This is a genomic window from Ruegeria sp. N4 (assembly GCF_056531425.1).
The window spans coordinates 54,669-220,591 of the sequence record NZ_JBQFLT010000007.1; the positions used below are offsets into that span (position 1 = coordinate 54,669).

Annotated in this window: 187 protein-coding genes, 2 tRNA genes and 1 other RNA gene (1 of these 190 only partly in view); 99 read left to right on the top strand and 91 right to left on the bottom strand. The window is 59.3% G+C overall.

Features of this window, described 5'->3' with window-relative positions; genetic code table 11:
• Nucleotides 1-393, top strand: partial view of a FadR/GntR family transcriptional regulator gene (locus ACR0LW_RS12310; RefSeq protein ID WP_480882813.1) — the 3' portion only. 378 nt of this gene lie to the left of the window's left edge; the window shows 393 of its 771 coding nt (coding positions 379-771); the start codon falls outside the window, past its left edge; the stop codon is at nt 391-393.
• Between the two features lie 80 nt (nt 394-473).
• Here the strand turns inward: ACR0LW_RS12310 and ACR0LW_RS12315 are convergent, their stop codons facing one another.
• The 5 genes from ACR0LW_RS12315 to ACR0LW_RS12335 all read right to left on the bottom strand — a co-directional run bounded on the left by ACR0LW_RS12315 (nt 474) and on the right by ACR0LW_RS12335 (nt 3,072).
• On the bottom strand, nt 474-1,034 hold the full coding sequence (locus ACR0LW_RS12315) for a F0F1 ATP synthase subunit B (protein WP_480882814.1): 561 nt from the start codon (nt 1,032-1,034) through the stop codon (nt 474-476).
• Nucleotides 1,035-1,039: 5 nt separating this feature from the next.
• On the bottom strand, nt 1,040-1,591 hold the full coding sequence (locus tag ACR0LW_RS12320; protein WP_170454717.1) for a F0F1 ATP synthase subunit B': 552 nt from the start codon (nt 1,589-1,591) through the stop codon (nt 1,040-1,042).
• Nucleotides 1,592-1,677: 86 nt separating this feature from the next.
• Complete coding sequence (locus ACR0LW_RS12325; protein ID WP_005981269.1) at nt 1,678-1,902, bottom strand: F0F1 ATP synthase subunit C; 225 nt, start codon at nt 1,900-1,902, stop codon at nt 1,678-1,680.
• A gap of 76 nt (nt 1,903-1,978) precedes the next feature.
• Nucleotides 1,979-2,737, bottom strand: coding sequence for a F0F1 ATP synthase subunit A (locus tag ACR0LW_RS12330; RefSeq protein ID WP_170454719.1), 759 nt, complete (start codon nt 2,735-2,737; stop codon nt 1,979-1,981).
• 2 nt (nt 2,738-2,739) lie between these two features.
• Complete coding sequence (locus tag ACR0LW_RS12335; RefSeq protein WP_480882815.1) at nt 2,740-3,072, bottom strand: AtpZ/AtpI family protein; 333 nt, start codon at nt 3,070-3,072, stop codon at nt 2,740-2,742.
• A gap of 232 nt (nt 3,073-3,304) precedes the next feature.
• Here ACR0LW_RS12335 and ACR0LW_RS12340 point away from each other — a divergent pair, with 232 nt between their 5' ends.
• Nucleotides 3,305-3,655 (top strand): metalloregulator ArsR/SmtB family transcription factor, encoded by a 351-nt coding sequence (locus tag ACR0LW_RS12340; RefSeq protein ID WP_170520223.1) that lies wholly within the window; start codon nt 3,305-3,307, stop codon nt 3,653-3,655.
• Here the strand turns inward: ACR0LW_RS12340 and ACR0LW_RS12345 are convergent.
• The 4 genes from ACR0LW_RS12345 to ACR0LW_RS12360 form a co-directional block, all read right to left on the bottom strand.
• Nucleotides 3,648-4,061, bottom strand: coding sequence for a universal stress protein (locus ACR0LW_RS12345; RefSeq protein ID WP_480781571.1), 414 nt, complete (start codon nt 4,059-4,061; stop codon nt 3,648-3,650). The two genes, ACR0LW_RS12340 and ACR0LW_RS12345, sit on opposite strands and share 8 nt — an antisense overlap.
• Before the next feature lie 113 nt (nt 4,062-4,174).
• Nucleotides 4,175-4,447, bottom strand: a complete 273-nt coding sequence (locus ACR0LW_RS12350) for a hypothetical protein (protein WP_480781572.1) — start codon at nt 4,445-4,447, stop codon at nt 4,175-4,177.
• Nucleotides 4,448-4,511: 64 nt separating this feature from the next.
• The gene (locus ACR0LW_RS12355; protein ID WP_480585301.1) at nt 4,512-5,426 is read right to left on the bottom strand and encodes a DMT family transporter; all 915 of its coding nucleotides are present in this window, start codon (nt 5,424-5,426) and stop codon (nt 4,512-4,514) included.
• Nucleotides 5,423-6,301 (bottom strand): LysR family transcriptional regulator, encoded by an 879-nt coding sequence (locus ACR0LW_RS12360; protein WP_170454731.1) that lies wholly within the window; start codon nt 6,299-6,301, stop codon nt 5,423-5,425. The genes ACR0LW_RS12355 and ACR0LW_RS12360 overlap by 4 nt, the downstream gene beginning before the upstream one ends.
• Before the next feature lie 119 nt (nt 6,302-6,420).
• On the opposite strand from ACR0LW_RS12360, the gene ACR0LW_RS12365 reads away from it, so the two are divergent.
• A complete protein-coding gene (locus ACR0LW_RS12365) occupies nt 6,421-7,002 on the top strand; it encodes an NAD(P)H-dependent oxidoreductase (RefSeq protein WP_170454733.1) in 582 nt (193 codons plus the stop codon).
• Nucleotides 7,003-7,074: 72 nt separating this feature from the next.
• The gene (locus ACR0LW_RS12370; protein ID WP_480882816.1) at nt 7,075-7,818 is read left to right on the top strand and encodes an aspartate/glutamate racemase family protein; all 744 of its coding nucleotides are present in this window, start codon (nt 7,075-7,077) and stop codon (nt 7,816-7,818) included.
• 71 nt (nt 7,819-7,889) lie between these two features.
• Here the strand turns inward: ACR0LW_RS12370 and ACR0LW_RS12375 are convergent, their stop codons facing one another.
• Complete coding sequence (locus ACR0LW_RS12375; protein ID WP_480882817.1) at nt 7,890-8,420, bottom strand: prolyl-tRNA synthetase associated domain-containing protein; 531 nt, start codon at nt 8,418-8,420, stop codon at nt 7,890-7,892.
• 88 nt (nt 8,421-8,508) lie between these two features.
• On the opposite strand from ACR0LW_RS12375, the gene ACR0LW_RS12380 reads away from it, so the two are divergent.
• A complete protein-coding gene (locus ACR0LW_RS12380; RefSeq protein WP_480882818.1) occupies nt 8,509-9,027 on the top strand; it encodes a hypothetical protein in 519 nt (172 codons plus the stop codon).
• Nucleotides 9,028-9,030: 3 nt separating this feature from the next.
• On the opposite strand, the gene ACR0LW_RS12385 is transcribed toward ACR0LW_RS12380, so the two are convergent.
• Nucleotides 9,031-9,918, bottom strand: coding sequence for a sulfotransferase domain-containing protein (locus tag ACR0LW_RS12385; protein ID WP_480882819.1), 888 nt, complete (start codon nt 9,916-9,918; stop codon nt 9,031-9,033).
• A gap of 304 nt (nt 9,919-10,222) precedes the next feature.
• Between ACR0LW_RS12385 and ffh the strand changes: the two genes are divergently transcribed.
• The 11 genes from ffh to trmD all read left to right on the top strand — a co-directional run bounded on the left by ffh (nt 10,223) and on the right by trmD (nt 17,089).
• Nucleotides 10,223-11,731 carry a signal recognition particle protein gene (gene ffh / locus ACR0LW_RS12390; protein ID WP_480882820.1) on the top strand — a complete coding sequence of 503 codons (1,509 nt, stop codon included), beginning with the start codon at nt 10,223-10,225 and terminating at the stop codon, nt 11,729-11,731.
• Nucleotides 11,732-12,268, top strand: coding sequence for a GNAT family N-acetyltransferase (locus ACR0LW_RS12395; RefSeq protein WP_480882821.1), 537 nt, complete (start codon nt 11,732-11,734; stop codon nt 12,266-12,268).
• Nucleotides 12,265-12,885, top strand: coding sequence for a GNAT family N-acetyltransferase (locus tag ACR0LW_RS12400; RefSeq protein WP_480882822.1), 621 nt, complete (start codon nt 12,265-12,267; stop codon nt 12,883-12,885). The genes ACR0LW_RS12395 and ACR0LW_RS12400 overlap by 4 nt, the downstream gene beginning before the upstream one ends.
• Entirely contained in the window at nt 12,882-13,421 is a 540-nt protein-coding gene (locus tag ACR0LW_RS12405; RefSeq protein WP_480882823.1) for a GNAT family N-acetyltransferase, read from the top strand. Before ACR0LW_RS12400 ends, ACR0LW_RS12405 begins: the two co-directional genes overlap by 4 nt.
• The gene (locus tag ACR0LW_RS12410; protein WP_050605269.1) at nt 13,418-13,714 is read left to right on the top strand and encodes a chorismate mutase; all 297 of its coding nucleotides are present in this window, start codon (nt 13,418-13,420) and stop codon (nt 13,712-13,714) included. The genes ACR0LW_RS12405 and ACR0LW_RS12410 overlap by 4 nt, the downstream gene beginning before the upstream one ends.
• A gap of 67 nt (nt 13,715-13,781) precedes the next feature.
• Nucleotides 13,782-14,171 carry a 30S ribosomal protein S16 gene (gene rpsP / locus ACR0LW_RS12415; protein WP_480882824.1) on the top strand — a complete coding sequence of 130 codons (390 nt, stop codon included), beginning with the start codon at nt 13,782-13,784 and terminating at the stop codon, nt 14,169-14,171.
• A 12-nt stretch (nt 14,172-14,183) separates the two neighbouring features.
• Nucleotides 14,184-14,819, top strand: coding sequence for a 5,6-dimethylbenzimidazole synthase (bluB, locus tag ACR0LW_RS12420; protein WP_480882825.1), 636 nt, complete (start codon nt 14,184-14,186; stop codon nt 14,817-14,819).
• A 3-nt stretch (nt 14,820-14,822) separates the two neighbouring features.
• Nucleotides 14,823-14,972 carry a hypothetical protein gene (locus tag ACR0LW_RS12425; protein WP_480882826.1) on the top strand — a complete coding sequence of 50 codons (150 nt, stop codon included), beginning with the start codon at nt 14,823-14,825 and terminating at the stop codon, nt 14,970-14,972.
• The gene (rimM, locus tag ACR0LW_RS12430) at nt 14,965-15,468 is read left to right on the top strand and encodes a ribosome maturation factor RimM (protein WP_170737603.1); all 504 of its coding nucleotides are present in this window, start codon (nt 14,965-14,967) and stop codon (nt 15,466-15,468) included. The genes ACR0LW_RS12425 and rimM overlap by 8 nt, the downstream gene beginning before the upstream one ends.
• Nucleotides 15,468-16,283 carry a hypothetical protein gene (locus ACR0LW_RS12435; RefSeq protein WP_480882827.1) on the top strand — a complete coding sequence of 272 codons (816 nt, stop codon included), beginning with the start codon at nt 15,468-15,470 and terminating at the stop codon, nt 16,281-16,283. The genes rimM and ACR0LW_RS12435 overlap by 1 nt, the downstream gene beginning before the upstream one ends.
• A complete protein-coding gene (gene trmD / locus ACR0LW_RS12440) occupies nt 16,280-17,089 on the top strand; it encodes a tRNA (guanosine(37)-N1)-methyltransferase TrmD (RefSeq protein ID WP_170454759.1) in 810 nt (269 codons plus the stop codon). The genes ACR0LW_RS12435 and trmD overlap by 4 nt, the downstream gene beginning before the upstream one ends.
• On the opposite strand, the gene ACR0LW_RS12445 is transcribed toward trmD, so the two are convergent.
• Entirely contained in the window at nt 17,090-17,893 is an 804-nt protein-coding gene (locus ACR0LW_RS12445; RefSeq protein WP_170520168.1) for a glycoside hydrolase family 25 protein, read from the bottom strand. It abuts the gene before it with no gap.
• 373 nt (nt 17,894-18,266) lie between these two features.
• Here ACR0LW_RS12445 and rplS point away from each other — a divergent pair, with 373 nt between their 5' ends.
• Together rplS and rpmE are read left to right on the top strand one after the other, a co-directional pair.
• Nucleotides 18,267-18,650, top strand: a complete 384-nt coding sequence (gene rplS, locus ACR0LW_RS12450) for a 50S ribosomal protein L19 (RefSeq protein ID WP_170328369.1) — start codon at nt 18,267-18,269, stop codon at nt 18,648-18,650.
• An 11-nt stretch (nt 18,651-18,661) separates the two neighbouring features.
• Nucleotides 18,662-18,883 (top strand): 50S ribosomal protein L31, encoded by a 222-nt coding sequence (gene rpmE / locus ACR0LW_RS12455; protein WP_170454763.1) that lies wholly within the window; start codon nt 18,662-18,664, stop codon nt 18,881-18,883.
• Nucleotides 18,884-18,955: 72 nt separating this feature from the next.
• Here the strand turns inward: rpmE and ACR0LW_RS12460 are convergent, their stop codons facing one another.
• Both ACR0LW_RS12460 and ACR0LW_RS12465 read right to left on the bottom strand, forming a co-directional pair.
• Nucleotides 18,956-19,327, bottom strand: a complete 372-nt coding sequence (locus ACR0LW_RS12460) for a VOC family protein (protein WP_170624292.1) — start codon at nt 19,325-19,327, stop codon at nt 18,956-18,958.
• A gap of 94 nt (nt 19,328-19,421) precedes the next feature.
• Nucleotides 19,422-20,309 carry an AEC family transporter gene (locus ACR0LW_RS12465; protein WP_480882828.1) on the bottom strand — a complete coding sequence of 296 codons (888 nt, stop codon included), beginning with the start codon at nt 20,307-20,309 and terminating at the stop codon, nt 19,422-19,424.
• Nucleotides 20,310-20,527: 218 nt separating this feature from the next.
• Here ACR0LW_RS12465 and ACR0LW_RS12470 point away from each other — a divergent pair, with 218 nt between their 5' ends.
• Entirely contained in the window at nt 20,528-21,337 is an 810-nt protein-coding gene (locus tag ACR0LW_RS12470; protein ID WP_170454769.1) for a division plane positioning ATPase MipZ, read from the top strand.
• 16 nt (nt 21,338-21,353) lie between these two features.
• On the opposite strand, the gene ACR0LW_RS12475 is transcribed toward ACR0LW_RS12470, so the two are convergent.
• On the bottom strand, nt 21,354-22,586 hold the full coding sequence (locus tag ACR0LW_RS12475) for an adenylate/guanylate cyclase domain-containing protein (RefSeq protein WP_170454771.1): 1,233 nt from the start codon (nt 22,584-22,586) through the stop codon (nt 21,354-21,356).
• 61 nt (nt 22,587-22,647) lie between these two features.
• On the bottom strand, nt 22,648-23,100 hold the full coding sequence (locus ACR0LW_RS12480; protein WP_480882829.1) for a MarR family winged helix-turn-helix transcriptional regulator: 453 nt from the start codon (nt 23,098-23,100) through the stop codon (nt 22,648-22,650).
• A 57-nt stretch (nt 23,101-23,157) separates the two neighbouring features.
• Here ACR0LW_RS12480 and hmgA point away from each other — a divergent pair, with 57 nt between their 5' ends.
• From hmgA to ACR0LW_RS12510, 6 genes are all read left to right on the top strand, one after another.
• Nucleotides 23,158-24,513, top strand: coding sequence for a homogentisate 1,2-dioxygenase (gene hmgA, locus ACR0LW_RS12485; RefSeq protein WP_480882830.1), 1,356 nt, complete (start codon nt 23,158-23,160; stop codon nt 24,511-24,513).
• Nucleotides 24,514-24,544: 31 nt separating this feature from the next.
• Nucleotides 24,545-25,801 (top strand): fumarylacetoacetase, encoded by a 1,257-nt coding sequence (fahA, locus tag ACR0LW_RS12490; protein WP_480882831.1) that lies wholly within the window; start codon nt 24,545-24,547, stop codon nt 25,799-25,801.
• Between the two features lie 217 nt (nt 25,802-26,018).
• The gene (locus ACR0LW_RS12495) at nt 26,019-27,629 is read left to right on the top strand and encodes an FAD-dependent oxidoreductase (protein WP_480882832.1); all 1,611 of its coding nucleotides are present in this window, start codon (nt 26,019-26,021) and stop codon (nt 27,627-27,629) included.
• Between the two features lie 5 nt (nt 27,630-27,634).
• The gene (locus ACR0LW_RS12500) at nt 27,635-27,832 is read left to right on the top strand and encodes a DUF2783 domain-containing protein (RefSeq protein WP_480708612.1); all 198 of its coding nucleotides are present in this window, start codon (nt 27,635-27,637) and stop codon (nt 27,830-27,832) included.
• A 24-nt stretch (nt 27,833-27,856) separates the two neighbouring features.
• The gene (maiA, locus tag ACR0LW_RS12505; RefSeq protein WP_480882833.1) at nt 27,857-28,498 is read left to right on the top strand and encodes a maleylacetoacetate isomerase; all 642 of its coding nucleotides are present in this window, start codon (nt 27,857-27,859) and stop codon (nt 28,496-28,498) included.
• 84 nt (nt 28,499-28,582) lie between these two features.
• Nucleotides 28,583-28,918, top strand: coding sequence for a DOPA 4,5-dioxygenase family protein (locus tag ACR0LW_RS12510; protein WP_170454785.1), 336 nt, complete (start codon nt 28,583-28,585; stop codon nt 28,916-28,918).
• Here ACR0LW_RS12510 and ACR0LW_RS12515 read toward each other — a convergent pair.
• A complete protein-coding gene (locus ACR0LW_RS12515; protein WP_480882834.1) occupies nt 28,915-30,540 on the bottom strand; it encodes an acyl-CoA synthetase in 1,626 nt (541 codons plus the stop codon). The genes ACR0LW_RS12510 and ACR0LW_RS12515 overlap by 4 nt on opposite strands.
• A gap of 218 nt (nt 30,541-30,758) precedes the next feature.
• Here ACR0LW_RS12515 and ACR0LW_RS12520 point away from each other — a divergent pair, with 218 nt between their 5' ends.
• On the top strand, nt 30,759-32,150 hold the full coding sequence (locus ACR0LW_RS12520) for an aminotransferase class III-fold pyridoxal phosphate-dependent enzyme (RefSeq protein ID WP_170520125.1): 1,392 nt from the start codon (nt 30,759-30,761) through the stop codon (nt 32,148-32,150).
• A 137-nt stretch (nt 32,151-32,287) separates the two neighbouring features.
• On the opposite strand, the gene ACR0LW_RS12525 is transcribed toward ACR0LW_RS12520, so the two are convergent.
• On the bottom strand, nt 32,288-32,593 hold the full coding sequence (locus ACR0LW_RS12525; RefSeq protein WP_170454790.1) for a YciI family protein: 306 nt from the start codon (nt 32,591-32,593) through the stop codon (nt 32,288-32,290).
• Between ACR0LW_RS12525 and ACR0LW_RS12530 the strand changes: the two genes are divergently transcribed.
• Entirely contained in the window at nt 32,580-33,554 is a 975-nt protein-coding gene (locus ACR0LW_RS12530) for a LysR family transcriptional regulator (RefSeq protein WP_480882835.1), read from the top strand. The two genes, ACR0LW_RS12525 and ACR0LW_RS12530, sit on opposite strands and share 14 nt — an antisense overlap.
• A 137-nt stretch (nt 33,555-33,691) precedes the next feature.
• Here the strand turns inward: ACR0LW_RS12530 and rplT are convergent, their stop codons facing one another.
• From rplT to pyk, 5 genes are all read right to left on the bottom strand, one after another.
• Nucleotides 33,692-34,057, bottom strand: coding sequence for a 50S ribosomal protein L20 (rplT, locus tag ACR0LW_RS12535; RefSeq protein WP_008756009.1), 366 nt, complete (start codon nt 34,055-34,057; stop codon nt 33,692-33,694).
• A 14-nt stretch (nt 34,058-34,071) separates the two neighbouring features.
• On the bottom strand, nt 34,072-34,272 hold the full coding sequence (gene rpmI / locus ACR0LW_RS12540) for a 50S ribosomal protein L35 (protein WP_010443552.1): 201 nt from the start codon (nt 34,270-34,272) through the stop codon (nt 34,072-34,074).
• A 182-nt stretch (nt 34,273-34,454) separates the two neighbouring features.
• Nucleotides 34,455-36,005, bottom strand: a complete 1,551-nt coding sequence (locus tag ACR0LW_RS12545) for an alanine/glycine:cation symporter family protein (protein ID WP_170520119.1) — start codon at nt 36,003-36,005, stop codon at nt 34,455-34,457.
• An 11-nt stretch (nt 36,006-36,016) separates the two neighbouring features.
• Nucleotides 36,017-36,454, bottom strand: a complete 438-nt coding sequence (locus ACR0LW_RS12550; protein WP_170454796.1) for a universal stress protein — start codon at nt 36,452-36,454, stop codon at nt 36,017-36,019.
• 244 nt (nt 36,455-36,698) lie between these two features.
• Nucleotides 36,699-38,144 carry a pyruvate kinase gene (gene pyk, locus ACR0LW_RS12555; protein ID WP_480585233.1) on the bottom strand — a complete coding sequence of 482 codons (1,446 nt, stop codon included), beginning with the start codon at nt 38,142-38,144 and terminating at the stop codon, nt 36,699-36,701.
• Nucleotides 38,145-38,272: 128 nt separating this feature from the next.
• Between pyk and ACR0LW_RS12560 the strand changes: the two genes are divergently transcribed.
• From ACR0LW_RS12560 to ACR0LW_RS12570, 3 genes are all read left to right on the top strand, one after another.
• Nucleotides 38,273-39,010, top strand: a complete 738-nt coding sequence (locus tag ACR0LW_RS12560) for an N-formylglutamate amidohydrolase (RefSeq protein ID WP_480882836.1) — start codon at nt 38,273-38,275, stop codon at nt 39,008-39,010.
• A 69-nt stretch (nt 39,011-39,079) separates the two neighbouring features.
• Nucleotides 39,080-39,319, top strand: coding sequence for a DUF6868 family protein (locus tag ACR0LW_RS12565; protein ID WP_480882837.1), 240 nt, complete (start codon nt 39,080-39,082; stop codon nt 39,317-39,319).
• Nucleotides 39,320-39,397: 78 nt separating this feature from the next.
• Nucleotides 39,398-39,712: a DUF1244 domain-containing protein gene (locus ACR0LW_RS12570; protein WP_480585224.1), complete on the top strand. Its 315-nt coding sequence runs from the start codon at nt 39,398-39,400 to the stop codon at nt 39,710-39,712.
• 44 nt (nt 39,713-39,756) lie between these two features.
• On the opposite strand, the gene ACR0LW_RS12575 is transcribed toward ACR0LW_RS12570, so the two are convergent.
• The 3 genes from ACR0LW_RS12575 to dgcN form a co-directional block, all read right to left on the bottom strand.
• Nucleotides 39,757-40,617, bottom strand: a complete 861-nt coding sequence (locus tag ACR0LW_RS12575; RefSeq protein WP_170520102.1) for a D-amino-acid transaminase — start codon at nt 40,615-40,617, stop codon at nt 39,757-39,759.
• 10 nt (nt 40,618-40,627) lie between these two features.
• Nucleotides 40,628-41,593, bottom strand: a complete 966-nt coding sequence (gene dgcA, locus ACR0LW_RS12580) for an N-acetyl-D-Glu racemase DgcA (RefSeq protein ID WP_480708617.1) — start codon at nt 41,591-41,593, stop codon at nt 40,628-40,630.
• Nucleotides 41,594-41,669: 76 nt separating this feature from the next.
• A complete protein-coding gene (gene dgcN, locus ACR0LW_RS12585) occupies nt 41,670-42,671 on the bottom strand; it encodes an N-acetyltransferase DgcN (RefSeq protein ID WP_480882838.1) in 1,002 nt (333 codons plus the stop codon).
• 295 nt (nt 42,672-42,966) lie between these two features.
• Here dgcN and ACR0LW_RS12590 point away from each other — a divergent pair, with 295 nt between their 5' ends.
• A complete protein-coding gene (locus tag ACR0LW_RS12590; RefSeq protein ID WP_170454812.1) occupies nt 42,967-43,929 on the top strand; it encodes an L-malyl-CoA/beta-methylmalyl-CoA lyase in 963 nt (320 codons plus the stop codon).
• Between the two features lie 36 nt (nt 43,930-43,965).
• Here ACR0LW_RS12590 and ACR0LW_RS12595 read toward each other — a convergent pair whose 3' ends face one another.
• Both ACR0LW_RS12595 and ACR0LW_RS12600 read right to left on the bottom strand, forming a co-directional pair.
• Nucleotides 43,966-44,544: a PA14 domain-containing protein gene (locus ACR0LW_RS12595; RefSeq protein ID WP_170454814.1), complete on the bottom strand. Its 579-nt coding sequence runs from the start codon at nt 44,542-44,544 to the stop codon at nt 43,966-43,968.
• Nucleotides 44,545-44,661: 117 nt separating this feature from the next.
• Complete coding sequence (locus ACR0LW_RS12600; protein ID WP_480585212.1) at nt 44,662-45,114, bottom strand: Lrp/AsnC family transcriptional regulator; 453 nt, start codon at nt 45,112-45,114, stop codon at nt 44,662-44,664.
• A gap of 73 nt (nt 45,115-45,187) precedes the next feature.
• On the opposite strand from ACR0LW_RS12600, the gene ACR0LW_RS12605 reads away from it, so the two are divergent.
• A complete protein-coding gene (locus ACR0LW_RS12605; RefSeq protein WP_170454818.1) occupies nt 45,188-45,784 on the top strand; it encodes a LysE family translocator in 597 nt (198 codons plus the stop codon).
• On the opposite strand, the gene ACR0LW_RS12610 is transcribed toward ACR0LW_RS12605, so the two are convergent.
• The gene (locus ACR0LW_RS12610; protein WP_480585209.1) at nt 45,785-46,618 is read right to left on the bottom strand and encodes an AraC family transcriptional regulator; all 834 of its coding nucleotides are present in this window, start codon (nt 46,616-46,618) and stop codon (nt 45,785-45,787) included.
• A 121-nt stretch (nt 46,619-46,739) separates the two neighbouring features.
• Between ACR0LW_RS12610 and ACR0LW_RS12615 the strand changes: the two genes are divergently transcribed.
• Entirely contained in the window at nt 46,740-47,702 is a 963-nt protein-coding gene (locus tag ACR0LW_RS12615) for an acetyl-CoA carboxylase carboxyltransferase subunit alpha (RefSeq protein WP_480585206.1), read from the top strand.
• A gap of 4 nt (nt 47,703-47,706) precedes the next feature.
• On the opposite strand, the gene ACR0LW_RS12620 is transcribed toward ACR0LW_RS12615, so the two are convergent.
• The 3 genes from ACR0LW_RS12620 to ACR0LW_RS12630 all read right to left on the bottom strand — a co-directional run bounded on the left by ACR0LW_RS12620 (nt 47,707) and on the right by ACR0LW_RS12630 (nt 50,323).
• Nucleotides 47,707-48,837 carry a lytic murein transglycosylase gene (locus tag ACR0LW_RS12620; RefSeq protein ID WP_480882839.1) on the bottom strand — a complete coding sequence of 377 codons (1,131 nt, stop codon included), beginning with the start codon at nt 48,835-48,837 and terminating at the stop codon, nt 47,707-47,709.
• Between the two features lie 112 nt (nt 48,838-48,949).
• Complete coding sequence (locus tag ACR0LW_RS12625; protein WP_170454826.1) at nt 48,950-49,597, bottom strand: GntR family transcriptional regulator; 648 nt, start codon at nt 49,595-49,597, stop codon at nt 48,950-48,952.
• Between the two features lie 39 nt (nt 49,598-49,636).
• Nucleotides 49,637-50,323 (bottom strand): YgjP family zinc-dependent metalloprotease, encoded by a 687-nt coding sequence (locus ACR0LW_RS12630; protein WP_170737554.1) that lies wholly within the window; start codon nt 50,321-50,323, stop codon nt 49,637-49,639.
• A gap of 100 nt (nt 50,324-50,423) precedes the next feature.
• Between ACR0LW_RS12630 and ACR0LW_RS12635 the strand changes: the two genes are divergently transcribed.
• Both ACR0LW_RS12635 and ACR0LW_RS12640 read left to right on the top strand, forming a co-directional pair.
• Complete coding sequence (locus ACR0LW_RS12635) at nt 50,424-50,750, top strand: TIGR02300 family protein (RefSeq protein WP_170520078.1); 327 nt, start codon at nt 50,424-50,426, stop codon at nt 50,748-50,750.
• A 136-nt stretch (nt 50,751-50,886) separates the two neighbouring features.
• Nucleotides 50,887-50,962, top strand: a tRNA-Ala gene (locus ACR0LW_RS12640).
• Between the two features lie 416 nt (nt 50,963-51,378).
• On the opposite strand, the gene ACR0LW_RS12645 is transcribed toward ACR0LW_RS12640, so the two are convergent.
• The 3 genes from ACR0LW_RS12645 to ACR0LW_RS12655 all read right to left on the bottom strand — a co-directional run bounded on the left by ACR0LW_RS12645 (nt 51,379) and on the right by ACR0LW_RS12655 (nt 53,114).
• Complete coding sequence (locus ACR0LW_RS12645; RefSeq protein WP_480882840.1) at nt 51,379-51,570, bottom strand: helix-turn-helix transcriptional regulator; 192 nt, start codon at nt 51,568-51,570, stop codon at nt 51,379-51,381.
• A gap of 35 nt (nt 51,571-51,605) precedes the next feature.
• Nucleotides 51,606-51,782, bottom strand: a complete 177-nt coding sequence (locus ACR0LW_RS12650; protein WP_480882841.1) for a hypothetical protein — start codon at nt 51,780-51,782, stop codon at nt 51,606-51,608.
• Nucleotides 51,783-52,187: 405 nt separating this feature from the next.
• Nucleotides 52,188-53,114, bottom strand: a complete 927-nt coding sequence (locus ACR0LW_RS12655) for a hypothetical protein (RefSeq protein WP_480882842.1) — start codon at nt 53,112-53,114, stop codon at nt 52,188-52,190.
• A 501-nt stretch (nt 53,115-53,615) separates the two neighbouring features.
• On the opposite strand from ACR0LW_RS12655, the gene ACR0LW_RS12660 reads away from it, so the two are divergent.
• On the top strand, nt 53,616-54,515 hold the full coding sequence (locus ACR0LW_RS12660; protein WP_480882843.1) for a DNA-processing protein DprA: 900 nt from the start codon (nt 53,616-53,618) through the stop codon (nt 54,513-54,515).
• On the top strand, nt 54,512-55,156 hold the full coding sequence (locus ACR0LW_RS12665) for a hypothetical protein (RefSeq protein WP_480882844.1): 645 nt from the start codon (nt 54,512-54,514) through the stop codon (nt 55,154-55,156). Before ACR0LW_RS12660 ends, ACR0LW_RS12665 begins: the two co-directional genes overlap by 4 nt.
• A 42-nt stretch (nt 55,157-55,198) precedes the next feature.
• On the opposite strand, the gene ACR0LW_RS12670 is transcribed toward ACR0LW_RS12665, so the two are convergent.
• The 3 genes from ACR0LW_RS12670 to ACR0LW_RS12680 form a co-directional block, all read right to left on the bottom strand.
• Entirely contained in the window at nt 55,199-56,086 is an 888-nt protein-coding gene (locus ACR0LW_RS12670; protein WP_480882845.1) for a helix-turn-helix domain-containing protein, read from the bottom strand.
• A 165-nt stretch (nt 56,087-56,251) separates the two neighbouring features.
• Complete coding sequence (locus tag ACR0LW_RS12675) at nt 56,252-56,599, bottom strand: helix-turn-helix transcriptional regulator (RefSeq protein WP_480882846.1); 348 nt, start codon at nt 56,597-56,599, stop codon at nt 56,252-56,254.
• A gap of 11 nt (nt 56,600-56,610) precedes the next feature.
• Nucleotides 56,611-57,024, bottom strand: a complete 414-nt coding sequence (locus ACR0LW_RS12680) for a hypothetical protein (protein ID WP_480882847.1) — start codon at nt 57,022-57,024, stop codon at nt 56,611-56,613.
• Between the two features lie 108 nt (nt 57,025-57,132).
• On the opposite strand from ACR0LW_RS12680, the gene ACR0LW_RS12685 reads away from it, so the two are divergent.
• Nucleotides 57,133-57,348 (top strand): helix-turn-helix domain-containing protein, encoded by a 216-nt coding sequence (locus ACR0LW_RS12685; RefSeq protein ID WP_480882915.1) that lies wholly within the window; start codon nt 57,133-57,135, stop codon nt 57,346-57,348.
• A 9-nt stretch (nt 57,349-57,357) separates the two neighbouring features.
• Here ACR0LW_RS12685 and ACR0LW_RS12690 read toward each other — a convergent pair whose 3' ends face one another.
• The 5 genes from ACR0LW_RS12690 to ACR0LW_RS12710 form a co-directional block, all read right to left on the bottom strand.
• Nucleotides 57,358-58,536: a tyrosine-type recombinase/integrase gene (locus tag ACR0LW_RS12690; protein ID WP_480882848.1), complete on the bottom strand. Its 1,179-nt coding sequence runs from the start codon at nt 58,534-58,536 to the stop codon at nt 57,358-57,360.
• A gap of 189 nt (nt 58,537-58,725) precedes the next feature.
• The gene (locus ACR0LW_RS12695) at nt 58,726-59,847 is read right to left on the bottom strand and encodes an alanine racemase (RefSeq protein WP_480882849.1); all 1,122 of its coding nucleotides are present in this window, start codon (nt 59,845-59,847) and stop codon (nt 58,726-58,728) included.
• A complete protein-coding gene (locus ACR0LW_RS12700) occupies nt 59,844-61,091 on the bottom strand; it encodes a D-arabinono-1,4-lactone oxidase (protein WP_480882850.1) in 1,248 nt (415 codons plus the stop codon). The genes ACR0LW_RS12695 and ACR0LW_RS12700 overlap by 4 nt, the downstream gene beginning before the upstream one ends.
• Before the next feature lie 88 nt (nt 61,092-61,179).
• Entirely contained in the window at nt 61,180-61,701 is a 522-nt protein-coding gene (locus tag ACR0LW_RS12705; RefSeq protein ID WP_480882851.1) for a DUF2478 domain-containing protein, read from the bottom strand.
• A gap of 71 nt (nt 61,702-61,772) precedes the next feature.
• The gene (locus ACR0LW_RS12710) at nt 61,773-62,438 is read right to left on the bottom strand and encodes an NnrU family protein (RefSeq protein ID WP_480882852.1); all 666 of its coding nucleotides are present in this window, start codon (nt 62,436-62,438) and stop codon (nt 61,773-61,775) included.
• 146 nt (nt 62,439-62,584) lie between these two features.
• On the opposite strand from ACR0LW_RS12710, the gene ACR0LW_RS12715 reads away from it, so the two are divergent.
• Both ACR0LW_RS12715 and ACR0LW_RS12720 read left to right on the top strand, forming a co-directional pair.
• Nucleotides 62,585-63,247, top strand: coding sequence for a DNA-3-methyladenine glycosylase I (locus ACR0LW_RS12715; RefSeq protein ID WP_480882853.1), 663 nt, complete (start codon nt 62,585-62,587; stop codon nt 63,245-63,247).
• 42 nt (nt 63,248-63,289) lie between these two features.
• A complete protein-coding gene (locus ACR0LW_RS12720) occupies nt 63,290-63,976 on the top strand; it encodes a hypothetical protein (protein WP_480882854.1) in 687 nt (228 codons plus the stop codon).
• Nucleotides 63,977-63,979: 3 nt separating this feature from the next.
• Here ACR0LW_RS12720 and ACR0LW_RS12725 read toward each other — a convergent pair whose 3' ends face one another.
• Entirely contained in the window at nt 63,980-64,381 is a 402-nt protein-coding gene (locus ACR0LW_RS12725) for a c-type cytochrome (protein ID WP_480882855.1), read from the bottom strand.
• A gap of 92 nt (nt 64,382-64,473) precedes the next feature.
• Between ACR0LW_RS12725 and ACR0LW_RS12730 the strand changes: the two genes are divergently transcribed.
• The gene (locus tag ACR0LW_RS12730; RefSeq protein WP_170633984.1) at nt 64,474-64,911 is read left to right on the top strand and encodes a DMT family transporter; all 438 of its coding nucleotides are present in this window, start codon (nt 64,474-64,476) and stop codon (nt 64,909-64,911) included.
• On the opposite strand, the gene ACR0LW_RS12735 is transcribed toward ACR0LW_RS12730, so the two are convergent.
• A complete protein-coding gene (locus ACR0LW_RS12735) occupies nt 64,895-65,581 on the bottom strand; it encodes an ABC transporter ATP-binding protein (protein WP_480781598.1) in 687 nt (228 codons plus the stop codon). The two genes, ACR0LW_RS12730 and ACR0LW_RS12735, sit on opposite strands and share 17 nt — an antisense overlap.
• Entirely contained in the window at nt 65,574-66,869 is a 1,296-nt protein-coding gene (locus ACR0LW_RS12740) for a lipoprotein-releasing ABC transporter permease subunit (protein ID WP_480882856.1), read from the bottom strand. The genes ACR0LW_RS12735 and ACR0LW_RS12740 overlap by 8 nt, the downstream gene beginning before the upstream one ends.
• A gap of 374 nt (nt 66,870-67,243) precedes the next feature.
• On the opposite strand from ACR0LW_RS12740, the gene ACR0LW_RS12745 reads away from it, so the two are divergent.
• Nucleotides 67,244-67,603 carry a hypothetical protein gene (locus ACR0LW_RS12745; RefSeq protein ID WP_480585175.1) on the top strand — a complete coding sequence of 120 codons (360 nt, stop codon included), beginning with the start codon at nt 67,244-67,246 and terminating at the stop codon, nt 67,601-67,603.
• 36 nt (nt 67,604-67,639) lie between these two features.
• On the opposite strand, the gene proS is transcribed toward ACR0LW_RS12745, so the two are convergent.
• On the bottom strand, nt 67,640-68,980 hold the full coding sequence (gene proS, locus ACR0LW_RS12750; RefSeq protein WP_480882857.1) for a proline--tRNA ligase: 1,341 nt from the start codon (nt 68,978-68,980) through the stop codon (nt 67,640-67,642).
• Between the two features lie 167 nt (nt 68,981-69,147).
• Here proS and ACR0LW_RS12755 point away from each other — a divergent pair, with 167 nt between their 5' ends.
• From ACR0LW_RS12755 to ACR0LW_RS12775, 5 genes are all read left to right on the top strand, one after another.
• Nucleotides 69,148-70,512, top strand: a complete 1,365-nt coding sequence (locus tag ACR0LW_RS12755; protein ID WP_480585172.1) for an FAD-dependent oxidoreductase — start codon at nt 69,148-69,150, stop codon at nt 70,510-70,512.
• A complete protein-coding gene (locus ACR0LW_RS12760) occupies nt 70,512-71,486 on the top strand; it encodes an isopenicillin N synthase family dioxygenase (RefSeq protein WP_480882858.1) in 975 nt (324 codons plus the stop codon). The genes ACR0LW_RS12755 and ACR0LW_RS12760 overlap by 1 nt, the downstream gene beginning before the upstream one ends.
• Nucleotides 71,487-71,574: 88 nt before the next feature.
• Complete coding sequence (locus tag ACR0LW_RS12765) at nt 71,575-72,648, top strand: AI-2E family transporter (protein WP_170633992.1); 1,074 nt, start codon at nt 71,575-71,577, stop codon at nt 72,646-72,648.
• Nucleotides 72,649-73,338, top strand: coding sequence for an HdaA/DnaA family protein (locus ACR0LW_RS12770; protein WP_480882859.1), 690 nt, complete (start codon nt 72,649-72,651; stop codon nt 73,336-73,338). It begins immediately after the preceding gene.
• A 49-nt stretch (nt 73,339-73,387) separates the two neighbouring features.
• Entirely contained in the window at nt 73,388-74,932 is a 1,545-nt protein-coding gene (locus ACR0LW_RS12775; RefSeq protein WP_170454869.1) for a Ppx/GppA family phosphatase, read from the top strand.
• A 12-nt stretch (nt 74,933-74,944) separates the two neighbouring features.
• Here ACR0LW_RS12775 and ACR0LW_RS12780 read toward each other — a convergent pair whose 3' ends face one another.
• The 6 genes from ACR0LW_RS12780 to scpA all read right to left on the bottom strand — a co-directional run bounded on the left by ACR0LW_RS12780 (nt 74,945) and on the right by scpA (nt 80,399).
• Nucleotides 74,945-75,319 (bottom strand): hypothetical protein, encoded by a 375-nt coding sequence (locus ACR0LW_RS12780; RefSeq protein WP_480882860.1) that lies wholly within the window; start codon nt 75,317-75,319, stop codon nt 74,945-74,947.
• Nucleotides 75,320-75,356: 37 nt separating this feature from the next.
• Nucleotides 75,357-76,349 carry an endonuclease/exonuclease/phosphatase family protein gene (locus ACR0LW_RS12785; protein WP_480882861.1) on the bottom strand — a complete coding sequence of 331 codons (993 nt, stop codon included), beginning with the start codon at nt 76,347-76,349 and terminating at the stop codon, nt 75,357-75,359.
• A 4-nt stretch (nt 76,350-76,353) separates the two neighbouring features.
• Nucleotides 76,354-77,034, bottom strand: coding sequence for a molecular chaperone DjiA (locus ACR0LW_RS12790; protein ID WP_170454875.1), 681 nt, complete (start codon nt 77,032-77,034; stop codon nt 76,354-76,356).
• 45 nt (nt 77,035-77,079) lie between these two features.
• Nucleotides 77,080-77,568 (bottom strand): N-acetyltransferase family protein, encoded by a 489-nt coding sequence (locus ACR0LW_RS12795; protein ID WP_480882862.1) that lies wholly within the window; start codon nt 77,566-77,568, stop codon nt 77,080-77,082.
• Entirely contained in the window at nt 77,565-78,167 is a 603-nt protein-coding gene (locus ACR0LW_RS12800) for a VOC family protein (RefSeq protein ID WP_170520015.1), read from the bottom strand. The genes ACR0LW_RS12795 and ACR0LW_RS12800 overlap by 4 nt, the downstream gene beginning before the upstream one ends.
• Nucleotides 78,168-78,272: 105 nt before the next feature.
• Entirely contained in the window at nt 78,273-80,399 is a 2,127-nt protein-coding gene (gene scpA, locus ACR0LW_RS12805) for a methylmalonyl-CoA mutase (protein ID WP_170633999.1), read from the bottom strand.
• Nucleotides 80,400-80,564: 165 nt separating this feature from the next.
• On the opposite strand from scpA, the gene ACR0LW_RS12810 reads away from it, so the two are divergent.
• Nucleotides 80,565-81,011 (top strand): DUF4174 domain-containing protein, encoded by a 447-nt coding sequence (locus ACR0LW_RS12810; protein ID WP_170520008.1) that lies wholly within the window; start codon nt 80,565-80,567, stop codon nt 81,009-81,011.
• A 76-nt stretch (nt 81,012-81,087) separates the two neighbouring features.
• Here the strand turns inward: ACR0LW_RS12810 and ACR0LW_RS12815 are convergent, their stop codons facing one another.
• Together ACR0LW_RS12815 and ACR0LW_RS12820 are read right to left on the bottom strand one after the other, a co-directional pair.
• Complete coding sequence (locus ACR0LW_RS12815) at nt 81,088-83,133, bottom strand: acetyl-CoA carboxylase biotin carboxylase subunit (RefSeq protein ID WP_480882863.1); 2,046 nt, start codon at nt 83,131-83,133, stop codon at nt 81,088-81,090.
• Nucleotides 83,134-83,252: 119 nt separating this feature from the next.
• The gene (locus ACR0LW_RS12820; RefSeq protein ID WP_170454887.1) at nt 83,253-83,456 is read right to left on the bottom strand and encodes a hypothetical protein; all 204 of its coding nucleotides are present in this window, start codon (nt 83,454-83,456) and stop codon (nt 83,253-83,255) included.
• A 650-nt stretch (nt 83,457-84,106) separates the two neighbouring features.
• On the opposite strand from ACR0LW_RS12820, the gene ACR0LW_RS12825 reads away from it, so the two are divergent.
• A complete protein-coding gene (locus tag ACR0LW_RS12825) occupies nt 84,107-85,255 on the top strand; it encodes a DcaP family trimeric outer membrane transporter (RefSeq protein WP_170624361.1) in 1,149 nt (382 codons plus the stop codon).
• A gap of 80 nt (nt 85,256-85,335) precedes the next feature.
• Here the strand turns inward: ACR0LW_RS12825 and ACR0LW_RS12830 are convergent, their stop codons facing one another.
• The 3 genes from ACR0LW_RS12830 to ACR0LW_RS12840 form a co-directional block, all read right to left on the bottom strand.
• Nucleotides 85,336-85,686 (bottom strand): hypothetical protein, encoded by a 351-nt coding sequence (locus tag ACR0LW_RS12830; RefSeq protein WP_170624363.1) that lies wholly within the window; start codon nt 85,684-85,686, stop codon nt 85,336-85,338.
• A 136-nt stretch (nt 85,687-85,822) separates the two neighbouring features.
• A complete protein-coding gene (locus tag ACR0LW_RS12835) occupies nt 85,823-86,308 on the bottom strand; it encodes a DUF6497 family protein (RefSeq protein ID WP_170520000.1) in 486 nt (161 codons plus the stop codon).
• Between the two features lie 113 nt (nt 86,309-86,421).
• Nucleotides 86,422-87,954, bottom strand: coding sequence for an acyl-CoA carboxylase subunit beta (locus ACR0LW_RS12840; RefSeq protein ID WP_170519996.1), 1,533 nt, complete (start codon nt 87,952-87,954; stop codon nt 86,422-86,424).
• 183 nt (nt 87,955-88,137) lie between these two features.
• Here ACR0LW_RS12840 and ACR0LW_RS12845 point away from each other — a divergent pair, with 183 nt between their 5' ends.
• Together ACR0LW_RS12845 and ACR0LW_RS12850 are read left to right on the top strand one after the other, a co-directional pair.
• The gene (locus tag ACR0LW_RS12845) at nt 88,138-89,343 is read left to right on the top strand and encodes a multidrug effflux MFS transporter (RefSeq protein WP_480882864.1); all 1,206 of its coding nucleotides are present in this window, start codon (nt 88,138-88,140) and stop codon (nt 89,341-89,343) included.
• A 65-nt stretch (nt 89,344-89,408) separates the two neighbouring features.
• Nucleotides 89,409-90,809: a helix-turn-helix domain-containing protein gene (locus ACR0LW_RS12850; protein ID WP_480585135.1), complete on the top strand. Its 1,401-nt coding sequence runs from the start codon at nt 89,409-89,411 to the stop codon at nt 90,807-90,809.
• A 73-nt stretch (nt 90,810-90,882) separates the two neighbouring features.
• Here ACR0LW_RS12850 and ACR0LW_RS12855 read toward each other — a convergent pair whose 3' ends face one another.
• The 6 genes from ACR0LW_RS12855 to ACR0LW_RS12880 all read right to left on the bottom strand — a co-directional run bounded on the left by ACR0LW_RS12855 (nt 90,883) and on the right by ACR0LW_RS12880 (nt 96,655).
• Nucleotides 90,883-91,122, bottom strand: a complete 240-nt coding sequence (locus ACR0LW_RS12855) for an HP1242/YdcH family protein (protein WP_170454901.1) — start codon at nt 91,120-91,122, stop codon at nt 90,883-90,885.
• A 78-nt stretch (nt 91,123-91,200) separates the two neighbouring features.
• Nucleotides 91,201-92,859: a choline dehydrogenase gene (betA, locus tag ACR0LW_RS12860; protein WP_480882865.1), complete on the bottom strand. Its 1,659-nt coding sequence runs from the start codon at nt 92,857-92,859 to the stop codon at nt 91,201-91,203.
• A gap of 88 nt (nt 92,860-92,947) precedes the next feature.
• Nucleotides 92,948-94,456 carry a choline-sulfatase gene (gene betC, locus ACR0LW_RS12865; RefSeq protein WP_480882866.1) on the bottom strand — a complete coding sequence of 503 codons (1,509 nt, stop codon included), beginning with the start codon at nt 94,454-94,456 and terminating at the stop codon, nt 92,948-92,950.
• The gene (betI, locus tag ACR0LW_RS12870) at nt 94,453-95,025 is read right to left on the bottom strand and encodes a choline-binding transcriptional repressor BetI (protein ID WP_170454908.1); all 573 of its coding nucleotides are present in this window, start codon (nt 95,023-95,025) and stop codon (nt 94,453-94,455) included. Before betI ends, betC begins: the two co-directional genes overlap by 4 nt.
• 81 nt (nt 95,026-95,106) lie before the next feature.
• Nucleotides 95,107-96,015 (bottom strand): DMT family transporter, encoded by a 909-nt coding sequence (locus tag ACR0LW_RS12875; protein ID WP_480882867.1) that lies wholly within the window; start codon nt 96,013-96,015, stop codon nt 95,107-95,109.
• Nucleotides 96,016-96,055: 40 nt separating this feature from the next.
• Nucleotides 96,056-96,655 (bottom strand): LysE/ArgO family amino acid transporter, encoded by a 600-nt coding sequence (locus ACR0LW_RS12880; protein ID WP_480882868.1) that lies wholly within the window; start codon nt 96,653-96,655, stop codon nt 96,056-96,058.
• Between the two features lie 87 nt (nt 96,656-96,742).
• On the opposite strand from ACR0LW_RS12880, the gene ACR0LW_RS12885 reads away from it, so the two are divergent.
• Both ACR0LW_RS12885 and ACR0LW_RS12890 read left to right on the top strand, forming a co-directional pair.
• Entirely contained in the window at nt 96,743-97,660 is a 918-nt protein-coding gene (locus ACR0LW_RS12885) for a LysR family transcriptional regulator ArgP (protein WP_480882869.1), read from the top strand.
• Nucleotides 97,661-97,664: 4 nt separating this feature from the next.
• Complete coding sequence (locus ACR0LW_RS12890; RefSeq protein WP_480882870.1) at nt 97,665-98,354, top strand: nitroreductase family protein; 690 nt, start codon at nt 97,665-97,667, stop codon at nt 98,352-98,354.
• 16 nt (nt 98,355-98,370) lie between these two features.
• Here ACR0LW_RS12890 and ACR0LW_RS12895 read toward each other — a convergent pair whose 3' ends face one another.
• Together ACR0LW_RS12895 and ACR0LW_RS12900 are read right to left on the bottom strand one after the other, a co-directional pair.
• On the bottom strand, nt 98,371-99,660 hold the full coding sequence (locus ACR0LW_RS12895) for a permease (protein WP_480882871.1): 1,290 nt from the start codon (nt 99,658-99,660) through the stop codon (nt 98,371-98,373).
• Between the two features lie 169 nt (nt 99,661-99,829).
• Complete coding sequence (locus ACR0LW_RS12900) at nt 99,830-100,570, bottom strand: YebC/PmpR family DNA-binding transcriptional regulator (protein ID WP_170519960.1); 741 nt, start codon at nt 100,568-100,570, stop codon at nt 99,830-99,832.
• A gap of 110 nt (nt 100,571-100,680) precedes the next feature.
• On the opposite strand from ACR0LW_RS12900, the gene ACR0LW_RS12905 reads away from it, so the two are divergent.
• The 4 genes from ACR0LW_RS12905 (at nt 100,681) to ACR0LW_RS12920 (ending at nt 105,808) form a co-directional block, all read left to right on the top strand.
• Entirely contained in the window at nt 100,681-102,453 is a 1,773-nt protein-coding gene (locus ACR0LW_RS12905; RefSeq protein WP_170737505.1) for an SLC13 family permease, read from the top strand.
• A 16-nt stretch (nt 102,454-102,469) separates the two neighbouring features.
• Nucleotides 102,470-103,204 carry a glutamine amidotransferase gene (locus ACR0LW_RS12910; RefSeq protein ID WP_480882872.1) on the top strand — a complete coding sequence of 245 codons (735 nt, stop codon included), beginning with the start codon at nt 102,470-102,472 and terminating at the stop codon, nt 103,202-103,204.
• Between the two features lie 73 nt (nt 103,205-103,277).
• Entirely contained in the window at nt 103,278-104,135 is an 858-nt protein-coding gene (locus ACR0LW_RS12915) for a bile acid:sodium symporter family protein (RefSeq protein ID WP_170519950.1), read from the top strand.
• Nucleotides 104,136-104,146: 11 nt separating this feature from the next.
• On the top strand, nt 104,147-105,808 hold the full coding sequence (locus ACR0LW_RS12920; protein WP_480882873.1) for an FAD-binding dehydrogenase: 1,662 nt from the start codon (nt 104,147-104,149) through the stop codon (nt 105,806-105,808).
• Nucleotides 105,809-105,812: 4 nt separating this feature from the next.
• On the opposite strand, the gene ACR0LW_RS12925 is transcribed toward ACR0LW_RS12920, so the two are convergent.
• The 3 genes from ACR0LW_RS12925 to ACR0LW_RS12935 all read right to left on the bottom strand — a co-directional run bounded on the left by ACR0LW_RS12925 (nt 105,813) and on the right by ACR0LW_RS12935 (nt 109,030).
• Complete coding sequence (locus ACR0LW_RS12925; RefSeq protein WP_480585114.1) at nt 105,813-106,265, bottom strand: META domain-containing protein; 453 nt, start codon at nt 106,263-106,265, stop codon at nt 105,813-105,815.
• 97 nt (nt 106,266-106,362) lie between these two features.
• Complete coding sequence (locus tag ACR0LW_RS12930) at nt 106,363-108,141, bottom strand: SLC13 family permease (RefSeq protein WP_480882874.1); 1,779 nt, start codon at nt 108,139-108,141, stop codon at nt 106,363-106,365.
• A 76-nt stretch (nt 108,142-108,217) separates the two neighbouring features.
• A complete protein-coding gene (locus tag ACR0LW_RS12935) occupies nt 108,218-109,030 on the bottom strand; it encodes a TIGR00282 family metallophosphoesterase (RefSeq protein WP_480882875.1) in 813 nt (270 codons plus the stop codon).
• 88 nt (nt 109,031-109,118) lie between these two features.
• Between ACR0LW_RS12935 and ACR0LW_RS12940 the strand changes: the two genes are divergently transcribed.
• Nucleotides 109,119-109,346 carry a putative hemolysin gene (locus tag ACR0LW_RS12940; RefSeq protein WP_480882876.1) on the top strand — a complete coding sequence of 76 codons (228 nt, stop codon included), beginning with the start codon at nt 109,119-109,121 and terminating at the stop codon, nt 109,344-109,346.
• On the opposite strand, the gene ACR0LW_RS12945 is transcribed toward ACR0LW_RS12940, so the two are convergent.
• Together ACR0LW_RS12945 and mgtE are read right to left on the bottom strand one after the other, a co-directional pair.
• Entirely contained in the window at nt 109,343-109,906 is a 564-nt protein-coding gene (locus ACR0LW_RS12945; protein ID WP_480882877.1) for a 5-formyltetrahydrofolate cyclo-ligase, read from the bottom strand. The genes ACR0LW_RS12940 and ACR0LW_RS12945 overlap by 4 nt on opposite strands.
• Nucleotides 109,903-111,297, bottom strand: a complete 1,395-nt coding sequence (gene mgtE, locus ACR0LW_RS12950) for a magnesium transporter (RefSeq protein ID WP_480882878.1) — start codon at nt 111,295-111,297, stop codon at nt 109,903-109,905. Before mgtE ends, ACR0LW_RS12945 begins: the two co-directional genes overlap by 4 nt.
• Before the next feature lie 140 nt (nt 111,298-111,437).
• Between mgtE and guaD the strand changes: the two genes are divergently transcribed.
• On the top strand, nt 111,438-112,727 hold the full coding sequence (gene guaD, locus ACR0LW_RS12955) for a guanine deaminase (RefSeq protein ID WP_480882879.1): 1,290 nt from the start codon (nt 111,438-111,440) through the stop codon (nt 112,725-112,727).
• A 61-nt stretch (nt 112,728-112,788) separates the two neighbouring features.
• Here the strand turns inward: guaD and ACR0LW_RS12960 are convergent, their stop codons facing one another.
• The 3 genes from ACR0LW_RS12960 to ACR0LW_RS12970 form a co-directional block, all read right to left on the bottom strand.
• Nucleotides 112,789-114,123: an 8-oxoguanine deaminase gene (locus ACR0LW_RS12960; protein ID WP_480882880.1), complete on the bottom strand. Its 1,335-nt coding sequence runs from the start codon at nt 114,121-114,123 to the stop codon at nt 112,789-112,791.
• 115 nt (nt 114,124-114,238) lie between these two features.
• Nucleotides 114,239-115,030 (bottom strand): histidinol-phosphatase, encoded by a 792-nt coding sequence (gene hisN, locus ACR0LW_RS12965; protein WP_480882881.1) that lies wholly within the window; start codon nt 115,028-115,030, stop codon nt 114,239-114,241.
• Nucleotides 115,031-115,069: 39 nt separating this feature from the next.
• Nucleotides 115,070-115,441, bottom strand: coding sequence for a helix-turn-helix domain-containing protein (locus ACR0LW_RS12970; RefSeq protein WP_170454946.1), 372 nt, complete (start codon nt 115,439-115,441; stop codon nt 115,070-115,072).
• A 322-nt stretch (nt 115,442-115,763) separates the two neighbouring features.
• Here ACR0LW_RS12970 and ACR0LW_RS12975 point away from each other — a divergent pair, with 322 nt between their 5' ends.
• Entirely contained in the window at nt 115,764-116,720 is a 957-nt protein-coding gene (locus tag ACR0LW_RS12975; protein ID WP_480882882.1) for an NADPH:quinone oxidoreductase family protein, read from the top strand.
• Between the two features lie 6 nt (nt 116,721-116,726).
• On the opposite strand, the gene ACR0LW_RS12980 is transcribed toward ACR0LW_RS12975, so the two are convergent.
• Nucleotides 116,727-117,608, bottom strand: coding sequence for a LysR family transcriptional regulator (locus tag ACR0LW_RS12980; protein WP_170454950.1), 882 nt, complete (start codon nt 117,606-117,608; stop codon nt 116,727-116,729).
• A gap of 127 nt (nt 117,609-117,735) precedes the next feature.
• On the opposite strand from ACR0LW_RS12980, the gene ACR0LW_RS12985 reads away from it, so the two are divergent.
• Together ACR0LW_RS12985 and ACR0LW_RS12990 are read left to right on the top strand one after the other, a co-directional pair.
• Nucleotides 117,736-117,945: a YjiS-like domain-containing protein gene (locus ACR0LW_RS12985; protein WP_170454952.1), complete on the top strand. Its 210-nt coding sequence runs from the start codon at nt 117,736-117,738 to the stop codon at nt 117,943-117,945.
• Between the two features lie 185 nt (nt 117,946-118,130).
• Nucleotides 118,131-118,910 (top strand): Bax inhibitor-1/YccA family protein, encoded by a 780-nt coding sequence (locus ACR0LW_RS12990; RefSeq protein ID WP_170454955.1) that lies wholly within the window; start codon nt 118,131-118,133, stop codon nt 118,908-118,910.
• 125 nt (nt 118,911-119,035) lie between these two features.
• On the opposite strand, the gene ACR0LW_RS12995 is transcribed toward ACR0LW_RS12990, so the two are convergent.
• From ACR0LW_RS12995 to gatC, 8 genes are all read right to left on the bottom strand, one after another.
• Complete coding sequence (locus ACR0LW_RS12995) at nt 119,036-119,542, bottom strand: hypothetical protein (protein ID WP_170519917.1); 507 nt, start codon at nt 119,540-119,542, stop codon at nt 119,036-119,038.
• A gap of 207 nt (nt 119,543-119,749) precedes the next feature.
• Nucleotides 119,750-119,917, bottom strand: a complete 168-nt coding sequence (gene rpmG / locus ACR0LW_RS13000) for a 50S ribosomal protein L33 (protein ID WP_037309480.1) — start codon at nt 119,915-119,917, stop codon at nt 119,750-119,752.
• 129 nt (nt 119,918-120,046) lie between these two features.
• The gene (locus ACR0LW_RS13005) at nt 120,047-120,754 is read right to left on the bottom strand and encodes a DUF533 domain-containing protein (RefSeq protein ID WP_480585085.1); all 708 of its coding nucleotides are present in this window, start codon (nt 120,752-120,754) and stop codon (nt 120,047-120,049) included.
• Between the two features lie 118 nt (nt 120,755-120,872).
• Nucleotides 120,873-121,272: RNase P RNA component class A (gene rnpB, locus ACR0LW_RS13010), an RNA gene on the bottom strand.
• Between the two features lie 124 nt (nt 121,273-121,396).
• Nucleotides 121,397-122,110, bottom strand: a complete 714-nt coding sequence (locus ACR0LW_RS13015) for an N-acetylmuramoyl-L-alanine amidase (protein WP_480882883.1) — start codon at nt 122,108-122,110, stop codon at nt 121,397-121,399.
• Nucleotides 122,061-122,747 carry a hypothetical protein gene (locus ACR0LW_RS13020; RefSeq protein WP_170454963.1) on the bottom strand — a complete coding sequence of 229 codons (687 nt, stop codon included), beginning with the start codon at nt 122,745-122,747 and terminating at the stop codon, nt 122,061-122,063. Before ACR0LW_RS13020 ends, ACR0LW_RS13015 begins: the two co-directional genes overlap by 50 nt.
• Nucleotides 122,748-122,785: 38 nt before the next feature.
• Entirely contained in the window at nt 122,786-124,273 is a 1,488-nt protein-coding gene (gene gatA / locus ACR0LW_RS13025; protein WP_480882884.1) for an Asp-tRNA(Asn)/Glu-tRNA(Gln) amidotransferase subunit GatA, read from the bottom strand.
• 3 nt (nt 124,274-124,276) lie between these two features.
• On the bottom strand, nt 124,277-124,564 hold the full coding sequence (gene gatC / locus ACR0LW_RS13030) for an Asp-tRNA(Asn)/Glu-tRNA(Gln) amidotransferase subunit GatC (protein ID WP_037308265.1): 288 nt from the start codon (nt 124,562-124,564) through the stop codon (nt 124,277-124,279).
• 230 nt (nt 124,565-124,794) lie between these two features.
• Between gatC and ACR0LW_RS13035 the strand changes: the two genes are divergently transcribed.
• From ACR0LW_RS13035 to ACR0LW_RS13045, 3 genes are all read left to right on the top strand, one after another.
• A complete protein-coding gene (locus tag ACR0LW_RS13035; RefSeq protein WP_170454969.1) occupies nt 124,795-124,953 on the top strand; it encodes a hypothetical protein in 159 nt (52 codons plus the stop codon).
• A gap of 155 nt (nt 124,954-125,108) precedes the next feature.
• On the top strand, nt 125,109-125,672 hold the full coding sequence (locus ACR0LW_RS13040) for a DUF4202 domain-containing protein (RefSeq protein WP_480882885.1): 564 nt from the start codon (nt 125,109-125,111) through the stop codon (nt 125,670-125,672).
• A gap of 91 nt (nt 125,673-125,763) precedes the next feature.
• The gene (locus ACR0LW_RS13045; RefSeq protein WP_480882886.1) at nt 125,764-126,453 is read left to right on the top strand and encodes an SGNH/GDSL hydrolase family protein; all 690 of its coding nucleotides are present in this window, start codon (nt 125,764-125,766) and stop codon (nt 126,451-126,453) included.
• Here ACR0LW_RS13045 and ACR0LW_RS13050 read toward each other — a convergent pair.
• A complete protein-coding gene (locus ACR0LW_RS13050; RefSeq protein WP_480882887.1) occupies nt 126,434-127,105 on the bottom strand; it encodes a ceramidase domain-containing protein in 672 nt (223 codons plus the stop codon). The two genes, ACR0LW_RS13045 and ACR0LW_RS13050, sit on opposite strands and share 20 nt — an antisense overlap.
• A 60-nt stretch (nt 127,106-127,165) precedes the next feature.
• Between ACR0LW_RS13050 and ACR0LW_RS13055 the strand changes: the two genes are divergently transcribed.
• Nucleotides 127,166-127,858 carry a metal-dependent hydrolase gene (locus ACR0LW_RS13055; protein ID WP_480882888.1) on the top strand — a complete coding sequence of 231 codons (693 nt, stop codon included), beginning with the start codon at nt 127,166-127,168 and terminating at the stop codon, nt 127,856-127,858.
• Between the two features lie 8 nt (nt 127,859-127,866).
• Here ACR0LW_RS13055 and ACR0LW_RS13060 read toward each other — a convergent pair whose 3' ends face one another.
• On the bottom strand, nt 127,867-128,331 hold the full coding sequence (locus ACR0LW_RS13060) for a nucleoside deaminase (protein ID WP_480781620.1): 465 nt from the start codon (nt 128,329-128,331) through the stop codon (nt 127,867-127,869).
• 62 nt (nt 128,332-128,393) lie between these two features.
• On the opposite strand from ACR0LW_RS13060, the gene ACR0LW_RS13065 reads away from it, so the two are divergent.
• The 13 genes from ACR0LW_RS13065 to ACR0LW_RS13125 all read left to right on the top strand — a co-directional run bounded on the left by ACR0LW_RS13065 (nt 128,394) and on the right by ACR0LW_RS13125 (nt 142,348).
• The gene (locus ACR0LW_RS13065) at nt 128,394-129,209 is read left to right on the top strand and encodes a pseudouridine synthase (protein WP_480882889.1); all 816 of its coding nucleotides are present in this window, start codon (nt 128,394-128,396) and stop codon (nt 129,207-129,209) included.
• 175 nt (nt 129,210-129,384) lie between these two features.
• Entirely contained in the window at nt 129,385-130,299 is a 915-nt protein-coding gene (locus tag ACR0LW_RS13070; protein ID WP_480882890.1) for a 5-bromo-4-chloroindolyl phosphate hydrolysis family protein, read from the top strand.
• 30 nt (nt 130,300-130,329) lie between these two features.
• A complete protein-coding gene (locus ACR0LW_RS13075) occupies nt 130,330-131,520 on the top strand; it encodes a toxic anion resistance protein (protein WP_480882891.1) in 1,191 nt (396 codons plus the stop codon).
• A 12-nt stretch (nt 131,521-131,532) separates the two neighbouring features.
• Nucleotides 131,533-132,489 (top strand): DUF2927 domain-containing protein, encoded by a 957-nt coding sequence (locus ACR0LW_RS13080; RefSeq protein WP_480882892.1) that lies wholly within the window; start codon nt 131,533-131,535, stop codon nt 132,487-132,489.
• 22 nt (nt 132,490-132,511) lie between these two features.
• Nucleotides 132,512-133,660, top strand: coding sequence for an SPFH domain-containing protein (locus ACR0LW_RS13085; protein WP_170454990.1), 1,149 nt, complete (start codon nt 132,512-132,514; stop codon nt 133,658-133,660).
• 39 nt (nt 133,661-133,699) lie between these two features.
• Nucleotides 133,700-134,788 (top strand): TFIIB-type zinc finger domain-containing protein, encoded by a 1,089-nt coding sequence (locus ACR0LW_RS13090; RefSeq protein ID WP_480882893.1) that lies wholly within the window; start codon nt 133,700-133,702, stop codon nt 134,786-134,788.
• Between the two features lie 30 nt (nt 134,789-134,818).
• Nucleotides 134,819-135,535 carry a nitroreductase gene (locus ACR0LW_RS13095; RefSeq protein ID WP_480882894.1) on the top strand — a complete coding sequence of 239 codons (717 nt, stop codon included), beginning with the start codon at nt 134,819-134,821 and terminating at the stop codon, nt 135,533-135,535.
• Nucleotides 135,536-135,567: 32 nt separating this feature from the next.
• Nucleotides 135,568-136,005 carry a D-aminoacyl-tRNA deacylase gene (gene dtd, locus ACR0LW_RS13100; protein WP_170624416.1) on the top strand — a complete coding sequence of 146 codons (438 nt, stop codon included), beginning with the start codon at nt 135,568-135,570 and terminating at the stop codon, nt 136,003-136,005.
• Complete coding sequence (locus tag ACR0LW_RS13105) at nt 136,005-137,108, top strand: glycerate kinase type-2 family protein (RefSeq protein ID WP_480882895.1); 1,104 nt, start codon at nt 136,005-136,007, stop codon at nt 137,106-137,108. Before dtd ends, ACR0LW_RS13105 begins: the two co-directional genes overlap by 1 nt.
• Before the next feature lie 238 nt (nt 137,109-137,346).
• The gene (locus ACR0LW_RS13110) at nt 137,347-138,930 is read left to right on the top strand and encodes an ABC transporter substrate-binding protein (RefSeq protein ID WP_480882896.1); all 1,584 of its coding nucleotides are present in this window, start codon (nt 137,347-137,349) and stop codon (nt 138,928-138,930) included.
• Nucleotides 138,931-138,945: 15 nt separating this feature from the next.
• The gene (locus ACR0LW_RS13115) at nt 138,946-139,902 is read left to right on the top strand and encodes an ABC transporter permease (RefSeq protein ID WP_170519884.1); all 957 of its coding nucleotides are present in this window, start codon (nt 138,946-138,948) and stop codon (nt 139,900-139,902) included.
• Complete coding sequence (locus ACR0LW_RS13120) at nt 139,899-140,714, top strand: ABC transporter permease (protein ID WP_480882897.1); 816 nt, start codon at nt 139,899-139,901, stop codon at nt 140,712-140,714. Before ACR0LW_RS13115 ends, ACR0LW_RS13120 begins: the two co-directional genes overlap by 4 nt.
• Nucleotides 140,711-142,348: an ABC transporter ATP-binding protein gene (locus ACR0LW_RS13125; protein WP_480882898.1), complete on the top strand. Its 1,638-nt coding sequence runs from the start codon at nt 140,711-140,713 to the stop codon at nt 142,346-142,348. The genes ACR0LW_RS13120 and ACR0LW_RS13125 overlap by 4 nt, the downstream gene beginning before the upstream one ends.
• A gap of 55 nt (nt 142,349-142,403) precedes the next feature.
• On the opposite strand, the gene ACR0LW_RS13130 is transcribed toward ACR0LW_RS13125, so the two are convergent.
• A complete protein-coding gene (locus tag ACR0LW_RS13130; RefSeq protein ID WP_480882899.1) occupies nt 142,404-142,901 on the bottom strand; it encodes a TlpA family protein disulfide reductase in 498 nt (165 codons plus the stop codon).
• Nucleotides 142,902-143,077: 176 nt separating this feature from the next.
• On the opposite strand from ACR0LW_RS13130, the gene ACR0LW_RS13135 reads away from it, so the two are divergent.
• Complete coding sequence (locus ACR0LW_RS13135) at nt 143,078-143,914, top strand: alkaline phosphatase family protein (RefSeq protein ID WP_170455009.1); 837 nt, start codon at nt 143,078-143,080, stop codon at nt 143,912-143,914.
• A 9-nt stretch (nt 143,915-143,923) separates the two neighbouring features.
• Here ACR0LW_RS13135 and ACR0LW_RS13140 read toward each other — a convergent pair whose 3' ends face one another.
• The 4 genes from ACR0LW_RS13140 to ACR0LW_RS13155 form a co-directional block, all read right to left on the bottom strand.
• Nucleotides 143,924-144,847, bottom strand: a complete 924-nt coding sequence (locus tag ACR0LW_RS13140) for an alpha/beta hydrolase (protein WP_480882900.1) — start codon at nt 144,845-144,847, stop codon at nt 143,924-143,926.
• 12 nt (nt 144,848-144,859) lie between these two features.
• Nucleotides 144,860-146,749, bottom strand: coding sequence for an acyl-CoA synthetase (locus ACR0LW_RS13145; RefSeq protein WP_480882901.1), 1,890 nt, complete (start codon nt 146,747-146,749; stop codon nt 144,860-144,862).
• 160 nt (nt 146,750-146,909) lie between these two features.
• Nucleotides 146,910-148,730 carry an ABC transporter transmembrane domain-containing protein gene (locus tag ACR0LW_RS13150; protein WP_480585044.1) on the bottom strand — a complete coding sequence of 607 codons (1,821 nt, stop codon included), beginning with the start codon at nt 148,728-148,730 and terminating at the stop codon, nt 146,910-146,912.
• 268 nt (nt 148,731-148,998) lie between these two features.
• Nucleotides 148,999-149,072 (bottom strand) — tRNA-Gly (locus ACR0LW_RS13155).
• A 106-nt stretch (nt 149,073-149,178) separates the two neighbouring features.
• Between ACR0LW_RS13155 and ACR0LW_RS13160 the strand changes: the two genes are divergently transcribed.
• Nucleotides 149,179-149,742, top strand: a complete 564-nt coding sequence (locus ACR0LW_RS13160) for an HAD family hydrolase (protein WP_480882902.1) — start codon at nt 149,179-149,181, stop codon at nt 149,740-149,742.
• Nucleotides 149,634-149,948, top strand: a complete 315-nt coding sequence (locus ACR0LW_RS13165) for an HAD-IA family hydrolase (RefSeq protein ID WP_480882903.1) — start codon at nt 149,634-149,636, stop codon at nt 149,946-149,948. Before ACR0LW_RS13160 ends, ACR0LW_RS13165 begins: the two co-directional genes overlap by 109 nt.
• A gap of 388 nt (nt 149,949-150,336) precedes the next feature.
• On the opposite strand, the gene ACR0LW_RS13170 is transcribed toward ACR0LW_RS13165, so the two are convergent.
• Complete coding sequence (locus tag ACR0LW_RS13170) at nt 150,337-150,918, bottom strand: TetR/AcrR family transcriptional regulator (protein WP_480882904.1); 582 nt, start codon at nt 150,916-150,918, stop codon at nt 150,337-150,339.
• Between the two features lie 124 nt (nt 150,919-151,042).
• Between ACR0LW_RS13170 and ACR0LW_RS13175 the strand changes: the two genes are divergently transcribed.
• From ACR0LW_RS13175 to ACR0LW_RS13255, 17 genes are all read left to right on the top strand, one after another.
• Nucleotides 151,043-151,633, top strand: coding sequence for a YceI family protein (locus ACR0LW_RS13175; protein WP_480882905.1), 591 nt, complete (start codon nt 151,043-151,045; stop codon nt 151,631-151,633).
• 64 nt (nt 151,634-151,697) lie between these two features.
• Nucleotides 151,698-152,237 (top strand): luciferase domain-containing protein, encoded by a 540-nt coding sequence (locus tag ACR0LW_RS13180; RefSeq protein WP_480882906.1) that lies wholly within the window; start codon nt 151,698-151,700, stop codon nt 152,235-152,237.
• Between the two features lie 209 nt (nt 152,238-152,446).
• Nucleotides 152,447-152,782, top strand: coding sequence for a hypothetical protein (locus tag ACR0LW_RS13185; RefSeq protein WP_170451089.1), 336 nt, complete (start codon nt 152,447-152,449; stop codon nt 152,780-152,782).
• A gap of 190 nt (nt 152,783-152,972) precedes the next feature.
• Nucleotides 152,973-153,308, top strand: coding sequence for a DUF411 domain-containing protein (locus ACR0LW_RS13190; protein WP_480882907.1), 336 nt, complete (start codon nt 152,973-152,975; stop codon nt 153,306-153,308).
• A complete protein-coding gene (locus tag ACR0LW_RS13195) occupies nt 153,308-153,772 on the top strand; it encodes a c-type cytochrome (protein ID WP_480781631.1) in 465 nt (154 codons plus the stop codon). Before ACR0LW_RS13190 ends, ACR0LW_RS13195 begins: the two co-directional genes overlap by 1 nt.
• 12 nt (nt 153,773-153,784) lie before the next feature.
• A complete protein-coding gene (locus tag ACR0LW_RS13200) occupies nt 153,785-154,129 on the top strand; it encodes a copper resistance CopC family protein (protein ID WP_480585030.1) in 345 nt (114 codons plus the stop codon).
• 41 nt (nt 154,130-154,170) lie between these two features.
• Complete coding sequence (locus tag ACR0LW_RS13205) at nt 154,171-155,004, top strand: copper resistance D family protein (protein ID WP_480882908.1); 834 nt, start codon at nt 154,171-154,173, stop codon at nt 155,002-155,004.
• A gap of 448 nt (nt 155,005-155,452) precedes the next feature.
• Nucleotides 155,453-156,127, top strand: a complete 675-nt coding sequence (locus ACR0LW_RS13210) for a GntR family transcriptional regulator (RefSeq protein ID WP_170709972.1) — start codon at nt 155,453-155,455, stop codon at nt 156,125-156,127.
• A gap of 288 nt (nt 156,128-156,415) precedes the next feature.
• On the top strand, nt 156,416-157,453 hold the full coding sequence (locus ACR0LW_RS13215; protein ID WP_170515330.1) for a TRAP transporter substrate-binding protein: 1,038 nt from the start codon (nt 156,416-156,418) through the stop codon (nt 157,451-157,453).
• Between the two features lie 6 nt (nt 157,454-157,459).
• Nucleotides 157,460-158,059: a TRAP transporter small permease subunit gene (locus tag ACR0LW_RS13220; protein WP_480882909.1), complete on the top strand. Its 600-nt coding sequence runs from the start codon at nt 157,460-157,462 to the stop codon at nt 158,057-158,059.
• The gene (locus tag ACR0LW_RS13225) at nt 158,052-159,395 is read left to right on the top strand and encodes a TRAP transporter large permease subunit (RefSeq protein ID WP_170515324.1); all 1,344 of its coding nucleotides are present in this window, start codon (nt 158,052-158,054) and stop codon (nt 159,393-159,395) included. The genes ACR0LW_RS13220 and ACR0LW_RS13225 overlap by 8 nt, the downstream gene beginning before the upstream one ends.
• A 52-nt stretch (nt 159,396-159,447) precedes the next feature.
• A complete protein-coding gene (locus ACR0LW_RS13230) occupies nt 159,448-160,224 on the top strand; it encodes an SDR family oxidoreductase (RefSeq protein ID WP_480882910.1) in 777 nt (258 codons plus the stop codon).
• Nucleotides 160,221-161,183, top strand: a complete 963-nt coding sequence (gene kce / locus ACR0LW_RS13235; RefSeq protein WP_480882911.1) for a 3,5-dioxohexanoate:acetyl-CoA acetone transferase — start codon at nt 160,221-160,223, stop codon at nt 161,181-161,183. The genes ACR0LW_RS13230 and kce overlap by 4 nt, the downstream gene beginning before the upstream one ends.
• A 44-nt stretch (nt 161,184-161,227) precedes the next feature.
• Nucleotides 161,228-162,166, top strand: coding sequence for a 3-hydroxyacyl-CoA dehydrogenase (locus ACR0LW_RS13240; protein ID WP_480882912.1), 939 nt, complete (start codon nt 161,228-161,230; stop codon nt 162,164-162,166).
• A 54-nt stretch (nt 162,167-162,220) separates the two neighbouring features.
• A complete protein-coding gene (locus tag ACR0LW_RS13245; protein WP_170709981.1) occupies nt 162,221-163,747 on the top strand; it encodes an altronate dehydratase family protein in 1,527 nt (508 codons plus the stop codon).
• Nucleotides 163,748-163,819: 72 nt separating this feature from the next.
• On the top strand, nt 163,820-164,335 hold the full coding sequence (locus ACR0LW_RS13250; protein WP_480882913.1) for a gamma carbonic anhydrase family protein: 516 nt from the start codon (nt 163,820-163,822) through the stop codon (nt 164,333-164,335).
• Nucleotides 164,336-164,355: 20 nt separating this feature from the next.
• Nucleotides 164,356-165,492, top strand: coding sequence for a DUF4147 domain-containing protein (locus ACR0LW_RS13255; RefSeq protein ID WP_480882914.1), 1,137 nt, complete (start codon nt 164,356-164,358; stop codon nt 165,490-165,492).
• Nucleotides 165,493-165,923 lie beyond the last annotated feature (431 nt).

The following is a 165,923-nucleotide window of genomic DNA, read 5'->3' on the forward strand; positions in this document are numbered from 1 at the left end:
GTTCAGACCATTTTCGACCGGATGGAGACGGCCCATGACCGCAACGCCGCCGAAGAAGAAGCCAGGTTGGACGCCGAGTTTCACATGGCCATTATTGAGGCCAGCCATAACGTTGTCATGCTGCACATGATGCGGTCGATGTACGATCTGCTGCGGCAGGGCGTGTTCTACAACCGTCAGATGATGTTTCAGCAACGTGCCACGCGTGAGGCCATTCTGGACCAGCACCGCGCGATCAACACAGCCCTGCAAGCTCGGGATCCCGAGGCCACCCGTTTGGCGGTCGAACAGCATCTGGATTTCGTCGAGCGCTGCATGAAGGATCAGCAAAAGGCCGAACGCAACGAGGCGATTGCACAGCAACGCCTGGCGCATGAGACGGGTCAAGCCTAGGCGTAGCAACCGCTTTGGGCACCTGAAACAAAAAAACCCGGCGACTGCGCCGGGTTTTCTTAATTCGGGATAGGCAATTGTCAGTGCAGCTTTTCGCCCACGTCAGCAATGGCCGCATCGATCAGCTTGTTGGCCTGAGCGGCCGTCATCTGCTGGGCCAGCACCGCGTTTGCCGCCGAAACGGCAACAGTGATGGCCTGATCGCGCACTTCCTTCACAGCCGAAGCTTCTGCCGACGCGATCTGGTCCTGTGCGGCCACCAGACGGCGCGCGATGGATTTCTCCAGATCGACCTTGGCTTGCTCTGCTGCCAGCGCCGCGTCATCCTTGGCCGCAGCCACGATGGCATCCGCCTGCGTCTGCACTTCGCGCTGCTTACGCTCGTACGAGGCCAGCAGGCTGCGCGCTTCTTCATGCAGGGCGCGGGCTTCGTCCAGTTCGGACTTGATGCCCTCGGCCCGGTTGTCCAACGCGCCACCGATCATGCCGGGGACCTTGAAGTAGAACAGGACCGCGATGAAGACGATGAAGCCCAGAGTGACGACAAAGTCCGTATTGCCAAGCGAGAAGAACGGGCCGCTTGCGGCCAGCACCGGGCTTGCGGCACCGAAGGTCAGGATAAGGGCAAGAGTGTTCCGCATGTCACTTATCCTTTCATCTGCGCGTCAACGGCACCGTCGATGGCTTTGGCATCCGCCTCGCCGCCCAGTGCTGTGACCAGTTCAGCCGCCGTATCCTTGGCAACCACTTGAATGCTTTCCAGCGCACCGGCACGGATGTCGGCAATTGCCTTTTCCGATTCAGCCGCCTTTGCAGCGATTTCCGCGTCCGCCTTGGCAATCGCGTCGTCCAGACCAGCCTGGATTTCGGCGCGGGCTTCCGCTGCGATACGCTGTGCCTCAGAACGGGCATCGGCCAGCGCCTTGTTATAGGCCTCTTCAGCCTCGACCGCTTTGGCCTTCAGATCTTCGGCCGCAGCCAGGTCATTTGTAATGGTCCCCTGACGTTCAGCCAGGATTGCCGCGATGCGGGGCAAGGCCACGCGGGACAGGACCAGAAAGATGACGACCAGCGTAATGACCAGCCAGAAAATCTGGTTGGGGAACCAATCGAAGCAGAGCTGCGGCATCCCGATGGCAGAGCCATAGGAGTCGACGCACGAGCCGGCTACCTCTTTAGTAATGGGTTCAGTCGCCATGATATCCTCCGTCGGAAACTTGTCTTTACAACAGGTGGGCCGCTATGGCTTGGGCCCACCTGCGCGTAAGGATCAGGTTCCGCAGATTATACGGCGAACATCAGCAGCAGCGAGACCAGGAATGCGAAGATCCCCAGGGCTTCTGCGAACGCGATACCGATGAACAGGGTTGCGGTCTGCGAAGCAGCCGCCGAAGGGTTGCGCAGGGCGCCGGCCAGGAAGTTGCCTGCAACGTTGCCCACCCCGATTGCGGCTGCGCCGGAACCGATTGCTGCCAGGCCTGCGCCGATGTGTGCGAGATCGCCTTCCATGATGTATCTCCTTACGAATTGGAAGTTTCGATGTTGGGTTATCGTTCCTGCGTAGGATGGGTGATTTCACCCATCTTTAGTGATGCGGATGCAGAGCGTCCTTCAGGTAAACACAGGTCAGAATGGTGAAAACGTAGGCCTGGATGAAGGATACGAGGACCTCAAGGCCATACATTGCGGTAATCGCCAGAACGGACACGGGCGAGATCGCGGCGATCGCGGCAAAGCCTGCGAACACCTTGATAACAGCGTGGCCTGCCATGACGTTACCGGCAAGACGAATGGAGTGGCTGACCGGGCGCACGAAGTACGAGATCAGCTCGATGATCGCCAGAATGGGACGCAGCGCCAGCGGCGCGCTGGACACCCAGAACAGGCTCAGGAAGCCTGCGCCGTTCTTGACAAAGCCCAGCACGGTCACGGTCAGGAAGACCGACAGCGCCAGCGGGATGGTCACGGCGAAATGCGACGTTGTGGTGAAGGACATGGGGATCATGCCCAGGAAGTTCGCGCAGACGATGAACATGAACAGGGTCATGACATAGGGGAAGTACTTGACGCCTTCCTTGCCGCAGATGTCTTCCAGCATCTTGTAGATGAAGCCATAGGCCAGTTCTGCGACCGACTGCATCCGGGTCGGAACAATCGCGCGCTTCGAGGTCGGCACGATCAGCAGCAGAATGATGGCCACGATCGCAAGGAACAGCCACAGCGTCACGTTGGTGATCGTGAACATGCCCACCGCACCGTCACCGAACAACGGCTTAACGATGAACTGATCCATCGGGTGGAAAACCAGGCTGCTGCCTTCTGCTGCGGTGGTCTCAGTTGCCACGTTCAGTCCCTCTCGTCCTTCTCGGCCGCCTCAGCCGCCGCTTGTTTCTCTTGAACCTCTTTCGCGCTGCGGAGCATAACCTTCACGCCCGAGACAAGGCCCAGCAATGTGAACAGCACCAGAAAGATCGGGATCGTCCCGAACAGGCTGTCCAGCCCGTATCCGATGCCAAATCCGATCCCCAGACCGGATACCATTTCGATGACCATCCTCCAGGCAAGCTCGCCCCCGGACACGTCAGCATCCGCACGAGGCTTTGGCGCTTTCGCCTTTTTCGCCGCGTCGATCTTGGCCTCCAGCTGCGCCATACGCTGCTTTTGGTCGTCATCGGTCACGGACGTTTTCCTCGCACAGTCTTGGGGCTAGGTGCTAAGGGGCGCAGGGCACAGAGTCAACGGTGTTGAGCGCCCGAATTGCCGCAGGATAAACGCCTGTTTTCATTCGGTATTTTTGCTGGGGAGGTGCAGGTAAATCGCAGGTCAAAGGGTGGGCAATCCGAAATCACCCTGAATCCACATATTCAACCAAATGGTTGACCAAACTCCGGCGCTGTGGTTCAGCGGGATCATGTCCGACGACCTTGACACCGTATTCGCCGCCCTGGCCGACCCGACCCGGCGCACCATCCTTGCGATGTTGCTTGAGGATGATATGGCCGTCACAGACGTGGCCGAACCGTTCGAGATGTCGCTGGCCGCGATCTCGAAACACCTGGTCATTCTGACCAAGGCCGGGCTGATCTCTCAGGAAAAGCGCGGGCGGGTGAAGTGGTGCAAGCTGGAGCCCGACGCCTTGCGGACGGCCTCGGTCTGGATGCAGGGCTTCGGACAGTTCGAGCCGGTGAACCTGGACGCGTTCGAGCGGTTTCTTGAGGTCGAACTGCCCGCGACGGATGGCGCGGATGACTCGCCTACCTGACGACAAACACGGACACTTTGGCGTGTTTCGCCAGATACCCGGCATGGCTTGAGAAGATATAGTCCGTGATCCGAGGCGCGTGTGTACCCACAACGATCAGATCGGCGCCAATTTCTTCGGCTGCACGCGTCAGATCCCCATCAACTTCGACCGCAACATCGACTGAATGGATGTTCTTAGTGCCGACCTCTGCGCCGCTCTTGGCCGACAGGTCATCAGCCAAAGCCGCAAGGTCCTTGGCGATAGAGGCGTCCGATGCGGTGACATCACCGGGTTGGGTTCCGGTCACGCTGACCAGGGTCACACGTGCGTTTTGCCATTTGGCCATCTCACCCGCCACAGCAACGGCTTTTTGCACTTCGGGCGGCAAGTGAAGATCGACGGGGATCATGATGTGATTGAACATTTCGTCCTCCTCTTCCTTGTGGAAAGTATAGAAGACATGCCCCGTTTCAGCCTTGATCTGCCTCAACGGAGGGGCTGTTCGCCCCCTTGGCGAACAACACAGCCGAACCGCAATCAGCCGGGTATGACGCTGTAAATGACGCCTGTTGGGTCCGCCGAACACGTCCATGGGCGGCTTTGCCCGGCAACAGTAACCGCTGTGACGGAGCCCCGTGGGTCGGGCTGCGTTTCCAGCGCCTTGACGTCTTCAATACGTGTGCCGCTTTCGGCAGAGACCAGCGCCTCGCAACTGGCTTGCAGCGATGTCTCGTTGCCGGAGCCCTGCAAGTTGTTTTGCGCACACGCGCCCAGTGCGATCAAAACCGCGCCCGTTAGAATTGGCTTCATTCCCCTGCCCTCGTTTTCGTTTTGGCCGGTGGGATGCTGCCAGAAGCTGATGGGAACACAAGCGTCAATCTGCACTGCGCCGAAGGGATGCCGGCTCGGGGATTTCCTCTTTCAGCAGCAAGAGAAGGGCCAGAATTGTCAGGGCAATGCCCAACACGATCAGCCCGGTCGGCACACCGTTGCCCAACGCAATCTCCCACAGGATGACCCAACTGGGCACCAAATAGGTATACGCCATGACTTTGGCCGAGGGCAGCTTCAGCGCCGCAAACTGGACCAGAACGAAGCTGGCTGCCGTTGCAAAGAAGGACAGGTACAGCAGCCCGATCCAGACGATGCCCGGCAGGCTGAACCAATTGGTGCTGATAATATCTGACCAGCCGAAGGCCGTCAGCAGGACGCACCCGGCCAGCAGGGTGCCAAAGGTGAACACCACCGCCGGTTCGCCCCGGTTCAGCTTGCGGACCATGGGCGTATAGATTGCGTGGGCGACGCAGCCCACGAAATAGATGACCTCACCCACCCCGATCTGGAAGGCCCGGAACAACTGCCAGTCGGCGCGAAAAATCACCCACAATGCGCCGACCGCCCCGACGGACAGGGCCAAAGCCATCCGCGGGGTTGTGACCTGCCTCAGCAACACCCACCCCGCAATGGCCGAGACAACCGGCGTCAGCGTGAACACGGCGGCAGCACTGACCGGCGGAGCGGTCTGCAGGCCGTAGAACATCAGGACAAAATAGGTGGCGAACAGACCGCCCAGAACCAAATAGCGCCACGGGGCCTGCGCGGCGGAACGTGGCACACCGGTCGTGGCATAGGCAGCAATCCCAATTACCACCGCCGCAATCGCAAAGCGCACCGCGTTCAAAGCGGCTGGGGCGATCTCATTCGCGATCATCGACCCCAGCGAGAAGCTGCCTGCCACCAGCGCCGAAAAGCACAACATGGCCAGATGGCCACGGGCGTGCGGCGTCATGGCAGCCAGGTCCGCGACTGTTCCTTCAGGAAGGACAGGAACGCCTGCACCTTGGTCGTGCGATGCAGATCGACATGGGTGACCAGCCACAGTTTGCCGGACCATTCGGGCAGGCTGTCCATCACTTCCTCAAGGTCCGGGTATCTGGCAGCCTCCCATCGGGCCATGAACCCGATCCCGGCCCCGGCCCGAACGGCCTCGGCCACGGTGAAGTTGTTCGAGCACCGGAATGTCAGCGCCTCGGCCGGGGCGTTGGCCCGCAGCCATTGCGAAAACGGCGCGCGGCTGTTTTCGTCATCATTTCCAACAAAGGCGTGCTTGGGGAAATCCTCGACACTTTGCGGCTTGCCCCGACGGGCGACGTAATCCTTGCTGGCAAACAAGCCCACGTCCTGTGTCACGAAGGGCTGCACAACATTGTCCGGCTGATCCGGCGCTGACCCGGCACGGATGGCAACATGCGCCTCGCCATATTCAAGGCGAAACAGGCGGTCCCCGGTCAGATAGCGCACGATCAACCCTGGGTGGGCCTTTTGGAACTCGCTGAGCGTGGGCACAACCAACGGTACCAGCGACGCCAGCGAGGTCACCACCAACTCGCCCGAGACATCGTCGCCCCGGCCCTTCATCCGACCCACAAGCTGGTTGAACTGATCCTCGGTCGCCTGCGCCACGCGCAAAAGATCTTCACCCGCTTCGGTTGGCGTATATCCCCGCGCGTGACGCTGGAACAGTTTCACACCCAACCGCGCCTCGATCGCGTCGATATGGCGGATCACGGTTGCATGGTGCACGCCCAAAACCTCGGCCGCGCCGCTGACGGTTCCCATCCGCGCGACCTGATATGCGGTTCTCACTTCATCCCAATTATCCATGGCAAAGCTATCTTTGTGCAATTTCTAACAGATACTGTTGATGTATCCGACTTTTGTTCGCCAGCGCAACAATCATATTGAGCCCAGACCACATCACCCCTGATCGAAGGACTGCAGAAATGACCAAAACCATTCTCCACATCGACGCCTCGGCCCGCCGCACCGGATCGGCAACACGTGATCTGTCAGACCGTGTCGTCAAACATCTGGGCGCCGGGCGCATCATTCGCCGTGATCTGGCCTCGCCCCTGCCGCTGCTGACCGAAGACTGGATTGCCGCGAACTTTACCCCGGCAGATCAGCGCGACGCGGTTCAACGGGATCAACTGGCCCTGTCGGACGAGCTTGTGAACGAGCTTCAGCAGGCCGACACAATCGTCATTGGCCTGCCGATCTACAACTTTTCGGTACCCGCCGCGTTCAAGGCGTGGATCGACCTGGTTGCCCGCGTGGGTCTGACCTTTTCCTATACCGAAAACGGCCCCAAGGGACTGCTGGAAGGCAAACGTGCCGTGCTGGCCATCGCCTCGGGCGGCACCGCCGTGGGGTCCGAGATCGACTACGCGTCCGGCTACGCAAAGCATGTTCTGGGCTTTATCGGAATTCACGATGTGGATGTCGTCGCCGCGGACCAATTGGCCATCGACCCTGACGCATCAGTGCAGAATGCGCATAAGGCCGTATCCGAACTGGCCGCCTAAACCGGCACTGGTCTTCGCGACCAGAAATGTCCAATCTGCAAAACAGGTATTTTGCGGGTTGGACATTCAATCATGAAAAAGATCGGAATTCTGGGCGGAGTCGGCTGGGCCTCGACCGTCGACTACTACAGAGCCATCGCCGAAGGGGCGGGCCGATATTTTGCCGCGCGCGGCCACGGCTCGCCCCTGCCCGTACCGCCGATGACGATCGAGTCGGTGATGCAAGCCAGAACACGGGCTCTGCGCGGTGTGGCCGGAAACGAAGAAAGCTGGGCAGAGTTCGACGCGGTCTTCCGCGACGCGCTGCTGACCCTTGAAAACGCAGGGTGTGATTTCGGCATCATTGCGTCGAACACGCCCCATGCCCGCCTGCACGCGATCCGTCAGGGTGTTTCGATGCCCATCCTCAGCATCTTCGATGCCACTGCCGAAGCCACCGCAAAAACCGGCGCATCACATGCGCTGGTGCTGGGAACAACCGTGACCATGCAAGCGACCAACTATGCCGAAAGGCTGGCGGTCGAAGGCGTCACCGCAAACGTCCGACTGCCGGATCCGGACGTCGACGAGATGCAGGCCATGATCGACAGCGATTTTTATGGCGGCGCGTCCGGGACCGCGCACGCCCGTTTGCTGGCCTTCTGCAACCGCCACGCAACACCCGGCACCGCTATTCTGCTGGCCTGCACCGAACTGCCGCTGGCCTTCCCCAACCACCTGGACGACCCGGTATTCGAGGCAGACGGGCATCTGTTCATCAACCCCTCAGCCGCCCATGTGGCCGCCGCCCTGAAACAGGCGCTGCCCGCGGACTAAAGCGCCCGCCCCTTCTTCTGTTCAAAAATACCTCCGCCGGAGGCACGTGCGCCTGAAAGGCGCGCGTTCAGTCAGGGCAGCCACGTCACCTGACAGCCGATCTTTTCGAAAAACGCCATCAGATCATCCCGCGACATCGCAACCGTCCGATCATTGACCAGCGGATGCATGTAGATCACATCGGCCTGCTGTGCAGCGGCATCCATGAAAAAGCGCAGATCATTCTGCACCCCGTTGATCATGGCCAGCGGGCTGACCGCGCCGGGCCGGATACCAAGGTTCTGCAACAACCGATCCGCCGAGCCGAACGACAGGTTGCCCACACCCAGCTCTGCCCCCAATGCCTTCAGATCGATCTCGCGGCTTTGTTCCAGCGTCACCAGATAGTTCCGCTTTTTCTTGTCGCGCAGATACAGGTTCTTAAGGCGCAGCGCGTTCTCTCCGGGCACCATGAACTGATCCTCGACGGCCTTCGACTCTTCGACCGTGCGCAGCGGAGGATGAGTGTGCAGCCGGTAAACCAGCCCCCAATCGTCCAGTTGCGCCAACAAGGCGTCGGAACTGAGCGGCAGCGTGTCCTGAAAAGCGGATGATGCGTCCATCGTGACCTCCTGTCTGACGCGCTCATCGCGCAACAAAGATGGAAATTCAAGCCACGACAGTGCCAGAATTCAGTGTTAGCGTGCCGCCATGAAAGTGTCGCGCAATACCCCGGACCAATTGATCCTGACATACACGCCCTGGTTCATCGGCATCACGCTGGTCTTCTTCATCCTCGCCTTTGTCGGAGCAGGTCTGTTCATGGTCAGCGAAGGCGGCGAGGGCATTCTGTTCGGTCTTTTCTTTGCACTCTTTGGAGGAGGATTGGGGTTCGGCGCGTTCTGCACCTTCGTCCGGCGCGTTCAGGTCATACTGGACCGCAACAAGGGCAGCATCGTGGTCCGCAGGCAGTCGGTCTTTGGCTATGACGCGGTCGAGCATACGCTGTCAGACCTGTCCCATGCCGAGATCGAAAGCTCGGTGTCGCGAAGCACCAAAGAATCGTCGACCCTCTACCGCCCGGTCCTGATACTTGACCAAGGCATGAGCGCAGGGCGGCATCCCATCGTCGAGGCATTCTCAAGCGGACGCGGGGCGCACGGATTGGTGGATGCGATCAACGATTGGCTGCCCGCTGGCGATCAGAAACCAGATCGGGAACAGGCCTGAGGGTTACACGGCCCGACCATGTTCCAGCCACATCCGCTCAGCCGGGGTGACCATGCCGGCCATCCGGGCGTCATATCGCGCCATCTCGGCCTCGGTCAGCTTACCTTCCCACTTGTTGCTGGTGCCTGACGAGAAAAACTGCGCGAAATCGCGAAAGCCGCTGGTAAACCCCGGCGTCTGGGACAGGCGTCTGGCATTGTCTTTCATCGACCCGAAACTTCCCGCCTGGGCAATCCCGTCCACCATGCGGTCGTCGATGTCCATTCCCATGATCCCGGCCAATCGCCTGACCTGCCCCGGCAAGTCGCGGCTTAGCTCGGCATAGTGCAGGAAATGAATGTTGGGCAGGTCGCGATAATCCCAGAAAGACCGGAAGTGATGCACGAACGAGGCCAGCGTCAGATCATCGGTCCCTTTGGTCGAGGCCGGGCGGTCCAGAAACATCGCAAACGCTTCGGACAGGTCGTCGGGAAACAGATAGTCCAGCCAGTCTTCGGTCATGTTCTCGACATGGCTACGCAGCGAGAAATGCACATCGACCGGATGACGATGAACCACCAGATACTGGGCATCCGGCGAATAGGTGATGCCATCCAACGGTGTATGCGTCTTGATGCAGCGCCTGTGATCCTGAACCTCCAGTGAATTGGCCTGCGCGACCCGGTCGCGAAAAGCGCAATCCAGCCAGGGCGAGACCTTGTTGTCATAGATCGACGGATCGGCCTGTTCGGTAATCAGCATTCGCACCAGTGTCTGCGTCCAGGTGGTTCCGCATTTGGGCGGCGTGCAGACAAACAGATCGTCAGGGCGTATCCGGAATTCGGGCCAGATATCCGTATTTGTCACCGGACCCGCGTAGTCGGTGGTCCGCTGTGGAAATGTACCGCTCACCTTCACCCTCCGACCTTTGCATCCTGCTTGCCGACGCTACACCACAGGGGGTTCCATACAAAGCGCCTGTCTTGACTCGGTGCCTTCGGGCGCGTAGACGACGCGCAAACATCCGGAAGAAACCATCCTTCCGGTCCCTTGAGTCGTTCAGGGATCGCCCCCCACCAGCGAGTTTCGCCCGTGGGGGCAATGCCATTTGGCATTACCCCCACGTATAATTCTGTGGGAGGGGGCGTTTGTGCATTTAACCGGCGCATCCTATTTAGGACACGCCAAGAGACAACCGGCACAGGAGGCCGAAGGCATGTTTGAAAATCTATCCGAACGCCTCTCTGGCGTCTTTGACCGGCTGACCAAACAGGGCGCCCTGTCCGAAGAAGACGTCAAGACCGCCCTGCGCGAGGTTCGCGTTGCGTTGCTTGAGGCTGACGTCTCGCTGCCGGTGGCCCGCGCCTTCGTCAAGAAGGTGCAGGAACAGGCAACCGGTCAGGCGGTGACCAAGTCGATCACCCCCGGCCAGCAGGTCGTCAAGATCGTGCATGACGCGCTGGTCGATACCCTGCGCGGCGAAGAAGACCCCGGCAAGCTCAAGATCGACAACCCGCCCGCCCCGATCCTGATGGTCGGTCTGCAGGGCTCGGGCAAGACCACCACAACCGGTAAGCTGGCAAAGCGCCTGAAAGAAAAAGAGGGCAAGAAGGTCCTGATGGCCTCGCTCGACGTCTATCGCCCGGCGGCGATGGATCAGCTGGCGGTGCTGGGCACGCAGGTCGGTGTGGATACGCTGCCGATCGTGCCGGGCCAATCTCCGGTAGATATCGCCAAACGAGCAAAGCAGCAGGCGACGCTTGGTGGGTATGACGTCTACATGCTCGACACCGCGGGTCGTCTGCACATTGACGAAGTCCTGATGGACGAGGTCGAGCAGGTTCGCAACGTGGTCGACCCGCGCGAGACTCTGCTGGTGGTCGACGGCCTGACCGGTCAGGTCGCCGTTGAAGTGGCCGAGGAGTTCGACGCCAAGGTCGGTATCTCGGGCGTGGTCCTGACCCGGATGGACGGTGACGGTCGCGGTGGTGCGGCGCTGTCGATGCGCGCGGTCACCGGCAAGCCGATCCGTTTCGTCGGTCTGGGCGAGAAGATGGACGCGCTCGAAACTTTCGAGCCGGACCGGATCGCAGGACGTATTCTGGGCATGGGCGACATCGTGGCCCTGGTCGAAAAGGCCCAGGAAACGATGGAGATGGAACAGACCGAGCGCATGATGAAGCGCATGGTCAAGGGTCAGTTCAACATGAACGACCTGAAGATGCAGCTGGAACAGATGATCCAGATGGGCGGCATGCAGGGCATGATGGGCATGATGCCGGGCATGGGCAAAATGGCGAAACAGATGGATCAGGCCGGTCTGGGCGACAAGATCCTGCGCCAGCAGATCGCGATGATCCAGTCGATGACCAAACGCGAACGCGCCAACCCTCAGCTGCTGCAAGCCAGCCGTAAGAAACGGATTGCAGCGGGTTCGGGGATGGAGGTCAGCGACCTCAACAAGCTGCTCAAGATGCACCGGCAGATGTCGGACATGATGAAGAAGATGGGCAAGATGGGCAAAGGCAAGATGCTGAAACAGGCCATGAAAGGCATGTTCGGCAAAGGCGGCCCCTCGCCCGAGGATATGGCCGCAGGTATGGACCCCAAGGCGCTGGAACAGGCGGCCAAGGCGATGGGCGGCAAGATGCCTGGCGGCCTGCCCGGACTGGGCGGCGGCATGGGTCTGCCCTCGGGTCTGAGTGGGTTCGGGAAGAAAAAGTAAGTGACCCTTGCGCCCACCATATCCACTGCGCGCCTGACATTGCGCCACCACCGGCTTGAGGATTTCGAGCCGATGGCCGCGCTGTTTGCGACGGATTGGGCCAAGTACATGGACGGCCCGTACTCGGCCCAGGACCTGTGGTCGATGCTGGGCTCGGACGTGGCCAGTTGGCAGTTTCTCGGGTTTGGCGCGTGGGCGGTCGATCTGACGGAAACCGGTGAATTCATTGGGCAGGTCGGAATCAACAAACCTCCGAATTTCCCGGAAACCGAAATCGGCTGGTGTATTTTCCCCGGATTTGAAGGCAAGGGCTATGCATTCGAAGCGGCCTGCGCCGCGCGTGACTGGGCGTTTGAGAATGCCGGGCTGACGTCTTTGGTCAGCTATATCGATGCGCCTAACACCCGTTCAATCGCGCTGGCCAAGCGGCTTGGGGCAAGTGAAGACCCAAGCGCAGCGCGCCCGGACCCCGAAGATGTCGTCTATCGCCACCCGCACCCGGATGAGCGGCAATACGGATCGGAGGCCTACGCATGACCTTCCGATTTGAAGCCGCGCCCAATGCGCAAGGGGCTGAGCTGGCGTCTCGCGTGGCGGGCGCAATTCCGACGCTCGAAACCGAGCGTCTGGTTCTGCGCGCGCCGCAATTGTCGGATTTCGACACCTATGCCCGGATCGTGGCCAGCCCGCGCGCGCGGTACCTGATCGTGGCCAGCCCGCGCGCGCGGTACCTGACAGTCATGTCGCGCGAGGATGCGTGGTATGATTTCGCTCAGATGGTCGCCATCTGGTCGCTGCGTGGCCATGGCCTTTGGTCGGTTGAAGCGAAGGCAGGCGGTCAACTGCTGGGCTTTGTCGTTCTCGGCTTCGAGCCGGAAGACCCAGAGCCAGAGCTTGGTTTCATCTTCACCGAGGAAGGCGAGGGCCACGGCTATGCGTTTGAGGCTGCAAGCGCCGCGCGTGGCTTTGCGTTTGAGCAACTCGGCTGGGACACTTTGGCGAGCTTTATCGTCAAAGGGAATGAACGCTCTCAACGTCTGGCAGACCGGCTTGGCGCTTTTGTGGAACGCGAGATCGTTGAAGAGGACGGTGTGACCTTGGTGTATCGCCACCTCGCCACCGATGGCGACGGCGGGATGGAGGCCTACGCATGACCTCATTCACCATCCCCACCGTTGAAACCCAGCGCCTGATCCTGCGCGCGCCGCATTTGGACGATTTGCCCGCGATGACCACGTTCTTCGCAACCGAGCGCAGTCATATGGTTGGCGGCCCCAAGGATGCGCTTGAAAGCTGGAATTCTCTGGCCAACCGCTTGGGGCACTGGGCGCTGAAGGGCTTTGGCCTATGGCACCTGACCGAGAAGACCAGCGGCGCATTTGTGGGCTGGGCCGGTATGATCGACGTACCCGGCTGGGCCGAGCCCGAGCTGGGCTGGACCCTGATGGCCGAAGCAGAGGGCAAAGGGCTGGGGTTCGAGGCCGCATCGGCTGCGCGCGATTATGCGGCGCGGCATCAGGGGCTGAACGGCGTGATCAGCTATATCGCCCATGCCAATGACCGCTCGCGCGCGCTGGCCGAACGGCTTGGTGCGACGCTGGAGATTGAAAACGCCGAGCTATTGGGCAAACGCGCCCAGATCTGGCGCCACCCGCAGATTGACTTGACCACCGAAAGGACCGGCCAATGACCAACCCCGTGACACAGGCTGCCACGCTGTTGAAAGAGCATCGCGAAAGCATCGACCGGCTGGACGCGATCCTTGTCTACACGCTGGGCGAGCGGTTCAAGCACACGCAGGCCGTTGGCAAGCTCAAGGCCGAACACGACCTTCCCCCGTCCGATCCCTCGCGCGAGGCAGCGCAGATCGCACGGCTCGAAGACCTGGCGAAAGAGGCCGATCTGGACCCCGACTTCGCCAAGGCTTTTCTGAATTTCATCATTCAGGAAGTCATCCGACACCATAAGAAACATCAAAACTAACCGGCATCTGCGCCGGCTCAACAAAAGACACGCCTTTGGCGTGATGCCATTCAAAGGAGATACCACCATGGCAATGAAAATTCGTCTCGCCCGCGGCGGCTCGAAAAAGCGTCCCTTCTACCGCATCGTGGCTGCCGACAGCCGCATGCCGCGCGACGGCCGTTTCATCGAGAAACTGGGCACCTACAACCCGCTGCTGCCCAAAGACAGCGAAGAGCGCGTAAAAATGAACATGGAGCGCATCCAGTACTGGCTGGATCAGGGCGCACAGCCCACCGACCGTATCGCACGTATGCTGGAAGCAGCCGGCACCCGTGACAAGGCCGAGCGCAACAACCCCAACAAGGGTACCCCGGGCAAGAAAGCTCAGGAACGCGCCGAAGAAAAAGCGGCCAAGGCTGCTGAAGCTGCCGAAACGGCTGCTGCACCTGCTGAAGAAGCGGCAGCAGAAGAATAAGCAGGCGGGCTCGTGCGGGATCAGACTTTCACCGATGATTTTCGCACGCAGTTCGATCTGTTGATGCGGCTCCGGCGCGATGTGCGCCGGTTCCGCACCGACGCGGTAGACGAGGCAGTGCTGACGCGCTGCCTCGACGCGTTTCGTCTGGCCCCCTCGGTGGGGCTCAGCGAACCCTGGCGCGTGATCCGCGTCGAAAGCCAGGGCGCACGCAATGCGGCGCTTGAGAATTTCCACGCTGCGAACGCGCAGGCGTTGGATGGATATTCAGGCGAAAAAGCCCAACTTTATAGCCAGTTGAAACTGTCGGGGATGCAAGAGGCCCCAGTTCAGCTGGCCGTTTTCTGCGACGATTCAACGGACAAAGGGCTTGGGCTGGGTGCCGGTTCTATGCCCGAGATGCGGCGTTATTCCGTCGTGTCCGCCGTCACTTTGTTCTGGCTGGCCTTGCGGGCCGAGGGGCTGGGGCTGGGCTGGGTCTCGATCCTTGATCCCGACCGGATGGCGCGTGATCTGGACGTGCCCGAAGATTGGCGTCTGATCGGCTATTTTTGTGTCGGCTGGCCGGAAGAATTGTCCGACACGCCAGAACTGGAACGTGTGGGTTGGGAAAGTCGCGACGACGCGTTTCCCATCGAGGTACGATAAGCAATGTTCGGTCTGTTACGCCTTCCCATCCTGCTGCTGATCGCCTTTATTGTCGGCGTGTTCTTTGAACGCAGCAATCAACGCGAGGCCTGCGACGGGCTTGGGCAGTGGAAGAACGGGCTATGTGTAACGACGGGTGTGAGCAATGAGTGACCTAATCTGCGTCGGCAGCATTGCAGGATCATACGGCGTGCGCGGCGAAGTTCGGCTGAAAAGCTATTGCGCCGAGCCTGCGGATATCGAGGCATATTCGCCCCTGACCGACGAAGCCGGCAAGAACCGTTATCCTCTGGTCCTGACCCGCACGATCAAGAACGGCTTTGCTGCCCGTTTGGGTGGCGTCGAGACCAAGGAACAGGCTGACGAGTTGAAGGGCCTGCGCCTTTTCGCGCGGCGCGATCAACTGCCCTCGCTTCCGGATGACGAGTTTTACCATGCCGACCTGATCGGGCTTGAGGTCTATGACACTGGCGGCACCCTGTTGGGTCGGGTGAAATCCGTTCAGAACCACGGTGCTGCGGATCTTCTGGAACTGCATGGTCCGGGCCTGAAATCCACCGTTCTGCTGCCATTCACGCTTGAAGCCGTGCCAACGGTTGATCTGGACAAAGGCCGCATCGTCGCGGACCCGCCCGAAGGACTGATCTGATGCGGCGCGTCCTGCTGCATCTTGGCTTGCACAAGACCGGCACCACCGCCGCGCAATCCTTTCTTTACGAAAATCGCTCGCTGATCTGGCCGCACTATTCGCTGCTGCTGCCCTACAAGACACGCAAGTCGGGCTTGGCGGCGGCGGCCACGCGACATTCAGTCTATCGGCTGGACGATACGCTGGCCACGTTCGGCAACCAGTTGAACGCATTTCTGGGCGACATCGATTTCGGAACGCGGCGCGGCCTTGTGCTGAGCGACGAGAACTTCGCCGGTCTGCGCCCCAGCAGAAACAGCGCCGAAGGATATGCGGCCACGCCCGAACTTGCGGCCACATTGGTCAGCGCAATTCGCCGCCGGTTGGTGGGGGACAAGGTGGACGTCATCGTTTACCTGTCGCTTCGTGAAAAAACCGGATGGCTGCGCAGCCTTTGGGCGCATGACCTGCAACGCAGGCGGCTTGTTCAGGATTTCGATGCGTTCTGCGAAGCGCTTGATCACCTTCCCGGCCTGCCAACCGTCGCAGACAGAATTCAGGAGAGACTGCCAGAGGTGACCGTTCAGACACGGTGGCTGGAAGACCTGCAGGACACCCGGTTCGGCCCCGGCACGCCCTTTGCAGACTTTCTGAACCTGCCTCATGACAAGACGTCAAAGCTGGTGCCGCCCACAAAATCCAACGCGGGCCTGCCCCATGACGTGCTGTCCGAATTGCTGACGCTAAACCGATCCCCGCTGGACGACACCGCGCTGATCGCGCAGAAGAAGGCCCTTATTCGCAGCGCACGGACCGCATTGGCTGGCCAGACATGACCGACACACCCAAGAAATCCCACGGCCGCAAGGCCATCCGCCCGACATTGAAACCGCGAGAGCTGATGACACCCACGCCGGATCTGCACGGCGTATGGAAAGCCAAGATCATCACGCTGTTCCCCTCAGCCTTTCCCGGCGTTCTTGGCGAAAGCCTGACCGGCAAAGCCCTGCAAGAGGGGTTGTGGCAGCTGGAAACTGTGGATTTGCGCCAGTTCGGCATTGGCAAGCATCGCAATGTCGATGACACACCTGCAGGCGGTGGCGCGGGCATGGTACTGCGCGCCGACGTGCTGGGCCCGGCAATCGAGCACACGATGTCAGGCATTCGCGGCAACTGGCCGCTGATCTATCTCAGCCCACGCGGGCGTCGAATGGATCAGCGCATGATGCAGACCTTTGCGCGATGCGACGGGATGACCCTGCTGTGTGGTCGGTTCGAAGGTGTGGACGAGCGTGTGCTAGAACATTACGGCGTTCAGGAAGTGTCTCTGGGCGATTTCGTGATGACCGGTGGTGAGATTGCCGCGCAGGCCCTGATCGACGCTACCGTGCGCCTGATCCCCGGCGTTCTGGGCAATCAGGCCTCGACGGAAGAGGAAAGCTTTTCCTCCGGCCTGTTGGAGCATCCGCAATACACCCGTCCGTCGGACTGGAATGGCCGTCCGATCCCGGATGTTCTGATGTCCGGCCACCATGGTCGCATCGCGGACTGGCGGCATCAAATGGCGGAACAGATCACCCGCGAAAGACGCCCGGATATCTGGCAGGAATATCTGGACTCGCAGGACAAAGATCGCAGCTAACTACGGCGTCGCGGCTTTCCACAGCGCCCAGGTCTCGGGCGTTCCGTGAAAGACGTTGATGTCGACCCGACCCTGAACGCCGGGCACCAGACCCGTGCCCGTATACTGCCAGAAACGCCAGACCGAGCGCGGATAGACCTTGCTGGGATGCCCGGCGACGGACCTTAACCAGAACTCGGTCTTTGGCAGGCGGCCGATATTGGTGTCGTCGTAGAAATCCACCGTCGTATAGACGATGGGTCTGCGGCCATAGTGTCGTTCGAGGATATCCAGAAAGCGCTGTGCCTCGGCCCGAACGGTCGCGCCATCGGGGCGCAGGGTGCAGGTTCTGGAATGCGGCGTCCATTCCATGTCCAGCACATGCGGCAGGTCCGCGCCTTTGGGTACGTTTTCGATAAACCAGCGCGCCTGTTCCCGCGCAGAACGGCAGAAGTAGTAATAGTGATACGCCCCCCACGGCACACCCGCCGCCTGCGCGCCACGCCGGTGGTCGTCGAACATTGGGTCGAAGACATCGCCACCCTCGGTTGCCTTCATGAAAACAAAACTGACACCCGACGCCTTGGCCTGCCTCCAGTCGATAGGGCCTTGCCAGCGCGAGACGTCAAGCCCGTGCACCGGATACAGCCCGGGATGCCGCCCTTCCCAGTCATGGGGATCGGCGTCGCCGAAATCCGGGTAGATCACCGATGGGGCCGTTCGATCCACGCCCGGCGTTGGCTCGACCACCTGCGGGGGCGGCCCTTGCCGCCCGCACGACATCAACGCAACGCCCAATAGTGCCAATAAGACGGAAACCCGCATAGCCCTGTCCTGATTTTGTTAAATCTGCTCTTTCAATTGACCTCAGAATGCCCGAACCGTGGGCCAAGGCAACGGCGCAGTTGCAAAGTGGCGAATTCTCACCGGTGACGCCTGCAATTTAGGCTTGATCCCTGCCCCCAAACCCCCTAAAGCAGCGCAATCCGGTGCCGCGAACAGCGACTCCGGTGTTTTGGTTTGCATCCTGACGTGACGCCCGGCTTTCTTCAGCCCCGGCGCGACAGGGCGGACCGGACCAAAGGAACATTCGATCTGACCTCTGGCGGGCTGCACAGCAGGACCCGGTGAAGACCAAGAGCTCTCAGGCCGTGCCCAAACTTCGTGGACCAACCACGAGCAGATAGGAGTAACTGCGATGGACCTGATCGCACAGCTTGAGGCGGAACAGATTGCCGCCCTGGGGAAAGACATCCCCGATTTCAAAGCCGGAGACACCATCCGTGTCGGCTTTAAAGTGACCGAAGGGTCGCGTACCCGTGTGCAGAACTACGAAGGCGTCTGCATCGCGCGCAAAGGTGGCAGCGGCATCGCCGGTTCGTTCACCGTTCGCAAAATCTCGTTTGGCGAAGGCGTGGAGCGTGTGTTCCCGCTGCACTCGACCAACATCGACAGCATCACCGTTGTCCGCCGTGGCCGCGTCCGTCGCGCCAAACTGTACTACCTGCGCTCGCGCCGTGGTAAATCCGCGCGTATCGCAGAGGTTACCAACTACAAGCCCAAGGCTGGCGCCGAGGCGTAAGGAGCGGAAAGATGAAAAAAGACATCCATCCCGATTATCACGTCATCAACGTCAAAATGACCGATGGCACCGTGGTTCAGATGAAATCCACCTGGGGCGCCGAGGGCGACCAGCTGGCTCTGGAAATCGATCCTTCTTCGCACCCCGCATGGACCGGCGGCTCGTCGCGCCTGATGGACACCGGTGGCCGCGTGTCGAAGTTCAAGAAGAAATACGAAGGTCTGGGCTTCTAAGCCTTACCTTTACCGAATGCGAAAGGCCGCCCGTTTGGGGCGGCCTTTTTTTGTTTGCGGTGCTTCAAGTCTTTACCCAAAGACATAGAAACATAGTTTATTGCCATCGGGATCGCGCACATAGGCCCCATAAAAGCGATCCGGCACACGCTGGCCCGGTTCACCCTCATCCGTTGCACCCAGGCTGATTGCCTTTTCATACATAGTTGAGACTGCCTCTTTGTTGTCCGCCGGAAAGGACACCATGTTGCCATTGCCCGAGGCGCACTCATTACCATCATAAGGCTCGCACACGGCAAGCATCGGTGCAGTGGGATCGTTGCCGATAAAAGCGATGCGGCCCGCATCGATCAGGACTTGCGCGTCTTTGTCTGCAAACAGCGACGTGTAGAACTGCTTGGCGTTGTCCAGGTTGGAAACACCGATGGTGACGTATCCGATCATATGCGGAACCCTTTTATGTTTGATGGGGAATCTCCGGGCATCGTCTGTCAGGTGACCGAGGTATACAAGTCACGAAACCGAGAACGGCCAGAGCTTACAGCCAATAGGACAAGGCAAGCGGCAGAACGAAGATGGTCGCCAAGGTCGACACCAGAATAAACCCGGCCACGTCCGGCCCGTATTCAGGCACATGCTGGTCAATGAACAGATAGGTCGCCACGGATGACGGCATCAGGCAGCACAGGATCAACGCTCCGCGTTCGGCCCCGGTGAAGCCGAACAGCCAGACCAACGCGCTGGCGATGCCCACAGCCATCACCAGATGCAGACCGGTCAGCAGAACCGCGCGTCCAAGGCTGGTGATCCGCAGGGTTGCCAGCGTGTGACCCAATGTCAGCAGCATCAGCGGGATCGACAGGCCGCCCAGAATATCAAAGGACTTTGCAACCGGCTGCGGCAGGCTGGCCCCTGTTGCCATCAGTATCAGCGATGCCGCAACGGCGTAGATAATCGGCGAGGTCGCGAGTTTTCTGGGCGAGAATTCTCCGGCGGGGATCCACATGCCGACGGTGAAGATGCTGATCAGCACCACGACGACGAAGGCCATCGTGTAGGCCATGCCTGCATCCCCCAGCGCCAGCAGAGTGATCGGCAGACCGATATTGCCCACGTTCCCGTGCATCAACGGCGTCAGGAATGCCCGCACTGGCAGGCGCAACGCCCTGAGCGCGAGAAACCCCAGAACGCCAAACCCGGCCACGGCCAGCGCGGCGGCGCTCATCATGTCCAGAAACGTCCCCACATCCAGCTTGATGGCCGTCAGGTGCGAGATGATCAGCGTCGGGTACCCGACCTTCGAGACGATCCCGCCGATCACCTTGTTGTCGAACGGGGCGTTGGTCAGCGCCAGCCCATAGCCGATCCCGGCGCAAATCAGCACAGGCAAAACCACGTTGAAAACGTTCAGAAACAGGTGCTCCAACCCGCGCTCCTCTTGCCCGGCCTCTAAACAGACAGTGAATCGGGCCGGCGTGTTTGGCAAGCAATCCGACCTAACCCGCGAACAGATCAGTGTTTTCCAAATTAGAGCCTGATAAAGGCCCAAACCACGGCCTGAGGTTCTTTTCTTCCCCGCAGACACAACATATAGTGGCTCTCAACAACGTGTGGACAAACACGGCAAGACTTGGGACGACAAGCATGGCACATATAATCGTTGTCGGAAACGAAAAGGGCGGCGCAGGCAAATCGACCGTGTCGATGCATGTTGCAACGGCGCTGGCACGGCTGGGGCACAAGGTCAGCACATTGGACCTGGACCTTCGCCAGCGCAGCCTTGGCCGCTATTTCGAGAACCGCGGAAACTTTTTGAACGGTGCCGAATTCGCGCTGCCCAGCCCGCGCCATCACGACCTGCCCGAGATCGACGCCAGCACGCTGAAGCCCGGTGAGAATATCTATGACCACCGCCTGTCTGCCGCCGTTGCTGAACTGGAAAGCGACAGCGATTTCATCTTGATCGACTGCCCCGGCTCTCACACCCGCCTCAGCCAGGTGGCGCATTCGCTGGCCGATACGCTGATCACACCGCTGAACGACAGTTTCATCGACTTCGACCTGCTGGCGCGGATCGATTCCAAGGGTGAGAAAATCCTTGGCCCGTCGGTCTATTCCGAGATGGTCTGGAACGCGCGACAATTGCGGGCGCAGGCCGGGTTAAAGCCCATCGACTGGGTGGTTGTGCGCAACCGGGTCGGCACCCAGCGCATGGTCAACAAGGAAAAGATGCAGCGCGCGATCGAGATGCTATCGCAGCGCATCGGCTTCCGCGTCGCGTCGGGCTTTTCCGAACGGGTTATCTTTCGCGAGTTGTTTCCGCGCGGCCTGACGCTGCTGGACCTCAAGGATATCGGAGTGAAACAGCTGAACATCTCGAACATCGCGGCCCGGCAGGAATTGCGCGACATGATGCGCGAATTGAACCTGCCCGGCGTTGAGATCGATTTCTAAAATCGGCGCTTAAGCCTCAATCGACCGGACCGTACACCGTGAACAGCTCTTTCGGTTCGTTCACGCCCCGCAGCATGTAGCGCCCGACCGAGATCAGTTCCTGTTGGCAGGACCCCGCCGCGCGGGCGACATCGTCCGAGATCAGGATCCGCTGCCCCAGCGACCTGTGCATCCCGGCGATCCGGGCCGCCTGATTGACGGCCGGGCCGATCACCGTGAAATCCAGACGGGTTTCCGAGCCGATATTGCCGTAGAGGATTTCTCCTGAATGCAACGCCAGAGTGTAATTCGCCACGGGCAGCCCATCTGCGGCACGGCGCGCTTTCAACTCATCCATCCGCTTTTGCAACAAAGGCACGGCTGACAACGCCGCACGGGCGTCCTCGTCAATCTCGCCAACATCGAACATCGCCATCAGCCCGTCGCCCATGAACTTCAGAATATTGCCGCCGCAGTCATGCACAACACTGACCGCCACGGCCAGGTAGTCGTTCAGCATGTCGATAATCTCGGTTCCCGGCAGGTCCTCGGACAGGGTGGTGAAACCTTCAAGATCAAAGTTCCAGATTACCGCATCGATCTGCTGCAAAGACCCGCGCCGGATTTCGCCCGACAGGACCCGCTGACCCGCGTCGCGTCCCAGATAGACACGCAGCAGGTCCCGCGACATCATTTGATTTCTGGCGGATTTCAGCGCCAGCCCCAGATGCGGCAATATCGCGTGAAGATGTTCGATATCCCTGTCTTCAAACCCGGTTGGCGCGTCACTGGTCCAGGACATCAACACGCCATCACTGACCTTCTGCGCCCCGGTGTTCCGCATCTCGGTCTTTTCAAAGGGAATGCCGGTTGCGTAGTAGTCCGTCGCCCCCTCTTCCCGCAGATCATTCAGCAACGGGAAGCGGCTGGGTTCGTTCTGATCGACCAGCCGAACGCGAATGTCCTCGATATCCTCTTCCAGCAGGGCGTATAAGGGGCTGCGCAGCCATTCTTCGCTGGGGGTGTCCGAGTTCTCGAACTTCTCGGATGTGCCGCCCTTGGCGCGATACCAGCTATACCCCATCCCGCCATAGACGGGGTGCAGTGTCGACTGGGCCGCATGAAAGCGCATCAGGGGCAGGCCCTGATCGATCAACCCATTGCAAAACCCTTCAAGCAGTTCTTCCTGTCCGGCCCCTTCAAGGCCCTTGGTGACAAGCCAGTCGATCAATTCGTATGTCGCTGGCGACAGGCGTTCAGAAATGGTCATATGAAAATCCGTGTTAGCTCTGTGCCACAGATGGTGGTCGGTCATGCGATAGTACCAGAGGTCAATCCATTCCGGCCAGCCGCCTGAGCATTTTACGCAACAGGGCGGTTTCGGCCGCATCGAATGGGCCGGCCAGCCTGGCATCGTATTCCCGGGCAATCCCGCTGAGTTCGCGATATACCGTTTCGCCCATCGGCGTCAGCGTCAGCCATTCCACGCGCCTGTCCTGCTCATCCCGCGTCCGTTTCAGATAGCGCCGGGCTTCCAGTTTCCCAACGGCGCGGCTGATTTTGGTTTTATGCAGCTTGGCGCGATCCCCGATGTCCTTGGCGGTCAAAGTGCCAAACATTCCCAAGTGAAACAGAACCCGCCATTCGGTGCGCAGCATCCCATACCGACCCTTGTAGATCTTCTGAAAATCCAACGAGGCCTCTTCGGCCGCCTGATTCAGCAGGAAGGGCAGGAAATTCTGCAGATCAAAGGCATGTTTTTTGTTGAAATCATCGTTTGTCATTCTTGTTAGTTACAAAATCAACTATTATCCGACAAGCAGCAAACGGAGGAACACGCGATGAATCGTCCGACTGATCCACACCGCCTGACCCAGGCCAGCACGCCGGTTGGCACGCATTCGGGCTATATGCCCGGCTTTGGAAACGACTTTGAGACCGAGGCACTGCCCGACGCGCTGCCCCAGGGCATGAACAGCCCGCAGCGCTGCAACTATGGCCTTTACGGCGAGCAGCTCAGTGGCACCGCCTTCACCGCCAACCCGCCCGAGCGGACGTGGTGCTACCGCATTCGGCCATCGGTCAAACACTCGCACCGGTATGAGAAGATTGACCTGCCGTACTGGAAATCGGCCCCCTGCATCGATCCTGATGTAATCAGCCTGGGCCAGTACCGCTGGGACCCGGTTCCGCATTCTGAACAGGGCCTGACCTGGCTGACCGGGATGCACACGATGACCACCGCAGGCGATGTGAACACGCAGGTCGGCATGGCCAGCCATATCTATCTGGTGACCGAGTCGATGGTGGATGAATATTTCTTCTCGGCCGATTCCGAGCTTTTGGTGGTACCGCAGGAAGGCCGCCTGCGCTTTGCGACCGAATTGGGGATCATCGATCTGGAACCCAAGGAAATCGCCATCCTGCCGCGCGGCCTGCTGTATCGGGTCGAGGTGCTGGAAGGTCCGGCACGTGGCTTTGTGTGCGAAAACTATGGTCAAAAGTTCGAACTGCCGGGGCGCGGGCCAATCGGAGCCAACTGCATGGCCAATCCGCGTGACTTCAAAGCCCCGGTCGCTGCGTTTGAGGATCGCGAAACGCCCTCGACCGTGACCATCAAATGGTGCGGACAGTTCCATGTGACCCGGATCGGTCACAGCCCGCTGGACGTAGTGGCGTGGCATGGCAATTACGCGCCCTACAAATACGATCTGCGTACCTACTGCCCGGTTGGAGCCATCCTGTTTGACCACCCGGACCCTTCGATCTTTACCGTCCTGACCGCGCCTTCGGGCCAGCCCGGTACGGCCAATATCGACTTTGTCCTGTTCCGCGAACGCTGGATGGTGGCCGAAGATACGTTTCGCCCGCCCTGGTACCACAAGAACATCATGTCAGAGCTTATGGGCAACATCTACGGCCAGTACGACGCCAAACCGCAGGGCTTCGTCCCCGGCGGGATGAGCCTGCACAACATGATGATCCCGCACGGACCGGATCGCGAGGCATTCGACAAAGCCTCGAACGCCAATCTGGGGCCGGACAAGCTGGATCACACCATGTCCTTCATGTTCGAAACACGCTTCCCGCAACATCTGACCGAATTTGCAGCCAAACAGGCCCCATTGCAGGATGACTACATCGATTGCTGGACCTCGCTGGAAAAGAAATTCGACGGAACGCCGGGCAAGAAGTAACCCGGTTTCGGGTCAGACATTTGGAGACAACATGCCATTGATGAAATCCTGGGTGGCTTCGGCCAACGATCCGTCCCACCCGTTTCCGCAGAACAACCTGCCCTATGGGGTGTTTTCGGTGGGCGAAGACGAGCCCCGCTGCGGCGTTGCCATCGGCGATATGATCTTCGACATCACAACGGCTGAGCACGAAGGGTTGATCGCGTTGAGCGATGAGCCTCTGTTCGACCTGCCCTTTTGGAACCCTTTGATGGAACAAGGCCCCGCTGTCTGGACCGCGCTGCGTAACCGTCTGGTGGATTTGTTGTCCGAGGGTTCACAGGAACAGGGCGTCGTCGAACCGCTGCTGGTCGCACAGGCCGACGCTGAACTGCATATGCCCTTCGCAGTCAGCGAATACACCGATTTCTACGCGGGCCGCCACCACGCCTTCAACGTCGGCACCATGTTCCGGGGGCCGGAAAACGCGCTGCCGCCGAACTGGCTGCACCTGCCCATCGGGTATAACGGCCGTGCTTCATCCGTGGTGGTCTCGGGCACAGACATACGTCGCCCGTGGGGCCAGTTGAAATCCCCCGATCAGGAGTTGCCCGCTTTCCTGCCCAGCCGCCGCTTTGATATCGAGCTGGAGATGGGCGCCATTATCGGCACGCCATCCGACGGCCCGATCTCGGTCCAGCAGGCGGATGATCATATCTTCGGCTACGTCCTGCTGAACGACTGGTCGGCGCGCGATATTCAGGCGTGGGAGTATCAGCCCCTCGGTCCCTTTCAGGCCAAGGCCACGGCCACCTCGATCAGCCCATGGATTGTCACCAAAGCCGCGCTGGAACCATTCCGATGCGACACGCCGGAGCGCGAGTTCGAACTGCTGGATCACCTGAAGGACTGCGGCCCGATGCTGTACGATCTGGATCTTGAGGTCACGCTTGCGCCCGAAGGTCAGACCGCAACCACCATCGCGCGGACCAACTATAACGAAATGTACTACTCCGCCGCGCAGCAACTGGCGCATCACACGACCTCGGGCTGCCCGATGAACACAGGTGATCTGCTGGGATCCGGCACGATCTCGGGCCCCGAAAAGGAAAATCGCGGCTCGCTGCTGGAGCTAAGCTGGGGCGGAAAAGAGCCCATGACGCTGGACACCGGAGAAACCCGATCCTTTATCGAAGACGGCGACACGCTGACTTTGAAAGGCAGCGCCAAGGGGGACGGGTTCACAATCGGCTTCGGGGATTGCACCGGCACCGTTCTGCCCGCTCTGGAAAACCCTTACAAAACATAACGCTGCAGGCTTCATCTTTTCAAAAATACTCCCGCCGGAGGCGTCCGACATGCGCCACCGGCAACTCGGCGCGGGACCTCGCGACACGACCCGGGGCATTCCGCCGCATTTGATCCAGATCGTTTTGCGCCACCAGAATCGATGAGACGATGCCCCCAATACCCGCCAGCAACAGTCACGGCGCGGGTCATCGACAGATCAGGATTGGGGGTTGCCCATGAACAAGATATTCGACTTTCCGCTTTATGCCTATGAGCGCAGTTCGGACCAGGATTCCGCTGTTCCGACCCGTCACAAGGTTATCGTGATCGGGGCGGGTCCGGTCGGGTTGGCCGCCGCCATCGATCTGGCGCAACATGGCGTCGAAGTTGTGGTTCTGGACGAAAACGACAAGGTCAGTTTCGGCAGCCGCGCCATCTGTTTCTCGCAGCGCACCCTGGATATCGCCAACCGGCTGGGATGTGCGCGCCCGATTTTGGACAAGGGCGTGCAATGGGATCAGGGCAAGGTCTTCTTTGACACGCGCGAGGTTTATACCTTCGACGTCCAACCCGAAAAAGGCGCGGCCAACCCCGCCTTTATCAACCTGCAGCAATATTATCTGGAAGAGTTCCTTGTGGCGCGCGTGCGCGACCTGCAGGCCAGCGGCGCGCCGATCGACCTGCGGGGCGGCAACAAGGTCGAGGCCATTGGCACCCATGACGATCACGTCCGGCTGGAAGTCGCAACGCCCGAAGGCCCCTATGTTGTCGAGGCCGACTGGCTGATTGCCTGCGACGGGGCCAAATCTCCGACCCGGCAGATGCTGGGCATCGATTTCGACGGGCGCGTGTTCGAGGATAACTTCCTGATCGCCGATGTGATCATGGAGGCTGATTTCCCGTCCGAGCGTTGGTTCTGGTTTGACCCACCGTTCAACCGGGGCCAATCCGCACTGTTGCACAAGCAGCCAGACAATGTCTGGCGGATCGATCTGCAATTGGGCAACGACATTGATCCCGAAACAGAAAAACGCCCCGAAAACGTGATCCCACGCCTGAAGGCGATGTTGGGGGATGACGTTGAATTTCAGCTTGAATGGGTCTCGATCTACACGTTCCAGTGCCGCCGGATGGAGAGTTTCCGCAAAGATCGGGTTCTGTTTGCCGGTGACAGCGCGCATCAAGTCAGCCCGTTTGGCGCGATGGGCGCCAATTCCGGCATTCAGGATATCGACAACCTGTGCTGGAAACTGAAACTTGTGATGGACGGCAAGGCCCCCGAAACCCTGCTGGACAGCTATGTTGGTGAACGGGCGCAGGGCGCTGATGAAAACCTGCGCAAATCCAGCCAGTCCACGGAATTCATCACGCCCAAGTCCGACATGTCCCGCCTGTTGCGCGATGCCGTGCTGGACCTGAGCGAGGTCTATGACTTCGCACGCCCGCTGGTGAATTCAGGCCGTTTGAGCCAGCCGTGCACTTATGACGGGTCCGCGCTGAACTCGGCCGATGCGTTGGATGGGCCAGCGCTTACCCGTCCGGGCTCTGCCTGTCCGGATGTGCCGTTGGGCGATGAGTTCTTGCTGCCAAAACTAACCGACGGATTCACTCTGCTGACGATTGATGCCGAAGCGCCCGAGACACTCGAAGTAGACGGGATCGAGGTCACGCGTCTGGCACTGTCGGTCAAAGACGATCCGTCGCTGGCGCTGAAACGCGCCTTTCTGGGCAATGCGACCGGCGCGGTTTATCTGATCCGCCCCGATCAGCACATCGCTGCGCGCCGCGACAGTTTCGAAGAAAACGCATTCCGGCAGGCCATTCGCCGCGCCTGTGGTAAGGATTAAGCAAGATGACGGATGTAACCCTGACCCCGAACCTTGACGACCCGGATGCGTTCTATGCCGATCTTCTGGCCGCCCATGACGGTCTGGACAAGGCAGCCAGCGACGCGCTGAATGCACGGCTGGTGTTGGTCTTGGCCAATCATATCGGTGATGGCACAGTGCTGTCGCAGGCAATTCGGGCGGCAACGCTCAAAGGGGCCTGACAAGCCGCTTATTGGGGGATCCGCGTGACTGGCACTGTTCTTTATGACTACTGGCGGTCCTCGGCCAGTTACCGCGTGCGGATCGCCCTGAACCTCGCCGGGATAGCCTACCGTGCCGTTTCGGTTGATTTGACCAGCGCCGAGCAGCGCTCGGACACCCATCTGGCCCGCAACCCGCAAGGGCTTGTACCTGTACTCGAGATTGATGGCACACGTCTGACCCAGTCACTGGCCATTATCGAGTATCTGGATCAGACCCGTGGGCTGCGCCTCTTGCCTGACGACCCGGCCGAGCGTGCCAAGGCGCAAGCATTGGCGCACAGCATTGCCATCGATATTCATCCGGTCTGCAACCTGTCCGTGGCACAGTACGCCACGCAACTCAGAGGCGGCATCGACGGTATGCCGGGCGATTGGATGAAACGATTTATCCGGCCTGGTCTGCTGGCGTTTGAGACTCTGCTGGGCGGGTTCCAGCAAGCCCCTTATTGCACCGGATCCCGACCCGGGCTGGCTGATCTGTGCCTGATCCCACAGCTATACAACGCGCGCCGCTGGCAGGTGGATCTGTCGGATATGCCACACCTGCTGGATGTCGAGGCCGCCTGCGCAACCCTTCCGGCTTTTCAGGCCGCACACCCGGACCAGCACCAGCCCGAAACATAGCGCACATATTCTGTGTGTGCGTACGGGTATCAATCCTCTCGGCGCGCTCATACCTTGACGCAATCCGTCAAGAACGAGGTCGCAATGTCCGAGATCACCGGCTATCACGCGCATGTCTATTTCGACGCGCAGACGCAAGACACCGCCCAGCGCATCTGCGAAGAGGCCGCGCGCCTGTTCCCCGTGCAGAAGGGCCGCATGCACGCCCGCAATGTTGGCCCGCACCCCCGCTGGAGTTGCCAGTTGGGCTTTGCCGCCGACGCGTTCGATCAGGTCATCCCGTGGCTGATGCTCAACCGGCAAGGCCTGACCGTATTCACCCATCCCGAAACCGGAGATCACCTGGCCGATCACCGCGACCATGCGTTTTGGATGGGAGAGCTGTTGGAACTGGACCTGTCGATTTTCGACAAAGCCTAACCCAACGCGCGCGCCTGATCCCGCAATACGAATTTCTGGATCTTGCCGGTGGATGTCTTGGGCAATGCGCCGAACACCACTGTCTTGGGCGCTTTGAAATGGGCCATGTTGTCCCGGCAGAACGCAATCAACTCGGCCTCGGTCGCGGATGTGTCGGGTTTGAGTTCCACAAAGGCACACGGCGTTTCGCCCCATTTGGCATCGGGGCGGGCCACCACGGCGGCCTCCATCACCGCCGGATGCTTGTACAGGATGCCTTCCACTTCGACGGACGAGATATTTTCGCCCCCCGAAATGATGATATCTTTGGACCGGTCCTTGATGGCGATATAGCCATCCGGATGCATCACCCCCAAATCGCCTGAGGCAAACCATCCGCCGTTGAAGGCCGCGTCGGTGGCGTCGGGATTTTTCACATACCCCTTCATCACCACATTGCCCTGCATGAATATCTCACCCATCGTCTCGCCATCAGAAGGCACCGGCTGCAAGGTATCGGGGTCAGCAACCATCAGCCCGGACAGCGCGGTATAGCGCACCCCCTGCCGCACTTTCAGAACCGCGCGATCCTCGGGGCTTTTGTCATTCCATTCCTCTTTCCACGCACAGACGACCGAGGGGCCGTAGGTTTCCGTCAGACCGTAGACATGTGTCACCTCGACGCCCATCGCCTCCATCGCTTCGATCACGGCGGCGGGCGGCGGGGCGCCTGCGGTCATCACCTTGATCTGGTGCTCGAAGTCCTTCAGATGATCCGGCGCGTGGGCCAGCATGTTCAGCACAATCGGCGCACCGCAGAAATGGGTCACTTTCTCGTCCCGGAATGCGGCATAAATCGGCTCGGCCCGTACCGCGCGCAGGCAGATCGACACACCTGCGTTGGCCGCCATCGCCCAGGGGAAGCACCAGCCGTTGCAGTGAAACATTGGCAGGGTCCAAAGATAGACCGAATGCTTGGGCATATCCCAGTCCAGCAGGTCCGACTGCGCGTTCAGCGCCGCCCCCCGGTGATGGTAGACGACGCCTTTCGGATTGCCCGTCGTGCCCGAAGTGTAGTTCAGCGTGATCGCATCCCATTCATCGGCTGGCAGGGACCAGTCGAATTCCGGGTCGCCTTCGGATAGCAGAGTGTCATAGGTCAGATCACTCAGGCGCGTGCCGCCCTCGAAACTTGGGTCTTCAATGTCCACGACCAGTAGATCGTGATCGACCTGCTGCAACGCCTCTTTGACCACAGCCGAGAATTCAGGATCGACCAGCAGCACCTTCGCCTCGGCATGGTTTAGGATGAAGGCGATGATGGCCGCATCCAGCCGCGTATTGATCGCGTTCAGAACCGCGCCAGCCATGGGGATGGCAAAATGCGCCTCGTAAAGCTCGGGGATATTGGCCGCGATGATCGACACGGTATCCCCGCGCCCGATCCCCCGCGCGGACAGCGCACCCGCCAGACGGCGGCAACGTGCATAGGTTTCGACCCATGTATAGCGCCGTTCGCCATACACAACCGAGGGGTAATCGGGGTAAACCTGCGCGGTGCGTTCGATAAAGCTCAGCGGTGACAAGGGCGTGTAGTTCGCTCGGCACTTGTCCAGATGATCGTCATAGATGCTGGCTGACATCGGCTATCTCCCCATAAACCGTTTGGGCGACTTGATCACAAAGTCGCCATCCTGACAAATCCGTAAAACTACGACACCGATCCCGTCTGGCAATAAGGTATGATATGATCTGGCCCTATCTCAAACTGGCCATTCGCGGTGATCTAGAGCATCTCAAACAACCGACCGGGCGTGGACGCCTGTGTCCCGCGCGAAGCACTTCATTGAAAGGACATGTCATGGACGGCACGTTCAACGAAAACGATCTCTCCCGCGTCGTCGAAGCCGACCGCGCCCATATCTGGCATCACCTGTTCCAGCATAAGCCACTGGAAACAAGTGATCCACGCATCATTGTCGAGGGCAAAGGCATGCGTGTCTGGGATCAGAAGGGTAAAGAACACTTGGACGCTGTTTCAGGCGGGGTCTGGACAGTCAACGTCGGCTATGGCCGCGAGTCCATCGCGAAAGCGGTTTACGATCAGCTGATGAAGCTGTGCTATTTCGCGAACTCGGCGGGCTCGATTCCCGGGTCGATCTTTGCCGAAAACCTGATCGACAAGATGCCCGGCATGAGCCGCGTATATTACACCAACTCGGGCTCGGAAGCGAACGAGAAAGCCTTCAAGATAGTTCGTCAGATCGCCCACAAGCGTTATGGCGGCAAGAAGACCAAAATCTTGTATCGCGATCGCGACTATCACGGCTCGACCCTGGCAACCATGTCGGCGGGCGGTCAGGACGAACGTACGGCGCAATACGGTCCTTTCGCACCCGATTTCGTGCGTGTGCCCCATTGCATGGAATACCGCAAGCATGAGTTGGATGGCGCGCCCGAAGAGAATTTCGGCGAATGGGCTGCCAATCAGATCGAAGAGGTCATTCTGCGCGAAGGTCCCGACACAGTGGGTGCCCTGTGCCTTGAGCCGGTAACCGCTGGAGGCGGCGTGATCGAAGCGCCCGAGGGCTACTGGCCGCGCGTGCAGGAAATCTGCAAGAAATACGACGTGCTGCTGCATATCGATGAGGTGGTCTGCGGCGTGGGCCGCACCGGCACCTGGTTCGGCTATCAACAATATGGCATCAAGCCGGACTTCGTGACCATGGCAAAGGGTGTCGCCTCAGGCTATGCGGCGATTGCCTGCATGGTCACTACCGAGGAAGTCTTTGATATGTTCAAAGATGATGCCTCGGACCCGATGAACTACTTCCGCGATATCTCGACCTTTGGTGGCTGCACTGCGGGTCCGGCGGCCGCGATCGAGAACATGCGGATCATTCAGGATGAGAACCTGCTGGGCAACTGTTCTGCCATGGGCGACCGGATGATGGGCAACCTTCAGGCACTGATGGAAAAGCACAAAGTCATCGGCGACGTGCGCGGTAAGGGTCTGTTCCTGGGCGCTGAATTGGTCGCGGATCGTGGATCGAAAGAGCCGGTGGACGAGAAGTTGGCTCAGGCCGTTGTAGCCGACTGCATGGCACAGGGAGTGATCATCGGCGTCACCAACCGCTCGATCCCGAGCCGCAACAACACCCTGTGCTTCTCGCCCGCACTGATCGCGACGCCAGACGACATCGACCAGATCACCGACGCCGTTGACGGCGCACTGGGGCGTGTGTTCGGGTAAGATACCGCTGCAAAGCAACGATGAAAACCGGCGCCCACTGCGCCGGTTTTTTTGTTTTGATGGCCGATATGCGGACAAAGTGAGCTTTCGCTGTGGCTACGCCAATGTTTACTATACGCTTTTTAAGCGCTTAAGCCTCAGCTCGGATGGATCAACCGCGCACCGTCAACATAGACCTGTTTCCATTTTATGATCGAATACGATTTCCTGAGACCAGTCGGCCAGAACGGGTCATCATGCACCAGTTGATCGACTTCGTCCTCTGTGCCTGCTTCCACAATCCATAAACCGTCGCGCCCTTGACCTTCGGCGTCGGACAAAGGGCCAGCAGCCTCGATCTTGTCTGCGTTCTGCTCAAGGAAATCGAGGTGCTTAACCATGTGCGTTTTGCGGATATCAGGATCAGCGTCTGGTGCGTCTTCAAACAGGATGATGAACTTCAATTGTTTTCTCCTACAGATTTGTGAAATCATAGTTGCCACATCGAAATCGAAGATTGAGTCAGTAATACTGGAGATTTACTCTGCAAAAATGCAGAGTCATGATTGGAATGATCTAAAGTATCTTTTGGCGCTTCATCGCGAAGGAAAACTGACCGAAGCAGGGCGGACGGTTGGCGTCAGCGATACAACGGTAGCACGCCGAATAAAAACGCTTGAAGAGGCTTTGGCTACGACCCTTTTCTTGCGTAGCGCAAATGGGCGGTTCGAACCGACGGACGCTGCGTTGCGCATTCTGTCACACGCCGAGAAAATCGAGACGAGTCACGCTGCGATAAGCGCAATTTCAGGCGAAAGCACAAACAAGGTTACCGGTTCCGTACGTCTGAGCGCGGTGCCTGTTATCGTGAACCGTTTTCTGGTGCCTCATCTTCCTCTTTTGACCCGCCTCCATCCAGACCTCAGCGTCGAGCTTGTTCCGCGTGCGGACAATCTGAACTTGTCCAAGCGTGAGGCCGATCTATCAGTTCGCTTTGCACGTCCATCTGATGGGGGTCTACGCACCAAAGCGCAAAAGCTGGGCGAGATTTCATTCGTTGCCTGTGCTGCAAGTTTTGTCTCACCGGAGCAATGTGCGAAATTGGGTTGGATCACCTACGACGAGGCACATTCTCGCCTGCCGCAGGCGCGTTGGCTTGAAAGGACCGCGAGGTCAGAACACCTGCGTGCGGGTTTGCGAGTAATGGACGTTGAGACGGCGATTCAGGCCGTAGCGGCGGGAATTGGAAAAACGCTACTTCCAAGAGCAATCGTATTGTCCGATTCAAGATTTCGAGTAATCGAGCCAAAAAACTGCGCCAAGCTTCCGAGAAGGGAAGTTTGGATGTTGTCGCATGCGGATCAGACATTAAGAGCGTCGTTTACAGCAGCCAAAGAGTGGTTGATTGGTCTGAACTGGCAATGACGCACGGTTCAAAAGCGGCCATTCATGCAAGGCGAAGCATGTGTCACGTTGGGCTCGAAACCGACATCCCTCCTACCTAAAACAAAAAAGCCGCCCCAAATGGGACGGCCCTTTTTTCACTGTCTCTTTTCAGAGGATCAGGCAGCCAGAGCGGCCTGTGCTTTGGCAACGATCGCGCCGAACGCTTCCGGTTCGTGCACGGCCAGGTCGGCCAGAACTTTGCGGTCCACTTCGATACCGGCCAGGTTCAGGCCGTTGATGAAGCGGGAATAGGTCAGAGCCTCGTCATGCGAACGCACAGCCGCGTTGATACGCTGAATCCAAAGCGCGCGGAAGTTGCGCTTGCGGTTCTTGCGGTCGCGGGTTGCGTACTGGTTGGCCTTGTCGACGGCCTGACGGGCAACCTTGAAGGTGCTCTTGCGGCGGCCATAGTAACCTTTGGCGGCCTTGATGACCTTCTTGTGACGGGCGTGAGTTACGGTTCCACCTTTAACGCGGGACATCTCTTAATCTCCTCTTAGCGATCGTAGGGCATGTAGCCCTTGACGATCTTGGCGTCGGGGGCGGACAGGGTGGTGTTGCCACGGGCGTCGCGGATGAATTTCTTGGTCCGCTTGATCATGCCGTGCCGTTTGCCGGCCTGGCCAGCAAGGACCTTACCGGTCGCAGTCACCTTGAAGCGCTTTTTGGCGCTCGACTTGGTCTTCATCTTAGGCATTTCCGTCTCCTTTTTCGGGTTCGGTTTCAGACGCGACTCGGCATGCCATCTCGGCCGGTCACGCGATCAGAAGCGCCGTTTACGCAAGTTCGGTCATACTGGCAAGGGGGTTCGGGCCAGAATCTGCGATTTTCGCAGGCTGGCAGCGTACCGGGGCGACAAAGGCCGCCCCGGTCGTTGGGTCAGTGTTCGAATTTGCGGATCTCGCCGCTTTTCAAACGTTCTGCGTAGGACGCCAGTTCCTGACGCACCACTTTCATCAGGAAGTACAGCGCAAAGACGTTCACAACCGCCATGGCAAAGATCGCCGCATCCGAGAAGTCGATGACCGGGCCAAGATTGGCCGCCGCACCGATCACCACGAAGATGCAGAAGATGATCTTGAACACCAGTTCCTTGGTGTGACCTTCGCCGAACAGATAGGTCCAGGCCTTGAGGCCATAGTAGGACCAGCTGATCATGGTCGAGAAGGCGAACAGCACCACGGCAATCGCCAGGATGAACGGGAACCAGCTGAAGGCGCTGCCGAAGGCCGCCGAAGTCAGGCTGACGCCCGAGTTGCCGTCGACGGTGGCGATGGCATTGCCTGCCTCGTTCAGCATGTAGTTGCCGGTTGCCGGATCAACGATCAGCTGCTGGGTGATGATGATCACCAGCGCCGTCATGGTACAGATCACGACGGTATCGATGAACGGCTCAAGCAGCGACACGAAGCCTTCGGTGATCGGTTCCTTGGTCCGCACCGCCGAGTGTGCAATCGCGGCCGAGCCAACGCCTGCTTCGTTCGAGAACGCCGCACGGCGGAAGCCCTGGATCAGCGCGCCAACCATGCCGCCAGCAACACCGAGGCCCGTGAAGGCGCCAGCAAAAATCTGGCCAAAGGCCCAGCCGATCTGATCCGCGTGCATGATGATGATGACCAATGCGGCCAGCACATACATGACACCCATGAAGGGAACGACCTTTTCGGTCACGCGCGCGATGGATTTCAGGCCGCCCACGATCACCGCAAAGACGATGGCCGCAAAGACCAGACCGGTGATCCAGCCCGGATAGTCCCCGACGATGCCTGCAATTTGCTGATGCGCCTGATTGGCCTGGAACATGTTGCCCCCGCCCAGCGCGCCAAGGATACAGAAGATCGAGAACAGAACCGCCAGAATCTTACCACCCGGCAGGCCCAGTTCGGCAAAGCCCTTGGACATATAGTACATCGGACCACCCGAAACGGTGCCGTCTTCGTATTCGTTGCGGTATTTCACACCCAGCGTACATTCGGTGAATTTCGACGCCATGCCCAAAAGGCCCGCGACGATCATCCAGAAGGTCGCGCCCGGTCCGCCGATCCCAATGGCAACGGCCACACCGGCGATGTTGCCCAGACCGACCGTACCCGACAGGGCTGTGGCCAGAGCCTGAAAGTGGCTGACCTCACCCGCATCGTTCGGGTCGGAATAGTCGCCTTTGACCAGGCTGATAGAGTGTCCGAAGAACCGAAACTGAACAAAGGCAAAATAAAGCGTGAACACGGTCGCCGCGACCACCAGCCAGCCGACGATCCACGGGAACCCGGTTCCCGGGAACGGCGCAAAGATAAAGCTGACAAACGGCCCGGTCGCATCGGCGAAGGCCTGATTGATCTTGTCGTCCAGACCCGGCGCCTCTTGGGCCGTTGCCGCACCTGCCACCAGCATCGATACGACAAGAAGACTGAGATATTTGAAGGTTTTCATTTTCTACCCCCTTAGTTCACAACGGTGACTGGCACGTCGGCATGCATCACCAGATTCTGCGTGGCGCTGCCAAACAGCCGCTTCTTGATGCCGTCAGCCGAAGCGCGGCCAACCACAATCTGCGATCCGCCGTTTTCGACAGTGATCTTGTTCAGCGTCTCGGCCACGTCTCCGTGCCGCACGACGCCATGCGCCTGGAATCCGGCCGCATTCAACGCGTCCACAGCAGGGGTCACGATGCGGGTTGTTGCCAGCTCGACCTCTTCCTCGCGCCGTTTGTGGCGTTGTGCGTTTTCTTCAGGGGTTTGGAATGTGTACGGGGACCATTCGATCACATAAGCGACCAAAAGCTCGCACGTATTCAGCCGTTCCGCCAGGTCTTTGGCGAAGGCCAATGCGCGCTCTCCGGTTTCTGTCCCGTCCAGTCCTATGACAATTTTCGCTGTCATCTCGTTCCTCCGTTTTCGTTGTTATCCGGGGCCCGTGCCCCCGGCAGAGCAGCCGGAACTTGGAACTTGTGAATTTGACTGCCCATAGGGTCTTTATCCGAAATTTCCATCAGAAAATGAAATCTATTCTGCAAAATTCGCCCCAAGCGGTCAAATTTCGCTTAAAAATCAGCGATATTCGCGTGGTGAAACAAGCCCGCCCGGCATGATGCGGGGCGGGTTGAGGGGCTGATTTGTATCGGGCTTATTCGGGATCGGTGCTGTAGATCAGCCGTTCGTCACATGGTGCAACCCGCAGGATGTTTGTCGTGCCGGGGACGTTAAAGGGCACACCGGCGGTTACGACGATCTGGTCGCTCTCCGTTGCAAACCCGCCGGCCCGCGCGGCGCGTGCGGCGTTGACCACGGCCCCCTTGAACCGTTGCAACTCGGGCGTCATCACACAATTGCAGCCCCAGCTCAGGCACAGCCTGCGCGCCGTGCCCATCTGGGATGTCATGGCAATGATCGGCACACCGGGTCGCTCGCGCGCGGTCAATGAGGCTGTGGTGCCACTTTGGGTAAAGCAGCAGATCGCCTTGATGTCCGTTTTCTCGGCGATTTCGCGGGCAGCTGCGACAATGCCATCCGCAACGGTCGTGCCCTTGGCCGTGCGCGAGGCGGCAATGATCTGCACATAGGTCGGGTCGGCCTCGACCTCGATGGCGACCTTGTTCATGGTCTGAACCGCTTCGATCGGATACGAGCCTGCGGCGGATTCCGCGCTCAGCATGATTGCGTCCGTCCCCTCATAGATTGCGGTCGCCACATCCGAAACCTCGGCGCGGGTGGGCATCGGGCTTTCGATCATGCTTTCCAGCATCTGGGTAGCGACGATCACCGGCTTGGCAGCGCCACGGCACTTGCGCACCAGACGTTTCTGGATCGGAGGCACCGCCGAGACCGGCAGTTCCACGCCCAGATCGCCACGCGCGACCATGATCCCGTCCGAGGCATCCAGAATATCGTCAAAGGCCTGCACGGCGGCGGGCTTTTCGATCTTCGACAGGATCGCGGCACGGCCATCCGCCAGCGCGCGTGCCTCGAACACGTCCTTGGCGCGCTGAACAAAGCTGAGCGCCAGCCAGTCGACGCCCAGCTGGCAGACAAATTCCAGATCGTCGCGATCCTTGGCCGACAACGCGGCCAGCGGCAGCACGACATCGGGAACGTTCACACCCTTGCGGTTCGAGATTGTGCCACCAATCTCAACCGTGCAATTGGCATAGTTCTGCCCACAATCATTGACGATCAGGCGAATCTTGCCGTCATTGACCAGCAGCCGCGCGCCGGGTTCGAGGGCGGCAAAAATCTCGGGGTGCGGCAGGCAGACACGGGCCGCATCCCCGGCCTGCGGGTCAAGGTCCAGTCGGAACGCGGCACCCTCTTCCAGTTCCTCTGCATCATTAGCAAATACGCCGACGCGCAGTTTGGGGCCCTGCAAGTCGGCCAGAATCGCAATCGGGCTGTCCAGATCCTTTTCCACCTGACGGATAATGCGATGCCGTTCGCGGATCTCGTCGTGGCTGCCGTGGCTCATGTTCAGGCGAAACACATCCGCCCCAGCCTCGTGCAGGGCACGAATGGTGTCATAGTCGTTGGACGCCGGTCCCAGCGTCGCCACAATTTTCACATTTCTAAGGCGTCGCATTGGTCTTGCTCTCCTCGATCCCACGGTGTTAGGGCAATGTTACCGCAAACATTGCCTTGGCTGCTTATTGCGCAATTCCCTTTCCGAAGCAACTGCCATACACCTGCGGCAAACTTGATGACAGGCTTATGACGTACACTCCGTTCTTTATCCACGGCGAGGATCGCCCGTCCCGCTGGCTGATCACCTGCGACCACGCAACCAATACCGTTCCGCCCGACGTGGGTGACGGCGACCTCGGCCTGCCGCGTGAAGATATGGAGCGTCACATCGCCTATGATGTCGGTGCCTACGAGGTATCGAAACATCTGGGCGAAATCCTGAATGCGCCGGTGATCGCCGCCAATTTCTCGCGCCTGGTGATCGACCCGAACCGGGGTGAGGATGACCCGACCTTGCTGATGAAGCTGTACGACGGCTCGATCATCCCGGGCAACCGCCACGCCGATGCGGCCGAGCGCGAGCGTCGCCTGAACATGTGTTACCGCCCGTATCACGAGGCACTTGGACGGTTGGCCGCCCTGCCCCATGCGGTTGTCGTGTCGATGCATTCCTTCACCCGCCAACTGCGTGGCCGCGAACCAAGGCCCTGGCATATTGGCGTGCTGCACACCCCGGACGAGCGATTCGCGGGTCCTTTGATTGACCGGTTAAGGGCCGAGGACGACCTGTGCGTCGGCGTGAACGAGCCCTATACCGGGGTCCTGCCCGGTGACGCGATTGACAAGCATTGCACAACCCATGGCCGCCCCAACGCCCTGATCGAGCTGCGCAATGATCTGATCGCAGATAACGCCGGGCAACGGGAATGGGCCGAGCGGCTGGCAGTTGTCCTGACGGACGCGCTGGAGGAAAGCGACCTTTAGTCTCAGATCCTCAACGGGTATTCCACACCTGATCCTGCCTCCCCATATAATGAAGGAAAGGAGGCAGGTATGACTCAAGAGTTCCTGACAAGCTTCTTTGGCTGGATGGCGGTGCTGAATATCGCCATTTTGTTGTTCACCACTATGATGATCGTCCTGATGCAGGACTGGATCGCCGGTATTCACGGTCGGATGTTCCAGATGGACCGCGCGGATGTGAAACAGGCGTATTTCCGGTATCTCGCCAATTACAAGATCCTCACCCTGATCTTCTGCATCATCCCATGGCTGGCCCTGAAACTGGTCTGACACGCTGTTTGTTGAAACATCGCCACCGGACCGCTAGGTCAGGTGGGACACGCACCAGAACCACCCGGAGCCAGACTTATGGACAAGCAAACCGAAATCGAACTTCAGGCCGCCGCCTTCCGCCGGTTGCAACAACACCTGATGGAAGACCGCACGGACGTGCAAAACATCGACATGATGAATCTGGCCGGGTTCTGCCGAAATTGCCTGTCGCGCTGGTATCAGGAAGCGGCCAATGAAAAGGGCATCGAGATGGGCAAGGACGAAGCCCGCCAGATTTTCTACGGCATGACCATGGATGAGTGGAAGGCCAACTACCAGACCGAGGCCAGCCCCGAAAAACAGGCCGCCTTCAAGGTCGCCTTCGAGGAAAACGTCACCAAGAAAGGCTGACACCCCAAAACGAATAAGGCCCGCCGGATTGGCGGGCCTTTTCTTTAGATCGCCGCTTTACGGCTTTCGTCCAGATAAATCTCGCGCAGACGTTTGGCGACCGGGCCGGGCGTCCCGTCGCCCAGCGTCACGCCGTCAATCTCGATCACCGGCATGACAAAGGCGCTGGCCGAGGTGGTGAAGGCTTCGTCCGCCTCTTTGGCCTCGTCGATGGTGAACAGACGCTCTTCGATTTCCATCTGCGCCTCAGCCGCCATACGCAGCACGGCCTTGCGGGTGATGCCGTGCAGGATGTCGTTGGACAGCGGGCGGGTAACGATCTTGCCGTTCTTGACGAAAAAGGCGTTGTTGCTGGTGCCTTCGGTCACATAGCCATCCTCGATCAGCCATGCATCGTCGCAACCGGCTTTCTTGGCCATCATCTTGCCCATCGACGGGTAGAGCAGCTGCACGGTCTTGATGTCACGACGACCCCAGCGCAGGTCATCAATCGAGATGATCTTGGCACCTTTCTTGGCCGCCGGGCTATCCGCCAGACCCGGCTTGTTCTGCGTGAACAGAACGAGGCTGGGTTTGGTATCCGCCGACGGGAACACAAAATCCCGGTCGCCATCCGATCCGCGGCTGACCTGCAGGTAAACCAGACCTTCCTCGATGCCGTTCAATTCAACCAGCTTGCGGTGAATCTCCAGCAGCTCCTCCTTGGAGCACGGCTCGGCCATCTCCAGCTCATCCAAGGACCGCTTGAGGCGCACGGCGTGGCCTTCGAAATCGATCAGCTTGCCGTCCAGAATGCTGGTCACTTCGTAAACGGCGTCCGCGAACAGATAACCACGGTCAAAGATCGAAACCTTGGCTTCGGTCTCGGGCAGGTATTCGCCATTCACATAAACGGTGCGAGTCATGTATCTCTCCTTAGCCCCAAAGTGCCGCCATGGGCGGGTGCACTCCGGCATCATCAAATGTCAGCGGTGTCGCGCGGTCTTCGGCCAACAACAGCGGGCCGTCAAGGTCCGTTACCATCGCACCCTGCGCCAACAAGGTCGCAGGGGCCATCGCCAACGAGCTTCCGACCATGCAGCCGACCATCACGCGATAACCCTCGGCCAGCGCCGCTTCGCGCAGGGCCAGCGCCTCGGTCAGACCGCCGGTCTTGTCGAGCTTGATGTTGACCACATCATACTTGCCCTTCAGCTTGGGCAGGCTGGTCCGGTCATGGCAGGATTCATCGGCACAGACAGGCACCGGACGCTCCATCCCGATCAGCGCGTCATCCTGTCCGGCGGGCAAAGGCTGCTCGACCAGGGCCACACCCAGACGCACCAGATGCGGCGCCAGATCGGCGTAAACCTCAGCCGACCAGCCTTCGTTCGCATCCACAATGATCTTGGCATCCGGCGCGCCCGCGCGCACGGCTTCAAGACGGGGCATGTCGTCCGGGGTGCCCAACTTGATCTTCAGCAGGGGGCGGTAGGCATTCTCAGCCGCCTGCTTCTGCATCGCCTCGGGCGTGTCAAGCGACAGGGTATAAGCGGTGATTTCAGGCCCCGGCACCGGCAACCCGGCCAGATCCCAGGCGCGCTTGCCCGCCCGCTTGGCCTCAAGATCCCACAGCGCACAATCCACCGCGTTCCGCGCCGCGCCCGCAGGCAACAGGTCCATCAGCGCCTGACGTGTGAACTCCGCAGGCAACCCGGCGATCTCGGCCTCAACGGATTCGAGCGTCTCGTCATACCGCGCATAGGGCACACATTCGCCCCAGCCTTCATGCGCCCCATCCGACAGCCGTACCGTCAGCACCTTTGCCTCGGTCCGCGACCCGCGCGAGATGGTGAACACCTGCGCCAGCCGGAATACATCACGAGAGACGTCAATCTGCACGCGCCCGCTCCTTCTTCTCGTTCAAAATACGGCCGCCGGAGACGGATCAACACCCGCCCCCGGCGCGCCGTTCAGATCACAGCGCGGCCAGCGCGTCTACCAGTTTACCGGCACCAAAACGGTACGGGTCGGTGGCGGGCAGGCCCATTTCGGCCTCAACCTTGGCGATATAGGCCTTCGCCTCATCCTCGCTCAGGTGCTGGGTGTTGATCGACACGCCGACCACCTGACAGTCCGGGTTTGCAACCCGTGCCAGCGGCAATGCGGTATCGCGCAGCTGCGGCAGCGTCGGCAGGGAATACTCGGGCAGACCACGCATATGCGTCCGGGTGGGTTCGTGACACAGGATCAGGGCATCCGGCTGACCGCCGTGGATCAGCGCCATGGTGACGCCGGAATACGAGACATGGAACAGAGAGCCCTGCCCTTCGATGTGATCCCAGTGATCCTCATCATTCTCCGGCGTCAGGTATTCCACCGAGCCTGCCATGAAGTCCGCGACAACAGCGTCCAGAGGCACGCCCTGACCGGTGATCAGAATACCGGTCTGACCAGTGGCGCGGAATGTCGACTTCATGCCACGGCTGCGCATTTCGGCGTCCATGGACATGGCGGTGTACATCTTACCGGCGGAACAGTCGGTTCCAACGGCAAGGCAGCGCTTGCCGCTGCGCTTTTTGCCGTTTGCGATCGGGTAGCCGACGGTCGGTACGCGAACGTCGTGCAATGTGCCGCCGTGGGTCTGCGCCGCTGCGACCAGATCGCCCTCGTCCCGCAGCAGGTTGTGCAGGCCCGACGCCAGATCGTAGCCCATTTCCAACGCAGCAATCAGAACCTCTTTCCAGGCCTGGCTGATCACGCCGCCACGGTTCGCAACGCCGATAACCAGGGTCTTGGCACCGGCGGCTTTGCCTTCTTCAAGCGTCATGTCGGTCATGCCCAGGTCGGCCTTGCAGCCGTCCATCCGCAATTGGCCAACGGCGTTCTCGGGACGCCAGTCCCGGATGCCGATTGCAACTTTGGCGGCCAGTTGGTCGGGCGCATCGCCCAAAAACAGCAGGTACGGTGTCTCGATCATTGCGGTCACTCCTTTGATTCCGACGCAAAGTAGACAAGCGGCAATACGAGCGCTTCGCGTTTTCACCGACTAACTCCGTACAGTGCGCGAGGTTTTTGCGCGGTGTTCGCTGACTGCGCAAAAATATTCGAAGTTTTTAAACTGATTAAACTTTAATCACCCTTACTTCGCAGTCGAAACTGCGATTTCTGCACGCGCATTGCCGCAGGCGCACAATCCCGCTTGCGCTGATCTGCGTAATTTAATACCTCAATCGAGAGAAAAATCGCAATTTCCTTACCCACAAGAGGCCCCGATGAGTTTCCGCATTCAACCCGCCGCCCCGGCCCGCCCAAATCGCTGCCAATTGTTCGGCCCCGGATCGAACACCAAGCTGTTCCCCAAGATGGCAGCATCGGCCGCAGACGTGATCAATCTGGACCTCGAAGACTCGGTTGCCCCATCTGACAAGGACGCCGCCCGCGCAAATGTCATCGAAGCGCTGAACACCATCGACTGGGGTGGTAAGTATATGTCGGTGCGGATCAACGGGCTGGACACACCCTATTGGTACCGCGATGTCGTTGACGTTCTGGAACAGGCGGGCGACCGGCTGGACCAGATCATGATCCCCAAGGTCGGTTGCGCGGCAGATGTCTACGCCGTGGACGCGCTGGTTACTGCTATCGAGCGCGCCAAGGGCCGGACCAAGCCGATCTCGTTCGAAGTGATTATCGAATCCGCCGCAGGTATCGCCCATGTTGAAGAAATCGCCGCGTCCTCGCCCCGTATGCAGGCCATGAGCCTTGGTGCTGCGGATTTTGCAGCCTCGATGGGGATGCAGACCACTGGCATCGGCGGCACACAGGAAAACTATTACATGCTGCGCGAGGGTGAAAAGCACTGGTCCGATCCGTGGCACTGGGCGCAAGCCGCCATCGTCGCCGCCTGCCGCACGCACGGCGTTCTGCCGGTAGACGGGCCGTTCGGCGATTTCTCGGATGACGAAGGCTATATCGCGCAGGCCAAACGCTCGGCCACGCTGGGCATGGTTGGCAAATGGGCGATCCACCCCAAACAGATCGCTTTGGCCAATCAGGTTTTCACCCCGTCGGATGAGGCTGTCTCGGAAGCGCGCGAGATTCTGGCCGCGATGGAACAGGCCAAGGCCAATGGCGAAGGGGCCACGGTTTACAAAGGCCGTCTTGTCGACATCGCCTCAATCAAACAGGCCGAAGTCATCGTGGCGCAGGCCGAGCTGATCGCGGCCAACGGCTGACCAGATTGAAAAAGGCGCCAGATCTGGCGCCTTTTTTTACCGGCCAAACACGTTGTTTGGCGTCCAGGTGAACCGATCACCCTGTTTGCCCCATTTCATCATCAGGCAGGATGTGCCGTATTTCTGGAAATACTTGATCTTCAGCGGGTACCACCCGGCTTGTGGGACCTCGACCGCTGTTCTTTGGTTGGCCTCACAGCCCTGACGCCCGTTGACATAACCGATCTGTTGCCCGCCAACCCAGGCGTCGATGCCGTCATTCGACCAGGTTTCCAGTTCATAAACACCCGGTGAATCGAACCGGATATAGCCCGAAACTTCAGCCGCCACGTTATAGGCTTCGTTGAACGTCAGAACCGGATCGCCTTCGGAGGTGTCGCGATAGTCCAATCCCCGCAAAGGCTGACCGGGCTTTGCCTTCTTCAGCAAAAAGTCCACCTTGGACAGGTTCTGGATTTTGCGCGGCGGGTTCCCCTCCCACGCGTATTTGACGTCCAGCCCTGCCTTTGGACTGGGCTGAGGGCTTGCAGGCTGCAGTTTCAGCGGCGCCGCCAGAGCAGCCCCGGCGATCAAAACGGCGGCAGCCGCAATCGCACCTGTACGAAAGAGTTTCATCATCATCTCCCTGTGTGCGCCGCGTTTGTTTGGTATTTTGGTCTACGGCATCATTAACGTCACACTAGGATGTGAATATTTACCCTGCAAGAGCGTGAATCTTCACAATGTGGCCGCTCAGGCCCGCAAATCCTTGGGCGACCCCATAACCACATAGGACGTGATCGAGGTCACATGGGGCAGTGTTCCCAGCACATCGGTATGGAAGGTCTTATAGGATGGAAGGTCGGCGCATTCGACGCGCAGCAGGTATTCGATCGTTCCGGTGATGTTGTGGCATTCGACCACTTCGGGCGCGCGCTGCAAGGCCCGTTCGAACCCTTCCTGCGCGGCCTTGGTATGTTCGCCCAGCCCAACGCCGATATAGGCCACGAACCCCTTGCCCAGTGCGACGGGGTCCAGAACGGCGCGGTAACCGGTAATCACTCCGGCCCTTTCCAATTCCTGCACCCGGCGCAGACAGGCAGAGGGGGACAGGCCCACGCGGTCAGCCAGTTCCAGATTGCTGATCCGCCCATCTGCGGTCAGCGCACGCAATATATCGCGGTTTATCTGATCCATCTTGGTCATTAATTGTGAAAATAAACAAGATGCGCACCAAAACGCAATTTCATTTGCCGCTTTTGGCGCAAAAATTCGCCCCATGACTTACGACATCCTTCTGGCCCTGATTGTGTTTGCCTTCGTATCCTCGATCACTCCGGGGCCGAATAACCTGATGCTGATGGCGTCAGGGGCCAATTTCGGCTTTCGCCGCTCGATCCCGCATATGTTGGGAATCGGGCTTGGCTTCACCTTCATGGTCCTGCTTGTCGGCGCGGGGCTGGTGCAGGTGTTCAACCAATACCCGGCCAGCTACACGGTGCTGAAGGTCGCCTCGGTGGCTTATCTGCTGTATCTGGCCTGGAAAATCGCACATGCTGCGCCCGCCGGTGGAAAGGCCGAAGTCGGCACACCGATGACATTTCTGCAGGCCGCCGCGTTTCAGTGGGTCAACCCGAAAGCCTGGGCCATGGCACTGACCGCGACCACGGCTTACGCGCCCGATCAGACACTGAACGTGATCGTTGTCGTCGCGCTGGTATTCGGCGCGGTCAATTTACCGTCGGTCAGCACCTGGACCCTGCTGGGCCAGCAAATGGCGCGGTTCCTGACGAATCCGCGCCGGTTGTTGGTTTTCAATTGGACCATGGCAGCACTGCTGGTCGCCTCGCTGTATCCGGTCCTGTGGCCAAGCTGATCACTTCAGGGGAAGACAGATCTCGGTCAGCAACTCTTCGGGCGGGGTTTCGCGCGGATCGTTGAGGTAGATTTCATAGCATGGCTGATCCGCAGGCTCTTCGCCGGACTCGGGCAACCAGTTGCCGAACAGGCTGTGATAGGCGGCCTCGATCCCGGAATAAGGGCCTTTGTAGGTCAGCACCGCGGTCTTCCCGCCGGGGATTTGCATGTCCTCCATGCCTTGGGGCGTCTCATCGCCCCGGAATTCAGCCCCGGCATAGCTGCGCAACTGATCCTCGGGCACGTCATCGGGGCTGTCGAGGTACAGCGCCAGAACCGGGCCGATCTGGGGCCAGAGCTGGCGGGATTCGCACAAGGCACCAAAGGCCTCGAAGCTCTTGCCGATTTCGGAATAGGCCCCCTTGTGGGGCAGCGCGATCACACGGCGGGCGGGTTCGGTACGGGTTGTCACGGGATGCATCGGGTATCCTCCGGTTCTAAAGTTGGGATGAGCCGGCAGAAACTGCCCCGCCTTGCGAAAGGCACCGGGGCTGCTGCCATAGGCCTCGGTAAAGGCCCGCGCAAATGAGCTGGGGTTGGGATAGCCAACGGTTGCCGCGACCTGGGCCACCGGTGTGTCGGTTCGCACCAACAACGTCGCCGCACGGTGCAAGCGCAGGCGTCGCACAGCCTGAGCGCAGGTCTCACCGGTCAGGGCGCGAAACACGCGGTGCCAGTGAAACCGGGACATGGCGGCGACATCGGCCAGCGCGTCCAGTGACAGATCCCCGGCAGGGTTGTCGTGGATATAGCTCAGCACGCGCAGAACCCGGTCTTCGTAGCTGGTTGCCATCGGCATCCTTCCTTCTCATTGCTTTCCTCAGCTTGCATATTCACGGCCCACAAATCTTGCTGAGTTGCATCCGGGGCGACGTCAGGTCATATAGCAGGGAACTTCCGCGTTGAGAGGCGTCATGACCCAGTATCTGGATTTCGAAAAACCACTGGCCGAGATCGAAGGCAAAGCTGAAGAGCTGCGCGCATTGGCCCGTGCCAATGAAGAAATGGACGTGAGCGAAGAAGCCGCCGCGCTGGACGCCAAGGCCGCCAAGCTGCTGGACGAACTGTATGCTGACCTGACCCCGTGGCGGAAATGTCAGGTGGCACGCCACCCCGAACGGCCCCATTGCCAGGACTATGTCAAAGAGCTGTTCACCGAATTCACGCCGCTGGCGGGCGACCGGAACTTTGCCGACGATCTGGCGGTGATCGGTGGGCTGGCCCGGTTCAACGATCAGCCGGTGATGGTGATCGGCCATGAAAAGGGCAGCGATACCAAATCGCGGATCGAACGGAATTTCGGCATGGCCCGGCCCGAAGGCTATCGCAAGGCCGTGCGCCTGATGGAGATGGCCGGACGGTTTGGCCTGCCGGTGATCACTCTGATCGACACGGCGGGCGCCTACCCCGGCAAAGGGGCCGAGGAACGCGGCCAGTCCGAGGCCATCGCGCGCTCGACCGAGATGTGCCTGAAAATCGGTGTGCCACTGGTGTCGGTCATCATCGGCGAAGGTGGGTCCGGCGGGGCCGTCGCCTTTGCCACCGCCAACCGCGTCGCTATGCTGGAACATTCGGTCTATTCGGTGATCTCACCCGAAGGCTGCGCCTCGATCCTGTGGAAAGATGCCGAGAAGATGCGCGAAGCCGCCGAGGCGCTGCGCCTGACAGCGCAGGACCTGCACAAGCTGGGCGTCTGCGATCGGATCATCCCCGAGCCCAAAGGCGGGGCCCATCGCGGTCGCCCCGAGGCGGTTGAGTCGGTGCGTGACGCCATCGGCGCCATGCTGAAAGAGCTGGACGGCAAGGACGCAGCGGCCCTGATCAAGGACCGCCGCCAGAAATTCCTGGACATCGGGTCGAAAGGGCTGGCGGCGTAAACCGTCAACCGCCCAAACGACGCAGCAGATCAACCGATGGCTCGCCGGTCACAGGCAGGCCATTGGCGCGTTGATAGCCGCTGATGGCGGATTTGGTGTTGTTCCCGATCACCCCATCCGCGCCCTGCGTGTCATACCCGGCCGAGGTCAGGCGGCGTTGCAGGTCTTTGCGGTCCTCCAGCGTCAGACCCGTGGCATCCGGCCCGAATGAGGCCTGAAACGGCGCGCCTCCGGCGAACCGGTCCGACAGGTGCCCCACGCCAATCGCATAGCTGTCCGAGTTGTTATACCGCTTGATAACATTGAAATTGCGGAATACGGCGATGCGTGGCCCCGGCACTTGCGGTTGCAGCACTGCAACCGGCGTACCCGACACGGTGCCGACCTCGCCACCCCAAGGCTGGCCGCGCACCCAACCGGCACGGGATAAATAGGCCGCTGTCGAGGCCAAAGAATCCGTCGGATCCTCGGACCAGATATCGCGCCGACCGTCGCCGGTGAAATCCACCGCATAGGCCAGATACGAGGTTGGGATGAACTGCGTATGCCCCATCGCCCCGGCCCAGCTGCCGGTCATGTTGGCGGGCGAGGTGTCGCCCTCCTGAATGATCTTCAGGGCTGCGACCAGTTGCTTTTCGAAAAATTCGCCGCGCCGCCCCTCATACGCCAAGGTGGACGTGGCCGAAATCACCGGCACGTCGCCGCGCCGCGCGCCGTATCGGCTTTCCAAACCCCAGACGGCCACGACAACCTCTTTGTCGACACCGTATTGCGCCTCGATCTGCGACAGCGTCCCATTGTACCGCTGCAACATCTGCCGCCCGGTGCTGATGCGTTCGTCCGAGGCGGCGATGGCCAAGTAGTCCTCAAGCGAGCGTTTGAATTCCACTTGATTGCGGTCGCGCTCGATCACGCCGGGCAAATAGCCCGCACCCTGAAAGGCCCGATTTATGGTCGTCTGGGAAATCCCCTGCGACGCGGCTCGGGATTTGAAATTGGCCACCCAGGCATCATAGCCCGCATTCGGCACCGACTGCATACGCGACGCACGCGCACGGGATGGCGCGCCCCCGTCGCTGCACCCGGCCAATATTGCCGCGCCAAGGCCAATGGAAAAGCTCCGTCGATTGATCATGACTGAAATCTGCTCTTGTTTGTGATTTGCCTCAGCCTAGCGCAGACCGGACGCGCAAACCAGAACGACCGAGAGTGGCTGCCGCCAAATCGACGCTTCGGCGGTTCGCCGCTTAAGCAACCAGCAACCGCAACCCCTGTGTTACGTCGGAGCGCACGGCAAGGCGCAACCCCGGCTCGTCCCCGGCCTTCAGCGCGGCGATGATCAGCTTGTGATAATGCGGCGGCTCGGTGCGCCGAAGCCGCCCGTACAAGGACCGCATGGTGGGGCCAAGTTGCAGCCAGACCGTCTCGGCCATGGCCAACATCGCGGGGGCCTGCGCGCGCAGATACAGCGTCCTGTGAAACTCCAGATTCGACCGGATATATCCAACCGCGTCGCGCTTGGTCACCATTTCGGCGACGGTCATGTTGATGGTCTGCAACCGGTCGATCAGCGCGATATGGGCACGCGGCAGGGCACGGCTGGCCAGTTCCACCTCAAGCAACGCGCGCAATGCAGCCAGTTCCTCGATCCGGTCATTCGTCAGTTCCGGCGTCGAAACCCGCCCCGATGAGGACAGAAACAACGCCCCTTCCGCCGCCAGACGGCGCACCGCCTCGCGCGCAGGCGTCATCGAGACATCGAACTCCTTGCCGATCCCACGCAAGGTCAGCGCCTCGCCGGGGGCGATCTCTCCGTGCAGGATACGGGACCGCAGGGTGCGATACACCCGGTCATGGGTTGCGATATGCGAGTCGGTCGGGCGTGTGGCTAACATGGTCTCATGTGATCACAAAAACCTGCGGGGTCAACTCGGCTACGCGTCAAAGCGGTATCTGTGCAGCATCGCTCCGTTTTCACGCAACCACCGGCGCGGGGCATCATAGGGGCCAAAAATACGTTCGACCTGCGCCCAGAAGGCGGGCGAATGGTTCATCTCGGCCAAATGCGCCACCTCATGCGCGGCGACATAGTGCAGAACTTCGGACGGCGCGAGGATCAGGCGCCAGGAAAACATCAACCCGCCATGCGAACTGCACGACCCCCAGCGGGATCGCGTATCCCGCAGCGTCAGACTGGTGTACGAGCGCCCCAGAATGGCGGCGTAATCGTCGCAGGCCCCAGTCAGCCGATCCCGCGCAAGCTCTTTCAAAAACCGGGCCAGTCGCCGCCCCTCGGCCCCTTCAGGCACGGCCACCGCATCTGTGCTCAGCACCACCCGCCGCCCCGGCGCGGGTACGATTCGACGCTCGGTGCCTTCGATCCAGATCACACTGCCCAGACGCACCTGTTCCAGATCGGGCTGCCCTGCCAGATGGTGCCGGATCCATTCCTCTTTGCTGCGCGCGAAACTCAACGCCTCGGCCTCGGGCACGCCTTGCGGATAGGTCAGGGTAACCCGCCCGTCCAATTGGGAAATCCGCAGGCTGATCCGCCGCGCCCGCGTTGATCTGCGCAGCGTCAGCGGCACCGGCGGCGTTCCCGGCAAAGCGTGTTCTCCCATATCCCGACCTCTTCCGCGCAAAGGCTTTGACAGTGCCCGCCGCCTGTGGCAGGTGAACTGAATCTTTTAGACGACTCACCTGATATCAAGGGGATTTGACATGCCCAAGGAAGAATGGGGCGTAAAGCGCGTTTGCCCGACCACCGGTAAGCGATTTTACGACCTGAACAAGGACCCGATCGTCAGCCCCTACACGGGCGAGATCGTGGAGCTTGAAACCGGCAAAAGCCGGATGATTGCCGCCGATGCCGAGGACGCAGCGACCGCGAAAGCACGCGAAAACGCATCCGAGGATGATCTGGTTCTGGATGATGACGACAATGTCGACGTGGATCTGGACGACGATCTGCTGGACGATGATGACGACAACAACGATGACGTCTCGCTGGACGACATCAAGGACATGTCATCAGAAGACGAAAACTGATCTTAAGGCGGCCTTGGGCCGCCTTGGTTCTTTGTGCGGATGGCGACGGAAAGTTTTTGCACAATTCCATTTTTGGACTTGCACTCCCCGCCGTCGTCTCATAAACGTCCGCCCACTGCTTCGGCAGTACCCGGATGGGGCCTTAGCTCAGTTGGGAGAGCGCTTGCATGGCATGCAAGAGGTCAGGGGTTCGACTCCCCTAGGCTCCACCAAACAAACCACTTAAAACACTGAAACTGAATGATATTTTCGGCAGATTTATTTGGCGATCCATCCTTTTTTCACCCCCACGGCATTTGTGAGTAATAGTAGTAGGCCACGATTCCAGAGCCCTCGCACAAATAGTTTTTTGCGCCGTTTCCCACCCACAGACCCCTCCCCCGCCGGAAGGACCCATGTCTGCGAATCGAGATTCTTTGGGAAGTGTCTGCGCTCTCGGGAGAAGGATCAAAAAACCCGAGAGCGCAACCTGGCCTCTCAGCCAGTACGTGTTGGATGGCCAGTGACCATGTTTTCCATCCAACAGCTTCTTATTGGAGGCCAAACCAGCGGGCGTCCCAATCTAGCTTGATGAAGGCTCGTTTCTTGCGCTTTCGAACCCCAACGCGACGCCTTGTGCGACGCAGTCTCACGCAGTCGTTTCCCGTTTCTTTTCAAGCCATTCATCAATCTCAGCGAACGCCCAGCGCTGATGGTTGCCAGCCTTGGTTGGCCGAGGGAAGCCATCCTTGACCCCCAATCCTTTGAGTTCATCCTCGTTGATACCGAGATAGTTGCAGACTTGGCGAAACGACCCGGTGGGAGGCAGTTGATTACGCATAGGTTCTCCTTTGCGGTTTGTTGAGCAGATGCCGGTCAGGCATTTCTGTGATGGTTGGCTTGGTCGAGCGTCCGTTTGCCCAAATAGATCAAACGGTGGGCAACTTGAGAAAGCGAAAGCCGCGCGCCTTCTTCCTGTTGAATACGTTTTTGTGCGGCTACCAGGCATTCGCGCGTATCGCCGTTTCGGTCATAGATCCTCAAATCAGACATTGTGCCCCCTCCAAAATCTCTCGTACTCGCGGTCAAATCGATCGACTTTAGGACCACGTCGGAATTCACGCAGGTTCTGCTTCCCAATCTGCCATTCGATCAACTTGGCGGCCCGCGCACAGGCCTTCTCGTCTAACTCTGGGTATTTTTCAGCCACCCGTGCTTTCGCATCCTTGCGACTGCTCCATGCCCAACTACCAAGCGTGGGGACCCTGACTATCGGCCCGGCCGTTTCGTCCCCCGCATGAGAGTCGCGCCAGATTACTTGGGTCACATCTATTGCGACCAGAAGTTCGTTGTACGCGACGACCGCCAAAACCTGATCGGACGGCGCAGCGTCGGCATGAACCGCTTCATCTGCATCGGAAGAAACCTCCAGGCCTAATACCGATCTTAAAGCCCTGATCATACGCTACCTATGACCCAAAACTTTGACGGATCTGGAATAAGCGCTTGAACTCCAAGCCAACAGGCAACCTCGAGGCCGCCGCTGGCATCAGTTCGTGTTGCAATAATCCGAATATCTTCGTCAGTTACAATTGCGGCACGATTGAATGAACCGAGGAAGGTTTGAGCCGTGTCTGGAGTTAACTCGGCCCGAACACCGCCGGCGTAAAGAACACCTTGGTCGGTTATTGCTCCTGCCCCGGAGGTGCCTACCAAGGCTCGCAGGCTTTCGAAGGGAATACCTTGCGTCGCTGCATAGCCCAAGCCTGACTGATAATTTGGGTGACCTACACTGGAAGACCAAGACAGCAAGTTTTCATTGCCCAGCGCTTCAAAGAAAGCCGCGTCCAAAGCGCGACCGAGTCCTTGAATTAGCGGCCACAATATCTGAACTGCGAGACGGTCAGGCGCAACGCTCTTGAATTCGCGTCGGCTGAGGCGAAAAGCAACTCCAAACTGCTTAAAAGTGCCCAGGTCAACTTCGGCGGTTTGGAAAGGAACCGGGGAAAGGGGCAGCTCTGCGTCAGGATTCGCATCGAAATCCACTTGGTTGAACTCCATCGGCTCAAAAGTGGAGAAGTTGACCGCTGATCTGGTCTGCACTTTCCCATGCGTTGTGGACGCATCTCGAATAATCTCTGCACCCTGAATTAGGGTGGCACCTGCCGAAAGAACTCTTGAGCTCTGCGACATCGCCGCCTCGACAGTAATCGTGTCACCTGCATTTCGGTACGGCGGATCGATGGTCACATGTCCGTTTTTGTCGACCAAACTAGATAACTCTGCGCCGAACGAGAGGAAATCTTGCATCGTTGCCAACGCTGAAAGCGTCTTGGTAAACAAAATGCGGTCTTCACCCTGTGCGCCACCTGGGCGAACAATCATGTTTGCTGGTCGGGCCTGTTGCGCGACACTAATCGCGCTAAGAAACCGTGCGTTTACGGTGCCTTGCGCTGGGCGGTTTTGGGGAATTGGGCGTCTAGGCAAATCAGTGCTCCGTCTTGATGAGCCCAGAATACGCCCCGAACCTAGGATTTCCTCTGGCGGTTCCCCCATCGCGTAACCCTAAGCACACGCCCAGCGCCTTGGAAGGAAGGCCAGGTATGTTACCCGGAAGTGTCTTCAGACTGATAAGGGGTCCTATTAAAGTGCTGCGATCCGCTACTTCGCGCTATCGTGCTGGTTTTTTTTGGCAACACGACACTTGATACCTGTTGGGACGCATAATCGAGTCACATCTCGCTGGCAGCTCCAAGCGGTTAATCATTACTTAAGCTACGTGGTGTTGCATTTCGGAGAATTTTTGATGCATGATGGCGAGAAACAAACGCCACTAATGGCGTGTCAGGGAGACGCACATGGGGCCGTGTAGCAGCGTAAGCCGCAGTGAATAAATTTGCTTTTCAAAACGGCGATAGCGCTGCGCTTTCCGCAATATCTCCGCGACGAGAAATGGGCGCATACGAAGCTCTTTTTTTAGAGCAGGGTGCTACGTTCAAGCGCCTTGCGGACAAGTTTGCTTCGGATCCTACTGCACTTCCGTCCGATTTTGTTTCGCCTCAAGTGGCCGACGAAACTGCAAGCAAAGTCATCAAGAAACTCTTTGCTGCAGGCGTGCGTCAATTCGGAGTGCGGATAAACAAAGCTGGCGACTATCCTAGGAAACTGCGCGACGCTAAGCACCCCGTTGAGTTATTGTACTATCAAGGGACTTGGGAACTCTCTGAAATGCGGGGGCTTGCTGTAGTTGGAAGCAGGAAACCAAGCGAAGACGGAAAAAAAAGGGCCGCCCGGCTGGCGCGTGAGTTGGTGCATCGTGGCTTTTCGGTAGTATCGGGACTGGCAACAGGAATTGACGCGGCTGCTCACCGAGCTGCGTTGGATGCAAAGGGACGGACAATTGCTGTAATCGGAACACCGCTGGCAGAGTACTACCCGAAAGAAAATCGCGCCCTTCAAGACCATATTGCTCAAGAACATCTACTCATCTCACAAATCCCTGTGCTTCGATATGAAGTTCAACCTTTTCAACACAAGCGCCAGTACTTTCCAGAGCGAAACGCAACAATGAGTGCGTTGACCGAAGGGACGATCATTGTGGAAGCAGGAGAGACGTCAGGAACCCTGACTCAGGCACGCGCCGCATTATACCAAGGACGAAAACTATTCATTTTGGACAGTTGTTTTCAAAACCCTAACATCACATGGCCTGCACGTTTCGAGAAGGAAGGCGCAATCCGAGTGAAAAACCCGGATGACATTTGGAAGGCATTGAAGATCGAATGAGTTTCACACGAATTGATGATCTCACTCGTTTAGATCATGGTGAACTTACCGAAGATGACATCTGCATTTTCCTCCGCGAATACCGCGCTGGAGATGGCTTCAAAGGTGAAACCAACAGCCTTATTTGGAATCTCAAGAAGAAGCCAAGTGAACGAGGCATAAAAGGCGGGTATCACCACAAGGCGCGGGCGATCACTCAAGTTTCAAGAGAGTTTGCTAGGCACTTGAACCCTAAGTGGCTGGACATTGCGACCTTAGTTCCGATACCTGGCTCCAAAGCAAAGTCGCATGCCGACTACGACGATCGAATGGAACAGATTTGTCGCGGTATCCGGAATGGCGCAGACGTTCGACCATTGGTGTATCAGAGCGAATCCACTGAGTATTCCCACAACGCTGGACCAGGCGAGCGCTTGACGGTCGAACAGCTAATGGAAGTTTACAAGATCGATGAGGCTCTAGCCGATCCCGAGCCGGTTAGTATCGGGATTTTCGACGATGTGCTGACCGTCGGTCGACACTACCGCGCTATGCACAACGTTCTTTCAGCACGTTTTCCTCAAGCAAAAATTACCGGCGTTTTTGTTGCGCGGACTATTCATCCGAATCCATTTGAAGGTGTAGAGATCGATTTCTTGTAGACATGCGCTGGCCGTAGATGATTTGGCAAAGGCAATCCTGGATTAGAGCAGTTTGCCGACAGCGTGGCATTCTTGAACAGTCACTAGCTCGGCCTGTACACATTCCCAAGCTGTCTGATCAGTGATTGCAGTACAGAGGAAAGACTTGCCCTGTTTAATAGTCTTGGCGTGAGTTTCCAGAATACGTTCGCGGGTGACTTTGCTCGAGGTATTCGGCGCGTGCCACGTCCACCGCTTTTCATTTAGCCAATTCTCGGAAAGCTTGATAAACTGGCGTCCGTTTCCTTTCTGCTCGGCTGCATAGCCACTGGCACCGGCAAGAATGGCGGCCGGGTCCGCACCCTCCTCGATCGCCTTTTTCAGCGCCGCCTCGGTCGAGGGTCCATCGCCGAGACGGGGATACGCCGCCTCAAACTGACTGACCAAGTCTTCGAACACGAACTCTTGTGTGTGTGGAAGCGAAGACGACACACAAGGTTCCTTTACTGGTTCCTTTACTGGTTCTTCTCCAGTGGCGTGGAGTTTGGTGTCAACTTTTTTGGAGTTTGCCGTGTCGTTTTCTGGAGTTTGCCTTTCAACAAACTCCACAGCACTGGAGTTTGGGCTAACTCCAGTTTTTGGAGTCTGTTGTTTCGGAGAATTGGCGTCGCAACCAAGTAGGTAATAAGTGCGGCGCTTGGCCGAGCCAGGCACCGTACCTGCGATACGCTCAATCAATCCGGCATCTTCCAGACGGTTCATTGCATTGTTCACCGATCCATTGGAGATTCCGGCCTTTTCCATCAACAAAGCCTGAGACGGGTAACAAGCAACGTTAGGTGGCTTTTCACCATTGTGAAAGTCGCACAAGAAGAACAGGACTTTGAAATCGGAACCTTTTAGGTTTCTTGTGTCGAGGCCTGCCAACCAGTCTTTCGCGCGATGGCTCATTGATTCACCGTACGCCGCACTAACGGTACTTTAGTTGTTGTGCGGTTTCCCATATCCGCCACGGCTAGGTTTCGAGCGCAAGCCTGGCAAGGTTTCATTGGTCACCTCAAAGTGCCCATGATCGATACACGTGCAACTTGGCCGACGTGTCCGATACACCTGAATTCAGGCGCAGTTTGCATCCCGCGCCTCAGAAAGATCGGTAAGGTACGCCTCCAACTCGGATTGCCACCAGCGCGAGCATCCACCCAGTTTTAGGGGTTTGGGGATGTCGCCGCTCGCAACCCAACGATGAAATGTTGATCGTCCTATACCCAACATGGCCGAGGCTTCCGTATCGCGGAGTAAGCGATCTGGGCGATCGCGAAAATGAAGGCTTGGTATGTTCTTGGTCATTGCGTTCTCCCGTGTAGCAACAATGCCTCCACGATTCCCAAGCTGCCCCAGAGTTTCCTCTGGCGGTTCCCCCACTTTTCTGGAAAATCCGGTTAAGATGCTGAAATTAATCAGCATCTTTCTTTGATTTATTGCAAAACTCGTATCCGAGCGGCGTTTTCGGCGGCCTCAAAACAGAAATGATCGTTTCGCAAGATCGAATACGCAAAGAGCCGTCCCCACGACCTGAACTCCATGTCGTCGGTCACACACGCCCTAATCTGTTTGAGCAAAAATGAGTCTGCTTTCGGTGGGTCGACCTTAGATGAGCTCTCATTTTTACCGATATTCTGAAAATAGACCGATAGCGCTTCTGCCAGCTTGGTGCGCCCTTTGAAATGCGCCATTGCCATTAGAAAAAAACTTGACGCTTCTTCAGGATCAAGTTCGTCCAAAAAACTGGAGATCTTTTCCAGTGTCTCTTTTCTTTTTTGTTCGGCCTCGACGGGACGGTTTTCGTCAGGCGAATCTGTGCCCTTCGCGCCAGCGCGTTCCTTTTGCATTGTTCTGTTCTCCAAAATGGGATAATAGTAACCGTGTTATAAAACCATCACACGCGACCGTCAACAAAAATGATAACAGGGTTATAAATGAAGGATGTTCAGTGCAGAATGGCCCGTGTGGCACTTGGGTTAGGCGTGCGAGACTTAGCGAGGCTTTCAGGTGTTTCGCAGGGTACAATCTCACGCCTTGAACGAGGTGAGGAACTTAAGCAAAGCACGGTTGATACCGTACGTAAGTCCCTCGAAGACTCTGGCGTTGAATTCATCGCCGAGAATGGTGGCGGGCCCGGTGTAAGACTACGTGAACCGCAAAGAACCACCTGACGAACATCACTATGCACCGGGCGCAAGTTCTATCACATTGCCGTTTTCGCCTGTACAATAGCGCCCCCAGGCATCCATAAGAGTCCGACGACGCTCAAAGAGGTCAGATCTACTGTAGGCCTGTTCAACTGAATTGCCGATTGCATGAGACAATGCCGCCTCTGCGTCTTCACGGTTGGCACGAGCAGCTTCGTTGCACCAATCTCTGAAACTGCTTCGGAACCCGTGAAGCGTGATCTGTCCGTATCCCATCCTTTTTAAAAGCGATGTTCCAGCATTGATAGAAAGCGGCTGATCGTCAGTAGCCCCGGCACGTCTCTGCCTTGAAGGAAACACCAGCTCGGGATGTAGCCGTTTGACGCGTTCAAGCACATCGAGAGCGGGCTTACAGAGCGGTACACGGTGTTCTCTGTTTCGTTTCATCCGTTCGGCCGGGACTGTCCACACGTTTCCCTCAATTTCATCCCATGTGGCAAGCCGAGCCTCTGCGGATCTAGCCGCGGTATAGATCACCCATTCAACCATTCTCGCGGCTGTTCCATCCCGCGTTCTCAGCTCGGATATGAACTCGGGAACATCTTGCCAAGGAAGCGCGGCCATGTGTTCCGGCCGACGATCGACTTTTGGCAATGCGCGGGTCACACCGTTCGCCGGATTTTCCGCTCCGTAGTGACCGGCGGTTTTAGCCCAATCGAATATCACGGTTAAGCGCTGCAGGACACGCCGAGCGGTTTCTGGTTTCTTTGTCCAGATGGGGCCAAGTACATCCAAGATTTCCGAAGAACCGATCGTCTCGATTGCTCTGGAACCAACCTTCGGTAAAACGTGAATTTCGAGGGATCGAATCCACGTTTCGGAGTGCTTTTCGTTTTTCCAAGTCGGTCTTTGAGCGTCATATACTTTTCGAGTGGCTTCTTCGAGCGTCATAGTTTGGCGTGCACGAACGGATTCCGGCACGCCACCCATTCTCGCCGCTTTGCGCATTTCTCGCGCCATTTCCCGGGCCTCTGCAAGCGAGACCCACTTAACTGAACCTAAGCCAAATTCACGTCGTTTCCCGTGCACCGCGATCCGCAAAACCCAAGATTTCGATCCACTGTCCGCGACACGCAGCCATAGCCCTTCGCCGTCGCCATACATGCCTGGCTGGGACATCCCTTTGACGCCCTTGTGGGTCAACTTTCCCATTTTTGGTTGTCCACCCTTTGTTCCACCTTTGGGCTCGCGCTTAAAAACCTAACAAATACAGAGGTACAAACTACCCAGACTACTTCTCGCGATACAACAAGATATAGTGCGGGACAAGTCGAGACACGCTTTATGTGGACCTAGGCTCCACCAAATCTACCTGGATTTGCAGTCTAACAAGACCACCAATCAATTCGGCAAGGTTTGCCACTCGTCGACTACAGCGTCGCTGCATACCGCGAGGACTGTACCGAACTGGTTCAGAACAGCCTCGCTTTGGCTGGGGCGTAGCAAGGCGATGTCGCCGGGTCGGGCTGCGCTTGTGGCAGGTCCTGTCCAAACCTCCTGATTGCTGGAGCGACCGAATATTGAGGAATAGGCGAACCCCTTTGGATGCACCGGATGTGCGAGGTAGTGACCGCCAAACACGGCGATATCGGTTTTGCGACGGGGCAGAAAATCCAGCCCGGGCAACCCGTTGCCGGGCATGGCCTTGAGAATTGGCGTCCCTATAAACGCCGCTGGCTGAAAGGCACGGGTCGCGCTGTGGTCAAAATCCGAGGGTTTGACCAGAACCGAGCCAAAGGCGACCTCGGTCGCTGAATTGTCCGAGGCATAGGTCTGGAACGTCAGGCTGCCCCCGGTATTCAGGCACAGGCCTGCGCCTTGATCCGGCAGTGCGGCGACCGCGCAGCGAAAGGTCTGGGCCGAGGCGCGGGCCGCTCTGTTTCTCAGAAAGCCCGGCAGTTTCGCCAGATGGGCCTCATAGCCCATCACACCGCTCAGCCGTGCCAAGGGGTGCGCTTGGATGCCCTTGGCGACCTCGGCGACCTGCTCGGGCGTCAGACCGCCGCGATGCAGACCGATGTCGAGTTCCAGCGACAGGCGGAGCCGGGACTGGGTCTGATCGGCAAGGGCCAGATACTCTCGCAACCGGTCGGGCGTATCGATCAGCCATTGCACCCGCTCCGCCGCGTCAGGACAGGACGCCAGGACACGGGCGGCGGATCGAACCGGCAGAGGCTTTCCGATCAGGTGATCCGTTCCGCTTTCTGCTTTCAGCAAAGCCGTCAGCATCGGCGCAGAGAACGTCATCAGGCCCGAGGTTGGGATCAGGCCCCTGATATGATCCAAAAGCGGCAGGCAGGGCAGAGATTTGGCCACCAGTCGCCGATCCAGCGCAGCATCCGCGCCAGCATCGGCGGCTGCGCAATTCGCCTCTAACCGGTCCAGATCGACGGCCACAACGGGCTGATCTACGCCATGTTTGTGCAGCGTTTCGGACAATCGTTTTAGATACGGATCGCTCATGGCCGGAACAGCCGCGCCAATGCGGGTGTCAGGAATTTATCCTGCGGGTCCAGCTGCGCGCGCAAGGCGCAGAAGCGGTCGAAATCCGGATAAAGCCCGGACAGGTCCTTGTAGGTCAGGCTGTGCATCTTGCCCCAATGCGGCCTGCCCCCGGCCTCAAGGAACAGCGGTTCCAGCGCATTGAAGTACCGGCTGTGATCTTGATCCGCATCCGTGTGAACCGCGACCGAGATCCGGGGGCCGCCCTGAAATGGAGACAGACACGCAGTATCTCCGGCGGTTTGCCGAACCTCGATCGGGAAATAGATGTCCTTGTGATCCCGTTCCAGCCTGCGAAATACTTCGTTCAGCACGTCACCGGCAGTATCGGGCGGCAGATGATATTCCATTTCCTTGAAACGAATATGTCTGTCGCTGCACAGAACCTTCCAGCTTTCACCAACATAGTCCTCGTCGGACTGCGCCAGCGTCAGCAGTTTCAACAGCGCGGATCGCAGGCCTGCGCTGAAGCGGCCCGCATTCCGGGCAAGTTTCAGCACCCTGACCGCGATCATATCCAGATCGCGCGGCGCCTTGCTTTCCGGACCATCAACAACGGCATGCCTCAGTTCGACCGCCTTGCCGGTGAAGGGGATGTAGAAGAATTCGAAATTACGGTTCTCGGCCCAGTTCTGGTGCATATTGGCCAGACACTCTGACAAATCGGTCAGGGTCACGCGTCGGCGCAGGTTGTATTTGGGCACGACATTGATGCGTGCTTCGGTCAGCACCCCAAGCAGGCCAAGCGATACCTGTATCATCTCCAGCGGCACGTCACCCGTGGTCAAGATCTCTCCGCCTGCGCTGATCAAACGGGCATCGGTGATCTCGGCCGACAAACAGGGCAAGCTGCGCCCGGTGCCGTGGGTCGCGGTTGCGGTTGCACCGGCCAGAGACTGCGCGTTGATGTCACCGAGATTGCGAAAGGCCAGACCCTGTTGACCCAGTGCGGGCGACAGGTCGCGCAGGCGGGCGTTGGCGTTCACCCAGACCTGACCATCCTTAGCGTCGCCGACTGCGGGCAGGTTCAGGTTTGACAGGTCCAGAATTCTGTCGGCCCCGGCCACAATGGGCGTAAACGAATGCCCGGCCCCGACCACACGCAGGCTTTCGGGCGCGGATACCGCCTGCTGCAACTCTGCAAGCGTTTCGGGGCGCGCGACGTTGATCTTGGCGCTTTCGTTCCCTGCCCAGTTTGACCACATGCTCCTGCTCCTCCGTTGCAAAAGGATTGCAGCCAGCAGACTGTAAAACAAGTCAGGGAATCAGCGCGTTACGCTACGTGACCCGCACCTAAGCCGCGTTGGCCCGCTGCGCTGAGACGCGCTTGAACCACTCGGACACGGCGGTCAGGTCCGGGGCCAGCTGCTCGGCCTCGCCATCCGTGAACTCTTGAAACTTTTCGCTGTTCATCCCGTTCACACCGACCAGAACCGGGATGTCCTGCGCCAATGCCTCGGCAATCACAGGGCGGAACCCACGGCCATCAGCCTCGTGCTTGCCGAACTTGTTGATGATCAATAGTTGCGGCGCATCCGACAGCGAGGCGGTGACATAGCCAACCGCCTGCTCCAGCGCTGCCGGGTCCAGACGACACCCACGGGATTCGGTCCCCAAGGATTGGGAAATCCGGATTGTCTCACCTTGCGGCAGCACGCGCACATCCATGTCGCATTTGCTGCTGTCAGCGCATTCCGTGTTGGTCTGGACAACGCCTGCCAGCTTCGCGCCCGATGCCAGCAGGTGCTCTGCCACTGCGCTCAGCAAGCGGTCGGTTGCGCCGCGATCGGTGGTTGTGACATAGGCCAGATTCATCTTGGGACCCCCGTGGGATGAGTTTCAGAGTTGCAAATAGCACGCCGACTGCGGCTCGACCACTCCCGGCGTCAGGGAAGCGGCGACAGGCCGATCACGAGAGGGTGTAGCACAAGCAGCGCTGTATAGGCCGCAACTGCGGTCACCGACACCCAAGGCCCGGGCCAGGGGCGGGGCGCGCGCAGCGACAGGCGCGCGGTATTGCGTGACAAGCGCACCCACTCTGGCCCCATTTCTCGGGCCTTGCGGCGATCGATCAGGGCCATGCCCATCAGTGCGAACCCGGCAAACAACCCAAAAAGGATCACATGGGACAGGCTGCCATTGGCGACCAGATGCGCGGTGGCCCACAGCATCAAGGCGGCAAGGATGGGATGGCGCGTGGTGCGCAGAATACCCGGGCATTCGGGGTCAAACCTGCGCGTACCCATGCCACCAAACGAGAACGGGTTTTCGATGCTCAAACCGGCGATTGCCAGCCAGCACACAAGCGGCATGACCAACAGCGGAACCCATCGCAGGGCCTGCGCCGGTGGGATGATCTCGACATAAGGCGCGTTTGCTGCGGCTATGATCAGCCAGATCAGCACTGCGACGGACAACAACGAATAAGCCGTGAAATAGACCCGCCGCCCCATCGTATCGATCAACCATCCACGAACGGGTGGGCGCACGGGAATGGCGTGGCTCAGCAGGAATACTGTCAACGCTGCTATGAAGATGCCCCATCCGGCCATTTCGATCTCCGAACCTGTTTTCCGGAAGTGGTAGGTTTACCGGACCGGCGGGTCTTTGTCCGAAATCAAGTCGCCGGGCCATGGATTGGCAAAACCTCCTGCAATCTGGCATCAAAGGACAAGCGTCACAGGCGGAGGTCGCAACAATGCGTTCATTTGATGAGATTTTCGACATCGCAGCAGGTCGCCACGGCGGGGTCGACGCCCTGGATGCAAACCTGAGCAAACCCAAAACCCCCGAAGAACTGGCTGCGATGCCCGAGGATCGCTGGCTTGCGAACCTGACCAAATGCATCTTTCAAGCCGGGTTCAACTGGAAAGTCATCGAGGCCAAGTGGGACGGGTTTGAAGAGGCGTTTGACGGCTTCGACGTGGGCCGCTGCGCCTTTATGGATGACGAGAAATTCGACGCGCTTTTGCAGGACACCCGTATCGTGCGCAACGGCACCAAGATCGCAACCGTCCGCGACAACGCCGCCTTCCTGTTGGAGTTGCGGGACGAAGGCGGGGCCGGTCAGGTTCTGGGCGGATGGCCCTCGACCGATTACATCGGCCTTCTGGCGATGCTGGCAAAACGGGGATCACGGCTGGGCGGGGCCTCGGCCCAATATGCGATGCGGTTTGCCGGGCGCGACAGTTTCATCCTGTCACAAGACGTGACAGCCCGGTTGATTGCCGAGGGCGTGATCGACAAGGCCCCGACCTCCAAAAAGGCGCTGGCTGCCGTGCAAGCGGCTTTCAATGCATGGATGGATCAGTCCGGACGCTCACTGACGGAAATCAGCCGTGTACTGGCGATGAGCATATGAAAACGGCTTGCGGAACCGATGGGGCAAGCTAAATTTTTCTTCATGGGTTTGCGTTTTTTGGTTCTGGCGTTTCTGTTTCTGGCGGCTTGCGGGCGACCGTTGACCCAACAGGAACGCGACTTTGCTGATGCCGTGCAAGGCGAGACGCTGAATCTGGATCGCGTTCGTCTTGTCGAAGGTGCCCCGGTCGCGCCGATCACCTATTACCGCGAAGCCCGCCCGCGTCTGGCCTGCCGCGAGCGTATTCTGCCCCCGGTCGAGCCGGGACCGGTTACCGGGAAACCTGCGGCCATCGCCTTGTTCAACAAGGTCTATTTCGCCCGCGACTGGTATCTTGAGGACTATATGTCCGACTATCCCGAGCAGATGAACCTGATCGCGGCCATGTTGCTGGCGCATGAATTGACCCATGTCTGGCAATGGCAAAACCGAAAGACCACCGGCTATCACCCCCTGCGCGCAGCGGCAGAGCATGGCGGGCGCAAGGATCCGTATCTGTTCGATCTGGATACCTCGCCCGATTTCCTGTCTTACGGCTATGAACAGCAGGGCGCGATTGTCGAAGAGTATGTGTGCTGCCGCGCACTGGACCCACAGGCGCAGCGGACCAAACGGCTGCACCGGATGCTGGGCGCGCATTTTGACCTTTCTCCGCTGCCGCAGGTAGGGCGCGAGCGTGCGGTGGCCATCCCATGGAGCGATGCGAAGGTCGAAGGGATCTGCAGCTAAGCGTCAGTTACGTTGCAGGGTTTTCAGATACGCCACCAGATCGACGATTGGCTGACTTGTCAGGATAGGCTGGCCATCTTCGGTTTTCATCGACGTGTCCTGCCCGTCGAAATACGGCCCGTAAACCGGCATCGGGCTTCCGTGGCTGACCAGTGGATCACGACCGTCGATCCGGGCAACAACGCGCGCGGTTGGAAAACCACCCCCTGTCGCCAAGCCCGTCAGGTCGGTCGGCTGAATGACCAGAACCCCGGCCATCGGACCTTGGCCGGTGGCATCTATGCCATGGCACGTCGCGCAATAGTGCTGATACAATTCCGCGCCCGTTTGCGCATCCTGCGCCGCGGCGCTGTGTCCGGCGAACATGAGCAAGGCAGATACAGTTCCGAGCTTTGACCACTTCATCGCATCCTCCTGTCAGCATTGGCATTTACAGGCTTGCCCGAGCCGCGGCTTGGCGCAATGATCCAGATCAACGAGGCAGGAGGGTTCGGGCCATGACACAATACGCAGCCATCATGCTGGCCGCAGGGATCGGTGTTCCCATTCTGGCCGCATTGAACGCGGCGCTTGGCAAGCTGATTGGGTCGCCCACCACCGCTGCCGTGGTCCTGTTTGCCATCGCCTTTGCCGCGTCGGCCCTGGTGATGCTGCTGTTTCCCGGATTTGAGGCGCTGTCCAAGGTGGCGCAGGCCCCCAAACACCTGTTGCTGGCAGGCGTTCTGATCGCGTTTTACGTGCTGTCGATCACCCACGTTGCCCCGCATTTCGGGGTCGGAAATGCCGTCTTCTTCGTTCTGCTGGGTCAGTTGATCAGCACAGCCGCGATTGACCATTTCGGGCTGTTCGGCGCTCAGATAACGCCCCTGACATGGATGCGCGCTGGTGGGATTGCCGTGATGGCCGTTGGCGTGGCGATCACTCAGCTGGCTTGAGAACGCCGCCTTCAAGCCGCACCATCCGGTCCATACGCGCGGCAAGCTCCATGTTGTGTGTGGCGATCAGGGCAGACAGGCCCTCATCCCGCACCAGCACCATCAACGCATCGAACACCTGATCCGAGGTCTCGGGGTCAAGGTTCCCGGTTGGCTCATCTGCCAGCAGAACCTTCGGCTTGTTCGCCAGCGCGCGGCAGAACGCCACGCGCTGTTGTTCGCCGCCCGACAACGCCGCCGGGCGGTGGCTGGCGCGTGGGGCCACGCCGACGCGGTCCAGCAGGTCCATGGCCCGCTCCTGCGCCGCTTTTTCAGAGACGCCGTTGGCCAGTTGCGGCAGGGTGATATTTTCCGACGCTGTGAACTCGGGCAGCAAATGGTGGAACTGATAGACAAAACCCACATCCTGCCGCCGCAAGGCCGTTCGCGTCCGATCGCCCTTGCCGCTGACATTCTGCCCGCCGATCTCGACCTGGCCGTCATCCGGCATGTCCAGAAGGCCCGCGATATGCAGCAGGGTGGATTTGCCAGCGCCCGACGGCGCAACCATCGCCACCGCCTCCCCCGCGCGCAGGACCAGATCGACGCCGCGCAAGACCTGCACCTCGCCCGGAGTGCCTTGCAGATAGGTCTTGGTCAGGCCCTTCAGTCGCAATGTCACATCATTCATAGCGCAGCGCCTCAACCGGGTTCAGCCGCGCCGCGCGGCGGGCGGGGAAATAGGTGACGATGAAGGACAGGCCCAGCGACAGGGCCACAGCCTTGAGCACGTCGCTCAGGTGCAGTTCGGCTGGGAGGGCGTAAATGCCCCGAATGGACGGGTCCCAGACGCCGCCGCCCATCACATAATTCACGAAGGAGAAGATCGGATCGATATAGATCGCGAACAGGCAACCCAGGATCACGCCCATCACGGTTCCGATGATGCCGGTGAAGGCACCGCAGATGAAGAACACCCGCAGGACCGAGCCCTCGCTCAGGCCAATGGTGCGCAAGATGCCGATGTCACGCCCCTTGTTCTTGACCAGCATGATCAGGCCCGAGACGATGTTCATTGCCGCAATCAGTACGAGGATCGACAGGATGATGAACATCACGTTGTCCTCAACCTCAAGCGCGCGCAGGAACCCGCCCGAGGCGTCCTGCCATGTCCAGATCTGGCTGCGCTGGCCCGACGCTTCGAGGATGGGGATCAGGATCGGGCCCAGCGTTTCAGGTTGGGTGACCATCACCTCGATTTCATCCGCCACGCCCTCGCGGTTGAAGAACCCCTGAGCTTGGGAAAACGGCATGTAGACGCGGGTGCGGTCAATGTCATAGCGCCCGGCGGAAAAAACATAGACCACGCGATAGGCATTGACGCGCGGTGAGGTTCCAAAGGCGGTTTTCACCCCGTTGGGTGAGGTCAGCTTGACCGTATCCCCCACAGTGGCCCCGATGCTGCGCGCCACGCCCGAGCCGATGGCGATCACGTCCTCTCCGGTCTGAAACAGGGACAGATCCCCCGCCGCCTGTTCGGCTTGCGCAATGCCCGGCAGGTCCATCAGGTCATCGGGACGGATGCCAAATACCTCGACCCCGCTGCTGCGGTCGCGGTTGGTGATCAGCACCTGACCTTTGACCAAAGGCGCAGCCTGTTCGACGCCCGGCACCTCAGCGATCCGCGCGGCCCGTTCCTCATAGTCAGCCATGGTTCGGACCGGGCGGCCCTGCGCGTCGATCTCGCCCGAGGAATACACGGTGACATGCGCGTTGGCCCCAAGGATCGTGCCCACGAACTCGGCCCGGAACCCGGACCGCACCGCCAGGGTCGCGATCAGGGCAAATACCGCCAGAGTGATCCCGATCAGCGAGATCCACGTCATCACGCTGACGCCCCCCTCGGCCCGGCGGGCCCGAAGGTATCGCCACGCGATTTTCCATTCGAATGGGGCAAAAGGCGGGGGTGTCTTGGCCATGCCTGCTCCGGTCTTGTTGTTTGGCGGCGACCCTTTCGGCATTTCGCGCGATGGTCAAGCCGCTTATGGGCGTGTCGGTCCCGGCAGGCGAATTCGGCGTGAAAAACCCCAATATCGAACCGAATCAGTACCGGCTGTCGGACAGTGCGCTCAGATAAAAAGTGATATTGAAATCAAAGACTACACTATTGGTTGTGACGACCTTCACAGACCGCGCGCCATTGTTTCAGCTATGAAGTCAATATCGGCATTGCGTGATCGACTGAACTCAAAATGCCACATATAGTAAGCAATATTATTTCGCTTTTTGCTTATTTTCAGAAACTTTGTCACCCTGCTTGCGGGGGAACACATTTCAGAGCGGGGGTCGCTCAATGAATATTCACAATACACCGGAAGGGTTGGACCCGATTTTGGTCCGCGCATCATCAACGGAATTGGATTGCGAAACGGCCGCGTTGCTGCGGGCCGCGATCCGGCCAATCTTCGCAAAAGCAGCAAGCTGGGGCAGCTTGGCGGATCGGCTAAGGGAAAAGGGCTATCGCCTTGCCTTTCTCAAAGGCCGCCTTTGCATCACAGATCGGACAACCGGTCAGCGCGTCTGCGGGATACGGTTTCTGGGCTTTGAGCTGAAAGAACTGGTCAACCGGCTGGGCCGCCCCATCGTGGTTGCACGCGGCAATCAGGCGGATGGCGAGCTGCTGATCGCCCGCCCTGCGTCGGCGCGGTTGTAACACCGCGCCAGCATTGATCGAGGCCTATCGCCGTGGTCAGGCGATACCCTGATAAATTTCAGCGATCTTGGTAACAGCCGCCTCGGGGCTTAGTTCTTCGCTTTCGCCGGTCCGGCGGCTGGTCAATTCAACCACACCGTTTTTCAAACCACGCGGTCCGACAGTGATCCGCCAGGGCAGACCGATCAGGTCCATCGTGGCAAACTTGCCCCCGGCCCGTTCGTTGCGATCATCATAGAGCGGCTCAAGGCCTAGTGCCGTCAGCGCGACGTAGAGTTTCTCACAGGCCGCATCCGCCTCTTCATTGCCCTGCTTCAGGTTGACGATCCCGCAATGGAACGGGGTCACGCCTTCGGGCCAGATGATGCCCTTGTCGTCATGGCTGGCCTCGATGATCGCACCGATCAGGCGGCTGACGCCGATACCGTGGCTGCCCATATGTACCGGAACCGGCTTGCCATCGGGGCCCTGAACGGTCGCGCCCATGGCCTCGGAGTATTTGGTGCCGAAATAGAATATCTGGCCGACCTCGATCCCGCGCGCAACGCGGCGGCGATCTTCGGGGACCTCGTTGAACAGCGCCTCGTCATGGGTTTCATCGGTGCGCGCGTATTTCGAGGTGAACTCTTCCAGGATCGCCTGACATTGGTCGCGGTTGTCATAGTCGATCTCCCGATCCCCAAAGGTCAGATCGGTCACTGCGCTGTCATAGAAAACCTCGGACTCGCCAGTGTCGGCCAGTACCAGAAATTCATGCGTGTCGTCGCCGCCAATGGGACCAGAGTCCGCGCGCATCGGGATTGCTTGCAGACCCATGCGTTCATAGGTGCGCAGATAGCTGACCAGATGGCGGTTATAGGCGTGCAGCGCGTCCTCTTTCGTCAGGTCGAAATTGTAGCCGTCCTTCATGTAGAACTCGCGCCCGCGCATAACACCAAAGCGCGGGCGGATTTCGTCGCGGAACTTCCACTGGATCTGGTACAGCGTCAGCGGCAGGTCCTTGTAGCTGCTGACATGGCCGCGGAAGATGTCCGTCACCAGTTCTTCGGCTGTGGGTGTATAGAGCATGTCGCGGCCATGGCGGTCCTGCATCCGCAACATCTCCTGACCGTAGTCGTCATACCGCCCGGACTCGCGCCACAGGTCCGCCGATTGCAGAATCGGCATCTGGATCGCGATATGACCCGCGCGCGCCTGTTCTTCATGCACGATGTTTTCCAGCTTGCGCAGCACTTTGAAGCCCAGCGGCAGCCAGGAATAAATCCCGGCGGCGGCCTGCTTGATCATCCCGGCGCGCAGCATCAGCCGGTGGCTGACGATCTGAGCCTCGGAGGGGTTTTCCTTGAGAACGGGCAGAAAGTAACGGCTGAGGCGCATGGGTGGACCTTCAAAGGTGAATTTGGACTTCAAAGGTCATTATTCCAAAGCCCCGCCGGGGGCAATCGCGCATTGGCGAATTTGCGACCCCAGACCTGTCGGTTTTTGATTGACCCGCCAGTCAGGGTTTTCAATTGTGACAGGAATGTAAAACCCATGAGGCGCCGATGCAGACGATTCAGGAACCCGCCCGCCAAATCCCTGTTGTTCACCAGACCGATATTCTGGTCGTCGGCTCAGGCCCTGCCGGGCTGGCGGCTGCGTTGGCGGCGGCGCGGGCGGGGGCCGAGGTGTCTCTGGTCGACCGGTTCGGCTGCATGGGCGGCAATATCACCGCCGTGGGGGTCGAGGGGTTCGCCTGGTATCGCCACGAACAGACCGTCGAAGCCGGCGGTATCGGCATGGAGTTCGAAACCCGCGCCAAAGAGATGGGCGCGGCAGTGCCCGAAAGCCAATCGCTGAGTTATGAGCTGGACAGCGAAGGCTTCAAGCTGGTGGCTGACAAACTGGTCGAAGAGGCGGGCGTGCATCCGATGCTGCACCGTCAGTTCGTCGCCCCGATCATGGACGGCGACCGGATCACCGGCATCATCACCGAATCCAAAGCCGGGCGTGAGGCAATTCTGGCCAAGGTGGTGATCGACGCCACAGGCGACGCGGATGTGGCCCATCGCGCCGGAGCGCCCACGCATAAGACTCCGCGCGAAGACATGATGGCCGCCTCGGTCATGTTCCATCTGGCAGGCGTCGACAAGCGCGCGTTCATGGAAGGCGTCAAGGCCGACCCCCAGACCTACAAGGACTGGGGCGGCGGTGGTGAGTGGAACATCGAAACCAGCGGAAAAGAGGACGACATGTTCTCGCCCTTCGTGCACAAGCCGTTCCAGCAGGCCATCGATCAGGGCCTGATCCCGCCGCATCTGAACACCATCGCGGGCACATGGGGCGCGATGCATGACACGGGTGAGTTGACCTATATGAACCTCATCCATCTGGCTGAGGTCGACGGCACAGATCCCGACAGCCTGACAAAGGGTGAGATCGAAGGCCGACGCCAGTCGATGCTGGCCATCGAAGCCTTGCGCCGGTTTATGCCGGGATGCGAAAACGCGCGGCTTCGGAACTTTGGCATGACCATCGGCATCCGCGACACCCGCAAGATCGACGCGGTTTACAATATGACCGAGGATGACGCCCGTTATCAGGGCCGGTTTGAGGACACGATCGGCGTCTACCCCGAATTCATCGACGGCTATGGCATCCTGATCCTGCCCACCACGGGGAGGTATATGCAAATCCCCTATCGCTCGATGCTGCCCAAAGGGATCAAGGGCCTGCTGGTCGCCGGGCGCTCGCACGGTGCGGACCGGGTGGCCCATGCGGCCACGCGCAACATGGCCTGCTGTGCGGTGATGGGTCAGGGCGCGGGCATTGCGGCCGTGCTGTCGCTGAAAAGCAATCAGGAGCTGGATCGGTTGAATCTGACCCCCGTGCATACCGAATTGGAACGTCAGGGCGTAAGGATCAACTGATGGATACAATCCCGACCATAGATATCTCGGCACTGGCCCACCCGGACAGCCCGGAATACAAGGCAACGGCGCAACAGATACTCGACGCCTGTGTTGGCATCGGCTTCTTGTCGATTACCGGGACGGGCGTGTCGCAGGACAGCGTCGATCAGGTCCGGCAGACGGTGCGCAAGATCTTCGACCTGGAAGAGAGCCGCAAATGGGATCAGGCAATCACGCGCGAAAACTATCGCGGCTACATTCCGATGGGGTTTTTCACCCCGAATGACGGGTCGGGCAAAGCTGACAAATACGAAGGCTACAAGCTGCATCATGAAGTCCAGGAAGACGCGGAAATCCGGCAGGCCTGTGCGCTGTATGGCCCGAATATCTGGCCGGACCATACGCCCGAGGCGCGCGGGGTCATTCTGAACTATTGGTCCCAGTTGGACCACGTGACCGACCTGTTGCTTGGCGCGCTTGAAACTGGCCTGAACCTGACACCGGGGCAGTTGCAAGACGCATTTCGCGATCCGTTGACCAACATGACCCTGCTGCACTATCCGCCGCAAGCCGCAGAAGAGGATGGGTATGGTATCCATCCGCACAAAGACACCGACGCGCTGACAATCATCGCCCCCGACCCGGTTGGCGGGCTGGAGGTGCAAACCCGCGAGGGCGGTTGGATCACACCTGACTGTCCCGAAGGTGGCTTTGTCGTCAATATCGGCGACATGTTAGAGCTGTGGTCAGGCGGGCGGTTGAAATCGACACCGCACCGCGTCGTCAATCGATCCGGCAAGGAACGGTACTCGTTCCCGTATTTCGCCGTCCCGCGCCATGACGTGGTGGTCCAGCCGCTGCTGCCCGCCCTGCCCGGCTTTGATCGCCCGGCCGTGCATTGCGGTCATTGGTCGGCGGAAATCTGGCGCACAAACTGGCCGGACGAGGCGGCGACAAGCGACACTCCGGAATTGGGGACGCTGGCGGATTAAGCGCCGAAATCTGCATGTCATGAACCGCTTGCATCATGTGTCGGTATAAGCGAAGAACATCCCCGACGGTCTAAACACGAGGACGACCATGGCGCTTCCGGTAAAGGATCAACTGAGATACTGGGGCTTCGCCGCAGCGATTTTCATTCTGATCCTGTGGGCCTTGGGCGACGTCCTTCTGCCTTTTGTGATTGGCGGTGCGATTGCCTATTTCCTTGATCCGGTTGCCGACCGGCTGGAAAAGCTGGGCCTGTCTCGGGTTGCGGCGACCGGCATCATAACCGTTGTCGGCGTTCTGGGATTCGTCCTGATGATCCTGATGGTCGTCCCGGCCCTGATCACGCAACTGCTCGAGCTGGTCGATATCCTGCCCAGCCTGTTCAAACAATTGCGCGGGTTCATCGAACAGCAGTTCCCATCGCTGCTCGACCGCGAATCCAGCACCCATCAGATGCTGGTCTCATTCGGCGAAACCCTGAAATCGAAAACCGGCGACGTGCTGGAAACGGTGCTGGCCTCGCTGGGATCGGCCATCAACATCGTTGTTCTGCTGGTCATCGTCCCGGTTGTCGCGGTCTACCTGCTGCTGGACTGGGACCGTATGATCGCCCGTATCGGAGAGCTTCTGCCCCGCGATCACGCCCCCACAATCAAGCGGCTGGCCGGTGAGATCGATGCGGTTCTGGCCTCATTCGTACGCGGTATGGGCACGGTCTGTTTAATCCTGGGCACCTACTACGCAGTTGCCCTGATGATTGTCGGCCTGCAGTTCGGGCTGATCGTCGGCTTTATCGCCGGGCTCGTCACCTTCATCCCCTATCTGGGCGCGCTGATCGGGGGCACTCTGGCCATCGGGCTGGCCCTGTTCCAGTTCTGGGGCGATTGGGCCCATATCGGTCTGGTTGCCGGGATTTTCGCGCTGGGTCAGGTGACCGAGGGCAATTTCCTGACGCCCAAACTGGTCGGCAGTTCGGTTGGGTTGCACCCGGTCTGGCTGCTGCTGGCCCTGTCGGTTTTTGGCGCGCTGTTCGGTTTTGTCGGGATGCTGATCGCTGTACCTGTCGCCGCAGCCTTGGGGGTTGTGGCGCGGTTCGGCACATCGCTTTATCTTGACAGTCGCCTTTACACCGGCCTGGAAAGCCCGGATCAGGAAGACAAATAAATGGCTCGACAACTGAGCTTTGATCTACCAGCCATAACCGCGCTGGGGCGCGAGGATTTCTTTGTCTCGCCCTCAAATGCGCTGGCCGTGGCGATGATTTCGGCCTCATCCTGGCCCGGCAACAAACTGGTGCTGAGCGGCCCCGCAGGCGCGGGCAAAACCCATCTGGCACATGTCTGGGCCGCCGAAACCGGGGGACGTATCGTGTGCGCGGCGGATCTGCACCATGACGAGGTGCCGGAACTGGCACGCTCGGCCATCGCGGTCGAAGACGTGCCGGATATTGCGGCTGATATCGAACAGCAAAAGGTCCTGTTTCACCTGCACAATCTGGTCCTTGCCGAAGGTCACGCCCTGCTGATGACCGGCCGCCTTGCGCCCCGGTTCTGGCAATTGCCGCTGGCCGATCTGCAAAGCCGGGTCGAGGGCGCGCATCACGTCGCACTTGATCCCCCCGATGACGCGCTGTTGGGCGCGGTGCTGGCCAAGCTGTTTGTGGACCGCCAGCTGAACCCGGGCCCCGAGGTTATTGCCTATCTGGTCAAACACATGGACCGCCGCTTTGAAACCGCAGCGGACGTTGTGCAACAACTGGACCAACTGGCGCTGGCCGAAAAGCGCGAAATCACGCGGTCGCTGGCCATCCGGGTTCTGAACACGGACCAATACGAAATGGATACTGGCGATTGACCGGGCACCGGGGATTTCGCATCTTACGACTGGAATATCTGGAAGACACATGGATCAGACCGTCGAAACCGACATCCCGGATTGGGGCCCCTTCGGTAAACCTCTGTTCGATGACCCGGGCAGCCGCGCGCTGTCGCGGGTGGGGGTCGTCGATGTAGGGTCCAACTCGGTCCGCATGGTGATCTTTGACGGCGCGGCGCGCTCGCCCGCCTATTTCTACAACGAAAAGGTTATGTGCGAGCTTGGCGCCGGCCTGTCCGAGACCGGCAAGCTGAACCCGCGCGGGCGCGACCGGGCGCTGGCAGCGTTGCGCCGGTTCCAGCATCTGGCCCGCGATCTGGACCTGCCCGGCCTTCATGTCGTTGCCACCGCCGCCGTGCGCGAGGCAAAGGACGGCCCGGATTTCTGCGCCCAGGTCAAAGCCGAAACCGGCCTGCATGTGGCCGTGATCGACGGCGGGGAAGAGGCGCGGCTGTCCGCCCAGGGCGTGCTATTGGGCTGGCCCGGGGCCTATGGGCTAATCTGCGATATCGGCGGATCCTCGATGGAACTGGCCGAGATTGGCGACGGGCAAGTGGGTCGCCGTGTAACCTCGGACCTTGGCCCCCTGAAACTGCGCGACATCAAGGGCGGGCGTCGGGCGCGCAAAGCACACATCAAGGGCACGATGGAAGACCTGCGCGCGCAGCTAGGCCAACAGCGCGACCGCCTTTTTCTGGTCGGCGGCAGCTGGCGTGCCTTTGCCCGGCTGGACATGTTGCGGCGCGGCTACCCGCTGAATGTCATGCACGAATACCGCATGACCACCAAACAGGTGCGCGAGACGATCAAGTTCATCGAAGCCAATGATCACGACAAGCTGCGCAGTCAGGCTGGCGTGTCCAGTTCCCGGATGGCTTTGATCCCCTATGCAATGGATGTTCTGGCCCGCCTGATCCGAACCTTCAAACCCAAGGATATCGCGATCTCAAGCTATGGCATCCGCGAGGGGTTGCTGTACGAACAAATGTCGCAGGAAATCCGCGACCGCGACCCGCTGATCGAGGCCAGCCGGTTTTCCGAATCCAAAGACGCGCGCCTGCCGGGCTTTGGGCGGCACCTGTATGACTTCGTCATGCCCCTGTTCAAATCCGCCCCGCCCGCGCGGGTTCGGCTGATCAAGGCGGCGTGTCTTTTGCACGACGTCAGTTGGCGCGCGCATCCCGATTACCGGGCCGAGGTGTGTTTTGACTATGTCACCCGCGCCAATCTGGGGGGGCTGAAACACTCGGAACGGGTCTTTATCGGCCTCGCCTTGCAACACCGCTACCGCAACAAACGCGAAGGCAACCGGTTCGCACCGTTTTACGAGTTGCTGGACGAGCAAGGGCAAAAACAGGCTGAGATTCTGGGCAAGGCGATGCGGTTCGGCGCGATGCTGTGGATGCATAACGATGCCAATATGGGACGGTTGCGGTTCTATCCCAAAAAACGGCAGCTTGACCTTTTCCTGCCCAAAGCCGCGGGCCCTCTGTTCAACGAAGTGGCCGAAGCGCGGCTGAATTCGCTCTCAAGCGCGCTGAAATCCGAGGCGCGGGTGATCATCAAAGGTTAAGCACGAAACGCTTCAGATATCCGTGCCTTCGTCAGGGGTTTCTTCCTCGGTTTTCGGCTCCTCTGGCGCGTCCTGAGTTGGCTTCTTGCGGATGATAATATCGCCATTTGGCAGTATTTCGGGCGCTTCATAGGCGCTCCAGTCCTTGACCTCTGCGGCAAGTTCCGCCAGCGCGGGGCCCATTTCTTCCAGAAAGGACTGCATCGCCGGGCCGAAGGTTTCTGCCATACCCAACCACTCGTCCAGTGCAGGCTCCATTTCCTTGCGCAAGCCTTCCAGGAACAGTTCGGCCCCTTGCTCCATCAGGGATTTGCTGTCCTCTTCCTGCGCGAACGCAGATGTACCAATGCCGGACGACAAGGCGGCGATGATCAGAATGTGTTTCATGTCAGAAATATAGGCACCGGGGTTACGTGAGGGAAGATCACAGATCGATATCCAGCGTGACCGGGAAATGGTCCGAGGCTGTCAGCAACGCCTCGCGCAATTCCGGGTTCGACCAACAGGTCGTGTCACGAAACGGATGCCAGATGCGCCAGGCCGGGCGGCGGGCGCGCAGGTCCTGGCTGATCATGATGTAATCCAGCAGCGCCTCAAGGAACTTCCCCTCTTTGGGCCGCGCAAACCGCGCGGTTGAGGGGACCGAGCCCGGTCGCGGGCCATGTGCCGTCACCGCATGCGGATCAAACAGGCCCGCCTGCAGCAAGATTTCGACCGAGGATCGCCCGAACAGATGTTCGAATTCATCCAATCCCGGCCCGTCATTGAGATCCCCCAGCAGGATCACCGGTTCCTGCACCTCGACATGCGCCTCGACCCGTCGGGCCAACCAGATCGCCTGTGCCAACTGTTTGCGCCGGTTGGCAATCGAGATCCGGATCGCTTCGTCGCGCGATTCCGCCCCATGCGGTGCCTTGGATTTCAGATGCGCCCCGATCAGACGAAATTCAAACCCGGCCTGTGTCTGGATCGACAGCTCCATCGGCGGTTTCGAAAAGCGCACCACATCTTCGGTGGCGTCCACATCCAGATCGATGCGGAAATCGCCATCAAAACGGGGCGTATGAGCATCGCCCCGAGGATCGTGTCGCGCAGTCAGGACTCCGGGATCATACAGCAACGCCAGTTCCTGATGCGTATCGTTGGCAAACCCCATGATCGCATGACTGGTTCGCAGATCGAACGCTTCGGCAAACTGTTGCAACGCCCGCACGGTGTTCTGTTTGCGTCCGGTGTTCGGAGCCTCGACAATCAGGATCGCATCCGCATCCAGCGCAGTCAGAACCTTGGCAATCGCTTCGACCTGCTGCGCCTTGGTCACGTCGTGCCGCCCGGACCAACTGTCATCCACGATCAGCGCGTCGTTCTTGTCGAACAGATTGGCGAACCATTCGATATTGTAGGTCGCCAGCCGCATCCGCTCAGGCTCGCGCGCCGTTGATGTCGTCCCAGGCGCGGTTGATGTCGATCATCTTTTTCTCGGCCAGCCGGATCGCCTCTTCCGGGACGCCACGTGCCATCATCGCGTCGGGATGGGTCTCGCGCACCAACTGTCGCCAGACCTTGCGAATCTCGGACACCGGCATATCGCGCGAGACACCCAGCACCACGTAAGGATCATTCGGCGCATCCGGCACAAAACGCGCGCGCAGGGCCAGAAACTGCGCGTCGGTCTGGCCGAAGATGCGGCTGACATCCTCAAGAAACTCGTTTTCGTTGGGATGGTAGAACCCGTCGGCCATCGCGATGTGGAACAGCCCCTCCATCAAATCGCACAGCGTGGTGCTGTCTTCGGCGAACATCCGGGCGATCTTGCGGGCATAGTCTTGATAGCCTGCCACATCCGTCCGCGCCATGTTGAAGACGCGTGCAGCGCCTTCCTCATCCTCGCGCGCGATCTGGAACACATCGCGGAAGGCCGTGACCTCATCCCGTGTCACCTGCCCATCGGCTTTGGCCATTTTGGCGCCCAGGGCAATCACCGCGATGGTAAATGCCACGGATCGCTCGGGCGGCGAGCGCAGCTTCTCAAAAACGGCGGTCAGGCTTTCGCCTTGGGCCAGCGCGCTCAGCGCATCGGATATGCGGGTCCAGATCGACATGGGCGTACCCTAGCGTCCCATTTCGGGACTGTCAGGTGGAACAGGTCACTCAGTGGCAAGAATTTTCTGCATCAGCACAAGATCCAGCCACTGGTTCCATTTGAACCCCACTTCCGGCATCAGCCCGACCTGCTGAAACCCCATCGCATTGTGAAACGCAATGGCCGCAGGATTGGCCGAGGATACCCCGGCGACCAGAACATGGATCCCGTCAGCACATGCGGCGGCTTCCAATTCCGTCATCAAAGCCCGTCCCGCGCCCTTGCCGCGCGCATCCGGGGCCAAATAGATCGCGTGCTCGCAACTACGGGCATAGCCGGGCCCGTGCCGAAATGGACCGTAGGTGGCAGAGCCTAGTACCGTGCCGTGATCCTCGACCACCAGATAGGACGGGCCACGTTGGCGGATGTCGGCTGCAATCGCCTCGGCAGTGCGTTCGTCGGTTGTGAAGGTCACCAGCGTGTCGCGAATGATCGCGTTGTTGATCGCGGCAATGTCGGCAGCGTCCGAAGGTCGGGCCTGACGCACCCTCATTCCAGCACGCGCAGCCCGTGCGGCGTATCAAACTCGGCCCGCATGGACACCGGACCGGTGTCAAACGCAACCAGATCGAGCGCACCCAGATGCTGTGCCAAACCCATGGCGTCCGGATGGTACACTACCAGTCGCCGCAAGCTGCACCCGCTGTCCTGCAACATCTGCGCCGGATGCAGATCGCCCTGCCACTGGATCAGCGCGGGAAACAGATTGTCAAAAGGCAGGCGGCCATTGGGCGGCACGGCCATGCGCCAGCGCAATGCCCCTCGGGTCAGATAGATCGGCGTGCCAACGCCGTCGGGAAACAGCGCAAGCGACGCTTCGATGTCGGGCACACGGCAAATCCAGTTGGTCAGGCGCGGCTTGCCCGCAAACCGATCCAGATCGAACCAGCGGGTGCGCTGGGGTGCGGGCGCATTCGGATCGATGGCAATTGCTTCCAGATACAGACCATCCCGCAAGCCCAGCAGGCGATTATAGGTGCCGAATTTCTCGTGCTTTCCGCCGGGCTGAAGCGGTACACCCAGCGCCTGTTCGATATGCGCGGACGCCTCCTCCAGCGTCTCACCCGCAACGGCCAAATGATCGAGTATCATGCGCGCCCTCCCAACAAAAACGACCAGACCCAAGCAGGTCTGGTCGCATGTTTTCGCCAAAGGCGGCGGACCACAAGATTTTTCGTCGAAAAACCGCGGTCGCTATTAGCCGCGCGCTTCGCTGATCAGGCGCAGAATGTCCTGCGCAGCTTCGGGAATGTTTGTCCCCGGCCCAAAGATCGCCTTGACGCCGTGGTCATACAGGAACTGGTAATCCTGCTGTGGGATCACACCACCACAAATGACGATGATATCCTCGGCACCGGCTTTCTTGAGTTCCTCGACCAGTTGCGGTGCCAGCGTCTTGTGCCCCGCCGCCTGAGACGAAATGCCGATCACGTGCACATCGTTGTCCACCGCGTCCTGCGCCGCCTCGGCAGGCGTCTGGAACAGCGGGCCAACATCTACGTCAAAGCCGATATCGGCAAAGGCGGTGGCGATCACCTTGGCCCCACGGTCGTGACCGTCCTGGCCCATCTTGACCACCAGCAGACGCGGGCGGCGGCCTTCGGTCTCGGCGAATTCCTCGATGGATTTCTGGATCGCGGCAAAGCCTTCGTCGCCTTCGTAAGCCGCGCCATAGACGCCAGCCAGCGTTTTTACTTCGGCGCGGTGACGGCCGAACTCTTTTTCCATTGCCATGCTGATCTCTCCTACGGATGCGCGGGCACGGGCGGCCTCAACGGCAGCGGCCAGAAGGTTGCCACCCTCGCGGGCGGTGGTGGTCAGGGCCTCAAGCGCGGCCTGACATGCTGCTTCGTCGCGGGTGGCACGGATACGTTCCAGACGCGCCACCTGCGCTTCGCGCACGGCGACGTTGTCGACGTCCAGAATGTCGATCGGGTCTTCCTGTTCCTTGCGGTATTTGTTGACGCCGACGATCACCTCTTCGCCCCGGTCGATCATCGCCTGACGGCGCGCGGCGCTTTCCTCGATCCGCAGCTTGGGCATGCCCGAGGCCACGGCCTTGGTCATGCCGCCCATCTCCTCGACCTCTTCCATCAGGGCCCAGGCTTTTTCGATCAACTCGTTGGTCAGGCTTTCGATGTAATACGAGCCTGCCAGCGGATCGACCACATCAGTCACGCCGGTTTCCTCTTGCAGCACCAGCTGCGTGTTCCGCGCAATACGGGCCGAAAAGTCAGTCGGCAGCGCAATCGCCTCGTCCAGCGCGTTGGTGTGCAGCGACTGGGTGCCGCCCAGAACCGCGCTCATCGCCTCATAGGCGGTGCGGATCACGTTGTTATAGGGGTCTTGTTCCTGCAACGACACGCCCGAGGTCTGGCAGTGGGTGCGCAGCATTTTCGACCGTTCGGATTTGGCCCCGAATTCGGTCATAACGCGGTGCCACAGCGTGCGCGCAGCGCGCAGTTTGGCGATCTCCATGAAGAAGTTCATGCCAATGGCAAAGAAGAACGACAGACGGCCCGCGAACTTGTCCACATCCATCCCGGCTTCGGTCGCGGCGCGCACGTATTCGCGGCCATCGGCCAGCGTGTAGGCCAGCTCCTGCACCAGGTTCGCCCCGGCCTCTTGCATGTGGTAGCCCGAGATCGAGATCGAGTTGAATTTCGGCATCTCGTTCGAGGTGTATTCGATGATGTTCGAGATGATCCGCATCGACGGCTCAGGCGGGTAGATATAGGTGTTGCGCACCATGAACTCTTTCAGAATGTCGTTCTGAATGGTGCCCGCCAGCAGCGACTTGTCATGCCCCTGCTCCTCACCCGCGACGATGAAATTCGCCAGAATCGGGATCACCGCGCCGTTCATGGTCATCGAGACCGAGACCTTGTCCAGCGGAATGCCGTCAAACAGGATCTTCATGTCCTCGACACTGTCGATGGCCACACCGGCCTTGCCTACGTCACCAACCACGCGCGGGTGGTCGCTGTCATAACCGCGGTGCGTCGCCAGATCGAAGGCGACCGAGACGCCCTGCTGACCGGCGGCCAGGTTGCGGCGGTAAAACGCGTTCGATTCCTCGGCGGTCGAGAAACCGGCATACTGACGGATCGTCCAGGGACGGCCCGCATACATCGTCGCCTTCACGCCGCGTGTGAACGGGCCGAAACCGGGTAGCGAGCCCATATGCGGCAGATCGGCGGTGTCTTCCTGCGTATAAAGCGGTTTGACGTCGATGCCTTCCAGCGTTTCCTTGGTCAGATCGTCCAATGGCCGTCCGCGCAGCTCTTTCTCGGCCAGCGCGCGCCAATCCTTTGTGTCGGTCATTGAGGGGTCCTCTTGTCAATTCGGATCGCAGATGGCTGCAATCCGTGCGTATGGTTGATCAGCATCCAATCGGCCGGGGCAACGCGCGACAAATTGAGCATCATGTGCATTTCGTCAGTCGCATTCGCGCGCGCAGAGGCTATATTCAACGGGACAGGAGGCCCCATGAACAGAACGCTTGCCCTTGTTTTCTCGGCACTAATCCCGCTGGCCGCGATGGCCGCTGACGGGTCTGCACCTGCTGATGATGAATTTGTCCGCCCGGTCGGCGACAGTGAATTGTCTGAATTTCTGTGGACCCACCGGCCCATAATCGTCTTCGCAGACACACCAGCCGACCCCCGGTTCCAGCAACAGGTTGACATGCTGCTTGAGGGGGAAGTGGCCATGCGGGACCGCGATGTGGTGGTCCTGACCGACACCGATCCGTCGGCCCGATCCCCGATCCGGTCGCAACTGCGCCCGCGTGGGTTCCAGATGGTGTTTGTCGACAAGGACGGCGTGGTCAAACTGCGCAAACCCAGCCCGTGGAGCGTGCGCGAGATTGGCCGGTCCATCGACAAAACCCCCCTGCGCGAACGCGAAATCCGCGAACGGCGCGAGGGTGGCTGAGCGCTTTCGCCACGCACCAAGGCCCCGGCGCTGAACGCCGGGAACCCAGTGCGATATGACAAAAGCGCGGTCATGATCACTCGAACTCGATGATCACATCGTCCACGGCAAGGCTATCGCCGGGGCCTGCGTTGATCTTGGCGACCACACCTTTCTTCTCGGCGCGCAGGATGTTTTCCATCTTCATCGCCTCGACGGTGCACAGCGCCTGACCTTCCTGCACTTCCTGACCCACCTCGACATCGACCTTCACGATCAGGCCGGGCATCGGGCAGAGCAGCATTTTCGAGGTATCCGGCGGCAGTTTTTCCGGCATCAGCTTGGCCAGTTCCGCCTGACGCGGACGGCGCACCTGTACTTTCAGGTCAGCACCCCGGTTGCGCACGCGGAACCCGCCCGAGATCTTGCCAACCTTCAGAACCAGCGGGCTGCCATCGACATCCAGAACGGCCAGTTGGTCGCCCGGTGTCCAGTCAGAGGCCACACGCAGGGTCAAGCCATCTTCGAACTTGACCGTCGCGCCTTCTTTGTCGGCGTTGACTTGAACAGCGAACTCGTGACCTTCCAGCGAGACGACCCAGCGCTTGCCAACCTTGCGTTCATGGTTGTCCATCCGGCCCGATACGCGGGTGCGGCGAATTTCAGCAACGCGATGCATCGCGGCGCAAGAGGCTGCGATCCGGCGCAGATCATCCTCGGGCAGAGTGACACCTTCGAACCCTTCGGGATATTCCTCGGCGATGAAGGCGGTGGTCATGTCGCCGCTGATGAATTTCGGGTGATCCATCACGGCGGACAGGAACGGCAGGTTGTGGCCGATACCTTCGACCTCAAAGCTGTCCAGCGCCACGCGCATCGCCTCAATCGCGGCCTCACGGGTCGAGGCCCAGGTGCACAGTTTGGCGATCATCGGGTCGTAATACATGCTGATCTCGCCGCCTTCATAGACGCCGGTATCGTTACGCACTGCGGCCTCACCTTCAGGTGCCTCGCCCTGCCATTTGCCGTTCACCTGCATCGGGCCAGCCGCGACCTCTTGCGGCGGGCGATAGCGGGTCAGACGCCCAATCGAGGGCAGGAAGTTGCGATAGGGGTCTTCCGCATACAGGCGGTTTTCGATGGCCCAACCGGTCAGGGTCACGTCATCCTGCGTGATCGACAGAGGCTCACCGGCTGCAACACGAATCATCTGCTCGACCAGATCGACGCCGGTGATCAGCTCGGTCACCGGGTGTTCCACCTGCAAGCGGGTGTTCATTTCAAGGAAGTAGAAGTTCTTCTGACCATCAACGATGAATTCAACCGTACCGGCGCTGGCATAACCCACGGCCTTGGCCAGGGCCACGGCCTGTTCCCCCATCGCCTTGCGGGTCGCTTCGTCCAGGAATGGCGACGGCGCTTCTTCCACCACTTTCTGGTTCCGGCGCTGGATCGAGCATTCGCGTTCGCCCAGATAGATGCCGTTGCCGTGGCTGTCGCACAGAACCTGAATCTCGATGTGACGCGGCTGGGTGACGAATTTCTCGATGAAAATCCGGTCATCGCCGAACGAGTTCGCGGCTTCGTTCTTGGACGACTGGAAACCTTCGCGTGCTTCTTCGTCGTTCCACGCGATCCGCATGCCTTTACCACCGCCACCGGCGCTGGCCTTGATCATCACCGGATAGCCGATCTCGTTCGAGATCTTGACCGCTTCTTCCGCGTCTTCGATCAGGCCCATGTAGCCGGGAACCGTGGAAACACCGGCGTCCTGAGCGATTTTTTTCGAGGTGATCTTGTCACCCATCGCCTCAATCGCGCCTTTCGGGGGGCCGACGAAGGCAACACCTTCGGCCTCAAGCGCCTCGGCGAATTTGGCGTTTTCCGACAAGAAGCCATAGCCGGGGTGCACCGCCTGCGCGCCGCTTTGGCGGATGGCGTCCATGACCTTGTCGATCACGATATAGGACTGGTTCGCAGGGGGCGGGCCGATATGCACGGATTCGTCGGCCATCGACACATGCAACGCGTTTTTGTCTGCGTCCGAAAAGATGGCGACAGTGCCGATACCCATCTTACGGGCGGTCTTGATAACCCGGCAGGCGATCTCGCCCCGGTTGGCGATCAGGATCTTATTGAACATGGAACGTCCTTTGGCTTGGTGTTCTGGAAACGCACAACGCCGCCGCAGGGAATGACCCCCACGACGGCGTGATGCGCGATGACGGACGGGGCGACGAAACGCGCCCCGGGAATTTCAGGTTAGCGGCAGGTGTTCTGCGTTTTGCAGTAGAGCACGTTGCCCGCGGCGCCCACTGCGGCCCCGAACAGCGGATCGGCGCTGAGCACGGCAGCGCCAACTGCCCCTGCACCGCCGCCCAGGATGGCCTGTTCGCCGGTTGTGTCGCCGCACGCGGCAAGGCCCGCACAGGTTGCCGCAACAAGGAAGAAACGTGAGAGTCGCATGATGTCTGCCCTTTTTGTCGTCTCGATAGCTTTGAGGGCAGATGCCGGTTTTGGGCCTTGTTATTCAATATCAGACGCGGAATTTCCGCGTTTTGCGCAGATTTATGCCGCTTTACGCCTACAGGCTGCGCAAAGAAAAACGCGGACAGGACTATGTGGAGAACACAAGCCTGCCCGCGGAAGGAAGGGGTACGGAATAGTAGGTGCATGTGCGGCGCAGGCAAAGTAGAGCCGCACGGCTTGAACAGGTTGCACGCCACAATCATGGCCGCAAACAAAGTATTGTTTCCAAGCGAGATTCCGGCTGGAAATTGCCCATCCGGCGAAAATCCGCGCAAAATCGTGCCGATCCGGTTTTCTGACATTCCAGCCACATGCACGAGATCAGCAGTCACATTGCTGTTACATTTTTCTCTCTGGCTGAGACTATTCGCACACGCAGCATCACAATCCAATGACTCGCCGCCGTGCAGAAACACGTTCGGATTCACAGGGTTGACCGATCTGTTCACCTTGACGTGAGAATTTTCCGCAACCAAAGCACAATTGCTTGAGAAGTTTGGGCTTTTCGATCCCATTCTCGTGATTTCCTTCACTAACAACTGCGTGAAACGGTGCGAGCGCACACTCGCACACAAGGAAACACCTACATGAAGACCATACGAACCAAGGCAATCCTGCTTGCTGCCTCTGCGCTTTGTGTGACCGGCACGGTTGCTTTTGCCCAGGACGCCTCGCAGGCCGAACTCGATGCGCTGCGCGCCCGGGTCGAAGCGCTCGAGGCCAACAAGTCCGGCCCCGCCAACGGCGACTTCAGAATCGGAAACACCACTCTGGACGTCTATGGATACGTCAAAGCCGACTTCTTCTATGATTTCGAATTCGATCAGGGGGACACAGCTTTTGTGAACGTCATCGGTGAGCCTTCTGCGGCTACTGATGGGACGTTTGGCGCCACGATCCGCCAATCGCGCATCGGCTTGCGGACAAGCACCCCCACCAGCATCGGCGAAATCGGAGGTCAGTTGGAACTGGACTTGTTTGCCAGTGGCGGCGCTGCTGAGCTTCGCCTGCGTCACGCGAACATCACCATTGGTGATCATTGGCTCATCGGTCAGTACTGGACAAACTTCCAGCCGCTGGACACCTATCCTACCTCGGTCGAATTCAACGGTCCGGTTGGTATTCCGTTCGCTCGCGTACCCCAAGTGCGCTACACGAACACCATTGGCGCGAACACTACTTTCGCAGTGTCTGTTGAAGAGAACGTAGGCGGCTCGAACTCGGACGATCCGGTTCTGACCGGTGCGGTGGAGTACAATGATGGCAAGTACATCGCGCGTGCGTCGGCGCTCTACGGCAAGGCTGAGTCCGGTAGCGTCGAGGTGGATCAGACCGGCTTTACACTGTCCGGTTCGATCCGTCCTTGGCAGGGCGGCTTGTTCCAAGTCAACTACGTGACCGGCGAAGCGCTTGGCCCCTACCTGATCGGCCTTGGTGATCCAATCGTCGGCGGGCAGGCCAACGATGTCGACGGCTACACGATAGAGTTCCGGCAGGATCTGAGCCCGAAGTGGAATGTCGGCATCGCCTACGGTCGCGAGGATTACGACCTCCCCACCTCGACCGGCGATCTGGCCTTCACCGAACTTGAGACGATCCACGTCAACGCCTTCTACAAGGCCACCGACAACCTGACGCTCAGCGCCGAGTACATCTACGGTGAGCGGAATGACGTGAATTCCGGCGACACCTTCGATGGCAGCCGGGTACAAGTCGCCGCCCAGCTGAACTTCTGATACCGCAAATCGGCCTCGCCCATTTCTGGGCGGGGTCTTGCCACACCGGACGAGATTATGCGGCATCGGCCTCTGCATGATCAGGCCGCTCCAAACAGATCAGGGAACGACGCACGCGCCGCATCCGGGTCGATCACCAGCAGCGCATCATAGCTTGCCGGATCAAACGGATCTTCCGCCGGAACAACCTCGCGCCCGAACAGCCAGCTTAATCGGCCTGCATCCAGGTTGCCGCGTTCAAACGGCTGATCTCCGAAATGGTGCCACAGCGCTTCCATGAACGCCGCATCAGCCCGCCGGTCCGCCGGTTTGCGATCCCGAAACCGCTCGCGCCGTGTGATCGGCGTCACGCCCTTGGGGTTGGCGCGGCGGATGGTGAATTGAAAATCTGTCCCGGCCAGACGTCCGGGGAATCCACGATGTTTCAGCATGTCGTTACCTCCGTGCCCCGGGTAGCACCGAGACGGGAAATAACACAGCCTTTATGGGGCGCTTTCATGCGGCGCACCCCGAATATGGCAGCTTTGGCCTGCGGCGCGCTGAGGTCGCGAAACCCGAAGGACATGATCAAAGCCCCTCCCAGATGCAATCTGACGATTCCAGCCTGTAGGCTTCGAAGAATTGCGTGGCATCCGGTGCCGTGTTGCCGAACTCAATCGGGCGATCGGCCAGCGAAATGATCACCAGCGCCGGGTCCAATTCATGCTGCGCAACATAGGCCACCGCCAGCGTCTGGCACAGATGCGCCATGTCCTGCGATGCCACATCATATCCGATCCGTCCCACCGTCGCGCCGATCTTCGGAGCGATGAACCGGAACCGCACCCACAGCTCTCCGGGGTTATTGTCCAGCAAGACATCGTTCAGGTGCACCGGCTGCCCTGACGGTACCGGCAAGGTTACGTCGGATTGCGCAAAGGTTGCGGTGCCAAGAACGGACAAGACCAGACCAATGGCGCGACCCCGGACCCACCGACGGCAGGCTCCTCCTTCCGGAGTCGCGCGCGCAGTGCTGTTGGCCTGCGCGGTTCTATGTCTGGTGGGACGGATCATTTAACTATTTATCGGCTATTGTCAAACCTGCCTCATTTGGCGGTGAGTTCTGACCTGTTTTTCGCGTTACCCGGCCAAGGGCCGGATGGGGTGGGTTGCCCCACCCCGTAGGCTTACAACGGAATATTGTCGTGCTTTTTCCACGGGTTCTTCAGCTGCTTGCCGCGCAGGCTGGCGAATGCGCGCGACACCCGGCGACGGGTCGATTGCGGCATGATCACCTCATCGACAAAGCCACGCTCGGCCGCCACGAACGGATTCGCAAAGCGGTCTTCGTAGTCCGCCACATGCTGCGCCGTCTTTTCGGCATCGTCCAGATCGGCGCGATGGATGATCTCGGTCGCGCCCTTGGCGCCCATCACGGCGATTTCAGCGGTGGGCCAGGCATAGTTGAAATCGCCGCGCAGGTGCTTGGACGCCATAACAACATAAGCACCGCCATAGGCCTTGCGGGTGATCACGGTGACCTTCGGCACGGTTGCTTCGCCATACGCGTACAGCAGCTTGGCCCCGTGCTTGATGACGCCGCTATATTCCTGCTGCGTCCCGGGAAGGAAGCCCGGCACGTCGACCAGAGTCAGGATCGGGATCTCGAAACAGTCGCAGAAGCGCACGAACCGCGCGGCCTTGCGCGAGCTATCAATGTCCAGACACCCGGCCAGAACCATCGGCTGGTTGGCCACAACGCCGACCGTCTGCCCTTCGAGGCGGATGAAACCGGTGATGATGTTCTTGGCGAAATCTTCCTGAATTTCGTAGAAGTCACCCTCATCCGCGATCTTGGTGATCAGCTCTTTCATGTCATAGGGCGTGTTCGGATTGTCCGGCACCAACGTGTCCAGCGATTTCTCGACGCGGTCCGGTTCATCAAAGAACGGGCGAACCGGCGGCTTCTCGCGGTTGTTGAGCGGCAGGAAGTCGACCAGCCGGCGCACCTCGGCCAGTGCTTCGACATCGTTTTCGAACGCGCCGTCCGCGACAGACGATTTCTTGGTATGGGTCGATGCGCCACCCAGTTCCTCGGCTGTCACAACCTCGTTGGTGACGGTCTTCACCACGTCGGGGCCGGTCACGAACATGTAGGACGAGTCCTTTACCATAAAGATAAAGTCCGTCATCGCCGGGCTGTACACCGCGCCACCGGCACAGGGGCCCATGATCACGCTGATCTGCGGCACCACGCCCGAGGCCGTAATGTTGCGCTGGAACACTTCGGCGTAACCGGCAAGCGAGGCAACGCCTTCCTGGATTCGCGCACCGCCCGAATCGTTGATGCCGATGATCGGCGCGCCGTTCTGCACCGCCATATCCATGATCTTGCAGATCTTCTGAGCGTGCGTTTCTGACAGAGAGCCGCCGAACACGGTGAAATCCTGGCTGAACACATAGACCATACGGCCATTGATCGTGCCCCAGCCGGTCACCACACCGTCACCGGCAGGCTTTTGTTTATCCATCCCAAAATCTGTGCAGCGATGGCTGACAAACATGTCGAACTCTTCAAAGCTGCCTTCATCCAGCAACAGTTCGATCCGCTCGCGCGCGGTCAGTTTGCCACGCCCGTGCTGTGCATCAATTCGCTTTTGCCCACCACCCAAACGGGCGGCTTCGCGACGGTCTTCAAGCTCGGAAAGGATGTCTTTCATGGCGCGTATCCCCTATTAAATTTGGACGGACAGTATATGCAGTTGTGATCCGACCAAAGCCCTTTTCGGCAAATTTGCAAAGTTTTGGCAACTACATTCTGGAAAACTGTAAAAGTGCAAATTACTGACGTAGCGGCAGCGCCCGTCTGGCATTCCTCGGAACCGCAGCTATACATGTGAACTATGCAGTTCAGAACATCACCGGCCCGCCGCACACCCCCAAAGATCGGCACACTTGTCTTGCTGTCTGGCCTCGCCGCGCTCAGCATGAACCTGTTTCTGCCCAGCCTGCCGAACATGGCACTGCATTTCGAGACCGATTACAAGGTCATGCAATTGTCCATCGCGCTGTACCTGCTGGTGAACGCTGTCCTGCAAATCCTCCTTGGCCCGCTGGCTGACAAGGCGGGGCGCAGACCGGTTCTTCTGTGGGGGCTGTCGCTGTTCCTGCTGGCCACGCTGGGCTGTATTTTCGCTCCAACTGCCGAGATATTTCTGGCCTTCCGCATGTGTCAGGCGGTGGTTGTTGTCGGCATGGTCCTCAGCCGGGCAGCCGTGCGGGATCTATACGATCAGGACCAAGCCGCATCGATGATCGGCTATGTCACAATGGGCATGGCGGTGGTTCCGATGATCGGCCCCGCCATTGGCGGATTGCTCCAAGAGACCTTCGGCTGGAAGGCCAATTTCTGGCTCCCATTTGCCTTAGGCGCACTGACGCTTCTTTTGACATATGTGGACTTCGGCGAGACCTCGGCCAAAAGCGGCAAAACCCTGATCCAGCAATTCCGCGAATACCCCGAGCTTCTGAAATCCCCCCGCTTCTGGGGCTATTCGCTGTCTTCAGCGTTTTCGTCGGGCGCATTCTTTGCCTATCTCGGTGGCGCACCCTTCATCGGAACCGAGGTTTTTGGCCTGAGCGCGGCCGAGGTCGGCATTTACTTTGGCGCGCCTGCCGTCGGGTATTTCCTCGGCAATTTCCTCAGCGGTCGGTTTTCCGTCCGCTTTGGCGTCAACCGCATGGTTCTGTGGGGCAGCATTCTGAACGCAACCGGCGTCGCCATTTCTGCAGTCATTTTCCTGACCGGGATGGGAACTGCGCTTAGCTTTTTCAGCTTCATGACCTTTGTCGGCATTGGCAACGGCATGACCATCCCAAACGCCACATCCGGCGCCCTGTCCGTGCGCCCGCATCTGGCGGCCACGGCCTCGGGCCTCAGCGGGGCGATCATGCTGGGCGGCGGCGCGGGCCTGAGCGCGATAGCCGGCGCATTGCTGACCGTGGAATCGGGCGCTATGCCTCTGCTTTGGCTGATGTTGACCACCGCCATCCTGGCCATCTGCGCGATTTGCACCGTGATCTGGCGCGAGCGGCAATTGGGCCTTTAACATCGCTTGCCATTGTGGGTTTGCAAAGTTAGCCTGCAACAAAAGTAAAGTTGCAAAGGCACTCCATGCCCACCCAGAAACTCTACGCCGGTGCAAAACTACGCGAGATGCGCACACGACTGTCCCTGACACAACGGGAATTCGCCGCAAAGCTGGGCGTCTCACTACCCTACCTCAATCAGATGGAGAATAATAACCGTCCGATCTCGACCACGGTGGTTCTGGCGCTTGCGCAGGAATTTGGCATGGACGTCACCGAGCTTAGCACCGGTGACAGCGAACGCCTCGTCTCGGACATGCGCGAGGCGCTGGCCGATCCGGTCTTTGCCGACGCGGTCCCGCCGCTGGCCGATCTTCGCCTGACGGCTTCGAACGCCCCCGCTCTGGCCCGCGCCTTTATCGAACTGCACCGTACTTACCGCCAGACCCACGAACGTCTGGCATCGCTGGACGAAGCATTGGGGCGCGAGGATGCCAGCACACAGGCCAGCCCCTGGGAAGAGGTGCGGGATTTCTTCCATTATTGCGACAACTATATCGACGCCGTCGACCGCGCAGCCGAACTGTTCGCCAACCGCGCAGAAGAGCCGGGCGGCATACGAGAAGCAGCCCTCAGCAGCCTGTCCGAGCGCGGCATTCAGGTCGTCTTTTCCGATATCGAGGACCTGCGCGTCTACGACGCCGAAAGCAAAACGTTGCGCCTGTCCTCACGGACCGCACCACAGACGCAAGTTTTTCAACTGCTGCTGCAAGTGGCTCTGATCAGCCAGGACAAGCTCCTCGAAGCCACACTGGATTTCGCCAAATTCCAAAGCGAGGAGGCGCGCTCGATCGCCAAAATCGGACTAGCCAATTACTTTGCAGGCGCGTCCCTGATGCCCTATGCCAAATTTCTGGCCGCCGCACAGGATTACCGGCACGATCTGGAATTGCTCAGCACCCGGTTCGGGGCATCAATCGAACAAATCGCCCACCGCCTGTCCACACTTCAAAGACCCGGCGCAAAGGGCATCCCGTTCTTCTTCGTACGCGTCGATCAGGCCGGAACAATCACCAAACGCCACTCGGCCACGCGGCTGCAATTTGCGCGTTTCGGCGGTGCCTGCCCCCTGTGGAACGTTCACCGCGCGTTTGAGACACCCGGTCACTTCCTGTTGCAACTTGCGGAAACGCCGGATGGCGTCCGCTATATCTCCTTGGCCACAGATGTTTCGAAATCGGGCGGATCTTATGGCGCGCCCGTCCGCCGCTATGCCATTGCATTAGGGTGCGAGGTGCGCCACGCCCAAGCCCTAGTCTATGCCGACAACCTCGACATCAACAACGCCAGCGCTTACGAGCCCATCGGCATTTCCTGCCGCATCTGCGAGCGGCAAACCTGCCACCAGCGCTCGGTCCCGCCGTTGGAACGGCGCCTCACCATCGACACCCATACCCGCGGCACCCTGCCCTATCAGGTCACCTGAACTTCACCTGGCTGAAAATATCCCGGGGGAGTCGCGGCCTGTCGCGACGGGGGCAGAGCCCCCGCCACATGGCTCAGGCTTTTGACAGAATCGCCCAGATCTCGTCTTTCAGGGCCGCGCGCTTCTTGCGCATCTCACCCTCAGCCAGATCTTCCATCGGCTCGATATTGGTCTCGGCCCGATGCACGACGCGATTGATCTCGTGATATTCCTCGGCCAGCCGGGCGAAATGCGCGTCCGATTGCTTGAGCTGGCTCATCAATTCGACCTTGTCCGGAAACTCTTCGGCCAGTTCATGCGGGGTGTGGGACATTCCTGTTCGCTCCTGAATTATGTCATTGCGAGTCACATCTACCGGACGCTGCCCCACCCCGCTTTGACGCGGATCAAATCACCGCTGCGCAATGGCCCATTGCGGGTGAATCCAAGGGCGATCATTGGCCTTTGGCAACGCGTCTTTGCCCAGCAGGTGGTCCGAGACTTTCTCGCCCACCATGATCGACGGCGCATTCAGGTTGCCGTTTGTGATCTGCGGGAAAACCGAGCTGTCGGCAACGCGCAAACCGTCCACACCGATGACACGACCTTCGGGATCGACAACGGACATCTTGTCGTCCGCCCGCCCCATCCGACAGGTGCCGCAGGGGTGATAGGCGCTTTCGGCATGTTCCGCGATGAAGCCGTTCAACTCCTCATCACTTTGAACATCTGCGCCCGGCTGAATCTCTTTCCCCGCATAGGGTTTGAAGGCATCCTGACCAAAGATTTCGCGGGTCAGACGGATGCAGGTCCGGAAATCCTCCCAATCCTCTTCGTGGCTCATGTAATTGAACCGGATTACAGGCGCATCCTCGGGCCTGTTCGACCGCAAGGTGACTGCCCCGCGCGAGGGTGAGCGCATCGGACCGACATGCGCCTGGAACCCATGCCCCTCGGCCGCCGCCTGACCGTCATAGCGCACTGCCATGGGCAGGAAGTGATACTGAATATCGGGATATTCCACACCCGGTTTCGACCGGACAAAGGCCGCGCTTTCGAACTGGTTCGAGGCACCAAGCCCGGTTTTGGTGAACAGCCACTGCGCCCCGATCAACCCTTTGCTGATCAGATTCCAATGCTTGTACAGCGTGATCGGCTGCAGCGAGGCCTGCTGGATATAAAGCTCCAAATGATCCTGAAGGTTCGCACCCACGCCGGGGCGATCCGCGACAACATCGATCCCATGCTCGGCCAGATGGGCCGCAGGGCCGATCCCCGACAGCATCAGCAGTTTGGGAGAGTTGATCGACGATGCGGCCAGAACCACTTCGCGCCGGGCGCGGATAATTTCGGTCTTTCCCCCGCGCACCAGCTCGACACCGGTGGCGCGCCCGTTTTCCATCACCACACGCGCCGCCAGACCGCGGATGATTTCGCAATTGTCCCGTTTGAGCGCAGGCCGCAGATAAGCATTCGCCGCCGACCAGCGCCGCCCTTTCCAGACGGTCTGCTCCATCGGGCCAAAGCCTTCTTGCTTTTCGCCATTATAGTCGCCCGTGACTTGGTATCCCGCTTGCCGACCTGCATCGACGAAAGCCTGGAACAGCGGATTTTCGCGAGGGCCGCGCGAGACATGCAGCGGACCATCCGTACCGCGCCATTCGGGATCGCCCCCATGGCCGCCATCGTGCCAGGTCTCCATCCGTTTGTAATAGGGCAGCACATCGGCATAGGACCAACCATCGGCCCCCATTTCCGCCCAGGTGTCAAAGTCGCGCGCATGGCCGCGCACATAGACCATGCCGTTGATCGAGGATGAGCCGCCAATCACCTTGCCTCGCGGGCAAGCCAGGCGGCGGTTGTTCAGATGTGGCTCGGGTTCCGAGCTAAAGCCCCAGTCATAACGCGACATATTCATCGGGTAGCTCAGCGCGGCAGGCATCTGGATGAACGGTCCGGCATCCGTGCCGCCATGTTCGATCACCAGAACCGAGGCCCCGGCCTCGCTCAGGCGATAGGCCATCGCGCAACCGGCGGAACCGGCACCCACAATGACGAAATCAGCTTCCATTTTCGGGTCTCCTTTGCCCGCCAGCCCAGATTATCCGTCGCATAATCTATTCGCCTCCGGCGGGAGTATTTTCAAAAAGATGAAGAGGTTATTCGCCGCGCGGGAAGCGCTGGCTTTCCTCGACGATGTTCAGATCCATGTGGTTGCGCATGTAGCGTTCCGAGGCCTTTTGCAGCGGCTGGTAATCCCAGGGGTAATAGCCGCCCTGCCGCAGCGCCTCGTAAACCACCCAGCGGCGGGCCTGACTGGCGCGGACATCAGCATCGAACCGGTCCAGATCCCAGCGTGCCTCGGATTTGGCGCGCAGGGTTTGCAACGTGCCTGCGTGTTCCGGATTGCCCGCCAGATTTGTCAATTCCTGCGGGTCGTTTTCCAGATCGAACAGTTGGTCCGGGTCCAACGCGCAGCGGTTGTATTTCCATTTGCCATAGCGCAGAGACACCAGCGGCGCATAAGACGCCTCGGCCGCGTATTCCATTGCAACCGGTGTGGTGCGTTCCTCGCCCTGCGCCAGCGGCACAAGGTTTTCGCCATCGGTCCAAGGGGCGATCTCGGCCATATCCACACCTGCCAGCGCGCCTAAGGTCGGCGTGACGTCGATGGTCGAAACCGGCGCGTCGATCCGCCCTGCAGGCAGGTCCGGCGCTGAAATCATCAGCGGCACGCGGGACGAACCTTCGAAGAAGGTCATCTTGAACCAAAGACCACGCTCGCCCAGCATATCACCGTGATCCGAGACAAAGAGGATGATCGCCTCTTGCCGGGTGCTTTCCAGTACCTCAAGGATTTCGCCGATCTTGTCGTCCAGATACGAGATGTTGGCGAAATAGGCGCGGCGGGACTTGCGGATGTCGTCTTCGGTAATGTCAAAGCTGCGCCAGTCATTGGCATCGAAAATGCGCTGCGAATGCGGGTCCTGATTGTCATAGCCAAGGTCTGCGACTTCGGGCAGCAGGTGCTCGCAATCCTCATAAAGGTCCCAGTATTTCCGGCGCGCCACATACGGATCGTGCGGATGGGTAAAGCTGACGGTCACGCACCAAGGGCGGTCATCCTTGCCACGGGCCAGATCATACAGCTTGGCCTTGGCGTTGTAGGCGACCTCATCGTCATATTCCATCTGGTTCGAGATTTCGGCCGCGCCCGCGCCCGTGACCGAGCCCATGTTGTGGTACCACCAGTCGATGCGTTCGCCCGGTTTGCGATAATCAGGGGTCCAGCCGAAATCGGCGGGGTAGATGTCGGTGGTCAGGCGATCCTCGAACCCGTGCAACTGGTCGGGACCGACGAAATGCATCTTGCCTGACAGGCAGGTGTAATAGCCCGCCCGGCGCAGGTGGTGCGCATAGGTGGGGATATCGCTGCGAAACTCAGCGGCGTTGTCATAGACCCCCGTGCGCGAGGGTAACTGACCGGACATGAAGCTCGCCCGCCCCGGCGCGCAAAGCGGCGATGCCGTATACGCATTGAAAAATCGGGTCGAACGCTCGGCCAGCTTTTTCAGGTTCGGTGCATGAAGCCAGTCCGCGGGACCATCGGGAAAGAGGGTTCCGTTCAGCTGATCCACCATCAGGATCAGAATGTTCGGGTTTGTCATTTTTCAGCCTCGAGCAGAGTGTTGAGAACACGCATCGCATGGTTCACGGCCAGTTGCGGGTCTTCGGGCGCGCTGAGCGCCGCGCGGATATACAGCCCGTCGATCAGCGCGGTCATGTCTTCCGCAGCAGCCACCGGATCGTCGAGCAAGGGGCGCAGCCCGACGATCAGGTTCGACCGGATCCGCGCCTGATAGATCTTCCACAACCGCAGCGCATCATCATTGGTCTGCGCGAGAACGTAGAATGTCATCCAGGCGGCGATCACATCCGGCGAGAAACACGAAGGGGCAAAACAGGCGCGGATAATGGCCTGCGCGCGCTCGGTCGGGGCGGCAGCTTTAAGCTCGGCCCGCGCCTCGGCCCCGAAATCTGACAGAATCTGACGCATGGCCGCCAGAAAGATCTGGTCCTTGCCGCCGAAATAGTGATGAGCAAGCGCGCTGGACATGCCCGCCCGTTTGGCGATCTGGCTGACCGTGACGTCCAGGGATTTCTTCACGCCAAGCTCGGCGATCGTGGCACGGACAATCGCATCGCGACGGATTGGTTCCATTCCGACTTTCGGCATCCCTACCCCCTGAACTGGCGCTACACGCCAAAGCTAGGGCGTTTTTATTGACTCGTCAATCAATAACGAAGCCACGCCGGGTTACAGCTTGATCGCGATGCTGGGTGGGGTCACGTCACGGCGGTTCAGCACCAGTTCGCGCCAGGAAATGAAACTGACCGCCGCAAGGATCAACGTACCACCAGCCACCACCCACACGTCAACGCCTTCGTGAAACACAGCGGCGCCCAGCAAGGTCGCCCAGATCAGTTGCAGGAACGTTACCGGCTGCGTCACCGCAACCGGGGCCGCCTGCAAGGCAAGCGTCATGAAATAATGCCCGGCGGTGGCAAAAGTGGCGATCAGGAACAGAACACCGATGTCGCGCAAGCTGGGCGCGCTCCAGACCGCAATGGCGAAAGGGATCAAAGCCAGCGTCGTCCAGATCGACAAATGCGCCACCACGACCGAGGGCGGGATATCGCGCACAAGCAGCTTGGCCAACAAGTAAGACCCGCCCAGCGTCAGTGCCGTTCCGATCATTGCTATGTGCCCGGTCGAGACCTCTCGGAATCCGGGGCGCAGGATGATGAGCACGCCCACCACCGCGACCAGAATGGCAGCGATCCGGCGAAACGCTAGTTTTTCGCCCAAAAACAGCGCAGCCCCAAGGGTGACGTAAACCGGCGTCATGTAGTTCATTGCGGTAACTTCGGCCAATGGGATCTGGGTCATCGCATAAAACCACAGCATCACTGCGCCTGCATGGATCACGCCACGTAGCCCGAACAGCGTCAGATCACGTTTGCTGAGACGGGTGGCCAGGATGGATCGCAAGGCGGGCAGCAGAAACACAAGCCCCAGCGCATAGCGCAGGAACGCCGCCTGTATGGGGTCCATCGTCGAGCCGAGCGATTTCACCAGCGCGGTCATGACAACAAAGCACAGCCCGGCGGAAAACATCCAGAACATGCCTGCGATCGGGCGGGATGAAACGGCAAGGGTGGTCATGGCTTTGGTTGAACACTGAAACCCGCTCGGGAACAACCCTTCACACGATAACAAGTTTCAAAGCGATACTCAGCATGACCAGACCGATAAGGACATCCAGCACCTGCCAGGCCCGGGGACGTGCAAAAAGCGGGGACAGAATTCGGGCCCCGTAGCCAAGGGAAAAGAAGAATACAAAGCTGGACAGAATGGCCCCGACCGCAAAGCTCAGCCGGTCGTCATATTGCGCCGAGATCGAACCGATCAGGACAACCGTATCCAGATAAACATGCGGATTCAGCCAGGTGAAGGCCAACACTGTCAGCAACGCGCTGCGCAGGCTTGTGCGTTGGCCATTGGCCGCCTCCAATGCCGCGCCACCTCGCCAGGCCGACAGAAAGCTGCGCAGCCCGTACCAGGTCAGAAAAGCGGCCCCGCCGTACCGCATGACGGGTTCGAACCAGGGCATTGCCTTTGCCAACGAACCAAACCCCGCCACACCCGCTGCAATCAGGATCGCGTCAGAGACCGCGCAGGTCAGGCACAGGACAAACACATGCTCGCGCCGCACACCCTGCCGCAGGATGAAGGCGTTTTGCGCCCCGATGGCAAGAATCAGGCTGAAGCTGAGCACAAATCCGGCGATGAGGGTTGTCGACATGGGGCCTCCTGCTGTTGCGAGGCGTTGACTAGCGGTCGCGGCGCGATCTATCAAATTAAAGATGCTGAAGTGAATTAAATCTGGCTAATGCTACTTGATCCCAACCATCTGTCGGCTTTGTCCGCCATTCTGCGCCATGGCAGCTTTGACGCGGCCGCAAACGCGCTGGCGGTGACGCCTTCGGCGATCTCGCAACGGATCAAGGCGCTGGAGGATCGCATCGGCGCGGCGCTGATCAACCGGGGGACACCCTGCACCGGCACACCGGCTGGCCTGCGCATCGCACAATATGCCGAGGATATCGGGCTGCTAGAGGCGCAGCTGGCCCGCGAGCTCACGCTGGATCAAGGCACCGATCCGGCACGGGTGCGGGTGGCGATTCCAGCTGATGTTCTGGCCACGTGGTTCGTGGATGCCATGGCCAGCGCAATGGGCCTGCTGTTCGATCTGGTCATCGACGATCAGGATCATTCCGCCGAGTGGCTGCGCCGGGGCGAAGTCAGCGCGGCGATCACCGTGGGCGGCCAGCCGGTCACGGGCTGCGACGCGGTCGAGCTTGGGGCCATGCGATACCTGCCAACTGCCAGCCCGGACTTCATCCGACGCTGGTTTCGCGACGGTGTCGATGCCGAATCCCTCAGCGTGGCGCCCAACCTTGTGTTCAATCGCAAGGACGGGCTGCAAAAGGCGTGGATTGCCGGGCGGGCCAGTCGCCGCATTTCTCCGCCGTCGCACTTTTTGCCGTCATCCCATGGGTTCGTCGATGCGGCAATTGCTGGGATCGGCTGGGGCATGAACCCCGAACCCCTTGTGCGCGGCCCCATATCAGATGGGCGCTTGCAGCCGATTGTCCCGGACGCGCCGCTGGACATTGCGCTGACATGGCAGGTTGGGCGCGTTCTGGCCCCGGCGCTGGCCCCGTTGACCCGAGCCGTCAAACACGCTGCTGCCAAAGCCTTGATCCCTGCCGCCGACCGCCGGATAAAAGGGAAACCTTCGGAGTAACCTCATGTTTTCACGCGACGCGCTCAGCTATGATCCCATTCCCCTGCCCGACCGCTGCGATTTTACCGACGCACAGATGCAGAAGGCGGCGCAGGCCTTCTATGACAAGATGCGGCAGCGCCACTCGGTCCGCGACTTCACAGATCGACCGGTTGAAAAAGAAGTGATCGAGACCTGCCTGCGTACAGCGGGTTCCGCGCCCTCTGGTGCGAACCATCAACCCTGGCATTTTGCGGCCATTTCCGACCCCGCCCTGAAACAGCGCATCCGGGAAGAGGCGGAAGAAGAAGAACGCCGGTTCTACGATGGCGGTGCAAGCGATGAGTGGATCAAGGCGCTGGAACCCATCGGCACCAACGCCGTCAAAGAACACCTGACCATCGCCCCCTGGCTGATCGTGGTGTTCGCCCAGCGCTGGGGCGAGTTCGAGGACGGGACGCGCTACAAGAACTACTACGTCCCTGAAAGCGTCAACATCGCCACTGGCTTTCTGCTGGCCGCCTTGCACCACGCGGGGTTGTCCACCCTGACGCACACGCCCAATCCCATGAAATTCCTCAATGATGCTTTGGAGCGTCCGGCCTCGGAAAAGCCCACGATGATCATTGCGGTCGGGCACCCTTCGGACAGTGCGACGGTTCCGGCGGTGGCCAAGTTGAAAAAGCCGCTGGAGGAGATTTCTTCCTTCTTCTAAGCAACTCGATCTTGGATCAGGTGCCGGTTGCGCTGCCCGGCGCAACCTGTGCCTCTTTCGGCAAAACCACACGGTAACAGGCCACCGCGGCGATCAAACTGCACAACACGATGAAGGCGACCGCCAGCGAAACCTCGTGCAAATGCGCAACGCCTGCAAGGGCGGCGGATACAGCGACGGCAGTCAAGCGCACGATGCTTTTGATCGCGGCTGACCCCTGAACGCGCTGCTCTTTGGGCGCGACGTCCAGAAAGTACAGCTTGCGGGCGCTGCTGATCCCGGTCACTGCGACCGTGACGATGAACAGCGAAATCGCGTGCAGATGAACCTCGTGATCGATACCAAGATAGTGAAACCCCAGCAGGATGATCCCCGTCGCCGCGACCATCAGCGTTCCGGCCACCATGACCGCGCGATGAGATTTCATGTTCACGATCTGCCACAATGGGGCCGAGACCAGGTATCCCGACGCCGACGACACAATCATCGCCGTCAGCCCTTTGGCCGAACTGTGATGCGCCTCAGCCGCGATCAACGCGAAGAAGGGCACAGATAGCGAGACAACCACCAATGGCATCCGCATGACCAGATAGCGCCGGAACCACTGATGTTGAAACATGCTGAGAACGGATTGGATATTGGCCCTCAGCGACAGTTTCAATGTCGATTTTTTAGTGCCTTTGCCCTGTGTAGCCTGACCAATCTCGGCCATGGCAAGGATCGACAGGCCGGACAGCAGGAAGAACGTGACCGAAACGGCAATAACGGCAGAATGGCGGGAAAAGGGCGGGTTGTCCTTGGTGATTTCGTGGACCAGCAGCGCCAGCCCAATTGCGCCCAGACCGCCTGCGCCCAGTTGCAGGTAATGCATCAGCATTCGGGATTTGGACTGCACATGGTCCCCGATCAGATCCGTATACATCAGGTTCTGAATCTCATCGAACAGGCCGATCAGGAAAAAGATCGAAATGAATGCAACCGCGATCAGGGGCACCAATCCCGTCGCCGCCACAGCTATGGCGATCAACAGGCAGGCGCCGATCGCAACCTCGGTCATCGCGATTCCGCGCTTTTTCTGCGTCTGGGCGGCAATGGTTCGGGCCAGGAAAAAATCCGCAATCATGCTGCCAACCATCCGGACCGAGACCAACGCCCCGGCGACGAACATCGGCAGTTCAAAAGACACCGCCAGAAATGGCAGAACAACCGAAGGGCTGCCCAGCGTCCAGGCGACCTGGGACAAAATGCTCTGCCCGGCCAAAACCGGAACGTTTCGCCTTGCCAGATCTGATGGGTCTTTTGCCATTCTTGTCGAAATCCCAAGCCACGCAGCCAGCCTGCGCGCCCGTCCCGGTTGCTTTGTCAGGCCCCCAGACTATTGCGTTCCCCGGCCTTGACCAAGCATCACGTGAAATGCCCGAAACAAAAAAGCCCGGCCAAACTGGCCGGGCTCAACACCAATCGGGTTGAAAGGGTCAGAGCTGCGCCATGACCTCATCAGTCGCTTCGAAATTGGTTGTGACGCGCTGCACGTCATCATCGTCTTCCAGCGCATCGACCAGCTTCATCAGCTTTTGCATGTCTTCCAGACCAAGTTCGGTTGTGGTTGTAGGTTTCCAGACCAGCTTGGTGGATTCGGATTCACCCAGCGCCTCTTCCAGCGCGTTGGACACATCGTTCAAATCGGTATCCGCACACCAGATGATGTGACCGTCTTCCGAGCTTTCGACATCTTCGGCCCCGGCCTCGATCGCGGCTTCGAAAATAGTATCCGCGTCGCCTGCGTCCGCCTGATAGACAACCTCACCCTTGCGGTCGAACATGAACCCGACCGAGCCGGTCTCACCCAGATTGCCGCCATTCTTCGAAAACGTCGAGCGCACGGTCGAGGCCGTCCGGTTGCGGTTATCCGTCATCGTCTCGACAATCACAGCAACGCCATTGGGGCCGTAGCCCTCGTACCGGATTTCTTCGTAATCGTCGCCTTCACCCGCGACCGATTTCTTGATCGCGCGGTCGATCACGTCCTTGGGGACCGAGTTCGACTTGGCCTCTTTCACCGCCAGACGCAGGCGCGGGTTCTTATCGGGATCAGGGTCGCCCATCTTGGCGGCCACGGTGATCTCTTTCGACAGTTTGGAAAACAGTTTGGACCGCGCGGCGTCCTGACGTCCCTTGCGGTGCTGGATATTGGCCCATTTGGAGTGGCCTGCCATAATGCGTCCTCGTCATCGTGTTTGCGTATTCGGCGCTCATATAGACGTTTGCGGGGGGCAGGATCAAGAGACCGGCTTGCGAGACGCCCCCTTGCGGGTATGGTGAGCCCATGACGACAGATCAAATCATTCTTTTTGCGCTTTTCATTACTGTTTTTGGACTGCTGCTGTGGGGGCGTTTCCGCTATGACCTTGTGGCCTTTGCCGCCTTGATGGTGGGCGTCGTGCTGGGCGTGGTGCCGGTCGACAACGCTTTTGCGGGGTTTGGGCACCCGGCAACGATCATCGTCGCACTCGTGCTGGTCGTGTCGGCCGGGTTGGTCCGGTCCGGGGCCGTGTTCCTGATCACGCGCACTCTGGTCGATGCCTCGCGCGGTCTGGGGGCGCATATCGCACTGATGGGCGGGATCGGTGCGGTCCTGTCGGCCTTCATGAACAACGTTGCCGCGCTGGCCCTTTTGATGCCGGTGGACATTCAGACCGCACGCAAGGCGGGGCGATCCGTGGGCCTGTCGCTGATGCCGCTAAGTTTCGCGACCATACTGGGCGGGATGGCCACGCTGATCGGTACGCCGCCCAATATCATCATCGCCTCGATCCGGGCCGAGACGCTGGGTGAGCCCTTCAGGATGTTCGATTTCGCCCCGGTCGGTGGCATTGCCGCCATTGCCGGGCTGGCCTTTGTATCTCTGGTCGGCTGGCGACTGATCCCCAACCGGGGCAAGCAGGAAGAGGCGTCCGAGACCCTTGCCGAATATATCGCCGAACTGACCTTGCCGCCTGAATCGCCCCATATCGGCAAGCGCGTCAGCGAGCTGTACGAAGCCGCCGAAAAATCCGACGTGGCCATCATCGGCCTGATCCGGGACGGCAAGCGGCGCTATGGCCGATCTGCCCATGCGACTCTGGCCGAAGGCGACGCGCTGGTTCTGGAAGCCCGCCCCGAGGCGCTGGACGAGTTCCGCGCTGCCCTGAACCTGGATTTCTCGGATACCCGGCGGCAAGAAGTGCTGACCGCCGAAGGCGAAGGGCTTGAGGTTATCGAGGTCGTCGCCACCGAAAGCGCCCGGGTCACGGGCCGTACCGCGCAAGGGTTGGGGCTGGCCTGGCGGCAGAGCACGGTGCTGATGGGTATTTCCCGTCAAGGCCGCCGGATCACAGAACAGGTCCGCAAGACGGAAGTCGAGGCCGGTGACATCCTTCTGCTGCTCTGCCCCCGCGACCGGGGAGCCGACGTCACCGAATGGCTGGGCTGTCTGCCTCTGGCGCAACGGGGCCTGAACGTGACGGCGAATGAAAAGGCGTGGCTCGCCATTGGTCTGTTCGCAGCCGCCGTTCTGGCCGCCAGTGTCGGCCTGATCTATCTGCCTATCGCTTTGGGATTGGTGGTCATCGCCTATGTCCTGACCAAGATCATGCCCATCAGCGACATCTATAATCACATCGAATGGCCGGTTGTCGTGTTGTTGGGTTCGATGATCCCGCTGGGCAGCGCTTTGGAGACCTCGGGCGGCACCGAGTTGATCGCCAACGCCTTGATCCAATTGACCGGCGGATTGCCCGCTTGGGCCATTCTGACCGTGCTGATGGTTGTGACGATGACACTGTCAGACGTTCTGAACAACACAGCCACTGCCATTGTCGCCGCCCCGGTCGGTATCCAGATGGCCCGCACGCTTGACGTTTCGCCGGATCCGTTCCTGATGACGGTGGCCGTGGCAGCCTCGGCCGCGTTTCTGACGCCGATTGGGCACAAGAACAATACGCTGGTTCTGGGTCCCGGAGGGTATCGGTTTGGCGACTATTGGCGCATGGGATTGCCGCTTGAGATCCTGATCATCGCCGTCTCGATCCCCGCCATCCTTGTGTTCTGGCCGCTTTGACAGGTAAAGCCAGCCCATGAAACGTTTTCTGATCCTCCAACTGCGTCCCGAAACCGATGCCTCGGACGCGGAATATGCCTCGATCCTGGACAAGACCGGTCTGTCGCCCGAGCAGACCCACCGCATTCGGCTGGATTGCGAAGACCTGCCCGCGGGGCTGGATGTCACCGACTATGCGGGCGTCATCGTCGGCGGTGGCCCGGGCTGCGTCAGTGACGAGCCCGAGACAAAATCCGCGTTGGACGCAAAGATCGAAGGCGCGGTAATGGGGCTGATGCCTCAGATCACGGCGCAAGATCATCCCTTCATGGGCTGCTGCTATGGGCTGGGCGTTCTGGCCGCGCATCTGGACGGGGATGTCAGCAAAGCCCAGTTCGGCGAGCCGGTTGGCCCATCATCCTGCCGACTGACCGACGACGGCGCATCAGACCCTTTGACAGCAGGGTTGACCCCGGAATTCGACGCCTTTGTCGGCCACAAGGAAGCCGTGCAAGCTCTGCCTGACGGCTGCGTGCACCTTATTGCGTCTGACCCCTGCCCGTTTCAGATGATCCGCTGGGGCCGGAACGTCTATGCCACGCAGTTCCACCCCGAGGCGGACGCAAAGGATTTCGAGCAGCGCATCAATATCTACAAGCATCACGGCTATTTCCCGCCTGAAGACGCGCAACGTCTGATTGATATCTGCAACGCCGCAGACGTCACCCAACCCGGAGAAATCCTGAGACGCTTCGTCGACCGCTACAAGTGACCTAACGGCGGTATTGCCTGCGGCTTTCAGGCTAGCATAGGCTGATCCGAAACGACTTGGGGAGGAGTTGTTCTTGGATCTACTCATTAATGTCGGCCTGCCGATCTCGCTGGCCATTATCATGCTGTCGCTGGGCGTCGGGCTTGAAATCGCGGATTTCCGGCGTGTGCTGAGCCGCAAATACCCTTTTGCAATCGGTGCGGCATGTCAGGTCGTCCTTCTGCCCATCGCGGCGTTCACGACCGTCAAGCTGTTCGGCCTGCCACCTGAAATCGCGGTCGGTTTCATGCTGCTCAGCTTTTGTCCCGGCGGTGTGACCAGCAACATCCTGACCAAACTGGCCAAGGGGGACGTGGCCCTGTCGGTCAGCCTGACGGCGGTGATCAGCATCCTGTCGATCCTGACGGTACCCGTTCTTGCAGCATGGTCCATCACGCATTTCATGGGCGAAAACGCGCCCGAGGTTTCGATCAGCGGTCTGGCCATTGCCATGTTCCTGATCACAACACTTCCCGTGGCCATCGGCGTGGGACTTCGCAGGTTTGCAACTGGGTTTGCAAACCGGATCGAAAACGGTTTGTCCAAGCTGGCAACCGTATTGTTCGTTCTGATCGTCGTCGCCGCGCTGGCCGGAAACTGGCAGCTTTTTGTCGATAACCTCGGGATCATGGGTGCGGGCTTGATTTCCCTGAACGTTGCGCTTTTGCTGATCGGGCTGGGGATCGCGCGTGCCGCAAATCTGTCATGGCCCGAGAGTAAAACTGTCTCGGTCGAAACAGGTATCCAGAACTCGACGCTGGGGATCACGCTGGCGGCCCTGATCACCGGCACGGATAGCGGGTTCAGCCCCCTGGCCCTGCCATCTGCTGTCTATGGGATTACGATGTATGCGGTCGTGTTCCCCTTCCTTGTCTGGTTTCGCCAACGCTGAAAGGACTGTTCATGACCAATAACACGGCAGATGCGGTTGTCGTCGGTGGCGGACTGGCGGGATTGGTTGCGGCAGCGGAACTGGGTGATCGGGGTAAAAAGGTAATCCTGCTGGATCAGGAGCCTGAGCGTTTTCTGGGCGGTCAGGCATTCTGGAGCCTTGGTGGGCTGTTCATGGTCGATACCCCCGAACAACGTCGGATGGGGATCAAGGACAGCCACGACCTGGCCTTGCGCGACTGGATGGGCAGCGCGCAGTTCGACCGGGACGAGGACGCGTGGCCGCGCAAATGGGCCGAGGCTTATGTGGAATTCGCCGCCGGAGAAATGCGCCCATGGCTGCACGAGATGGGTCTGCGCTGGTTTCCAATCGTGGGATGGGCCGAGCGAGGCGGGTCTTATGCGGACGGTCACGGCAACTCGGTTCCCCGGTTTCACATCACGTGGGGCACCGGTCCGGGCGTTCTGAAACACTTCATCCGCCGCGTGCGTGACCATGTCAGCGCCGGACGGATCGAGTTGAAATTCCGCCATCAGGTTAGCCATATCATCATGCAGAACGGCAGCGCCAAGGGCGTCTCGGGCGAGGTGCTGGCGGATGATACCGCTCCGCACGGTGCCAAAACCAACCGGGATGAGGTGGGTGAGTTCGAGGTCTATGCGCCCTCGGTCATCGTCACCTCGGGCGGGATCGGCGGCAATTTCGAGATGGTGCGCAAGAACTGGCCCCGTGACAGGCTGGGCGAGCCCCCGAAGGACATGGTGGCGGGTGTTCCGTTCCATGTGGATGGCCGCATGATCGCGATCAGCGAAAAGGCCGGAGGGCATGTGATCAATGGCGACCGGATGTGGCACTACACCGAAGGGCTGCGCAACTGGAACCCGATCTGGCCCTCGCACGGCATTCGCATCCTGCCCGGCCCCAGTTCCATGTGGTTCGACGCGCGCGGCAATCGGATGAAACCACCTTGCCTGCCGGGGTTTGACACTTTGGGCACGCTGAAAGAAATCCTGAAAACCGGGTATGACTATAGCTGGTTTGTGTTGACCCAGAAGGTGATCAAGAAGGAATTCGCCCTGTCGGGGTCTGAACAAAACCCCGACATGACCGAGGGTGGCTGGCGCGAGGTGCTGTTCCAGCGCGTCCTGACCGGGTCAAAAGCCACTGCCCCGGTCGAAGCGTTCAAGGAACATGGCGAGGATTTCATTGTTGCCAACACGCTAACCGAACTGGTCAGCGGCATGAACCAACTGGGCGGCGGCCTGATCGACGAGGCGCATCTGCGCACCCAGATCGAGGCGCGGGACAGCCAGGTCGAAAACCCCTTTACCAAGGACGCGCAGATTGCGGCGATTCTGGCGGCGCGCAACTATCGCGGCGACAAACTGATCCGCACAGCCAAGCCGCACAAGTTCCTTGACCCGTCCAACGGCCCGCTGATCGCAGTCAAGCTGCATATCCTGACCCGCAAGACGCTGGGCGGTTTGCAGACCAATCTGGACAGCCAGATGATCGGCGCGGACGGTCAGGTCGTCCCCGGCCTGTTCGCCGCCGGCGAGGTCGCCGGATTCGGCGGCGGCGGCTATCACGGGTATAACGCGCTTGAAGGCTCGTTCCTGGGTGGTTGCATCTTCTCGGGCCGCAACGCGGGACGGTCCCGGGCCGTGGCGTAAACGCTTAGGGCAGGCGGACGAATTTCAACACCGGCTCGCCATCCTGATCCAGCATGACCAGACTGTCGCCCGCAACGGCATAGGTCGCGACCTGTTGCAGCGCGTCAAAGAACTGGCGTTCCGTCTGCTCGGCCTCGGGCGGGCAGGCCATCAGGGTCGCGGCGATATTCTCGGGGAATTCGATCCGATCGCCCGACATCTCGGCCCGTCCGGTAAACCGGTTGCACCCGCCGCTGCCGCCAAAGGCACCATCGGCTTCAAAGGCAAGTTCGGGGCTTTTTTCGGCGTTTAACACGGCCCCATCGATACCGATGGCGGACCATTTTGTGTTCTCCAACACCGCGGCATCCGGTGTTTGTGCCGGATCGCTGTCACTCTGCGCCATGCTGTTGGTGCCTAACAGGGTCAATACGATTGCACCGGCAACAATGGCCTGACCGATCTTTGGAAAAGGCATCACTCTGTCCTTTCACTTCAAACATTTATAGAAAAGATTGGGACAAAAACGGGATTTACAAGGTTGCGACGATGCGTTCGGCAAAACAGTGCCGGTATCACAGCGGCCAGATCAGCGGGATCAGCAGCGAGGCCAGCAGACCGACCGTCAGGTTCAGCGGGATGCCAACCTTCATGAAATCGGTGAACCTGTAGCCGCCCGGGCCGTAAACCATCATATTGGTCTGATAGCCGATAGGTGTCGCGAACGAAGCCGAGGCTGCGACCATGACGGCAACAACCAGCGGGCGCGGATCAATGCCCACCGCCTGCGCCAAACCGATGGCAATGGGGGTCACAACCACCGCCACCGCGTTGTTGGACACCAGCTCGGTCAGGACCGAGGTCAGAAGGTAAACCGCCCAGATGATCAGGAAGGGCGGCAATAGCCCCAGCGACGGCGCGATGGCTTCCACGATCAGCGAAACCGCGCCCGAGGCATCCAGCGCCGCCCCGATAGCCAGCATGGCAAAGATCAGCGCCAACAGGCGACCTTCGACAAAGGAAAACGCCTCATCCGCGTCGATACAGCGGGTCAAAAGGACAATCGCAACCGCAAGGATCGACAGCAGCAGGATTGGGGCCACGCCCAGCGCGGCCAGAGCAACGATCCCGATTAATGCGCCAATCGCAATCGGGGCATGGCTGCGGCGGAACGCTCGGGCGGAAGGTTGGCTGACATCCACCATATCCATATCAGCCGCCAGTCGCTGAATATCCGCCGGGGCCCCTTCCAACAGCAGCGTGTCCCCGACACGCACCACCAGATCATCCAACTGTCGCCCGATATTCTGATTCCGGCGATGCACGGCCAGAGTATAGACCCCATACCGGCGACGCAGACGCATTGCGCCCAACGTGCGACCGACCATGCGGCATCCGGGGGTGATCAGAACCTCGACAGTTTTTGTCTCAACCGCCGAGACCTGATCAACGCGCTTCAGCTCTTTGTTGCTTTGCAGGCCGAGAAGCTCGGTCATTTCGGTGCGCAGAACCACCCGGTCACCAACGCGCAGCTCGATCCCTTTAAGGTTGCGCCGCAGGGACTCGTCGCCCCGAACCACGTCGATCAGACGCACGCCGGGGCGTTTGAACAGCTGAACCCCAGTAACCTCGCGCCCGATCAGGTTGCTGTCGGGGGGAATGACGGCCTCGGTAAAGAATTTCATCTTTGACCGGTCGCTGAGCAAGGTTGCCATGCTGTCGCGATCCGGTAGCAGGCGCGGGGCGATAAAACGCAGATAGACCATGCCATAAATGACCAGAGCGATGCCCAATGGCGTAACCTCGAAGATCGTGAACGCCGCCATGCCCTGCGCGCGGGCTACGCCATCCACCAGCAGATTGGTCGAGGTTCCGATCAGGGTCAGCGTTCCGCCCAGAATGGCCGCATAACTCAGCGGGATCAGCAGTTTTGAGGCCGGAACGTTCAGCGTGCGCGCGATCTGAACAAAGACCGGGATCATCACCACAACGACCGGCGTATTCGACACAACCGCCGAGGCCAGCACCACAAACGCCATCAGCAGCCCAATGGCAATGCGCGGGTTCACCTGCGCCTGTTTCTGCGCGGTCGAGGTGAAGGCGTCCAGTGCTCCGGTACGCACCAGCGCCCCCATGATGATGAACATCGCGGCAATGGTCCATGGGGCCGGGTTCGACAGGACGGCCAGCGCGCTTTGATAGGGCAAGATCCCAGTGACCAGCATCAGGGCAACGCCGCCAATGGCCACAACCTCGGTCGGGTAGACCTCGCGCAGGAACATGACGAACATGCCCGCAACAATCAAAAGCGCCAGAATTGCGCTGCCCGTATCTGTCAGTGAGAGGAATTGCATTCGTGGTATTCTGTCCGAACCCTGGCCCAAGCGCCTGATGGGTAGTTTCCCGCATTGCGCGGGGCAGAGCAAGCCTTTACGGCCCCGCCTGCTCTAACCGCCCACCGACGCGCACCATTCGCACGGTTTTTGCGCTGCCGTCCTGATCGTTGGTCTCGACGAATACACCGCTTAGCGTTGCCTCGCCATTCGCCGGGGTAAAGCGGGCTTTGGGCATGCCGGTGATAAAACGGCGCATCGGCTCGATCTTGTCCATGCCAATGACCGAGTCATAGTCGCCGCACATCCCCGCATCCGTCAGATAGGCGGTGCCACCGGGCAGGATCTGTGAATCCGCCGTCGGCACATGCGTATGCGTTCCCACCACAAGGCTGGCGCGCTTGTCACAGTAATGGCCCATGGCCATCTTCTCGGACGTGGCCTCGCAGTGCATATCGACGATAATTGCGTTCGCCTGCCCGCCGCGCGGGTGGGATTTCAGGATCGGTTCGATGGCCGAGAACGGATCGTCAAAGGGCCGTTTCATGAAGACCTGCCCAAGCACCTGAACCACCAGCACCTTGCGGCCGCCGGGCGCATTGAACAGGCGATGCCCCCGCCCTGGCGCGCCTTTGGCAAAGTTCACCGGGCGCACGATGCGCGGCTCTTTCTCGATGAATTGCAGCATGTCCTTCTGATCGAAGGCATGATCGCCCAGCGTCAGACAATCCGCGCCCGCATCCAGCAACAGCTTGGCGTGATCACCCGTCAGGCCCATCCCGTTCGAGGCATTCTCACCATTCACCACAACGAAATCCAGCCGCCAGTCTTCGCGCAAACGCGGCAGATGCTGCTGGATGGCCGTGCGTCCCGCGCGGCCCATGACGTCACCCAGAAAAAGTATCCTCATGCCAACCGTCCTAAGTGTGGTAAATGCCAAGCACAAGCGGTTAAACTATGGCGATAGAGCGCAAAACTGCATTGGACAGGAGAGATTTATGACCCGCTACCTCATTTCGGTTGCCATGCTGATCCCTCTGGCGGCCTGCGATCAGCCGTCGGAACAACCGACCGAACTTGCCAACCCAGCGGCGACCTACTGCGTCGAAAAAGGCGGGCAGTACGAGATACAGGACGGCGCGGACGGTCAAACAGGGACCTGCACCTTGCCCGATGGCTCAACACAAGATGCGTGGGAGTATTTCCGGGCGGAGAATATGGGTTAGGGTCCGAAGCTCAGCACCCGGCTTTCGGTGATGACCATGTCCAGCGGCTGGTCGGTCGGTTCCAGCGGCAGCCCCTCGGCCTCTTGCGCATCGAAGGCGAACCCTATGGCCAGCGTCGGACGCTTGGCGCACAGACCTTCCAGTGTGCGGTCGTAGAACCCGCCACCATAACCCAGTCGACCACCCTGCGCATCGAAGGCCACCAGCGGGACGATCAGGATCTCGGGGTCGAAATAGTCGTCAACCTCGGGCACTTTTGCCCCAAACGGTCCGTCTTTCAGCGCGCCTTCGGGCGTCCAGCGCGAGAACTTGAGCGCCTGACCGGCGGCTTGAATCACAGGCACACCGACCGGACCATAGGCCGAGGCCTCGGCCATGGCGGGCAGCGGATCAATCTCGGTTCGGATCGGCATGTAGCCCGACAGCGGCACACCGCGGTAGCCAGCCAGCACTTCGGACAGACGCCCAGCGGCGCCGGGCAGGCGCGCGTCAAACGCGGCTTTGCGGCGTGCGAACGCCGCTTTGCGCGCTGCGGCCTTGATTTCAGTCAGATCGGTCACAAAAGCACCACGCTGGCCAGCCCCAAGAAAATGAAGAAACCCATCACATCCGTTGTGGTTGTCACAAAGGTCCCCGATGCCAGAGCCGGGTCAACGCCCATTCGGTCCAGCAAGACCGGTACTACCGTACCCGCAAAGCCCGCGATGATCATGTTCACGACCAAGGCTGATCCAATCACGACGCCCAGCAGCGGCGAGTCGAACCACAGCATCCCAACCGTCCCCAGAACGATGGCAAAACACAGCCCGTTGAGCATGCCGACCAACAGCTCTCGCCGGATCACACGCCCCACGTTTGAACCGGTCAGGTCGCGCGTGGCCAACGCCCGCACCGCAACGGTCAGCGACTGCGTACCCGCATTGCCGCCCATCGAGGCCACAATCGGCATCAGGATCGCCAGTGCCACCAGTTGATCAATCGCCGCCTCGAACTGCGAAATCACCAGCGAGGCACAAATGGCCGTACACAGATTCACCGCCAGCCACGGCAGACGCCGACGACTGGTCGCGGCCACACTATCCGACAGAGAGCTTTCGTCGCTGACACCGGCCAGACGCAGGATGTCTTCCTCGTGTTCCTCATCCAGAACCACCATGGCGTCGTCGATGGTGATCACCCCGACCAAACGGCCATCGGCGTCAACCACGGGGGCCGAGATCAGGTGGTACTGGTTGAACGCATAGGCCACATCCTCTTCGTCCTGATCGACGGGAATGATGTGGAATTCCTCCTCGGTCAGATCCAGCAACGGAACCTCGCGCCGCGTCGCCATCAACTTGCCCAGCGTGACCTGAGCAATAGGTTTCAGGCGCGGGTCGACCAGAACGACGTGGTAGAATTGCTCGGGCAGATCATCATTGGCGCGCATGAAGTCGATGGCCTGACCCACGGTCCAATGCTCGGGCGCCATGACGACCTCGCGCTGCATAAGGCGACCGGCCGAGTTTTCGGGGTAGGACAACGCCTGCTCTGCCGCCAAACGCTCGGAATCCTCCAGCGCGTCCAGGATGGTCTCCTGCTGGGGTTCCTCAAGGTCTTCCAGCAGGTCAACGACATCGTCGCTTTCCATGTCCCGCACCGCTTCGGCCAGAACATCCGGCTTCAGAACACCGATGACCTCTTCCCGGACGGCTTCATCAAGTTCCGACAGAATGTCGCCGTCAAATTCCTTGTCATACAGGCGGATCAGGCGGGCGCGGTCATAGGGGTTGATCTGTTCCAGAAGGTCGGCGATGTCGGCGGCGTGCAGCGGCTCCATCAACTCGATCAGCTGGGACCGGTCTTCCACATCCACCGCATAGAGAATCGCCGCTACGGTTCGGCGGTCCAGCGCATAGACGTCTTCGTCGGTGGCAGAGTCGGCTACGGGATCATCAAAGCCTGTCGTCATGTGCTGCTCCCGCTTATTTTGCCATTGGCCCTTAATTAGAAGAAGCAGCTACCGGAAAACAATGACAATGCGCCGATTTACCCACATCTTTCGCCGACATATGCTGATCAACGGTCTCAAACAGATAGGGAACAGGGCGAATGGCGCAAAAGACGCTTTTGAAAGGGCGCGTTCTGAGTTTCGACGGATCGCCGTTTGAAGGGGAGCCAACCGACGCGACCAGGCTGGACGAAGCCGTTCTGATCGAAGACGGGCGCGTACAGGCCGTCGGCGCTCTGGACGCGCTGCGCACCTCGCATCCGGATGCCGAAACGCGGGATTATGGCAACCATCTGATCATGGCGGGCTTTGTTGATCCCCACGTTCATTACCCGCAAACCGCAATGATCGCCAGCTGGGGCAAACGGCTGATCGATTGGCTGAACACCTATACGTTCCCCGAAGAGATGAAGTTCGGCGACACGGACTATGCGACCGAGATTGCCAACCGCTATCTCGATCTGACGACTGCACATGGCACGACGACCATGTGCAGTTTTTGCACGATCCATCCCGAAAGCGTCGACGCGTTCTTCTCGGTCGCTCAACAGCGCGGCCAGCGGGTCGTCGCGGGCAAGACCTGTATGAACCGCAACGCCCCCGAAGGGCTGCAGGACACCGCGCAGACGGCCTATGACCAGTCCGAGGCCCTGCTGGAGAAATGGCACCGCGTGGATCGGTTGTCCTACGCGATCACGCCCCGGTTCTCGCCCACCTCGACGCCCGAACAGCTTGAGGCATTGGGGGCTCTTTGGGCCGAGCATCCGCATTGCCTGATGCAAACCCATCTGAGCGAGCAGACGGACGAGATCGAGTGGGTCCGGTCCCTGTTCCCCGACGCGCGGGATTATCTGGACACCTATGAGAAATTTGGCCTGCTGGGTCAGAACGGCTTGTATGGCCACGTCATCCATTTGGAAGACCGCGAGCGCGACCGGCTGCGCGAGGTGGATGCAGCGCTGGTGCATTGCCCGACTTCGAACACTTTCATCGGCTCGGGTCTTTTTGACATGAACGGGCTGATCCATGACGGCCACCGGGTCGGGCTGGCCACCGATACGGGCGGTGGGTCCAGCTTTTCGATGCTGCGCACCATGGCCGCCGCATACGAGATCGGCCAGTTGCGCGGCCGCCCCCTGCACCCGGCGCAGTTGCTGTGGCTGGGTACAGTCGGCTCGGCGCGAACACTGCGGATGGAGGATTGCATCGGCAATATTGCTCCTGGGATGGAGGCGGATCTGATTGTGATCGACCTTGCCTCGACCCCGGCGATTGCCCAGCGTGAGGCCCACGCAGATGATCTGTGGGAGGCCGTGTTCCCGACCATCATGATGGGCGACGACCGCGCCATTGCCGACGCCTGGATCGGAGGCACGCAAGCCGCTTGCTGAATGCGCCTTCGGCACATGCCTCCGGCGGAGGTATTTTTAGCCAGATGAAGGGCGGATCCCGCTATTGCGCAAGCGCGCGCGCCAGGCGGTTTTGGGTTTCGATGGCGCGTGGCAGGTCGATTGTTGTGATCTGACCGCCCCTCACGATCTGACGTCCTTCGACAAACAGGTGTTTGACCTGCATCGGTCCGGCCAGCAGCAGGGCCGCGGGATCCCAACTGCCCGCGCTTTCGATGCAGCGCGTATCCCACACGGCGATGTCGGCCCGTTTGCCCGGCATCAGCCGCCCGCAATCTGGACGTCCCAGCACATCCGCGCCGCCTCGGGTCGCGATCTCAAGCGCTTCGCGGGCGGACATGGCGTCGGCCCCGTTGGCGACACGTTGCAACAACATGGCCTGTCGCGCCTCGAGCATCAGGTTCCCGTTGTCGTTGCTGGCCGAGCCATCAGCGCCCAGGCCGACCTTCACGCCCTGATCACGCATTCTGCGCACCGGCGCGATGCCCGAGCCAAGGCGACAATTGGAGCAGGGGCAATGGGCGACACCCGTTTCGGTCTTCGAGAACAGGTTAATCTCGTTCCCGTCCAACTTGACGCAATGGGCGTGCCAGACATCGGGACCGGTCCAGCCCAGATCCTCGGCATATTGTCCGGGGCGACAGCCGAATTGCGCCTGGGAATAGGCGATATCCTCATCGTTTTCGGCGAGATGGGTGTGCAGCATGACACCCTTGTCGCGCGCCAGAAGTGCTGCATCGCGCATCAGATCGCGACTGACCGAAAAGGGTGAGCACGGGGCGAGACCGACCCGGCACATCGAGCCTTCGCTTGGATCATGAAACGCATCAACCACGCGGATCATGTCGTTCAGGATGTCACTTTCAGCTTCGACCAGACTGTCCGGCGGCAGGCCGCCATTGCTTTCGCCAATGCTCATCGCGCCGCGGGTGGGGTGAAAGCGCAGACCCAGCTCGGAGGCGGCGGCAATCGTATCCTCAAGCCGCGCGCCATTTGGGTACAAGTACAGGTGATCGGAACTGAGCGTGCAGCCGGACAGCGCCAGCTCTGCCAGCCCGATCTGGGCCGAGGTAAACATCTCATCCGGCCCGAAGCGGGCCCAGATCGGGTAGAGCGTTTGCAGCCAGCCAAACAGCAATGCGTCCTGTCCGCTCGGAACCGCACGGGTCAGGGTTTGATAGAGGTGATGATGCGTGTTCACCAGCCCCGGCGTAACCACGCAGCCCGTGGCATCATGCACCTCGCCCTTTGTTGTCAACCCATGTCCAAGCTGCGCGATTTGACCGTCGCGGATCAGAATGTCCGCACTGGTCAATTCGCGGCGGTCGTCATCCATGGTCAGGATGGTATCGGCGTTTTTGATGAGAATTTCGGTCATGTCAGCACTCCTGCATCTGCCCGTCTCATGCAAGGAGTGTGCGGCCGGTGGAAAACGGGCGTAAGAACCGGCTGCTGCTTACTGTAATTGCAGGCCCGGCAAGCGGCAACCAATTTCAGTGGTTGCGCAGGATCTGCAAGGCTGCGGCGTGGATCTCGGCGTTGGCGGCGGCCAAAGCGCGGCCGCCATTATGGGCCGGCCCGCCCTGCCAGTCGGTGACAATACCGCCAGCGGCTTCGATCACAGCAATCGGCGCCTGTATGTCATAGGAATTCAACCCGGCCTCTATCACCAGATCCGCCTGCCCTGCCGCCAACAGAGCGTAGGCGTAGCAGTCCATCCCATAGCGCGTCAGCTTGACCTGCTGAGACACCGCCTCGAACCCCGCGCGATCCTGCGTCGTGCCGACCTCGGGGAAAGTTGTGAACAGGATCGCCTCGTTCAGCGATTTTGTTTTGCGTGTCGCCAGATCAGATGTGCCCAACGGGCCCTTCAGCTGTGCTATGTCCGAGGATCCCATGAACCGTTCGCCGATATAGGGCTGATCTACCACACCCAGGAATGGCCCATCCGCTGTGCCCAGTGCGATCAGAACGCCCCAGGTCGGTGTGCCGCTGACGAACCCACGTGTGCCGTCAATCGGGTCGAGAACCCAGACGCGTCCGCTGCTGCCTTCGGTCTGGCCGTATTCTTCCCCCAGAATGCCGTCATCGGGGCGGTGACGGCTGAGAACCTCGCGCATTGCCTGTTCCGCAGCGCGGTCCGCAACGGTGACGGGGTCGAACCCGTCTTCCAGCTTGTTCGAGGTTTCAAGATCGCGTTGGCGAAAATGCGGAAGAATAGCCGCGCGCGCCGCGTCGGCCATTGCTTCGGCTACATCCATGTCGGTCAAAGGCGTTTGGTGCATGGGCCACTGGTGCGGCCAACGCCCGGCAGAGTCAAGCGATCAGGCGACGTCGCTGAGAACCCGTGCCAGTTCAAACAGACGGCGGCGCTGGTTTTCCGGGATTGCGTAGTAAGAGCGCACCAGATCCAAGGCTTCCTTGTCCCCCATCAGGTCAGCAGGCACCGATTTCTTGTCCGACGGGCTTTTTTCTGCTTCTTCGAGACCTTCAAAGAAAAAGCTGACCGGAACGTCCAATGCCTCGGCGATGTCCCACAGGCGGGATGCGCTGATTCGGTTGGCTCCGGTTTCGTATTTCTGGATTTGTTGAAACTTGATACCAACCTGCTGCGCCAATTGCTGCTGGGTCATCCCAATCAGCCAGCGGCGATGCCGAACGCGCTTGCCCACATGGACATCGACGTGATGAGTCATTGGTATTCTCCTTTACTACACAAACATCTGTACGGGATTGCGCGACGTCCGTGATCGCAACCTTAGCGAGCGGGCCTTAACCACTCCCTAACCTGGATCGTGCCACCCCCCGATTACAGCACTAGGTGCCTATATTGCTGCTTTTGGAATTTTTTTCAAGCTGGTTGAGTCATGCACCCGACATGGTGGTTTGTGGTTGTGTCCCTTTTGACCCTACACCATTGGTTGTATTCGACGGGCCGTTTATGCCCGACGTGGCGTGCATATTGACAAGCGACGCACGACGCGCGCCTATTCCCGCAAATCGAGGGGCGGTCAATCTATGCTGGCATATCGTGTTCAATCCGACGGCGCAGTCGCGCAATTATGTGAGGTCGAGGTTCCGGCCCCGTCTGCGGGTCAGGTGCGCGTTGCCATCAAGGCCTGCGGGCTGAATTTTGCCGACCTGCTGATGCAGAAAGGCACCTATCAGGACACCCCCAAGGCCCCGTTCACCCTGGGTCTGGAAATTGCCGGGGTGATCGAGTCGGTTGGCCCGGACATCGCTCATCTCCAACAGGGTGACCGGGTCGCGGTTTACTCGGGTCAGGGTGGTTTGGCCGAGTTCGGGGTATTTGACGCAGATCGTGTGATCCCCCTGCCCGACACGACCAGTTTCGAGGATGCAGCTGCGATCCAGATCGCCTATGGCACCAGCCACCTTGCGCTGGATCACCGGGCCCGGCTGCAACCGGGCGAGACCTTGCTGGTTACCGGTGCCGCAGGCGGGGTTGGTCTGACGGCGGTCGAGGTTGGCAAGCTGATGGGCGCGACCGTGATCGCTCAGGCGCGGGGGGCCGAAAAGCTGGCCGTTGCACAAGCTGCGGGTGCGGATCACCTGATCGATGCGTCCGAGGATTTGCGGGAAACCGTCAAGGCACTGGGCGGTGCGGACGTTGTTTACGACGCCATCGGCGGCGACGTATTCAAGGCGGCCTTTCGTGCCAGCAACCCCGAGGGTCGCCTGCTGCCCATTGGATTTGCCGGTGGCGAGGTTCCGCAAATCCCGGCCAATCATCTGTTGGTCAAGAACCTGACCGTGATCGGGTTTTACATCGGCGGCTATCTCAGCTTTCGCCCCAGGATCGTTCAGGACAGTTTCAAAACGCTGTTTCGCTGGCACAGCGAGGGCAAGATCAAACCGCATATCAGCCACACCCTGCCTCTGGCGGATGTGGCCGAGGGGATGCAATTACTGAAAGAGCGTAAATCCACCGGCAAGATCGTTATAACGATCTGAACGCGCCTACCCGACGACCGCCCGCAACTGGCTGCCGCCCAACATGCGGAAGTTCTGACGCACCAGCTGAGCCAATGCCTCGACAACCGGGTCACGCCCCGAATCGCCGCCGTAGAGGTTGATCATATGCGCGGGCAGGTCCGGAAGCGCACCGCCCGAGTCGATCTGTTCCAAATGCGCTGCCTCGGTCCCGTCCAGCATCGCGTGAACGGCCAGATCGGCGCTGACCGTGGCCTCGATGGTCCGGTCGTTTTCGGTTTCCACGGACAATTCCCATGGGATACCCGCCGCGTCCAGCGCCGCGATCACCTGCGGGCGGAACAGACACCGCCGCCCCAGCGCCAACGGTAGCGGATTTTTACGCCAGGCAGACCCGCCCGGCGCGCCGATCCAGCGTAGCGGCAGTTCGGCAATCGTCTCAGCCCCGTCCGCCGAAGACGGTTCGGTGGTCAGGATCACATCGCACTCACCGCGTTTGAACATATCCTTCAACTGGAGTGAGTAGGACGAGACCAATTGCACCCGCACGCGCGGGAAGTCGGCATTGAACCGTTGCAGGACACGGGGAATCGCCGGGTAGACGATGTCATGGGGCACGCCCAGCACCACTTCGCCCTCAAACGCCTGATCAGTGAGTTTCGAAATCACCTCATCATTCAACGCAATCATCCGTCGGGCATAGGCCAGCAATTGCTCGCCCGAGGCCGTCAACGCAATGGTCCGTCCGCTGCGGTCCAGCAGTTCAAGGCCCAGAAGCTCCTCCAACCGTTTCAACTGCATTGAAACTGCGGATTGGGTCAGGTGAAGGAATCCGGCTGCGCGGGTTACACCACCCTGATCTGCCACGGCCACGAAAGAGCGCAGGGTTGTAATGTCCAGATTTCGCATCTTCACGATTCCTTATGGGTTACATCATAAATATTCGTTTTCAAAATATGACATGCTTTGCCATATCAATCAAGGAAGTTGATCGATGGCGACAAATCCATCGAAAATCGCAGAAAGGACAATTGCTATGACCCAAATTGCAATCCATCACAGCTGCAAACCCGCCAAACGCTCGTTCGTTTCCTTGGTGCTTCAGGCGCTTTCGGTGAAGCGTCAGCGTCGCAAACTGGCACAACTGGACGATGCCGCGCTGAAAGACATTGGCATTACCCGCGCCGAAGCCTCGGCAGAAGCGGATCGGTTTTTCTGGGACGCGCCGCAAATCTGGAAAAGATGACCTGGATAGTCATGTTTTCCCGAGCGATTGGTGACGCAGTGTCGCCTGTCGCTCGTTTTGTTGGGTGTTTTCGTCGGTTTTCCGCCGGAAAGTCTTGAAACACAGCCATTAGTTGCCGATATTTGAGGGGAAAACCGCCCCGCCCTGTCGGGGCGTTCTAACAGGACGATAAGGGAGACCCTTTGATGGCACAATTCGACACGATCCGGACGGTATCCGGCGCGCGCGCCGCCGAGATTGATCAGGGCCTGCGCGCCCATATGAACAAAGTCTACGGCACAATGTCCGTCGGCATGCTGATCACGGCGCTGGCCGCGTGGGCAATTGCCGGTCTTGCCGTAACCAGCGATCCGACCAATGCGGTCGCCCAGATCGGCGCTGATCGCTATCTGACCAGCCTCGGTGGCACCCTGTTCCTGACGCCGCTGAAATGGGTTGTCATGTTTGCCCCGCTGGGCTTCCTGCTGTTTGGCTGGGGCGCTTTGATGCGGCGCGGTTCGGCTGCGGCTGTGCAACTGGGCTTTTTCATCTTCGCGGCCGTTATGGGCGTTTCGATGAGCTCGATCTTCATGGTCTTTACGCCCTACTCGATCACGCAGACCTTCCTGGTGACAGCAATCGCATTCGCCGGCCTCAGCCTGTACGGTTACACCACCAAGCGTAACCTCAGCGGCATGGGCACCTTCCTGATGATGGGCGTGATCGGTCTGCTGGTTGCCATGATCATCAACCTGTTCCTGCAGTCGGGCGTGATGATGCTGGCCATCTCGGCCATCGGCATCCTGATCTTTGCCGGTCTGACCGCGTTCTATACGCAGGACATCAAGAACACCTATGTGGCACACGCCGCACATGGCGATCAGGAATGGCTGGACAAAGCTGCCTTTGATGGCGCGCTGAGCCTGTATATCTCGTTCCTGAACATGTTCCAGTTCCTGCTGATGTTCATGGGGCAACAGGAATAACGACTGCAAGGCAAGACAAATACGATGGGCCGGTCAGTGACCGGCCCTTTTCTTTTGCCCTCTGTCCAACAAACAAAAACCCCCGCTGCGGAAGCGGGGGCTGTAATTCCAAATCGTCTAAGTCGTCAGCTGCAGTTCAATGGCACCGCAAACCCGCTGCTCCGCTCGGACGAGCCTTTGCGGAACACGTCCCCCGCAGGAAGGCATCCGGTAAAGCGCTCAGTTTCGCTGCCGAAGGTTGCACCGATCGAGTTATCGACGCGGGTGCTGTTGTTGGATGTGCGCAGCACTCCGAAAAGCGTGCCATTCACGTTGACCGTGCTCAGGTACAGGTTGGTATCGCTGCCCGACAATTGTACGGCGGTGTCCGGGTTCCGGCCACCATTGTCGATGGCAACACGGGCCACCTTGTTCGGATCGACCTGATCCGAGAGAACTGTAACGGTTGGCAGTTCGGCCAGTTCAGCCGGGATATTCGTTGCGGGCGGGACAAAGGCCACCGCGCCCGGAACGTCGGAAATGGTGCGGGGTTCGCCATCAATTCCAGTAAACCCAACACCTTGGCGGTTGAACGGGTCTTCACAAGCCGTAAGGGTCAGAACGGCAATTGTGGATAACAAGATTTTTTTCATGGCGGTCAACATTTTGTGGCGGTTTGCTCAACCGTAAGTGCAGCGGGTTGCAAAAAGCAAGCCGCCGCCCAAACGATTGCCCCTTGCCCTGATGCGCGGCTGCAACGGACTGTGCGATTTAGCAGCCGTTGAATGACCCCAATGCCAGCACGAAAAAAGGCCCTGCCGCAGCAGAGCCTTTCCCGAAAGTCAGTTCAGAACGGCAGATTACTTGATCTTGCCTTCCTTGTACTCGACATGCTTCCGAACGACCGGATCGTATTTACGAATGGTCATTTTCTCGGTCATGGTGCGTGCGTTCTTCTTGGTCACGTAGAAGTGGCCCGTGCCCGCGGTCGAGTTCAGACGGATCTTGATTGTCGTCGGCTTCGCCATGGTTGATCTCCTGCGTCCGAAAAGGCAGGGGCCTTTCGGTTGAATTCCTATGAGCGTGCGCTTTTACGCGCTGCACCGCCCATGTCAAGGCCAATCGGCCTCGTGTCGTTCAGGATTCGACCCCGCTCCTCAGGCGGATAAGGTCGGGGCGCCCATATAGGCGTGAATCTGGTCCCGTTCGGCGTCGGACAAGCCCAACGCCGTGGCCAGTTGCAGCAGATACGCCGCCTCACGCTCGTTATCCAGCCGAATCGCCGCCAGGGATGTGGCATAGATCTGAGTTTTGAGCGGCCCGCCCGAAGCCGCCGCCAGCCCGATGACATCGACCGGGGATTCGAGCTGTTCCAGAACAAAGGCGCGTTCTTCGTCGCTGATGTCGTCGCCCAACTCTCCGATGATGGTCTGTTTCTCCTGCTCGTCCAGCTCTCCGTCGGATTTCGCGGCCTGGATCATGGCGCGCAGCATCAGTTTGGCTTGCTCTTCCATCGCGGCCCCGGCGGGCGTGCCGCTGAACACCGTCTCCATCATGTCGGCCGTTTGCTGGCTGCCGGTCTTGGCAGCACCCTGCATGGCGTTCAGAAGGCCACCCAGACCAGCAGCACCGGCGGCCCCACCGCCCAGCCCCATCTTGCCGATCATGTCCTGCAAACCCGACGCACCGCCCGGCATTCCGAACTGCTCGGCCATTTTGCCAAGCTGGTCCATGCCCAAGCCACCGCCGGACCCTTGCATCATTTTCTGCAGCCCGGCCATGCCGCCCATTTCCTTGTATTTTTCCATTCCCTTGGCCGCCGCAAAACCTACGGCAACCGATGCCAATGCCTTCATGAAACTCATAACAATCCTCCCGGGTTCACTAATCCCTGTTTACAAGCGTAGCAGCGGAACAGGGATGAGAACACCATTTGCGAGGTTCTGGGCGGATCGCCACTTATGGGTTGGCCGGATTTTGGATACGCGCGGAGGGCCTGTAAGCCGGATCTTGTTCCGGGGTTGCCCCCTTCGATGACCATTCCTCTAGGCCGTGCATTGCTGCGCGGCTCAAGCTGCCAACCCGGTCCCTCTCGGCCAAGACGCGCTTAGCGGCGGTATCGACTGACGCCGACCGGCCCGCGCGGGGACCCTATTTGGCATTGCTCCCGGTGGGGCTTGCCGTGCCGCCCCTGTTGCCAGGGGCGCGGTGGGCTCTTACCCCACCGTTTCACCCTTACCTTCGACCGAAGTCGCAGGCGGTCTGATTTCTGTGGCGCTTTCCGTCGGGTTGCCCCGCCCGGGCGTTACCCGGCACCGTTGTCTTGTGGAGTCCGGACTTTCCTCTCGGGTCTTGCGACCCCAGCGGCCATCCGGCCCTCCGCGCGTGGGTTGGGTATGCGGAGTGATTGGCGGCGTCAAGGGTGGATGGGATGCTGAAGGGGCCAGCCCCTTCTTGGCCTGCGGCCAATTCATCCCCGAGATATTTTTGGCCAGATGAAGGGCGGATCAGGTCTGTTGGCCAGACCGGATGAGCGGGGTGAAGTCAGCGGGCCTTAGAGGGCCTTTGGCCCAAGGTCGGTATCGCAGGCGGACCGCGGCGAGGAGGGTCTCGTCGTCCACATTTGCCGTAAAACCTGCGTCTTGGGCCAGGGTGCGGAATGCCTGTGGGGTTGGTAAGGCTGCGCCCTTACCGCGCTTACCGGCCAGACATTGTTTTTCGAGGCGCTGCCAATCGAATCGGGGGCCGGGGTCGATCTTCCGGCCCGGAGCCATATCGGAATGGCCGATGACATTCTCAGGTCGAAGGGACCAACGTGCCATGATGCCCTCTATCAGCCTTTCCAACGTGGTTATCTGGGGGTCGGAAAACGGGTGCGCGCCCGTGTTGTCCAGCTCGACCCCGATGGAGCGCGAGTTGATGTCGTCCTGACCGCGCCATTCACCCGCTCCGGCGTGCCAGGCGCGATCCTGTTCGCGCACCATCTGCCAGAGGGTTCCGTCATTGCCGATAAGGTAATGCGCCGAGACCTCGGCCTGTGGATCGCAGAGCCGGTCCAGCGCAGCCCTTGCGCTGTCCATTGCGGTATAGTGCAGGACGATAATGGCTGGCGTCAGCCCATCCCGGCGCGGGCCGAAATTGGGTGAAGGATGCCAGATGGCAGATGGGTGATCAGTTGCTGACGGCACTGCGGAACGGGCTGGGATCCCAGCCGCAGGCATAGCCATCGCCATCGGGGTCCAGCCCCTTGCGGTCGCGCTGCGGGCCGCCATTGGACAGGAACTCGATCTGAGCCTGATCTGCCGACGGGAAACGCGCACAGTTGCGTTGGGCCTTGGCCTGCAGGTTGAACCCCGCGCGGCTGTAAAGCTGGGTGCCGACAGGGTTCGACGTGCTGAGCGCATATTGCACGATGTTGGGCTGACCGTCCGCGCCACGCTCGGGCACGGCGGTCGGGGCGACCAGTTCGTAGGTCTGGCGGTTCTGCTCAATCCGAGCGGCGTCGGATTCGATGCTGCGACGCTCGGACACCGCGGCAAAGTCCTGTTCATCGGAGATCGCGGGGTTGCCGGGCGCAGGTACCGTTGCTTGCCCCGAAGTGCTGGCCAGCGCCGCCGCAGCCTGGTTCGCGATATCTGCGTTTTCGCCCGTCGCCACGGCGGTGCCGGGCGCGCCCAATGGCTGCTGCGATACGTCGACCGGGGCCAGCAACGGGTTGCCTGCAATGCCCTGTCCGGCCAGTTGCGCCTCACGCTGGGCCTGGTATTCCGGCGTGTTGAACCCTGTGCCCTGAACCGGTGCAACCGTGTTACAGGCCGCCACCAGGGCAACAAAAGGGATCACTGGCAAAAGACGCATATAACCGCTCCGATACTGGTGAACTGGCAGCCCGAGGCTTACCACCATTTCGCTGGTTTTGCCACAAACCCGGCGGCGTTTTCCAGCGCGTAGGCGGTGTTGAGCAGATCGCCTTCGTCCCACGGGCGTCCGATCAGTTGCAGACCCAGCGGCAGCCCTTGTTTATCAAGCCCAGCGGGCACCGAGATACCCGGCAAACCGGCAAGGTTCACGGTCACTGTAAAGACGTCGTTCAAGTACATTTGAACAGGATCGGCCTCGGTCATCTCGCCCAGACCAAAGGATGCCGAGGGCGTGGCCGGGGTCAGGATCGCGTCGACGCCTGCGGCGAAGACATCCTCGAAGTCTTTCTTGATCAGGGTGCGGACGCGGCGGGCACGGTTGTAATAGGCGTCGTAGAAGCCAGCCGACAGCACATAGGTGCCAATCATGACACGGCGCTGTACCTCGTGACCAAAGCCCTCGGCGCGGGTTTTCTCGTACATCTCGGTGATGCCGTCACCCTGCGCCAGCGTCGCGCGGCGGCCATAGCGGACACCGTCATAGCGCGCGAGGTTCGAGGACGCTTCGGCAGGCGCAATCACGTAATAGGCTGGCAGCGCGTATTTGGTATGCGGCAGCGAGATATCGACGATCTCGGCACCAGCGTCTTTCAGCATCGCCGCACCGTCGGCCCAGAGCTTTTCGATCTCGGCGGGCATACCGTCCATGCGGTATTCCTTGGGGATACCGATCTTTTTGCCCTTGATGTCGCCTGTCAGCATCGCCTCGAAATTAGGGACGGCGAGTTCGGTGCTGGTCGAATCCTTGGGGTCGTGACCGCACATCGCTTCGAGCATGATGGCCGCATCGCGGACGTTCTTGGTCATCGGCCCGGCCTGATCCAGCGAAGAGGCAAAGGCCACGATGCCCCAGCGCGAGCAGCGGCCATAGGTCGGCTTGATGCCGGTGATACCAGTGAAGGCGGCGGGCTGGCGGATCGAGCCGCCGGTATCGGTGCCGGTTGCGGCCAGACACAGGTCGGCGGACACAGCCGAGGCCGAGCCACCGGACGACCCGCCCGGTGTCAGTTGCGCGTCGTCATTGCCGCGCCGCCACGGGCTGACCGCGTTGCCGTAAACGGATGTTTCGTTGGACGACCCCATCGCGAACTCGTCCATGTTCAGCTTGCCCAGCATCACGGCACCCGCATCGGCCAGTTGCTGCGACACGGTGGATTCGTATTCCGGCTTGAAGCCTTCCAGAATCTTCGAGGCCGCCTGCGAGGGCACGCCCTTGGTGCAGAACAGATCCTTGATGCCGATCGGCAGACCGCACATCGACGGCGCGTCGCCGCCCTTGATCCGCTCATCAGCCGCCTTGGCACGGTCCAGCGCGATTTCGGGGGTCTTGTGGACAAAAGCGTTCAGCGCGTCGGCCTCGTCGATGGCCTTGAGGCAGGATTCGGTCAGTTCAACCGAGGTCACGTCACCTTTGCGCAGCGCGTCGCGGGCCTCGGCCAGGCCCAGTTTGTTCAGATCGCTCATGTCTTACTCCACCACTTTGGGGACCGCGAAGAACCCTTCGCGCGCGTCGGGGGCGTTGGCCAGAACCTTGTCCTGCTGGCTTCCGTCGGTGACCACATCCTCACGACGCTTCAGGCGCATCGGCTCGACTGAAACCATCGGCTCGACACCTTCGACATCCACTTCGTTCAGTTGTTCGATGAACCCCAGGATAGTGTTGAACTCGGATGCCAGCGCCGGCAGGGCGTCATCCTCGACCTTGATCCGGGCCAGTTTGGCCACCTTGGCGGCGGTGCTTTGGTCAATCGACATCGGAAAACCTCATATACGCTCAGGGGGCATTTACCCGTCTGTTGCAGCAGTCGCAAGACCGGCAGGCCCCTGCACAGCATATGATTCACACCCCCGCAAATCGCTTGCCATTCAATCTTGCATACCCGTTATGCAAAAAAGTAAACCGTTTAGTTCATTTTATGACTTGAAAAACTGAACTGTACTGTTCATTTTACATCTCACAAGACAACACAAACCGGAGACTGAAAATGAAAAGCCTCATCGCAGCCGTCACTTTGTCCGCCACTCTTCTGGCCGCGCCGGCCATGGCTTTGGGCATCGACTCCACCAACCTGACCCGCAACCTGAGCTTCCCCTCCCCTGTCTCGGAACCGGTCACGCAGGATCAGGTCAAGCCGGGCAAGTAACCAGCCCGCCTCGGCCGGGTCAGAGGCCCCCCCGTCTGACCCGGCCCTGATGCATTTGGGTGCTGCACCTTCTGCGGCATCACGCTACGGTGGCTTTGAAAATCAATCGGATGATCAACGCAAAACGCGCATCCGCAAAGCCAACGGAGCAAGACATGAGCGCGCGCAAGCAAGCGGTTCTGGACGCAATTGATGCGGCCAATGCAAAAGATCCCAATCTCGACGATGGCCAACCCGAAGCGCTGCTGTATGGCACGCGCATGAGCGCCGAGTTGGAGCGGCTGTTCCCCGATGCCTCGGACGCGCTGCAAATCGCGGCGCGCGGTCAACATGTCGAACGTTGGAAGCTGGCGCGCACGGAATACCCCGAAGGACGGGCCGGGTATCTGGCCTGGCGCAAAGCGCAGGGCGAACATCATGCAGATGTGGTGATGTCCCTGATGACCGAGGGTGGGTATAGCGAAGAAGAGGCCGAAGCCGCCGGACGGATGCTGCGCAAGCAGGGTATAAAACGTGACTCCGAGGTTCAGGCGCTGGAGGACGTGATCTGCTTTGTGTTCCTCAAGTGGTATTTCCAACCCTTCGCCGGCAAGCATTCAGCTGAGAAAATCCAGAGCATTGTCGAGAAAACGGCCCGCAAGATGTCCGCAGACGCGCGCGCGCGGGTGTTGGCAGAGTTCGACCTGCCCGAGTATCTGGCCGCCGCATTCCGGGCCTGACGCAAACCTGTTCGTGTTTTTGATGCGGTTAATCGGGCATTAACCATTTAACGCTCACTCTGAGACCCGTAGAATCTCCGGAGTCTCAGCCGTGTTCAAAAAACTGTATCTCGCCGCCGGGTTGCTGTGCCTGTTGCTGGGCTGTCAGGAACTGCCGTCAAGCAAGCCGGATGCAAAGGTTATTGCGGTTGGCGATTCGCTGATGGCGTGGAATTCGCCCTCCGGGTCGTCGATTCCGGATGTGATCGAAGAAAACATCGGCGCTCCGGTGGTGGATCGCACGGTATCTGCGGCGTGGTTGCAAACGCAGTTTGACGACAAGGGCGCGCCCCAAAGTGGGGTGCAGGCCCAGTTTGTCAAAGGCGACTGGTCCTGGGCGGTGGTCAATGGCGGCGGCAATGATCTGATGCTGGGCTGCGGGTGTTCGCGTTGCGATGCGGTGCTGGACAACATGATCTCGGAAGTCGGTCAAAGCGGTCAGATACCCCGCTTTGTGCGCCAGATTCGCGAAACCGGTACGCGGGTTATCTATGTGGGTTACCTGCGCAGCCCCGACCTGTTCACACCCATCGAACACTGCAAGGCCGAAGGCGATGAATTCGAGGCGCGGATCGCAAGGCTCGCGCAATTGGATGAGGGGATCACCTTTGTCTCAAGCCAGGATGTTGCGCGGCCCGGCGATGCCTCGTATTTCTCATTCGATCTGATCCATCCGTCGCGCAAATCCAGCCGGATCATCGGCGAGCGGATCGCCAGCGTGATCAAGGATCAGGGGTTGTAGCGGCGCGCGTCCGGATGATCACCCGGCGGTAGGCCTCGATCATCCAGCCCAGCATGGTGGCGTTCAGGATGTGCCACAGGAAATGCGTGCCGGTAGGAAACTGCTGACAGATCGGCGCGTCCAGTGCGCGGAAGGTAATCGACAACATCAAAAGAGCTGCACCAATCGCCATGTTCTTTGCGAACGCTGGCTCTCGATGCCGCAACAGGAATGCATAAATCAAGATCAGCAAAGGCACCGGGGCATAGGCGGCAGAGCCACCCAATCCCGGCACAAGCTGAAACACGGGCGTCGTCACCGCGGCATAGGGGATGAACAAGATCGTCGCGCTCAGCGCATAGCCCGTGGAGATGCCCAAGACATTTTTGTTCGCCGCGAAAATATAGATCAGGATAAACAGCAGGATCGGCGTCACGTCGGCAATCGCGGCCCAGACCTGCGCGTGGGTGTGAAACAGATAGCTGCCAACGCCAATCGCCGCCAACACCGTGACCAACGCCATCGCAAGCGGCATATCCTGCCCCCGCACCCGCCGCCACATGATGAAGGCCGAGATCAGAAAGGCCGCGTTGGTGACCGCATTGATGGGCTCGGCCCAATAGGCGGCGGACAATCGCTCACAATAGCCGTCGATTTGCTGCATCCAGTCCATGGAATTTTACATAGCGAATGCTAGGCTGGAGCCAATAGGCATCGCAGGAGGAATTTCGGCATGAACATCATTTGGTTGGGCCATGGCAGTTTTCGCATCGAAACCGAGGGGCAGGTGCTGTTGGTCGATCCATGGCTGACAGGCAACCCCGTTCTGCCTGAAGACCAGCACGATGCAGCCGTGGACGGCGCGACGCATATCCTGCTGACCCACACCCATTTCGATCATGTGGTGGATGTTCTGCCTTTGGCAAAACACCTGAACATACCGGTCGTCGGGCAGTACGACCTGATGGGCTATTGGGCCGAGGCCGAGGGGATCGAGACCATCGGTTTCAACAAAGGCGGCACGGTCAATCTGAACGGGGTCAAGGTGACGATGGTGCCTGCCTCGCACAGCTCGACCTTTTCAACGCCCGACGGCTTGCGAACCGGGGGCAGCGAGGTCGGCTTCATGATCGCAGCCGAAGGGCGGATGCTGTATGTCTCGGGCGATACCGACATCATGGCGGATATGGAGTGGATGGGGGATTACTACAAACCCGATATCGGCATCCTGTCTGCGGGCGGGCATTTCACAATGGACATGAAAGCGACCGCCTATGCGGCCAAGCGCTACTTCAATTTCAAGACGGTGATTCCCTGCCATTACAAGACCTTCCCCATCCTCGAACAATCGGCGCAGACGCTGATCGACGGATTGCCCGGAGTGGACGTGATCGAACCCGAAGTGATGCAGCCGATCAAACTGTAAGCCGGGCTTCAGCCCGGCACATCCTTGCGGCGTGCCTCGAAGAAATCCTTCAAAAGTGCCGCCGCCTCGTCAGCAGCGATACCATCATAAACCTCGGGCGCATGATGCGCCTGAGGGTGCGAAAACACCCGCGCACCATGGGAAACACCGCCTGATTTCGGGTCGGATGCGCCATAATACACCCGACGGATACGCGCAGCGGCCAACGCGGCGGCGCACATCGCGCAAGGTTCCAGCGTCACATAAAGATCGTGATCCGGCAGACGTTCGGAGCCGGCCTCGGCACAGGCGGCGCGCAAGGCCAGGATCTCGGCATGAGCGGTCGGATCGTTCAACTCGCGCGTTCGGTTGCCAGCCGCAGCAACGACCCGGCCATCGGACGAGACGATAACGGCCCCCACCGGAACCTCACCCCGATTAGCCGCCGCGCGGGCCTCGGCCAGCGCCTTGTCCATATGCGATTTGAACACCATGCCCCTGACTGCATCAGAAACCTGCCTTTCGCAAGCGGGCGGGATGGGTTAAGGCCGGGGGCATGAGCAATACCCCTCCTCCCGGCGACCGGATCGCCAAAGTGCTGGCCCGTGCAGGCGTCGCCTCGCGGCGCGAGGCTGAACGCATGATCGAAGCAGGCCGCGTCAGCGTGAACGGCAAGGCGATCGACAGCCCCGCGCTGAACGTGACCGCCAAAGACAGGATCGCCGTGGACGGCAAACCGGTCTCGGAACCCGAACCCTCGCGCCTGTGGCTCTATCACAAGCCGACCGGGCTGGTGACCACGACCAAGGACGAAAAGGGCCGCGCGACGATTTTCGACGAATTGCCCGAGGATATGCCGCGCGTGATGTCCGTTGGACGGCTGGACCTGAATTCCGAAGGCTTGCTGCTGCTGACCAATGACGGCGGCATCAAGCGCAAGCTGGAACTGCCCTCGACCGGCTGGCTGCGCAAATACCGCGTGCGGGTCAACGGGCGGCCCAAGGAAGAGGATTTCGCCCCGCTGCGCAAAGGGCTTGTGATTGATGGTGAGCGGTTCCAGCCGATGACCGTATCGCTGGATCGCCAGCAAGGTGCGAATGCGTGGCTGACCATCGGACTGCGCGAAGGCAAAAACCGCGAGATCAGGCGCGCGATGGAAGATATCGGCTTCACCGTGAACCGGTTGCTGCGTGTCTCTTACGGCCCGTTCCAGCTGGGCGATTTGAAACCCGGTCAGGTGGAAGAGGTGCGCCGCCGCGTGATGCGCGATCAGTTAGGCCTGGATGGTGATGCAAAACCCGAAGGCACGGCCAAACGCGCCACCCGCCCGCAAAGAAAACGACCGCCGATCGGCAGGAAACCCCGCAAGTGACGCGGGTTTGGCAACCTTCCCCCTAGCGCCAAGCCTGCGCATCCCTTAAATTTTCTGGGAATGCTGCTATTTTGGGGGGCGCAATGTCCGGAAGCGGAGTGCAAAAACTGGCCTATGTGGTCCTGCTGGTCCTGATGTTGGGCGTGTGCACCGGCTTGCTGGGGGGACTTTGAGCATGGCCAAGCGGTTTGGCGGCAAATACAGCCCTCAGGGTGAGTCTCCTTCCGACGCGCCGCTGCCGCGCGGCCAGTTTGATGGCGCACGGGTCGAACCTGCGGGCGCGCGGGCGAATATCCTGTTTTTACCTGCGATCCCATTGGTTTTCCTGTCTCTGAACGATGGCGCGATTGGCATGACCATCGGCCTGGTCGCGGCGAGCCTGCTGACCGCTGCCGCGTTTCTGCTGCGCGAAGGGTTGCGGGCCGAGGCCGCGTATCATTCACGCAAAACCGCCCGCCGCCCGGCCTTTCCACGCAAGATTTTTGCCAGTGTTCTGACCGGACTTGGCACCGCATTGGCCGCGTACCGGACCGAGTATCTGGATGCCGAAACCGCCGGACAGGTCAGCCTGCTGGCCCCCGTCTTGTTCGGAGTTGCCGCAACCGTTTTGCATTCCGTGTCATTCGGGCTGGACCCGATGAAGGACAAAGGCATGGAAGGCGTCGATACATTCCAGCAGGATCGGGTGGCCCGTGTGGTCGATGATGCCGAAAAACACCTGTCCGAGATGACGGATGCGATCAAACGCGCCGGTGATCGCCGGGTCGAGGCGCGGGTTGAACGGTTTCAGGATACCGCCCGCGATCTGTTCCGCACGGTCGAAGAGGACCCCCGCGATCTGGCCGGGGCGCGCAAATATCTGACCGTATACCTGCAGGGCGCGCGCGATGCGACGGTCAAGTTCGCAGACGTTTACGCCCGCACCCGCGACGGGCAGGCGCTGGCCGATTATTCCGCCTTGCTGGACGATCTTGAACAGAATTTCGCCGCGCGCACGCGCAAGATGCTATTGGATGACCGCAGTGATCTGACGGTCGAAATTGACGTGTTGCGCGACAGGCTGCAACGCGAAGGCGTCCGGTTGGACTGACCGGCTAAAAATTGAGCGAGGAACATCCCCATGTCCGATGAGATCAAGAACAAGGCGGTCGAGGCCGAAACTCTGGTGCAGGAAGTCACCGCCGTGGCGCTGCCCGAACCGATGGCCGAGGTTGTCTCGCTTGAGGAAGCCGACGAACCGGTCAGCGCCGAGATTCGCAAGCGCATGGATGAGATCGATATGGCCAACACCAACTCGATCGTGTCCTTTGGGTCGTCTGCGCAAGCCGAGTTGCAGGAAATCAGCCAGGCCATGCTGGCCGATGTGCGCAACAAGGATGTAGGCCCCGCGGGCGATAGCCTGCGCAACATCGTGACCACGATCCGGGGCTTCTCGGTCAGTGAACTGGACGTACGGCGCGAGCGTAGCTGGTGGGAAAAACTGCTGGGCAAGGCCGCGCCTTTTGCCAAGTTCACCGCCCAATACGAAGAGGTTCAGGGCCAGATCGACCGCATCACAGACGATCTGCTGAGCCATGAGCATACGCTGCTGAAAGACATCAAATCGCTCGACCTGCTCTATGAAAAAACGCTGGGGTTCTATGATGAACTGGCGCTTTATATCGCGGCGGGTGAGGAAAAGCTGACCGAGTTGGACAGCCACGATATTCCGGAAAAAGAGACCGAAGTTCAGGCCGCGCCCGAAGATCAACAGGTTATGAAAGCGCAGGAATTGCGCGACATGCGCGCGGCGCGCGACGATCTGGAACGCCGGGTGCATGATCTGAAACTGACCCGTCAAGTGACGATGCAGTCGCTGCCCTCGATCCGGTTGGTGCAGGAGAATGACAAGTCGCTGGTGACCAAGATCAACTCGACCCTCGTCAACACGGTGCCGCTGTGGGAAACCCAACTGGCGCAGGCCGTCACCATCCAGCGCAGCGCCGAGGCGGCAGCCGCCGTGCGCGACGCCAACGACCTGACCAACGAATTGCTGACCTCGAACGCGGCCAATCTGCGCGACTCCAACAAGATGATCCGTGAGGAAATGGAACGCGGCGTCTTCGACATCGAGGCTGTCAAACAGGCCAACGCCGACCTGATCGGCACGATCAACGAAAGCCTCGCCATTGCCGACGAAGGCAAGGCCAAGCGCGCCGCCGCCGAGCAGGAGTTGCAGAAGATGGAAACCGAACTGCGCGATACGCTTGCCGCCGCCAAGGCGCGGCGCGACGGGACCGGCGACAATGCAGGAACGGCTGTTCCGGGATAAGGTGGACTGGGCGTGCGGCCTTTGAACTCTGTCAAACTGGCCCTTGGGGGTATCGCGCTGCTGGCGCTAGTCGGCTGTGAGGAAGCCCTGACATCCGCCGTCGTGCCGCCGCCGCGCCCCGCAGCCCCGCCGCCTGCGGCCAACGCTTATGTACCGCCCTCAGCCGCCAGTCAGGACCTGGCCCGGTTCTATCAGCGCGTCGAACGCGATCTGCTGACGCGCGGCCTGTTGCGGACAGATGGCGGCGGCCCTGACGCGCCGTATGACGCCGACGATCTGACCCGGAATTTCGAGACGATTGCGTTTTACAGCGAATACCCGAACCACAGCGTCTCACTGGGGTCGCGCCAGACCGATGGCCAGCTGAGCCGCTGGGACGGGCCTGTGCGCATCCAGACCGAATTTGGCCCTTCGGTCCTGCCCGCCACGCGGGAAAAGGATGCAGCGGATGTGCAGTCATATGCCGCCCGTCTGGCGCGGCTGACCGGGCACCCGGTTTCGACTGTAAGCCGCAAGGCCAACTTTCACGTGTTCTTTGCCGGTAAGGATGACAGCGCCTATGTGGTGTCTCGCCTCAGGCAGTTGATCCCGAATATCAGTCAGGCCTCGCTGGAACTGGTCGCCAACCCGCGCGCGAATTTCGACTGTTTTGTCTTTGCCTCGGCCACCACATCCTCGCCCAACAAATACGTGCGCGCGGTCACTTTGATCCGCGCGGAACTGCCCGATCTGGTACGGTTAAGCTGTATCCACGAAGAGATTGCGCAAGGCCTTGGCCTGTCCAATGACAGCCCCGCCGCGCGGCCTTCGATCTTCAACGATGATGACGAGTTTGCCCTGCTGACCAGTCATGATGAGAAACTGCTGCAAATGCTCTACGATCCACGGCTTCGGCCCGGCGTATCGGTCGATCAGGCCCGCCCTGTTGTCAGGATCATTGCACGCGAATTGATGGGTCAGCCGCTCTGACCCCAAGGACAGGAGAACCCAGATGGGAATTTTCGATTTTCTGACAGGCGAGTTCATTGATGTCATCCATTGGGTGGACGACACCCGTGACACGATGGTCTGGCGGTTCGAACGCGAAGGGCACGAGATCAAATACGGCGCCAAGCTGACCGTGCGCGAGGGTCAGTCGGCAGTGTTTGTGCATGAAGGGCAGTTGGCGGATGTGTTCACGCCGGGGCTCTATATTCTTGAGACCAACAACATGCCGATCCTGACGACCCTTCAGCATTGGGATCACGGCTTTCAGTCCCCATTCAAGTCCGAGGTGTATTTCGTCAACACCACCCGGTTCAACGACCTGAAATGGGGCACGAAGAACCCGATCATGCTGCGCGACCCGGAATTTGGCCCAACGCGCATCCGGGCCTATGGCACCTATACAGTGCGGGTGAAGGACCCGGCCAAGTTTCTGGTCGAGATCGTCGGCACCGATGGTGAATTCACCATGGACGAAATCAGCTTTCAGATCCGCAACATCATCGTGCAGGAATTCAGCCGCGTGATCGCGGGATCCGGCATCCCGGTTCTGGACATGGCCGCCAACACCGCCGATCTGGGCAAGCTGATCGCGGCAGAGGTGTCTCCGGTACTGGACAGCTATGGGCTGGACATGCCTGAGTTCTACATCGAGAACATCTCACTGCCGCCAGCGGTCGAGGCCGCTTTGGACAAGCGTACCTCGATGGGGCTGGCGGGAGATCTGGGCAAATTCACCCAGTATTCGGCGGCCGAGGCGATGACAGCGGCGGCCAACAATCCCGGTCAGGGTGGCGGCATGGGTGCTGGTCTGGGCATGGGAATGGGAATGGCCATGGCGCAGCAGATGGCGAACATGGCAGCGGGTCAGCCGCGCGGCCCGTGGGGATCGCCCGCCCCCGCTGCCCCGCAACCGGCAGCACACGCGGCGCCGCCGCCCCCACCACCGGTTGAACATGTCTGGCACATTGCGGTGGACGGACAGACCAGCGGTCCGTTTTCAAAGGCCAAAATGGGACGCATGGCCAGCGAAGGGCAGTTGACCCGTGAGACCCATGTCTGGACCGCCGGTCAGGACGGCTGGAAGAAAGCGGGTGAGGTGCAGGAACTGGCGCAGTTGTTTACCATTCTGCCGCCCCCACCGCCGGGTGCGTGACCAGAACGGGCGGACGAGTCAAATGTGCAAGGCTCTGACATGAACGAAGAACACCGCTTTCCCTGCGAACAATGTGGCGCGGATTATCGGTTCAATCCCGGTGATGGCACGCTGACCTGTGACCATTGCGGACATGCCCAGCCCATCGGCGCGGGCCCCTGGGGCGGTGCGAAACTGCGCGAGCTGGACTTTGACGCCGCCATTGCCGATCGTCTGCCCGACAGCGAAATCGAAGAAACGCGGGTTCTGTCCTGCCCCAACTGCGCGGCTCAGGTCGAGTTCGACCCGAACACCCACGCCGCCGAATGCCCGTTCTGCGCCACCCCCGTGGTGACGGATACCGGCGTGAACCGTCATATCAAGCCCAAGGGTGTTCTGCCGTTTGCGCTGGACGAACGGACCGCCCACACCGCCATGAACGATTGGCTGGGTCGGTTGTGGTTCGCCCCCAACGGGTTGCAGGACTATGCGCGCAAGGGCCGTAAGATGCAGGGAATCTATGTCCCTTACTGGACGTTCGACGCCGACACCAAATCCAGCTATCGCGGCGAGCGTGGTGTGGTCTATTACGAAACCCGAACTGTGATGCGCGACGGGAAGCGCGTGCAGCAACAGGTTCCCAAAGTGCGCTGGACCCCCAAATCCGGCCGGGTCGCGCGGTTTTTTGACGATGTGCTGGTGCTGGCCTCGCAGTCCTTGCCCAAGGCGTATACTGACGCGCTGGAGCCATGGGACCTGCCTGCGCTGGAACCCTATCAGCCGCAATATCTGGCCGGGTTCCGGGCCGAGGCCTACACGGTGGACCTGCAAGACGGGTACGCCGAAGCGCGTCAGCACATGGCACGGGTGATCGAACGGGATGTGCGGTTTGATATCGGCGGCGACCGTCAGCGCATTCATTCGGTCGAAACCGACGTGCGCGATGTCACGTTCAAGCACATTCTGCTGCCCGTCTGGATGGCGGCCTATAAATACCGGGGCGAGACCTATCGCTTTGTCGTCAATGGGCGCACCGGGCGCGTTCAGGGCGAACGCCCCTGGTCGGCGATCAAGATCACGATTGCCGTGGTTCTGGGCCTGCTGGTGGCAGCTGTTGCTGGCTACCTGATGGCGACCGGTCAGCAGTAACGGCGCAAAACCAGCCCCTTGCACATCCTGATGGCGGCGGTCATCTTCGGCGCGATTGCCGGGAAGGAGAAGATCGCCGTGACACTATCCGCGTTGAACACATTGTTGACGGATCGATATTCGTGCCGGGCATTTCGCCCGGACCCGGTGCCACAACAGGATATCGAGCAAATCGTTGCCAGTGCCTCACAAGTGCCCAGCTGGTGCAATGCGCAGCCCTGGCAGTTGGTGATCACAAGCGGAGAGGAAACGGATCGGTTCCGCCGCGCGCTGCGCGATGAAGTCGAAACCGGAACGCCTGCTCCGGACCTTGCTTTCCCCAGTTCTTATTCCGGCGTCTATCAGGATCGACGGCGCGCCTGCGGCTGGGCGTTGTACGCAGCCGTTGGCGTCGAACATGGCGACCGGGCGGGGTCGGCGCGCCAGATGATGGAAAACTATGCCCTGTTCGGTGCCCCCCATTGCGCGATCCTGTCCAGCCCGGCCGAACTTGGGCCTTATGGCGCAATGGACAGCGGCGGGTTCGTCACCGCGTTCACGCTGGCCGCGCAGGCGCTTGGGGTTGCAAGCATCCCGCAAGCCGCTGTCGCAGCCTACGGCCCCTTCCTGCACAAGTATTTCGATATTCCTGATGATCGGTTGATCCTGTGCGCAATCTCGTTCGGCTATGCCGATGCCGATCACCCGGCGAACAGTTTTCGCACCGACCGGGCCGCATTGGGTGACATTATCGACTGGCGCGGCTAAACCGGCAGGTAAAAATACCGAAGGGGGGAGCTTTGCGCGCAGTCATACAACGTATCTCACATGCCAGAGTCTCGGTGGATGGGTCTGTTATCGGGCAGTCCGGCCCCGGCCTGATGATCCTTGTCTGCGCCATGCAGGGAGATGACGAAGGTCAGGCCGCGAAACTGGCCGCAAAGATAGCCCGGCTGCGTATCTTCAAGGATGAAGCGGGCAAGATGAACCGCTCGGTGGTCGATAGTGGCGGATCGGCCCTGGTGGTCAGCCAATTCACGCTGGCGGCTGATACTTCAAGCGGCAACCGCCCCGGCTTTTCCGCGGCGGCCCCGCCGGATGTCGGGGAACGCCTGTATGAAGCCTTTGCCAAAGACCTCGCCGCGCATGGTATCCCGGTAGAAACAGGGCAATTCGGGGCGGATATGGCAGTTGAACTGGTCAATGACGGGCCGGTGACGATCTGGATGGAAAACTGATGACGCACACCGAACAAGCAATCGAGTTCTGGCGGGCTGGCGTGGCGGCGGTTGATGGGTATACGGCGACAAAAGCGGCCCTGCACGGTGTTCCCCGACCCGACCGCATTCTGGCTGTGGGCAAACCTGCCGCTGCCATGGCGCGGGCAGCCTTGGATCAGTTCGGGGATGTCCCGACCCTTGTGGTGACCAAGGACGATCACGGGCGCGATCTGCCGGATGGGGTTGAGGTGATCGAGGCCTCTCATCCCGTGCCCGATCAACGCAGCCTGAACGGGGGCCGCGCCCTGCGTGAAGCCGTGGAGCAGATGGCAGCGGGATCGCATCTGTTGCTTTTGGTGTCAGGCGGCGCCTCCTCGCTGGCCGAGGATCTTGTGCCCGGTAAATCCTTGCAGGACCTTGCCGCCCTGAACCGACAGTTGCTGGCCGAAGGGCTGGACATCACCACGATGAATGCAGAACGGCGCAAGCTGTCGCGGGTCAAAGGCGGTGGGCTGTTGTCGCATTTCAAAGGCGGCAAGGCGACGGTATTGGCGATCTCGGACGTGCCGGGGGACGACCTGAACGTCATCGGATCCGGTATCGGCTCCCTTCCCCAGACATATGACTTTGATGCCAGCACCCGGATCATCGCCTCAAACGCGCATGCCCGCGACGCCGCAGCCAAGGGCGCGCAGGCTGCCGGTCTGCAAGTTCACGCCAATGAAGAAGCGCTTCACGATGACTATCTGGCGGTTGCGGCTTATGTCGGGCAACGCCTACGCGATATGGGACCCGGCGCAATGGTCTTTGGTGGCGAGCCGACGGTTGTTCTGCCGGACTCTCCGGGTCGTGGCGGGCGCAATCAGGCCCTTGCGCTTGCGCTGGCCAAAGAGATCTCGGGCCTCGAAGATCTGGTGGTTGTCGTGGGCGGAACGGACGGAACCGATGGCCCGACGAACGCCGCCGGGGGTGTCATCACAGGCGCAACCTGGGCAGAGGGGGCCGAGCAGGCGCTGAATGCCGCAGACAGCGGCACATTCCTTGAACAGGCAGACGCTTTGCTGGTGACAGGGCCGACGGGTACCAATGTGATGGACCTGATTGTCGCAATCCGAGGCTGATCTGACGCTTTGTATGCTACCTTCCGGGCTCAGCCCGTCACTTTTGTTTCATGAACTACGGATAGCACCGCCGAAACGAAACTCTGCCAGCCCGCGGTCAGGAAATATGATTGCGTCTGACATCAATGCACGCGGAACAATAAAACTTGCCCGGTCGCCGGAAATACGCCAACGTTGACTCATGCGTCAATAATAAGCCCCTCAAGGGCACACATCACTCAACAGGGAGATACACCAAATGAACGAACAACTCACGCACATGGCCAGCCAGGTCACTGCGGGCAAACTCACGCGCCGCGAATTCATGGGGAAAGCTGCGGCCTTGGGTGTGTCGGCGGCAATGGCCAGCACAATGTTCGCGGATGCCGCACGGGCGGCAGGCCCGAAAAAGGGCGGCGATCTGAAACTGGGTCTTCAGGGCGGTGAGTCCACCAACTCGCTGGACCCTGCGACCTATGCCAGCTCGGTTCCCTATATGAACGGACGCCACTTTGGGGATACGCTGGTCGAGGTCGCACCGGACGGCACGATCGAGCCGCGTCTGGCCGAAAGCGTCGAGGGCAGCGCGGATGCCAAGGTCTGGACATTCAAGCTGCGTCAGGGGGTCGAGTTCCACAACGGCAAGACCATGACCAGCGAAGACGTTCTGAAAACCATGGAACGTCACTCGAACGAAGATTCGAAATCCGGTGCCCTCGGCATCATGAAGGGCATCGAATCGATGAAGGCCGATGGCGACAATTTTCAGGTTACTCTGACCGAAGCAAACGCCGACCTTCCCTATCTGTTGTCGGACTATCACCTTGTGATTCAGCCCGATGGAGGCATGGACAACCCAGCCGCCGGTATCGGCACAGGTCCATACCAGGTTGAAGTCGACGAACCCGGCGTGCGCCACCTGTTCACCAAGTTTGCCAACTACTGGAATGACGACGCCCATTTTGACAGCGTCGAAAACGTTGTGATCAATGATGCGACTGCACGGACTGCTGCGCTTCAGGGTGGACAGGTTCAGCTTGCAAACCGGATCGAGCCGAAGGTTGCCGACTTGCTGGGCCGCGCGCCAAACATCACGGTCCAGTCGACACCGGGCCGCGGTCATTATGTGTTCATCATGCACTGCGACACGGCCCCGTTTGACAGCAACGAGTTGCGCACCGCGCTGAAATACGCGATCAACCGTGAAGAACTGGTCGACAAGGTTCTGCGTGGCTATGGCTCTGTCGGGAACGACATGCCGGTCAATGCGGCGTATCCTTTGTTCGATGAAACAATCGCCCAGCGCGAGTTCAGCGTCGAGAAAGCGGCAGAGCACTATAAGAAGTCCGGCCATGACGGCTCACCCATTGTTCTGCGCGTTGCGGATGGGGCCTTCCCCGGTGCCGTGGACGCCGCATCGCTGTTCCAGCAAACCGCTGCACAGGCCGGTATCCCGCTTGAGATCAAGCGTGAACCCAATGACGGCTACTGGTCCGAGGTCTGGAACGTGCAGCCCTTCTGCGCCTCGTACTGGGGTGGTCGTCCGGTTCAGGACCAGATGTATGCCACCGCGTATCTGTCGACCGCAGACTGGAACGACACGCGCTTCAAGGTGCAGGCATTCGACGATCTGCTGTTTGCTGCCCGGGCCGAACTGGACGCGGACAAGCGTAAGGGCCTCTACAGCCAGATGGGCATGATGGTGCGCGACGAGGGCGGATTGATCTGCCCGATGTTCAACAACTTTGTCGATGCTTCCAGCAATGTGCTGGATGGATGGGAAACCGACCCGAACGGCGAGCTGATGAACGGTCAGGTTTCGCGCAAATTGTGGTTCGCATAAAACGGACCCCGGATAATGCATCCTATCATCAAACTGGTTTCCCAGCGCCTTGCGCTGGGACTCCTGCTTCTCTTCGGTGCATCGGCTCTGATCTTCGGCCTCACTGAAGCCCTTCCCGGGGACGCTGCGCAAGCGGTTCTCGGCCAATCCGCAACCCCCGAGGCGCTGGCGAACCTGCGCGAGGAAATGGGCCTCAACCGTCCGGCCCTGACCCGTTATTTCGAATGGCTGGGTGGCATCGTACAAGGTGACCTGGGCCAATCCCTGACAAACAAGCTTGATATTGCCGAATCCGTCGGCAGCCGGTTGAGCAACACTCTGTTCCTGGCGTTCTGGGCCGCGATTATCTCGGTGCCGCTTGCCATTTTCCTGGGCCTTCTGGCTGTTCGTTACCGGAACCGCTGGCCCGACAAGATGATTTCGGCCGTCACCCTGACGACGATTTCGATCCCCGAGTTCCTGATCGGCTATGTGCTGGTCTATTTCGTGGCCGTGAAACTGGGTATGTTCTCGCCACTGGCAATGATCAACGACAGCATGTCCCTTGGGCAAAAGCTGAACTCGATCGCGTTGCCGGTCATCGTTCTGACCCTCGTGGTGCTGGCGCATATGATGCGCATGACCCGCGCCGCCATCCTGAACGTGATGCAGTCGGCCTACGTGGAAACCGCCGAACTGAAAGGCCTGAGCAACTTTCAGGTCATCTACCGTCACGCTTTCCCCAACGCCGTTGCACCGATTGTGAACGTGGTGATGCTGAACCTGGCCTATCTGGTCGTTGGCGTCGTCGTGGTCGAGGTGGTGTTCGTCTATCCCGGCATGGGCCAGTATCTGGTGGACCATGTGACCAAGCGTGACGTGCCGGTTGTTCTGGCCTGCGGGGTGATCTTTGCGGCCATCTATATCGGACTGAACATGATTGCAGACATCGTTGCCATTCTGGCCAACCCAAGGCTGAGGCATCCGAAATGAAGAACATCCCTATCTCTGCAATGATCGGGCTGGGTTTCACAGTCCTGTATTTCATCATCGCCCTGTTCGCGCCCCTGCTGGCCCCCTACGGCATGGCCGAAGTGGTCGGCGACGTGTGGGAGCCGTCCAGCAAAGAGTTCTGGCTGGGCACCGACAACATTGGCCGCGATCTTCTCAGCCGTATGATCTATGGCGGGCGCACGACGATCTTTATCGCCACGGCGGCAACGATGCTAAGCTTCGTGACCGGCTCGGTTCTGGGCTTTCTGGCCGCTGTGCTGGGGGGCTGGGCCGATCAGGTCATGTCGCGGACCGTTGACCTGATCATGTCGATCCCGTCGCTGATCTTCGCGCTGGTTGTTCTGGCCATGGTGCCGGTGACCATTCCTGTTCTGATCATCGTCATGGGCCTGCTGGATGCGACCCGCGTCTATCGTCTGGCACGCGCCGTCGCGGTGGACATCGCCGTCATGGATTATGTCGAAGCCGCGCGCCTGCGTGGTGAAGGCCAGGTCTGGGTCATCTTCCGGGAGATCCTGCCCAACGCATTGTCTCCGCTGGTGGCTGAACTGGGCCTGCGTTTCATCTTCATGGTATTGTTTGTCTCGACCCTGTCCTTCCTGGGGCTGGGCGTCCAGCCGCCGCTGGCGGATTGGGGCGGCATCGTGAAGGAAAACAAGGACGGCATCGTCTATGGCATTGGCGCGGCGCTTTATCCCGCTGTCGCTATTGCGACGCTGGCAATCTCGGTCAACCTTGTGGCTGACTGGGTCCTGAACCGCACCACATCGCTGAAAGGAGGCCGGGGATGAGTGAACCGCTTCTCAAAGTCCGCGGGCTGAAGATTGGCGCGACGGTGTATCCGCCGGGCGAAAAGCCTCATGACATCGAAATCGTGCACGGGGTCGATTTCGACCTCGAACGCGGCAAGGTGCTGGGGTTGATCGGCGAATCCGGGGCCGGTAAATCCACCATCGGTCTTGCCTCGATGGCCTATGGCCGGGGTGGCGTGAAGATCACCGGCGGTGAAGTCTGGGTCAACGGACGTGACATTCTGAAAACGTCCCATGGCGACATCCGCAAGCTGCGCGGGGGTGAGGTCACATATGTGTCCCAATCCGCCGCTGCGTCCTTCAACCCGGCCAAAAAGATCATGGATCAGGTGGTCGAAGCGGCTGTGGAACAGAAAAAGTTCAGCCGCAAAGTTGCCGAAGGCCGGGCGCGTGAACTGTTCGCCAAGCTGGGCCTGCCCGATCCGGATAATATCGGTGACCGGTATCCGCACCAGGTCTCAGGCGGTCAGCTACAGCGTTGCATGACCGCGCTGGCGCTGTGCCCCGAGCCTGATCTGGTGGTGTTCGACGAGCCCACCACCGCGCTGGACGTGACCACCCAGATCGACGTTCTGATGGCCATCAAGGAAGCCATTGCCGATACCGGCGTTGCCGCGCTGTATATCACGCACGATCTGGCGGTCGTGGCGCAGGTCAGCGATGACATCATGGTTTTGCGGATGGGCAATACGGTCGAATACGGCGACACCGACCAGATCATCAACAACCCGAAGGAAGAGTACACGCAGGCTCTGGTCTCGGTCCGTTCGATTGAGCATGAAGAGAAACAGCCCACGCCGGATCCGGTGCTGACCGTCGACGGCATCACCGCGCGCTACAAGGGGCTGAATTTCGACGTGCTGCACAACGTCAACGTCGAGCTTCATCCGGGGCAGACGCTGGCGGTTGTGGGCGAATCCGGTTCGGGCAAGTCCACACTGGCGCGGGTGATCACCGGCCTGCTGCCGCCACGCGATGGCGAGATCACCTTTGCCGGTCGCAAGCTTTCGTCCGACCTCAAGGGCCGCACCCGCGAGGATCTGCGCGAGTTGCAGATGATCTATCAGATGGCCGACGTGGCGATGAACCCGCGTCAGACCGTTGGCACGATCATTGGCCGCCCGCTGGAGTTCTACTTTGGCATGCGTGGCGCGGAAAAGCGCAAACGGATCATCGAGTTGCTGGACGAGATCGAACTGGGCGAAAAGTTCATCGACCGCTATCCGGCAGAACTGTCCGGTGGTCAGAAACAGCGTGTCTGTATTGCGCGGTCGCTGGCGGCCAAACCCAAGATGATCATCTGTGATGAGGTCACCTCGGCGCTGGATCCGCTGGTGGCGGATGGCATTCTCAAACTGCTGCTCGACCTGCAGAAGATCGAGAACGTGGCCTATCTGTTCATCACCCACGATCTGGCAACGGTCCGTGCGATCAGCGACAGCATTGCGGTGATGTATCAGGGGCGCGTGGTCCGCTATGGCCCGAAATCACAGGTGCTGAGCCCGCCGTTCGACGACTATACCGACCTTCTGCTCAGCTCGGTGCCCGAGATGCATCTGGGCTGGCTGGAAGAGGTCGTCGCCCATCGCAAGATGCAAAGCGCCGGGAACTGATCCGGGGCTTCAAAAAGAACCCGGCGGGTCGATGGCCCGCCGGTTTTCCTTTGGGCTATGCCTTCTGGCCGTAGCGTTGATGGTGTCGGGTCAGAACCTGCCTCAGTTCATCCCGGTAACGCATCCCCTGCAAGGTTTGGCGCAGCCCGCCTTCGGCATCGAACAGCAACAGGGTCACATGGGGCACGCCGTATTGATTTGCAAATCTGGCCCCGTCCTGCTGGCTGATATCCGCGACCAGATAGATCAGATCGCATTCCCCGAACTGCTTCATCGCCTTGCGGGTTTCCCGCTGTAGCGCGGTACAGGTCGAACATTGCGGGTCGTGCACCTGCACCACGACCGGTTTGCCCTGCCCGACCCGCGTCAGGTCATGCTCGGCCTGCATTGCCCGGACGGATCGTATCGTGAAAAACCCACCGCCGCCCACAACTGCCGCAGCGATTGCACCATTGCGCGCCAGCCTCAGAACATCGCGACGCGACGCGCCCTGTGCCGAAGTGGCTTTCGCCTTCTCGATCTGCGCCTTTTTTCGTTTTGAGACTTTAGCCATGGTTCGTCCCGAGTGTTTTCGCCTGGTCAGAAGCATATGCGTTCGCGCGGTCAGGCGACCTCACAATCGCGGCATCGGCTTCAACGCGCCTTCGACCGGCAACATGTCGTTTTTCGCATTGCCCGGCGCGGCCCGGCGCGTCAAACAGGCATCAGCAGTAGCAAAGGACGCCTGACATGGACCGCAAACTCCTTCTCATCATTCTGGACGGTGTTCCCTGGCGCAACTTCCGTCGCCTGTTCGGCAATCTGGAAGGCTGGGTCGACAGTGGCGAGGCAAAGGTCTGGAAACTGCGCGCCGTGCTGCCTTCGACCTCGGCCAGTTGCTATGCCTCGATCCACACCGGTGTGACGCCGCAGGAACATGGCTGTACCGGCAACGGCAACGTCTTTCGCCTGAGCCATAAGGACGTGTTCAGTCAGGTCCGCGAAGCCGGTGGCGTGACCGGAGCCGTGACCCACAGCTATTGGTCGCAATTCTTCAACCGCCACCCGTTCGATTATGTCCGCGATGTTGAATATGACGAGCCGGACAGCATGACCATCAACCACGGTCGGTTCCACACCATGACCGGCTATGGCAGCGCCAATCAGATGACCCCGTCAGATGTCGATCTGTATGCGACCCTGACCAACCTGTGCCTGCGCTTTGGGTTGGATTACGGCATTCTGCACACCTGCACGCTGGACAGTATGGGCCACCGCTTCTTCCATGATTGCGAGGAAATGGACCACGCCTGCTTTGTCGCGGATGAAATGCTTGCCCCCTTCATCCCGCGTTGGCGGCAATTGGGCTATGACGTCATCGTAACCGCCGATCATGGTCAGGATGAACGCGGCCACCACGGCGGGCGCGGGCCATTACAGCAGGAAACTGCGCTGTATTATTTCGGGGATGCAACCGGACCCGACGCGGACGCGGTAATTGAACAGGTGCAACTGGCGCCCACGATCCTGAACCGCATGGGTGCTCCGATTGCGGACACCATGAAGGGGAAACCGTTCCTGACGTGATCTTGGGCTTTAGTCGTAGGACCAGATGCCCTGACCCAAAGCCTCGATCGCGACAGAGATTCGCTCAAAACTGTCCGCCGCGCGTTTGACCGAGGTTCGGGCACGCAGGTATCCGTGGACCAGGCCCGCCTCGTTGATCCAGTGCGCCTGCCCGCCGGCGGCAGAAATACGTTCGCAATAGGTCGAGCCGTCGTCGCGCAGCGGGTCGCAATCTGCAGTGACAACAACGGTCGGTGGCAGGCCCGAGAAATCACTGTCGTGAAGCGGCGCGTAGGTCGGATCGTCGTGCGGGGCGGGGCCGCCACAGCGGACATTCTCGTAAAACAGGATCTCGTCGCGCGTCAAAAGCGGCGCGTGGGTGTGTTCGACATACGAACCCTTCGAGTTATCCCCGCCCAATCCCGGATAGATCAGTACCTGGCCGAGTATTTCCGCCCCCTGCCCCCGAAGCTGATGGGCGACCGCAGCGGCCAGATTGCCGCCTGCACTGTCACCGGCCAGAACCATAGGGTCACCGAATTCCGACACGACCCAGTTCACCGCAGTCAGGCAATCCTGAAACTGCGCCGGGTGCACATGTTCGGGGCAAAGCCGATAATCCACCGCCACGATTCGATACCCAGTCTGTGCGCAGATCTCGGCGCAGACGTCGTCATGACTGTCCAGCCCGCCAACAACAAATCCGCCGCCGTGGAAATAGACCACAGTCCGGGTGGGATCTCCGGCCGTATAAATGCGAACAGGCACGCCATCGGCGCGCCTGTCCTGTGTTTCTACACCCTTTGGGCGGGGCTGGCGAAAGTCCTGACACATCGTGTCATAAACCCGGCGCTGATCCTCAATCGACAGATCCACCGCGTCGTCAGGATAGCTTTCCGCCGTGCGTCTTATGAACGCCCAAGTTTCCTCATCGATCAGACGTTCATAATCCATGTTCCCTCCCGGTCAGGCAGCCCACTCCCATGGCCGGGTGAACGACCCCAGCACTTTGCTGACATCGTCCTCTGACGCGCCGTTCGCGTCAAGCTGCGCGACTAGGCCGCGTTTCTTATCGTCAATGACCGAGACTACGCGCGCATCGACGCCTGCCGTTTCCAACGCACCGTTGTAGATCCGGGTAATGGCATGTTTGCGCAGATCAGGCTTGAACACCTTGCCGACGGCGGTTTTGGGCAGTTCCGAAAGGATGGTCATATGCTTGGGCTGCGCCGCGCGTTCGTGGACATGCACCTTGCAGAACTCCATCAAGGCCTCTTCGGTGACCGAGGCCCCCTCGACCAGTTCGACAAAGGCGCAAGGCACTTCGCCCGCATGCGCATCGGGTTGGCCAATGGCACCGGCAAAGGCAACGGCTTCGTGACCCAACAGCGCCTCTTCGATCTCGGCCGGGTCGATATTGTGACCGCCACGGATGATCAGATCCTTGGCACGACCGGTAATCCACAGATAGCCGTCCTCGTCAAAACGACCCAGATCGCCTGTACGCAGGTATTTGTCATAGTGGTACAGGTTCACGTTCTTATCGGCTTCGGTATAGGTGTTGCCCGCAAAGACGCCCGGGTTTGAAATACAGATTTCTCCGATCTCATCCGCTGCGCAATCCTTGGGTCCATCGGGGCCGTCCTGCAGGATTTTGACATCCGTGTACGGGAACGGGATACCGATCGAGCCGATCTTTTTCTCGCCATCCACGGGGTTACAGGACACCAGACAGGTGGCTTCGGTCAGGCCATAGCCTTCGACGATGGTAACGCCGGTGGCTTCCTCGAACCGGCGGAACAGTTCAACCGGCAGCGGCGCCGAACCCGAGAAGGCGGTTTTGACCGAGGAAATATCCGCATCCACTGGGCGCTGCATCTTGGCCGAGATTGCCGTCGGCACCGTGATGATGAAGCTGACCTTCCAACGTTCGATCAGTTTCCAGAAATTGTCGAATACGCCATCGCCACGATACCCTTGCGGTGTCGGGAAGATCACATGGGCACCAGATGACACCGCCGCCATCATGATGACGTGGACAGCAAAGACGTGGAACATGGGCAGAGGGCACATGATGACGTCAGTTTCATCGAACAGCAGCGTATGACCCAACCAGCCATTGTAGACGAGGCCGGAATACTTGTGCTGTGCCACCTTGGGCATGCCTGTCGTGCCACCGGTGTGGAAGTAACAAGCGACGCGGTCTTCTTTGCTGTCTTCGAAGGTCAGCGTCTTCGGTTGTTTGGCCAGCTCTTTGTTGAAGTTCTTGTAATCCGCATGGGCCAGCTTTTCCTTGTCGCCCATTTTCGGACGCAACAGAGGAACAATCCACGATTTGGGCGGAGTCAGATAGCGGTTCAGGTCGATTTCCAGGATGGTATTGACCTTGGGCGCGTGTCGAACGGCCTCTTCCACCTTTTGCGCCACATCCGTTTTCGGGAATGACTTCAGCGTCACGACGACCTTGGCGCCCGTCTCACGCAGAATCGCTGCGATTTGTTCGGGCTCCAGCAGTGGGTTGATCGGGTTCACGATCCCCGCTACGGCACCGCCCATCATGGTCACAAGGGTCTCGTTACAGTTGGGCAGCACATAAGCCACCACATCCTTTTCCCCAACTCCAAGCGAGCGGAACAGGTTCGCCGCCTGATTGACTTGTCCCAGAAGGTCCGACCACGTCAGCGTTTCGGCCTTGTCATTGGGGCCTGAAAATATTTGGAAACTGACTGCGTTGTGATTTGGAAATTTCCCGGCTGTCCGTGACAGCAATTGATGAAACGTAACCGGCAGGTCACGATCCTCCCACGGCATTTCCTGTTCAACACGCGTTTTGTCTTCCAGCCCAACAAAGGCCATGTGGCTCCTCCCGTCTTATAATCTCCCGCGCGCCACACGCGGTTATGATCCGTCCTAAGATGGGATCACAACCTTGCCGACGCAAGCAAGCGCTTAGCGACGAAAATGCTCAAAATGTAGAATGACGCTGCGGCGGAACCGGGAATTTCGGTACGTCACTTCATTCCGCAGCGACCCCGTCGGTGAATTGCAGCCGCGCCAGACGGGCATACAGGCCATCCTGTGCCACCAGATCGTCATGGGTGCCCTGCGCAACGATACGCCCGGCCTCCAACACAACAATCCGGTCTGCCTTTTTCACGGTTGCCAGACGGTGCGCCACGATCAGCGTCGTGCGCCCCGCCCGCATCTGATCCACCGCACCTTGCACCGCGCGTTCGCTTTCCGCATCCAGGGCCGAGGTCGCCTCGTCCAGCAGCAGAACCGGTGCGTCGCGCAGGATGGCGCGGGCGATGGCGATGCGCTGTTTCTGACCGCCCGACAGCATCACGCCGCGCTCGCCTACAAAACTGTCATAGCCTTCGGGCAAAGCCGCAATGAACTCATGCGCGGCAGCGGCCCGCGCGGCAGCCTCGACCTCGGCATCCGAGGCGTCCAGACGGCCGAACCGAATGTTTTCGCGCGCCGAGGCGGCGAAGATCACCGGATCCTGCGGCACCAGCGCCATATGCGTCCGAAACTCTGCCCGATCCAGATCCTGCAGGTCTGCGCCATCGATCAGAACACGCCCTGCATTTGGATCGTAGAACCGCTGGATCAACTGGATCACGGTGGTCTTGCCCGCGCCTGAGGGGCCCACAAAAGCAACCGTCTCCCCCGGTTTCACCTGCAAGGACAGATTGTCCAGCGCAACCACATCCGGCCTTGCGGGATAGCGGAAGCTTACGTCCTCAAACCGGATCTCACCGCGAACAGGCAAAGGCAGCGACTTGGACTGCGCCGGGTCAGTCACCGTGTCTTCGGCATGCAGCAATTCGACCAGACGCTCGGTCGCGCCAGCGGCGCGCTGCAGTTCGCTCCAGATTTCGGACAGGGCGGCGACCGAGCCTGCCATGATGATCGAGTAGATCACGAACTGGATCAGAACGCCCTCGGTCATGACCCCGTTTCGCACGTCGTTGGCCCCCATCCACAGCACCCCGACGATGCCCGAGAAGACCAGAAAGATGACGATGACCGTCAGAACCGCGCGGGTCTGAATGCGTCGCAGCGAGACGACATAGGATGTCTCGGTCATCTGATCGAACTGTGCGCGGCTGGCCTGTTCGTGGGTGAAGGCCTGAACTGTCTGGACCGCGCCCAAGGCCTCACCCGCATTGCCCGAGGACGCGGCAATCCAGTCCTGATTCTCGCGGCTGATTGCCCGTAAGCGGCGGCCCAGAACCAGGATTGGAACAATGACCACCGGGATCAGCAACAAAACCAGCCCGGTCAGCTTGGCCGAGGTCAATAGCATCAGCACTAGACCACCGACAAACATCAGCAAGTTGCGCAGGGCAATCGAGACGGACGAGCCCAGCACCGACTGAATCAGAGTCGTGTCGGTGGTGATCCGGCTGAGCACTTCGCCGGTCATGATGCGTTCGTAAAACTCGGGGCTCATGCCGATGACACGGTCAAAGACGGCCTTGCGGATGTCGGCCACGACCCTTTCACCCAAGCGTGTGACCAGCGCGTAGCGGATACCTGTTCCAACAGCCAGAATGCCCGCGATAACCAGTGCTGCCAGAAAATACCAATCCAGCAGTTCGCCATCCTGAATGCGGAAATTGTCCACCACGCGGCGCACCGCCAACGGCAGGGTCAGCGTCATGCTCGCCGTCAGAATCAAGGCCAGGGTCGCACCGAGCATCAACAGCTTGTAAGGCCGCATAAACGGCCAGAGCGCCCGCAGCACGCCGATTTTCTTAGAGGTCGCGCGTTCCTCGCTGGCCCCGGGTGCCGGTGCGGTCGGTTGACTGGTTTCAGTCCGTCTTGCCATGTGGGGCCCTTGTTTCCTGAACTTTGCTGGGTCCATGCTTCTTGGCGGCAGCGGCATCCGGGGTCAAGCAGGACCCAGTTGATTGCTGGTCCGACAGGGCCATTTGACGCAGAAATTTAAGGGGAAACAACTGGAGCGGGTAGACGGAATCGAACCGACATAGCCTGCTTGGAAGGCTATTACGATGATCGCGGTTTTATAAATCTTCTCAACAGCTTTGCCGATATGCTAGCACGGTTTTATAGGTAAAGTGTCGGAGATTAATTCTTGGAGCGGGTAGACGGAATCGAACCGACATAGCCTGCTTGGAAGGCAGGGGCTTTACCATTAAGCTATACCCGCTCAAGGTTTCGCCTTCCTATGTGATGGCCAAGTGGGCGTCAAGGGTGAACTATCAGCGGGTCAATTTGACCTCAATAAAAGCTGTTTTGGATTGTGCGAGGCTGGTATGGCGCGCGGCGTTTTGCTCGATATCGCTGGAGTTCTGTATCAGGGTGACCAACCGCTGCCGAGTGCTGCCGAAGCGGTCTCGAGCCTGCGAAACACGGGTCTACCGATCCGGTTCCTAACGAACTCAACCCGCCGACCAAAGCGTGCGATTTTGGACAAGCTTCGCGGGTTTGGAATAGACGCATCATCAGGCGAGGTCATGACACCGGCGGCCGCCGCATGTTCCTGGCTTGAAAAGAACGGATACGCGCCGCATCTGCTAATCCATCCAGATTTGGAGGAAGACTTTGCGACCTGCCGGAGGTCAGGTCCTTGCGCGGTCATAGTTGGAGATGCCGGTCCCTACTTCACCTATGAAAGGCTGAACGCTGCCTTTCATCTAAACAAAGATGGCGCGCCTTTTCTTGCTTTAGCGTCCAACAGGATCTTTCGTGATGCAGATGACGACTCAGCATGGATGCGGGCGCATTTGCTCGGGCGCTCGAGTATTCGAGCGGGACAAAGGCACTTCTGTTCGGCAAACCCGCACCTGCCTTTTTCCACGCCGCCGCCAACAGTATGAAACGAGACCCTGCGGAGGTCACAATGGTCGGCGATGATGCCGAAAACGATATCGCGGGCGCTTTGAAAGCAGGATTGGGAGCCGCCATTCTTCTCCGAACGGGAAAGTATCAAGCTGGAGATGAGGCGCAACATCAGCCGCGGCCGTCATCAACAGAAGACTCCATACTCTCCGCTGCTAGGCAGATTTTAGACAGAACCGTTTAACCGACGACAAGAAGATCATTTTGCAGCAACGATACCGCATTCAGAAAGTGCGCAGGCATCATAGTTCGGCATCCATATTCATTGCAATCGCCGTTGAATCTTCCAATGCTGCGGCGATGCGAATGAGTCATAGAACACTGCAAACAGGGCCGCAATGGCCACCAAGCTGCCGTTCGCTGCGCTACCAGCACTGTGTCTCACGACCGGCAGCTATGTGCAGAAAGCGGACTTTGCAATCTTCGGCGGACGATCATGGCAAACGTTTGCCAAGACCATTTGGAGCAGCCGCTATTAGGAACTGGCTGAACATGCCATTGATCATGATTTGATGCTCTGCCGTATTCTCGCGTCCGTTGCTGGTCGCTTTGATTGCAAAGTCAGGCAATGGTCACTGTCCCGAATTGGTTTTCGCGATACTGCAAAGCAGATCGACATGTCTGTCCAACCATTCTTCGTCCAGTGCCTCGTAACGTATGAGCTTGCGGAAGTAGGGTGCAGCGATTGCTAGTTCTATGAGCTGGTCAACCGGTGCATCCGCGGCTATCTCACCGCGGTCTATTGCGGCTGCAAGTACTGCTTCAACACTTGCGAACCTGTCTTTCATGAATTCAGTGATTACCAACCGCGCTTCTGCATCGGTGGACGCAGCAGCGACCACCTGAGGCGCGATTTGGCCCCACGGTGTGTCATTTAAGGCTCCCATCAGTACACCGAGTAACCAGCGCAGGTCAGATCGTAGCGGGCCATCGGTTTTGGGCGGTATGTTTGGCGGTGTTGCGATGCGCCGGAATGCTGCATCACGCAGACTGCGCGCATCTGGCCAGTGCCTGTAAAGTGTACTGCGCGAAATGCCAGTTGCCTTCGAAACTGCGCCATGAGTTACGTGCAGCACGCCCTCATCCATCAGTATCCTTTGCGCCGCATCAAGCGCGGCCTGCCGTGTGGCGATCAGCCTAGGATCTTCTTTCAATCACCCCTCCTATCGAACATCTTGTTGCACAGTAGAACATTTTGTTCTAAAAGTACTGCCAGCCAAAAACTAAAGCTCAATACTCAATTCCGCGAACACGTCTTGTCAAAATGGGAGCGTATCAATGTTCAAAGTGGCAGCAACCCCGCTAGCGGTACTCTTATCGATGGTCGCGACAACCGCATTGTCCGAGAGTGGTACGTACGAGCTGGACCCCGGGCACAGCCAGGTACTGTTCAGCTACGACCACATCGGATTTTCAGAAACGTTTGGAATGTTCTCAGGGTTTAGCGGTGAGATTGAGTTCAATGAAGATGATCCGTCTGCGTCATCTGTCACAGTGTCTATGCCTATAAAATCCATGATCACGGGCTGGGATGCCCGTTTGCAACACTTCATGTCCGATGACTTTTTTAGCGCGAGTGACGATGACGTGGTCACTTTCGCCTCAACCAGCATTGAAGTGACCGGGGACAATTCCGCGAATATTTCTGGCGACCTGACCATGAATGGCGTCACCAAACCTGTTGTTCTGGAAACAACGCTTAACAAATCAGCGCCATTCCCTTTTGGCGAAAAGGAGGGCACGCCGACCTTGGGGCTGGCAGCCACGGCGACTATCGTGCGGTCTGAGTTCGGACTTGGGGCGTTTGCACCTGCGGTGAGCGACGAAATAGCAGTCTTGATCAATGTCGAAGCGTTAAAGGCTGAATGATGTGTGCAAGGGAACTGATATGGCACCGAGCGCTCATTCTTAACTTTTGACCGGCTGACAACAAATGAATGTGTTCCTGAAACTACTGGCGGCTGCCGCGACAGCGGTGGCATTGATGTGCCCGATGGTATCCGCACAAGAGCGCTCCTTGCCCGAGCGCACCTCGCCTCGTCCCGAAACGACAAGCGGCGTACCACATACTCAGATCGGTGTCGAAATTAATGCCGAATTGGCCCAGCTATTGCTGGAGCGTGTTGCGCAATTCCCGGGGGTCACACTTGGCCCGACACGCATATCATTGCCTGGTGCGATTGGTTTTCAGCTTGATCACGACATGTTGTTGTCCCAACCGAACTCTATCGTCGGTGGGTTTGAGTTTGCGCATATGCATCCTGATGGCAGCTTGCACGCTTCGCTGCACCCCGCAATGGCCCGACGGGCAATTGAGGCTGGCTGGGCCGTAGGACACCCTTGGGCCAATCAACGTCCCGGATGGAGTGGCTTTGTCATGATCTATACTCCGACCACACCAGAAGAGTTGGATGTCGTCATCGGCCTGGTCGAAAGTTCGTACACCTTCATCACCGGAAACACCTTAGGCTAAACGCCTATCTGCTGACCTTGCAGTTGCTGACTAATACGCAGATCAGTCAAAATTCAGTTGTACCGGACTTTCAGGTGATCCATGTTCCGCTGTTCCGGACGGACATGATCCAGAGATGTGGCGCACCCATAATGGGTGCAACTAGGATCGTTTGCGTCGACCCATCCTCGTAACTTGTCAAAACCACGTGCCCCCAGTAGGTATTTGGTATGTTTCGCCTGGTCCTGTCGATACTTCTTGTTGTTGCATTCTCTGGCGCATCCGCAGCGTCCGTGAAGCATGGCTTGACCCATGGATCGGATCATTCTGGTCATCATGCTCAAATGGCGGACGACGATCCGTTGGCTAATGCCGAGAAAGCTGTTGCGGATTGTTGCGACACCACCAGCGGCATGGGTTCAACATCCTGTTTTGGTGATCTCGTCGCCACGGCGGGGATTTCGCCTATTGCTCCATTGGTGATCTCAGTGGGTGGTGTGACGCACGCTGGAGCCGATTTTTCGGGCCTCGCACTGGGTGTTCCCACCGGTCCTCCGAAAGCCTGAATGGCAACGGGCGCTCGCCCGCATTCCGTTCAAATTTCACATCAAAGGACCGACAGACATGATCACACGTCGTCAATTCACCACAATGTCTGCAACTGCTCTCATCGCGACAGCTCTTCCCGTCCGTGCAGGCACCCCAATGCACGTGCTCAGTTCACCAGGTTGCGGATGTTGTCACGCGTGGGCCGACTTGGCTCGCGCACGTGGCTACGCCGTAACCGTTGAGGAACTGACCGACCCCGAGGCACAGAAGTCAGCGCGGGGTATCCCGCTGAACCTCGCATCCTGTCACACCATTGAAGCCGATGGTTATGTCTTTGAAGGCCATGTGCCGTTCGAAGCACTGGAAGCCGTGTTGAAGGATCGGCCTGACATTACAGGGCTTGCCGTTCCTGGCATGCCAATGGGCTCCCCTGGTATGGGCGACGATCCGTCCGCCCGTTACGACGTCATTGCATTTGGGGGAGAGGCTGGAGCCGGTACGGTATACTACCGCGCTGGCAACGCACAGCCGTTCCACACCTGATGCTAGGGCGCACAACACTCTTGGTCACCGGTGGGCTTGCGCTCGCCGGTTTCGCCCTAGCTTTCGTTCTGGCCCAGCCCTCTAAGGCCGTCGGTCTATTGAGGCCGGATGACGCCGAACTGGTCGCAACTGGCCAAGATATCTACGCGGACCAATGTGCTGCCTGCCACGGAGCACGCCTGGAAGGACAGCCAAACTGGCAGATACGCGGCGAGGATGGTTTGCTACCGGCACCGCCGCACGACGCCACAGGGCATACGTGGCACCACGATGATGAAACGCTCTTCACCTTGACCAAATTTGGCCTGGCCGGACTAATGGAAAATGCGTCCCCAACCGGTATGCCGGTCTATGAAAGTGTGCTCGGCGATGACGAAATCCTAGCGGTTCTTTCTTTTATCAAGTCAACCTGGCCCAATGACCTTCGTGAGTACCACGACGAGCTGAATGCCCAATCCGAATAGAGGAAAACTCAGATGATCAAACAAACTCTTCTCGGCTTGGTCGTAGCAATGGCTCCAATACTTGCGGCAGCGCATTCCAAGTCCGAAGATACGACGCCGGCAGACGGCGCGACTGTCACTGACGTGCCAGAGCTTTCCATGCGGTTCGATGATCCGATGCGCATCATCTCGGTCACGCTGACCTCACCCGATGGCGACGTCGAAATTGAACGCGAAACGGGTATGGACCCCAACACGGAATTCCGGGCTATGCCTTTGGAGGAGCTTGCTCCCGGAAGCTACCGCTTCGACTGGCGAGGTATGGCTTCAGACGGTCACCCGATGCAGGGCAGCTTTTCTTTCACGGTCGCTGAGTGATCGGACTGGCCCCTATAGATGGTGTCGTCGTCTTGGCCATTTTGGCGAAGGCACTTGGCTACGGTGCGGCGCTGTTGGCGATGGGTAGCGTCCTATTCACGGTCCTCTTTGCCAAGCGCGCCGAGGCATCTGTTTTGCGCCTTGCACGTCAACTCGCGGTCGGTGCGGCGCTTCTCGGTCTCGCCGTGCTCGCTCTACGTTTCGGCATCAGAGCGGCGCGGATATCCGGGATGAGCTTTGATGGCGCGACGGACCCAATAATGCTTGGCTTTGTTTGGGACAGTCCGCTTGGCACCGCCGCGATTTGGCGAGCGGTGGGTGAATTCGCGATGTTGGCAATCCTACTCCCCCGTGCCGGGCAATGGATTGCTTTGGCGGGCAGCCTTGCCATAGCGATTTCCTTTGCTCAGGTGGGACACTCGCTCGGACAGCCCAGGGCGGCTCTCGCAATCTTGCTGGTTTTGCATCTACTGGCTGCCGCGTTTTGGGTCGGTGCTCTCCTGCCTTTGCGCAAAGCGGCGCTCACTCCTAATGGGGCCGATCTATTGCGCCACTTTGGCAATGTCGCTGCTTATGGAGTTGCCGTCCTGATTGTTGCGGGTGCAGCGCTCGCGTGGCTGCTTTCGGGCACTGTGGCCGACTTGTTCGGAACGGCCTATGGATTGGTACTTTTGGCCAAGGTCGTGATCGTTTCTGCCCTTCTTGGCCTCGCGGCGCTGAACAAGCTGAGATTTGTTCCGGCTCTCAGGGCCAAAGAACCTAGTGCCACGACTTCACTCAGGCGGTCGATTTCAATGGAGATGTTGGCCGTTGTCCTTATCCTGTTTGCAACGGCGACGCTGACCAGTGTGACGACACCTCCTATCAACTTCTGACGGCTTATAGTTTGATGCCGGAACTGCAAAGCCTTGCTACGAAGGTCCGCTTAGCGCTGCGACCAGCCAATCATGCAAGCCGCAGAGAATGGCCGCATCGAGCCCAAATTGCCTGATGCTGCGCGAAGCTCCAATGACAGCAATGCGCAGAAAGCGGACTTTGCAAAGTTTAACGAACGACCCAAAACGTGGTAGGCCTGTTACGTTGCGAACCACCGAAAAGAACCCCTTAGCAGACTCTAGAAGAGTCATTGCAATAGTGTGCTTACTGCCCACTACGCCGACATTTGCTGCATTCTTTTTTTGCAAGGCTGGCCCTACTTGAATTCACAGTTTGCGCGGTGGAAGGGGCGGTCAACTCCTCTTGTCCGATACCCGCTGAATTGGGTGACATGGAGTGGTAATGTAAGGTGGATTTCCTCACTGAATGTGTGCGAATAGATGGGTCATGCTCAAAAATGCCAAACCGATTCAGAAAGAGAAATTTCACGATCAGGTCTATGATCAATTGTGCACTCTTTTGCGCGAAGGTGAATTTACACCTGGTCAGGCGGTGCATGTCGCTCGGGTCGCCGAAGCGTTTGGCGTGAGCGCCATGCCTGTTCGCGAGGCGCTCACGCGTCTCCAGGCGATTGGAGTGGTGGCAAATGTATCGGGGCGTTCGCTGGGCGTTCCCAGCCTCGGATATGACGAACTGACTGACCTGCGCGATGTGCGCCTGGAAGTTGAAACGTTGGCTGTCAAATGGGCGCTGGCCAATCGTGACGATGCGTTTTTGACCGAGCTCGAGATACTGCTGAAGCAGTTGGAGGCAGCAGAGCAATCCGACGATGTACAGGGATATATCAAGGCCAACTACGAGTTTCATCTAAGGATATATCAACAGTCGCACTCTCCGGTTTTGATCGACATCATCAACACCCTTTGGTTACGGGTCAGCCCGCATCTGTATCAACTGGAGCGAAAAAATCAGTACAAAGTGTCCAACAATCATCACCGGAAAATTGTGCAAGCCATTCGCGACGGCGACGAACCAACCGCCACGCAGGAACTGTTTCTCGACATTTCGGATGCTTATGACGTGCTGGTGAAAACTTTGTTTGATGATGGCACGCCTGCCTGAAGCATGCAGCAAGAACGCGTTGTCGATTTTGCAGAGTGTCGAATGTCCAAGATGCACATCGTGATAGGCGATGTTCAGGAATTTCATTTTCGGCCTCGATTCTTAGAATCGTAGTGTTAGGTGAGGTCCCCAAGTCAGCCTAAACCTATCCAACCAATTGGAATCATGCGCAACAATGGGCAATTATTATTAAGTTGATTTTTGATCAATAATCAAAATATCATGCACCAGCCTTACGAACTGGCCGCTATGGATGTTCGTGTCGGGCATAGTTACGGGAGGAATACAGTGAAATATTCGAAAATTGCCGCGAGCCTTGTTGCCGGCTCCATGGCTTATGGCGCGACTTCGGCATCCGCAGATATTCTGGACGTCCACATGAGCATTCCAAAGGATCTGACGTTCCTGGCGGACAGTGCTAAGATCATGGATGAAACCTTGCGCAACATGAGCGACGGCGATGTTGGTCTGCAACTCTATGGATCAGGCGAACTGGTTCCCGCAGGTGAGATTCTTGATAACGTTAGCTCCGGGGCGATCCCGGCGGGATGGAGCTTCCTTGGTCAATGGGGCGGCAAAATCCCAGTGGCTCAGATCGGGGCAACCCCCTTTGGGGCCGGACCAGATGCGTTGGCGGCTTGGCTGCATGTGGGCGGTGGTCTCGAAATCGTTCAGCGCGGGTTTGACGATCTGAACATTAAGGTACTGGCCTGCCACATCACCGCGCCCGAACCGGGCGGCTGGTTCAACAAAGAGATCAATTCAGTCGAAGATTTTAATGGTCTGAAGATGCGTATGGGTGGCGTTGGTGCACGTGTTCTCAACGAATTTGGCGCATCAGCTCAGTTCATGCCCGCAGGCGAAATCTATCTTGCGTTGGAACGTGGCCGCATCGATGCGACCGAATTTTCCTTGCCAATTATCGACAAGGATTTTGGCTTCAACCAGATCGCAAAATATCAATACTATCCGGGATGGCACCAGCCGGGCAGCGTCGATGTGCTGATGATCAATATGGATGTCTGGAATGGCATGAGCGCGGCTGAACAGGCGATGTATGAAGCGGCCTGTCAGGTCAGTATGGCCTGGACGTTGCAATATGCCCCTGCGGCCCAAACGCCGCAGATCGAAGTGTTCGAGGGGGGTGGCACCATTGTCAAATCCTTCCCAGACGAAGTTCTTGCGGAACTGCGGATTGCTACAGAACGTGTGCTAAGTGCCGAAGCCGAGAAAGATGCGCTTTATGGCGAGGCCTACCACTCGATGAAGGACTTCGTGGCGTCGTCGGGACGCTGGACCGGCCTGCAAACTCTCCCCGCCGAGTAAGCCAAAATGGCACACGATATGGACGCTCCACCGAGTGATCCAAATCGTGGTATCGGCCCTGTCCATACGGTTCTTCGCGGGATCGTATGGATAGGTCGGGCCGCGGCTTGGCTCATTATTCCCATCCTCATTCTGGTTCTTATTGGCGTGACGCTGTCAGCAGCCAAGGTCGGTACAATCCTTCGGTGGGAAAATGACATTTTCCTGTTTGGGTCCAAGCTGACACTTTCTAGTATCGGCGATTTGCAATGGCACCTCTTTGGAATCATGCTGATGCTCACAATGGCCGGAGCAATCGTCAGCGACCGTCACGTGCGCGTCGATTTCCTACGTCAGCATTTTAGTAAAAAAACGAAGGACATCATTGAGGTGATAGGCCATCTGGCTCTGTTGATGCCTCTTAGCGTCATCGTAGTTTTCCACGGTTATGACTTCACATTGCGGTCATTCAACATGGGTGAAGGTTCGGATTATGACGGTATGTATGACCGGTTTTTTCTGAAGGCGTTTCTTCCCATCGGCTTTGGTTTGATGCTGATTGCCGGTCTCGGCCTGACTATCCAAAAACTCAAAAGCCTGTTCGGGAAGGGGGATTCCCATGATTGAACACATCATTCCCCTATCCATGGTCATTTGTTTGCTTTTGGGAATTTTCAGTGGCTATCCGGTTGCCTTTGTTCTCGGCGGCATCGGAATTCTGTTTTCTTTTATCGGCGGTTTGCCATTTGCATTCCTCAAAATTGGCGTCTCGCGCATCTACGCAGGCGTTATTGAAAACTGGCTTTTGCTTGCGGTGCCCCTGTTCGTCTTCATGGGTGCGATGCTCGACAAATCCGGTTTAGCTCAAAACCTTCTCTATTCGCTTGAGCGCGCATTGGGTCGGAGACGAGGCGGGCTGGCCATTTCCGTGGCCTTGTTGGGCATCATCATGGCGGCCAGCACTGGCATCGTTGGTGCTTCGGTGGTCATGCTGAGCACACTGGCTCTGCCCATTATGTTGCGCGAGAAATACAAGCCGGAGCTGGCTGTTGGCACCATTGCGGCCTCGGGCACTCTGGGAATTCTGATTCCGCCTTCGATCATGCTGGTTCTGGTGGGCGATATTCTTCAGATTTCCGTTGGCGAGCTGTTCCTGGGGGCCGTAGTTCCTGGCCTGCTGTTGGGTGGCCTGTACATCGGCTATATTGTATTCGTTGCGTTGACGAAGCCAACCGATGCCCCTGTATCAACACAGGTTCCAGCCGAAGGATCCCTAGCACTGGCGCTGCTGCGCGACTTGTTTGCACCGCTTGTTCTTATCCTGACTGTTCTTGGGTCGATTGCCACGGGTACGGCCACCCCGACCGAAGCCGCAGGTCTAGGCGCGATTTGTGCGATGATCCTCGCGGCCATCAATCGCAAATTGACCTTTAAAACCCTGTCCGGCTGCGTCCGAGAAACAGGCAATACTTCTGCGATGATACTAGGCGTATTAGTTGGCGCCACGATCTTTGGCATGGTCTTCAAGGGCCTCAAGGGTGACAAGATGATCGAGAACGCAATCCTGTTCTTCGATCTTGGTGCTTACGGCACACTGGGCATCCTGCTTCTGCTGATCTTCATCATGGGGTTCTTCCTGGAATGGGTCGAGATCAGCTTTATCGTCCTTCCACTTTTTGCGCCTATCGTAGCGGGATTGGACTTTGGGCTAGGGATATCCCGTGAACAACAACTTTTGTGGTTCGCCATGCTTGTGGCGGTCAATCTGCAAACCAGTTTCCTGACGCCACCCTTCGGCTATTCACTATTCTACGTCAAAGGCGTCGCCCCACCCGAAATCTCTATCCGCATCATCTATCGCGGCATCATCCCTTTTGTAGCGCTGCAACTGGCTGGTCTTGCCCTTCTTATCATTTGGCCAAGCCTTGTGCTCTGGGTCCCGGATGCGGTCTTCGGCAAGTAGAGGCGGTGACATGACCACTAACTCATCTAGTAACCAGACAGAGGCAAGGCAGATGTCCCTGCCGGGGTTGGAGGGCAAGAAAGTCGTGATCACAGCCGGTGCCAGCGGAATCGGGTTCAGCATAGCAAGGATGCTCAATTCACAAGGTGCCCAGATCGCGATTTGTGATGTCGATACAGACGCGCTGCGTCGATCTTGCGTTGAGCTTGAGGGATGCATCGCGGTTGAGGCGGACGTCTCGAACGAAAAAGCGATAGATGGCTTTTTTGACGAGGTTCAGGAAGCTTTTGGCGGGCTGGACGCGTTGGTGAACAATGCTGGAATTGCCGGGCCAACCGGCAATCTCGAAGACCTTTCGCCCGCAGACTGGCGTCGGTGCATCGACATCTGCCTGACCGGTCAGTTCCTGGCCGCTCGAAGGGCGATACCCATGATCAAAGCAAGGGGCGGCGGCGCGCTTGTCAACATGGCCTCTGCTGCTGCCAAGCATGGTTACGCCAGACGCTCCCCGTACTCAGCAGCCAAATTCGGCGTCATCGGCCTAACCCAAAGCCTCGCCAAAGAGTTAGGCCCCTCCAATATTCGCGTGAACGCCATTCTGCCCGGGTTCGTCGAAGGGCCGAGGATGGAAAAGGTGATCCACGATCAGGCTGTCGCCACGGGTGTCAGCGATGCGGTCATGAAGGACGAATATCTCAACAAGATTTCCATGCGTCGCATGGTGAGCCCCGATGATGTCGCGGCAACTGTCGCATTCCTCATCTCGGACGCTGGCGTGAACTTGTCAGGGCAATCTCTTGCCGTAGACGGAAATGTGGTAACACTATGACAATCAATGTAAAATCAACAGAAAATAGAAACAACGGCGCAGGCAAAGTCATCATCACATGTGCCGTAACCGGCGCGATTCACACGCCGTCCATGTCGCCCCACTTGCCGGTGACGCCGGAAGAAATCATCGATGATTCCCTCGCCGCCGCCGAAGCCGGAGCCGCGATACTTCACCTGCACGCGCGCCATCCTGACGGGCGGCCTGACCAAAGCCCCGAGGGGTTCGCCGCGTTCCTGCCTCAAATCAAGCAAAGCTCAGGCGCTGTGGTCAACATCACAACCGGTGGCAGCCCGTATATGAGCGTCAAAGAACGCGCCGCACCCGCTGCGACATATCAACCCGAGCTGGCCTCGTTAAACATGGGGTCTATGAACTTTGGCCTCTATCCTATGCTGAACCGGTTCAAGACCTTCGAACATGCATGGGAACGCGAGCATCTGGAGGGTTCCCGCGATCTCGTCTTCCGTAATTCGTTCAAGGACATCGAGTATGTTCTGGAAACCTGCTATGGCAACGGTACGCGGTTCGAGTTCGAATGCTACGATACCTCCCACCTCTACAACCTTGCGCATTTTGCGGATCGCGGCTTGGTCAAAGCGCCGTTTTTTGTTCAGTCAGTCTTTGGCTTGCTGGGGGGCATCGGTCCCCACCACGAAGACGTCCTTCACATGAAACGCACAGCTGATCGTCTGTTCGGAGACGACTATCGCTGGTCCGTTCTGGGCGCTGGCGCGAACCAGTTCCGCATCGCGACGCAAGCGGCAACCTTGGGCGGCAATGTTCGCGTTGGGCTAGAGGACAGCCTTTGGGCTGGCCGCGGCGAATTTGCCCAATCCAACGCGGTGCAGGTTCGCAAGATCCGGACCATCGTTGAAGGGCTTGGCCTTCAAGTCGCCACACCCGATGAAGCCCGTGAAATTCTGGGCCTCAAAGGCGGCGACCAGGTGTCCTTCTAAGCAATTCCTGACACCGATATTCCTCACACCATGGACGAAAACTTATGAGCAAAATCGCTATTATAGGCGCAGGGTTGATTGGGCAGGGTTGGGCAGCGGTATTTGCACAGGCCGGGTACGATGTTGCGATGTATGATCTGTCGCCTGAGGCCGCGCAAAACGCTTTAAAGGCAATGGAAAAGCGTATCGCGGATCTGGCCGAATTCGAACTCATAGATGCCTCTGATGCCCCGACAATCCTGCGGCGCATCTCCGTTGCCTCTGAGCTTGAGAACGCTGTGCAGGGCGCGATCTACGTGCAGGAGAACGGCCCCGAAAACGTCGAGATCAAACGAGAGATCACGCTGGCAATCGACGCCATCGCAGGCGCAGATGTGCCCATCGGAAGCTCAACCTCGGGCATTTCCGCGTCGCGTTATTGCGAACACATCCCGGGCAGACAGCGGTGTCTGGTCGCACACCCCATAAACCCGCCCCATTTGCATCCTGCTGTCGAACTTGTTCCGTCGCCATGGACTGATCTGCGCGCTGTTGAAACAGTGAACGAGTTGATGATCAAATGTCAGCGCGAAACCATCGTGCTGAGTCAGGAGATCGACGGTTTCGTTGTGAACCGCCTGCAAGGCGCGCTTTTGGAAGAGGCGTTCAGTCTGGTCAGCAACGGCATCGTAACTGCCACCGATCTCGACAAGGCAATCTGCGACGGGCTTGGACTGCGCTGGTCAATCATGGGCCCAATGCAGACCATTCATCTGAACGCTCCCGGCGGCGTAACCGACTATGTTGCGCGCTATGGGGCAATGTACCGGGGCTTTGGCATCGGTTCGTACGAGAACATCGACTGGACCAGCGTGGCAAATGACAAGCTGGCCACCGAACTGTCAGCGCGAACGCCGGTTGAAGATATCCCTGCCGCACAGGTCAGTCGTGACCGCAAACTGATGTCCCTGCTACGCCACAAGAAACACACTCAGGAATGCTAACTCCGTCGTTCCAGCAAGACCACATTCTCAACGCCAAAACTTAGTGGAATCCCCATGACGCAACAGCGCATTCTCACCCTGAGCGACCACGACAACATCGCGGTTGCGCTGCAAGACATCGAATCTGGCACCGCACTTTCGTCCATCGACCTGGTCACCCCATCAGCAATCCCTTCGGGCCACAAAATTGCCCTCTCAGACATCACGCGCGGTGAAGAGATCATCAAATACGGGCGTGTCATTGGTCTTGCCACCCACGACATCCTGCGCGGTGAACATGTACACGTCCACAACGTTGAAATGGCGCAATTTCACCGCTCCCAATCTTTCGGAGCCAAAGCGAGTGAAACAGATTTTGTCCCGCTGTCTCAACGCGCAACCTTTCAAGGTTTTCGTAGAGAAGACGGCAAGGTCGGAACCCGCAACTACGTCGGCATTGTTACCTCGGTCAACTGTTCCGCCTCGGCCGCCAAACACTTGGCCCGCGAAGCCGAGCGTTCAGGCCTCTTGGATCAGTATCCCGGCGTTGACGGCATCGTTCCGATTGTGCACGGAGCCGGCTGCTGCATCGGCACAGATGACGAAGCATTTCGGAAGCTGCAATGCGCGATCTGGGGCTACGCCACACATCCGAATTTTGCTTCCGTTCTGATGCTGGGCCTTGGATGTGAGGCCAACCAGATCCCGCTTATGCTGGAAGCCTATGGCAGGCCTCAGAGCAAGAACTTTCAATACTACACGCTGCAAAGCGCGGGCGGTACACGCAAATCGGTTGAAAAAGGCTTGCTGTGGCTTGAGAGCGCATTGGAACAAGCCGCCAAGGCCAAACGCGAAACCGTTGACGCCTCCCACCTCAGCGTGGCGCTGCAATGTGGTGGATCAGACGGATACTCCGGGATCACGGCCAATCCGGCCCTTGGCCACGCTGTTGACCTGCTAGTCAGGCATGGTGGCACCGCGGCCCTGGCGGAAACCCCCGAGATTTACGGTGCCGAGCACCTGCTGACAGATCGGGCGGCATCCCCGGCAATTGGCCAAAAACTGGTCGATCTTCTTGAGTGGTGGGAAGACTACGCCGCCAAACATGGGTCCGAAATGAACAATAATCCGACACCGGGCAACAAGACTGGCGGACTGACCACGATTCTGGAAAAGTCGCTGGGGGCCGTGGCAAAGGCAGGCAGCACCAATTTGAACGGTGTCTATAAATACGGGGAAAAGATCACCGCCAATGGTTTGGTTTTCGTCGACAGCCCCGGTTACGATCCCGTCTCGATTACTGGACAAGTCGCTTCGGGTTGCAACATGGTCTGTTTCACGACCGGTCGCGGTTCTTGTTACGGAAACAAGCCAGCGCCATCGATCAAGATCGCGTCCAACTCAGCGATGTACGACCGTATGCAAGACGATATGGATTTGAACTGCGGGACAATTGCCCAAGGTGACGAATCCGTGGCTGAGGCCGGTCAGCGGATCTTCGAAACCATCCTCGAAACAGCCTCCGGGACCAAGACCCGTTCCGAAGAATTGGACGTTGGTGAAGCAGAATTTGCACCGTGGCAGACCTACGCCCAAATGTAGCGGGCAATTCGGGCGGGGCCTGTCCGCAAGCGCTCCACCCAAGCTCTCGACGGTCAAAGAAAAGGAAATACTATGATTCATTCTTTGGACGGCTTGGAGCCGAACATAGCGGAGGGCGTTTTTGTCGCCCCGGGGTCTCATGTCATCGGCAATGTCGAAATTGCAGCAAAGGCCAGCGTCTGGTTCGGCGTTGTCATCCGTGCTGATAATGACCCGATGTACATTGGCGAAGGAAGCAATATTCAGGACAACAGCGTTTTACATTCCGACCCCGGATACCCGCTGGTCATCGGACGGAATTGTACAATCGGACATGGTGCAATTGTCCATGGTTGCAAGATCGGTGACGGCTCGTTGATCGGAATGGGGGCCACCATTCTAAACGGTGCAACGATTGGCCGAAACTGTTTGATCGGCGCAGGCGCTTTGGTCACAGAAAACACGATAATTCCTGACAATTCTCTGGTTGTCGGGACACCTGCAAAGATCAAACGGGAACTGAGTGAAGAACAGATCGAGGGCCTTCGCCAAAACGCGCGGCATTATCAGGCCAACGCGATACGGTTTGGCAGAGGTCTTTCCCGTTAATTCTCTGATCCAAAAATAACATGACAGACAGCCACAGAAACACGCTTTTGACTCTATTTAAGGCAGCCGTGTCGTCCGTTAAGGGAGACATTTGCGTGCGTAGGTGGGCGTCAAAGCCCGATGTCAAACGCCCTACGCATATTGTTGCCGTTGGCAAAGCAGCCGCCGCTATGTTTGACGGTCTGCCGGGCGATTGGCGAAACACGACACCTACATATCTAGTCACCAAGATCGACCATCTAGAGAACAGGGTTTTTACAAATAACGTCAAGACTTTCGAAACCAGTCACCGTGTACCGGATCAGTCATCTTTGAAGGCCGGCAAGGGCCTTCGGAACTTTGTGGAGAACTGCCCGGTTGGCAGCCATCTTTTGATGCTCGTTTCAGGCGGCGCATCGTCGCTTGTTGAACATCTGAGACAAGGAGTTAGCCTCACCGATCTTGTGACCCTGACAGAAGTCGCGCTGGCCGAAGGTGCTAACATCAATGAAGTGAACAAGCGCCGAAGAGCCATCTCTGAAATCAAGGGAGGCAGCTTACTCGCAACGTTCAAAGGGCAACAAGTTGACGTACTCGCAATTTCGGATGTCGCTGGAGACAGTATTTCAGTTATCGGTTCCGGGATCGGTGCCCCGGGCGGGCGCGCCAGTTTTACCTATGAATGCAACATTGTCGCTTCGAACGCCGTGGCGCGTGATGCAGTGGAGCAAGCTGGAAAATCAGCCGGTATCTTGTCGATCACCAACCAAGAAAACATGTACGCGGACGTGGCCGATGTCGCGTCGCGGATCGCGCAAGAGATTACAGATGGGCCGGAAGGTTTGTACATTTTCGGCGGAGAGCCAACTGTCGTTCTCCCCCGAAACCACGGCTTGGGCGGCCGCAATCAGGCACTTGCACTGGAGCTGGCGCGACACTTCCTGGGCCATAGAGATATCGTTGGACTGGTCGCAGGAACTGATGGAACGGACGGCGACACGTGTGCTGCTGGATCGTTTGTGGACGGCAACACATACACAAAAATGCCCGGCGCTTTGGAGGCACAAAAGAACTTCGATTCAAATAGCTACCTTTCCCGATCCGGAGACGCGCTTATCACAGGGCCAACCGGCACAAACGTAATGGACTTGGCAATTTTCCTGAAACAGAGCAGTTGAACATTGTTGTCACAGGAACGTCAGGACTATCCGTACCAGCTGGTATCCTTCCGAATGGCGGTGCCAGATATTGCGCGCGGTTTTTCCATGCTGGTCACGTTCGCGCTTGCAATCCAACACTTCCCAAGCCGGTTCGTTACTGCCAAGCGATGGAGACGAGAACATCATGCTTTCGAGAGTGCCTGAAACTGGCTTTCAGCATAGTGGGTTGACAGCTTCGCGCTCCCAAAAATTCCCGTTTCCCGCCCGCTCCTATAGCCGTGAAGGCCTGCAAGGTTTCATCCAGCTCGGCATCGAATCCTAGAAGCACAAGGTCGCTGGTTTGTGTTGGACCGACTTCGCGGGGGTTCGCTGACGCATAGTGACTGTGCGTTCTCGTTAGTGGCGAGCAGTTGCCCGACCTCCCATCTTTGGCCTGAAAGGAGACAACC

Bases quoted from the DNA above. Each gene is read 5' to 3' on its own strand.
- ACR0LW_RS12315 (WP_480882814.1), bottom strand. From the start codon at position 1,034: ATGCGGAACACTCTTGCCCTTATCCTGACCTTCGGTGCCGCAAGCCCG.
- ACR0LW_RS12320 (WP_170454717.1), bottom strand. From the start codon at position 1,591: ATGGCGACTGAACCCATTACTAAAGAGGTAGCCGGCTCGTGCGTCGAC.
- ACR0LW_RS12325 (WP_005981269.1), bottom strand. From the start codon at position 1,902: ATGGAAGGCGATCTCGCACACATCGGCGCAGGCCTGGCAGCAATCGGT.
- ACR0LW_RS12340 (WP_170520223.1), top strand. From the start codon at position 3,305: ATGTCCGACGACCTTGACACCGTATTCGCCGCCCTGGCCGACCCGACC.
- ACR0LW_RS12345 (WP_480781571.1), bottom strand. From the start codon at position 4,061: ATGTTCAATCACATCATGATCCCCGTCGATCTTCACTTGCCGCCCGAA.
- ACR0LW_RS12350 (WP_480781572.1), bottom strand. From the start codon at position 4,447: ATGAAGCCAATTCTAACGGGCGCGGTTTTGATCGCACTGGGCGCGTGT.
- ACR0LW_RS12355 (WP_480585301.1), bottom strand. From the start codon at position 5,426: ATGACGCCGCACGCCCGTGGCCATCTGGCCATGTTGTGCTTTTCGGCG.
- ACR0LW_RS12360 (WP_170454731.1), bottom strand. From the start codon at position 6,301: ATGGATAATTGGGATGAAGTGAGAACCGCATATCAGGTCGCGCGGATG.
- ACR0LW_RS12365 (WP_170454733.1), top strand. From the start codon at position 6,421: ATGACCAAAACCATTCTCCACATCGACGCCTCGGCCCGCCGCACCGGA.
- ACR0LW_RS12370 (WP_480882816.1), top strand. From the start codon at position 7,075: ATGAAAAAGATCGGAATTCTGGGCGGAGTCGGCTGGGCCTCGACCGTC.
- ACR0LW_RS12375 (WP_480882817.1), bottom strand. From the start codon at position 8,420: ATGGACGCATCATCCGCTTTTCAGGACACGCTGCCGCTCAGTTCCGAC.
- ACR0LW_RS12380 (WP_480882818.1), top strand. From the start codon at position 8,509: ATGAAAGTGTCGCGCAATACCCCGGACCAATTGATCCTGACATACACG.
- ffh (WP_480882820.1), top strand. From the start codon at position 10,223: ATGTTTGAAAATCTATCCGAACGCCTCTCTGGCGTCTTTGACCGGCTG.
- ACR0LW_RS12400 (WP_480882822.1), top strand. From the start codon at position 12,265: ATGACCTTCCGATTTGAAGCCGCGCCCAATGCGCAAGGGGCTGAGCTG.
- ACR0LW_RS12405 (WP_480882823.1), top strand. From the start codon at position 12,882: ATGACCTCATTCACCATCCCCACCGTTGAAACCCAGCGCCTGATCCTG.
- ACR0LW_RS12410 (WP_050605269.1), top strand. From the start codon at position 13,418: ATGACCAACCCCGTGACACAGGCTGCCACGCTGTTGAAAGAGCATCGC.
- rpsP (WP_480882824.1), top strand. From the start codon at position 13,782: ATGGCAATGAAAATTCGTCTCGCCCGCGGCGGCTCGAAAAAGCGTCCC.
- ACR0LW_RS12425 (WP_480882826.1), top strand. From the start codon at position 14,823: ATGTTCGGTCTGTTACGCCTTCCCATCCTGCTGCTGATCGCCTTTATT.
- rimM (WP_170737603.1), top strand. From the start codon at position 14,965: ATGAGTGACCTAATCTGCGTCGGCAGCATTGCAGGATCATACGGCGTG.
- ACR0LW_RS12435 (WP_480882827.1), top strand. From the start codon at position 15,468: ATGCGGCGCGTCCTGCTGCATCTTGGCTTGCACAAGACCGGCACCACC.
- trmD (WP_170454759.1), top strand. From the start codon at position 16,280: ATGACCGACACACCCAAGAAATCCCACGGCCGCAAGGCCATCCGCCCG.
- ACR0LW_RS12445 (WP_170520168.1), bottom strand. From the start codon at position 17,893: ATGCGGGTTTCCGTCTTATTGGCACTATTGGGCGTTGCGTTGATGTCG.
- rplS (WP_170328369.1), top strand. From the start codon at position 18,267: ATGGACCTGATCGCACAGCTTGAGGCGGAACAGATTGCCGCCCTGGGG.
- rpmE (WP_170454763.1), top strand. From the start codon at position 18,662: ATGAAAAAAGACATCCATCCCGATTATCACGTCATCAACGTCAAAATG.
- ACR0LW_RS12460 (WP_170624292.1), bottom strand. From the start codon at position 19,327: ATGATCGGATACGTCACCATCGGTGTTTCCAACCTGGACAACGCCAAG.
- ACR0LW_RS12470 (WP_170454769.1), top strand. From the start codon at position 20,528: ATGGCACATATAATCGTTGTCGGAAACGAAAAGGGCGGCGCAGGCAAA.
- ACR0LW_RS12475 (WP_170454771.1), bottom strand. From the start codon at position 22,586: ATGACCATTTCTGAACGCCTGTCGCCAGCGACATACGAATTGATCGAC.
- ACR0LW_RS12480 (WP_480882829.1), bottom strand. From the start codon at position 23,100: ATGACAAACGATGATTTCAACAAAAAACATGCCTTTGATCTGCAGAAT.
- hmgA (WP_480882830.1), top strand. From the start codon at position 23,158: ATGAATCGTCCGACTGATCCACACCGCCTGACCCAGGCCAGCACGCCG.
- fahA (WP_480882831.1), top strand. From the start codon at position 24,545: ATGCCATTGATGAAATCCTGGGTGGCTTCGGCCAACGATCCGTCCCAC.
- ACR0LW_RS12495 (WP_480882832.1), top strand. From the start codon at position 26,019: ATGAACAAGATATTCGACTTTCCGCTTTATGCCTATGAGCGCAGTTCG.
- ACR0LW_RS12500 (WP_480708612.1), top strand. From the start codon at position 27,635: ATGACGGATGTAACCCTGACCCCGAACCTTGACGACCCGGATGCGTTC.
- ACR0LW_RS12510 (WP_170454785.1), top strand. From the start codon at position 28,583: ATGTCCGAGATCACCGGCTATCACGCGCATGTCTATTTCGACGCGCAG.
- ACR0LW_RS12515 (WP_480882834.1), bottom strand. From the start codon at position 30,540: ATGTCAGCCAGCATCTATGACGATCATCTGGACAAGTGCCGAGCGAAC.
- ACR0LW_RS12520 (WP_170520125.1), top strand. From the start codon at position 30,759: ATGGACGGCACGTTCAACGAAAACGATCTCTCCCGCGTCGTCGAAGCC.
- ACR0LW_RS12530 (WP_480882835.1), top strand. From the start codon at position 32,580: ATGATGAACTTCAATTGTTTTCTCCTACAGATTTGTGAAATCATAGTT.
- rplT (WP_008756009.1), bottom strand. From the start codon at position 34,057: ATGTCCCGCGTTAAAGGTGGAACCGTAACTCACGCCCGTCACAAGAAG.
- rpmI (WP_010443552.1), bottom strand. From the start codon at position 34,272: ATGCCTAAGATGAAGACCAAGTCGAGCGCCAAAAAGCGCTTCAAGGTG.
- ACR0LW_RS12545 (WP_170520119.1), bottom strand. From the start codon at position 36,005: ATGAAAACCTTCAAATATCTCAGTCTTCTTGTCGTATCGATGCTGGTG.
- ACR0LW_RS12550 (WP_170454796.1), bottom strand. From the start codon at position 36,454: ATGACAGCGAAAATTGTCATAGGACTGGACGGGACAGAAACCGGAGAG.
- pyk (WP_480585233.1), bottom strand. From the start codon at position 38,144: ATGCGACGCCTTAGAAATGTGAAAATTGTGGCGACGCTGGGACCGGCG.
- ACR0LW_RS12560 (WP_480882836.1), top strand. From the start codon at position 38,273: ATGACGTACACTCCGTTCTTTATCCACGGCGAGGATCGCCCGTCCCGC.
- ACR0LW_RS12565 (WP_480882837.1), top strand. From the start codon at position 39,080: ATGACTCAAGAGTTCCTGACAAGCTTCTTTGGCTGGATGGCGGTGCTG.
- ACR0LW_RS12570 (WP_480585224.1), top strand. From the start codon at position 39,398: ATGGACAAGCAAACCGAAATCGAACTTCAGGCCGCCGCCTTCCGCCGG.
- ACR0LW_RS12575 (WP_170520102.1), bottom strand. From the start codon at position 40,617: ATGACTCGCACCGTTTATGTGAATGGCGAATACCTGCCCGAGACCGAA.
- dgcN (WP_480882838.1), bottom strand. From the start codon at position 42,671: ATGATCGAGACACCGTACCTGCTGTTTTTGGGCGATGCGCCCGACCAA.
- ACR0LW_RS12590 (WP_170454812.1), top strand. From the start codon at position 42,967: ATGAGTTTCCGCATTCAACCCGCCGCCCCGGCCCGCCCAAATCGCTGC.
- ACR0LW_RS12595 (WP_170454814.1), bottom strand. From the start codon at position 44,544: ATGAAACTCTTTCGTACAGGTGCGATTGCGGCTGCCGCCGTTTTGATC.
- ACR0LW_RS12600 (WP_480585212.1), bottom strand. From the start codon at position 45,114: ATGACCAAGATGGATCAGATAAACCGCGATATATTGCGTGCGCTGACC.
- ACR0LW_RS12605 (WP_170454818.1), top strand. From the start codon at position 45,188: ATGACTTACGACATCCTTCTGGCCCTGATTGTGTTTGCCTTCGTATCC.
- ACR0LW_RS12610 (WP_480585209.1), bottom strand. From the start codon at position 46,618: ATGGCAACCAGCTACGAAGACCGGGTTCTGCGCGTGCTGAGCTATATC.
- ACR0LW_RS12615 (WP_480585206.1), top strand. From the start codon at position 46,740: ATGACCCAGTATCTGGATTTCGAAAAACCACTGGCCGAGATCGAAGGC.
- ACR0LW_RS12620 (WP_480882839.1), bottom strand. From the start codon at position 48,837: ATGATCAATCGACGGAGCTTTTCCATTGGCCTTGGCGCGGCAATATTG.
- ACR0LW_RS12625 (WP_170454826.1), bottom strand. From the start codon at position 49,597: ATGTTAGCCACACGCCCGACCGACTCGCATATCGCAACCCATGACCGG.
- ACR0LW_RS12630 (WP_170737554.1), bottom strand. From the start codon at position 50,323: ATGGGAGAACACGCTTTGCCGGGAACGCCGCCGGTGCCGCTGACGCTG.
- ACR0LW_RS12635 (WP_170520078.1), top strand. From the start codon at position 50,424: ATGCCCAAGGAAGAATGGGGCGTAAAGCGCGTTTGCCCGACCACCGGT.
- ACR0LW_RS12645 (WP_480882840.1), bottom strand. From the start codon at position 51,570: ATGCGTAATCAACTGCCTCCCACCGGGTCGTTTCGCCAAGTCTGCAAC.
- ACR0LW_RS12650 (WP_480882841.1), bottom strand. From the start codon at position 51,782: ATGTCTGATTTGAGGATCTATGACCGAAACGGCGATACGCGCGAATGC.
- ACR0LW_RS12655 (WP_480882842.1), bottom strand. From the start codon at position 53,114: ATGATTGTTCGCCCAGGTGGCGCACAGGGTGAAGACCGCATTTTGTTT.
- ACR0LW_RS12665 (WP_480882844.1), top strand. From the start codon at position 54,512: ATGAGTTTCACACGAATTGATGATCTCACTCGTTTAGATCATGGTGAA.
- ACR0LW_RS12670 (WP_480882845.1), bottom strand. From the start codon at position 56,086: ATGAGCCATCGCGCGAAAGACTGGTTGGCAGGCCTCGACACAAGAAAC.
- ACR0LW_RS12675 (WP_480882846.1), bottom strand. From the start codon at position 56,599: ATGCTGATTAATTTCAGCATCTTAACCGGATTTTCCAGAAAAGTGGGG.
- ACR0LW_RS12680 (WP_480882847.1), bottom strand. From the start codon at position 57,024: ATGCAAAAGGAACGCGCTGGCGCGAAGGGCACAGATTCGCCTGACGAA.
- ACR0LW_RS12685 (WP_480882915.1), top strand. From the start codon at position 57,133: ATGGCCCGTGTGGCACTTGGGTTAGGCGTGCGAGACTTAGCGAGGCTT.
- ACR0LW_RS12690 (WP_480882848.1), bottom strand. From the start codon at position 58,536: ATGGGAAAGTTGACCCACAAGGGCGTCAAAGGGATGTCCCAGCCAGGC.
- ACR0LW_RS12695 (WP_480882849.1), bottom strand. From the start codon at position 59,847: ATGAGCGATCCGTATCTAAAACGATTGTCCGAAACGCTGCACAAACAT.
- ACR0LW_RS12700 (WP_480882850.1), bottom strand. From the start codon at position 61,091: ATGTGGTCAAACTGGGCAGGGAACGAAAGCGCCAAGATCAACGTCGCG.
- ACR0LW_RS12705 (WP_480882851.1), bottom strand. From the start codon at position 61,701: ATGAATCTGGCCTATGTCACAACCACCGATCGCGGCGCAACCGACCGC.
- ACR0LW_RS12710 (WP_480882852.1), bottom strand. From the start codon at position 62,438: ATGGCCGGATGGGGCATCTTCATAGCAGCGTTGACAGTATTCCTGCTG.
- ACR0LW_RS12715 (WP_480882853.1), top strand. From the start codon at position 62,585: ATGCGTTCATTTGATGAGATTTTCGACATCGCAGCAGGTCGCCACGGC.
- ACR0LW_RS12720 (WP_480882854.1), top strand. From the start codon at position 63,290: ATGGGTTTGCGTTTTTTGGTTCTGGCGTTTCTGTTTCTGGCGGCTTGC.
- ACR0LW_RS12725 (WP_480882855.1), bottom strand. From the start codon at position 64,381: ATGAAGTGGTCAAAGCTCGGAACTGTATCTGCCTTGCTCATGTTCGCC.
- ACR0LW_RS12730 (WP_170633984.1), top strand. From the start codon at position 64,474: ATGACACAATACGCAGCCATCATGCTGGCCGCAGGGATCGGTGTTCCC.
- ACR0LW_RS12735 (WP_480781598.1), bottom strand. From the start codon at position 65,581: ATGAATGATGTGACATTGCGACTGAAGGGCCTGACCAAGACCTATCTG.
- ACR0LW_RS12740 (WP_480882856.1), bottom strand. From the start codon at position 66,869: ATGGCCAAGACACCCCCGCCTTTTGCCCCATTCGAATGGAAAATCGCG.
- ACR0LW_RS12745 (WP_480585175.1), top strand. From the start codon at position 67,244: ATGAATATTCACAATACACCGGAAGGGTTGGACCCGATTTTGGTCCGC.
- proS (WP_480882857.1), bottom strand. From the start codon at position 68,980: ATGCGCCTCAGCCGTTACTTTCTGCCCGTTCTCAAGGAAAACCCCTCC.
- ACR0LW_RS12755 (WP_480585172.1), top strand. From the start codon at position 69,148: ATGCAGACGATTCAGGAACCCGCCCGCCAAATCCCTGTTGTTCACCAG.
- ACR0LW_RS12760 (WP_480882858.1), top strand. From the start codon at position 70,512: ATGGATACAATCCCGACCATAGATATCTCGGCACTGGCCCACCCGGAC.
- ACR0LW_RS12765 (WP_170633992.1), top strand. From the start codon at position 71,575: ATGGCGCTTCCGGTAAAGGATCAACTGAGATACTGGGGCTTCGCCGCA.
- ACR0LW_RS12770 (WP_480882859.1), top strand. From the start codon at position 72,649: ATGGCTCGACAACTGAGCTTTGATCTACCAGCCATAACCGCGCTGGGG.
- ACR0LW_RS12775 (WP_170454869.1), top strand. From the start codon at position 73,388: ATGGATCAGACCGTCGAAACCGACATCCCGGATTGGGGCCCCTTCGGT.
- ACR0LW_RS12780 (WP_480882860.1), bottom strand. From the start codon at position 75,319: ATGAAACACATTCTGATCATCGCCGCCTTGTCGTCCGGCATTGGTACA.
- ACR0LW_RS12785 (WP_480882861.1), bottom strand. From the start codon at position 76,349: ATGCGGCTGGCGACCTACAATATCGAATGGTTCGCCAATCTGTTCGAC.
- ACR0LW_RS12790 (WP_170454875.1), bottom strand. From the start codon at position 77,034: ATGTCGATCTGGACCCGCATATCCGATGCGCTGAGCGCGCTGGCCCAA.
- ACR0LW_RS12795 (WP_480882862.1), bottom strand. From the start codon at position 77,568: ATGAGGGTGCGTCAGGCCCGACCTTCGGACGCTGCCGACATTGCCGCG.
- ACR0LW_RS12800 (WP_170520015.1), bottom strand. From the start codon at position 78,167: ATGATACTCGATCATTTGGCCGTTGCGGGTGAGACGCTGGAGGAGGCG.
- scpA (WP_170633999.1), bottom strand. From the start codon at position 80,399: ATGACCGACACAAAGGATTGGCGCGCGCTGGCCGAGAAAGAGCTGCGC.
- ACR0LW_RS12810 (WP_170520008.1), top strand. From the start codon at position 80,565: ATGAACAGAACGCTTGCCCTTGTTTTCTCGGCACTAATCCCGCTGGCC.
- ACR0LW_RS12815 (WP_480882863.1), bottom strand. From the start codon at position 83,133: ATGTTCAATAAGATCCTGATCGCCAACCGGGGCGAGATCGCCTGCCGG.
- ACR0LW_RS12820 (WP_170454887.1), bottom strand. From the start codon at position 83,456: ATGCGACTCTCACGTTTCTTCCTTGTTGCGGCAACCTGTGCGGGCCTT.
- ACR0LW_RS12825 (WP_170624361.1), top strand. From the start codon at position 84,107: ATGAAGACCATACGAACCAAGGCAATCCTGCTTGCTGCCTCTGCGCTT.
- ACR0LW_RS12830 (WP_170624363.1), bottom strand. From the start codon at position 85,686: ATGCTGAAACATCGTGGATTCCCCGGACGTCTGGCCGGGACAGATTTT.
- ACR0LW_RS12835 (WP_170520000.1), bottom strand. From the start codon at position 86,308: ATGATCCGTCCCACCAGACATAGAACCGCGCAGGCCAACAGCACTGCG.
- ACR0LW_RS12840 (WP_170519996.1), bottom strand. From the start codon at position 87,954: ATGAAAGACATCCTTTCCGAGCTTGAAGACCGTCGCGAAGCCGCCCGT.
- ACR0LW_RS12845 (WP_480882864.1), top strand. From the start codon at position 88,138: ATGCAGTTCAGAACATCACCGGCCCGCCGCACACCCCCAAAGATCGGC.
- ACR0LW_RS12850 (WP_480585135.1), top strand. From the start codon at position 89,409: ATGCCCACCCAGAAACTCTACGCCGGTGCAAAACTACGCGAGATGCGC.
- ACR0LW_RS12855 (WP_170454901.1), bottom strand. From the start codon at position 91,122: ATGTCCCACACCCCGCATGAACTGGCCGAAGAGTTTCCGGACAAGGTC.
- betA (WP_480882865.1), bottom strand. From the start codon at position 92,859: ATGGAAGCTGATTTCGTCATTGTGGGTGCCGGTTCCGCCGGTTGCGCG.
- betC (WP_480882866.1), bottom strand. From the start codon at position 94,456: ATGACAAACCCGAACATTCTGATCCTGATGGTGGATCAGCTGAACGGA.
- betI (WP_170454908.1), bottom strand. From the start codon at position 95,025: ATGCCGAAAGTCGGAATGGAACCAATCCGTCGCGATGCGATTGTCCGT.
- ACR0LW_RS12875 (WP_480882867.1), bottom strand. From the start codon at position 96,015: ATGACCACCCTTGCCGTTTCATCCCGCCCGATCGCAGGCATGTTCTGG.
- ACR0LW_RS12880 (WP_480882868.1), bottom strand. From the start codon at position 96,655: ATGTCGACAACCCTCATCGCCGGATTTGTGCTCAGCTTCAGCCTGATT.
- ACR0LW_RS12885 (WP_480882869.1), top strand. From the start codon at position 96,743: ATGCTACTTGATCCCAACCATCTGTCGGCTTTGTCCGCCATTCTGCGC.
- ACR0LW_RS12890 (WP_480882870.1), top strand. From the start codon at position 97,665: ATGTTTTCACGCGACGCGCTCAGCTATGATCCCATTCCCCTGCCCGAC.
- ACR0LW_RS12895 (WP_480882871.1), bottom strand. From the start codon at position 99,660: ATGGCAAAAGACCCATCAGATCTGGCAAGGCGAAACGTTCCGGTTTTG.
- ACR0LW_RS12900 (WP_170519960.1), bottom strand. From the start codon at position 100,570: ATGGCAGGCCACTCCAAATGGGCCAATATCCAGCACCGCAAGGGACGT.
- ACR0LW_RS12905 (WP_170737505.1), top strand. From the start codon at position 100,681: ATGACGACAGATCAAATCATTCTTTTTGCGCTTTTCATTACTGTTTTT.
- ACR0LW_RS12910 (WP_480882872.1), top strand. From the start codon at position 102,470: ATGAAACGTTTTCTGATCCTCCAACTGCGTCCCGAAACCGATGCCTCG.
- ACR0LW_RS12920 (WP_480882873.1), top strand. From the start codon at position 104,147: ATGACCAATAACACGGCAGATGCGGTTGTCGTCGGTGGCGGACTGGCG.
- ACR0LW_RS12925 (WP_480585114.1), bottom strand. From the start codon at position 106,265: ATGCCTTTTCCAAAGATCGGTCAGGCCATTGTTGCCGGTGCAATCGTA.
- ACR0LW_RS12930 (WP_480882874.1), bottom strand. From the start codon at position 108,141: ATGCAATTCCTCTCACTGACAGATACGGGCAGCGCAATTCTGGCGCTT.
- ACR0LW_RS12935 (WP_480882875.1), bottom strand. From the start codon at position 109,030: ATGAGGATACTTTTTCTGGGTGACGTCATGGGCCGCGCGGGACGCACG.
- ACR0LW_RS12940 (WP_480882876.1), top strand. From the start codon at position 109,119: ATGACCCGCTACCTCATTTCGGTTGCCATGCTGATCCCTCTGGCGGCC.
- mgtE (WP_480882878.1), bottom strand. From the start codon at position 111,297: ATGACGACAGGCTTTGATGATCCCGTAGCCGACTCTGCCACCGACGAA.
- guaD (WP_480882879.1), top strand. From the start codon at position 111,438: ATGGCGCAAAAGACGCTTTTGAAAGGGCGCGTTCTGAGTTTCGACGGA.
- ACR0LW_RS12960 (WP_480882880.1), bottom strand. From the start codon at position 114,123: ATGACCGAAATTCTCATCAAAAACGCCGATACCATCCTGACCATGGAT.
- hisN (WP_480882881.1), bottom strand. From the start codon at position 115,030: ATGCACCAAACGCCTTTGACCGACATGGATGTAGCCGAAGCAATGGCC.
- ACR0LW_RS12970 (WP_170454946.1), bottom strand. From the start codon at position 115,441: ATGACTCATCACGTCGATGTCCATGTGGGCAAGCGCGTTCGGCATCGC.
- ACR0LW_RS12975 (WP_480882882.1), top strand. From the start codon at position 115,764: ATGCTGGCATATCGTGTTCAATCCGACGGCGCAGTCGCGCAATTATGT.
- ACR0LW_RS12980 (WP_170454950.1), bottom strand. From the start codon at position 117,608: ATGCGAAATCTGGACATTACAACCCTGCGCTCTTTCGTGGCCGTGGCA.
- ACR0LW_RS12985 (WP_170454952.1), top strand. From the start codon at position 117,736: ATGACCCAAATTGCAATCCATCACAGCTGCAAACCCGCCAAACGCTCG.
- ACR0LW_RS12990 (WP_170454955.1), top strand. From the start codon at position 118,131: ATGGCACAATTCGACACGATCCGGACGGTATCCGGCGCGCGCGCCGCC.
- ACR0LW_RS12995 (WP_170519917.1), bottom strand. From the start codon at position 119,542: ATGAAAAAAATCTTGTTATCCACAATTGCCGTTCTGACCCTTACGGCT.
- rpmG (WP_037309480.1), bottom strand. From the start codon at position 119,917: ATGGCGAAGCCGACGACAATCAAGATCCGTCTGAACTCGACCGCGGGC.
- ACR0LW_RS13005 (WP_480585085.1), bottom strand. From the start codon at position 120,754: ATGAGTTTCATGAAGGCATTGGCATCGGTTGCCGTAGGTTTTGCGGCG.
- ACR0LW_RS13015 (WP_480882883.1), bottom strand. From the start codon at position 122,110: ATGCCTGCGGCTGGGATCCCAGCCCGTTCCGCAGTGCCGTCAGCAACT.
- ACR0LW_RS13020 (WP_170454963.1), bottom strand. From the start codon at position 122,747: ATGCGTCTTTTGCCAGTGATCCCTTTTGTTGCCCTGGTGGCGGCCTGT.
- gatA (WP_480882884.1), bottom strand. From the start codon at position 124,273: ATGAGCGATCTGAACAAACTGGGCCTGGCCGAGGCCCGCGACGCGCTG.
- gatC (WP_037308265.1), bottom strand. From the start codon at position 124,564: ATGTCGATTGACCAAAGCACCGCCGCCAAGGTGGCCAAACTGGCCCGG.
- ACR0LW_RS13035 (WP_170454969.1), top strand. From the start codon at position 124,795: ATGAAAAGCCTCATCGCAGCCGTCACTTTGTCCGCCACTCTTCTGGCC.
- ACR0LW_RS13040 (WP_480882885.1), top strand. From the start codon at position 125,109: ATGAGCGCGCGCAAGCAAGCGGTTCTGGACGCAATTGATGCGGCCAAT.
- ACR0LW_RS13050 (WP_480882887.1), bottom strand. From the start codon at position 127,105: ATGGACTGGATGCAGCAAATCGACGGCTATTGTGAGCGATTGTCCGCC.
- ACR0LW_RS13055 (WP_480882888.1), top strand. From the start codon at position 127,166: ATGAACATCATTTGGTTGGGCCATGGCAGTTTTCGCATCGAAACCGAG.
- ACR0LW_RS13060 (WP_480781620.1), bottom strand. From the start codon at position 128,331: ATGGTGTTCAAATCGCATATGGACAAGGCGCTGGCCGAGGCCCGCGCG.
- ACR0LW_RS13065 (WP_480882889.1), top strand. From the start codon at position 128,394: ATGAGCAATACCCCTCCTCCCGGCGACCGGATCGCCAAAGTGCTGGCC.
- ACR0LW_RS13070 (WP_480882890.1), top strand. From the start codon at position 129,385: ATGGCCAAGCGGTTTGGCGGCAAATACAGCCCTCAGGGTGAGTCTCCT.
- ACR0LW_RS13075 (WP_480882891.1), top strand. From the start codon at position 130,330: ATGTCCGATGAGATCAAGAACAAGGCGGTCGAGGCCGAAACTCTGGTG.
- ACR0LW_RS13085 (WP_170454990.1), top strand. From the start codon at position 132,512: ATGGGAATTTTCGATTTTCTGACAGGCGAGTTCATTGATGTCATCCAT.
- ACR0LW_RS13090 (WP_480882893.1), top strand. From the start codon at position 133,700: ATGAACGAAGAACACCGCTTTCCCTGCGAACAATGTGGCGCGGATTAT.
- ACR0LW_RS13095 (WP_480882894.1), top strand. From the start codon at position 134,819: ATGGCGGCGGTCATCTTCGGCGCGATTGCCGGGAAGGAGAAGATCGCC.
- ACR0LW_RS13105 (WP_480882895.1), top strand. From the start codon at position 136,005: ATGACGCACACCGAACAAGCAATCGAGTTCTGGCGGGCTGGCGTGGCG.
- ACR0LW_RS13110 (WP_480882896.1), top strand. From the start codon at position 137,347: ATGAACGAACAACTCACGCACATGGCCAGCCAGGTCACTGCGGGCAAA.
- ACR0LW_RS13115 (WP_170519884.1), top strand. From the start codon at position 138,946: ATGCATCCTATCATCAAACTGGTTTCCCAGCGCCTTGCGCTGGGACTC.
- ACR0LW_RS13120 (WP_480882897.1), top strand. From the start codon at position 139,899: ATGAAGAACATCCCTATCTCTGCAATGATCGGGCTGGGTTTCACAGTC.
- ACR0LW_RS13125 (WP_480882898.1), top strand. From the start codon at position 140,711: ATGAGTGAACCGCTTCTCAAAGTCCGCGGGCTGAAGATTGGCGCGACG.
- ACR0LW_RS13130 (WP_480882899.1), bottom strand. From the start codon at position 142,901: ATGGCTAAAGTCTCAAAACGAAAAAAGGCGCAGATCGAGAAGGCGAAA.
- ACR0LW_RS13135 (WP_170455009.1), top strand. From the start codon at position 143,078: ATGGACCGCAAACTCCTTCTCATCATTCTGGACGGTGTTCCCTGGCGC.
- ACR0LW_RS13140 (WP_480882900.1), bottom strand. From the start codon at position 144,847: ATGGATTATGAACGTCTGATCGATGAGGAAACTTGGGCGTTCATAAGA.
- ACR0LW_RS13145 (WP_480882901.1), bottom strand. From the start codon at position 146,749: ATGGCCTTTGTTGGGCTGGAAGACAAAACGCGTGTTGAACAGGAAATG.
- ACR0LW_RS13150 (WP_480585044.1), bottom strand. From the start codon at position 148,730: ATGGCAAGACGGACTGAAACCAGTCAACCGACCGCACCGGCACCCGGG.
- ACR0LW_RS13160 (WP_480882902.1), top strand. From the start codon at position 149,179: ATGGCGCGCGGCGTTTTGCTCGATATCGCTGGAGTTCTGTATCAGGGT.
- ACR0LW_RS13165 (WP_480882903.1), top strand. From the start codon at position 149,634: ATGGATGCGGGCGCATTTGCTCGGGCGCTCGAGTATTCGAGCGGGACA.
- ACR0LW_RS13175 (WP_480882905.1), top strand. From the start codon at position 151,043: ATGTTCAAAGTGGCAGCAACCCCGCTAGCGGTACTCTTATCGATGGTC.
- ACR0LW_RS13180 (WP_480882906.1), top strand. From the start codon at position 151,698: ATGAATGTGTTCCTGAAACTACTGGCGGCTGCCGCGACAGCGGTGGCA.
- ACR0LW_RS13185 (WP_170451089.1), top strand. From the start codon at position 152,447: ATGTTTCGCCTGGTCCTGTCGATACTTCTTGTTGTTGCATTCTCTGGC.
- ACR0LW_RS13195 (WP_480781631.1), top strand. From the start codon at position 153,308: ATGCTAGGGCGCACAACACTCTTGGTCACCGGTGGGCTTGCGCTCGCC.
- ACR0LW_RS13200 (WP_480585030.1), top strand. From the start codon at position 153,785: ATGATCAAACAAACTCTTCTCGGCTTGGTCGTAGCAATGGCTCCAATA.
- ACR0LW_RS13210 (WP_170709972.1), top strand. From the start codon at position 155,453: ATGCTCAAAAATGCCAAACCGATTCAGAAAGAGAAATTTCACGATCAG.
- ACR0LW_RS13220 (WP_480882909.1), top strand. From the start codon at position 157,460: ATGGCACACGATATGGACGCTCCACCGAGTGATCCAAATCGTGGTATC.
- ACR0LW_RS13225 (WP_170515324.1), top strand. From the start codon at position 158,052: ATGATTGAACACATCATTCCCCTATCCATGGTCATTTGTTTGCTTTTG.
- ACR0LW_RS13230 (WP_480882910.1), top strand. From the start codon at position 159,448: ATGTCCCTGCCGGGGTTGGAGGGCAAGAAAGTCGTGATCACAGCCGGT.
- kce (WP_480882911.1), top strand. From the start codon at position 160,221: ATGACAATCAATGTAAAATCAACAGAAAATAGAAACAACGGCGCAGGC.
- ACR0LW_RS13240 (WP_480882912.1), top strand. From the start codon at position 161,228: ATGAGCAAAATCGCTATTATAGGCGCAGGGTTGATTGGGCAGGGTTGG.
- ACR0LW_RS13245 (WP_170709981.1), top strand. From the start codon at position 162,221: ATGACGCAACAGCGCATTCTCACCCTGAGCGACCACGACAACATCGCG.
- ACR0LW_RS13250 (WP_480882913.1), top strand. From the start codon at position 163,820: ATGATTCATTCTTTGGACGGCTTGGAGCCGAACATAGCGGAGGGCGTT.
- ACR0LW_RS13255 (WP_480882914.1), top strand. From the start codon at position 164,356: ATGACAGACAGCCACAGAAACACGCTTTTGACTCTATTTAAGGCAGCC.